This window comes from Vibrio sp. Isolate30 (genome assembly GCF_022397975.1).
Lineage (GTDB): Bacteria > Pseudomonadota > Gammaproteobacteria > Enterobacterales > Vibrionaceae > Vibrio > Vibrio fortis.
On sequence record NZ_JAKEUS010000005.1, the window covers coordinates 57,672 to 285,350 of the forward strand.

At 45.9% G+C, this 227,679-nt stretch carries 180 protein-coding genes, 3 tRNA genes, 3 rRNA genes, 1 other RNA gene, 1 riboswitch and 1 other annotated feature (1 of these 189 cut by a window edge); of the genes, 65 read left to right on the forward strand and 122 right to left on the reverse strand.

The genetic code is table 11. The features are described 5' to 3' along the window. Together L1D60_RS13815 and xerD are read right to left on the reverse strand one after the other, a co-directional pair. Window positions 1-48, reverse strand: partial view of a thioredoxin fold domain-containing protein gene (locus L1D60_RS13815; protein WP_239841553.1) — the 5' end (the start) only. It extends 732 nt beyond the left edge of the window; 48 of the gene's 780 nt are visible here — the first part of the coding sequence; its start codon is at window positions 46-48; the stop codon falls past the left edge of the window. Between the two features lie 26 nt (window positions 49-74). Beyond that, window positions 75-989 carry a site-specific tyrosine recombinase XerD gene (gene xerD, locus L1D60_RS13820; protein WP_032553160.1) on the reverse strand — a complete coding sequence of 305 codons (915 nt, stop codon included), beginning with the start codon at window positions 987-989 and terminating at the stop codon, window positions 75-77. 151 nt (window positions 990-1,140) lie between these two features. Between xerD and fldB the strand changes: the two genes are divergently transcribed. Then, window positions 1,141-1,662: a flavodoxin FldB gene (gene fldB / locus L1D60_RS13825; RefSeq protein WP_032553159.1), complete on the forward strand. Its 522-nt coding sequence runs from the start codon at window positions 1,141-1,143 to the stop codon at window positions 1,660-1,662. A gap of 156 nt (window positions 1,663-1,818) precedes the next feature. Here the strand turns inward: fldB and brnQ are convergent, their stop codons facing one another. Further along, entirely contained in the window at window positions 1,819-3,132 is a 1,314-nt protein-coding gene (brnQ, locus tag L1D60_RS13830) for a branched-chain amino acid transport system II carrier protein (protein ID WP_239841554.1), read from the reverse strand. Window positions 3,133-3,444: 312 nt separating this feature from the next. Between brnQ and L1D60_RS13835 the strand changes: the two genes are divergently transcribed. Beyond that, a complete protein-coding gene (locus L1D60_RS13835; protein WP_239841555.1) occupies window positions 3,445-4,167 on the forward strand; it encodes a methyltransferase in 723 nt (240 codons plus the stop codon). A 108-nt stretch (window positions 4,168-4,275) separates the two neighbouring features. Then, the gene (gene srmB / locus L1D60_RS13840) at window positions 4,276-5,508 is read left to right on the forward strand and encodes an ATP-dependent RNA helicase SrmB (protein WP_239841556.1); all 1,233 of its coding nucleotides are present in this window, start codon (window positions 4,276-4,278) and stop codon (window positions 5,506-5,508) included. Between the two features lie 102 nt (window positions 5,509-5,610). Here the strand turns inward: srmB and yaaA are convergent, their stop codons facing one another. Then, a complete protein-coding gene (gene yaaA, locus L1D60_RS13845; protein WP_239841557.1) occupies window positions 5,611-6,387 on the reverse strand; it encodes a peroxide stress protein YaaA in 777 nt (258 codons plus the stop codon). Between the two features lie 209 nt (window positions 6,388-6,596). Then, on the reverse strand, window positions 6,597-8,024 hold the full coding sequence (locus tag L1D60_RS13850) for a sodium:alanine symporter family protein (RefSeq protein WP_239841558.1): 1,428 nt from the start codon (window positions 8,022-8,024) through the stop codon (window positions 6,597-6,599). Between the two features lie 709 nt (window positions 8,025-8,733). Between L1D60_RS13850 and L1D60_RS13855 the strand changes: the two genes are divergently transcribed. Then, the gene (locus L1D60_RS13855; RefSeq protein ID WP_239841559.1) at window positions 8,734-8,922 is read left to right on the forward strand and encodes a DUF3545 family protein; all 189 of its coding nucleotides are present in this window, start codon (window positions 8,734-8,736) and stop codon (window positions 8,920-8,922) included. A 117-nt stretch (window positions 8,923-9,039) separates the two neighbouring features. On the opposite strand, the gene L1D60_RS13860 is transcribed toward L1D60_RS13855, so the two are convergent. The 3 genes from L1D60_RS13860 to nfo all read right to left on the reverse strand — a co-directional run bounded on the left by L1D60_RS13860 (window position 9,040) and on the right by nfo (window position 11,711). Further along, window positions 9,040-9,591: a hemerythrin domain-containing protein gene (locus L1D60_RS13860; protein WP_239841560.1), complete on the reverse strand. Its 552-nt coding sequence runs from the start codon at window positions 9,589-9,591 to the stop codon at window positions 9,040-9,042. Window positions 9,592-9,677: 86 nt separating this feature from the next. Continuing rightward, window positions 9,678-10,358, reverse strand: a complete 681-nt coding sequence (ung, locus tag L1D60_RS13865; protein ID WP_239841561.1) for a uracil-DNA glycosylase — start codon at window positions 10,356-10,358, stop codon at window positions 9,678-9,680. 447 nt (window positions 10,359-10,805) lie between these two features. Further along, complete coding sequence (gene nfo / locus L1D60_RS13870) at window positions 10,806-11,711, reverse strand: deoxyribonuclease IV (RefSeq protein ID WP_239841562.1); 906 nt, start codon at window positions 11,709-11,711, stop codon at window positions 10,806-10,808. Between the two features lie 327 nt (window positions 11,712-12,038). Here nfo and grcA point away from each other — a divergent pair, with 327 nt between their 5' ends. Next, window positions 12,039-12,416: an autonomous glycyl radical cofactor GrcA gene (grcA, locus tag L1D60_RS13875; RefSeq protein WP_150895821.1), complete on the forward strand. Its 378-nt coding sequence runs from the start codon at window positions 12,039-12,041 to the stop codon at window positions 12,414-12,416. A gap of 80 nt (window positions 12,417-12,496) precedes the next feature. On the opposite strand, the gene L1D60_RS13880 is transcribed toward grcA, so the two are convergent. The 4 genes from L1D60_RS13880 to thrA all read right to left on the reverse strand — a co-directional run bounded on the left by L1D60_RS13880 (window position 12,497) and on the right by thrA (window position 17,998). Next, a complete protein-coding gene (locus L1D60_RS13880) occupies window positions 12,497-13,156 on the reverse strand; it encodes an NAD(P)H-dependent oxidoreductase (protein ID WP_239841563.1) in 660 nt (219 codons plus the stop codon). A gap of 128 nt (window positions 13,157-13,284) precedes the next feature. Further along, window positions 13,285-14,568 carry a threonine synthase gene (gene thrC, locus L1D60_RS13885; protein ID WP_239841564.1) on the reverse strand — a complete coding sequence of 428 codons (1,284 nt, stop codon included), beginning with the start codon at window positions 14,566-14,568 and terminating at the stop codon, window positions 13,285-13,287. Continuing rightward, complete coding sequence (gene thrB / locus L1D60_RS13890; RefSeq protein ID WP_239841753.1) at window positions 14,565-15,521, reverse strand: homoserine kinase; 957 nt, start codon at window positions 15,519-15,521, stop codon at window positions 14,565-14,567. The genes thrC and thrB overlap by 4 nt, the downstream gene beginning before the upstream one ends. Before the next feature lie 17 nt (window positions 15,522-15,538). Continuing rightward, a complete protein-coding gene (thrA, locus tag L1D60_RS13895; protein ID WP_239841565.1) occupies window positions 15,539-17,998 on the reverse strand; it encodes a bifunctional aspartate kinase/homoserine dehydrogenase I in 2,460 nt (819 codons plus the stop codon). Between the two features lie 31 nt (window positions 17,999-18,029). Further along, window positions 18,030-18,145 (reverse strand) — a sequence feature (Thr leader region). 320 nt (window positions 18,146-18,465) lie between these two features. Between thrA and L1D60_RS13900 the strand changes: the two genes are divergently transcribed. Further along, window positions 18,466-18,933 carry a ribonuclease regulator gene (locus L1D60_RS13900; RefSeq protein WP_239841566.1) on the forward strand — a complete coding sequence of 156 codons (468 nt, stop codon included), beginning with the start codon at window positions 18,466-18,468 and terminating at the stop codon, window positions 18,931-18,933. Window positions 18,934-18,944: 11 nt separating this feature from the next. Here L1D60_RS13900 and L1D60_RS13905 read toward each other — a convergent pair whose 3' ends face one another. Next, window positions 18,945-19,430 (reverse strand): putative 4-hydroxy-4-methyl-2-oxoglutarate aldolase, encoded by a 486-nt coding sequence (locus tag L1D60_RS13905; RefSeq protein WP_239841567.1) that lies wholly within the window; start codon window positions 19,428-19,430, stop codon window positions 18,945-18,947. Between the two features lie 542 nt (window positions 19,431-19,972). Between L1D60_RS13905 and arcA the strand changes: the two genes are divergently transcribed. Beyond that, window positions 19,973-20,689, forward strand: a complete 717-nt coding sequence (arcA, locus tag L1D60_RS13910) for a two-component system response regulator ArcA (RefSeq protein ID WP_004741534.1) — start codon at window positions 19,973-19,975, stop codon at window positions 20,687-20,689. 130 nt (window positions 20,690-20,819) lie between these two features. Here the strand turns inward: arcA and L1D60_RS13915 are convergent, their stop codons facing one another. From L1D60_RS13915 to L1D60_RS13930, 4 genes are all read right to left on the reverse strand, one after another. Continuing rightward, a complete protein-coding gene (locus tag L1D60_RS13915) occupies window positions 20,820-21,263 on the reverse strand; it encodes a hypothetical protein (protein ID WP_239841568.1) in 444 nt (147 codons plus the stop codon). 7 nt (window positions 21,264-21,270) lie between these two features. Beyond that, window positions 21,271-23,616: an aerobic respiration two-component sensor histidine kinase ArcB gene (gene arcB, locus L1D60_RS13920; RefSeq protein WP_239841569.1), complete on the reverse strand. Its 2,346-nt coding sequence runs from the start codon at window positions 23,614-23,616 to the stop codon at window positions 21,271-21,273. Between the two features lie 125 nt (window positions 23,617-23,741). Further along, on the reverse strand, window positions 23,742-25,514 hold the full coding sequence (locus L1D60_RS13925) for a diguanylate cyclase (protein ID WP_239841570.1): 1,773 nt from the start codon (window positions 25,512-25,514) through the stop codon (window positions 23,742-23,744). An 81-nt stretch (window positions 25,515-25,595) separates the two neighbouring features. Then, window positions 25,596-26,552, reverse strand: coding sequence for a TIGR01212 family radical SAM protein (locus L1D60_RS13930; RefSeq protein ID WP_239841571.1), 957 nt, complete (start codon window positions 26,550-26,552; stop codon window positions 25,596-25,598). Between the two features lie 531 nt (window positions 26,553-27,083). Between L1D60_RS13930 and gltB the strand changes: the two genes are divergently transcribed. The 12 genes from gltB (at window position 27,084) to L1D60_RS13990 (ending at window position 46,982) form a co-directional block, all read left to right on the forward strand. Further along, window positions 27,084-31,631: a glutamate synthase large subunit gene (gene gltB / locus L1D60_RS13935; RefSeq protein WP_239841572.1), complete on the forward strand. Its 4,548-nt coding sequence runs from the start codon at window positions 27,084-27,086 to the stop codon at window positions 31,629-31,631. Continuing rightward, entirely contained in the window at window positions 31,631-33,100 is a 1,470-nt protein-coding gene (locus L1D60_RS13940) for a glutamate synthase subunit beta (protein ID WP_239841573.1), read from the forward strand. Before gltB ends, L1D60_RS13940 begins: the two co-directional genes overlap by 1 nt. Window positions 33,101-33,611: 511 nt before the next feature. Further along, window positions 33,612-39,062, forward strand: a complete 5,451-nt coding sequence (locus L1D60_RS13945) for a glutamate synthase-related protein (RefSeq protein ID WP_239841574.1) — start codon at window positions 33,612-33,614, stop codon at window positions 39,060-39,062. A gap of 138 nt (window positions 39,063-39,200) precedes the next feature. Beyond that, window positions 39,201-40,958 (forward strand): sulfite reductase flavoprotein subunit alpha, encoded by a 1,758-nt coding sequence (locus L1D60_RS13950; RefSeq protein ID WP_239841575.1) that lies wholly within the window; start codon window positions 39,201-39,203, stop codon window positions 40,956-40,958. A gap of 162 nt (window positions 40,959-41,120) precedes the next feature. Next, window positions 41,121-41,549, forward strand: a complete 429-nt coding sequence (locus tag L1D60_RS13955; RefSeq protein ID WP_239841576.1) for a DUF1499 domain-containing protein — start codon at window positions 41,121-41,123, stop codon at window positions 41,547-41,549. Window positions 41,550-41,663: 114 nt separating this feature from the next. Next, complete coding sequence (mtnN, locus tag L1D60_RS13960; protein WP_239841577.1) at window positions 41,664-42,359, forward strand: 5'-methylthioadenosine/S-adenosylhomocysteine nucleosidase; 696 nt, start codon at window positions 41,664-41,666, stop codon at window positions 42,357-42,359. Window positions 42,360-42,369: 10 nt separating this feature from the next. After that, a complete protein-coding gene (locus L1D60_RS13965; RefSeq protein ID WP_239841578.1) occupies window positions 42,370-43,323 on the forward strand; it encodes a cobalamin biosynthesis family protein in 954 nt (317 codons plus the stop codon). A gap of 1 nt (window position 43,324) precedes the next feature. Next, window positions 43,325-44,173 carry a vitamin B12 ABC transporter substrate-binding protein BtuF gene (gene btuF, locus L1D60_RS13970; RefSeq protein WP_239841579.1) on the forward strand — a complete coding sequence of 283 codons (849 nt, stop codon included), beginning with the start codon at window positions 43,325-43,327 and terminating at the stop codon, window positions 44,171-44,173. A 74-nt stretch (window positions 44,174-44,247) separates the two neighbouring features. Then, complete coding sequence (locus tag L1D60_RS13975) at window positions 44,248-44,868, forward strand: TRIC cation channel family protein (RefSeq protein WP_239841581.1); 621 nt, start codon at window positions 44,248-44,250, stop codon at window positions 44,866-44,868. 218 nt (window positions 44,869-45,086) lie between these two features. After that, window positions 45,087-45,500, forward strand: coding sequence for a VOC family protein (locus L1D60_RS13980; RefSeq protein ID WP_239841582.1), 414 nt, complete (start codon window positions 45,087-45,089; stop codon window positions 45,498-45,500). Between the two features lie 3 nt (window positions 45,501-45,503). Beyond that, window positions 45,504-46,076: an NAD(P)H-dependent oxidoreductase gene (locus L1D60_RS13985; protein WP_239841583.1), complete on the forward strand. Its 573-nt coding sequence runs from the start codon at window positions 45,504-45,506 to the stop codon at window positions 46,074-46,076. A gap of 60 nt (window positions 46,077-46,136) precedes the next feature. Further along, complete coding sequence (locus L1D60_RS13990; RefSeq protein ID WP_239841754.1) at window positions 46,137-46,982, forward strand: LysR family transcriptional regulator; 846 nt, start codon at window positions 46,137-46,139, stop codon at window positions 46,980-46,982. Here L1D60_RS13990 and L1D60_RS13995 read toward each other — a convergent pair. From L1D60_RS13995 to rsmI, 22 genes are all read right to left on the reverse strand, one after another. After that, window positions 46,933-47,712 (reverse strand): TSUP family transporter, encoded by a 780-nt coding sequence (locus L1D60_RS13995; RefSeq protein WP_239841584.1) that lies wholly within the window; start codon window positions 47,710-47,712, stop codon window positions 46,933-46,935. The two genes, L1D60_RS13990 and L1D60_RS13995, sit on opposite strands and share 50 nt — an antisense overlap. Window positions 47,713-47,894: 182 nt before the next feature. Then, window positions 47,895-51,125: a carbamoyl-phosphate synthase large subunit gene (carB, locus tag L1D60_RS14000; RefSeq protein ID WP_239841585.1), complete on the reverse strand. Its 3,231-nt coding sequence runs from the start codon at window positions 51,123-51,125 to the stop codon at window positions 47,895-47,897. Between the two features lie 16 nt (window positions 51,126-51,141). After that, a complete protein-coding gene (carA, locus tag L1D60_RS14005; RefSeq protein WP_032553126.1) occupies window positions 51,142-52,281 on the reverse strand; it encodes a glutamine-hydrolyzing carbamoyl-phosphate synthase small subunit in 1,140 nt (379 codons plus the stop codon). A gap of 482 nt (window positions 52,282-52,763) precedes the next feature. Beyond that, entirely contained in the window at window positions 52,764-53,588 is an 825-nt protein-coding gene (dapB, locus tag L1D60_RS14010) for a 4-hydroxy-tetrahydrodipicolinate reductase (protein WP_239841586.1), read from the reverse strand. An 89-nt stretch (window positions 53,589-53,677) separates the two neighbouring features. Next, window positions 53,678-54,076, reverse strand: coding sequence for an 8-oxo-dGTP diphosphatase MutT (mutT, locus tag L1D60_RS14015; RefSeq protein ID WP_239841587.1), 399 nt, complete (start codon window positions 54,074-54,076; stop codon window positions 53,678-53,680). Window positions 54,077-54,385: 309 nt separating this feature from the next. Further along, window positions 54,386-57,112, reverse strand: a complete 2,727-nt coding sequence (gene secA, locus L1D60_RS14020) for a preprotein translocase subunit SecA (RefSeq protein WP_239841588.1) — start codon at window positions 57,110-57,112, stop codon at window positions 54,386-54,388. A 379-nt stretch (window positions 57,113-57,491) separates the two neighbouring features. Further along, window positions 57,492-58,409, reverse strand: coding sequence for a UDP-3-O-acyl-N-acetylglucosamine deacetylase (gene lpxC, locus L1D60_RS14025; protein WP_239841589.1), 918 nt, complete (start codon window positions 58,407-58,409; stop codon window positions 57,492-57,494). Between the two features lie 95 nt (window positions 58,410-58,504). Continuing rightward, entirely contained in the window at window positions 58,505-59,734 is a 1,230-nt protein-coding gene (gene ftsZ / locus L1D60_RS14030) for a cell division protein FtsZ (RefSeq protein WP_239841590.1), read from the reverse strand. A 30-nt stretch (window positions 59,735-59,764) separates the two neighbouring features. After that, window positions 59,765-61,033 carry a cell division protein FtsA gene (gene ftsA, locus L1D60_RS14035; protein WP_239841591.1) on the reverse strand — a complete coding sequence of 423 codons (1,269 nt, stop codon included), beginning with the start codon at window positions 61,031-61,033 and terminating at the stop codon, window positions 59,765-59,767. Beyond that, on the reverse strand, window positions 61,026-61,805 hold the full coding sequence (locus L1D60_RS14040) for a cell division protein FtsQ/DivIB (protein WP_239841592.1): 780 nt from the start codon (window positions 61,803-61,805) through the stop codon (window positions 61,026-61,028). Before L1D60_RS14040 ends, ftsA begins: the two co-directional genes overlap by 8 nt. A 194-nt stretch (window positions 61,806-61,999) precedes the next feature. Further along, complete coding sequence (gene murC / locus L1D60_RS14045; protein WP_239841593.1) at window positions 62,000-63,460, reverse strand: UDP-N-acetylmuramate--L-alanine ligase; 1,461 nt, start codon at window positions 63,458-63,460, stop codon at window positions 62,000-62,002. Between the two features lie 13 nt (window positions 63,461-63,473). Further along, window positions 63,474-64,535, reverse strand: coding sequence for an undecaprenyldiphospho-muramoylpentapeptide beta-N-acetylglucosaminyltransferase (murG, locus tag L1D60_RS14050; RefSeq protein ID WP_239841594.1), 1,062 nt, complete (start codon window positions 64,533-64,535; stop codon window positions 63,474-63,476). Between the two features lie 7 nt (window positions 64,536-64,542). Beyond that, on the reverse strand, window positions 64,543-65,739 hold the full coding sequence (gene ftsW / locus L1D60_RS14055; RefSeq protein ID WP_239841595.1) for a cell division protein FtsW: 1,197 nt from the start codon (window positions 65,737-65,739) through the stop codon (window positions 64,543-64,545). A 21-nt stretch (window positions 65,740-65,760) separates the two neighbouring features. Next, on the reverse strand, window positions 65,761-67,077 hold the full coding sequence (murD, locus tag L1D60_RS14060; protein ID WP_239841596.1) for a UDP-N-acetylmuramoyl-L-alanine--D-glutamate ligase: 1,317 nt from the start codon (window positions 67,075-67,077) through the stop codon (window positions 65,761-65,763). Between the two features lie 58 nt (window positions 67,078-67,135). Further along, complete coding sequence (mraY, locus tag L1D60_RS14065; protein ID WP_239841597.1) at window positions 67,136-68,218, reverse strand: phospho-N-acetylmuramoyl-pentapeptide-transferase; 1,083 nt, start codon at window positions 68,216-68,218, stop codon at window positions 67,136-67,138. After that, window positions 68,215-69,591: a UDP-N-acetylmuramoyl-tripeptide--D-alanyl-D-alanine ligase gene (gene murF / locus L1D60_RS14070; protein WP_239841598.1), complete on the reverse strand. Its 1,377-nt coding sequence runs from the start codon at window positions 69,589-69,591 to the stop codon at window positions 68,215-68,217. Before murF ends, mraY begins: the two co-directional genes overlap by 4 nt. Further along, window positions 69,584-71,074 carry a UDP-N-acetylmuramoyl-L-alanyl-D-glutamate--2,6-diaminopimelate ligase gene (gene murE / locus L1D60_RS14075; protein WP_239841599.1) on the reverse strand — a complete coding sequence of 497 codons (1,491 nt, stop codon included), beginning with the start codon at window positions 71,072-71,074 and terminating at the stop codon, window positions 69,584-69,586. Before murE ends, murF begins: the two co-directional genes overlap by 8 nt. Before the next feature lie 18 nt (window positions 71,075-71,092). Continuing rightward, complete coding sequence (locus L1D60_RS14080) at window positions 71,093-72,868, reverse strand: penicillin-binding transpeptidase domain-containing protein (RefSeq protein ID WP_239841600.1); 1,776 nt, start codon at window positions 72,866-72,868, stop codon at window positions 71,093-71,095. Continuing rightward, window positions 72,865-73,182, reverse strand: coding sequence for a cell division protein FtsL (gene ftsL / locus L1D60_RS14085; protein ID WP_239841601.1), 318 nt, complete (start codon window positions 73,180-73,182; stop codon window positions 72,865-72,867). Before ftsL ends, L1D60_RS14080 begins: the two co-directional genes overlap by 4 nt. A gap of 3 nt (window positions 73,183-73,185) precedes the next feature. After that, the gene (gene rsmH / locus L1D60_RS14090) at window positions 73,186-74,136 is read right to left on the reverse strand and encodes a 16S rRNA (cytosine(1402)-N(4))-methyltransferase RsmH (protein WP_239841602.1); all 951 of its coding nucleotides are present in this window, start codon (window positions 74,134-74,136) and stop codon (window positions 73,186-73,188) included. A 228-nt stretch (window positions 74,137-74,364) separates the two neighbouring features. Continuing rightward, window positions 74,365-74,792: RNase P RNA component class A (gene rnpB, locus L1D60_RS14095), an RNA gene on the reverse strand. A 264-nt stretch (window positions 74,793-75,056) separates the two neighbouring features. Further along, entirely contained in the window at window positions 75,057-75,923 is an 867-nt protein-coding gene (gene rsmI, locus L1D60_RS14100; protein ID WP_150895845.1) for a 16S rRNA (cytidine(1402)-2'-O)-methyltransferase, read from the reverse strand. Window positions 75,924-75,985: 62 nt separating this feature from the next. On the opposite strand from rsmI, the gene L1D60_RS14105 reads away from it, so the two are divergent. The 4 genes from L1D60_RS14105 to L1D60_RS14120 are packed head-to-tail and all read left to right on the forward strand — an operon-like array spanning window position 75,986 to window position 79,409. Then, a complete protein-coding gene (locus L1D60_RS14105; protein WP_239841603.1) occupies window positions 75,986-77,797 on the forward strand; it encodes a penicillin-binding protein activator in 1,812 nt (603 codons plus the stop codon). Beyond that, entirely contained in the window at window positions 77,784-78,182 is a 399-nt protein-coding gene (locus tag L1D60_RS14110; RefSeq protein WP_239841604.1) for a YraN family protein, read from the forward strand. The genes L1D60_RS14105 and L1D60_RS14110 overlap by 14 nt, the downstream gene beginning before the upstream one ends. A 2-nt stretch (window positions 78,183-78,184) precedes the next feature. After that, window positions 78,185-78,775 (forward strand): phosphoheptose isomerase, encoded by a 591-nt coding sequence (locus tag L1D60_RS14115; RefSeq protein WP_004729817.1) that lies wholly within the window; start codon window positions 78,185-78,187, stop codon window positions 78,773-78,775. Window position 78,776: 1 nt separating this feature from the next. Next, a complete protein-coding gene (locus L1D60_RS14120; RefSeq protein WP_239841605.1) occupies window positions 78,777-79,409 on the forward strand; it encodes a BON domain-containing protein in 633 nt (210 codons plus the stop codon). 82 nt (window positions 79,410-79,491) lie between these two features. On the opposite strand, the gene sspB is transcribed toward L1D60_RS14120, so the two are convergent. From sspB to zapE, 8 genes are all read right to left on the reverse strand, one after another. Then, window positions 79,492-79,992 carry a ClpXP protease specificity-enhancing factor gene (sspB, locus tag L1D60_RS14125; RefSeq protein ID WP_275665692.1) on the reverse strand — a complete coding sequence of 167 codons (501 nt, stop codon included), beginning with the start codon at window positions 79,990-79,992 and terminating at the stop codon, window positions 79,492-79,494. 5 nt (window positions 79,993-79,997) lie between these two features. Then, on the reverse strand, window positions 79,998-80,633 hold the full coding sequence (gene sspA, locus L1D60_RS14130; RefSeq protein ID WP_032553106.1) for a stringent starvation protein SspA: 636 nt from the start codon (window positions 80,631-80,633) through the stop codon (window positions 79,998-80,000). A 96-nt stretch (window positions 80,634-80,729) separates the two neighbouring features. Beyond that, window positions 80,730-81,467 carry a cytochrome c1 gene (locus tag L1D60_RS14135; RefSeq protein WP_239841606.1) on the reverse strand — a complete coding sequence of 246 codons (738 nt, stop codon included), beginning with the start codon at window positions 81,465-81,467 and terminating at the stop codon, window positions 80,730-80,732. Beyond that, window positions 81,464-82,729: a cytochrome bc complex cytochrome b subunit gene (locus L1D60_RS14140; RefSeq protein ID WP_239841607.1), complete on the reverse strand. Its 1,266-nt coding sequence runs from the start codon at window positions 82,727-82,729 to the stop codon at window positions 81,464-81,466. Before L1D60_RS14140 ends, L1D60_RS14135 begins: the two co-directional genes overlap by 4 nt. Continuing rightward, window positions 82,729-83,319 carry a ubiquinol-cytochrome c reductase iron-sulfur subunit gene (gene petA, locus L1D60_RS14145; RefSeq protein ID WP_032553103.1) on the reverse strand — a complete coding sequence of 197 codons (591 nt, stop codon included), beginning with the start codon at window positions 83,317-83,319 and terminating at the stop codon, window positions 82,729-82,731. The genes L1D60_RS14140 and petA overlap by 1 nt, the downstream gene beginning before the upstream one ends. Window positions 83,320-83,650: 331 nt before the next feature. Further along, the gene (gene rpsI, locus L1D60_RS14150; RefSeq protein WP_004740758.1) at window positions 83,651-84,043 is read right to left on the reverse strand and encodes a 30S ribosomal protein S9; all 393 of its coding nucleotides are present in this window, start codon (window positions 84,041-84,043) and stop codon (window positions 83,651-83,653) included. A 15-nt stretch (window positions 84,044-84,058) separates the two neighbouring features. Continuing rightward, the gene (rplM, locus tag L1D60_RS14155) at window positions 84,059-84,487 is read right to left on the reverse strand and encodes a 50S ribosomal protein L13 (RefSeq protein WP_032553102.1); all 429 of its coding nucleotides are present in this window, start codon (window positions 84,485-84,487) and stop codon (window positions 84,059-84,061) included. 246 nt (window positions 84,488-84,733) lie between these two features. Continuing rightward, window positions 84,734-85,837: a cell division protein ZapE gene (zapE, locus tag L1D60_RS14160; RefSeq protein ID WP_239841608.1), complete on the reverse strand. Its 1,104-nt coding sequence runs from the start codon at window positions 85,835-85,837 to the stop codon at window positions 84,734-84,736. A gap of 219 nt (window positions 85,838-86,056) precedes the next feature. Between zapE and zapG the strand changes: the two genes are divergently transcribed. The 3 genes from zapG (at window position 86,057) to degS (ending at window position 89,213) form a co-directional block, all read left to right on the forward strand. Continuing rightward, window positions 86,057-86,512, forward strand: a complete 456-nt coding sequence (gene zapG / locus L1D60_RS14165) for a Z-ring associated protein ZapG (RefSeq protein WP_239841609.1) — start codon at window positions 86,057-86,059, stop codon at window positions 86,510-86,512. A 123-nt stretch (window positions 86,513-86,635) separates the two neighbouring features. Further along, complete coding sequence (locus tag L1D60_RS14170; protein ID WP_239841758.1) at window positions 86,636-87,991, forward strand: DegQ family serine endoprotease; 1,356 nt, start codon at window positions 86,636-86,638, stop codon at window positions 87,989-87,991. A 160-nt stretch (window positions 87,992-88,151) separates the two neighbouring features. Then, entirely contained in the window at window positions 88,152-89,213 is a 1,062-nt protein-coding gene (gene degS, locus L1D60_RS14175; protein ID WP_239841610.1) for an outer membrane-stress sensor serine endopeptidase DegS, read from the forward strand. 109 nt (window positions 89,214-89,322) lie between these two features. Here the strand turns inward: degS and parC are convergent, their stop codons facing one another. The 6 genes from parC to nudF all read right to left on the reverse strand — a co-directional run bounded on the left by parC (window position 89,323) and on the right by nudF (window position 96,258). Then, window positions 89,323-91,575: a DNA topoisomerase IV subunit A gene (gene parC / locus L1D60_RS14180; RefSeq protein ID WP_239841611.1), complete on the reverse strand. Its 2,253-nt coding sequence runs from the start codon at window positions 91,573-91,575 to the stop codon at window positions 89,323-89,325. 3 nt (window positions 91,576-91,578) lie between these two features. Next, window positions 91,579-93,459, reverse strand: coding sequence for a DNA topoisomerase IV subunit B (gene parE, locus L1D60_RS14185; RefSeq protein WP_239841612.1), 1,881 nt, complete (start codon window positions 93,457-93,459; stop codon window positions 91,579-91,581). 241 nt (window positions 93,460-93,700) lie between these two features. Further along, window positions 93,701-94,303, reverse strand: coding sequence for an esterase YqiA (gene yqiA, locus L1D60_RS14190; protein WP_239841613.1), 603 nt, complete (start codon window positions 94,301-94,303; stop codon window positions 93,701-93,703). Continuing rightward, window positions 94,303-95,127 (reverse strand): 3',5'-cyclic-AMP phosphodiesterase, encoded by an 825-nt coding sequence (gene cpdA, locus L1D60_RS14195; RefSeq protein ID WP_239841614.1) that lies wholly within the window; start codon window positions 95,125-95,127, stop codon window positions 94,303-94,305. Before cpdA ends, yqiA begins: the two co-directional genes overlap by 1 nt. 53 nt (window positions 95,128-95,180) lie before the next feature. Then, on the reverse strand, window positions 95,181-95,624 hold the full coding sequence (locus L1D60_RS14200) for a DUF1249 family protein (RefSeq protein ID WP_032553092.1): 444 nt from the start codon (window positions 95,622-95,624) through the stop codon (window positions 95,181-95,183). Between the two features lie 4 nt (window positions 95,625-95,628). Further along, window positions 95,629-96,258, reverse strand: a complete 630-nt coding sequence (gene nudF / locus L1D60_RS14205) for an ADP-ribose diphosphatase (protein ID WP_239841615.1) — start codon at window positions 96,256-96,258, stop codon at window positions 95,629-95,631. Between the two features lie 226 nt (window positions 96,259-96,484). On the opposite strand from nudF, the gene tolC reads away from it, so the two are divergent. Next, window positions 96,485-97,792 (forward strand): outer membrane channel protein TolC, encoded by a 1,308-nt coding sequence (gene tolC / locus L1D60_RS14210; protein ID WP_239841616.1) that lies wholly within the window; start codon window positions 96,485-96,487, stop codon window positions 97,790-97,792. A 112-nt stretch (window positions 97,793-97,904) separates the two neighbouring features. On the opposite strand, the gene hldE is transcribed toward tolC, so the two are convergent. The 3 genes from hldE to L1D60_RS14225 all read right to left on the reverse strand — a co-directional run bounded on the left by hldE (window position 97,905) and on the right by L1D60_RS14225 (window position 103,708). Beyond that, window positions 97,905-99,335: a bifunctional D-glycero-beta-D-manno-heptose-7-phosphate kinase/D-glycero-beta-D-manno-heptose 1-phosphate adenylyltransferase HldE gene (hldE, locus tag L1D60_RS14215; protein ID WP_239841617.1), complete on the reverse strand. Its 1,431-nt coding sequence runs from the start codon at window positions 99,333-99,335 to the stop codon at window positions 97,905-97,907. A gap of 134 nt (window positions 99,336-99,469) precedes the next feature. After that, window positions 99,470-102,322, reverse strand: coding sequence for a bifunctional [glutamate--ammonia ligase]-adenylyl-L-tyrosine phosphorylase/[glutamate--ammonia-ligase] adenylyltransferase (glnE, locus tag L1D60_RS14220; protein WP_239841759.1), 2,853 nt, complete (start codon window positions 102,320-102,322; stop codon window positions 99,470-99,472). Between the two features lie 129 nt (window positions 102,323-102,451). Continuing rightward, complete coding sequence (locus tag L1D60_RS14225; RefSeq protein ID WP_239841618.1) at window positions 102,452-103,708, reverse strand: methyl-accepting chemotaxis protein; 1,257 nt, start codon at window positions 103,706-103,708, stop codon at window positions 102,452-102,454. A 98-nt stretch (window positions 103,709-103,806) separates the two neighbouring features. Here L1D60_RS14225 and L1D60_RS14230 point away from each other — a divergent pair, with 98 nt between their 5' ends. Further along, entirely contained in the window at window positions 103,807-104,556 is a 750-nt protein-coding gene (locus tag L1D60_RS14230) for a potassium channel family protein (RefSeq protein WP_239841619.1), read from the forward strand. A 38-nt stretch (window positions 104,557-104,594) separates the two neighbouring features. Here L1D60_RS14230 and L1D60_RS14235 read toward each other — a convergent pair whose 3' ends face one another. Next, window positions 104,595-106,112, reverse strand: coding sequence for an inorganic triphosphatase (locus tag L1D60_RS14235; RefSeq protein ID WP_239841620.1), 1,518 nt, complete (start codon window positions 106,110-106,112; stop codon window positions 104,595-104,597). 208 nt (window positions 106,113-106,320) lie between these two features. Here L1D60_RS14235 and L1D60_RS14240 point away from each other — a divergent pair, with 208 nt between their 5' ends. The 3 genes from L1D60_RS14240 to L1D60_RS14250 all read left to right on the forward strand — a co-directional run bounded on the left by L1D60_RS14240 (window position 106,321) and on the right by L1D60_RS14250 (window position 109,209). Continuing rightward, on the forward strand, window positions 106,321-107,001 hold the full coding sequence (locus L1D60_RS14240) for a TIGR00153 family protein (protein ID WP_008222549.1): 681 nt from the start codon (window positions 106,321-106,323) through the stop codon (window positions 106,999-107,001). Between the two features lie 129 nt (window positions 107,002-107,130). After that, complete coding sequence (locus tag L1D60_RS14245) at window positions 107,131-108,393, forward strand: inorganic phosphate transporter (protein ID WP_032553082.1); 1,263 nt, start codon at window positions 107,131-107,133, stop codon at window positions 108,391-108,393. Between the two features lie 204 nt (window positions 108,394-108,597). Continuing rightward, complete coding sequence (locus L1D60_RS14250; protein ID WP_239841621.1) at window positions 108,598-109,209, forward strand: TIGR04211 family SH3 domain-containing protein; 612 nt, start codon at window positions 108,598-108,600, stop codon at window positions 109,207-109,209. Between the two features lie 70 nt (window positions 109,210-109,279). On the opposite strand, the gene L1D60_RS14255 is transcribed toward L1D60_RS14250, so the two are convergent. Both L1D60_RS14255 and L1D60_RS14260 read right to left on the reverse strand, forming a co-directional pair. Continuing rightward, window positions 109,280-110,203, reverse strand: coding sequence for a general secretion pathway protein GspB (locus L1D60_RS14255; protein ID WP_239841622.1), 924 nt, complete (start codon window positions 110,201-110,203; stop codon window positions 109,280-109,282). After that, window positions 110,203-111,855: an ExeA family protein gene (locus L1D60_RS14260; RefSeq protein ID WP_239841623.1), complete on the reverse strand. Its 1,653-nt coding sequence runs from the start codon at window positions 111,853-111,855 to the stop codon at window positions 110,203-110,205. The genes L1D60_RS14255 and L1D60_RS14260 overlap by 1 nt, the downstream gene beginning before the upstream one ends. A gap of 36 nt (window positions 111,856-111,891) precedes the next feature. On the opposite strand from L1D60_RS14260, the gene L1D60_RS14265 reads away from it, so the two are divergent. Beyond that, entirely contained in the window at window positions 111,892-113,199 is a 1,308-nt protein-coding gene (locus L1D60_RS14265) for a multifunctional CCA addition/repair protein (RefSeq protein ID WP_239841624.1), read from the forward strand. Window positions 113,200-113,299: 100 nt separating this feature from the next. Here the strand turns inward: L1D60_RS14265 and L1D60_RS14270 are convergent, their stop codons facing one another. From L1D60_RS14270 to folB, 3 genes are read right to left on the reverse strand one after another with little or no spacing between them, the layout of a single operon-like run. Then, window positions 113,300-114,103: an undecaprenyl-diphosphate phosphatase gene (locus tag L1D60_RS14270; protein ID WP_239841625.1), complete on the reverse strand. Its 804-nt coding sequence runs from the start codon at window positions 114,101-114,103 to the stop codon at window positions 113,300-113,302. A gap of 16 nt (window positions 114,104-114,119) precedes the next feature. Next, entirely contained in the window at window positions 114,120-114,602 is a 483-nt protein-coding gene (gene folK, locus L1D60_RS14275; protein ID WP_239841626.1) for a 2-amino-4-hydroxy-6-hydroxymethyldihydropteridine diphosphokinase, read from the reverse strand. Further along, window positions 114,599-114,958 carry a dihydroneopterin aldolase gene (folB, locus tag L1D60_RS14280; RefSeq protein WP_239841627.1) on the reverse strand — a complete coding sequence of 120 codons (360 nt, stop codon included), beginning with the start codon at window positions 114,956-114,958 and terminating at the stop codon, window positions 114,599-114,601. Before folB ends, folK begins: the two co-directional genes overlap by 4 nt. 122 nt (window positions 114,959-115,080) lie before the next feature. Between folB and plsY the strand changes: the two genes are divergently transcribed. Then, on the forward strand, window positions 115,081-115,677 hold the full coding sequence (gene plsY / locus L1D60_RS14285) for a glycerol-3-phosphate 1-O-acyltransferase PlsY (protein WP_032553074.1): 597 nt from the start codon (window positions 115,081-115,083) through the stop codon (window positions 115,675-115,677). Window positions 115,678-115,723: 46 nt separating this feature from the next. Here plsY and L1D60_RS14290 read toward each other — a convergent pair whose 3' ends face one another. Then, on the reverse strand, window positions 115,724-116,542 hold the full coding sequence (locus L1D60_RS14290; RefSeq protein ID WP_239841628.1) for an alpha/beta fold hydrolase: 819 nt from the start codon (window positions 116,540-116,542) through the stop codon (window positions 115,724-115,726). Between the two features lie 64 nt (window positions 116,543-116,606). Then, window positions 116,607-117,626 carry a tRNA (adenosine(37)-N6)-threonylcarbamoyltransferase complex transferase subunit TsaD gene (tsaD, locus tag L1D60_RS14295; RefSeq protein WP_032553071.1) on the reverse strand — a complete coding sequence of 340 codons (1,020 nt, stop codon included), beginning with the start codon at window positions 117,624-117,626 and terminating at the stop codon, window positions 116,607-116,609. A gap of 229 nt (window positions 117,627-117,855) precedes the next feature. Here tsaD and rpsU point away from each other — a divergent pair, with 229 nt between their 5' ends. The 7 genes from rpsU to L1D60_RS14330 all read left to right on the forward strand — a co-directional run bounded on the left by rpsU (window position 117,856) and on the right by L1D60_RS14330 (window position 125,520). After that, complete coding sequence (gene rpsU, locus L1D60_RS14300) at window positions 117,856-118,071, forward strand: 30S ribosomal protein S21 (protein WP_001145625.1); 216 nt, start codon at window positions 117,856-117,858, stop codon at window positions 118,069-118,071. 25 nt (window positions 118,072-118,096) lie between these two features. Next, the gene (locus tag L1D60_RS14305; protein WP_239841629.1) at window positions 118,097-118,540 is read left to right on the forward strand and encodes a GatB/YqeY domain-containing protein; all 444 of its coding nucleotides are present in this window, start codon (window positions 118,097-118,099) and stop codon (window positions 118,538-118,540) included. A 116-nt stretch (window positions 118,541-118,656) separates the two neighbouring features. Then, a complete protein-coding gene (gene dnaG, locus L1D60_RS14310; protein ID WP_239841630.1) occupies window positions 118,657-120,408 on the forward strand; it encodes a DNA primase in 1,752 nt (583 codons plus the stop codon). Between the two features lie 99 nt (window positions 120,409-120,507). Continuing rightward, window positions 120,508-122,358 carry an RNA polymerase sigma factor RpoD gene (rpoD, locus tag L1D60_RS14315; protein ID WP_239841631.1) on the forward strand — a complete coding sequence of 617 codons (1,851 nt, stop codon included), beginning with the start codon at window positions 120,508-120,510 and terminating at the stop codon, window positions 122,356-122,358. 161 nt (window positions 122,359-122,519) lie between these two features. Continuing rightward, window positions 122,520-122,595: transfer RNA gene (locus L1D60_RS14320), tRNA-Ile, on the forward strand. A gap of 242 nt (window positions 122,596-122,837) precedes the next feature. Next, window positions 122,838-124,106, forward strand: a complete 1,269-nt coding sequence (locus L1D60_RS14325; RefSeq protein ID WP_239841632.1) for an O-acetylhomoserine aminocarboxypropyltransferase/cysteine synthase — start codon at window positions 122,838-122,840, stop codon at window positions 124,104-124,106. A 337-nt stretch (window positions 124,107-124,443) separates the two neighbouring features. Further along, window positions 124,444-125,520, forward strand: a complete 1,077-nt coding sequence (locus L1D60_RS14330; protein WP_239841633.1) for a TRAP transporter substrate-binding protein — start codon at window positions 124,444-124,446, stop codon at window positions 125,518-125,520. Between the two features lie 75 nt (window positions 125,521-125,595). Here L1D60_RS14330 and glmS read toward each other — a convergent pair whose 3' ends face one another. Then, window positions 125,596-127,428, reverse strand: a complete 1,833-nt coding sequence (gene glmS, locus L1D60_RS14335) for a glutamine--fructose-6-phosphate transaminase (isomerizing) (RefSeq protein WP_239841634.1) — start codon at window positions 127,426-127,428, stop codon at window positions 125,596-125,598. A gap of 109 nt (window positions 127,429-127,537) precedes the next feature. After that, complete coding sequence (locus tag L1D60_RS14340) at window positions 127,538-128,308, reverse strand: DeoR family transcriptional regulator (RefSeq protein ID WP_032553064.1); 771 nt, start codon at window positions 128,306-128,308, stop codon at window positions 127,538-127,540. Between the two features lie 430 nt (window positions 128,309-128,738). Here L1D60_RS14340 and pykF point away from each other — a divergent pair, with 430 nt between their 5' ends. Beyond that, window positions 128,739-130,151 carry a pyruvate kinase PykF gene (pykF, locus tag L1D60_RS14345; protein WP_239841635.1) on the forward strand — a complete coding sequence of 471 codons (1,413 nt, stop codon included), beginning with the start codon at window positions 128,739-128,741 and terminating at the stop codon, window positions 130,149-130,151. Between the two features lie 188 nt (window positions 130,152-130,339). Next, window positions 130,340-130,999 (forward strand): GntR family transcriptional regulator, encoded by a 660-nt coding sequence (locus L1D60_RS14350; RefSeq protein ID WP_275665693.1) that lies wholly within the window; start codon window positions 130,340-130,342, stop codon window positions 130,997-130,999. A gap of 525 nt (window positions 131,000-131,524) precedes the next feature. Here the strand turns inward: L1D60_RS14350 and L1D60_RS14355 are convergent. The 10 genes from L1D60_RS14355 to L1D60_RS14400 form a co-directional block, all read right to left on the reverse strand. Continuing rightward, window positions 131,525-133,408: a diguanylate cyclase gene (locus tag L1D60_RS14355; RefSeq protein WP_239841636.1), complete on the reverse strand. Its 1,884-nt coding sequence runs from the start codon at window positions 133,406-133,408 to the stop codon at window positions 131,525-131,527. A 103-nt stretch (window positions 133,409-133,511) separates the two neighbouring features. Beyond that, entirely contained in the window at window positions 133,512-134,006 is a 495-nt protein-coding gene (ilvN, locus tag L1D60_RS14360; protein WP_032553060.1) for an acetolactate synthase small subunit, read from the reverse strand. Between the two features lies 1 nt (window position 134,007). Then, entirely contained in the window at window positions 134,008-135,747 is a 1,740-nt protein-coding gene (locus tag L1D60_RS14365; protein ID WP_239841637.1) for an acetolactate synthase 3 large subunit, read from the reverse strand. Between the two features lie 458 nt (window positions 135,748-136,205). Beyond that, a complete protein-coding gene (locus tag L1D60_RS14370) occupies window positions 136,206-138,014 on the reverse strand; it encodes a long-chain fatty acid--CoA ligase (RefSeq protein ID WP_239841638.1) in 1,809 nt (602 codons plus the stop codon). Window positions 138,015-138,216: 202 nt separating this feature from the next. Continuing rightward, window positions 138,217-139,176: a transcriptional regulator LeuO gene (gene leuO / locus L1D60_RS14375; RefSeq protein WP_239841639.1), complete on the reverse strand. Its 960-nt coding sequence runs from the start codon at window positions 139,174-139,176 to the stop codon at window positions 138,217-138,219. A 346-nt stretch (window positions 139,177-139,522) separates the two neighbouring features. Beyond that, window positions 139,523-140,587 (reverse strand): MJ1255/VC2487 family glycosyltransferase, encoded by a 1,065-nt coding sequence (locus tag L1D60_RS14380; protein ID WP_239841640.1) that lies wholly within the window; start codon window positions 140,585-140,587, stop codon window positions 139,523-139,525. Between the two features lie 46 nt (window positions 140,588-140,633). Continuing rightward, window positions 140,634-141,158 (reverse strand): phosphatase PAP2 family protein, encoded by a 525-nt coding sequence (locus L1D60_RS14385; protein WP_239841644.1) that lies wholly within the window; start codon window positions 141,156-141,158, stop codon window positions 140,634-140,636. A gap of 181 nt (window positions 141,159-141,339) precedes the next feature. Next, window positions 141,340-144,447 carry an efflux RND transporter permease subunit gene (locus L1D60_RS14390; RefSeq protein WP_239841646.1) on the reverse strand — a complete coding sequence of 1,036 codons (3,108 nt, stop codon included), beginning with the start codon at window positions 144,445-144,447 and terminating at the stop codon, window positions 141,340-141,342. Further along, on the reverse strand, window positions 144,444-145,790 hold the full coding sequence (locus tag L1D60_RS14395; RefSeq protein WP_239841648.1) for an HlyD family secretion protein: 1,347 nt from the start codon (window positions 145,788-145,790) through the stop codon (window positions 144,444-144,446). The genes L1D60_RS14390 and L1D60_RS14395 overlap by 4 nt, the downstream gene beginning before the upstream one ends. Beyond that, a complete protein-coding gene (locus tag L1D60_RS14400) occupies window positions 145,777-146,445 on the reverse strand; it encodes a TetR/AcrR family transcriptional regulator (RefSeq protein WP_239841650.1) in 669 nt (222 codons plus the stop codon). Before L1D60_RS14400 ends, L1D60_RS14395 begins: the two co-directional genes overlap by 14 nt. Window positions 146,446-147,009: 564 nt before the next feature. On the opposite strand from L1D60_RS14400, the gene leuA reads away from it, so the two are divergent. From leuA to L1D60_RS14425, 5 genes are all read left to right on the forward strand, one after another. Beyond that, entirely contained in the window at window positions 147,010-148,557 is a 1,548-nt protein-coding gene (gene leuA, locus L1D60_RS14405) for a 2-isopropylmalate synthase (protein ID WP_239841652.1), read from the forward strand. 86 nt (window positions 148,558-148,643) lie between these two features. After that, entirely contained in the window at window positions 148,644-149,735 is a 1,092-nt protein-coding gene (gene leuB / locus L1D60_RS14410) for a 3-isopropylmalate dehydrogenase (protein ID WP_150870817.1), read from the forward strand. A 99-nt stretch (window positions 149,736-149,834) separates the two neighbouring features. Next, window positions 149,835-151,247 carry a 3-isopropylmalate dehydratase large subunit gene (leuC, locus tag L1D60_RS14415; protein WP_239841654.1) on the forward strand — a complete coding sequence of 471 codons (1,413 nt, stop codon included), beginning with the start codon at window positions 149,835-149,837 and terminating at the stop codon, window positions 151,245-151,247. Window positions 151,248-151,262: 15 nt separating this feature from the next. After that, entirely contained in the window at window positions 151,263-151,865 is a 603-nt protein-coding gene (gene leuD / locus L1D60_RS14420) for a 3-isopropylmalate dehydratase small subunit (RefSeq protein WP_239841656.1), read from the forward strand. Window positions 151,866-151,994: 129 nt separating this feature from the next. Further along, window positions 151,995-152,777, forward strand: coding sequence for a DUF547 domain-containing protein (locus L1D60_RS14425; protein WP_239841657.1), 783 nt, complete (start codon window positions 151,995-151,997; stop codon window positions 152,775-152,777). Between the two features lie 76 nt (window positions 152,778-152,853). Here the strand turns inward: L1D60_RS14425 and L1D60_RS14430 are convergent, their stop codons facing one another. Continuing rightward, complete coding sequence (locus L1D60_RS14430; RefSeq protein WP_239841659.1) at window positions 152,854-153,399, reverse strand: DUF924 family protein; 546 nt, start codon at window positions 153,397-153,399, stop codon at window positions 152,854-152,856. A gap of 51 nt (window positions 153,400-153,450) precedes the next feature. Further along, a complete protein-coding gene (gene djlA / locus L1D60_RS14435) occupies window positions 153,451-154,305 on the reverse strand; it encodes a co-chaperone DjlA (RefSeq protein ID WP_239841661.1) in 855 nt (284 codons plus the stop codon). A gap of 149 nt (window positions 154,306-154,454) precedes the next feature. Here djlA and lptD point away from each other — a divergent pair, with 149 nt between their 5' ends. From lptD to L1D60_RS14465, 6 genes are all read left to right on the forward strand, one after another. Beyond that, a complete protein-coding gene (gene lptD / locus L1D60_RS14440) occupies window positions 154,455-156,806 on the forward strand; it encodes an LPS assembly protein LptD (RefSeq protein ID WP_239841664.1) in 2,352 nt (783 codons plus the stop codon). A gap of 44 nt (window positions 156,807-156,850) precedes the next feature. After that, window positions 156,851-158,146 carry a peptidylprolyl isomerase SurA gene (gene surA, locus L1D60_RS14445; protein WP_239841665.1) on the forward strand — a complete coding sequence of 432 codons (1,296 nt, stop codon included), beginning with the start codon at window positions 156,851-156,853 and terminating at the stop codon, window positions 158,144-158,146. Then, complete coding sequence (gene pdxA, locus L1D60_RS14450) at window positions 158,136-159,125, forward strand: 4-hydroxythreonine-4-phosphate dehydrogenase PdxA (RefSeq protein WP_239841667.1); 990 nt, start codon at window positions 158,136-158,138, stop codon at window positions 159,123-159,125. Before surA ends, pdxA begins: the two co-directional genes overlap by 11 nt. After that, window positions 159,122-159,937, forward strand: coding sequence for a 16S rRNA (adenine(1518)-N(6)/adenine(1519)-N(6))-dimethyltransferase RsmA (gene rsmA, locus L1D60_RS14455; protein WP_032553036.1), 816 nt, complete (start codon window positions 159,122-159,124; stop codon window positions 159,935-159,937). Before pdxA ends, rsmA begins: the two co-directional genes overlap by 4 nt. 80 nt (window positions 159,938-160,017) lie before the next feature. After that, entirely contained in the window at window positions 160,018-160,398 is a 381-nt protein-coding gene (gene apaG, locus L1D60_RS14460) for a Co2+/Mg2+ efflux protein ApaG (RefSeq protein ID WP_239841668.1), read from the forward strand. A 30-nt stretch (window positions 160,399-160,428) separates the two neighbouring features. Beyond that, the gene (locus L1D60_RS14465) at window positions 160,429-161,232 is read left to right on the forward strand and encodes a symmetrical bis(5'-nucleosyl)-tetraphosphatase (RefSeq protein ID WP_239841670.1); all 804 of its coding nucleotides are present in this window, start codon (window positions 160,429-160,431) and stop codon (window positions 161,230-161,232) included. Window positions 161,233-161,296: 64 nt separating this feature from the next. On the opposite strand, the gene folA is transcribed toward L1D60_RS14465, so the two are convergent. From folA to rplU, 6 genes are all read right to left on the reverse strand, one after another. After that, on the reverse strand, window positions 161,297-161,776 hold the full coding sequence (gene folA, locus L1D60_RS14470; RefSeq protein ID WP_239841672.1) for a type 3 dihydrofolate reductase: 480 nt from the start codon (window positions 161,774-161,776) through the stop codon (window positions 161,297-161,299). A gap of 38 nt (window positions 161,777-161,814) precedes the next feature. Next, the gene (locus L1D60_RS14475) at window positions 161,815-162,300 is read right to left on the reverse strand and encodes a threonine/serine exporter family protein (protein ID WP_239841673.1); all 486 of its coding nucleotides are present in this window, start codon (window positions 162,298-162,300) and stop codon (window positions 161,815-161,817) included. Further along, window positions 162,282-163,049, reverse strand: a complete 768-nt coding sequence (locus L1D60_RS14480; protein ID WP_239841675.1) for a threonine/serine exporter family protein — start codon at window positions 163,047-163,049, stop codon at window positions 162,282-162,284. The genes L1D60_RS14475 and L1D60_RS14480 overlap by 19 nt, the downstream gene beginning before the upstream one ends. Window positions 163,050-163,172: 123 nt before the next feature. Further along, window positions 163,173-164,339 carry an Obg family GTPase CgtA gene (gene cgtA, locus L1D60_RS14485; RefSeq protein WP_150895887.1) on the reverse strand — a complete coding sequence of 389 codons (1,167 nt, stop codon included), beginning with the start codon at window positions 164,337-164,339 and terminating at the stop codon, window positions 163,173-163,175. 251 nt (window positions 164,340-164,590) lie between these two features. Continuing rightward, window positions 164,591-164,848: a 50S ribosomal protein L27 gene (gene rpmA / locus L1D60_RS14490; RefSeq protein ID WP_032553028.1), complete on the reverse strand. Its 258-nt coding sequence runs from the start codon at window positions 164,846-164,848 to the stop codon at window positions 164,591-164,593. 19 nt (window positions 164,849-164,867) lie between these two features. After that, window positions 164,868-165,179 (reverse strand): 50S ribosomal protein L21, encoded by a 312-nt coding sequence (gene rplU / locus L1D60_RS14495; RefSeq protein WP_032553027.1) that lies wholly within the window; start codon window positions 165,177-165,179, stop codon window positions 164,868-164,870. 253 nt (window positions 165,180-165,432) lie between these two features. Between rplU and ispB the strand changes: the two genes are divergently transcribed. Then, window positions 165,433-166,404 (forward strand): octaprenyl diphosphate synthase, encoded by a 972-nt coding sequence (ispB, locus tag L1D60_RS14500; RefSeq protein ID WP_239841677.1) that lies wholly within the window; start codon window positions 165,433-165,435, stop codon window positions 166,402-166,404. 72 nt (window positions 166,405-166,476) lie between these two features. On the opposite strand, the gene L1D60_RS14505 is transcribed toward ispB, so the two are convergent. Beyond that, a complete protein-coding gene (locus L1D60_RS14505) occupies window positions 166,477-166,668 on the reverse strand; it encodes a hypothetical protein (protein WP_239841679.1) in 192 nt (63 codons plus the stop codon). A 123-nt stretch (window positions 166,669-166,791) separates the two neighbouring features. Further along, window positions 166,792-167,727, reverse strand: a complete 936-nt coding sequence (gene mdh / locus L1D60_RS14510) for a malate dehydrogenase (protein WP_032553024.1) — start codon at window positions 167,725-167,727, stop codon at window positions 166,792-166,794. Window positions 167,728-168,059: 332 nt separating this feature from the next. Between mdh and argR the strand changes: the two genes are divergently transcribed. From argR to L1D60_RS14530, 4 genes are all read left to right on the forward strand, one after another. Beyond that, window positions 168,060-168,530: a transcriptional regulator ArgR gene (argR, locus tag L1D60_RS14515; protein WP_032553023.1), complete on the forward strand. Its 471-nt coding sequence runs from the start codon at window positions 168,060-168,062 to the stop codon at window positions 168,528-168,530. 342 nt (window positions 168,531-168,872) lie between these two features. Beyond that, the gene (locus L1D60_RS14520; protein WP_239841681.1) at window positions 168,873-169,841 is read left to right on the forward strand and encodes a TAXI family TRAP transporter solute-binding subunit; all 969 of its coding nucleotides are present in this window, start codon (window positions 168,873-168,875) and stop codon (window positions 169,839-169,841) included. Window positions 169,842-170,100: 259 nt separating this feature from the next. Beyond that, window positions 170,101-172,680, forward strand: a complete 2,580-nt coding sequence (locus L1D60_RS14525; protein WP_239841683.1) for a TRAP transporter permease — start codon at window positions 170,101-170,103, stop codon at window positions 172,678-172,680. A 105-nt stretch (window positions 172,681-172,785) separates the two neighbouring features. After that, a complete protein-coding gene (locus tag L1D60_RS14530) occupies window positions 172,786-173,223 on the forward strand; it encodes a universal stress protein (RefSeq protein ID WP_239841685.1) in 438 nt (145 codons plus the stop codon). 77 nt (window positions 173,224-173,300) lie between these two features. Here the strand turns inward: L1D60_RS14530 and L1D60_RS14535 are convergent, their stop codons facing one another. From L1D60_RS14535 to rapA, 3 genes are all read right to left on the reverse strand, one after another. Continuing rightward, entirely contained in the window at window positions 173,301-174,263 is a 963-nt protein-coding gene (locus L1D60_RS14535; protein WP_239841687.1) for a D-2-hydroxyacid dehydrogenase, read from the reverse strand. Window positions 174,264-174,301: 38 nt separating this feature from the next. After that, window positions 174,302-175,036, reverse strand: coding sequence for a bifunctional tRNA pseudouridine(32) synthase/23S rRNA pseudouridine(746) synthase RluA (gene rluA, locus L1D60_RS14540; protein ID WP_239841689.1), 735 nt, complete (start codon window positions 175,034-175,036; stop codon window positions 174,302-174,304). A 122-nt stretch (window positions 175,037-175,158) separates the two neighbouring features. Further along, window positions 175,159-178,068, reverse strand: a complete 2,910-nt coding sequence (gene rapA / locus L1D60_RS14545; protein ID WP_239841691.1) for an RNA polymerase-associated protein RapA — start codon at window positions 178,066-178,068, stop codon at window positions 175,159-175,161. A 466-nt stretch (window positions 178,069-178,534) separates the two neighbouring features. Between rapA and L1D60_RS14550 the strand changes: the two genes are divergently transcribed. Beyond that, complete coding sequence (locus tag L1D60_RS14550; protein WP_239841693.1) at window positions 178,535-179,917, forward strand: PhoH family protein; 1,383 nt, start codon at window positions 178,535-178,537, stop codon at window positions 179,915-179,917. A 75-nt stretch (window positions 179,918-179,992) separates the two neighbouring features. On the opposite strand, the gene tldD is transcribed toward L1D60_RS14550, so the two are convergent. From tldD to L1D60_RS14680, 26 genes are all read right to left on the reverse strand, one after another. Next, window positions 179,993-181,438, reverse strand: a complete 1,446-nt coding sequence (gene tldD / locus L1D60_RS14555) for a metalloprotease TldD (RefSeq protein ID WP_239841695.1) — start codon at window positions 181,436-181,438, stop codon at window positions 179,993-179,995. A 19-nt stretch (window positions 181,439-181,457) separates the two neighbouring features. Beyond that, window positions 181,458-182,270: a carbon-nitrogen hydrolase family protein gene (locus L1D60_RS14560; RefSeq protein ID WP_239841698.1), complete on the reverse strand. Its 813-nt coding sequence runs from the start codon at window positions 182,268-182,270 to the stop codon at window positions 181,458-181,460. 58 nt (window positions 182,271-182,328) lie between these two features. Next, window positions 182,329-186,204, reverse strand: coding sequence for a YhdP family protein (locus tag L1D60_RS14565; protein WP_239841699.1), 3,876 nt, complete (start codon window positions 186,202-186,204; stop codon window positions 182,329-182,331). A 10-nt stretch (window positions 186,205-186,214) separates the two neighbouring features. Next, entirely contained in the window at window positions 186,215-187,684 is a 1,470-nt protein-coding gene (rng, locus tag L1D60_RS14570; protein WP_239841701.1) for a ribonuclease G, read from the reverse strand. Window positions 187,685-187,705: 21 nt separating this feature from the next. After that, window positions 187,706-188,290: a Maf family protein gene (locus tag L1D60_RS14575; RefSeq protein ID WP_239841702.1), complete on the reverse strand. Its 585-nt coding sequence runs from the start codon at window positions 188,288-188,290 to the stop codon at window positions 187,706-187,708. Between the two features lie 6 nt (window positions 188,291-188,296). Beyond that, window positions 188,297-188,785 (reverse strand): rod shape-determining protein MreD, encoded by a 489-nt coding sequence (mreD, locus tag L1D60_RS14580; protein WP_032553010.1) that lies wholly within the window; start codon window positions 188,783-188,785, stop codon window positions 188,297-188,299. Continuing rightward, the gene (gene mreC / locus L1D60_RS14585; RefSeq protein ID WP_239841704.1) at window positions 188,775-189,662 is read right to left on the reverse strand and encodes a rod shape-determining protein MreC; all 888 of its coding nucleotides are present in this window, start codon (window positions 189,660-189,662) and stop codon (window positions 188,775-188,777) included. The genes mreD and mreC overlap by 11 nt, the downstream gene beginning before the upstream one ends. A 92-nt stretch (window positions 189,663-189,754) precedes the next feature. Next, on the reverse strand, window positions 189,755-190,798 hold the full coding sequence (locus tag L1D60_RS14590) for a rod shape-determining protein (RefSeq protein WP_004740843.1): 1,044 nt from the start codon (window positions 190,796-190,798) through the stop codon (window positions 189,755-189,757). Window positions 190,799-190,945: 147 nt separating this feature from the next. Next, complete coding sequence (locus L1D60_RS14595) at window positions 190,946-195,241, reverse strand: DUF6701 domain-containing protein (protein WP_239841705.1); 4,296 nt, start codon at window positions 195,239-195,241, stop codon at window positions 190,946-190,948. Window positions 195,242-195,243: 2 nt separating this feature from the next. After that, window positions 195,244-195,672 carry an MSHA biogenesis protein MshP gene (locus L1D60_RS14600; RefSeq protein ID WP_239841706.1) on the reverse strand — a complete coding sequence of 143 codons (429 nt, stop codon included), beginning with the start codon at window positions 195,670-195,672 and terminating at the stop codon, window positions 195,244-195,246. Next, the gene (locus L1D60_RS14605; RefSeq protein WP_239841707.1) at window positions 195,662-196,402 is read right to left on the reverse strand and encodes a prepilin-type N-terminal cleavage/methylation domain-containing protein; all 741 of its coding nucleotides are present in this window, start codon (window positions 196,400-196,402) and stop codon (window positions 195,662-195,664) included. The genes L1D60_RS14600 and L1D60_RS14605 overlap by 11 nt, the downstream gene beginning before the upstream one ends. Continuing rightward, window positions 196,402-196,971, reverse strand: a complete 570-nt coding sequence (locus L1D60_RS14610; protein ID WP_239841708.1) for a type II secretion system protein — start codon at window positions 196,969-196,971, stop codon at window positions 196,402-196,404. The genes L1D60_RS14605 and L1D60_RS14610 overlap by 1 nt, the downstream gene beginning before the upstream one ends. Continuing rightward, window positions 196,968-197,459 carry a prepilin-type N-terminal cleavage/methylation domain-containing protein gene (locus tag L1D60_RS14615; RefSeq protein ID WP_239841710.1) on the reverse strand — a complete coding sequence of 164 codons (492 nt, stop codon included), beginning with the start codon at window positions 197,457-197,459 and terminating at the stop codon, window positions 196,968-196,970. Before L1D60_RS14615 ends, L1D60_RS14610 begins: the two co-directional genes overlap by 4 nt. A 143-nt stretch (window positions 197,460-197,602) precedes the next feature. Beyond that, window positions 197,603-198,073, reverse strand: coding sequence for a type II secretion system protein (locus tag L1D60_RS14620; RefSeq protein ID WP_239841711.1), 471 nt, complete (start codon window positions 198,071-198,073; stop codon window positions 197,603-197,605). A gap of 30 nt (window positions 198,074-198,103) precedes the next feature. Continuing rightward, a complete protein-coding gene (locus L1D60_RS14625) occupies window positions 198,104-198,679 on the reverse strand; it encodes a prepilin-type N-terminal cleavage/methylation domain-containing protein (protein ID WP_239841713.1) in 576 nt (191 codons plus the stop codon). An 82-nt stretch (window positions 198,680-198,761) separates the two neighbouring features. Then, entirely contained in the window at window positions 198,762-199,214 is a 453-nt protein-coding gene (locus L1D60_RS14630) for an MSHA biogenesis protein MshF (protein ID WP_239841715.1), read from the reverse strand. Between the two features lie 3 nt (window positions 199,215-199,217). Continuing rightward, entirely contained in the window at window positions 199,218-200,441 is a 1,224-nt protein-coding gene (locus L1D60_RS14635; protein WP_239841716.1) for a type II secretion system F family protein, read from the reverse strand. A gap of 11 nt (window positions 200,442-200,452) precedes the next feature. Continuing rightward, window positions 200,453-202,177 carry a GspE/PulE family protein gene (locus L1D60_RS14640; protein ID WP_239841718.1) on the reverse strand — a complete coding sequence of 575 codons (1,725 nt, stop codon included), beginning with the start codon at window positions 202,175-202,177 and terminating at the stop codon, window positions 200,453-200,455. Further along, the gene (locus L1D60_RS14645; protein ID WP_239841763.1) at window positions 202,167-203,330 is read right to left on the reverse strand and encodes a tetratricopeptide repeat protein; all 1,164 of its coding nucleotides are present in this window, start codon (window positions 203,328-203,330) and stop codon (window positions 202,167-202,169) included. Before L1D60_RS14645 ends, L1D60_RS14640 begins: the two co-directional genes overlap by 11 nt. Continuing rightward, on the reverse strand, window positions 203,315-204,160 hold the full coding sequence (locus L1D60_RS14650) for an AAA family ATPase (protein ID WP_239841720.1): 846 nt from the start codon (window positions 204,158-204,160) through the stop codon (window positions 203,315-203,317). The genes L1D60_RS14645 and L1D60_RS14650 overlap by 16 nt, the downstream gene beginning before the upstream one ends. Before the next feature lie 43 nt (window positions 204,161-204,203). Beyond that, entirely contained in the window at window positions 204,204-205,865 is a 1,662-nt protein-coding gene (gene mshL, locus L1D60_RS14655; RefSeq protein WP_239841722.1) for a pilus (MSHA type) biogenesis protein MshL, read from the reverse strand. Between the two features lie 15 nt (window positions 205,866-205,880). Then, window positions 205,881-206,216 (reverse strand): MSHA biogenesis protein MshK, encoded by a 336-nt coding sequence (locus tag L1D60_RS14660; RefSeq protein ID WP_239841724.1) that lies wholly within the window; start codon window positions 206,214-206,216, stop codon window positions 205,881-205,883. Then, on the reverse strand, window positions 206,209-206,856 hold the full coding sequence (pilO, locus tag L1D60_RS14665) for a type 4a pilus biogenesis protein PilO (RefSeq protein WP_239841726.1): 648 nt from the start codon (window positions 206,854-206,856) through the stop codon (window positions 206,209-206,211). Before pilO ends, L1D60_RS14660 begins: the two co-directional genes overlap by 8 nt. 2 nt (window positions 206,857-206,858) lie before the next feature. Next, a complete protein-coding gene (locus L1D60_RS14670) occupies window positions 206,859-208,292 on the reverse strand; it encodes an MSHA biogenesis protein MshI (RefSeq protein WP_239841728.1) in 1,434 nt (477 codons plus the stop codon). Window positions 208,293-208,294: 2 nt separating this feature from the next. Further along, a complete protein-coding gene (gene csrD, locus L1D60_RS14675; protein ID WP_239841730.1) occupies window positions 208,295-210,310 on the reverse strand; it encodes an RNase E specificity factor CsrD in 2,016 nt (671 codons plus the stop codon). Between the two features lie 162 nt (window positions 210,311-210,472). Then, on the reverse strand, window positions 210,473-211,021 hold the full coding sequence (locus L1D60_RS14680; RefSeq protein WP_032552989.1) for a single-stranded DNA-binding protein: 549 nt from the start codon (window positions 211,019-211,021) through the stop codon (window positions 210,473-210,475). A gap of 280 nt (window positions 211,022-211,301) precedes the next feature. Between L1D60_RS14680 and L1D60_RS14685 the strand changes: the two genes are divergently transcribed. The 4 genes from L1D60_RS14685 to L1D60_RS14700 all read left to right on the forward strand — a co-directional run bounded on the left by L1D60_RS14685 (window position 211,302) and on the right by L1D60_RS14700 (window position 217,813). Continuing rightward, window positions 211,302-211,949 (forward strand): LuxR C-terminal-related transcriptional regulator, encoded by a 648-nt coding sequence (locus tag L1D60_RS14685; protein ID WP_239841731.1) that lies wholly within the window; start codon window positions 211,302-211,304, stop codon window positions 211,947-211,949. A gap of 149 nt (window positions 211,950-212,098) precedes the next feature. Continuing rightward, window positions 212,099-212,971 (forward strand): UTP--glucose-1-phosphate uridylyltransferase GalU, encoded by an 873-nt coding sequence (gene galU / locus L1D60_RS14690; protein WP_150895903.1) that lies wholly within the window; start codon window positions 212,099-212,101, stop codon window positions 212,969-212,971. A 139-nt stretch (window positions 212,972-213,110) separates the two neighbouring features. Then, window positions 213,111-215,942, forward strand: a complete 2,832-nt coding sequence (gene uvrA, locus L1D60_RS14695; protein ID WP_239841733.1) for an excinuclease ABC subunit UvrA — start codon at window positions 213,111-213,113, stop codon at window positions 215,940-215,942. Between the two features lie 95 nt (window positions 215,943-216,037). After that, window positions 216,038-217,813, forward strand: coding sequence for a PglL family O-oligosaccharyltransferase (locus tag L1D60_RS14700; RefSeq protein ID WP_239841735.1), 1,776 nt, complete (start codon window positions 216,038-216,040; stop codon window positions 217,811-217,813). Window positions 217,814-217,891: 78 nt separating this feature from the next. Here the strand turns inward: L1D60_RS14700 and L1D60_RS14705 are convergent, their stop codons facing one another. Beyond that, on the reverse strand, window positions 217,892-219,031 hold the full coding sequence (locus tag L1D60_RS14705) for an alanine--glyoxylate aminotransferase family protein (protein ID WP_239841737.1): 1,140 nt from the start codon (window positions 219,029-219,031) through the stop codon (window positions 217,892-217,894). Window positions 219,032-219,207: 176 nt separating this feature from the next. After that, a riboswitch (Lysine riboswitch) is annotated at window positions 219,208-219,385 on the forward strand. Between the two features lie 107 nt (window positions 219,386-219,492). Here L1D60_RS14705 and lysC point away from each other — a divergent pair. Further along, window positions 219,493-220,866 (forward strand): lysine-sensitive aspartokinase 3, encoded by a 1,374-nt coding sequence (gene lysC / locus L1D60_RS14710; RefSeq protein ID WP_239841739.1) that lies wholly within the window; start codon window positions 219,493-219,495, stop codon window positions 220,864-220,866. Window positions 220,867-220,927: 61 nt separating this feature from the next. Here the strand turns inward: lysC and metH are convergent, their stop codons facing one another. Continuing rightward, complete coding sequence (gene metH / locus L1D60_RS14715; RefSeq protein WP_239841747.1) at window positions 220,928-224,605, reverse strand: methionine synthase; 3,678 nt, start codon at window positions 224,603-224,605, stop codon at window positions 220,928-220,930. A 169-nt stretch (window positions 224,606-224,774) separates the two neighbouring features. Here metH and L1D60_RS14720 point away from each other — a divergent pair, with 169 nt between their 5' ends. Next, entirely contained in the window at window positions 224,775-226,058 is a 1,284-nt protein-coding gene (locus tag L1D60_RS14720; protein ID WP_239841749.1) for a sodium:proton antiporter, read from the forward strand. Window positions 226,059-226,836: 778 nt separating this feature from the next. Here L1D60_RS14720 and L1D60_RS14725 read toward each other — a convergent pair. The 5 genes from L1D60_RS14725 to L1D60_RS14745 form a co-directional block, all read right to left on the reverse strand. Next, a tRNA-Trp gene (locus tag L1D60_RS14725) sits at window positions 226,837-226,913 on the reverse strand. A 57-nt stretch (window positions 226,914-226,970) separates the two neighbouring features. After that, window positions 226,971-227,047 (reverse strand) — tRNA-Asp (locus L1D60_RS14730). A gap of 41 nt (window positions 227,048-227,088) precedes the next feature. Further along, a 5S ribosomal RNA gene (gene rrf / locus L1D60_RS14735) occupies window positions 227,089-227,204 on the reverse strand. A gap of 7 nt (window positions 227,205-227,211) precedes the next feature. After that, window positions 227,212-227,327, reverse strand: a 5S ribosomal RNA gene (gene rrf, locus L1D60_RS14740). Between the two features lie 90 nt (window positions 227,328-227,417). After that, a 23S ribosomal RNA gene (locus tag L1D60_RS14745) occupies window positions 227,418-227,679 on the reverse strand; the annotation flags it as partial.

Genomic DNA, 227,679 nt, shown 5'->3' on the forward strand with positions numbered 1-227,679 from the left:
AATGACAAACGGTAATGCTAGTAGAGGAAGACGGCGTAATACGCTCATTAAGTTCACCTTAAAATTATTTGAATCTAAGCTCGTGGATGGTGCTGAGCATGGATCTGCTTCAGTCTTTCCGTTGCCACGTGAGTATAAATTTGGGTTGTCGATAAGTCACTATGTCCCAATAACATCTGTACGACTCTGAGATCGGCACCATAGTTCAGTAAATGTGTTGCAAACGCATGCCTCAATACGTGTGGAGACAGCAGTTCTGTGTCTATTCCAGCAATAACCGCGTAGTGCTTTATACGGTACCAAAAGGTTTGTCGGGTCATTTGCTTGGCACGTTTACTTGGGAAAACCACATCCGAGCTATTTTCTCCAAGCAGCTGTGGGCGACCTTGTTCAATAAAGGTTTCTATCCAGTCTACGGCATTTTCGCCCATTGGTACTAAGCGCTCCTTGCCCCCCTTACCAATCACACGCACCACACCTTGTCTTAGGCTAATGTTCTCCATCGTCAGACTGACCAACTCCGTCACACGAAGGCCGGTTGCGTAGAGCAGTTCTAGCATCGCTTTATCTCTTAGCTCGATCGGATCATTTGGATCCGGCGCATCCAGTAAGGCATCTACCTGCTCTTCGCTGAGGTCTTTTGGTAAGCGCTGAGGCAGTTTTGGACTCACCAATAAAGCACTCGGGTCATCTGCCCTTACCTTTTCACGATGCAAGTATTGAAACAGTCGACGAATCGCCGACAACATACGTGCACGCGAAGTCTGTTTAAAGTTCGCATCCACCAGCCAACTCTGATAATCCTGCAAACCGGATAAGCTAATGAAGTCCAAGCGATAATTATTCTTTTCCATCCAATCAAGTAACTTGGCAAGATCCGTACGATAAGAGGTGAGCGTATTTTCAGAAAGCCCTCTCTCCATCCACATCGCATCTAAAAATTGTTCAACAAGACCATGATCGGCGTTCTGCCCTTGCGGCGACTGCATAGCTATTCTCATCATATTGGAAACTGTTTTGAGATTAAGCTACAGACCTGATGAAAGCTATAAAAATTACGACTTGGGCGGATAATCGCTGCAATCGAATTCAATTTATGGTTAGAATTCGCCATCTCAAAATAAAAATCGAACACATGCTATGAAAATTGGACTGTTTTACGGCTCAACCACCTGCTATACAGAAATGGCTGCAGAAAAGATTCGCGGCATCATCGGCGAAGACTTAGTCGACATTCACAATGTAAAAGAAACGCCACTTTCATTGATGGCCGACTACGACCTACTGTTACTGGGTATCTCAACTTGGGACTTTGGTGAAATCCAAGAAGATTGGAATGAAATCTGGGATGACCTAGCAACCACACCAGTAAAAGGTAAAGTCGTGGCACTGTTCGGACTGGGCGACCAAGAAGGCTATGGCGAGTGGTTCCTTGATGCGATGGGTCTATTGCACGACGAACTCAAAACCGTAGGCGCTGAGTTTGTTGGATACTGGCCAAACGACGACAGTTATGAATTTGAAGCATCAAAAGCCCTAACAGAAGACCAATCACAGTTTGTTGGCCTTGCTCTTGATGAAGACTCACAATATGAGCTGAGTGATGACCGAATCGCAGCTTGGGTTGAGCAAGTTCTGGTTGAGTACAGCGAGAAAATCTAGCCCAGCTTAAACCCAAGATAACATTGGTGATAAGCATTAGAACCTACGAATACAAAAAGGCCCCGCTACTCATTGGTAGCGGGGCCTTTCTATCTTAGTTCGAATACAAGTTAGTTCGAAAACAAATTAGCTCGAAAACAGATTAATTCAAAAGGATTAAACCGTCTCTTCAGCCATCTCTGGCGCTGTCGATTTACCCACAAAGAACATGCAGATGATCGCTGCAGCTGTTGGTAGCAACCAACCCATACCGATTTCAAACAGTGGTAGCATCTTCAGTGCAGATACATCTACACCCGCTACCTTCGCCGCATCGATCAGAGCGAATAGCAGAGATACTAGAATAACCACGCGGTAAGCCATTTGAGGGTTTGGTAGTTTCTTACGTAGGAAAGTCAGTGCTACCAAAGCAATCGCTACTGGGTATAGCGCAAATAGAACCGGTACTGACAACGAGATAAGCTGAGCCAGGCCAACATTAGCAACTGTCGCACATGCTACACCATTGATGATTACCCAAGTTTTGTAAGACATCGGCGTTAGAGAGCTAAAGTACTCAGAACACGCAGAGATAAGACCGATAGCCGTTGTCAAACACGCAAGCAGTACAATCACAGATAGAACGATTTGACCTGAAGGACCAAATAGAGATTGAACGTACTGGCTTAGAACCACGCCACCGTTATCTGCACCTGAAGCTACTGCAGCACTTGTTGCGCCTAGGTAGAACAGAGAGATGTAAACAAACGCTAGACCAGCCGCAGCAATGCAGCCTGCACTGATCAGATACTTAGTTGTCGCAGCGCGATCAGTAATACCTTTGCTGCGAATCGCATCCACAATCAGCATACCGAACATCAGAGAACCGAAAGTATCCATGGTGTTGTAACCTTCAAGGAAACCTTTGGTTAGCGGTTGAGTTAGGTACTCACCGTGAGCCGCAACGATCTCGCCTTGCGGGTTAACGAAAACCGCAATCGCTAGAATCACTAGGCCAATGAATAGTGCTGGAGTCAGTACCTTGCCGATCACATCAATCAGCTTGCCCTGTGACCATGCAAAGAACATCGCAATCGCAAAGAATGCAATAGAGAAGATAGTCAGGTGCGCTTGAGAAGCATCGATGAAGAACGGTTTCACCGCCATTTCATAAGCCACTAGACCAGTACGTGGAGCTGCAAAAGCAGGGCCGATGATGATGAAGATCAGCACCGCCATGATCGTTGCAGCTTGTTTTGGAAGATCTTTCGTTAGATGGCCCCAAGAACCACCAGCAACTGCGATAGCAACAATCGTAATTAAAGGGAGACCTACCGCTGTTAAAAGAAAACCAGACATCGCTGGGATGACATTTTCGCCCGCTAATTGACCGGCGAGAGGTGGGAAAATGATGTTACCCGCACCTAAGAAAAACGCAAAAAGCATAAAGCCCAATGCCATAATATCTGTTAGTTTTAGACTCTGTTTCACAGATAATCCTTAATTATATTTTTGAAATGATGTTGTACTTGCGTGAATGTTACAGCTAAAAACTGCCATTCAATCTATAAAATAGTCGCGCATAATGACGAAACACTCAGTCAGCTGCAAGCTACCGCAGAAAAACACCATATTAATTTGCAATTTCACGCAAAAAGCAGTTTATTTCACTAGTTTTGAAAAACTAACCACAATTATAAACTACTCACAAGTTGCAACAATTAAAACCAAATCAGAACAAAAGCCTGTACAAAAGATCAACAACAAAGCTAAGTAGTTAAAAATTCCGGTACCTGCAGATTTATGAAAGAAAAAACGCTCGAGACAAAAAGCTTTAATTTTAAACAGTTTTCTATTTATGGCGGACAGAGTGGAATGCCTGTTAGCACCGATGGCGTATTACTGGGGGCATGGACAGAACTTAATCAGCAACAAAACGTTCTGGATATTGGTACAGGTACCGGCTTATTAACACTGATGCTGGCGCAGCGTTATCCTTCAGTGACTCTTTCGGCGATTGATATCGACCCCGACGCGATCCACGCAGCCAAGATTAACTTCGACCACTCGCCTTGGAGCAATCGCCTACAGCTCTATTTTGGTAGTGTGTTGGAGGTTGAATTACCAGAACGTTTTGAGACGATCATCTGTAACCCACCCTACTTTAACTCCGGAGAGCAAGCTACACATAGTCAACGTGCTACTGCTCGTCATACTGCTAGTCTTGATCACAAAGCACTGGCTGCTCGCTGTTATGAGCTAACGACAGAGTCTGCTACTGCGAGCTTTATTCTGCCGATGGTTGAAGGAGAACAGTTTATCGAGCTCGCCAAACAGAGCGGATGGCACCTATCGCGCCGACTGGATGTAAGCACCACCGCCAGAAAGCAGCCAACGCGTCTTTTGTTTGAGCTATCTAAAGATCCTGATGTGCAACTCGACCACCAGCAGCTACTAATTCATGATCAAAATGGTTACAGCGACGCTTTTACCGCGCTAACCCAAGATTTTTATCTCAAGATGTAGCAAATACCATGTGATCCTAATCACTAATGCTTCTATAATGTCCGACTACTCTTTTTTATCGTCTGCCAACGACGTGCAGACACATTTATTGCTTGTGGAGAAACAACAGTGATCAGAACCTTTGCAGAACTCGATCTAGAACAAGAGCTGCTTAAAGCAATCGACGAGATGGGTTACGAACGCCCAACACAGATACAAGCTGAAGCAATCCCACAAGCGTTAGATGGACGAGACGTTTTAGCTTCTGCACCTACAGGTACTGGTAAAACGGCTTCTTTTGTTCTGCCAGCACTGCAGTACCTGCTCGACTTCCCACGTAAGAAAGCTGGCCCAGCTCGTATGCTGATCCTAACGCCAACACGTGAACTAGCGATGCAGATCGCCGACCAAGCTCGTGATCTTGCTAAATACACTAGCCTTAACATCTTCACGATCACGGGCGGTGTGATGTACCAAGAGCACGCGGATATTCTTGGTACAACCCAAGACATCGTTGTTGCGACTCCAGGTCGTCTAATGGAATACATCGAAGCTGAGCGCTTTGATTGTCGCGCTATCGAGTGGTTGATCCTAGACGAAGCAGACCGCATGCTAGACATGGGCTTTGGTCCAGTTGTTGACCGTCTATCAGCAGAGTGTCGCTGGCGTAAACAGACACTACTATTCTCGGCAACACTAGAGGGTAAAGGCGTTGAAGGCTTCACTGAAGACCTGCTAAACAACCCAGCGGAGATCGATGCTAAATCATCTCTGCGTGAACGTAAAAAGATCACTCAGTGGTACCACCGTGCAGACACCGCAGAGCACAAGCTGGATCTTCTAAAGCACATCATTACTGAGCAAGCAGAGCGTACCATCGTGTTCCTTAAAACACGTGAGCGCCTAGCTGATCTACGAGCTCAACTAGAAAGTGCGCAAATCCCATGTGCTTGGATTCAAGGTGAAATGCCACAAGATCGCCGTAACAATGCGATTGCTCGCTTCCGTGATGGTTCTGTGAATGTGTTACTTGCGACAGACGTAGCAGCTCGTGGTATCGACCTTCCAGACGTGAGCCACGTAATTAACTACGACATGCCACGTACCGCTGACGTTTACCTGCACCGTATTGGCCGTACGGCTCGTGCTGGTAAAAAAGGTAATGCGATCTCGCTAATCGAAGCACACGATCAGCCAATGATTGAGCGTGTTGCACGTTACACTAAAGAGAGCATCAAAGAGCGCTTCATCGAAGGTATGCGTCCTACACACAAAAAGCCTGTCTTCAAGAAGAAGAAAAAGGTGAAGAAGGACGATAAGAAAGGCGCAGCTAAAAAAACCGCTAAGAAAAAGAAGAAGTAGTTTTATCGAGTCACTCAGTGACTTAAAACACTCTCCAGAATAACAAAAGCCCCTGATAGCAATGCTGTCAGGGGCTTTTTAATGATTAAGATAAAGTGATAACTAGTTCTGTTCTTCGCGTTTGAATACTAGCTCTTTTGCGTTCGACTCTTCTTCAACAAAGTAGTAGCCCGCAGTATCAAACTGAGTCAGCTTTTCAATCGAATCAACACGGTTTTCAATGATGTAACGCGCCATCATACCGCGCGCTTTTTTCGCATAGAAACTGATCACCTTGTATTGACCATTCTTACAATCTTTGAATACAGGGGTGATCACCTGACCATCCAGGTTCTGTGGCTTCACCGCTTTGAAGTACTCATTCGATGCAAGGTTGATCAAAACATTATCGCCCTGTGCATTTAACGTTTCATTAAGCTTGTCAGTGATCAGATTGCCCCAGAACTGATAAAGGTTGGTGCCACGTGCATTCGCTAGGCGTGTACCCATCTCTAAGCGGTAAGGCTGCATCAAGTCCAACGGCTTTAGTAAACCATATAGGCCTGACAACATGCGTAGGTGCTTTTGTGCGTATTCGAAATCCGCGTCCGTCAGAGTTTCCGCTTCAAGGCCAGTGTAAACATCGCCCTTAAACGCCAGAATCGCTTGGCGAGCATTCTCTTGTGTGAAGGTCTCACTCCACTGTTCAAAACGTGCCACGTTAAGGCCGGCAATCTTATCGCTCACCTTCATTAGCGCCGATACATCTGCAGGCGTTAGTTTACGGCACTCTTCAATCAGCTCGGCAGAGTGTTCAATAAACTCTGGTTGAGTAAACTGCTCGGTAGCCAATGGCGATTCATAATCTAATGTCTTTGCTGGTGATACGACAACTAACATAACTTTACCCTAATCGGTTATCTGACTTTATGCTGGATAGAGTATAGAAAAAACATCAATTTGTCTTTATGACTCTTCCTATTACTTCAATAGATAAACACCTATTTCAGTAATATCCACACAATAAAAAAGGCTAAGGTATCACTACCTTAGCCTTTCAATCTGTAAACGGTGAGCGCTCGGTTTAACTTAACGCTCCATGCACAAGATTACTTCTTGTTGCCGTCCCAGATACCATCTTCTAGTTGAGACTTAAGCTCAGGGAAATCGTTCGCATCAAACGTTGGAACCTTACCCGCGTCTAGTTGACGGTTGTAGTCTTTTGCCAGCTTAATCACGATGCCCGATAGCAGGATAATCGCTACCAAGTTAACAATCGCCATTAGGCCCATAGATACGTCAGCCAATGCCCATACTGTTGGCAGCGTTGCCATTGAACCGAACATTACCATGCCTAGAACGATGATACGGAAAAGTACTAGACCCTTCTTGTTGTTATGCTCAAGGAAGATTAGGTTCGTTTCAGCGTACGAGTAGTTCGCGATGATTGAAGTGAAAGCGAAGAAGAAAATCGCTACTGCTACAAAGATACCACCCCATGAGCCAACTTGTGCTGTTAGTGCACGTTGAGTCAGTTCGATACCCGTTACTTCACCGTGAGGAACGTATTCGCCCGACATTAGGATAATTGCAACTGTTGCTGAACAGATAACGATAGTATCCATGAACACGCCTAGCATCTGAACGTAACCTTGAGATGCTGGGTGCGGTGGATAAGGCGTCGCTGATGCCGCTGCGTTTGGCGCAGAACCCATACCTGCTTCGTTCGAGAACAGACCACGTTTAATACCGTTGATCATTGCTTGAGCGATTGCGTAACCTAGGCCACCCGCTGCTGCTTCTTGCAGACCGAATGCGCTCTTGAAGATAAGAGCCAATACTTCAGGCACTTTCTCGATGTTTGCAAACATGATGAACAGTGCGATAGCAAGGTAAGCCAGCGCCATGATTGGTACGATGATTTCAGCAGTACGTGCGATCTTACGGATACCACCGAAGATAACGAATGCAGAGATAACCACAATCGCGACACCTGTGTAGCTGCGCTCAAAGTCAAACGCTGTATTCATTGCGCTTGCGATCGCGTTTGCTTGTACCGCGTTGAAAACCAGACCAAATGCGATGATTAGGAAGATAGAGAATAGAACCCCCATCCAACGCATGCCTAGGCCTTTCTCCATGTAGTATGCAGGGCCACCACGGTAGTTACCGTCGTTATCACGCGTTTTGTATAGCTGAGCCAGTGTGCTCTCTGCAAACGACGTTGCCATACCCAGCATTGCAATTAGCCACATCCAGAAGATAGCACCAGGGCCCCCCGCAGTTAGAGCTACAGCAACACCAGCCATGTTACCAGTACCAACACGTGCAGCAAGACTAGTACAAAGAGCTTGGAAAGATGAGATACCAGCGCTGTCTGCTTTACGGCTGTTCTTCAGAACAGAGAACATGTGGCCAAAATGGCGGAATTGAATGAAGCCTAGTCGTACGGTGAAGTAGATACCCACACCAACGAGTAAGTAAACTAAGATTGATCCCCAAAGAAGATCGTTCATTAAATTGATTAAATCTGTCACGTGAACCTCGTATTGAGTTTAAGCACTGATCATGCTTCCTAGCCTTCCTCTTAATCGCCTATGCCTCTGTCAATGTTGTGTCGGCATTCATTGTTATGTTCTTGCAGCGATTGAGACTGTAAATGTCGCTTCATGCATCCATTTTACGTATCAGTGTATTTTTGACGGGCGGATAATGCAGTGAGATTTAGCAAAAATCAATATGCAAACAAATTTATATCAAAGTGACATTTCACTAAAAAATCACCTTTTATTAACACAAACCGCAACAACAACACCTCATAAAAGTCACATTATCGGGACATAAGCTCAACAATGGACAGTATCTCACTTCAACCTGCACAGCATCCTATAAAATAGCCGTCAGGCTAGGCTTTACAAGGTATAGTGAACAATCACCGTTTTTGGAAGTATCAAGTAAAACTCCTACCCATTTCCTTGATAGGTAATTGGTTGCATTGTAACGAAAGGAGCATAAGCTTCGCACAATGAATTAACATTCGCAGAGAGTGAATTTAATCGTTTTCCTAAGTTTGTTTGCCTAATTTTTAAACACAAATATCGACCGTATGTGTGAGGGTAAGTCAAAAAACCACACGAAACCTTCATGAATATGAAACAAATGAGAAACAAATCAAAGTTATGGTGGCATTAATTATGGTATTTAATGGGTCCGAAAGGACTATTCCCACGGAAGGAGATATAGCTTATGGATAACTTTCAATACGATGAAATCACTGAACTTGATCTACCTCGTGCAACGCAAAAAGCGCGTTCAAAACCTCTAAAACGTAAGTGGCGAGAGATTGAAGAGATTAACGATCGTCGACGCCTTCAAAAAGAACTCATGGACATGAATCTTGGTTTAGATTTCGACCTCGACGATATTAAGCTTTAATAGACACGATAAACAAAACAAAGGCACCCACGTTGGGTGCCTTTACTTTTTCTGTCGTAACATAGATAGCAGATTACTGATACGGGTCTTCTTTTGATTCACTACCGACTTCGCTGGCTATACACACTCTTTTTCACTTTGGCGAACGCGAGTCGCTAACTGACGGTATTGGTCTGCAATCGTGTCACCAAACACAGGGTCGTCTTCCGGCTGTTGCCAAAGCTCTTCAACACTGCGCCAATCTTGCACCGAGAAAGCACCGACGATAATCGGCAAAATCACTTTCTCTTCATACTCCATGTGTTTTCTTTGCGCTTCTATAAACGCCGCGAGCTGATCGATAAACACCTGCTGCGGAACAACCGCATCTTGAAGAATCATCTCAACGACATCTAAAAAGTCAGCAGTCTTTTCAGCGAGTATCTGATGTTCAAGCTCTAGGTCTTCAATTGCCTGTTGTTTACCATAGTGCTTTAAGTAGTGACGGTAGATTATGTCTTCTTTAGGGTGATGCACACTATCTGAGTGATTCATTAAATAATGCACCACTTCCGCCACTAAGCTGTAGTTTATCGCTCGCTCTTTCTTTAGAAGCTCAAGCTTGGTATTCAAGATCGTGAGCAGACGAGCCATGTAACCATGCTCTCTTCTTATCCTTTCTATCATCATAGTATTGCACTCCATTACACCTACTCTTTGTAAGTGTATATGAAGATGCGAAAATAGGGTTTGATACTGCTCAGAAAACCATCAAACTAGACATCAAATGGTAAACACCAGTCAATTGCAGGCAAATTTTGTGACTTTAATAGCTCATTAGTTTGAGAGAAGTGCTTACAGCCAAAAAAGCCGCGTCTTGCAGATAGTGGCGATGGATGTGGCGCACTCAATACAAAATGCTTTTTCTCATCAATGGCTTGGCCTTTCTTCTGAGCATGTGCGCCCCACAATAAAAAGACAATCGGTTCAGCGCGTTCATTAAGTTGCGCGATGATATGGTCAGTAAAGGTTTCCCAACCACATTTAGCGTGTGAGTGTGCCTTGCCCTCTTCTACTGTTAATACAGTATTGAGCATCAATACACCTTGTTGTGCCCAAGATTCTAGATAACCGTGTGTTGGCGCTTCAAAGCCCTCTATGTCATCAGCAAGTTCTTTATACATATTACGCAGGGAGGGTGGGATCTTAACGCCAGGTAGCACAGAAAAAGCCAAACCATGTGCCTGCTGAGCACCATGATAAGGATCTTGTCCTAGAATCACGACACGTACGTCCTCGAATGGCGTCATATCAAAGGCGCTGAACACTTGATTTTCTGGTGGGTATACGACCTTTCCATCACGTCTTTGCTGCTCTACAAAGTCGTTAATTTGCTGAAAGTAAGGTTGGCTCTGTTGCTGACGAATAATATCTTGCCAAGTCTGCGACGAACTCATTGAATTGCTCCCAAACGGTGTCACTCGAGTAGAGCTAGCTCTTTGGATGAAACTAGTTCTCTGCATAAAAATAACGGTATGAGTGATAACTGTGACTGTAAAGCCTAGTTATACCTCATACCGCTATTAATAGACATCGTTGTCCAAGTTCGCAGATAGAGATTCATTGATACTCACCGCTGAGTAAAAAGAGGGAGAATCATGATTGGCCTTTCTGAGGCGTTCGATGATGACCATGGCTGTGAATGTGACGATTCGGAGTTGGCAATCTAGGGGTCGCATGAATCGTTGAAACATGAAGATTAGCTTTAGGTGTGTAAGTGGTCGAATACATAATGGCACCCTCCTCTATTACATAGTGAAATACATATTCATTAAACACTATGAAAGAAAGGTGCCAACAATCCTATTTAGCCACAGTTTTTTATGGCTTAGTATGTTCAACCGTCACTCTGCATTAACAGACGTATGGTGATACATTCTAAGTTGTTGAATTTCCTCTTTCCAAATCGAAGAATCGATCGTTTCCAAGATCAACGGCATGTTATCAAAGCGCGAATCTGACGCTATATATTCAAAACACGCCCAACCGATCTCACCCTGACCAAGCGAATGGTGTCGATCGACGCGGCTTGCGAACTCAGCTTTTGAATCATTGATGTGCATTGCTCTGAGATAGTGCATTCCAACAATGCGATCAAACTCAGCGAAAGTGGCTTCACACGCATCTTTAGTACGCAAGTCATAGCCTGCAGTAAAGGTATGGCAGGTATCTAAACAAACACCAACACGAGTTTTATCTTCAACCTGATCAATAATTTCAGCAAGGTGTTCGAATTTCCAGCCTAAATTAGTGCCTTGCCCAGAGGTATTCTCAATCACAGCGATCACATCTGGCACTGCACGATGAGCAATATTGATAGATTCGGCGATTCTCGCCAAACAGTCACTTTCGGAAATCTTCTTTAAATGACTCCCAGGATGAAAATTCAGTAACGTCAAGCCGAGTTGGTTACAACGCTCCATTTCATCAATAAAAGCAGCGCGCGACTTTTCTAACTTCTCTTCTTCTGGTGCACCTAAGTTAATCAGATAGGAGTCATGGGGAAGAATGTGCTCTGAGCTAAAACCTAACATCTTACAGTTGGCTTTAAACGCACTGATGGTTTTTGACTCTAATGGCTTCGCTGCCCACTGTCTCTGATTCTTAGTAAATAGCGCAAAAGCATTCGCGCCAATTTCACGCGCTCGCATAGGCGCTTGATCGACACCGCCAGCTGCCGACACATGCGCGCCAATAAACTTTTGGCGAGAATCTGAGTCTTTTTTTTCCAGAGAATTGCTGTTTGTCATTAAATCACTTCACACTTACAGAATGGTGGATAAAAGCTAGTTTATATCCGCGTCAGTTCAATAAAAGCACAAATTTTGTAGTAAAATTACAACAAAATTGACCGTTAAATATTTTTTATAGTTTAAAATATTTTGTAACTATATTGTTTTCAAAGGTTTTATTGATTTAACTCAAAGTAATTACCATTAAAAAATTAAGGTTTTTGGTTGTTTTTTGACTTAAATCAATATTACACTAGCACAAAATGGGTATATATAACCCAGCTCAACAAAATTCGAAAGTTAACACCATAAATCAAACCACATTCAGTGGACTAGGAGATAGTGATGATCCAAGGTATTCAAATTACTAAAGCAGCAAACGACGAACTACTTAACTCAATCTGGCTACTAGATAGCGAAAAGAACGAAGCGCGTTGTGTTGCAGCAACAGCTGGTTTCGAAGCTGACCAAGTTATCCCAGCTGCTGATCTAGGTGAGTACGAGAGCCGTGAAGTTGCAATCGAAACTGCACCTCGCATCGAAGGTGGTCAACACCTAAACGTAAACGTTCTTAAGCGCGAAACGCTAGAAGACGCAGTTGCTCACCCAGAGAACTACCCACAGCTAACTATCCGTGTATCGGGTTACGCTGTACGTTTCAACTCTCTAACTACTGAACAGCAACGTGATGTTATCGCACGTACGTTCACTGAGTCTCTATAATTTAGAACTCTAGAGTTACCGAATTTGAAAAAGCTTGGTCATCGCGACCAAGCTTTTTTTTCGTCTCAATATCAGCGGCGTTAAGGTGCATTACGCTGCGACGGATCTTTACGAAACGCTTTAGCCAATACGGTAGGGTCTTGTTTTTCTCTTTGGAGTGCAGCTCCCTCAGCCCACCAAACTAATTGATGTAGAGTACGGTTCATGTACTCATCCCATTGCTCTTGCTCAGTGGTCTCTGCTATATCCCCCTCCTCATCAAAGACTTGTTGTGCTTTTGGTAGATGAACCATCGCCGACACCGGCAAACAACCAAGCTCAGATAAAAAAGTTCGCATTGAGACCGAAGCGCGTGCACCGCCCCACTGACCTGCTGAGTACGTTACGATCGCACTCGGCTTGTAAGAAAATAGAGAACTACCAAAGTGGTTGAGAATATTAGCCAACGCAGGACTCATCGAATGATTGTATTCAGGGCTTACCATCACGTAACCATCCGCTTGTTGGATTTTTTCTGCTAACTCACTCAGAGAAGCCGGCACCTGAGAACGTCGATAAGAGAACTCCGGTTTGAAAATCGGTCCAAGTTCATAGTTCAGAGGGTCGATGATCTCAACCGTATGCTCAGGATAGGTCTTGTTGAGTAGTTTCATACAGGCTCGACTTACTCGCTCGCCCACTCTGGCAGGTTTCGGTGGTGTGCTTTCTCGCACGGATCCTAAAAAGACCAAAAAGTGCATACCTTCTCCTCATATCAATATCCAATAAAAAAGGTGAATACCAATGGTACTCACCTTTTCATTCAATCTAACAAAACCGCAATGAGTTTGTCGTTGTTATTCTCTTATCAGAACTGGCGTATTCAGAACTATGGCTGAACTCGGCGCAGTACTTCCTTCAGAGCATCAAAGTCATTCGCAAGGTCTTCAGACAGCAGCTCCATCGCCGCGTGCTTCGCTAGAGGACCTGGCAGATCGATATCTGAACCTAGAATATCATCAACCACTTCTTTGAATTTAGCAGGGTGAGCCGTACATAAGAACAGACCGGTTTCACCGTCTTGTAGTTGTTCGTCCAGTAGACGGTAAGCAATCGCACCGTGCGGTTCGCATAGGTAACCTTGTGCTTTTAGGTCACGAACTGATTCTGCACTCTGCTCATCAGATACTTTACCTTTACCCAGAGTATCCAAGCCCCAGCCTTTCAGTTGGCAAAGCTCTTCGATACGAGGCCAGTTGTTTGGTTGGCTCACATCCATTGCGTTCGATGTGGTTGCAACCGTCGGCTTTGGATCCCACTCACCTGTTTCTAGGTAACGTGGCACCGTGTCATTTTCGTTGGTTGCGGCGATGAAACGCTTCACTGGTAAGCCTAGTGCTTTCGCCAGCAGACCCGCTGTCAGGTTACCGAAGTTACCACTTGGTACCGAGATAACCAGCTCTTCACGCTGCTCTTTCGTTAGCTGAGAAGCGGCTTCAAAGTAGTAACAGATCTGAGCCATTAGGCGACTGATGTTGATAGAGTTCGCCGAGTTAAGACCGATCTCTTCACGCAGTGCTGCGTCATCAAACGCTTGCTTAACCAGTGCCTGACACGCATCGAAGTCACCGTCGATAGCAACAGTGTGGATGTTTTTACCTAGTGTACAGAACAGCTTCTCTTGCAGTGGGCTGATCTTGCCTTTCGGGTACAGAATCACAACGTTGATGTCTTCCATACCATAGAACGCATGCGCAACCGCCGCACCCGTATCACCTGATGTTGCTGTAAGAATGGTAATCTTGCCACCATCGGAAACCGCCGCTAAAGATTGCGCCATAAAACGGCCACCAAAATCTTTAAATGCAAGCGTTGGACCATGGAACAGTTCAAGCGCATAAACGCCATCTTTCACTTGGTTGATAGGTGCAGGGAATTGGAACGCTGCATCTACCATTTGATCGATCTGCTCTTTTGGTAGTTCGTCACCAATCAGTGCAGAGAGAATCTTTGCGCTACGAGGGACAAAGTCCTCTGCTAGCAGTGCATCGATATCATCAAACTTTGGTAGCTCTGATGGGAAAAATAGACCTTGATTACGGCCTAGACCTTGGCGAACGGCTTGGCCAAAAGAGACTTGCTCATCATTTTCTTTGATGTTGTACAGCTTCATAACTCACTTCCTGTAACGATCGAGCCTTGCTTGTCCAAACGACAAACATGGACGAATCCTTCTTCATTTTGTACGTAATTTTGTTCTAACCAGCGTGCAACACGCTCAGCGACATCTTTTTCTTTGCAAATGCTAAATAAGGTTGGCCCGCTACCGGAGATTCCCGTGGCAAGCGCTCCCGCTGACAACGCGTATTTACGAGCGTCAGCAAAACCTGGTAGCAGTTTCTCACGATATGGTTCTGCGATCACGTCTTTGATCATCTTTGCAGCAAGCTCAGGCTGACCAGAGTGGCAAGCGTGAATAAAGCCTGCAAGGTGGCGACCATGAGCAATGATATCTTGACGACGGTATTGAGATGGTAGGATCTCTCGCGCTTCTGCGGTTGATACCTTAATGCCCGGATACGCCATTACCCAGAACCAGTCATCAAAGCAAGGCACTTCTTGGCTGATAATGCCCAGCTCCTCCAGCATAAGTTGTACGCCACCAAGGTAACACGGAGCTACGTTATCATAGTGAACGCCGCCTGAAATCTTACCTTCCATCTCACCCATAAGTGCGAGCAGTTCAGTCTCGTCTAATGGCTGACCATGAAAACGGTTTAGAGCATCCAGCGCCGCCACAATTGAACATGCGCTTGAGCCCAAACCTGAACCAATCGGCATATTCTTTTCAAGCGTCATCTCTAGTGGTTTAAGAGCGACACCCTTTTTATCGATTTCACGAGCAAATACGGTCCAGCAATCGTAAACGATGTTCTCTTTTGCTTCCGTTGGTAACTTAGAAACAAAGCTACCTGCTGTTTTTAGGGAGAATGGTTCATCACCCGCTTTGACCATCACTCGGTCACCAAGCAGTGTGCCATCGATAGGCGACACGGCTGCACCAAGTACATCAAAACCAACGCTGACATTACCGATTGAAGCTGGAGCGTAAACTACAACATCCATATCACTTGAACTCATTCTTAAACTCCTAATTTCCAGCCAAGGGTACGCATTACATCAGAGAATACGCCCGCTGCCGTTACCTCAGTACCTGCACCGTAACCACGCAGTACTAGTGGAATTGGTTGGTAGTAACGGCTGTAGAATGCGAGTGCGTTCTCGCCATCTTTAATCTTGAACATTGGGTCATCGCCATCGACTGCTGCGATGCGAACCTTACATTTACCATCGGCGATTTCGCCAACATAACGTAGCACTTTGCCCTCTTCAGCCGCTTTCGCAGACTGCTCTTGGAAGTAGGCATCCGCTTCTGGTAGACGCGCCATGAACTCTTCCACGCTACCTGAATCATCAAAACCTGGTGGCAGTGCTTGATCAACTTCTACATCTTCAAGCTCTAGCGCCATTCCCGCCTCACGAGCCAAGATTAGTAGCTTACGTGCGACATCCATGCCTGAAAGGTCGTCACGTGGGTCTGGTTCAGTAAAGCCATTATCTTTAGCAATGTTGGTTGCTTGGCTTAGTGTCATACCTTCATCAAGCTTACCGAAGATGTAAGATAGAGAACCCGATAGAATGCCGTTAAATTTCTCAAGTTCATCACCAGCAGAGATAAGGTTCTGCAAGTTCTCGATAACCGGAAGGCCTGCACCTACGGTTGTCTCGTACATCAACTTACGACGTGAGTTACGTGCAACTTCACGAAGCTGATGGTAGTAAGCCATGCTTGCTGTGTTTGCTTTCTTGTTCGGCGTAACAACGTGGAAGCCAGCCGCTAGGAAGTCAGCATACTGGTTTGCAATCGCTTCGCTTGAAGTACAATCCACCAACACTGGGTTGATGATGTGGTTACGCTGAACCAAAGCAGCAAGACGTGGCAAGCTAAACTCTTCAGTTGCGCTGTTCATGCGATCACGCCAGTGATCCAGTGGTAGTCCTTCGCTATCAAGCAGTAGGCCTTTACTGTTTGCTAGGCCACATACGCGGATAACAATGCCTTTCTCTGCCAATTTACCTTGTTGGCGCTTGATTTGATCCACCAGCTCACCACCAACGCCGCCAACACCGACAACGAAGACATCAAGGAAGTGCTTAGAGTTAAATAGGTTTTCGTGACACGCTTTGATCGCTTCAGATATTTTATCTTCAGGAATCACTGCAGAGATTGCTCGCTCAGAAGAGCCTTGTGCAATCGCGACAATGTTTACGTTCACTTCTGCTAATGACGAGAAGAACTGAGAAGCAACACCGCGTGAAGTACGCATGCCGTCACCAACCAGTGTAACGATAGCTACGTCATCCATGAACTCAACTGGCTCTAGCAGGCCATCTTTCAGTTCAAGTTCAAACGCTTCAGACAATACTTGTTGCGCTTTTTGCTTATCTGCAGATTCGATACAGAAGCTGATGCTGTACTCAGAGGATGATTGAGTAATAAGAACGATGGAAACGCCAGCTGAAGACATTGCACCGAAGACACGACTTGCCATACCAACCATGCCCTTCATACCCGGACCAGACACGTTAACCATTGTCAGGTCACTTAGCGTAGTGATGCCTTTGATTGCAAGGTTGTCTTCGCCAGTGTCTTGACCGATAAGAGTGCCAGCACCTTGAGGGTTAAAGCTATTTTTGATCAAACATGGGATATGGAACTGCGCAATTGGCGCGATTGTTTTAGGGTGAAGAACTGAAGCACCGAAATAAGAAAGCTCCATTGCTTCTTGATAGCTCAATGACTTAAGAAGACGAGCATCATCAACAAGGCGAGGGTCACAGTTGTAAACGCCGTCTACGTCAGTCCAAATTTCACAACAATCGGCACGCAAACACGCTGCTAACACTGCGGCTGAGTAGTCCGAGCCATTTCGGCCTAGTGTTACTAGCTCACCCTTGTCATTACCGGCTGTAAAGCCAGGCATGATGTTTACGTGTCCTTGAGGAAGAGGGTTTTGGCGGAAGTTTTGCGTTGATACATCAACATCGACCATCGCTTCTAGGTGATCACCCTTCGCGTACAAGTACTGAACAGGGTCGATAAGGTTAGCTGGCTGACCTTTTGCCTCTAATACCGCTTTCATTAGCTGGATAGAGATACGCTCACCTTTACTGATGATGCGCGCGTTAACGTGGTTAGGGCACATGCCTAACAGGTCGATACCATTAACAAACTGACGTAGTTGAGTCAGTGACGTATCCACTTGCTCTTGGAAAGCCGTACCATCTACACCTGGAACCAGTGCTTTGATGTCAGAAAACAGTGCAATAAAAGAAGACTCAATCTCTTTGATTTGAGATTCCGCTTCACCATGTTTGAGTGCTGATTCAATCACCGCAACCAGTTTATTGGTTGTTTTACCAGGTGCTGATAGCACGACCGCTAGCTCTTCTTGCTGGGCATTATTAGCAATGATATCCGCCGCTCTCAAAAAACGATCGGCGTCCGCTAATGATGAACCTCCAAACTTTAAAACTCGCATCCCTTCCTCTCCATAAGTCGTAAAAATGGTATAAAAAAAGGCCTGTATCTTGTGGGATACAGGCCTTTATTTGTAAATCCGTTAGTTAGCAGCCTGCCCCAACAATTGTAATGTCGGTAATAATAATGGTTGTGGTCATTACTAGGTGGCTTGAGTGCTGCATATTCAATTCTCTGCGTTTGCTTATCTCTACGTGTATCAAGTTTTGCTACATCTCGTCAATGAAAAGTTACTTTTTTTTCGCATTCACGACATTTTTCATAGTAAGACGTTATTTAGAGCAGAATGTAGCCATGAAATGCAAGGCATAAAAAATGAACAGAGTTTGCCCCAGATCGCAAAAGCAATCAGTTGCCTATATAGATCGAACAAAAAGGTATCTAGGTCGTACAGCCAACCATCAAAATCTGTGCTTTAATTAGACAACAAGCGTATATAACAAATAATAACGACATCAGGAGTGGGAAGTGAAAAGATTACTATTTCTTTTAGCCTTTGCTATGCCTGTTATTTGTAGCGCTAACTCATTACCTCTCTTGCCGAGCCAACTCGACACCTCTGCACACAAATTTTTTATCTCTAGCCAAAGCTCAACCAATGAGTCTTTCGATGTATGGAAAGTCGACAGCGGCTACTCCTATTCCGTGTTCAAGAACGTTGATCTATTCGTGGGAGCTAGGATCAATAGCGATGCCCTAAGACATGAAAATGGATTTCTCAGTGGTGTGAGCTATCAATTGAGTGATCGCATCTCTTTCAACAGTACTCTGCACACCTATAGCAGTGACGATGATGTCGAACATGGGAAAGAAAAATTAATTGCGGCTGAGGTGACCAGCCGAGTACAACTGACTGATAACCTAGATCTGCATGCCACTCTCGATTATGAAGAGTGGCAACAAGGTGTTGAAGTCGGAATTGGTTTCCGCTTCTAAGCAAAGCGACTCTACGAATTAATGAGAAGCTCTGAAGAGAGTAGTACTCCGTTCCAGTCAGCGTAAATGTAATCGCCGGGCTGGATGAGTTGGTTATGGATTGTCAGTGTTACATTAACCTGACCACTACCGCGCTTTTCGGTTTTGAATGGTGAAGATCCGAGTGCTTGAACGCCAAGCTCCATCTGCGACATCATACCGACATCACGAATTGCTCCATTGACGATTACCCCTTCCCAACCATTCTCAATCGCTAAAATGGCAAGTTGATCACCCAGCAAGGCTTTTTGGCAAGAGCCATTGCCATCGACCACCAGTACTTTACCTTTGCCATCACCTTCTAACACATCACGAACCTTAGAGTTATCGTGATAGCAACGCACTGTTACAATTTCGCCCCAGAACGCAGCACGTTGGCCGTAATTCTGTAAAGGGAGTCTGAGTAGCGTCACTTTGCTTTCGAACTCATCACATAAGTCCGGTGTTATATCGTGCATATATCCTCCATGAGCGAGACAGGCAGCCCATGCTGCTAGCCCCATGCTTAAAGTAAAAATAAATCCTTTGTTTTCAATCCGTCTATAATAAAAAGACAGCTTATCGCTTCCGAGGTTCCACAGCCTACCTCTGATATGGTTAAGTGTGACTATGGAAGCAAAATATACGAGCCAGTTCGAATAGCCATTCCATATTTATGGCTATTTAATCATTTATAGTGTTGATTAAGCAGTAGCTCATACTAATCAAGTTTGATACCAGACAGCAATTGATATAAATCAACAAAGTGAATGGAATTAACATTATCGCGTTGTTAGCATGCTGTTAACATTATAGAATTCTCAGCAATCACTAACAGAATGATTAAAAGGCGTACTGGATTTACGTTATTGGCAATACTTCAAGGAAGGCAGACAGCTGGAAGTAAGTGTATTTTTGAAAACTTTGAGTTATCATCAAAATTACATTACCTGTATGTTATGTTTTTGCCTAGAATTTATTCTATTAGCACAGTTTCGTCACAAATTTAGGTACCGCCAAAATGCAAACCCCGCAGATTCTTATCGTAGAAGATGAGCAAGTAACTCGTAACACTCTTAAGAGTATTTTTGAAGCAGAGGGATATGCTGTTTTTGAGGCTAGCGACGGTGAAGAGATGCACCAAGTGCTGTCTGACAACCAAGTGAACCTTGTTATCATGGACATCAACCTACCTGGTAAGAACGGCCTTCTACTTGCTCGTGAACTACGTGAGCAAGCAAATGTTGCGCTAATGTTCTTGACTGGTCGTGATAATGAAGTAGACAAAATCCTTGGTCTAGAAATTGGTGCAGATGATTACATCACTAAGCCTTTCAACCCTCGTGAGCTGACTATCCGTGCACGCAACCTTCTGAACCGTTCAATGAGCACAAGCTCTGTTCAAGAAGAGAAGCGCAGCGTTGAGAAGTACGAATTCAACGGTTGGGTTTTGGATATCAACAGCCGCTCTCTAGTAAGCCCAGATGGCGAAGGCTACAAGCTACCTCGCTCTGAGTTCCGTGCACTTCTGCACTTCTGTGAGAACCCAGGCAAGATCCAAACACGTGCAGACCTTCTTAAGAAGATGACTGGCCGTGAGCTTAAGCCACATGACCGTACAGTAGACGTAACTATTCGTCGTATTCGTAAGCACTTTGAATCAGTATCTGGTACTCCAGAAATCATTGCTACGATTCACGGTGAAGGCTACCGCTTCTGTGGTGATCTAGAAGACTAATTCATGTGATGGTTACGCCATCATAGTGAATCGAAAAAGGGAGAATGCTCAGCATCCTCCCTTTTTTAATGTCCGTTTCATTCGGCATGAATAACATGCCTAAACATGCTATTCCTATACAAACGTTTCTTTAGTAAACCGTATCAACCTTAACGTCTTTCTCAACTAGCCACTTCACAGTCTCACCATCTTTCAACTCCACGGCAACATCAACTGGCTGTTCACTGTCGATCTCTAACTGCCACACAAACGCCACTTCCCATTGAGTTTCATTATGCGTTCTTAGGTCTAGGTCATCTGCTGTAATGAGCAGTGTATCCGCACCCTGCTTAACCGTAACACTCTCCACCGCTAGTGATGCCGGAAGCTGTGAGTCAGACTCAAGATAAATAGCACCATGTAGCGTCTTATCTTGCGCTTCACCTATGGTTGGCATTTTATTCAGCCACAGGTTGCTTTTCATTGTGATGGTCGTAGTAGAGACTTCGACTTGGTTATCTTGTTGCCATTCTACTTGTGGTGCAGAACAACCCGCTAATGCCACTACACAGGCGGCGAATGCTAATTTTTTCATTATTCTTCTACCTTTGATTTAACCAACTCTTTAAGACTTCAATGTCGTTCTGATATTCGTTGTTAATTTCATCAACCCAATCTGAGATGTTCTCCCACCATGCTGGAAGATCCGGTGATTGCGCTTTTTGCGCCACTTGTTGAATGCGCTTCAAACCAATCGAACCAGCAGCGCCTTTGATCTTATGCGCTTCTGAAACGATATTGGCTTGATCTTTTGCCACCATGTTCGAGTTCAAGATATCCATGTAGTCAGGCATCATCTCTTCAAACATCGCGATGCTGTCGAGCACAGGCTTAGGGCCAACAATATCAACATATGACTCTAGCATCTCAATATCAAGTAAGCTGGTGTCTATCGATGTGGTTTTCGGTTCAACCACTTGCGCTTCCTCAATCACCTGCGGCTTATCGGAGTGCTCCTTTTCTATCAGCTTCGCAATCACATCTTGAATCGCTTTGACTGATAGCGGCTTGCTGATCGCATCGTCCATGCCTTTGTTTAGATACTCTTTCTTGTTGTTGAGTACATTGGCAGTCAGCGCCACTAGCGGCGGTAGCTCAGAGTATTTCTCACGGTAGTACTTAGCGATATCAAAGCCCGTCATATCTGGAAGCTGAATATCCAGTAACACCAGATCGAACTCTTGTGGGTTAAAGGCGATCTGTGCCTCTTTACCTGTCATCACCACCGTGACTTGATGCCCCAAACTTTCTAGCAGTGAGCGAGCAACGGTAACGTTGAGTTCAATGTCTTCAACCATGAAGATGTTCAATTGCGACTGCTTTCTTGGCGTCTTCACCAAAGCTTGGGTATCGTGATTGACTGGTACGCGAATCGACACTGTGAAGGTACTGCCAAAGCCCTCTTCACTGCTTACGGTGATATCCCCATCCATCATGTTGATCAGCTGTTTAGAAACGGCCAAGCCAATCCCTGTCCCTACTGCATGTAGGTTATCGGAGCCCGACTTCACTTGGTAATACATCGCAAAAATTTTATCGATTTCACTTTCTGGGATGCCGATACCAGTATCTTCCACTTCCATCGTGATGTGTGCGAAATCGTCTTCAATGTCCGCGCTCACCGTCATCACCACACCACCATCTTTGGTGAACTTCATCGCATTGCTAACGAGATTCCATAGCACTTGGCGTAAGCGAGTCCCATCCACTTCGACTGCGGTTGGCAGGTCAGATAATCTCTCCAGATCAAACCTCAATCCTTTTTGTTCCGCCATCAATGCAGAGATACTCTCCATCTCAGAAACAAAATCTTCGAAGTTAATTGGCGTTGGGAACAGCTCAAGCTTGCTTCGATCAAACTTATCCATATCGATAATATCGTTAAAGATATTACCAAGCGTAACCGCACTGACTTTAATGGTCTGCATGTGCTTGCGTTGCTCTGTAGTCAATTGACTATCGAGCAGCATACGACTTAAGCCGACAATGCCATTTAGCGGTGTGCGTAGTTCATGGCTGATGGTTGAAATAAACGTGGTCTTATCGCGGCTGGCTTTCTCAAGCGACTCTTGATGCTCTTTGCGTTCGGTAATATCACGTCCAAAACCAACCAAACCAAGATGGCGACCATCCTTGCTGTAGAAAGGTACTTTACGCAGCTCGAAGTAGTTCTTGCGTCCGTCTGGATACTCAAGCCACTGCTCGTAAGTGACGGCTTGGTTATCTGCAAAGACCTTTTCATCGGTTTCAACAACTTGTTGAGCTACCTCTTTGCTGTAGACATCCCAAGGGGTTAGGCCCACTAGGTCTTTCTCTGTTTTACCAGTTAGCTCTTCAACCGCTCGGTTACAACCAGAGAAAACGCCATCTTCGTTTCGGTAATAGATAAGGTCAGGAGATGCATCAATGAATGAGCGAAGCAGCGCAGTGCGTTCTGCGAGTTCGAGTTGAGTGCGCTCGCGCTGAAAGACTTCGTTTTCAAGGTCATGCATTGCCTCAGCACGTGCCTCTTCAGCCTTTTCACGCTCTTCAATTTCTTGATTCAGTTTCTCGATATTAAGCTGCAGTTTGCTGTTTAGCTCTTGGTCACGTTCACGCATGTCGCCGAGCTTAGAAACCAGTTTTGCTAAACGTTGACGAGACTCTTCGAGCTGATCGACAACCACAGAAAGGAAATAGACGGCCCAAGGCGTGATAACGAGACCAAAGAAGACAGAACGGACAATATCGATATCATCGACATTACCTTTGAGAGCCAGTGTGATACCAACTTGAACCACGACCGCAAGCGCGACCAGTGCTAATGCGAGGAGAATAGAGAATCGGACGATACCCAGCTTTACGAGAAGATCAACGTAATACTGGGCGAGATTTTTCATGGGTTTCATTTAGCGCTCCATGCGATAAGACTAGCAATATTCTACCCTGTTTAGACAAGGGAGGTAAGCTAGCCACATCACATGCAACACCCATCTCACCATTTAATTGAGCTTATCTAGTGCCAGTGAATGACTCATGAGTCCAAGGTATGAAGACGCCCCGTTGAGTTAGGGTGGACACTGGTCTGGTTACGACCGTTTGCTTTAGCCTGATAGAGCGCGCTATCTGCTAACGCAACCGCCGATTCCATCTCATCATCCAGCGTTGGGATATAAGAAACCACACCGATACTGACTGTCACCCACTCAGAAATCTGTGACTTTTCGTGAACAATCCCTAAGCTTTGGATCTCATCATGAATACGTTGCGCCACCAGCTGAGCACCTTCCGTCGCCGTATTCGGCAGTATGAAGGCAAACTCTTCGCCACCATAACGTGCAACACAGTCAGAAGAGCGGTTCAGAACACGCTTGAAGGCTTTCGATACTTGGACCAGGGCATCATCACCCTGTTGGTGACCATAGAAATCGTTGTAGCCTTTGAAGTAATCAATATCACATAGCATGATGGTCAGAGGCTGCCTTTCTCGAACATGGAAGTGCCACAAGGTAGAAAGCTGCTCATCAAAACGACGGCGGTTAGATACCTGAGTCAGGCTATCCAAGAAGCTCAAACGCTCTAGCTCAAGATTGGCCTCTTCCAGTTTCTGCTCAGCAAGGTAGCGCTCAGAGATATCACGCGCCATGATCAAGACACCACTGGTACTCGATGCCGGATCTTTAAATGGCGATTTCACCACGTCATACCACGTTTGCTCACCATCACTTGAGACAACTTTATCGATATAGCGCAGGGATTTCCCTTGATGCAGAACTTGATGATCAGAGTCAGAGAGACGCAAGTACATACTGTTTGGTACCACGTCTTGTAGGCGCTTACCCACCAAATCACTGACTTCAGAGATCCCCAAAGCGGCGACAAACGGTTTATTACACGCTTGATAGACCATGTTTTCATTGAAGATGCCGATCGAGTCCGGACTTGCCTCTAAAATGTTTTGAAGAATGGTATCTCTCTGAGCCAGAGCCACCTCGGTGTCTTTACGCTTCTCCATCTCATCACGCAGTTGTTGTTGCATGTCGTGCCAATCCGTCACGTCATGACTAATAGAGAGCGTTCCAATCTTCTCGCCATTTCCATCAATCAACACACTTTGATAGGTTTCAAGCAGGCAACTCTTTCCTTCTTGATCCGTCGTCCAGCTACGTTGACTGACACGTCCTTTGAGCACGCCACTCGACACACTCAGCGTGCCCTCTTCTAATCGACCATGCCAAAACTTCTTGAACGAGCGATTACTGGCAACAAGTTCACCCTTTTGATCTTTTACATGAATCAATTCTGATAGTGAATCCAAGGCAGTGCGAGCAATATTTAGCTCTCGCAACTCTTGAGATTGTTCTTCACTAGAGTATTTGTGCGGCGTTGGGTAGATCATCCATACGCGTTTACCACGAAAGATCATCTTGCGCCCTAGCATGTGGATCTTACAGGATTCAAACTCGGATAACGCCCACATCAAACGTTGTTCGAAGGAGTGGCTACTTTGGTGATTAGACAGACTTTCAGTAAAGGCAGTTTTGCAGTCATTGGTTGGATAGCGGAAGTGAGTCCCCATCTGACGGATACCCAATAACTGCATGGCTTGGCGATTTGTATATACGATTTCACCACTCTTTAAATCGACCATACACAAGGGTGTAGGTGTAGCGAGCAGCAAGTGTTCGATATGCGCTTGATAACGGGAATAGAGATACCAGCCGAACAAGGTAAACAGTAGAAGGGTAACAATAAACGATCCATAGCAAATCGCGTTGTCCCACAACCAAGTCATCAACGGTTCCATCTACCCTCTATCTATACACATCTCTAATAAGGGCAGATCTTATCATCAATTGATCTTTTTATCTCTAAAAGCCGCAAAGGGTTACTTCAGAGTGGAATTGAGCAGTGGCAGCGTGTACTCAAAGGCATCACCATTCTTACAACCTTGCGCGCCGCTTCTATCTAACGAACGACCAATCTCTGTCATCGCCAGCCAACGGTTTTCACACCACAATGGCGATAACAAGGTGGGTCTGCGTGCTGCGGAAGAGACACGATGATAAATGACCTCAGCTGGAGTGCGCTGAATCATCTCAGTGGCGATATCAACATACTCTTCTAGGGATGGCGCCTCTAACTTACCGGCTTTCCACGCCTTTGCCATAGTGCTGCCTTCAACAATATGTAAACCATGCAGTTTGATTCCGTCAGTACCGACGTTTAAAACACGCTCCAAGGTTTCAAGGTTGTCGGCTTTGGTCTCTTTCGATAGGCCGACAATTAAATGCGTACATACCTTGATTCCAAGAGCTCTAGCGCGCTTGGTAATGCTCTCGTAGATAGCAAAGTCATGACCACGATTGATGCGCTTCAACGTTTGATCATTTGCCGTTTGCAGTCCCAACTCCAACCAGATCTCGTAACCTTGCTTAACGTAGCCCGAGAGCAACTCTAGTACGGAATCTGGCACGCAGTCAGGGCGTGTGCCAACACATAGACCAACGATATCGGCACCCGGTGCTTTTAGCGCTTCTTCATACATGTTTTTGAGCACCTGAACCTCTGCATAGGTGCTGGTATAAGCCTGAAAATACGCCAAATATTTCTTGGCACGTGCAATCTCACCGGCTCTATCTGTCAGTTGAGCAGCAATACTTTGAACCTGAGTCTCTTCGTCGGCAAAAGAAGCAACATTACAAAAAGTGCAGCCACCTCGGCCTATCGTTCCATCACGATTAGGGCAACTGAAACCACCATGTAAAGTCAGTTTATGAACCTTTTCGCCGTAGCGACGTTGGAGATCTTGACCAATCGTATTGACCAATTCGTGTAATTGCATGAGAGATGCACCAAGCTAAATAAGAATGAATATCAATTTCATCTATGAAAGTTAATTACAGGATTTCATAAATGAAGCCAGGCAGCTTACTGAAAAGCATTTGCGAGACACCTAACAAATATCAATAAAAATGCAAAAAAACGGCTCTATTTGCCTAATGTTGCACAAATGTTATGCAAAAAATTCAATTCAAAACGAAAAAAATGGTCTACATCGTTCAACTTTCATTGCAATTATCCTTAACAAAATTGTAGGATACTTACACATATTGGCCTTTTTTGAGTATTTTATTACAACTCAAACTTGCTAATAAATCGGTGTTATCCAAATCCCACCTATATAAACCACTAGTTTGTGGTCAAAAAAAAACGGATATCACTAAGGATTGTTTTTCTCGCAAAATTTTTCCTGCGAGAGACAGAAAGGACTCAAACCGCCAACACAGGGCAGGTTTAGACTCATAAATATAAAAGGACAAGGCTGACGAAGTGCAAACTAGTTACGCCTAGATTTAACTGGAAGGATGTATCTATGGTAGATCAAGAGCAGAACTCACAGGGTCTGTATACTCCTGAATTGGAGCATGACGCTTGTGGTATCGGTTTTGTAGCTCACCTCAAAAACCGTAAGTCTCATGAAGTAGTGACCCAAGCACTAGATATGCTAGCTCGAATGGAACACCGTGGCGGCCAAGGCTGCGATCCGTGTTCAGGTGATGGCGCAGGTATCTTGCTGCAGAAACCACACGAGTTTCTACTTGAAGAGACGGTAAAGCTGGGTATTAAGCTGCCATCTTTTGAAAAATACGGTGTTGGTGTTGTACTTTTCCCTAAAGATGAACACAAACGTGCACAGTGTCGCGACATTCTGGAGCGCAATGCACAACGCCTAGAGTTAGAAGTGATTGGTTACCGTGTGTTGCCAACTGACAACTCAATGATCGGCGCAGATCCACTGAGCACTGAGCCTCAATTTGAACATGTATTTATCTCTGGTGGTCCAGGTATCACACCTGAAGAGCTAGAGCGTAAACTGTACGTTCTACGTAACTACACGGTTCGCGTATGCCTTGAAAGTGTGTCTAACATTGGTGACGACTTCTACATCAACTCTATGTCTTACAAGACGGTTGTGTACAAAGGTCAGCTCACCACAGAACAAGTACCTCAGTACTTCCTAGACCTACAAAACCCAACGATGGTGAGTGCTCTAGCGCTGGTTCACTCTCGTTTCTCTACCAATACATTCCCTCGCTGGCGTCTAGCACAGCCTTTCCGTTACATCGCTCACAACGGTGAAATCAACACAGTTCGCGGTAACCTGAACTGGATGAAAGCCCGTGAAGCGATCATCGAATCAGACCTGTTCACTCAGGCTGAGATCGACATGCTACTTCCTATCTGTCAGGAAGGTAGCTCAGATTCATCTAACTTCGATATGGCACTTGAGCTCCTAGTTCTATCTGGTCGCAGCCTGCCACATGCGTTGATGATGATGATCCCTGAAGCATGGCAAGAAAACAAAAACATGGACCCAACTCGTCGCGCGTTCTACCAATACCACGCGAACGTGATGGAACCGTGGGATGGCCCAGCATCAGTTTGTTTCACCGATGGTGTTCAAGTAGGTGCAACGCTTGACCGTAACGGTCTGCGTCCTTCTCGCTACACAGTGACTAAAGATGACTTCCTAGTAATGGCTTCTGAGTCTGGTGTTGTTGAGATTGAGCCTGAGAACGTTGAGTTCCGTGGTCGTCTACAACCAGGTCGTATCTTCGTTGCTGACCTAGAGCAAGGTCGTATCATTTCTGATGAAGAAGTGAAAGATGGCATTGCATCAGCACAACCATACGAGAAATGGGTTGAAGAGAACCTGCTGAGCCTGAAGAAGCTGCCGGATGCGAGCAACGAATTCAGTCAACCTTCACCAGAGAAGCTACTGCACAAGCAGCAAGCGTTTGGTGTCAGCTCAGAAGAAGTAAACGAAATCATTGTACCGATGGCGAAAGATGGTAAAGAACCACTTTCGGCAATGGGTGCCGACTGGCCACTAGCGATTCTATCGCACCAGTCACAACATCTATCAAACTACTTTAAGCAGCTGTTTGCTCAGGTAACTAACCCGCCGATCGACCCGATCCGTGAGCGTATGGTTATGTCTTTGAACACTTACCTAGGTAAAGATCAGAACCTACTTGCTGAGTCTCCAGAACACTGTCAAAAAGTAGAGCTTGAATCTCCAGTTCTATCTAACTCTGAGCTAGAAAAACTGCGTGCTATCGATAACGAGCACCTTCAAGCTAAAACGCTAGACATCGTATTCCAAGCAAGCGAAGACGAAGGCAAACTTGAGCGTGCACTTAAACGTATCTGCCAGTACGCAGAAGACGCAGTTATCGATGGTTACTCAATCATCCTACTAACTGACCGTGCGGTTAACTCTAACCACGCGGCTATCCCAGCAATGCTGGCAGTTGGCGCTGTTCACCATCACCTAATCCGTAAGGGTCTACGTGCGAAGTGTGACATCGTGGTTGAAACAGGTGACGCACGTGAGACGCACCACTTTGCCACTTTGATCGGTTACGGTGCAAACGCAGTGAACCCATACCTAGTTATCGAAACTATGGTTGACCTGCAACGTACGAAGAAACTGGATCCAGAAACAGACATTCGCGAACTGTTCGAGAACTACCGTAAGTCAATCAACGGCGGTCTTCTGAAGATCTTCTCGAAGATGGGTATCTCAACGCTACAGTCTTACCACGGTGCACAGATCTTTGAAGCATTGGGTATCAGTAAGCCTGTGGTTGATAAGTACTTCACAGGTACAGTTTCACGTATCCAAGGTCTAACGATCGATGATATCGCTAAGGAAGTTCTAGTACGTCACCGTATCGGCTTCCCGACTCGTGAAATCCCAGTACAAGTTCTAGATGTAGGTGGTGTTTACCAGTGGAAACAGCGTGGCGAAAAACACCTGTTCAACCCTGAAACTATCTCACTACTGCAAGAGTCAACGCGTAACAAAGACTACGCCCAGTTCAAGAAATACGCGAAAGCGGTTGATGACCAAGGCGATAACGCGGCAACACTACGTAGCCAGCTAGACTTTGTTAAGAACCCAGCAGGTTCAATCCCACTAGAAGAAGTTGAGCCAATCGAAAACATCCTGAAGCGTTTCGCAACAGGTGCAATGTCATTCGGTTCGATCTCTTACGAAGCGCACTCAACGCTAGCCGTTGCGATGAACCGTATCGGCGCGAAGTCGAACTCTGGTGAGGGTGGTGAAGACCCAATGCGTTTCGAACGCAAAGAGAACGGCGACTGGGAACGCTCTGCAATCAAACAGGTTGCTTCAGGTCGTTTCGGTGTGACGTCTTACTACCTAACTAACGCAGATGAGCTACAAATCAAGATGGCTCAAGGCGCGAAACCAGGTGAAGGTGGTCAACTACCAGGTGACAAGGTTGATGACTGGATCGGTGCAACACGTCACTCGACTCCGGGCGTAGGTCTAATCTCGCCACCACCACACCACGATATCTACTCAATCGAAGATTTGGCTCAGCTTATCTACGACTTGAAGAACGCAAACCGTGCTGGCCGCGTAAACGTGAAGCTAGTATCGGAAGCAGGTGTAGGTACCATCGCATCAGGTGTTGCGAAAGCAAAAGCTGACGTTGTCCTTATCGCTGGTTTCGATGGCGGTACAGGTGCATCACCGATGTCGTCTATCCGTCACACAGGTCTACCATGGGAGCTTGGTCTAGCAGAAACGCACCAAACGCTTCTGAAGAACGGCCTACGTAACCGTATTGTGGTTCAGTCTGATGGTCAGATGAAGACGCCGCGCGACCTTGCAGTCGCAACACTACTGGGTGCAGAGGAATGGGGTGTAGCAACAGCAGCGCTAGTTGTTGAAGGCTGTATCATGATGCGTAAGTGTCATAAGAACACCTGTCCTGTGGGTATCGCAACTCAGAACAAGACGCTACGTGAGCGCTTCGATGGCCGCGTAGAAGACGTAGTGACTTTCTTCCAGTACATGGCTGAAGGTCTACGTGAAGTGATGGCTGAGCTTGGCTACCGCACTATCGATGAGATGGTTGGTCAGTCGCACAAACTAAAAGTTCGTGAAGACATCCAACACTGGAAATACAAGAACCTAGATCTGTCTCCTGTTCTGCACATTGAGCAAGCTCGTGACGAAGATGGTGTTTACAACCAAACACAGCAAAACCACAACCTAGAAGAAGTTCTTGACCGTAAGTTGATTCAAGCTGCGATCCCAGCACTTGAGAAGGGCGAAGCTGTCGATGCAGAATTCCCTATCATCAACACGGACCGTTCTGCGGGTACTATGCTGTCGAACGAAATCTCGAAGGTTTACAAAGACGCAGGTCTACCTCAACCAATGAACGTTAAGTTTAACGGTTCTGCTGGCCAATCATTCGGTGCTTTCCTTGCTAAGGGCGTGAAGTTCGAAGTGGAAGGTGATGCGAACGATTACTGGGGTAAAGGTCTATCTGGCGGTACGCTAGTACTTTACCCAGACGCGAAATCAACCATCGTTGCTGAAGATAACATCGTTGTAGGTAACGTATGTTTCTACGGTGCGACCTCTGGTGAATCATACATCCGCGGTATGGCGGGTGAGCGTTTCTGTGTACGTAACTCAGGCGCGAAAGTGGTTGTAGAGGGTGTTGGTGACCACGGTTGTGAATACATGACTGGTGGTGTCGCGGTTATCCTTGGCTCAACGGGTCGTAACTTTGCGGCAGGTATGAGTGGCGGTGTGGCTTATGTTTGGGATAAGTCTGGCGACTTTGAAACTAAGCTAAACCCTGAACTAGTAGACCTAGATCCAATCGAAGAAGAAGATCGTGAACTACTGAAAGAGATGCTAACTAAGCAGGTTCAATTCACAGGAAGTGAAGTTGCTCAGTCTTTCCTAGACAACTTTGAAGCAAGCCTAACCTCAATGGTTAAGGTGATGCCGCGCGACTACAAAGCGGTACTTCAAAAGCGTAAGGCTGAAGCAGAGCAAGCACAAACGGAACAAGTGGAGGCAGTATAATGGGTAAGCCTACTGGATTTTTAGAACACGGTCGTGAGCTTCCTAAGAAGCTCGACCCATCAGTTCGTATCGAAGACAACAAAGAGTTCGTACTCAACGAAGAGTTTGGTGACAAGATCAATACTCAGGCTTCTCGTTGTATGGACTGTGGTGTCCCTTTCTGTCACAGCGGTTGTCCGATTGGTAACATCATCCCAGAATTTAACGATGCGGTTTACCGTGATAGCTGGGAAGAAGCTTGGAACATTCTAAGCTCAACCAACAACTTCCCTGAATTCACAGGTCGTGTGTGCCCTTCTCCTTGTGAGAGCGCATGTGTACTTGGTATCAACCAAGACCCAATCACTATCTGTAACATCGAGAAAACGATTGTAGAAACTGCGTACCGTGAAGGGTACGCAAAACCTAAAACACCACGTTCACGCACCGGCAAGACAATCGCAATCATCGGTTCTGGCCCTGCAGGTCTTGCAGCGGCAGAGCAGCTCAACAGTGCTGGTCACTCAGTAACCGTATTTGAGCGTGATGAGAAAGTTGGCGGTCTACTGCGTTTTGGTATCCCTGATTTCAAACTGGGTATGGACGTGATTGATCGTAAGATCAACCTAATGGCTGAAGCGGGTGTTGAGTTCAAAGTAAACCAACACATCGGTGTTGATGTGAATGCTCAACAACTTCGTCAAGAGTTCGATGTTGTGCTACTAACCGGTGGCTCAACAGTGCCACGTGATCTTCCAGTTCCAGGTCGTGAACTGAAAGGTGTTCACTTCGCAATGGAATTCCTAGGTCAAAACAACCGCCGTGCAAACGGTATGGATCTGAAGACTGAAGAGATTCACGCAAAAGATAAGCACGTTGTGGTTATCGGTGGTGGTGATACGGGCTCTGACTGTGTGGGTACTTCTAACCGTCATAAAGCAGCAAGCGTTACTCAAGTTGAGATCATGCCGATCCCGCCAGAGAAGCGCCCAGCGAATATGCCTTGGCCTCAGTATCCAATGATCATGAAGACAACCACTTCTCATGAAGAAGGTTGTGAGCGTCACTGGAATATCCTGACTAAAGAATTTATCGGTAACGATAAAGGCGAAGTCACTGGTCTACGTATTGCTGACATCGTTTGGCAAGATGCTAAGCCAGGTGAGCGCCCAGGATTTGAAGAAGTAGCAAACTCAGAACGTGTGATTCCATGTGACATGGCATTCCTAGCGATGGGCTTCCTACATCCAGAACCAACCGGCGTACTTGCTCAACTTGATATCAAACTGGATGATCGCGGTAACGTTGCGACTGACGGCTTTGCAACTAACCAAAAAGGTGTGTTTGCAGCGGGTGATATGCGTACTGGTCAATCTCTGGTTGTACGCTGTATCAACGAAGGTCGTGAATGTGCGATTGCTATCGATGATTTCCTAATGGGCAACTCTAACCTAGAAGCGAAAGCCAACTCTTTGATGCTTTCAGCATAGAATTTTAATAACAATTCCTTCCAAACTTTTGGCCAACACTCTGTGTTGGCCTTTTTTGTTTCGGCAATACTGTCCCCTTCTCATTTATCTATTTATCCATTTTTTATGAATTAAGACGAAAAAATGACATGTAACAAAAATGATTAATAATCATTATCAACTGGGTTAATAAGTCTAGAAAACACAACAAAATAATAGAAAAAATCATAACTTGGTCATTTTTAGTGCGCATTTTTAGATTAATTAACTATTCAAAATACTCCTAGCTAGAAAACCAACTACTTGCTATCAATTTTTTAACATGATAAGTATGGAGATCGCTTTAATAGAACAAGAATCGTTCAAATAAGAAAACCAACACTTTCTGCAGGAGCAGTCTAGTTGGTTTCCCCACTCGATGTTGTGAAAGGCTTCACTCGCGATTGGGACATAAGCTGAGGCTTCGGCACTGTAGTGATACATGCCAAAGGAACCCGCAGTCTCAACTGCAAGCAATCAAGGAAATGATCGAATGAATCAGGAATCTCGCTCGCTTTATGACCGCGAGCATGAACACTCCAGCTGTGGGGTGGGCTTCATCACCGATAAAACTGGTGAACAGACCCATCAATTGCTGTCTCTGGCCCACCAAGCTCTGTGTACTATTCCACACCGTGGAGGTATGAATGCAGAAGGTATTGGTGATGGCGCAGGGGTCAACATTGACCTGTCGATTAACTTTTACCGTCATCTACTCAAGACCTCAAACCTTGAGTCTGGAGACTTTGGTGTAGCGAACTTCTTCTTTCCTTTCAATCGCGAACACCACGCTCAAGCAAAACAACTCATAGAAGAAAACCTATCTAAATATCAATTAGATATTGCCCTATGGCGCGAAGTACCTATCGATCCATCTGCCGTCAATGATGCATCACGTCAAGTACAGCAATCGATCCAGCAAGTGGTCTTTTTGAATGGTGATTTGTCTCGCAATGCTGATCTTTTCGAACACCAAATCAACCTAGCGTTAGGTGAGATTGAATCTGTCGGCTTCACCGATGATGCTTTATCCGGTTTTTATCCACTATCAATGAGCTCAAAAACTCAGGTTTACAAAGGACGCCTAAATTCATGGGAAGTTGTGCCCTACTTTAGTGACCTCAGCCATCCTGAGCATCACATCACAACCCTATTCTTCCATACACGTTTTTCGACTAATACTGCACCAGCTACCATGATGGCTCAGCCTTTCCGTCGCATGGCACACAACGGTGAATTGAACACCGATAAGAAAAACCGACTCAGTGAAGATGCCATCGCTCGTCAACAAAAGAAACGAGTAATCTTTCCAAAAGGTCAGTCAGATTCTGCTCGACTCGACCAAACATTGGCACGTCGCGTGGTGGAAGATGAGCTAGACATCGTTACCGCTGTATTGGCAATGATGCCACCTGCTTGGGAAAACGATGAACGACTCTCGTCTGAAGTAAAAGCGATGCTTGAGTACTTCAGCCTTTCGGAAGAGAAAAACGATGGTCCCGCTGCGCTGATATTTTCTGACGGCCAAAAAGTCGGAGCTCGATTAGACCGATTGGGTCTGCGTCCACTGCGTAGTGTTGAAACAGACCGTTACCTTGCAGTGATGAGTGAAGCAGGTCAGATCGACTTTCCAGCAGAAGAGATTGTGCGCTTTGGCCGAATCCAAGCCGGTGGCATGATCTACTTTGATCATGCGACAGGACGTAGCTACGAGACCAACGAAATCCTAGAAACCTTGGCTAAAGAGCGTAACTATAGTGCGCTACTTGAGTCTGCTCGTATTACCCTTGGCGATCTTGAGACCGCATCTTTAGATAGCGTGACTGAGAATGAAAACTTCAGCGCCTACAGCCGTCATGTCGCCTACTCGCTGAACCAAGAGAGCTTTAAGTTCTTCCTTGATCCCATGATCGAGCATGGTGCCGAGAAGATCACCGCAATGGGCTTTGGCCTTGCGCCAAACGTGCTGACCGATGAAGAAGGTGGCATGTCCAAGTACTTCAGCCAACGTTTTGCACAAGTCACCAACCCACCTCTCGACTCTCTGCGTGAATCGGATGGCATGACGCTGCGTGTTGCGCTGGGCGCCAAACCTAACTTCAGCCCTAGCGAAACCGTACAACTGGTTCTTAACTCTCCAATTCTACAGCCTCAACAACTTGAACAGATTTTCTCGCAAGATCGAATCAAAGTTGAAACATTTGATGCCCTTTTCAATCCAACATTGAACAGCCGAGAAGATAACGCCGCACGCGTTGATGAGGCGCTCAAGGAACTCTGTGACCAGGTTCAGGCTTCGGTAGAAAGCGGCACCAATATTGTCGTATTGAGCGACAAACAGATAGGCAATGGCAAGGCTGCACTGCCAGCTATTCTTGTTGCAACAGCCGTCAACCAAAGACTTATTAAGCGTGGTCTGCGTTTCGATGCCAGCGTGATTTATCAAACGGGCCAGGCAGCAAGTAGTCATGACATCGCCTGCCTATTAGGTTTTGGTATCTCAGCCGTCTGCCCTATCTCTGTCTACCACCGAGCTAAAACGCTGTGTAACAACCAATCGATTGAGCAAGGCTTAAAGAACTTCCAAAAAGCCTGCGAAAAGTCGCTGATGAAGACTATGGGTAAATTTGGTCTTTGTACGGTAGAGAGTTATATCGGTGGTGAGTTCTTCGAGTCTAACTTCCTGGATACCGATTCAGAACAACTCAACAGTTTCTTCCCGAATATCAGCTCGCCAGTTGGCGGTGCACAGTTTGATGATCTCGCGTGGAGCTCAGCAAAGTGGCACTTTAAAGCCCTAGCGATCAACGAAGAGAATCAAATTCCACTACTGGGACTATTTAAAGAGCGTCAAGATGGTGCGGGCCACAGCTTCGGTAATACTGCGGTTCGTGAGTACATCAACATGACGCAGGAAGAAGTGCGCTACGTTGACCCAGTTGCTGAGCAAGCCCTCGAATCCACCGTCGCCACCAGCGAAGACATCGCATACAAGCAGACCGGTTATGAGAAACTCAGCCCTGAAGAGATCGATAAGTTCCAAGTAACGCCTGCTTATCGAGCATTTGCTGACAACTTATACCGTGAACGTGAAACTCGCCCGGCAACACTGCGTGATATCTTGCTGTTACCCCTAAACTTCAATCAGCCTAAAAGTGCTGATGAGTTCTCTCACTTGCTGGATCGTTTCCATTTTGAAGGGAATGTGAACTACCTGTGGTCAGGTTTAGAGGTTCAAGCCTCTTCTAATGAGTCGAATCAATTCGTTCTCACGCTGAACAACCGCGAACTCACTAACTCACTTAGAATTGCGATTGAAACAACTTGGTCAGAAAAAATTGAACATGTCGCTGTGGTTGGAGACTCGATAGAGCTCACCGCGAAACCGGTTCTTGAAAGCTTTTTGTCTCGCGTGAAATCGACCAAGCCGCCAATTGCGCTTGAACAAGTCGAGCCTGCTCACCTTATTACACCAGCCTTTGCTTCTGGCGCAATGAGTCACGGCGCCCTGAATGCCAATGCTCACCAAGCCGTAGCGCAAGGTACTAATATTGCGGGAGCGATGAGTAACTCAGGTGAAGGTGGCGAACACTCTTCTCGCTTCAATTCGATCAAATCGAGCAAGATTAAGCAGTTTGCTTCAGGTCGTTTCGGCGTTTGGGTTGGCTACCTAGCAGACCCACAGCTTGAAGAGATAGAAATCAAGATTGCCCAAGGGGCGAAGCCGGGTGAAGGTGGTCAGTTGCCGTCACCAAAAGTAACGGTCGAAATCGCTGCTGCGCGTGGTGGTACTCCGGGTGTGGAACTTGTCAGCCCGCCGCCACATCACGATACCTACTCGATTGAGGATTTAGGCCAGCTGATTCATGACGCCAAAGCCGCACGTGTACGTGTGATTGTTAAGCTGGTGTCGTCTGAAGGCATCGGGACTATTGCTGTTGGTGTCGCTAAAGCCGGTGCAGATATTATCAACGTGGCTGGTAACACCGGTGGGACGGGTGCTGCTGCCGTAACCAGTTTGAAGAATACTGGCCGTGCCGCTGAGATTGGTATTGCCGAAGTGCATCAAGCTCTAAGTGAAAATGGCCTGCGTGATAAAGTCACTCTGCGCTGTTCGAACGCACACCAAACCGGTATCGATGTGATTAAATCCGCCATCATGGGTGGAGACTCGTTCGAGTTCGGTACCACAGCATTGATGATGCTTAAGTGTGTAATGGCTAAGAACTGTAACGTGAAATGTCCTGCCGGCCTGACAACTAACCCAGAGCTATATCAAGGCGACCCGCGAGCCCTTGCTCAATACTTCTTAAACGTTGCCCACGAGGTTCGTGAGATCTTGGCTCGCTTGGGTTACAGCAGCTTGCAAGCGATCCGTGGTAAGAGTGAACTGCTTCACCTTGCTAACCACCACAGCATTGTGGGTAAACTCAATGTCACAGGTCTACTGCGCGAAGTCGACCTTGTTAAGGTGGCGAAGCCGGTTTACCTAGAAGCCGATTTCACGCCAGATGACAACCTTATCGAGCAGCTACTCGCTAACTACTTTGAGCAAGAAGAACGCAACATTGTTCTGGATGTAGGTAAGCTCAACAACCGCAACAAATCGACGGGGGGCCAGCTCTCCATCGACATCGAACGAGCATTGAACTACCAAAGCAAGGCACAACAACACCCAGCAACACTTACAGCTGCCAATGGTCGTCGCTTCTTTGATGCCGAGTCCATTGTTGTGAAAAGCCACGGCAGTGCAGGTCAAAGTTACGCTGCCTTCAATAACAGTGGTCTTGTCATGGAGCATACAGGTACCTGTAACGATGGTGTCGGTAAAGGCTCAAGCGGCGGTCACATTGTGGTTCGTTCACCAAGCCAACGTAAACTAAAAGCAGGCAATAACGTCCTTATCGGCAACTTCGCACTGTTTGGCGCAACGGGTGGCCAAGCCTTTGTTCAAGGCGAAGCTGGCGACCGTTTTGCGGTGCGTAACTCAGGTGCAGTTGCGGTTGTAGAAGGCGTTGGTGACTTCTGTTGTGAATACATGACTAACGGCTCAGTGATCAACCTTGGCGGCTTTGGTAAAGGCTTCGGCAATGGTATGTCAGGCGGTATTGCTTACCAATACGATATCGACGGTCAGTTTGTAAATAGCTGTAGCGCCGACTCAGTGCTAACCGTGCCATTGATTGAGCAAAACCCAGGTTACGAAGAAGCGCTTAAATGGCACCTAGAGCAACATGTTCGTTTTACTGGTTCACTCAAAGCGCAGCGTATCCTCAACGATTGGCCAACCAGCCGTACCCTGTTCACGCTTGTGGTTCCATTCGCGCTGCTCCACAGTCAACACCCAGAGAGTATTCTAACCTCTCACACCCGTAAGCAGATGCTCGAAGAGCTCATTCAGGGGCAAGCGAATAATCTGATCGAAGCGGTGCATTTTGCCTACCGTGATCAAAAAGCTCTAGCCAATGGATTGAGCCCACAATATGGCGACATGGATACACCACTCATCTGTGATTTGTTAACTCACAGTGGCGTGCTGCATCGAGCTCACCAACTCGCTAAAAACAGTGCAAGTGATGCGCAGGCTATCCAGCGTATGTTTGAGCTTAAAGATAAAAAGCTCTATGACCAGTTACTGAAAGACGTCAAAGAAGCCGTCTCTAACTACAGTGATGATGAGCTATCAGTACTGCTCGCCAACAAGCGTATTCAAGACTACAAAGCTTCGTTAGAGAGACGCGATGTATGGGATACCCACAGCCGCGGTACAACCGTATGGATCATGGCAAGAGAGCAAGACATCAGCAAAGAGATGAAAGCGATTGAACCACTCAACCAACGCTTAGCAACACTCTATTGCTATACCTTCGCCGATGTGATCCGCGAGCAGATCGAACAAGCAGAACAAGAAGCCCATACTCAAAATAATTGGGTCTATAGCTAGGCAACAAGCACGTTCAGCCCTATGAGCATAGTTTTGTTATGTGATTAGGGTGAGCGTGAGCAGTTAACAACGCTGTAGATTCAAATATGACGAGTATTATCGCCTAAGGGATAGGCGAAGTATTAGATAGGAAGAAAAATGAAAGTACCTCATTTGCCACAAGATATACCATTTAATGAAGACCAAAAGACTTGGTTGGCGGGCTTCTTTTCAGGCCTTCATTCACGCCTTTTGGTTAAAGAAGAGTCCGTTGTGCATGCGGAATCTAAGCCTCAAGTGAAAGGACTAACCATCCTCTATGGTTCACAAACAGGTAACGCAGAGAGCGTTGCCTACGACACAGCGGAAAAAGCCAAAGAATACGGCTTAACTGCAACCGTTCAAGATATGGATGACGTCGATGCTCAGGTCTTTGTTAAGTCATCACGTATTTTGATTGTCACCAGTACTTATGGTGAAGGTGAGCACCCAGATAACGCAGAGACACTTTGGGAAACCATGAGTGGTGATAACGCACCACAGCTCGCTAATACCTACTTCTCGGTTCTGGCTCTAGGCGATACCAGCTATGACGATTTCTGTCTTGCGGGTAAAGAGTGGGATGAACGACTGGTTGAGCTTGGAGCAACGCGTATTACTGACCGCGTCGATTGTGATATTGACTTTGAGCAGCCTGCAGAAGAGTGGATGATTGCCACCTTACCTGCGATCGCTGCAAAAGGCTCAGATAGTGAAACGGCATCAGGTACCTCACCTGCTGCGAAACAGAAATCTAAGTACGGTCGTAAAAATCCTCTTCAGGCGACACTCAAGCACAAGCGTGTGCTGACCAAACAAGGATCAAGTAAAGAGATTGTGCATTATGAGCTTTCATTGGAAGGGTCTGGTGAATTCTACAAGCCGGGTGATGCTTTGAATGTCGTCCCAGAAAACCAACCAGACTTAGTCACGGCCCTACTCGACCACTTCCAATTCAGCGGTGATGAGAAACCGTCATGGAATGGAGAAAACCACAGCCTACGTGAGTTATTCACTCGCTACCTAGATATTCGAACGCCTTCGAAAGAGCTGGTTAAAGCACTTGCTGAAGCGGCCAGCGATCACCGCGTGATCCAGATGCTAGGCAATGAGGATACCAGCGCTCTGAATGACTTCCTATGGGGTAAAGATATCCTCGATCTTGTGAAAGCTAACCCTACCGTGTCATTGTCATTGGCTGAGATTTTATCGCTGTTAAGACCTATCGCGCCACGCGCTTACTCGATCTCATCAAGCTTAAACAAACATAACGATGAAGTTCACCTCACCATTGGCAGTGTGCGCTACAACAATGGTGAGCGAGATTATAACGGCACATGTTCAACGTGGCTTGCAGACCTTGTCGAAGAAGGTCAGAAAGTCCCTTGTTACTTTGCACCGAACAAGAACTTCGCTGTTCCGGAGGATGATAAAGCTCCAATGATCATGGTGGGTCCGGGGACAGGTATCGCTCCATTCCGCGCCTTCCTTGAGGAGCGTGAAGTACAAGCCTCCCCCGGTGACAACTGGTTGATCTTCGGCGACCGTAATAGCGCTACCGATTACATCTATCAAGAAGAGATCGAAGCCCTGCAGAAAAAAGAGGTGCTTACTCGACTGGATTTGGCGTTCTCACGTGACCAAGAACAGAAAGTGTATGTACAAGATAAGATGCGCGACAACGGTGCGGAACTATTCGCTTGGTTAGAGCGTGGCGGTTACTTCTTTGTCTGTGGCGATGCCTATTATATGGCAAAAGATGTTGATAAGGCGCTGCATGAGATTGTTGTAGAACATGGCGGGTTAGATGAAGACAGCGCCAAAGCGTACATCAATCAACTCAAGAAACAAAAACGCTACGTGCGTGATGTCTACTAGGTCATTTATCTCTAGGTCTTTGAGTTCTAGATAACACATTAAAAATAAAAGGATCTCGTTAGGGATCCTTTTTGATTTTTAGGTCATATAATTAACCTTTACTACCATGACGATCATGAATGGGTAAGCCGTGCTGTCCCATCAAAATCAAAGGAAAAAACAATGAAAAAAATCGTCTTGCTCTCTACCCTTCTTATCGGCCTTGCTGGCTGTAGCCAAGGAAATCAAACAATGGAAGATAGAACGAACAATCCGTGTGGCGACAAACCTAATTGTGTCTCAACTCAAGACACTCGTGAACAACACAATATTGCCCCATTTACCCTTGCTGATGGCGTTAGCCTTTCTCAGATAGAAGCCGTGATCTTGCAGCAGCCAAGAACCAAAACGGCGGTTAAAAATGATGACTACTTACGTGTTGAATTTACCAGTAAGATCATGCGCTTTGTCGATGATTTAGAACTCAAAATCGAAGGCGATAACCTTTTGGTTCGTTCCGAGTCGCGCACTGGTCACTCGGACTTTGGCGTGAATCGCAAGCGCGTGGATACTCTACGAGCAGAACTGGCAAAGGCAGGGCTGATTGAGTAATCGCACCGACCATTTTGATACGAAAGAGAAGTGTGCAAGTGCTGTCGCTTGATTCTTCTCTTCCATGCTACAATTTCACTCTATTGTTAAAACAACCTTATTAAGAGACTACACATGAAAATCGGCATCATTGGCGCAATGGAGCAAGAAGTTGCGATCCTAAAATCAGCAATCACAGAGATGACAGAAGTGAAAAAAGGCGGCTGTACCTTTTTCTCTGGTCAGTTAAATGGTGTTGATGTTGTGTTACTGCAATCTGGCATTGGTAAGGTAGCTGCAGCAGTCGGTACTTCTATCCTGCTAAGCGAATACCAACCAGATGTTGTTTTAAACACTGGCTCTGCGGGCGGCTTTGATTCAACGCTGAACCTAGGCGATGTAGTTATCTCTACTGAAGTTCGTCACCACGATGCAGACGTTACAGCATTTGGTTACGAGATCGGTCAAATGGCAGGTCAACCAGCAGCATTCCAAGCAGATGCAAAGCTAATGGACGTTGCAGAGAAAGCACTAGCACAAATGGAAGATACACACGCAGTACGCGGTCTAATCTGTACTGGTGATGCTTTCGTTTGCACGGCTGAGCGCCAAGAGTTCATCCGTAAGCACTTCCCTTCTGTGGTAGCGGTTGAGATGGAAGCATCTGCAATTGCTCAAGCTTGTCACCAATTCCAAGTACCATTTGTTGTTGTACGTGCAATCTCTGACGTAGCAGACAAAGAGTCACCAATGAGCTTTGAAGAGTTCCTACCGCTTGCAGCGAAGAGCTCTTCTGAGATGGTGATTAAAATGGTAGACCTACTAAAATAAGTCACTCAAGATGCAAACACTGTTTGATCAGGTATTTGCAAATGGCGTGCTCCTCGTAATGTGGGGGGCACTGCTCTTTCATTTAATTTTACCGATTCCTCACGCTGCTCACCCAGTTACTCTATGGCATAAGTTCGCTGAACTGCTCGCCGACAAAGTAAACAACAATCGCAACTACTCACAGAGCTTAATCTCTGGAACCTTAGCTTGGTTGCTGATGTGTTTTCCCGCTCTCATCCTGCTTATCGCCCTCAAGCCTTTGATGTGGCAGCCACAACTATTTGAACTTGCCCTGTTGTTACTGGCTATTGATTGGCGCAACAACGAGAAGCTAGCCAGCCAACTGATTCGAGCGCTAAGCAAAGACGATAAACCACAAGCTCGCAAACTGCTCGCGCCTGTCGTTAATCGACAAACCGATACCTTGTCTACGTTAGGACTCGGAAAAGCCTCTGCTGAAACTCTGATTATGGGTTACGGTCGCAACGTCATCTGTGTGCTCTTTTGGTATGCCATTGGCGGCGGTATTGCGGCACTCATGTATCGCTTAACTGTAGAACTAGCACGTGTCTGGTCGCCAAGCCGACAACGTTTTGCTCCATTTGGTTCGAGTGTCGTTAAAGTGGTCGCCGTTTTAGAGTTTATTCCACTACGACTGTTTGCCTTAATGATTGTGGTAGGACATAACGCAAGTAATACCTTTTCGATGATGCTGACTCAAAGCCGCTCTTGGCCACTACCGGGCCCGGCATGGCTTATCACATCCGCAGGCAACAAACTTGAACTGTCACTAGGCGGCCCAGCCATCTATGATGACGTAAAAGCAGTACGAGCAAAACTAGGTGGCCGCATTGCACCCTCTGCACTGCATCTAGCCCAACTGCAAAAAATGCTCGCTTGGCGAATATTGGCGTGGTTACTGATTCAAAGCGCTCTACTATTGATTATTCACCAAGGGATTTAATGTGAAGTTTTCCACCTCTTTTTCAGCTGTCTCTGCACTTTCATTCTGTTTATGGCACCCCAATGCACTGGCAGAACCTCATGGCGAAGCGAAGCGTGTCATCAGCCTTGCTCCTCACGCCACAGAGTTGGCTTACAGTGCAGGGCTGGGGAACAACTTGATTGCTGTGAGCGAAAGAAGCGATTATCCGCCTGAGGCTGATAAGTTACCTAAAGTCGCTAACTATCAAGGAATTAAGGTTGAGAAGATCATCGCACTTCAACCCGACTTGATACTGGCTTGGCCAGCGGGCAACCCACCAAGAGAGCTTGCGAAACTCAAACAGTTTGGCTTAGAAATCTACTACTCACAAACCAAGAGCTTAGACAGTATCGCCAGCAATATTGAACACCTTAGCCAATACTCAAGCGATCCAAAGGTTGGGCTTAACAATGCCAAAGCGTATCGAGATCAGCTTGAGCAACTCAAAGCTAAGTACCAAGACGCCGAGCCAGTGCAATACTTCTACCAACTGAGTGAGAAGCCTATTATCACTGTCGCGCAAGGTCACTGGCCAAGTGAGGTGTTTGAGTTCTGTGGTGGTCAAAACATCTTCGAAGGTGCCGCGACCTCTTATCCACAAGTTAGCATTGAGCAAGTGGTTCTTAAAAAGCCAGAAGTTATCTTCACCTCTCGCCATGCCATTGAGAACGGCACCATGTGGAGTCATTGGGGTGAGGAGATTCCTGCAGTTGAAAAAGAGCAGATTTGGTCGCTCAATTCTGACTGGATAAATCGCCCTACAACACGAACATTGCAAGCAATCCAACAGGTGTGCGATTACTTTGATAAAGCCCGTCAAAATCGCTAACTATTTGATGCGATTTTTCGTACAATTCGCCGTATACCTGTCCCTACAATTTCAACTTTAAGAGCATCAGTATCATGGACTCCATGCTGCTTTATTTTATCGATTTATTCGGTACGGCTATTTTTGCCATCTCTGGCGTATTTGTCGCTGGCCGCTTGAAAATGGACCCATTTGGTGTCGCCGTTCTAGGCAGTGTGACTGCAATTGGTGGTGGTACTATTCGCGATATGGCGTTGGGTGCCACTCCGGTATTCTGGATCACCGATACCACTTACCTGTGGGTTATCCTTATTACCTGCCTACTGACTATGATCATCGTAAGACGCCCAAAGCGTCTCCCATGGTGGATTCTGCCTGTGTGTGATGCAATCGGTTTGGCAGTGTTTGTTGGCATTGGTGTCGAGAAATCGTTGAGCTATCAAGACTCGGCACTGGTCGCGATCATCATGGGTGTGATTACTGGCTGTGGCGGCGGTATTATCCGCGATGTATTGGCGCGTGAAGTACCGATGATCCTACGAAGCGAAGTGTACGCGACAGCGTGTATCATCGGTGGTGTATTCCATACAACGGCTTTAAGTATGGGGCAAGACTCCGAAACAGCTTTCCTAGCCGGTGTCTTCTCTACCCTGTTGATTCGCCTAGGCGCGATTCGTTGGCACCTCTCTCTGCCAACATTTGCACTCAACAAATAGTGCTACCATAGCTTGAATCCCATAGCGAAAAATAAAGGCTCTCCGGAGCCTTTTTTTGTACCTGTCGTTCCGCTCCCCTCACTCAACCTTGCTCTGTATGAAACAAAACCAAACTAAATAAAGTTTTTTGTTTACTTAGTCATTTTTTGAACTATATTAGTAAACAAATAGCTTTATAAAGTTATTTATTTACTAATTAGAGAACACTGGAGGTTCCCATGCAGGCTTATGTTGAACACGCAAATATCACCGTCAGTAACATTGATGACGCCGTCCAATTTATCCAAACCGCGATCCCTGAATTTAAAGAGCGCCATCGTGGACAAACCAATTATCGCTGGTGCCATATCGGTACTGACGACAGCTACATAGCACTTCAAGAGGTGGTTGCAAGAGAGCAAACCGATCGCTCCCCTTATCTAGATGTAGGTATCAATCACATTGGCATCGTTGTTGATGACGTTGATCGTGTTGAGAAGCGCTTATTAGATGCTGGTTATGAACAGAACGATATCGGAGAGGACAACCCGTTTCGCAAGCGCATCTATTTTTACGATGCAAGCGGTGTTGAGTGGGAGTTCATTGAATACCTCACACAAGATGCAGAAAACAAAAATCGCTACGAGGATTAACCCATGCGTCAGATCGGTATTGTTTTCTTCTCTAAATGCGGTGCAACCAAAGCTGTCGCCCATGCCCTCGCCGAAGGTGTCGGGGCTCTATCTCAATCTGTCATCATGATTGAGGTGTTACCCAGTGAGATTGTAGAGGGTCGCTACATCAACGAACAGAAGCTCAAGCAACTTAGCGAGTGTGATGCGATTGTATTTGGCTCTCCAACTTACATGGGAAGCCCAGCGGCGCAATTTAAGGCATTTATGGACGCCAGCAGTGAGCCTTACTGCGCTAAAGCTTGGCGTAATAAATTCGCCGCAGGCTTTACCACAGGCGGCAGTCTTAATGGAGAGCAACAACAGACACTACTGAGCTTTTTTACACTGGCGTGTCAGCATGGAATGTTATGGATTGGACTTGATGCCTCTAAGCATACTGATGATTTAGGCCTAAATCGTACTGGCTCGAACATCGGCTTGGTATCGAGTATCGATGATGGGCAGGAGAGTGTAAATGCCAATGACCTACTCACTGCGCACTACTACGGCTCCAGAATCGCAACGCTAGTTCAAGAACTGACAAGTAAAGAGTAGAGCCCAAGGTTTGATTGAGATAAGTTGGGGTTATTATTCCCAACTTTCATCAATAACCCTATGCTACTTGAAGGTATTGAAACACTGCTGGTACTCAGTAAAGCAAAAACCATGAGCCGTACTGGTAGCTTGTTGTACATCAGTCAGTCTGCAGTCAGCAAACGCATTGCTAACTTAGAAAAAAAACTCGGTAAGAAGCTCATTGAACCCAATGGGCGACAGATTAAGCTCTCTCCAGACGGCATTGCTCTTATCGAGAGTATCGGTCCTGCATTCAATGAATTGCGTGGACTTATTTATGAACAGCAAGAGCTCGAAGATACTACGCTGATCACCTTAGATAGCTCCAAATCGTTGATTGCTGGCTACCTAGGTAAGATGATGGGCGACTTTATCCAGCATGACAAATACATCACCATCACCACCAATCACACTCCAAGGATTATCGAACGAGTGCAATCAGGAAAAGCGACTCTGGGGTTGTGTGCAGGGGTGCTTCCTCCTCATCACGGGTTGATGACCTTTCATCTATTCGACGAGCCATTCTACATTGTGAGTTCAACGCATTTAGAGTGTCTACCAGAGCGTGTGATTACGAATGATATGACTAACCCGGCTAACAGTTATCAGTTATCACTGCTTGAGAAGTTTGGAGTTAAGCCACTAATGGAAATGGATGCATATACCGCAGCGGCGCAACTGGCACTAGGTGGGACAGGGCCAGCGTTAATTCCACTCTCGATTGTCAAAACCCTTAATATTGCTCCTCAATATCTGTTTAGTTTTGAGGAGCTCAAAAATTTGATTCGCCCGATTCACATCTGTGTACGACCAAATAGCTATCAATCACCACGCGTTAAAGCACTGATAGAATCCATTGTTGATGCTGTTCCCAAAGCAGTTTAGAAGCCATCAACATTGACATCACGATCACCAAAGGGCGGATCCACTTTTGTCCTTTGGTGACCACCACCTTGGCACCCAGTTGCGCACCAATAAAGCCACCGACAGCCATGACTAAGCCAAGCTCCCAGATTGGCAGGCCAGCAATAATAAAGAAGATCAGTGCAGCGATATTCGATGTGAAATTTAGAACCTTGGTACGCGCGGTCGCATCGACTAAAGAGAAGTGACCAATTGCGACAAAACAGACGGTGAAGATAGAACCGGTGCCCGGCCCAAAGAAGCCATCATAGAACCCCACACCACCACCGACACATAACGCAAACATCGCTTCTGAGATACGTTGCTTGCCTTCGCTGGTCTTAGTTTGTGGGGCTAACAGGAAATAGAGTGAGATCGCAATCAGTAGCAGCGGGATCACGCTAGTTAACAAACTCGCATCGATATACTGTACCAGTTCGGCACCAATCGCAGAGCCGCTAAAGGTACATAAGATGGCGAAACGCATCTCTTTGATACTCACAATACCGTTACGCACAAAGTACCAGCTTGCTGAAAAGCTACCAAAAGAGCTCTGCAGTTTATTGGTCGCCAATGCTTGAGTCGGCGGAACGCCTGCGGCCAAAAGTGCAGGGAGAGTTAACAGTCCACCACCACCAGCCATCGCATCAATAAAGCCAGCAGCTGTCGCGACAAAAAACAGTATCGCTAGAATCTCAATGGTAATGTCCATGCATATCACTCCTTTACGTTGAGAGCACAAATTACCATTGATACAAAAATGAAAACAACGAAACACGAGACAGTGACCTATTCCTTATTTTCATCAGTCAGCATCCCTCATATGTTCGCAACTACAAAAAAAGGCCGCTCAGTTGAGCGGCCTTTACGACATTTATATCCGTTTAACAGCGATTATGCTTCAGAAGCTTTAACTTGAGCGTGAAGCTCTTGTACTGAAGTTACTGTTGTTTTCGCGTCAGCTGTGTGAGCCATACACGTTGCGAACGCAGCGTTTAGCGTTGTTGTGTAGTTCACTTTCTCAGCTAGAGCGCCACGACGAAGAACTTTAGAATCTTCAATCGCTTGACGACCTGCAGCCGTGTTCACGATGTAGGTGTACTCATTGTTCTTGATACGGTCAAGAATGTGAGGACGACCTTCGTGTACCTTGTTCACTAGACGTGGGTTGATACCTGCTTCGCCAAGAATAACCGCAGTGCCGTGTGTCGCGTCTAGTTGGTAACCAAGCTTAGAAAGCTTAGATGCTAGGTCAACCACACGCTCTTTATCACCAGCGCGAACAGAAAGCAGTGCACGACCACCTTCAGGGTAAACATTGCCACAACCCAGTTCCGCTTTTGCGTATGCTTCTGCGAACGTTGCACCAACACCCATAACCTCACCTGTAGAGCGCATTTCTGGGCCTAACAGTGGGTCAACACCTGGGAATTTGTTGAACGGTAGTACTACTTCTTTAACAGAGTAGTATGGTGGGATGATCTCTTTAGTGAAGCCTTGAGCCTCTAAAGATTGACCCGCCATAACACGTGCAGCAATCTTAGCGATTGGAGCACCTGTTGCTTTCGATACGAACGGTACTGTACGCGCTGCACGAGGGTTCACCTCGATTAGGTATACTTTGTTGTTCTTCACAGCAAACTGCGTGTTCATTAGACCGCGAACACCTAGCTCGAATGCTAGCTTTTCAACTTGCTCACGCATTACGTCTTGGATTTCTTGGCTTAGCGTGTATGCAGGAAGAGAACATGCTGAGTCACCAGAGTGAACACCCGCTTGCTCGATGTGCTCCATGATACCGCCGATAACCACGCGCTCACCGTCACAGATAGCATCGATATCGACTTCAACTGCGTCGTCTAGGAAGCTATCTAGTAGTACTGGAGATTCGTTTGATACGCTCACAGCTTCGTTGAAGTAGCGACGTAGGTCTTGCTCGTCGTATACGATTTCCATCGCACGACCACCCAGTACGTAAGAAGGACGTACAACCAGTGGGTAACCGATTTCACGAGATTTCTCTACCGCTTGCTCCATCGTCGTTACTGTCGCGTTTTCTGGCTGTAGAAGACCTAGGCGGTCAACAGCGACTTGGAAACGCTCACGGTCTTCTGCACGGTCAATTGCGTCAGGGCTAGTACCGATGATTGGCACGCCAGCCGCTTCAAGTGCGCGAGCCAGTTTAAGTGGTGTTTGACCACCGTACTGAACGATAACGCCTTTTGGCTTCTCAACGCGAGCGATTGCTAGTACGTCTTCCAGTGTTACTGGTTCGAAGTACAGACGGTCAGACGTGTCGTAGTCAGTAGAAACTGTCTCAGGGTTACAGTTAACCATGATAGTTTCGTAGCCATCTTCACGTAGTGCTAGTGATGCGTGTACACAACAGTAGTCAAATTCGATACCTTGGCCGATACGGTTTGGACCGCCGCCTAGAATCATAATCTTATCTTTTTCTGTTGGGTTCGCTTCACACTCTTCATCGTAAGATGAGTACATGTAAGCTGTATCAGAAGAGAACTCAGCCGCACACGTATCAACACGCTTGTACACAGGGTGAATATCGTATTGGTCGCGCAGACGACGGATTTCGCTCTCAGCAACACCTAGAATCTTAGATAGGCGAGCATCAGCAAAACCTTTACGCTTCAGTTTGTTAAGCTCTTCTTTGTTCAGACCAGCAAAGCCTTTCGCTTTAAGATCTTGCTCAAGCTTAACGATGTCTTCGATTTGAACTAGGAACCAACGGTCGATTTGCGTTAGGTTGAATACGCCATCTACTGACATACCTGCACGGAACGCATCCGCGATGTACCAAATACGCTCTGCGCCTGCTTCTTTTAGTTCGTGACGGATAGTCGTTAGTGCGTCTGGCGCATCTAGGTCAACCATTTCGTCAAAGCCAGTCGCGCCAACTTCTAGACCGCGAAGTGCTTTTTGTAGAGATTCTTGTTGGTTACGGCCGATAGCCATAACTTCACCAACTGACTTCATTTGCGTCGTTAGACGGTCGTTAGCACCTGCAAATTTCTCGAAGTTAAAACGAGGAATCTTAGTTACTACGTAGTCGATAGTTGGTTCGAATGATGCTGGAGTTGCGCCACCCGTGATGTCGTTCATTAGCTCATCTAGCGTGAAGCCAACAGCCAGTTTCGCTGCAATTTTAGCGATTGGGAAACCTGTTGCTTTAGAAGCTAGGGCAGAAGAACGAGATACACGTGGGTTCATCTCGATGATAACCATGCGGCCATCTTTCGGGTTGATACCAAACTGTACGTTAGAACCACCAGTCTCAACACCAATCTCACGCAGTACCGCTAGAGAAGCGTTACGCATCAGTTGGTACTCTTTGTCTGTTAGAGTCTGTGCTGGTGCAACCGTGATTGAGTCACCGGTGTGGATACCCATTGGGTCGAAGTTTTCAATCGCACATACGATGATGCAGTTGTCGTTCTTATCACGAACTACTTCCATCTCGTACTCTTTCCAACCGATAAGAGATTCATCGATTAGAAGTTCGTTTGTTGGAGAAAGGTCTAAACCGCGACGACAGATCTCTTCGAACTCTTCTTTATTGTATGCGATACCACCACCAGTACCACCCATAGTGAATGATGGACGGATGATACATGGGAAGCCAACCATATCTAGAACGCCGTAAGCTTCTTCCATGGTTTTAGCAGTGTCAGCACGTGGACACTCAAGGCCGATAGACTTCATCGCCTTATCGAAACGAGAACGGTCTTCTGCTTTATCGATAGCGTCAGCCGTTGCACCGATCATCTCTACACCAAACTCTTCAAGAACACCGTATTTCTCTAGGTCTAGTGCACAGTTAAGTGCTGTTTGGCCACCCATTGTAGGTAGAACTGCATCCGGCTTCTCTTTCGCAATGATGTTGCGAACAACTTCCCATTGGATTGGCTCGATGTAAGTTGCATCAGCCATGTCTGGGTCAGTCATGATGGTCGCTGGGTTCGAGTTAACTAGAATAACTCGGTAACCTTCTTCGCGAAGCGCTTTACAAGCTTGAGCACCAGAGTAATCGAACTCACATGCTTGGCCGATAACGATCGGGCCAGCACCTAGAATTAGAATACTTTTAATGTCAGTACGTTTTGGCATTGTCTACTACTCCGAATTACGCTGTGTGCTGTTTAATTAGTTCAATGAAGTGGTCGAAAAGCGGTGCCGCATCTTCTGGACCTGGGCTCGCTTCTGGGTGACCTTGGAAGCTGAATGCTGGCTTATCTGTGCGGTGGATACCTTGCAGAGAACCATCAAATAGCGACTTGTGCGTTGCACGTAGGTTTTCAGGCAGCGTCTCTTCATCTGCAGCAAAACCGTGGTTTTGTGAAGTGATCATCACAACATCACGATCTAAATCTTTAACTGGGTGGTTTGCACCGTGGTGACCAAACTTCATCTTCACCGTCTTCGCACCAGAAGCTAGCGCTAGGATTTGGTGGCCAAGACAGATACCGAAGATTGGTAGGCCTTTCTCTAGGAATACTTTTGTCGCTTCAATCGCGTAAGTACATGGTTCTGGGTCACCAGGGCCATTTGAAAGGAAAACACCGTCTGGGTTCAGTGCTAGAACTTCTTCCGCTGATGTTTCAGCAGGAACAACCGTTAGGCGGCAGCCGCGGTCAACAAGCATGCGCAGGATGTTGCGTTTTGCACCGAAGTCATAGGCAACAACGTGATATGGCAATTCTGAGTCTGCTTTCGCTTCAGGAAGTCCACCCGTAAGCGTCCACGAACCCTGTTTCCATTGATACGCTTCTTTTGTTGTAACTTCTTTCGCAAGGTCCATACCTTTTAGGCCAGGGAATTCTTTAGCCTTAGCCAGCGCTAGAGCCTCGTCGATGTTGTTACCCGCTACGATACAACCGTTTTGAGCACCCTTCTCGCGAAGAATACGCGTCAGCTTACGAGTATCGATATCAGCGATACCAACAACGTTTTGCGACTTTAGGTAATCAGAAAGGGATTGTTCATTACGGAAGTTAGAAGCGATAAGAGGGAGATCGCGAATCACAAGGCCTTGAGCGTGGATTGAAGAGGATTCTTCATCTTCGGAATTGGTTCCGGTATTGCCAATGTGAGGGTAAGTAAGCGTTACAATTTGTTGAGAATAGGAAGGATCAGTGAGGATTTCTTGGTACCCCGTCATCGAGGTATTAAAAACGACTTCACCAACAGCAGAACCGTCTGCGCCAATGGATTCACCGTGGAATACTGTCCCATCTTCTAGGACTAGCAATGCTGACTTTTTCAAGACAACCTCCAGAAATAAAAATGCATTAAAATTGATTTAATTTGCAAATCTACCTTCCTGCAACACCCAAAACTGCGTGTTTATGGAAATTAGACAAATTGGCGGTATTTTAGTGACGCCCGTGATATGTGTCAACATTTAACGCAAAAGAAATTAAACATTTGTAGCCACTTATCCAACTTTCTCTTTTAAAGCTTCAAAAGTACTAGTTTTATAGGGGTAAGACGGGGAAATTAAGATTTTTTCAACTATCGGTGTCATTTCACTTTAAGTTAGAGTGATAGAAATATTAATAAGAAAGCGCAAACGTTAAATAAGAATAGGAAACAACAAATAAAGGAAGACTCAAACAAAAAACAACCAAAACACGATAAAAAACACAAGAAACCAAGCGTATTTCCACTAGCTTAGTTAAGTTTAATTATCATTAGAGTTGGCTAAATAAACAAAGCGCCGGCAATCGCCAGCGCATAATTATCTATTTACAGCTCATTCAAACCAAGCACATCTGTCATGGTATAAAAGCCTGCAGGCTTGCTATCTAACCAAACCGCAGCCTTGATAGCACCGTTAGCAAAGGTCATGCGATCCGTTGCCTTGTGGGTAATTTCGACACGTTCACCGATATCGGCAAACATCGCCGTGTGCTCACCAATAATGTCGCCGGCACGAATCGTCGCAAAGCCGATCTCATCTTTAGTTCGCTCACCAGTAATACCTTCACGAGCCCATACTGCAACATCGTTCAGTTCATTACCCATCGCCCCAGCAATCGCTTCACCCATTCCAATCGCAGTACCTGATGGTGCATCGACTTTGTGACGATGGTGCGCTTCAACAATTTCAACATCACAATAGTCGCCCATCACCTTGGCCGCTTTTTCAAGAAGCTTAAACACAAGGTTAACGCCGACACTGTAATTAGGCGCCATAACAATTGGCATCTCTTTTGATGCAGCAGCGATAACTTGTTTCTCTTCTTCCGAGAAACCGGTTGTACCAATCACAAGTTTTTTGCCATGCGTTTTACACAGCTCGATGTTCGCGAGAGTGCTTACTGGGGCAGTAAAGTCGACAATCACATCAAACTCTTCCACCACTTTTGCTAGATCATCGACCAGAGCAACCTCAAAACGACCTTCACCACACAGCTCACCGATATCGACACCGACCAGCGATGACTCCGGGCGCTCTGAACCAGCACCAACCGTCGCATCTTTGTTGTGGTGAGTAGCTTTCACCAAGTTACGGCCCATGCGACCTGCTGCTCCTGCAATTGCAATTCTTACCACTGCATCTATCTCCATTGTTTGGTTTGCCCCCTGCGCATACTCGCAGAGCGACTCAAGTTCACTATCTCTTTAAACTAACAACAATCTCAGACTCAGGCTAGCCCTTACGAGTACTCTTTTACTACACGCTGTAAAATCGGCACGTTTGCTTCTGGGAATTCGTAGTTTGGCAAAGCTTCAATGGCAACCCACTGCCCTTGTTGTCCTTCTTTGCCATAAGGCTCCTGCTCGAAAGCAGTAACACAAATGAAATCAAACTTGAGAGACTTTTCTGGATAATCAAACTCTAGGTGTTCAAACAAGCTCTGCTCTGTCACCATAATTCCGATCTCTTCATCTAGCTCACGAACCATGGCTTGTTCAATGGTTTCGCCCTCTTCAACCTTACCGCCTGGAAACTCCCAAAAGCCGCCTTTGTGTTTATCACTCGGACGCTTAGTAATAAAGATTTCCGATTTATCCTGATTGAAGATAATGCCCGCTACAATATGGATTCTTTTCATTGATGGTGTTCCTTCTATGTCTCTACCGTCATTCCCTAAAATGAGGAACGAATTAGATAGGGAATCTGCTATTTTGTTAGTTCGAAAGATCCCCGACTCGCTCGTCCCTCACTCTCGAGGATGACGCTATCGAAACCTTATTATTTTCACATACAAAAAGAGCCGCCTAAGCGACTCTTTATATTCTATTTGTCAGTTTTATGAAACTAAGCTGTAGTGCTTGAGAGCAAGGTGGTGGCACGGAGCTTACGACTGTAAGTGAGTACCACCAACGCAGCTATCATGCGCTACAGCGACGATTCATTAAACTTACGCAATTTTACCGTGACACTGCTTGTACTTCTTGCCACTACCACATGGGCAAGGCTCGTTACGGCCAACTTTACGCTCGTCGCGCACCACTGGCTGATGCCCCTCTTCTGACTCTTCGCCATCAGATAGTTGGTTTTCAGCTGAAGCGTGTTGAGCTTGTGCACGGCGTGCAGCTTCTTCTGCTTGAGCTTGACGCTGCGCTTCCATCTTCTCTACTTCTTCTTGTTGTTGAACTCGAACTTTCGAAAGGATAGTAATCACGTCTGACTTAAGCACTTCTAATAAGCCTTCAAACAGTTCAAACGACTCGCGCTTGTACTCTTGTTTCGGGTTCTTCTGTGCGTAACCACGTAGATGGATACCTTGACGCAGATGATCCATTGCCGCCAAATGCTCTTTCCACAAACCATCAAGAGTTTGTAGCATCACAGATTTCTCGAAGTTACGTAGCACTTGTGCACCAACCACTTCTTCTTTCTGTTTGTAAACATCAACAGCCATGCCTAGGATACGTTCACGTAGGGCTTCTTCGTAAAGCTTGTCGTCTTCGTCCAACCAACCTTGAATATCAAAGTCTAGATCGAAGTCGTTCTTCAGGCGATCTTGAAGACCTGAAATGTCCCACATGTCTTCTAGTGATTGTGGCGGAATGTATTCATCAATAACCGATGTAAACACGTCTTCACGGTTGTGTTCGATCATCTCGCTGATGTCTTCAGAGCTCATTAGCTCATCACGCAGTTCGTAAACCACTTTACGCTGATCGTTTGCTACGTCATCGTATTCTAGAAGCTGTTTACGGATATCGAAGTTGCGACCTTCAACTTTACGTTGTGCTTTTTCGATAGAGCGAGATAGCATCTTAGATTCAATTGCTTCACCCTCTTCCATACCACTCTGGATAAGACCAGCCATACGGTCAGATGTGAAGATACGCAGTAGCGAGTCTTCCATTGATAAGTAGAAACGAGAAGAACCTGCATCACCTTGACGACCAGAACGACCACGTAGCTGGTTATCGATACGGCGAGATTCATGACGCTCAGTACCGATGATGTGTAGACCACCAGATTCTAGTACTTTGTCGTGAACCACTTTCCAATCTGCTTTGATCTTGTCGATCTGCTCTTGAGTTGGATTTTGTAGTTTTTCAACTTCAGCTTGCCAGCTACCACCTAGCACGATATCGGTACCACGACCGGCCATGTTCGTTGCAATAGTAACCGCACCTGGCGTACCTGCTTGAGCTACGATTTCCGCTTCTTTTTCGTGGAATTTCGCGTTCAGTACGTTGTGCTTAATTTTTGCTTTTTTCAGTGCGTTCGACAGTAGTTCAGACTTCTCGATAGAAACTGTACCAACCAGCGATGGCTGACCTGCTGCTACGCGCTCTTTGATGTCTTCAATGATTGCGTTGAACTTGTCCGCTTCTGTACGATAAACCACATCTGGCATATCGTTACGAACCATCGGCTTGTTAGTTGGGATAACAACGGTTTCAAGGCCGTAGATAGACTGGAATTCGAATGCTTCTGTATCGGCAGTACCTGTCATACCTGACAGTTTTTCGTATAGACGGAAGAAGTTCTGGAAAGTGATCGAAGCCAGTGTTTGGTTTTCGTTCTGAATCTTAACGCCTTCTTTCGCTTCAACCGCTTGGTGCAGACCTTCTGACCAACGACGACCTGGCATAGTACGACCAGTGTGTTCATCAACGATAACCACTTCGCCTTCTTCAGTTACGATGTAGTCAACGTTCTTCTCGAACAATACGTGTGCACGAAGTGCAGCATTAACGTGGTGCAGTAGGCTGATATTCGTTGGAGAGTAAAGCGTGTCGCCCTCTTCCATCAAACCATTTTTCACCATCAACTCTTCTACAAATTCTTGACCATTTTCAGTCAGGTGAACCTGTTTAGACTTCTCGTCCATGGTGTAGTGACCTTCACCACGGTACTCTTCTGAATCTTCTTTATCTTGAAGCTCTAGGTGAGGAATCAGAGTGTTGATTCGGGTGTATAGGTCTGAGCTATCTTCAGCTGGGCCAGAGATAATTAGAGGGGTACGAGCTTCATCGATTAAGATTGAGTCCACCTCATCGACAACAGCGAAAAAGCGTTCGCGTTGCACACGATCTTCCGCACGGAAAGCCATGTTGTCACGTAGGTAATCAAAACCGAATTCGTTGTTTGTTCCGTATAGGATATCCGCTTGGTAAGCTGCTTTTTTCTCAGGTGGAGCCATGTTTGGTACGTTAACACCAACAGTCATACCTAAGAATTCAAATAGGGGGCGGTTTGTCTCAGCATCACGCTTAGCTAGGTAATCGTTCACGGTAACAACGTGAACACCCTTGCTTGGAAGTGCGTTTAAGTAAGCAGGTAGAGTCGCTGTCAGTGTTTTACCTTCACCAGTACGCATCTCTGCGATTTGACCAGCGTTAAGAACCATACCACCAATCAGCTGTACATCGAAGTGACGCATGCCGTAAACACGCTTCGATGCTTCACGTACTGTCGCGAAGGCTTCTGGTAGAAGTTGGTCTAGTGTTTCACCTTTATCTAAGCGCTCACGGAACTCAACCGTTTTTGCTTTTAGCTCTTCATCAGACAGAGCCTCAAACGTTGGTTCGTAGTTATTAATTTCTTTTACAATCTTTCTAAGGCGGCGCAGTGTTCTGTCATTGCGACTGCCAATTACCTTTGTCAGCAGCTTAGTAATCATGTGCTTGGAATCTCTTCGTTCTCAGATCGTCCGCGATCTATTTTAAATGCCGTCAGTCTCTACCAGTTGTGAACTAGTCTTAGTTACGAACCAAGGATACTGAGATAAATCTAGTACCTCTGATATTGTGTTGGAGAGTAGAGTTTTCAAGGCTTGAGTTAAAATTATTGGCATCTAGTGTAAGTAATTTTCACCTCAACGACCATTTATGAGGTCATTTGTTTGATGTGGTTTGAACTTTTATTACCAATTGCCGATGGAATAAACAACCTCAAGGCAAGTCGAGCGAGTATTCCAATGCTTTATCGCACTTTAGCTTTATTACAGATACAAAAAAACCAGGCGTATTGCCTGGTTTTTAAAATCTTTGATTGCAGTTTTACGCCAGAACCATTCCTGGCTCTGCAAATGCAACTGGAGAACCTGCTTCTTCTTCGAAGGTTGCCCACTCCCAAGCTTCTGCATCAGCAAGAACTGCACGTAGAAGTTGGTTATTAAGGCCGTGACCTGATTTGTATGCACGGAACTCACCAATGATAGCGTGTCCACACATGTAAAGGTCACCAATCGCATCCAGCACTTTGTGAGTAACAAATTCATTATCAAAACGAAGACCTTCTTCGTTAAGAATACGGTACTCATCAAGCACGATAGCGTTATCAAAACTACCACCTAGAACTAGGTTCTGAGATTGTAGGTATTCGATGTCACGCATAAAACCAAAGGTACGAGCGCGAGAAATCTCTTTAACAAAACCTTGTGAAGAGAAGTCAAACAGAAGGCGCTGCTCATCTGCTTCAATCGCTGGGTGGTTGAAGTCGATCTCGAAGTCCATACGGAAGCCGTTAAATGGTACAAATTCTGCCCATTTATCACCGTCTTCAAAACGTACTGGCTTTTTGATACGAATAAAACGCTTCGCTGCATTTTGAGTTTCCACACCGGCTTGTTGCAGTAGATATACAAACGGGCTTGCGCTACCGTCCATAATTGGAATCTCAGGAGCATCTACTTCAACAATGATGTTGTCGATGCCCATACCTGCTAATGCTGCATTCAAGTGCTCAACTGTTGAGATACGCACGCCTGCATCGTTTACAAGCGCTGTACACAACATAGTGTCACGAACTGATGCTGGATCAGCTGGAAAATCTACAGGAGGGCTTACATCTGTACGACGATATACAATGCCTGTATTTGCAGCTGCCGGGCGAAGAGTAAGTGTGACTTTACGACCGGAGTGGAGGCCCACACCAGTTGTTTTCACAATTTCTTTCAGAGTACGTTGTCTGATCATCTGCCTGCCTCTTATCAGTGCTACAAATCACGGCCAGTATTTACCGACCGCAAATTTTACCACTAAATTGACTATAGTCAAATATTGGTTGTTTGTTAATCAGCCTGACGTCGTAAGAATGCTGGAATATCTAAGTACCCACTCTCTTTCTCTGGCTTAGGTGCTGCACTTTGGCTAGCGCCTGTACCTGAAGAAACAGGTGACGTTGTTGGCTGTGGTTTCACTTGAGGTTTAACCTCAGTTTTTTCTTGCAATGGCTGTGCCACTTTCTCTTCCACTTTTGGTGCCGCTTGCGGCGCTACTTGTGGTTGAGGAGTTGGTGCAACCTTAGCTTTACCACCAGCAACTAGTGTAATGTCTGGCTTTCTCTCTGTACCGATACCTGTTGCAACAACAGTTACACGGATTTCGTCCGTCATATCTGGGTCTAGAGAAGTACCAATCACGACTGTTGCGTTATCAGAAGCAAATGCCTTAACTGTGTTACCTACGGTTTCGAACTCGTCTAGACGCATGTCTAGGCCAGCTGTGATGTTAACAAGCACACCACGCGCACCCGCTAGGTCGATGTCTTCTAGTAATGGGCTAGAAATTGCCGTTTCCGCCGCTTCCTCTGCACGGTCTTCGCCTTTCGCGATGCCGCTACCCATCATTGCATGACCCATTTCCGACATTACAGTGCGTACGTCCGCAAAGTCGACGTTAATCATACCAGGGCGAGTAATTAGCTCAGCAATACCTTGAACCGCGTTCTTTAGAACATCGTTCGCGCTTGCGAATGCTTCTAGTAGTGTTACACCACGACCAAGTACTTTAAGTAGCTTCTCATTTGGAATCGTAATCAGTGAATCCACATGTTTAGATAGCTCTTCAATACCTTGCTCAGCAAACGCTAAACGCTTTTTACCTTCGAAGCTAAATGGTTTAGTTACAACAGCGACTGTTAGTACGCCCAGCTCTTTTGCTACTTCAGCAATCACCGGAGCAGCACCAGTACCTGTACCACCACCCATACCAGCTGCGATAAATACCATATCGGCGCCAGTCAGAACTTCTTTAATTCTTTCTCGGTCTTCGAGAGCTGCATCACGGCCAACTTGTGGGTTTGCACCAGCGCCTAGACCCTTAGTGATGTCACCACCAATTTGGATCACGCTGCTCACGCTCGTTTTGCGAAGTGCTTGAGCATCAGTGTTTACGCTAATGAACTCAACACCTTCAATTGACTCACGTACCATGTGCTCAACAGCGTTACCGCCACCGCCACCAACTCCAACGACTTTAATTACTGCATCGTCAGACATTTCCATCATCGGTTCAAACATGTGTTATCTCCGTTTTTCCTGCAACTCAGGTTAAAACTCTTTTTGTATCCAATTACGCAATTTACCAAATAAACCTGTCATCGAAGGTGCGCTACGCTTTGGTTCGCTGTAATCACCTTCATCGCTTATTTGGCAGTCTCTTGCGTAATGAAGTAAACCAACCGCCGTAGAATGATACGGCTCTTTAACATAATCGGTTAAGCCACTAACTTCTAACGGCTTACCCACTCGAACTTGATTGCGGAAAACACGTTCCGCACACTCTACTAATCCTTCAATCTGTGCAGCACCACCGGTCAAAACCACCCCGGCAGCAAGATGATGTTTAATACCTTCATCTCTTAACTGTAGTTGAACAGTATCAATAGTTTGGTTAACAAGCCCCATTAATTCTGTGTAACGTGGTTCAATCACCTCTGAGAGTGTTTGTCTTTGCAAACTACGAGATGGTCGACCACCCACACTTGGGACGTTAACTGAGTCATCCTTGCTTACGAGTTCACTCAGAGCGCAACCATGATTTACTTTGATCTCTTCGGCATCACTCACTGGTGTACCGAATGCGAAGGCAATGTCACTGGTTACCGCATTTCCTGCATAGGAAAAGACTTCTGTGTGTCGTAGGGCACCACCGGTCCAAATGGAAATATCCATCGTCCCTGCACCAATATCGACCACACATACTCCAAGCTCTCTCTCGTCTTCAGTGATTACCGCATTACTTGAGGCAAGCCCTGAAAACACGATCTGCTCTACAGTAAGACCACATCGTTCAACAGCTTTAATAATGTTTCTCGCCATATCACTGTGGCAAGAAATCAGGTGAACGCTCACTTCCATTCGAACCCCAGATAGACCAAGCGGGTTCTTAATGCCCTCTTGATAATCGATGGTAAATTCTTGTGGAATCACGTGCAGAATTCTCTGCTCATCACCTATTTTAATTGATTTCGCGGTATGGATTGCTCGGTCCATATCGTCTTGTGACACTTCCTCGTCTGAGATTGTGCCCATGCCTTTTTCAATTCGGCTTGCGATGTGCTTACCCGATAGTGAGATAAATACATTGCTGATTTGGCATTCAGCCATCAGTTCCGCTTGATCAATGGCACGCTGAACCGATTTCACTACCGACTCTAGGTCGTTAACACCGCCTTTATCCATACCTCTGGATGGGCTCTGCCCAGATCCAATGATATTGATTTGACCATCAGGCAGTACCTCACCTACTAGAGCTGATATGGTTGCAGTGCCTATATCAAGACCAACAATTATGTTGTCATCTGCGGCCTTAGTCATCTGTACTCTCTTCTAACTCTTGCTTTGGAAACCAACCTACAGCGGCTCCCGTATCATACCTGAGGTCGATGTAGCTCACTCGATTCGCTTTATCACCTAACTCGTTATAAAGCGAAATAAAGCGCTCAACACGCTCGTCTAAAGAATCTTTTCCTAGCTCTAGGCGAATGCCGTTGTCTAGGATGATTTGCCACGCTCTGCGTTCATTCAGAACCAATGAAGTGACACTCAATCCCACACTATTAATAAGCGGGGTGATCTGACGCCATTTGGCGATCACTTCTTGACTCGAATCTTGAGGGCCATAGAGTTTAACTCTGTCACCTTCAAGTTGGCCTATATCTCCATTAAACACATCGCCGTTTTCGTTTAGCAGCATGTTGCCGTTCCAAATCGCGGCAGCTTGGTGCTCAGTCAAAAAAACTTTAATCGTGTCAGGCCATTGCTTACGAATAGAGACAACAGATACCCAAGGAAGTGCCTCTAAACTGTCTTGTAACACATCAATGTCTTGTGACATGAAGGTTCCAATGTGTTCAAGCTGGCTAAAAGCATGCTGAACATCACTGGCGGAGACATATGTTAAGTCGCCTTGAAGTACAATTTTAGAGAGGGGCAATCGCTGATCGTCCCACATCCAACTCAGAGTGGTATAGAAAAGAAACCCAATGAAAAGCACTACCAAAATCAGAAAAGAACCACCAAGGGCGTGTTTCTTTAGTGATGGTAAGCTGAATAGGTGGCGGTTTTCGCTGAAAGTACTTTCTACCAAAACCCGCAGTCCCTGTCGTTGGTTCGCAATTCTATTCCCTATCTTTTCGTAATAGAGGTAAAAGCACTTACTTTAACCTATGAATTATACTGAGCAAAATCAAACTATCAAACGTTGATAATCAGATTTTTGGTTAAATTTGGGTCAAGCGCAAGAAGTGAGCGCTCGACCACAGTATGTGAGAACTTATTCTATTAAGCGCTCTGCATTTTATTAATGTCTAACTGCAGCGCTTCTAACTGTTTCGCTACGCGGCCAACATCGCCCGCACCTTGCGTTAACACTAAATCACCGCCTTGAATAACATTGGCTAATGTCGAAGGAAGTGCAGTAATGTCTGGCACGAAAATAGGGTCAATTTTACCACGCCCGCGAATCGTTCGGCTTAGAGCACGACCATCAGCACCAGCAATTGGTTTCTCACCCGCTGAGTACACATCAAGCAAGATTAAAACATCAACCTGCTCAAGTACGTTAGCAAAGTCATCGAACAGATCGCGCGTGCGGCTATAACGGTGCGGTTGGAATATCATCACTAGACGCTTATCTTCCCAACCACTGCGTGCAGCTTGAATTGTCACGTCCACCTCTGTTGGGTGATGACCGTAATCATCCACCAACATCGCGACACCTTTACCCGTTTCGTACTCACCTAAATGATCAAAACGGCGACCAGTACCTTGAGTACCCGCCATCGCTTTTAAGATCGCTTCATCACTGATGTCATCTTCTGTTGCCACGGCAATTGCAGCCGATGCATTCAATGCGTTGTGACGACCCGGGATGTTCAGCGTGATATCGAGGTTAGCTTTGCCTTCACGTACCACAGTGAATTTGCCTTGTTGGCCTTCTTGGCGATAGTTCTCGATGCGCACATCGGCATCTTCAGAGAAGCCATATGTGATCACTTGGCGGCTAACTTGAGGAATCAGCTCACGCACGACTGGATCATCAACACACATCACAGCCTGACCGTAGAACGGTAGGTTATGTAGGAAATCAATAAAGGTCTGTTTAAGGGTCTCGAAATCACCACCGTAAGTATCCATGTGGTCGGCTTCGATGTTGGTCACAATGCTGACCATAGGTTGCAGGTGCAAGAATGAAGCGTCGCTCTCATCAGCCTCTGCAATCAAAATACGACTAGAACCTAATCGCGCATTCGTGCCTGCGCTCTTCACCAAGCCGCCGTTAACGAACGTTGGATCAAGACCTGCTTCAGAGTAAATCTGTGTAACCAGTGCCGTTGTGGTTGTTTTGCCGTGCGTACCTGCCACAGCAATACCGTGGCGGAAGCGCATTAGCTCTGCGAGCATTTCAGCGCGGCGAACAATAGGTGTGCGCGCTTCACGAGCAGCAACAATTTCTGGGTTCTCTTCGTTAATCGCAGTTGAAACCACAACTACGCTTGCATTGGCAACATTGCTTTCTTGATGGCCAATGTAGACTGTTGCGCCCTTGCTAACCAAACGCTCTGTTACTGGGTTTTGAGCAATGTCAGAACCTGTAATCTGATAGCCTTCATTTAGCAAGACTTCAGCAATCCCGCTCATACCTGCTCCACCAATACCGATGAAGTGGATAGATTTCACTCGGCGCATCTCTGGCACCATTGCTCGGATCTGCGCTAAGTCTTGCGTATGTTCAATCGTCATCAAATTTATCTCGTTATTTTGCTAAAGCTTGAATGGCTTTAGCGACGGTCACATCAGCGTCCAGCTTAGCTGCTTGGCGTGCCTTTGTTGCCATCGTTTTTAATTCATTTCTATCTAGCTGAGCAATGGTGTTTGCCAGCTTTTCTGCCGTCAACTCTGGCTGTTCAATCATCAACGCAGCACCGCAATCAACCAAGTGATCGGCATTCAGAGCCTGTTGGCGATCTTTATGCATAAAAGGCACGAAGATCGAGCCCACACCTGCCGCAGAGACTTCTGACACTGTTAGCGCACCTGAACGACACACTAATAGATCTGCCCATGCGTAAGCTTGCGCTACATCATCAATAAATTCAGTCACTTGAACATTGCTCACAGAATGAGAATTATACTGTTCAATAACTTGCTGCTGATTGTTCTTGCCTGCTTGGTGCATCACGGTGAAGCCTTCACCAAGCTGACCCATTGCTACAGGCAGTGTATCGTTGAGGATCTTAGCGCCTTGGCTACCGCCCATCACAAGGATACGAATATCGCCTTTGCGTTCCGCCATACGCTCACTTGGCTCTGGCAGAGCAACGACATCTTCACGTACTGGGTTGCCAACCACGTCTGCCGTCGGGAATGCTCCCGGAAACGCTTGAAATACCTTTTTTGCGATCTTAGACAGCCATTGGTTAGTCAAACCCGCTACTGCATTCTGCTCATGCAGCACCACAGGAATGCCTGATAACCAAGCCGCGATGCCACCCGGACCACTCACGTAGCCGCCCATACCCAGCACCACATCTGGCTGCCATGCCTTAATGTGTTGCTTTGCTTGAAGTATGGCATTAATAATTTGGAAAGGCGCTTTAATTAACTTAGCAATACCTTGCCCGCGCAGCCCTTTCACCTTAATGAAATCAATCTCAATACCGTGCTTCGGTACCAGATCCGCTTCCATACGATCAGCTGTACCTAGCCAGCGAATTTCCCACCCTTGTTGTTGAAGCTTTTTCGCCACAGCCAAACCAGGGAAGACGTGACCGCCGGTACCACCTGCCATCACTAATAATCTTTTGTTCTTTTTCATGCTGTTACTATTCATTCAATTCGTTTTGATGCTCAGCATCTTGTTGTTCTATTAGGCGACATTCATGGTCAATCCGCAGCAACATAGACACAGCGACTGACATGATGATCAAACTGGAGCCACCGTAACTGATCAGTGGCAGCGTCAGACCTTTAGTCGGCACGATTCCCGATGCAGCACCAACGTTAACCAGAGTTTGGAACGCAAACCAGATACCGATACCAAAAGCGAGATACCCGCTAAACACCTGATCGTTTTCAAAGGCTTTCTTGCCAATAAAAATAGCTTTGAGAACCAGACTGAAGATCAACATCAATACCAAGGTCACGCCTACAAAACCGAGCTCTTCTGCCAGTACAGCAAATACAAAGTCGGTGTGAGCCTCTGGCAGGTATTCTAGTTTCTGAATCGAGTTACCTAAACCTTGCCCCATCCAATCACCACGGCCAAATGCCATGAGAGATTGTGTTAACTGGTAACCACTACCGAACGGGTCATTCCACGGTTCCCAGAATGAGGTGACACGCCTGACACGATAAGGCTCTATCACAATCAAACCGACGACAGCGGCAATACCCGCGACCATCAAGGCAATAAACTGTGACAGCTTGGCACCGGCAATAAACAGCATACCAAACAGAGTGACCAGCATTACAACGACGGTACCGAGATCGGGTTGACCAAGTAATAAAACAGCGAAAGCGCCAAACACCATGATGGGTTTTGCAAAACCACCGAAGAAGGTTTTTCTCACTTCGTCTTGTTTACGAACCAAGTAACCAGCCATAAAGATAAACAGCGACAGTTTAGCCACCTCGGCAGGCTGGAGGTTGAATAGCCCCAAAGGGATCCAGCGGGATGCACCGTTAACCGACTTACCCACAGCCAGTACGACTATGAGTAAGAAAAAGGATAAGCCCAGTAAGTACATACTGTATTGAAACCAACGCTTCATCGGGATTTGCAATATCACGCTGGATACACCCAATGCGAGCAACAAGAACACCGCATGACGAAACATGAAGTGAAAAGGCTGATCGGTTAAGCGGGCACTGATTGGGAACGAAGCGGACGTTACCATCACCAACCCAGTAAGCATAAGACCCAGAGCGATCCAAACCAATTGACGATCGTAAAGCGCCTCTGGCGTCGAGCGGTTAAGCCATTGCCAAATTGAGTGGTTGAGCTGTCTCACTTTCTGCACTGGGTACCAGTCCTTTAACGATTAAGCGTACTGTTGAGCAAGTTCGGTAAATACATCACCCCTTGCCATGAAATTACTAAACTGATCGAAGCTTGCACACGCAGGAGACAGCATCACCATATCCCCAGCCACCAGTTGTGATGAGATGGTTTCGATAATCTGCTGCATAGTGTCAAACTTTTGTGCCGATGAATGAAGCGGCATAAACTGATCTGCATCTTCGCCAAAACAGCACAATTGGATACGAGCAACACTGTTAAGTACAGGTGCCAGCTCACTAAAGTCAGCCCCTTTACCAACACCACCAACAAGTAGATAAAGAGTTCCTTCACACTCTAGGCCAGACAAAGCCGCTAAAGTGCTGGCAACGTTGGTTGCTTTAGAATCGTTCACCCACTTCACGTCGCGCTTATCTGCGACGACTTGGCAACGATGCGTCAGGCCATTATATGCTTTCAATGCATCAAGACTGTTTGTGTAGTCGATGTTGGCTAGCTTAAGCAGAGCTAGAGAAACTAAGGCATTCGATACATTGTGGCGACCAACCAAAGTAAGCTCTTGGCTGCGGATGATTGGCGCACCATGATCAATGAGCCACTCCTCACCATCAATCACATCAACACCGAACTCTTGGTTATCAAAGCCAAAGGTCACGACTTGTTGTGGTTCATCCGGATAGGTTTCGCGATCATCACGGTTTATGAGTGCATACTGAGCATGTTTGAAGATTCGACGCTTGGCATCGCGATAATCCGCCATCCCTTGATAGCGATCCATATGATCTTCAGATAGGTTTAAGAACGCTGCAGCGGCCAATTTAAGGCTCGATGTCGTCTCTAATTGGAAGCTCGATAGCTCTAAGACATAGAAATCAGCATCTTGTTCAAGTAGATCCAGCGCCGGTACACCAATGTTGCCACCAACGCCCACCTTAAGACCAGCAGCTTTGGCAAGGACACCCGTAAGATCTGTTACAGTGCTCTTGCCGTTAGAGCCCGTGATTGCCACGACAGGTTTCTCAACCGCCCAAGCAAACAGCTCAATATCGCCAACAACAGCACCGCCGCGCGCTAACACCGTCTGAATCTCAGGTGTTGCTAATGCGATGCCTGGGTTTGCCACAACAAGGTCAGCTTGTGCTAACCACTCGTTTTGCCAGCCACCAGCGTGCAGAGCAACATCATCCGGCAGTGACTCATTACCCGGTGGATTATCACGAGTGTCGATCACTCTCACTGTGCAGTGAGGCTGATATTTTGCAAGATGTTTAACGACAGAGAGCCCGGTAATACCGAGCCCTACAACCACTACATTTTGAATATTTTGCCAAGGTTCCATTTAAACAAGACGCTCTTAATGTGGATAAAGCCCCGTATTAACGAGGCTTACAGTGGAATTAACGAACTTTCAATGTCGCTAGACCAATCAAAACAAGAACCATTGAGATGATCCAAAAGCGCACGATAACGCGCGGCTCTGGCCAGCCTTTAAGCTCGTAGTGGTGGTGAATTGGCGCCATGCGGAAAATACGCTGACCACGCAGTTTGTAAGAGCCTACCTGTAAGATTACTGATAGCGTCTCCATAACAAACACACCACCCATGATAACCAGTACCAGCTCTTGGCGAACCAATACCGCGATCGTACCCAGAGCACCACCGAGTGCTAGAGAGCCCACATCGCCCATGAATACTTGTGCTGGGTAAGTGTTAAACCATAGAAAACCAAGACCAGCTCCGACAATCGCTGTACATACAACAACAAGTTCAGAGGTGAACGGGATATATGGAATATGCAGATATTCAGCAAAGTTAACGTTACCCGTTGCCCATGCAATAACCGCAAAGCCAGCTGCCACCATGACTGTTGGCATGATTGCTAGGCCATCTAGGCCATCTGTTAGGTTAACCGCATTACTGGTACCCACGATAACAAAGTACGTTAACACAATGTAGAGCAAGCCAAGCTGTGGCATCACATCTTTGAAGAAAGGTACAACAAGCTGAGTCGCTGCTGTGTCTTGACCGTGCGCATACAGTGCAAATGCCACAACCAACGCAATTGCTGACTGCCAAAAGTACTTCCAGCGAGCAATCAGGCCATCGGTGTTCTTGCGTACAACTTTACGATAGTCATCAACAAAACCGACCGCACCATAGCCACCTAATACTGCCATCACAGCCCATACATAAGGGTTAGAGAGATCAGCCCACAACAGAACAGTAATAATGATCGCAGCAAGGATCATCACACCACCCATGGTTGGTGTACCACGCTTGCTAAAGTGAGATTCAGGGCCGTCATTACGAACCACTTGACCAATTTGCAGCAGTTGCAGACGCTCAATAAGGCGAGGTCCCATCCATAGTGACAAGCATAGAGCCGTTAAAATACTCGCGATTGCTCGAAACGACAGGTATTCAAACAAGCGAAAAAACGAAAAGTGTGGCTGTAGCAGCTCTGCAAGCCAAATAATCATGAAAAGTTCTCCTTTAAAGCAGCGGCAATTTTACTCATTCCTGCACTGTTTGCGCCTTTAACTAACAGTGTGTGCGACGCATTATTTGGCAAGCTTAACTGCTGCTCTATATGTGCGATCATCGCTTGATGCGTGGCGAAGTGAATGCCGTTGCAGACCTCACTGATCACCTTTGTATCATCACCGTAAGTGAGTACATGCTCAAAAGCGAATGGGGCAGCATATTCACCGACTTGACGGTGAAGTGCAAGGCTTTCATCACCTAATTCAGCCATATTGCCTAAAATCAGCCAACGCTGCCCTTTAAAGCTAGATAACAGTTTTGCCGCAGCCTTCATCGCAGGTACGCTGGCGTTATAGCTGTCATCAATTAGCTTAATTTGTTCACTCAGTTGTTGAACCTCAACACGGCCCTTTACTGAGTTTAAGTTTTTCAATCCTGTTTGGATGTCGCTCAGGCTTGCACCAAACTGAATGCTTAATGCGGCGGCAGAAAGTGCATTTGCCACATTGTGTTGGCCGATAATACCCAGCTCAACAGCAATATCACCTTGCGGTGTGTGCATCATGAAACAGGCTTCGCCTTGCTCATTAAGCTCAACGTTGTCGGCAAAGTAATCAGCTTGAGGGTTAACGTCCGAGAAAGTCAGCACGGACTTATCCGCCAAGACCTCTTCCCAATACTCGCCACCATTACTCTCTAAATTGACGATCGCCGTATCACCCGCAGCGAGGCCTTGGTAGATTTCACCTTTGGCTTGCTTCACACCATCCATCGAGCCAAAGCCTTCGAGGTGTGCTGCAGCAACGTTGTTCACCACGGCCACTTTAGGCTTAACCAACTGCGTTGTGTAAGCAATTTCACCGATGTGGTTAGCACCAAGCTCAATCACAGCGAAGTCATCACTTGGCTCACTGCGCAGTAATGTCAGCGGTACCCCAATGTCATTATTGAAGTTACCTGCAGTAAATAAAACCTTACCGCGTTGTTGTAGGATGCTTGCCACCATCTCTTTGACGGTGGTTTTGCCACAACTGCCAGTAATCGCCATCGTTGGCACTTCACATTGTGCATGAATCCATGCACTCAGCTGACCCAAAGCAAGTTTAGTATCCTCAACAACGACTTGAGTAATATTTAGGTCAAGTTTTCGTTCGACTAATAGCGCGCTCGCTTGTGCTTCTACTGCTTGATGACAAAAATCGTGCGCATCAAATCGCTCACCGACCAGAGCGACAAACAACGCCCCACTTTGAACGGTACGCGTATCTGTAGATACAGTACGAATCATGGAGGCCTTTCCAGCTCCCGCTGATTCAATTAGCTCACCATTAACGGCCTGACTGACCTGTTCTAGTGATACATCAATCATTGTGAATACCTAATAATTGCAGTGCGGACTCTCGATCAGAATAGTGCACAGTTTTATCTTTTAATACTTGGTAATCCTCATGGCCTTTGCCAGCCAGTAGGATAATGTCATTGTTGCCAGCTTGCTCTAGTGCAAACTTCACCGCTTGATAACGGTCGTGCTCAACGTAGGCAGCCTGAGGCTTTTTGAGACCCACTAGCATGTCTTTAACGATTTCAGCCGGATCTTCGCTGCGAGGGTTATCATCAGAGATAATAATCTTGTCGGCGAATTGTTCCGCCGTCTCGGCCATCATTGGACGCTTGCCTTTATCTCGATCGCCACCGCAGCCAAAAATCGCCCATAAGTTTCCTGAGCAGTGTACGCGCAATGCTGCTAATGCTTTTTCAAGTGCATCAGGCGTATGTGCATAATCGACCACAACCTTAGCTTTTTGGGGCGCTTGGAATAACTCCATGCGGCCAATTACAGGTTGTAATCTTGGCGCGCTCTCAACCAGTTGTTGTTTATTAATACCCAAAGCAAGCAGTGTCGCGAACGCCACTAACACATTTGAGGCATTAAATTGACCAATCAGTGGTACCTGCAGTGAACCCGTGCCCCACACACCATCGAAATCCATGCGGATGCCAGTTTCGGCATAAGCCACGTCTGAGGCCCACACTGCGTTGGCGCGATCAGTCATAGGATTTAGCGACACTGCAACTGCATCGGGTAATTCAGATAACCACGCCAACCCCACTGGATCATCGGCATTAATGATGGCGTGCTGACAGTGATGTTTGGTAAACAGACTCTGCTTGGCTAACGCGTACTCTTCCATCGTGCCATGGTAGTCAAGGTGGTCTCGACTAAGGTTGGTAAACACACCCGCGGCAAACTTAAGGGCTTTAACACGCCCCTGAACCAGACCATGAGATGAAATTTCCATTGCGGTATACGCTGCACCTTGAGTTGCCAATTCACTCAACGTACGTTGAATCTCTATCGCGCTACCCGTTGTATTTTTTGCGGCTTGCAGGTCGTCAAGAAAGCCATTACCTGTCGTGCCCATAACACCAGAACGATGACCAACTAATTCAAGCCATTGAGCGATGAGCTGAGTAATCGTGGTTTTGCCATTGGTGCCTGTCACGCCAATCAGCTGAGTAGTGTCAGACTGATAAACACGACCAGCCAGAGCAGAGAGCTCTTGATTCAGATCTTGGACATAAGCGATAGCGACGCCATTACGTAACTCAACACTGCCATGAACATGCTCTTCGCACGCTTGAGCAATGACCGCGCTGGCACCTAACTCGATGGCTTTATCGATAAAACGGCGTCCATCAACGGCATGGCCAATAACAGCAACGAAAATGTCTCCCGAACTTACAGCTCGGCTATCTAACTCTAAGTGCGTGACTTCCACTTCCGCCAACTCGGCGCAGTCAAATGCCCCCCAAGGGCTCAGTAAGCTAGATAGTGTTAGGCTATTACTCATATCGAATCCTGATTCGCTCTATTCTTGAAACTTGTTTTCGTCAGCAGGCACGTTAAGGATTTGCAACGCACCTTTCATGATTTCCGAAAATACGGGTGCAGCTACTGAACCGCCGTAGTAGAGATCGCCCTGAGGTTCATTCACCACTACAACCAGTGAGACTCGAGGATCGCTCACGGGTGCTACGCCTGCGGTGATCGCAATATATTCATCACTATAACCACCCGCTTCGGCTTTACGTGAAGTACCCGTTTTAGCCGCTACACGATAACCGGGTACTGCCGCTCGGGTGGCGGTACCGCCTTTCTGGGTTACGCCCTCAAGCATCTCTAAAACAAGCTGTGCGTTATCTCTATCAATGATCTGCTTAGAAAAATCTTGCTCATTGTTTTCAATAATATGGATTGGCTCATACACACCTTTGTTTGCCAGTGTTGCGTAAGCGTGAGCCAATTGAATAGGAGTGACGGATAGGCCGTAACCAAAAGAAAGGGTGGCGATTTCAAACTTTGACCAACGGCGTCGATTCGGGAAGATACCTGTTGTTTCACCAACCAGATTCAAGCCGGACATCTCACCTAGACCCACTGAACTATAAAGCCCTAACAAGGCCTCCAGCGGCATATCCAGAGCGAGCTTCGCCACACCGATGTTACTCGACTTTTTAAGGATCATCGCTAGGTCAGCCTTGCCGACTTTGGAGGTATCACGAACGCGACTACCACCGATTTGCATGATGCCATTCCCGGTATTGATCACCGTGTCGGGTGTCGCTGCGCCATTTTCTAGGGCAGCGAGTACCACAAATGGCTTAACGGTAGAGCCGGGCTCCATTGCGTCCGTTAGTACACGGTTACGCATCTTAAAACTTTGCAGGTCGGCACGGTTGTTTGGGTTATAAGATGGCGCATTCACCATCGCCAATACCGCACCGGTTTTAACATCAAGCAGAATCGCCGAGCCCGAGGTGGCACGGTGATCGGCGACAGCCTGTTTGATTTCACGGTAGGCAATCGCTTGTAAACGTTGGTCTATGGTCAAGGTGAGCGGCTTACCTTGCTCACGCTCTTCTAGCGCAATGTTCTCTACCACGCGACCATAGCGGTCTTTACGAATGGTACGCTTACCCGCCTCGCCGGTTAACCATTGATCGTAACTGCGTTCAACGCCTTCTAAACCATGGCCATCAATACCCGTTACACCGATAAGGTGTGCGCTGATTTCACCCGCAGGATAGTAGCGACGAGATTCCGCTTTAAGGCCAACGCCCACCAACTTAAGGTCGCGAATATACTTCGCCATTGCTGGGCTAACTTGCCTCTGAAGGTAGATAAAACGACGCGTTTTATTGGCTGAGATCTTGTCGATCATCGACTGACGCTCTAGCCCTAATACATCAGCCAAAGCATACCAACGGTCAATCTGTGCTAAACCATCTTTATCAAAAATAGTTTTGGGGTCAGCCCATACCGCTTCAACTGGGACACTGACTGCCAAAGGTTCATTGTTTCTATCGGAAATAATGCCGCGTGCGGAAGGGATCTCTTTGACACGAACCGAACGCAAGTCACCTTGGCGAATCAGGTTATCGGGTTCAATGATTTGAATGTAGGCAACACGAGAGACAAGTGCTGCAAATGCCAGGAAGACAAACGCAATAACTAAATTAAAGCGCCATTTGATCAAGATAGGATCTGAGTCCTTTCCATTCACTGCGTTTGCTTTGCCAGAAGTTGCTTTAGATGAGCTTGCTTCGGCTTTCTTCGCAGATGCTTTTTCCTTTTTAGCGGTCATTTCAGTGAGATCACAACTTCTTTGTCTGAATCTGGGCGCTTCATATCAAGCTCTTTAATTGCAGAAGCTTGTACTCGGCTGTGTTCGGCAAGCGCAGTCTCTTCGAGCATGAGGTTTCGCCACTCGTCATCAAGCTGCTCACGCGCCACCAAAGCCATATCTTTCTGAGTAATGGCTTGGCGGGACATGTGTGTAGTAAGAACGACCCCCATCGCACTCGCGAAGATAGCAATGAGCAACAACAGTGGGACACGACCCACTGATATTAGATCAAAGAAGATAATCTTAGCTAAGTTTGGCTTGGCGGTCTTCATCTCTTACAGCTTTTCTGCAATGCGTAATACTGAGCTACGAGAACGAGTGTTTTCATCAACCTCATGTTTAGAAGGTTTGATCGCTTTACCAACGGGCTTCAGATCAGCACTGCCTAGCGCCTTGATCTGCTCTTCTGTCAGTGGCAAACCATGAGGAACCTGTGGGCCTTGGCTCTCTTTACGGATAAAACGTTTCACCATGCGGTCTTCGAGTGAGTGGAAACTGATAACAGACAGACGACCTTGTGGAGCAAGAATGCTTGCTGCGCCTTTCAGTGCAGTATCAATCTCTTCCAGTTCACTGTTGATATAGATACGAAAAGCTTGGAATGCGCGAGTGGCTGGGTGCTTTTTCTCTTTGAAGCTCTTTGGTGCAACATCCGAGATAAGCTTGGCTAACTGACCCGTGCGAGTTAGTGGCTCGTTCTCTTCATTTTCACGGTAAGCCACGATGCCTTTAGCGATGCGGCGCGCGTGCTTATCTTCACCAAACTCGCGGATAACCCAAGTGATGTCATCTAGGTCAGCATCCATCAACCACTGAGAAACTGGAATACCTGATGTTGGATCCATACGCATATCCAACGGGCCATCTTTCATGAAGCTGAAACCGCGCTCTGCGTCATCCAGTTGCGGAGAAGACACGCCTAAATCGAGAAGCACGCCATCAACTTGGCCTACTAAGTCGTAACGCTCTGCGTATTCAGCCATGCCAGAGAATGGACCATGGATGATAGTAAAACGAGGATCATCAATTTTTTGAGCTTCAGCGATCGCTTGTGGATCGCGGTCGATACTAAATAGTCGTCCATTCTCGCCCAATTTAGACAGGATTGTACGGCTGTGACCACCACGGCCAAAAGTACCGTCAATGTAGGTACCATCAGGTTTGATCGCCAGTCCGTCAATTGATTCGTTAAGCAATACTGAAATATGTTTGAACGCTTCTGTCATAGTCTTCTCAGTGAGTGGATTAAGCCTTTAGTTCGGCTACAAATGATTCTGTTAACGTTTTAGTGTACTGATTTCGCACGTTATCTCCACTACATTGTGTGTAGCGAGTTGGGATTTTTAACCCAAGTCTTTACAAGAAAAGTGGATTTTAAGGAAATCTAAATAATTTACGTCAATATAAAGCAAAAAACCCATCACTACTGTTAAGTAATGATGGGTTCTTGGAATAGGTGGAGTCGACATATAAGCCGGGTTCTGTTCCGCTTGCGCGGTAGTAGCCATTCGTCTAGGCCAGCAATCGCTCACTGGCTCAAGCAACCTACCCGCCTCCTTACGCGAGCAACGCAATGTGGAGGCCTATTTGGTCTTGCTCCGGGTGGAGTTTACCCTGCAACGGACTATTGCTAGCCGTCCGGTGCGCTCTTACCGCACCCTTTCACCCTTACCTGTGCCCTAGGGCCATCGGCGGTCTTCTCTCTGCTGCACTTGTCGTGGGCTTGCGCCCCCCAGGCGTTACCTGGCACCCTGCTCTATGGAGCCCGGACTTTCCTCCCCTTTGTCAGTCTCCCGAAGGACGTCAACGCCAGTCTCCCAAAGGACTTCAGCGTCAGTCTCCCGAAGGACATCAACAAAGCAGCGACTACCCAGTCAACTCCGAGGGCGGATTGTATAGAGATTAAAGAGAAGTGTCTAGCGAGATCACAAATATGATGCAATCGAGGTGTTAACTGGTGGGGAATTGAACGATAGAGCAGATATGAGTGACGAGAGTAGAGATTCGAAGAGATACAAAGAAAGATGCGGGTAGCGGGATGCGAGATTCGAGATGAGAAAAGAACGAAGAGCGGATCAGAGATACAGATAAAAAGATGGTTGGGTTTCTTGTTTATCTGTATCTGAATACATCAACTAAAGAAGCATTAGTTGTCTAGATGCTCTAGACCCCACTTGTACAGCGCGTTCTTCTTCAGATTGTAGATCTCTGCAGCCATCGCAGCAGCTTTCTTAAGTGGCAACTCTTTGGTTAGAATCGCCAATGTACGCGTTGCTTCGTCAGGTAAGTCGGTTGTTGCCTCTTCACGGTGGCCGTGAATCAATAGCACCATTTCACCACGTTTGCGGTTAGCATCCTCTTCAATCCACTCAATCAGCTCACCCAATGGCATGCCTTGAATGGTTTCGAAGGTCTTAGTCAGCTCACGCGCCAGTACGACTTCACGTTCAGGGCCCAAGATATCTAGCATATCCTGCAGAGAGTCTGAGATGCGGTGTGGTGACTCGTAAAAAATACACGTACGTTCCGCTTTTGCGATCTCTAGGAACTTATCTTTACGACCTTTACTCTTAGGAGGTAAGAAGCCTTCAAAACTGAAGCGGTCTGACGGCAAGCCTGATGCACTTAACGCAGTGATGACAGCACATGCACCAGGAAGTGGTACAACTCTCACACCAGCCTGACGACATTGTGATACAAGATGGTAACCTGGATCACTGATTAAAGGGGTTCCAGCATCTGAGACTAATGCGATAGACTGACCCTCTAATAATTTTTCTACTAGAACTTGCGCCTTAGTTTGCTCATTATGGTCATGTAAGGCGAACGTTCTGGTGGATATATTGAAGTGAGCAAGCAGCTTACCCGTGTGACGTGTGTCTTCCGCTGCAATAACATCGACGCTTGATAATACTTCGATTGCTCTTTGAGTGATGTCTCCCAAATTTCCGATAGGAGTCGGCACAATATAGAGAGTTGGGCTCTCTGTGAGCAAGGTTTTGTTATCTGTCATTTGTTTACCATCACTTCAACGATTAATATAGATACAAATTTATACGGAATTAAAAAGAACTCATGGCAACAATGAACCATAAGAGACTCAGTGTACCACGCTTACTAACTCCAATTGCATTAGCAATTTCATTGGCGGCTTGTTCTTCTGCGCCACAAGCCCCGACGCGTGTTGATATTACACTTGATCCAACACAATCGACAGAAAGTTATATGATGCAAGCCGACAGCAGCCAAGGTAGTCTGCAAAATGATTGGCTGATCATGGCGCTTAAGTCGTCGGTGCAAGCAGGCAAAACCGATCAAGCGACTCTGCTGATCAAACGCTTAGCGAAGCAGCCACTTACTGAAACTCAGCAAGCTGAGTGGCAATTGGCACGTGCACAACTGCTGTTCAACAATCAGCAGACTGAGCAAGCGTATCAACAACTGAACTTCCAGCCTTGGTGGAAGCTGCCAAATGAGCAGTGGAAAGACTACCACACCCTACGTGCTGATATTCTTGAGGTATTGAATCAATATTTCGAAGCGAGCCGTGAGCTGACCAAGCTTGAAGAATTTGATGACAACCAAGACCAACAGTTGATCGCAGATCGCATCTGGCAAAACCTGAGCAGCTATTCTCAATATGAGGTGCTTGCTCTTAAAACGGCTCCAGACGAAGACGTCTTGGCAGGCTGGCTACAACTGTCTATCTATTTGAAAACTTTGAATGGCAATCTACCTGAGCTACAAAGCACACTGCAAGATTGGTTGGCTGAAAACCCATATCACCCAGCCGCGAAATACACGCCGCAGGCGATCACAGACATTCTTAGTTTAGAAATCAGCAAGCCAACCAGCACAGCGCTGTTACTGCCTTTAACCGGTAAGTACAGCAAACAAGCGCAGTTGGTACGCGATGGCTTTATCTTTGCAATGATGAACGACAAAGAGCGTGAACAAGATGCAACACTAACGGTCTTGGATACCAACACGCAAAGCGCTGAAGAGATCAAACAGACGCTGGTTGATAACAAAGTCGACTTTATCGTTGGTCCATTGATCAAGAGTAACATCACCAAGTTACAAGAAGCTCAAAAAGGCCATGACGATGCCATTCCAGCACTGGCACTGAACATTCCAGATCAGTTAGAAGCGGATACTAAGCTTTGCTACCTTGCACTATCACCAGAGCAAGAAGTAGCGCAAGCCGCAAAGCATCTGTTTACGCAAGGCTATAAATACCCATTAATCTTGGCACCTAAGGGCCGATTAGGCGATCGTGTGCAAGAAGCCTTTAAAGAAGAGTGGTCGAAATACAGCAGCAATGATGTGGCGACCTCTTTCTTCTCTGACAAACGCCAACTTCAGCGCAATGTAAACCAGATCTTTGGCCTCCAAGAGAGCCAGCAACGCATTGCTCAGATGGACAATCTGATCGACTTGCCATTAGAGACAGAGCCACGCAGCCGTCGTGACGTTGATGCGGTATATATCGTTGCTAAAAACTCTGAGTTAACGCTGATCAAACCTTTCATTGAGGTCGCCATTAACCCAGACGCGAAGCAGCCTGCGTTGTTCTCTAACTCTCGTAGCAACAGTGGCGACAAACAGTATGAAGACCTAACCGGGGTTTTCTACAGTGATATTCCACTGCTTGTAGAGAGCAAGGGTGAGCTAAATAAACAACTAAATGAGCTATGGCCTTCGCACTCTAATGGTCAAAAGCGTCTACAAGCATTAGGTATGGATGCATACTACTTAATGGACGCACTGCCACAGATGAAAGCCGTTGAAGGACATAGTATTTCTGGTGAAACAGGCGTACTAACCATCGACAATAACTGTGTGGTACAACGCCAAATCAGTTGGGCTGAGCATGGGGCTATTTAGCCGAACCAAGCTGATACAAAAACTGAACGCCCACAGACAAGTGGGCGATAAATACGAACGCGTGGCCAAAGAGCACCTCGAAGGCCACGGACTCTCTTTAATAGAGCAAAACTTCGTAGCAAAATGTGGTGAAATTGATCTTATAATGCACCACAACCAGACAATTGTGTTTGTTGAGGTCAAATACCGAAAACAGACACGTTATGGGCATGCAGCAGAAATGGTCACCGCCAGTAAGGCGAAAAAACTGATCAACACCGCCAATCTATGGCTGATGAAGCAAGGCATGTCGGTACACTCGACTAACTTCCGGTTTGATGTTGTGGCTATTGAAGGGCCAAGCGAACAGATCAACTGGATAGAAAATGCAATTACCCAAGGATAAACATGCTAGATAGCATCAAAGAAAGTTTTACAGAAAGTATTCAAATTCAAATTGCAGCAGCAGAAGCTCTGCCAGATGCTATTACCCATGCTGCGCAAGCCATGGTCGCAACCTTGCTTAATGGTAATAAGATTTTATGTTGTGGTAACGGTGGCTCTGCTTCAAACGCACAACAGTTTGTCTCTTGCTTGCTTAACCGCTTTGAAACCGAGCGCCCTAGCCTTCCTGCAATGGCGCTAACCGCCGACAACACTACACTAACGGCGGTTGCGAACGACTACCACTACGAAGAGATCTTCTCTAAACAGGTACGCGCTTTTGGTCAAACAGGCGATATCCTTTTAGCCATTTCTACCAGCGGTAACAGCAAAAACATCATCAAAGCGATGGAAGCTGCGGTAACTCGTGATATGACCATCATCGCTTTTACTGGTAAAGATGGTGGTGAAATGGCTGGCCTTCTAGGTGAGCACGATGTAGAGATTCGCATCCCATCACACCGCACCGCTCGTATCCATGAAGTTCATATGGTCACGCTGCATTGCCTATGTGATCTGATTGACCAAGTTCTATTCCCAGCTCATGAGGAGTAACATGAAGTTTTCTATTGTTAAGTTGCTCAGCGTTTCACTGCTGACACTGTCATTATCAGGTTGTGCTGGGCTGTTCATTGCAGGCGCTGCAACGACAGCTAACCTAGTGACTGACACCCGTACCACCAAAGAGATTTGGAACGACAATAACATTGAGTTCGAAGTCGCTGCTATTACCAACAAAGCACCTTACCGAGGTAACGTTCGAGTAACGGCTAGCTCTTACCGTGGCACCGTGGTTTTGATGGGCCAAGCATCAACTGACGCAGAGCGTCGCTCATTTGAAAGTGAAGCCAGAAAAGTGGCTGGTGTGAACAATGTTCATAACCAAGTACGCGTCAAAGCACCTTTAAGCGTAAGCGAGATAAGTAAAGACAGCTGGATCACGACAAAAGTGAAATCAGCGCTATTGGCAAATGCTGAACTAAACGGCATCAAGGTTAAAGTGATTACCGAAGATAGCGAGGTATTCCTGCTTGGCCTTGTGACTCGTGAGCATGCCGATATTGCAACCGATGTCGCTCGTAACATCTCAGGAGTGAAGCAAGTTATTCGAGCATTTGAATATGGTGACGAAGCCACAGTGAAAGCTGAAGCAGCGGCGGAAACTGAAGCAGAAACTGTCGTTAACTAGTCATCCTAGCGGCAACGTTCAGCTAAAAAGTTGAGTTATAAAAAAAGCAGCGAATCATCGCTGCTTTTTTAATGTCGTTTGGTTACTTGATAACACGAAGGCTCGGGCGACCTTTAGTTGGGCGTGGAGGTTCAGGCTCAGGGTCTGAATCTTCTGCATCAACTTCAACTTCCGCCGTAGCAACACTTAATGAAGGACCTTTTTCCGGAGCCTCAAATGACCCCTCTTCAATACCTTCCTCAAGCACGTCCATGTAAGCCTCTTCAGGCTCAAACATAGTACCGGCACCATTCTCACGCGCGTAGATCGCTTGAACAGCATAAAGTGGCACGATCACTGAGTGTGGACGTCCACTAAAGCGTGCACTGAATGTTACCGCTTCATTGCCAAGTTCAAGATTACCGACAGCACGAGGAGCAATATTCAAGATGATTTGACCATCTTGAATAAACTCTTCTGGTACACGAACACCCGGTAGTGTTGCTTCAACAACTAGGTGTGGTGTGAGTTCGTTATCAACCAGCCAATCATAAAATGCGCGTAGCATATATGGACGGCGTGGCGTCATCGTTGAAATATCCATAACGATTAACGAGCCAGACGCATCTCGCGCTCAGCTTCTGTTAGAGAAGCTAGGAATGAATCACGCTCGAATACACGGTTCATGTAAACTTTCAGTTCTTTAGAACCTGGGCCAATTAGCTCGATACCTAGCTCAGGAAGACGCCATAGTAGCGGAGCAAGGTAACAATCGATTAGGCTGAATTCTTCGCTCATGAAGTATTCGTACTCTGCGAAGATAGGAGCTAGAGTCAGTAGGTCATTGCGCAGTTTAGTACGTGCCGCTTCAGATTCTTCTGCGTTGCCTTTTACAATCTTCTCAGCAACTGAGTACCAGTTGCGTTCAATACGGTACATCATTAGACGGCTGTTACCACGAGCAACAGGGTAAACAGGCATCAATGGTGGATGAGGGAAACGCTCATCAAGGTATTCCATGATGATTTTTGAGTCGTATAGAGCCAACTCGCGATCAACTAGAGTGGGTACTGATTTGTACGGGTTCAGTTCAACAAGCTCTGCTGGAAGATTATTTTCATCAACCAACTCAACTTCAACACTTACGCCTTTTTCAGCAAGAACAATGCGCACCTGATGGCTATACATATCAGAAGCACTTGAGAAAAGAGTCATCACAGAACGTTTATTGGCAGCTACAGCCATGGAGCCCTCCAGTACACTTTAAATAAAAACAATGGAGGCCTAAGCCTCCATTGTACATTAACATAATTTGGGAATTAGCACGGTATTATAGCACAATTAGTGCACATCACGCCAATACTCTTTCTTCAGTAGAATCACAACGATAGTGAACAATACTAAGAAGGCCATTACCCACCAACCTAGAGCGTGACGCTCAAGTTGAACAGGGTCGCCAGAGTAAACTAGGAAGTTAACCAAATCACGTACAGCTTCGTCGTACTCACCTGCACTTAGCTCACCAGAACCGTCAGTTTCAGTACCTACAACCACTTCTACCTCTTCACCATCTACGATATGAGTTTCGTAGATTGGCGTTGGGATACCTTGTAGCTCTTCAAGCACATGTGGCATACCAACACTTGGGAAAACAATGTTGTTTACGCCAAATGGACGAGATGGGTCTTCGTAGAAAGTACGAAGGTAAGTGTATAGCCAGTCTGCGCCACGAACACGAGCAACTAGCGTTAGATCCGGTGGCGGAGCACCGAACCAGTTCGCCGCTTGCTTCGCAGGCATTGCGTTAACCATTAGGTCACCAATCTTCGCTTCAGGGTCGAAGACTAGGTTCTCTTTCATTAGATCCACTGGGATCTCTAGGTCGTTAGCAACTCGCTCATAACGCTGGTACTGCGTAGAGTGACAGCCAAAACAGTAGTTCATGAACAGCTTAGCACCGTTTTGCAGTGAAGCTTGGTCCGTTAAGTCATTGTTCGCTTTGTCTAGCGGAACATTTGCGCCCGCTGCCATAGCTAATGACGGCAACATAGCAAATAAAATTACAATCCATTTTTTCATTTGAATGTCACCCTTTCTGGTAATGGTTTCGTCGCTTCATTCTTACTGTAGAACCACAGAAGTACGAAGAACATGAAGTAACCTAAGCTAAAGATCTGTGCTAGTACTGTGTACGTTGGTGTTGCTGGAAGCGCACCAAGAATACCAAGCGCAATAAAGCTTATTGTGAATTGGATGATGTTAATCAAATGCAGTTTGCTACGGTAACGGTACGAACGTACTTTACAACGGTCGAACCATGGTAGTAGGAATAGCACAACAATAGATGCGCCCATTGCTACAACACCTAGCAGCTTATCAGGAACCGCACGTAGGATTGCGTAGAACGGCGTGAAGTACCATACAGGAGCGATGTGCTCTGGTGTCTTCAGTGGGTTCGCAGCTTCAAAGTTTGGCGGCTCAAGGAAGAATCCACCCATCTCTGGGTTAAAGAACAGCACATAACAGAAGAAGAATAGGAAACCAGCTACACCAACCATATCTTTCACAGTCCCGTATGGGTGGAAAGGAATAGAGTCAATGATGTCGTATTTCTTAGTGTAATCCTTGTGGAATGGGAACTGAGTTTTGTAGTCATCGCCCATTGTGCCTTTAGGAAGCTTCGTCTCGATACCGTCTGGGTTGTTCGAACCTACTTCGTGCAGTGCTAGTACGTGAAGTACGATAAGCAGCAGAAGTACGATTGGTAGAGCGATAACGTGCAGTGCGAAGAAACGGTTTAGCGTTGCACCAGAGATGATGTAGTCACCACGGATCCAAAGCGTTAGGTCATCACCGATAACAGGGATCGCACCAAACAGAGAAATGATTACCTGAGCACCCCAGTATGACATTTGACCCCATGGTAGTAGGTAACCCATGAAAGCTTCAGCCATTAGCACTAGGAAGATCAACATACCGAAAATCCATAGTAGCTCACGAGGCTTTTGGTAAGAGCCGTAAATCAGACCACGGAACATATGCAGGTAAACAACAACGAAGAACGCAGATGCGCCCGTTGAGTGCATATAACGCAGTAACCAGCCGTATTCCACATCACGCATGATGTATTCAACAGAAGCGAACGCACCTTCACCAGATGGTACGTAGTTCATTGTTAGCCAAATACCTGTAAGGATCTGGTTAACTAAAACTAACATTGCTAAAGAACCAAAAAGGTACCAAAAGTTAAAGTTCTTAGGCATTGGGTATTCAGACAAGTGCTTTTTATAAGCATTCATCGCGGGTATACGTTTCTCTACCCAATCTAGTAGTCCTTGCATTATGCATCTCCCTCGTCAATACCGATCAGGATCTTGGTGTCACTTAAATACATATGCTTTGGCACAACAAGGTTTAGCGGTGCAGGTACGCCTTGGAATACTCGACCAGCCATATCAAATTTTGAACCATGACATGGACAGAAGAAACCAGACTTAACACCTTGTACTTGTTCTGCAAAAGAATCAGGTAGGTAAGTTGGAGAACAACCTAGGTGAGTACAGAAACCAACCGCAACAAAGAATTCCGGCTTAATTGAACGGAACTCATTTTGAGCGTATTCAGGTTGTTGTTCAGCTTCCGATTGAGGATCTCGAAGTTGACCACCAATGGTTTTCAAGTTTTCTAGTACCGACTCAGCACGGCGTACAACCCATACAGGCTTACCTTGCCATTCGACACGAACCATTTGGCCAGCTTCTAATTTACTGACTTCCACTTCCACCGGCGCACCAGCAGCTTTCGCTTTGGCACTCGGATTCCATGATTTAATAAAAGGCACGGCTACAGCAGCAGCCCCTAAACCACCAACAACGGCTGTTGTTGCGGTTAGGAAACGCCTGCGACCGTTATTTAAAGGCGCGTTGCTCATCCAAACATTCTCCCATTTGCTCCTTTTGGATTGAAATTATTCCGCTTAAAGAGCATGGCTAACAAAATACGTATTTAGTTCTATTTATTGACGGCAAATGATAAATAAAACCCTACTTTTTGACAAGATAAAGCTACCTTTTTGTAACAATCATGAGGCAAAGCGCACATTGGGTTACAAAAGCTATCAAAATATAAGAAATTGGAAATAAAACGAGGAGGGAAAAGCATTTAGCGGGGAGTAGAAAAACAAAAAGCCCGGCATATAGCCGAGCTTTGAACCACAATTCCAGTAATAAAACTGGGAGCGTGTATTTTTCGGTAAAGAAAAATTAACGCTTAGAGAATTGAGGTTTACGACGTGCTTTACGTAGACCAACTTTCTTACGTTCAACGCAACGAGCGTCACGAGTAACGTAGCCAGCTGCACGTAGAGCAGGACGTAGAGTTTCATCGTACTCCATAAGAGCGCGAGTGATACCGTGGCGGATTGCGCCAGCTTGACCAGAAATACCACCACCAGAAACAGTGATGTATAGGTCAAGTTTCTCAGTTAGTTCAACTAGCTCAAGAGGTTGCTTAACAACCATGCGAGAAGTTGGACGACCGAAGTAAACATCAAGGCTACGCTTGTTGATTACGATCTCACCAGAACCTGGTTTGATGAAAACACGAGCTGCTGAGCTTTTGCGACGACCAGTGCCGTAGTATTGATTCTCTGCCATTTTCATAATCCCCAATTAGATGTCTAGTACTTGTGGTTGTTGAGCAACATGGTTGTGCTCAGCACCAGCGTATACTTTTAGCTTACGGTACATAGCGCGGCCTAGAGGACCACGTGGAAGCATACCTTTAACAGCTAGTTCAAGAGCCATCTCTGGCTTACGGTCGATCAGCTTTTCAAAAGTGATAGACTTAAGACCACCAGGGAACTCAGAGTGACGGTAGTAAACCTTACCCTTAGCCTTGTTACCAGTTACAGTAACTTTCTCAGCGTTAACAACGATGATGTAATCACCAGTGTCTACGTGAGGAGTGTATTCAGCTTTGTGCTTACCGCGTAGGCGAGAAGCGATTTCACTTGCAAGACGACCTAGAGTTTTACCTTCAGCGTCTACAACGTACCAGTCGCGTTTTACAGTTTCTGGTTTAGCAACGAAAGTTTTCATGCTAATAATTACCTATTAAAAAAATTTACACTTAAGGAATACTGAGTATTCCAACTGTCTAAGAGTCCCCATTCATCACCCCTTCGAGTGTTGGAAAACTCTTGGCATAACGTGATTTAACTCATCGTTAGAGGCCCGCAGTAACGGTAGGTCGCAGGATTATAGAGAAGAGCGAAGAAAAAATCACCTCTTTTTGAACAAAATCACGATTTTTTTCTTCCATTTTCTTAATAACGAATTCCCCGCCTAACTTAGGTGCTCTTTTGCTAGATAATCATGGCTCTGCATTTCAATTAAACGTGACTGACAGCGTTTAAATTCGAACTCTAATTGACCATGAGTATAGAGTTCTTCTAGCGCAACCTCGGCAGAAATAATCAGTTTTACATTACGCTCGTAGAACTCATCCACAAGAGCAATAAAGCGTCTTGCGGCGTCATCAGAGGTGGCATTCATCTGCTTAACTTCAGCCAGCAGTACCGTGTGATAAATCCTAGACAACTCAATATAGTCATTTTGGCTGCGCGCAGATTGGCAAAGCTGAGCAAAGGTACCATGCAAAACGCCATCACTCGCTTCAACCACATCCAGTTGACGATGGTTAACCTCAATCCGAGTTAGCACCTCTTTACCCTCACCAACCAACTGTTGGTAATAAGTTCGCAGATTCACATCCGCTTGTGCGTCTAGTGGATAGTGATAGATCTCTGCTTGTTCCAAGGTCCGCAGTCGGTAATCGACACCGCTGTCTACATTGAGAATTCGACAGTTGTCTTGAATGAGCTTAATCGCAGGAAGAAAGCGCGCACGTTGCAGGCCGTTTCGATACAGGTCTTCAGGTGGAATGTTCGAAGTCGCGACCAAAATAACGTTACGAGCGAACAGCTCTTGGAACAGAGTCCCTAGAATCATCGCATCGGTAATATCGGAAACAAAAAACTCATCAAAACAGATGATATCCGCTTCTTGCTTAAACTTATCTGCCACTAACGGCAAAGGATCGCTCACTTCGCCCAGTGCTTTCAGTTCATCATGAACGCGATACATAAAGCGGTGAAAGTGGACACGCATTTTTCTTGATGTAGGCAATGCATCACAGAAAGTATCCATTAGGTAAGTTTTACCTCGCCCTACCCCTCCCCAAAAATAGAGCCCTTTTGGTGGCGTCGGCAGTTGTGGCTTCTTACCCATTAACTTTTGAAAACGCGTCAGCTGTGGCACTGGCGCATTTTGGTATTCTTGAAATTGGTGGAACAATTGATCTAGTGACTGTACGGCTTGCTCTTGGGCTGGATCTCTTTGAAATCCATGTTCTTTTATATCTTGTTCGTATTTTTTAACGGGATTCATGACGACATTTCCACAATGAAATCGATATCAACCAGCGAAGGAAAAAGGACTTCAACAGTACAATAGGCGGGGGCTCATCGCTGTATGTGCAGCTTCAAACTGATAGCTAGCGCACACGCATTTTTCTTTATACTGTCGCCTTGTCATAGTACCATGAAGCTGCATTATGTGTAACTAAGCAGTAACAAACATGTTAAAAAACAACAATAAGGAGCTGTTATGCCTTGGATGTATGCCGTTGGCGGTTTACTAATCGGACTTATCTTAGGAGTTGCTATTTCTCGCCTCACGACTCCTGAGTACAAGAAGCAAAAGAATGTTCAAAAAGAATTAGACACAGCAAAGTTTGCACTAGAACAGCAACGCCAAGAGCTTGCCGATCACTTTGCTAAAACAGCTGAAATGTTAGATACCTTAGGTAAGGACTACACCAAGCTTTACCAACACATGGAAAAGACCAGCGCTGAGTTAATCCCTAACTTGCCAGAGCAGGACAACCCATTTGTGAAAACGGCTGCAGCACACTCAGATAAGTCATCTGATAAAGCAGACAACAAAGTATCAGCCATTGATGAACAACCAAAAGATTACGCCAATGGCGCGACCGGTTTGTTCAACGATGAGAAGAAAGAGGTCATTGAAGCACCAGAGGTTGTAACGGCGAAAGCGTCTTAAACAATTAAATTCAATGAACTTTACAAAGGTTTTTGAGTCATAATCTTCACTTGGGTCGTACAACACTTGGCAATAGTCCAACTTGATATGTGTTACAAGGCCTTAACTAACGAGGAGTTTATGATGAAAAAACCTTTGCTTGCTTTATCGGTACTGACTTTAAGCTTAAGTTCCATCATCGCACCGATTCAGGCAACTGCGGCGCTTCCCCTAAGTGTCGACAACCAACAACTACCTAGCCTTGCGCCAATGCTTGAAAAAGTCACCCCAGCGGTGGTCAGCATTGCAGTGGAAGGTAAGCAAGTCCAACGTCAACGTATCCCTGAACAATTCCAATTCTTCTTTGGCCCAGAACAAGCACAAGAGCGCCCATTCAGAGGTTTAGGCTCTGGTGTTATTATCGATGCCAAGAAAGGACATATCGTTACAAACTATCACGTCATCAATAACGCTGATGAGATCCGCGTAAAACTGCATGATGGACGTGAATACGATGCCGAGCTTATTGGTGGCGACGAAATGTCTGATATCGCCCTGCTCAAACTCGAAAAAGCCAAAGACCTGACAGAGATTCGTTTTGCTGACTCAGACAAACTGCGTGTCGGTGATTTCAGTGTTGCCATTGGTAACCCATTTGGTCTCGGTCAAACGGTGACATCGGGTATCGTTTCGGCATTAGGTCGAAGCGGTCTCAACCTAGAAAACTTTGAGAACTTCATTCAAACCGATGCTGCAATCAACAGCGGCAACTCAGGTGGTGCCTTAGTTAACCTCAATGGTGAGCTGATCGGTATTAACACTGCAATCCTGGGCCCAAATGGTGGTAATGTGGGTATCGGCTTTGCGATCCCATCGAATATGATGCGCAACCTAACCGACCAAATCTTAGAGTTTGGCGAAGTTAAACGTGGCATGCTTGGCGTTCAGGGTGGTGAAATTACCTCGGAATTGGCTGAAGCACTCGGTTACGAATCCAGCAAAGGTGCATTTGTGAGCCAAGTCGTGCCAGACAGTGCTGCCGACAAAGCAGGTTTACAAGCAGGCGACATCATCGTTGCAATCAATGGTAAGAAGATCGATACCTTTAGCGAATTGCGAGCTAAAGTCGCGACTCTTGGTGCAGGAAAAGAGATTGAACTGGGCGTGGTTCGTGACGGTAAGAACAAAACCTTCGACGTGACGCTTGGGGAATCAACCAACAGCAAGACTCAAGCAGAAAAACTGCATGAAGGCTTGGCTGGTGCGGAGCTTACCAATACCAACGATAGCGACCCAGTAAAAGGGGTTAAGGTTTCAAGTGTCGCTAAAGGCTCTCCAGCTGAGGCCTATCAGCTTCAAGCAGACGACATCATCATTGGTGTGAACCGTAAAACGGTGAAGAACCTAGCACAGTTCAGAGCAATTGTTGAAAAGAACCCTGGTGTATTAGCGCTCAATATCCAACGTGGCCCAAGAACCATCTATCTTGTGATTCGCTAACTATTAATCACCATTATTGAGGGCAGGTTGACTAAGTCCGTATAGAACTTAATCAACCTGCCCTTTTATTTAGATGAATCAAAATGCTATGCTTCACTGGTAACTCAAACTGGTCACCCATGCGCGGAGGCTCAATACCTTACCTGTCGAAGAGGGAAACATGCTGTCCTTTCTATTTCGTTCTATTTCCCTTGGATTAGTATCAGCGCTGATTATATTGGTGGCTTTCCCGCAGCTAAGGCCTGATTTCGTCTCTGAAGTGGCGAGCAAGCAAGTGAGCAACATAGGCTCATTGCAACTCTCATTCAACGATGCCGTTCGACGCGCGGCACCAGCAGTTGTGAACATCTACAGTCGTAAATACGATGAGTCCGACCGTAACAAGCTACTTACTCAAGGCTTAGGTTCTGGTGTTATTGTTAGCGAGAAAGGCTACATCATCACTAACTACCACGTCGTTGCTCAAGCGGATCAAGTGGTGGTTGCCTTGCAAGACGGTCGTGCAGCTGCCGCTCAATTAGTTGGCTCAGACAAACGAACTGACATCGCCATATTGCAAGTCAGCGGTGATAACCTTCCGGTTATTCCACTGAACCCAAATTATGAAGCCAACGTCGGCGACATCGTACTTGCTATCGGCAACCCATATAACCTAGGTCAAACGACAACTTTCGGTATTATCTCAGCAACTGGACGTTCTTCGATAAGCGCCGATCGCCACCAAGCCTTTATTCAAACTGACGCGGCGATCAATGAAGGTAACTCGGGCGGTGCACTTGTTAACTCACAAGGCGAACTGGTTGGCATAAATACGGCATCCTTCCAGCAAGCAACTGACATGGAAACCTACGGTATCTCTTTTGCCATCCCTTATGGATTGGCCAATAAAATCATGCAGAAGATCATTGCTGACGGTCGTGTGATTCGCGGCTATATCGGCATTGATGGACAAGACATTAATTCAGTTACCTCACGTTTATTAGGTAACAAAAACATTGGTGGCATTGTGGTGTTAGGTATCGATCCTGTTGGCCCTGCTGCTGATGCTGGATTTGAGGTTCAAGACATCATCATCAGTATCGACAACACCAAGATCAATGGACGCCAGAGCGTTATGGATATCGTTACCGACCTAAGACCTGGCACAGTGGTCGATGTGGGTATACTCCGTCAGGGTGAAAGTAAAACCCTTAAGGTTACCATTGCGGAAGACAAGCGCTAGTTAAATTAGACGGATCTACGACTAACATTAAGTAGATTGCGAACAACAAAAAACCCAGCTCTCGGCTGGGTTTTTTATTATCTATACAACAAGTTATCTAAAACGAAGATTACTCGTCACTCTCGATGTCAATACGAGTTACTCGTTGCAGGCCTCTTGGCAGTAGACCGCCACGACGACCACGCTCACCACGGAAGTTATCAAGGTCAGCAGGCTTCAAACCAAGCTTACGCTTACCCGCATACAGCGTCAGCGTTGTCCCTTGAGGAATGGCCATTAGGTGTGAGACAAACTCTTCACGCTCTTTCGCCTTCGCCGACGGGATATTGATGATCTTGTTACCCTTACCTTTGCTCAATTGAGGCAGATCTTTAATTGGGAACAACAGCATACGGCCCTGGTTAGTAATCGCCAGAATCTCGTTGGTCTCCAGATCTTCAATCGGGCTTGGCAGCATCACTTCCGATGCTTGAGGTAGATTCACCAATGCCTTACCGCTCTTATTCTTCGACAAGAGATCGCTGCCTTTACATACGAAACCGTAGCCTGCATCAGAACCCACCAGCCATAGCTGATCATCCTCGCCCATCACAACTTGGCGAATCGAACTGCCAGCACTGATATTCAAGCGACCAGTAATCGGCTCACCTTGGCTACGCGCCGAAGGCAGAGAATGAGACTCAAGCGAGTAGCTTCGACCGTCACTACCGAGGAATACCGCTTGTTGGTTACTCTTACCACGCGTACTCGCAAGGTATTTATCACCCGACTTGTAGTTCAACCCCTCTGGATCCACGTCATGCCCTTTCGCATGACGAATCCAACCTTTCTCAGAAAGTACCACTGTGATTGGTTCACTTGGTACAAGGTCGCGCTCAGTCAGTGCTTTCGCTTCTGCACGCTCAACCAGTGGAGAACGACGATCATCACCGTACTTATCTGCGTCCGCTTGGATCTCTTTCTTAATCAGAGTATTCAGGCGACGCTCAGAGCCCAGTAGCTTCTCTAGCTTCTCACGCTCTTTCTCTAGCTCATCTTGCTCGCCGCGGATCTTCATCTCTTCCAGCTTAGCAAGGTGGCGAAGTTTGGTATCTAGGATTGCGTCCGCTTGAATCTCAGTAATACCAAAGCGCTCCATAAGCACCGCTTTAGGATCGTCTTCAGTTCGGATAATCTCAATCACTTCATCAAGATTGAGATAAGCAACCAAAAGACCTTCTAAAATGTGTAAGCGCGCTAGCACTTTATCAAGACGGTGCTGTAGACGACGACGTACTGTAGTTCGACGGAACTCAATCCACTCTTTAAGGATCTGCACTAGGCCTTTAACTTGAGGACGATTGTCTAGACCAATCATGTTCAAGTTAACACGGAAGTTCTTCTCAAGATCCGTTGAAGCGAATAGGTGACTCATCAACTGATCACAGTCGATGCGGTTCGAGCGAGGAACAACAACGATACGCGTTGGGTTCTCGTGATCGGATTCATCGCGAAGATCGTCAACCATCGGCAGCTTCTTAGCACGCATCTGGTTTGCGATTTGCTCTAGAAGCTTGGCGCCGGATACTTGGTGAGGCAGAGCCGTGATAACAATATCAGACCCCTCTTTATGCCAAACCGCACGCATCTTAATGCTGCCGCGACCCGTTTTGTAGATCTTCTCAATATCTGACTTCGGAGAGATGATCTCAGCTTCAGTCGGGTAATCAGGGCCTTTGACATGCTCCATCACTTCCGACAGTTCCGCTTTCGGGCTATCAATCAGTTTGATGGTTGCATCAGCAATCTCACGCACGTTATGTGGTGGGATATCTGTTGCCATACCTACCGCGATACCAGTGATACCGTTAAGTAGAATGTGAGGCAGACGCGCTGGCAACATTTGCGGCTCTTTCATGGTGCCGTCAAAGTTAGGCTGCCATTCAACTGTGCCTTGGCCTAGTTCACCAAGAAGCACCTCAGCAAACTTAGACAGTTTCGCTTCGGTATAACGCATCGCAGCGAATGATTTCGGGTCATCCGGAGCACCCCAGTTACCTTGACCATCTACTAGTGGGTAGCGGTATGAGAACGGTTGCGCCATCAATACCATAGCTTCGTAACACGCTGAGTCACCGTGTGGGTGATACTTACCCAGTACATCACCAACGGTACGTGCAGATTTCTTGTATTTTGATGCTGCTGATAAGCCAAGTTCAGACATCGCGTAGATAATACGACGCTGTACTGGTTTAAGACCGTCACCAATGTATGGCAATGCACGATCCATGATTACGTACATTGAGTAATTTAAATAGGCATCTTCGGTGAACTTGCGCATTGGCAATTGTTCAACGCCATCAAAAGTAATTTCGTTAGACATTCATTATACCTCGGCCAAATCACCGTTGTTTTGTAGCCATGAACGGCGATCATCAGCACGCTTCTTACCTAGTAGCATGTCCATCATTTCATTGGTCGCTTCACTGTCATCAATGGTTAGTTGAACCAGACGACGAGTGTTTGGATCCATAGTGGTTTCGCGTAGCTGAAGTGGGTTCATCTCACCCAGACCTTTGAATCGTTGTACGTTGATCTTGGCTTTCTTCTTCGATAGACGCTCAAGCACACCATCTTTCTCATCGTCATCAAGGGCATAGAAGACTTCTTTGCCACAGTCGATACGATACAGAGGCGGCATAGCCACATAGATATGACCTGCTTCAACTAAAGAGCGGAAGTGACGAGTAAACAGCGCACACAGCAGCGTCGCAATGTGTAGACCATCCGAGTCCGCATCGGCAAGGATACAGATCTTACCGTAACGTAGGCCAGATAGGTCATCGTTGTCAGGGTCAATACCCAAAGCCACCGAGATATCGTGTACTTCTTGAGAAGCGAGAACTTGGTCTGCAGATACTTCCCAAGTATTTAGGATCTTACCACGCAGTGGCATCACGGCTTGGAACTCACGGTCACGAGCTTGTTTTGCTGAGCCACCCGCCGAGTCCCCTTCCACGAAGAAGATTTCAGTGCGGTTTAGGTCTTGAACAGAACAGTCAGTCAATTTGCCCGGAAGTGCTGGACCTGATGCCACCTTCTTACGTACTACCTTCTTGCTAGCACGCATACGACGGTGAGCATTGGCAATACAGGTTTCCGCCAGTTGTTCTGCAAGTTGTGGTTTTTCGTTCAGCCACAGACTAAATGCATCTTTTACAACGCCAGAAACAAATGCAGCCGTTTGACGAGAAGAGAGACGCTCTTTCGTTTGACCTGCAAATTGAGGATCCTGCATCTTCACCGATAGAACGTATGAACAACGGTCGAAGATATCATCACCCGTTAGCTTAACGCCGCGCGGCAACAAGTTGCGGAATTCACAGAACTCACGCATTGCATCAAGCAAGCCTTGGCGCAGACCGTTTACGTGAGTACCACCTTGTTTAGTTGGTACTAAGTTCACGTAACTCTCAGTGATCATCTCACCGCCTTCTGGCTGCCAGATTACCGCCCAGTTTGCCATTTCAGTTTCAGCTGTGAACTCACCGATGTACGGCTCTTCTGGTAGCAGGGTGTAACCCTTTACGCCCTCAGCAAGATAATCTTTTAGGCCATCTTCATAGAACCATTTATGCTCTTCGTTGTTGACCTTATCGCTGAAGGTGATCTCTAGGCCTGGACATAGAACGGCTTTCGCACGCAGGTTGTTAACCAAACGCAGCACAGAAAATTTAGAGCTATCGAAGTACTTCGCATCAGGCCAGAAATGTACAGATGTGCCGCTATTACGCAGGCCACATGAACCCGTTACCGTTAAATCGGTTACCGCTACGCCGTTTTCAAATGCAATTTCATGGATTTGGCCATCACGACGAACCGTCACTTCAACGCGCTTAGAGAGTGCGTTTACTACTGAGATACCTACACCGTGTAGGCCGCCTGAGAACTTGTAGTTATTGTTTGAGAACTTACCACCTGAGTGGAGCTTAGTTAAAATCAGCTCAACACCTGAGATGCCTTTCTCTGGGTGAATATCGACAGGCATACCACGACCATCATCCACCACTTCTAAAGATTGGTCAGCGTGCAAGACCACTTTGATCTTCTTCGCGTGGCCAGCCAATGCTTCATCTACAGAGTTATCGATAACTTCTTGGGCTAAGTGGTTTGGCCTTTCAGTCTCTGTATACATCCCCGGACGGTGTCGAACCGGGTCGAGACCTTCAAGAACCTCGAGGTCTTTTGCATTATATTGTTCAGTCATAATACGGAGTTTACTCAAAAAATTTACGTCTGTTCGCTGGGCTCTAATTCGATATAACCGTGTTAGTTGCCGTGAACCCTCACAGCAGAGCGAACGAGCGAAAGTATTGGGGAATATAGTCTGGAAGCAGGGGTTTGATGTCAAGCACGTTCAAAAACTATGACACCAAACTATGATATTTCACCACTGACAGATGAAATAACAGGCAAAAAAGATAAGATACTGCGGCTGAAGTTAGACCTTACAAGGCTAGAAATTCAATTATCTTTTGAGGATAGCGCTCAAAATCGACAAAGCTGTGGTCGCCGCCCTCTTCTACAGTCTGCTTCGCTCCTTGAAACTTTGCCACCGCTTGACGGTAATCTAAAACTTCATCTTCGGTTTGCTGCAACAGCCAAAAATCACTTGGCTCAGAAATAGAGGCAACATCAAGCTGTTTAAGCTCGTCAATGTGCTTTTCCTCTAAAACATAATGTTCATGGGTGTATGGGTTAACCTGCTCACCTAAGTAGTCGGTCAACAATTCATAAGGTTTCACTGCTGGGTTAACTACTGCCGCTTTAAACCCATAATGCGCATTCAACCACGTCGACAAGTAGCCTCCCAATGAACTACCCACCAGCGCAATTTGATACTGCTCTTTGTGCTCTTCCACTATGCTTTTAAGAAGCGCTGCGGCCAGAGCGGGAAAACTTGGCAATTGTGGTGTCACAACTTTGATATCAGGGCGATGCTCGGCACAATAGTCAGCCATCACATTGGCCTTATGCGAACGAGATGAGCTATTAAACCCATGAATATACAGCAGCATCGAAGGTTTAGTTTGTGGCGCGGTAGCTGACATTAGTAACCCTCAGCGTTAAAGTCTGGGGCAAACGCACCATGGGCAAGTCGACGTACCTCTGTCGCAATCTCACCGTTAGGTTTGAGTTCGAGCTCTCGCCAACCAGGGCTTAGAGTATCAAGCGCAAAATCGTCTGAGTTTGGCTTGAACTGAACACAAGTTGATGGAGTAGCCATCACCTGTACTCCTAAGTGCTCGCGATTCATATCTTGATGCACGTGACCACACAGCACGCCACGAACATTGTTATGTTGTGATACCACATCCCAGAACTGGTCTGAATCTTTTAAACTGTGCTGATCAAGCCATGCACTACCTACCAACAGTGGGTGGTGGTGAAGTAAAACCAACGTATGTTTCTCAGGAAACTCCGCCAGTTTCTGCTCTAATAGATCAAGCTGTTGATCGCTCAAACGACCATGTGGTACACCGACAACCTGTGAGTCGAGCATGATCATCTGCCAATGCTCACCCAGCAGCACATGCTCAACACACTGTATTTGAGCGGATGGGATAACACTGCCCATATTAGGTTTGTAATCGTGGTTACCTGGCAACCAATAACAAGGCTTTTCTAAAGGCTGAATACCAGCCTCAAATTTTTGGTAAGACTCTGCGCTGTGATCTTGAGAGATATCACCAGTCGCAAGAATCGCTTCATATTCATAACCTTGGTTCACAATGCCATCGACAACAGCACGAAAGCTATCTTCTGTGTTGATGCTCAGCAGGCTGCCATTACTTGGCGCAAAGAGGTGCGTGTCGGTCAGTTGCACTAACTTAATGCTGCTCTCATCTAATTTTGAAGTATGTGATAATTCCAAAATAACAAATCCAGATACGTTACTGTTAGATCTTCAAAGTATTCAAACGTACGCTAACTCAGCGTAATGGGTGTGCGACTGATTCCATTTTTTAAACAAAACGTTAACCATTCGCCAAGAAACTTATTGAGTTGAAATTTCTCGTCTTTTTGCAAAAGCTTAGTGTTCGGGTAGTCGTATTTCGCTTTGACTCTTGAGAAGTCCCCACTGGCACACACTTCTGCAACGCGAGCGTCGTGATATAGCCTGACAGACATTTTTGGCAAAGGGAATACTGGCATCGCATCACTCTGACATATATCTATTAATGTGGTGTATTTTGTGACCTCATTCACTGTCAATTGATACACCATATTAACCGCTTGATAACAACGCACGTCGCCAACTTGGTGCCCAACAGGCAATAATGCGTTTAATTTCGCGTAATTGGTCTCGTAGACTCGCATCAATTCAGCAAGATCAACATGATACGGCTTTTTCACCGCTATATTCGGCATAGCGTCACTCTTTCCACTTTGACTGTAGATCCTGGTAGTTCAGTTGCAACCATTGCAAAGCAATAATAGTAGCACCATTTTCGAACACACCTTGCTGTACCAGTTGATAAGCCTGTTCACGACTCATTACTTGAACGCGAATGTCCTCTCCTTCGTACTCAAGACCGTGGACACCTTGCGCCGTGGTTGCATCAACGCAGCCAACCATTACATCCAGCTTCTCAGAGCAACCACCCGATGAAGGGTAGTATGAGGTGATAGGCAGTACATGAGTCACTTCAACTCCTGCTTCTTCCATTGCCTCTCTGCGCGCGACTTGTTCTGCTGATTCATCGGTATCGATGATCCCAGCGACAATTTCATATTGCCAAGGGTTTTCATGCTCAAGTGCGCCCACTCGAATCTGCTCGACGATCACCACTTCATCTCGAATAGGATCGTATGGCAGCAATGCAGCAGCATGCCCACGCTCGAACATTTCGCGTTCTATTGGCTTACTCCACCCGCCTTCAAACAACTTGTGTCGAAAGGTGTATTTAACCATTTTGAAAAAACCACGAAACAGCGTTTCTTTTGAGACAATTTCCACATCTTGTGGAGTAAACTCATGTTGTTGATTGTCATACTGTTGCATTTAGCACCTCACTAAGTGATCTTTATAGTTTACTCATTGTACGAGTTAACTACCAAGGTCTAGGTTCAACTTTTTATACAAAATTTATAATTAAATTTAAGTATCCGAAAATAAATATTGCACAAGTGGACAGTTAAATGTAAAAAAGTGCAAAGTTTCGAGTAAATTACCACCAAACTGAGTTAAACTCTGTTAAGAAAAAATCTATTAAGGCAGGAATAGGAAAATGAGAAAACTGCTTCCACTATTTATCAGTGCAGCAATTGGTAGCCTGAGTTCATCAGCTTTCGCTGATACGCTAGCCGAAGTTTATGACCAAGCAAAACAAAATGACCCAACACTTCTTAGTTCAGCAGCACAGCGTGATGCCGCTTTTGAAGCAGTTACCTCTAGCCGTAGTACCCTACTACCGCAAATCAACCTAACTGCGAACTATGACATCAACCGTGGCGAGCGTAACAGCGCAAATAATGACAGTAATGTTTGGGGCGCAGGTATTGGCTTCACACAAGAACTTTACCAACGCTCTTCATGGATCACGCTAGACACAGCTGAGAAAACAGCACGTCAAGCTGATTCAGCATACGCGGCGCAGCAACAGGGGCTGATCCTGCGCGTGGCAACGGCTTACTTCGAAGTACTTCGTGCTCAAGATAACCTTGAGTTCGTTCGTGCAGAAAAAGCAGCGGTTGCTCGCCAACTAGAGCAAACTAAACAGCGTTTCGAGGTTGGCCTATCAGCAATCACTGACGTACACGACGCGCAAGCGCAGTACGATTTAGTGTTGGCTGACGAAGTTCTGGCTGAAAACACTCTGACTAACAACTACGAAGGTCTGCGTGAAATCACTGGTCAAGAGCACTCTAATCTAAGCATCCTGGACACTGACCGTTTCTCTGCAAGCAAGTCTTCTGAATCAGCAGTGGCACTCGTTGAACAAGCGCAAGAGAAGAACCTCAGCCTACTGGCTGCACGTATCTCTCAAGACATCGCGAAAGATAACATCTCGCTAGCAAACTCTGGTCACCTTCCAAGCCTAACGCTTGACGGTAGCTACTCACTGGCTGATCAATCAAACAGCCCAAGTGACTACGACCAAGACAACCTAAACCTTGGCCTAAACCTAGTTGTGCCTCTATACACAGGTGGTAACACGACCTCGCTAACTAAGCAGGCTGAATACAACTATGTTGCAGCTAGTGAAGATCTTGAAGCGACTTACCGTAGTGTTGTTAAGGACGTTCGCGCGTTCAACAACAACATTAGTGCATCGATTGGCGCGCTACGTGCTTACGAGCAATCGGTAGTTTCAGCTCAATCAGCACTAGAAGCGACAGAAGCAGGTTTTGATGTTGGTACTCGTACTATCGTTGACGTACTTGACTCAACTCGCCGTCTATACGATGCGAACAAAAACCTATCTGACGCTCGTTACAACTACATCCTAAGCGTACTGCAACTGCGCCAAGCGGTGGGTACACTGAGCGAGCAAGACATTGTTGACGTAAACGCAGGTCTAAAACCAGCGAGCTAATCACTCAACAAGCCGTCTAATGAGGAGAGCGAACTATCGCTCTCTGCAGATAGAAAAATGCCGCTCATTGAGCGGCATTTTTATTTATCGGATATCAAATCAATTGAGGCGTTTATCCACGACCGCCTTTGATCGCTTCAATGATCTCAGTGGTTGAGCAGCCATCTTCAAAGTTCAGTACTTTCACTTCACCACCTGCAGCAATCACTTCAGCGCCACCAGCAATCTCTTCAGGTTTGTAATCGCCGCCCTTAACCAAGATGCTCGGTAGCACCTCAGAGATTAGGCGCTGTGGCGTATCTTCAGAGAAAGGCACAACCCAGTCTACGGCACCCAAGCCAGCAAGAACCGCCATACGACGATCAGTTGGGTTCACAGGACGGCCTGGGCCTTTCAAGCGCTTAACAGACTCATCAGTGTTCACCGCAACAATCAGGCGGTCACCTAACTCAGCTGCATGGTTCATGTAAGAAACATGACCTGCATGAAGGATATCGAAACAGCCGTTAGTCATAACCACTTTCTCGCCTTTTGCACGTGCACGTTTCACCGCTTCAATCAGAGCCGCCTCTGAAATCACACCGTAATCTGTATCTTGGCTACCGTGTACCGCTTCTGCTAGCTCAATCATAGAAAGCGTCGACGTACCCAGTTTACCAACAACAACACCTGCCGCTGCATTTGCCAATGCACACGCTTCATCAAGTGGCTTGCCAGCAGCAACAGAAGCCGCAAGCACAGAGATTACCGTATCGCCGGCACCCGTCACGTCGTACACTTCTTTTGCTTGAGTTGGTAGGTGGAAAGGTTCTTGGCCCTTACGCAGTAAAGTCATACCGTGTTCACTACGAGTAACAAGCAGCGCGTCAAAGTCGAACTCTTCGATAAGAGCTAAGCCTTTTGCCACTAGCTCCTCTTCTGATTTCACTTTACCCGCTACGAGCTCGAATTCCGCCATATTTGGCGTCAGTAGTGTTGCGCCACGGTAGCGTTCAAAATCCGCGCCTTTAGGGTCAATAAACACCGGGACATTCGCTGAACGTGCTTTCTGAATAAAGCTCTGTACGTGCTCAAGTGCACCTTTCGCATAATCAGACAGGATAACAGAGCGTACATTAGGTAGCGCTTGCTCCATGCGAGATAGAACCAACTCAGGGTCAGTGTTCTCAAATTTGTCTTCAAAGTCTAGACGAATCAGCTGTTGGCCGCGGCTCATCACACGTAGCTTAGTGATGGTTGGGTAATCTTCTAGCTCAACAAAATCACAGTTAACTTTAAGTGCACTCAGTGTGTTCTTAAGTACTTGTGCAGGCTCATCTTTACCCGTTAAACCAACGATATGCGCATGGCCGCCTAGCGATGCAATGTTCATTGCCACGTTAGCTGCACCACCTGGACGCTCTTCGTTATTCTCTACTTTTACTACAGGTACTGGCGCTTCTGGTGAAATACGACCGGTAGGGCCATACCAGTAACGGTCTAGCATCACATCACCGACAATCAACACGCCCGATTGGCTGTAGTCAGGTAGAATAGGTTTCATTAGGGATCTCCAAAAATCGAATCTGGATAGAGTCTAGCACACTGATAGTAGTGGCTAAACCATAGAAAAAAACAATGAAGCGGTTTGAGTCACCTCTTCACATTCTAGACAGTCACGCTGATACAAGGTTCCTGCTACTCGGCCAGCATCCACTGCTGCCAAGCCTGAGTTACAAGCGCTCTCTCTTGCTCAAACTTATCTATCGCAACGTCAGCATCAAGGTTGAGCAAATTACGGTGATGAATCTCATCACGCAACGTGGTGTAAGCATGCGTAAGTGCCATTGCTTGTGGTTCATCCATAATGCCCTGTGACATTAGGCTCTCAAAGATACGAACATTGTCACACCAACGCGTCAGCTTAGGTTTCTCATGGCTGTATCTTAGTACTAAGTACTGAGCCAGAAACTCAACGTCGGTAATACCGCCATTGTCTTGTTTCAACATGAAGCGATCGCTTTTCTTGCCACCTAAATGGTCGCGCATTTTTTCGCGCATTTTAACTACTTCTTGTTTGAGGCTGTCGCCGTCACGCTCAAGACACAAAACCTCGTGACGGGTCTTGTTAAACGCCAATGCTAAAGGCTCATCGCCGTAAATCATACGCGCACGAGTAAGGGCTTGGTGCTCCCATGTCCATGCTTCATTGTGCTGGTACTCGTCAAAGGCATCGGTTGGGCTTACTAACAACCCAGAAGCCCCTGAAGGTCGTAAGCGAGTATCGACTTCATAAAGAATGCCGGAGGCTGTGCGAGTCGAGAAAATATGAATAATACGCTGTGCCAGTCGCAGATAGAATTGACGACCATCAATCTCTTTTTTGCCATCAGTGTACACATGCACTGGGCAGTCATGCATGAAGACAATATCCAAGTCTGAGTTATACCCAAGCTCCCAACCACCAACTTTTCCGTAACCAACAACCGCAAAGCCGCGTCCCTCACGGTCTTTAAGGTGAGTCGGCTCACCAAACTTCGCCGACACTTGCAGCCAAGCTTGGTTAACCCCAGCTTCAACAATCGCTTCGGCTAAGTAGGTTAAGTGATCACTTACCTTCATCACAGGCAACACGCCAGCAATATCTGCGGCAGCGATTCTCAAGATACAGGTCTGCTTAAATTGACGCAGGCCTTCCATCTGCTGTTCCATGTCATCTTCTGGAATGCGAGCAAGGTAATCACGAAGCTCCGTTTTGTAAGACTCTAATGGCACCGGATTATAAAGCTGCTGAGGGTCAATCAATTCATCAAGTAGGATTGGGTAGCGCCCTAACTGCTCTGAAATCATCGGACTCGCGGTACACAGGCGTACCAATTGAGTCAGTGCCGCTGGATGCTCATCAAGCAGCTCTAGGTAAGTGGTTCGCGTAACGATTTTATGTAGCAGGTGCAGCACACGTGATAAACCAAACTCCGCATCTTTATTGGTGTACAGAGCTTGGAACACTTTAGGCATCAGTCGATTAAGCACCTCACGTCCTCTAGGGCCTAACGTTTTCTTCGCGAGATCAGCCTTGAACTGAATAATGGTATTGGCGGCTTTCTGTGGGTCAACCGCATCTATGTCGGTCTCCAATACATGCTCAATCACATCTTGCTTATGTGCCATATCCCACAGCTCGCTAAAGTGACTCGCGATTGGGTTCGCTTCCTCTTCTTCTACACCGATAAGCTCTTCAAACACCACGTGAACATTAGCCATGTGCTGGCGAGTCTCATCTATCAGTTCTTGCCAGCTTTCGAACTGCATTGCGATTGCCAGTTGTAGCTGTTCCTGCTCATTATCCGGCAGAGTTTGGGTTTGTTTGTCTGCCATCGCCTGCAACAGGTTTTCTAGACGGCGCAAGAACAGGTAAGCGTCTCTCAAGTGTGCAACTTCGCCAGACTCTAAAAGTTTCAAGCTATCGATGGCTTCAAGGGTGTGCAATAGACCACGGTCTCGTAAGCTTGGCTCTCGACCACCGCGAATCAGTTGGAAAACTTGCGCAATAAACTCCACCTCACGGATCCCGCCAGGGCCGAGTTTAATGTTGTTTGATAGACCGCGACGACGCACTTCACTGCTGATCATCGACTTCATTCTACGTAGTGACTGAATCGCGCTGAAATCGATGTAGCGGCGGAAAACAAATGGGCGCAACATTTGGCGTAGCTCTTGATATTCAGGGTACATCTCCCGTCCCATGACACGAGCTTTAACCATCGCGTAGCGCTCCCAGTCTCGCCCTTGCTCTTGATAATAATCCTCAAGCGCTGCGTAACTCATGACCAATGGACCACTTTCACCAAATGGACGCAATCGCATGTCGACGCGGTAACAGAAGCCATCAAAGGTTTGCTGGTCGAGCGCTTTGATGATGCGTTGCCCAAGACGCGTGAAAAACTGCGCATTGGCGATGCTGCGACGAGCACCTTGTGTCTCACCGTTTTCTGGGTAGGTAAAAATCAGATCGATATCCGAGGAGAAGTTCAACTCACCGCCCCCTAGCTTACCCATACCAATGATCAACATAGGCTGCGCTTCTCCTTGCGCATTACAAGGCGTGCCCCACTCTTTGCAACAGATGTTGTATTGCCACTGATAGGTTTCAAAAATCATCGCTTCAGCAAGCATTGAAAGGTGAGCCAGGCTCTGCTCTAGCGGCCAAGACGCAGTAAAATCGCGCCAAGCGATGTAGGACATTTCTCGATTGCGAAACTGACGCAATACGCGTTGACCGCTCATCTCGTCTTGGCATTCAGATAACAGGGCCGCTAGCCTATCTCGATAGCCTTCAGCGCGCTCTTCACACTCAAGCATTGTAGGTAAGACGCGAGCTAATTCGCTATCACGTTGCAAACAGTCGCCGACAAAACTGCTCAGCCCTAGGACATATTTCAGTTGTTCTTGATATTGGGGAGACCAAGCCGAAATCGCGTCCCCTTGATGTTCAAGCAGGTTTTCTAAAGCCGATTGAGAGTGCTGAGTAAGTGAAGCAGGCAATTGCATTTTTCTTCCTTGTTTGGCTAAGCGCATACTGTCTCTATTTATATCAAACTTAGGCCAATAAAAAACGCCCACATGGGGAATGTGGGCGTTTTATCGGATTAGAAATAGTACCTAACAGGTAAAATCAGCTTAGACCTTGAATTGCTTAATCTTACCATCAAGCTCTTCGGCGTTGGTTTGCATGATTTGTGAGGTTTCCAGAAGCTCACCAACCACGGTTACTGACGCTTCGACTAGCTCTCGAACATTGGTTAGGTTGACATTCATCTCTTCCGCAACACTGCTCTGTTGACCCGCTGCTGTCGCAATTTGGAAGTTCATGTCATTAATCTGATTTACTTGGCTCACAATGCCATCAAGTTCAGAGCCAGCGTTGGTGACCAAATCAACGCCTTCAGCCGCTTCTACAACACTCTTCTCCATCAGCTCAACCGCTGAGTTGGCACTGGTTTGCAGATGGGTGATCATGTCTTGAATCTCAACCGTTGCTTGTTGAGTGCGTTGCGCTAGATTACGAACTTCATCGGCGACCACCGCAAAGCCGCGACCTGCCTCACCTGCACGCGCAGCCTCGATTGCCGCGTTCAATGCAAGAAGGTTGGTCTGCTCTGAGATACCTTGGATAGTGCCCACTACGCTACCAATTGAGTCTACACGCTCTTCAACTTGGTTTACCGCTGCTGCTGATGCTGCGATGTCCGTTGATAGTTCGCTCATCTTAGACACAGAGCCTTGTACAAATTTTTGACCGGTTAATGCTTGGCCTGATGCTTGCTCTGTTAGAGAAGAGGCATTCTGAGCATGCTCAGCGACCGTTTGAACCGTCGATGTCATCTCGCTCATTGCTGTCGCTAGCTGATCGATCTCGTTGAACTCTTCCTGCGCAGACTCTTTCGTCTCTGACATACTAATCGTCATTACTTCAGTCAGTGCAAACAGTTCATCCGAAGAAGCCACTTGAGTTTTGATCATGTCATTCAGTTGAACGCGAGTTTTCTCAAGCTCACGCGCAACATCACCGTACTCATCTTTACAGTCCATATGGATTGGCACAGAGAGGTTTTTGTCCGCCATGGTTTTAATAGCGTCGCTTAAGTATTGCGTCTGACGCAGCATCACACGCGCAGCCGTCAGAAGAAGAACGACAAAGGCCACGATCATCAAGCCAGTTTGCCAAGCCACTTGTACTAGGTACGTTTCGTAGTGTTCTTGTGCTACTTGTGCGCTGTTCGTTACCGCAAGCAGTGAATCATAGAATGTGCTCGCATCCCACAACTGCTTAGCAATGATCAAAATGGTACTGAATACCATCAGCATGATCATTTTTGGAACGAGACGAACGTCAGAGATTACCCTTTCCCACGGCTTGAATGACAGTTTGGTCATTGTCAGTTCTCCATTAAGTCTTATATATTGAACGCTTCCATATCCGCGCAATAGCAAAGATTTGCTAAAGATTGCGATTTATTTCGAGCTTCGTATGAATGTTAAATAGTACCAAAGACACACCCAAGCCAATGAGCTTATTATCACTGATTCTCTCTTTCTTAGCGTTATTTGTGATCTCTGGCTTGTTGTTTGCGCCAATTGATAATGAATCTAAACAAGTTCTTATCGGCCTCGATTTTATAATCTGTAGTGTTTTTCTTCTGCAGCTCACAATTGATCTGTTTCGTTCGGAAAACAAAACGTCATACTTAAAAGTTCACTGGATCGATTTTCTAGCCAGTATTCCGATGGTAGAACCGTTACGCTTTGCGCGTATCTTTCAGATACTACGGGTTATTTTGGTTCTGCGCTCAAGCAAACGGATATTTAGAGAGCTGTTTCGCAATCGCAAAGAAACCACGCTCGCTTCCATCATTTTATTGTTAGTCCTGTTACTAACGATTGGCGCTGGAACCATTCTTTTGCTTGAACATAAAGAGCCGGGAGCGAACATCACAACTGGGCATGACGCATTGTGGTGGGCGTTTGTGACTATTAGTACTGTGGGTTATGGTGACCACTACCCCGTGACGGCTTCAGGTAAGTTGGTTGCATCGCTGGTGATCGTTTGTGGTGTTGGTGTATTCGGTATGATCTCAGGTTTAATAACCTCATTAATCACCGAGCCAACCGATTCGCAGAATCAAAGAATCGAGAGTAAAGACAAGAAGCTCGACCTTATCCTCGAGCAGCAGCAACAGATACTCAATCGATTAGACAAGCTGGAACAGCAGATAAAAAAATAGGGCGATATGCCCTATTTTTCAGTCTCAATATTGCCTAATTAGTCTTGCCAATATGGCTCAACTTCAACGCTTATCTGACGCGTCTGCTCCATCGCATGCAGGATAGACACCTCTTGGCGAGCCAGCCAACGCTCCAACTGATCTTTCTCATCGCCCTCTAACTTATCTGTTAGCGGGGCAAGCGTTCTCAGCATCAGCAAGTCATCAATACCTTGGATCATATCCGCCCAAGGTAAACGGAAACTGTTGCGCTCATCAGCATCATATAGACTTGCAAAGCCCACGCCTGAATAGAGGTTACGCATTAAGCGATATTGCTGATCAATATAAGCTTGGCTTGTCATTACACGCTCTGGCGGGAAGGCTTCCATCAGCTCAGCCCAAGTGCGATCCAGCTGTTTTACTGAGAACCACTCAATGCCACGTGCCATTTGCTCACGCGCTTTCTCATCAAGAAACGGCTGCCAACCGCGCGATAAAATCCAGCGGCTCAAATCCAAAAGCAAACCGGTATAACGAGCCGAACTTAACAACGTTAATAGTTCTTCACGATCCGGCAGTTGTTCTTGCATCTCTTTAAGCTCAGCAACCAAGAACTTACGCGCATCCAGCTTGCGTAGAACATGTCCTTTGTCTTCAAGCAAGTCTTCAAAATGATCGTAACTCTTTAGCCACTCTAACTCTTGCTCTAACCACTTAAGCTCTTGGCGAAGAATCGCACTTGCGCGACGCGGGACAATGCCGCCGTAAATAGTGAAGGTTTGACGAATAAAGCTCAGAGAGTGACTGATTTCATGCAGCGCTTCAATCGACTGACGCTCAGTGAAGATCTGCTCATGATAATGCCAATGCGATAATGCATGCTCTAGTGACTGAATAAAGCAAGATTCAACCGTATCGTTTTTATCGGTATCAACTAGCGCTAGAGGCTTAACTTCATCACCTTGGTAACCCTGTGCTAGGCGATAGCCTTTTGCTGCCTTGCTCAGATTGCCCAAACGCATACCGCCCTGCTCACAGAACTGACGCGACAAAGTAAATAGTGCATCGGCCTGCCCAGATTTAAGCTCTAACTCAACCTCACAGATAGGCTCTTGCATATCACCAGACTCCACGAAGCCTTGGTCAAACGCCACTTCAATCTGACTGCCATCAGGCATCCCCACCAGCCATTGTTCGCGAGTGAAGTTAGTCGAAAATAGAGGGACCAATTCAGATTGCAGTGTCTCGATATCCTTACCGGCTGGCCAAATATCGCCAGGGTGAAGAGATAGATTCGGTTGATTGCTATCATGCTCCGCATTGTACTCAGGTCTTTGGTGCAACCCTGCAACCACACGACCCGCTGTCTTTACGGTCTGTACAAATACGTCATCAAAGCGTCGAATGCGCAAGCCCGTATCGTGCTCACGTAGCCAGTTGTCCGGTGTATCAAAATAGATGTTACCTAGCTCGCGACAACTGTGCTGAAGTACCTTCGTTTCAGCAATTTTATTGCGTAAAGTCTCTGAAAATTCAGGAGAAACAAAAAACTTCAGTTCTATCTCGGTTTCCATAGTTATACCTTTCTGGGAAGATAGGGACAGGATATTGCCAATTTTAGAAGTCGGCAAGTCAGAAATATCGCCCATATGATGATCTAAAACAGTTTTAATGAGAGATTGATTAGGTTAACATGCGCGACTTTATAGCCATCGTTTAACATTTCACCACGAACATGGTGTATGTTTTTTTTAAGGTTATTATTTATTAGGTTGGACAACCATGCCAGTAAATACAATTATGGGGTTATTTGCAAAGTCCCCAATTAAACCTTTGCAACGTCACGTTGTGTGTGTGAACGAATGTTGTTCTCACCTAGTTAACTTCTTTGAAGTATCTTCAAAGGGCGACTGGGAGAAGGCTGCTGAAATTCGTGCGCAGATTTCTCATCTTGAAAAAGAAGCAGACGTACTAAAACGTGAAATCCGCCTGAAACTTCCTCGCGGTTTGTTTATGCCTGTTGATCGCACCGATATGTTGGAGCTATTAACTCAGCAAGACAAACTTGCAAACCTAGCGAAAGACATCGCTGGCCGCGTTTACGGTCGTCAGCTTGTCATTCCTGCTCCTCTACAAGAGAATTTCATCGCTTACGTTAAACGTTGTCTAGATGCAGCGAACCAAGCACAAAACGTAATCAATGAACTTGATGAATTGCTTGAGACTGGCTTTAAAGGCCGTGAAGTAACACTTGTTGCTGAGATGATTCATCAGTTAGATGTAATCGAAGATGATACTGACGCGATGCAGATCGAACTACGCCAACAACTAATGGCAATTGAAGGCGATCTAAACCCTGTCGACATCATGTTCTTATACAAGATTCTTGAATGGGTCGGTGGTATTGCAGACCAAGCGCAGCGTGTTGGCGCTCGTCTTGAAGTAATGCTTTCTCGATCTTAAATCAAACGTTAACTATATAACGAAGAGCACTTTTTAACCAAAACCACTTATGCGTTGAGTATTTCTCTCGCTGAGCGGTTTTTTGCGTCTAAATTTGCTCCGCTTGTTATCAAACAACTAGGTATTACGATGGATATCCTTGCTAACTACGGCACTGTCCTGATTCTTATTGCAGCAGCTTTCGGTTTCTTGATGGCTATTGGTATTGGTGCGAATGACGTTGCGAACGCAATGGGCACCTCAGTAGGCTCAAAAGCTCTAACCGTTAAACAAGCGATCATTATCGCAATGATCTTTGAATTTGCTGGTGCTTATCTTGCTGGCGGTGAAGTTACCGATACTATCCGTAAAGGTGTTATCGAGACATCTCTATTCGCACACCAACCAGACGTACTTGTATTCGGCATGATGTCAGCACTTCTTGCGGCTGGTACATGGCTTCTACTTGCTTCTTACATGGGTTGGCCGGTTTCAACAACACACTCAATCATCGGTGCTATCATCGGTTTCGCATGTGTGTCTGTTGGTACTGAAGCGGTAGACTGGGGCAGTGTTCAAGGTATTGTTGGTAGCTGGATCATTACTCCTGTTATCTCAGGTTTCTTTGCTTACGTTATCTTCGTAAGTGCTCAGCGCCTGATCTTTGATACTGAGAACCCACTGTTCAACGCTAAGCGTTTTGTTCCTGTGTACATGTTCATCACAACAATGGTGATCGCGCTAGTAACAATCAAGAAAGGTCTAAAGCACGTTGGTCTTCACCTAAGCAACACTGAAGCTTGGGTTTGGGCTGCTGGTGTTTCTGCGATTGTTATGGTTGGTGGCTACCTATACATCCAGAAGAAATTCGCTAACCGCGAAGAAGACCACAGCTTTGCTGGCGTAGAAGGTATCTTCTCTGTTCTTATGGTTATCACAGCGTGTGCGATGGCATTTGCTCACGGTTCAAACGACGTAGCTAACGCGATTGGTCCACTGTCTGCTGTTGTATCAACAGTTGAACACATGGGTGAAATCACAGGTAAGAGCACCATCGCATGGTGGATTCTACCTCTAGGTGGTTTCGGTATCGTGGTTGGTCTTGCAACACTGGGTCATAAAGTTATGGCAACGGTTGGTACTGGTATTACAGAACTAACACCAAGCCGTGGTTTTGCAGCACAGCTTGCAACAGCGTGTACCGTAGTTCTTGCTTCTGGTACTGGTCTACCAATCTCAACAACACAAACACTTGTTGGTGCTGTATTGGGTGTTGGTTTCGCTCGCGGTATCGCAGCTCTAAACCTTGGCGTAGTACGTAACATCGTTGCTTCTTGGATTGTAACACTGCCAGCAGGTGCACTGCTTGCGGTTGTATTCTTCTACGCAATTCAAGGTATGTTCATCGGCTAATCCCTTTTCAGGGGGCTGAATGCACGTCAGAAAATTGTGAGTTTCAGTAACGATATGTAAATCTCATGTCATTATTGACTCAAATACACAGAAAGGGAGGCTCAGCCTCCCTTCTTTGTTGCACCCTACCGAGAAACTAAATACTATCTGCTAACTGAGGCTGACTTATTGCCCACCCCAATTGAAATCGTTAAGGGATTTACTGTGAAAAAACTGATTAGCTTCGTTTTGTTCGCAATGCTTGCAGCCCCAGCTGCGTTTGCACAAGACCGTTATATTGCTGATAAACTATTTACTTATATGCACTCTGGCCCAAACAACACCTACCGTATTATTGGTAGTGTCGATGCCGGTCAAAAAATCACATTCCTACAAGCAAATAAGCAAACTGGTTACACCCAAATTCAAGACAATCGTGGCCGCAAAGGCTGGGTTGAGAGCAAATTCGTTACTTCTCAAGAAAGCATGGCACTGCGCATGCCTAAGCTAGAAAAAGAGCTAGCAGAAGTGAAAGCGAAACTGGCTAACGCACGTCAAAGCGCTGATAGCGAAAAAGCGGGCCTAATCAGCTCTCTTGATTCTCGCAACACTCAAATTTCTGAGCTAGAGCAGAACTACAGCGAAATCAGCCAACAGCTGACAAGCGTTCAAACTGAAAACCGTGAGCTACGCGCTAAGCTAGACACGCAGAAAGATGACCTACTATTGAAGTACTTCATGTACGGCGGCGGTGTCGCTGGCCTAGGTCTGTTGTTTGGTCTGATTCTTCCGCACCTAATCCCGCGTAAGAGAAAATCACCAAACGGTTGGGCGTAATCGCAACGAATCAAAAAAAGGAGCACTCATGTGCTCCTTTTTGTTTTTCTAAATTTCAATCATCTAGCGATTAGCCTTGCCACTCATAAAGTGCGGGAATTTCGATAGCCTGCTCTTCAAACTCCACCACAATAGATTGCGGCTTCACTTCAATCAGCTGCACTTCAGGAGTTATCCAATCCCCCTGTGCCACCTCTTTGTCATTGATTTTGACCCAACGCCTTTCTGCACTGCTGGAGTACATATGCGTTTGTAGGTTCAGACTTGGTAATCGACCACTCAAGCTGTGAGTATGAGACTCCAACTGTACTGTCGGCTGAGGGCGATATTGATCAATGTCCACTTTAGATGGAGCCCCACCATCGTCTAGAATCGACTCAATCTTAAGGGCCAACTCGGGAGATAACTCCGTCAGGTCTAACCCCTGCAACAGATCGCCTTCCATCTCTCCATTGTTGGCTGTGCTATTTTTCTGGTTCGGTTGTGGGTTGTTAGAGCCAGCCGTCACTTGCAGCGGTTCGCTTTCGGAATCACCTTGGCTCAATGCTGAGTCGTTTGGTTGTTCTGAGAGCTGAGTCTGCTGCTCATCAACCTCAGCCGTTTCAGCGTTAACCGATGCAAAGCTCATCTGGCGAGGCAAAGTTTTCAGTTCTGTCATCTGAGGTGCGGGGCGAATACTAAACAGCGCAGATTCAGGTTCAATATTATCCGTTATCTCCTCATCGTCTTTTTGAACAGCGACAGTCTCTGACACAATAGCCTCCGCTGTAACTGCCGATTCGCTCAGTTCTACTGCGCTCTCTTGTTGCTTGGAAACTCGCTCTTGATAAAGCAGCCCCCCAGCAACAAGCAGTGATGGCACCAATAAGATCAATAGGCTCAACGCGATTGATGCACCGCGATGCGAACGCAACTTAGGCGTTTGAGTCGACAGAAGATGCTGCTGAAACCCAGGCATTTCTGATTGCTGTAAGCGGCTCATTGTTCGAGACATTAGCCTCTCTCCTCATTAATGCTCATCAGGGTAGGTGAATCTAACTGAGCGATTCGCTGCAGGCGTGCAAGCGTTCGTTTGCCCGCAATACCATCAACAGACATCCCTTGCCAAACCTGAAACGCCTCTACCTTACGCTTCAACTCGTTATCAAACTGTTCTTGCCCGGTGACATTCTCTCCCAATACTTCAGACAGCAACAGATCAAGCAGTGCGACCGCTTCTCCGGAGTCTCCCTCTCTGAGTGTTTCTCTGAGCGGTTGTTTCCATATTGCGACATAATCCCCCTGCCACAGAGCCTCTAATGCTGAGACCGGAATTTGAACCAGCGACTGATTGACCAACAGCTCAACCGATTTATCGGAAAGGCCATACAACACAGCATGGTAGGACTCTTCTTCAAAGCTCAGGTTTAACACTACAGGTGAATTGAGCTGAATCAACTCACGCAAGGTCGCTTGCCCTTCAACACACACAAACACACTCTGTGGTTCACTCAAACACAACCCATCTCGGAGTGAAGATTGGTAACCCCATAACTGATACAGGTCCTGAATAGCCGAAGCTCGGCTTGTGCCTTGCGTAAGCTGTAGAGCGATGTCATCCGGCAGAAGAGGTGCTTCTGGTTCAGCTTGCATCTCTACTGGCATCTGAATCGCCGTTTTAACCTGAGGTTCCAGAGCTACATTCGTCTGTTCAGTAACCAGCCATTTGTCGATGTTCTGTGGCAGATAAGTCAACGTCCCCCACGCGAGCCCCAAACCCAACGCACTCAGAGCGCTGTATTGAACAAGCTTCGGCCAAACTGCTGACTGCTGTTTCGCTGGAGCTTGATAAACCTCAGCTTGAAAAGACATGATCTGCTGGCACGCTTGCTCAACAGTCGCTTGAGATGGCGTTTTCTCACCTTGATGGAAACTCAGCTGCAGTGCTTTATCACACACAAGGTTAATTAGCCTCGGTATGCCATGAGTGTATTGAGCGATGGATTTGACCGCGCGATTAGAGAACAGCATCTGTTGAGCACCTGCCGTTTCCAATCTAAAAGCAATGTACTTACCCGCCTCTTGGGCATTGAGAGGCAATAAGTGATAACGACCTGTGATGCGCTGGGCGAGTTGTCGCAATTGATTGGTTTGTAGATGCTGCTGTAGCTCGGGTTGCCCCACCAGCAGCACTTTCAGGAGTTTGCGACTGTCTGTCTCTAAGTTAGTCAAAAGTCGCAACTGCTCTAGCACATCAGCCGCAAGGTGCTGCGCTTCATCAATCACTAATAGAGTTTGAACACCCTGCTCATGGCTATCTAATAAGAAACTATGAATGGCCTGACTCAGCTGCTTGAGTGACGCTTGTTCTGGGTAATCGATCTCGAACTCATCACACACCGCTTCAAGCAACTCAATGTTAGAAAAGGTCGGATTCAGTATAAGGCCAGCTTGAGTCTGGTCATCAAGAGATGCCAGCATCGCTTTGGCAACTGTCGTTTTACCGGTTCCCACTTCACCTGTCAGCATGGCAAAGCCACCACCGTCACCCAATCCAGCTTGCAGGTTCTGCATCGCCTCCTGATGACGCTGACTTAAAAATAAGTAGCGAGAATTTGGTACAATCGAGAATGGCATCTCTACGAAGCCAAAATATTCCTTATACATGGGCTGCCCTATAATTACGATAAATGGAAATTACCATTGCTCGCCATAAAGTCCAGCAGTGATAAAAGATTTCGAGGTGATAAGTTGCAAAACTACGATGGCTTACCAATAGATCAAAGCCTAAACAGATATTTAGTGGGTGGTGCAGTTCGCGACCAATTACTAGAAATTGCGAGCTACGACAAAGATTGGGTTGTCGTCGGCAGTACACCACAGCAGATGGAAGCGCTTGGATTTACTGCCGTCGGTAAAGAGTTTCCAGTGTTTCTTCATCCAAAGACCAAAGAAGAACATGCCCTCGCACGAACCGAGAAGAAATCTGGCTCTGGCTATACTGGCTTTGAGTGTTATTTTGCGCCCGACGTTACCCTTGAAGAAGATTTGATGCGCCGTGACTTGACCATCAATGCTATCGCGCAAGATGAACAAGGCAGGCTATACGACCCCTATCATGGCCAACAAGATCTAGAGAATCGTATATTAAGACACGTCTCTGACGCCTTTGTTGAAGATCCATTGCGTGTGCTACGCGTGGCTCGTTTTGCCGCTAAACTCCATCACTTAGGCTTTACTGTTGCGCCTGAGACAATGAAGATGATGCAACGCATCGTTGAGTCAGGTGAACTGGAACATCTGACCGCTGAACGCGTATGGCAAGAGTGGCACAAGTCGCTCAGCACTCCTCATCCTGAGGTTTTCCTATCCACTCTGAAAGAGTGCGGCGCACTAGCTGTGGTGCTGCCTGAACTAGATGCATTGTTTGGTGTCCCGCAGCCAGAAAAGTGGCACCCAGAGATCGACACCGGCATCCATACATTAATGGTGGCTCAGCAAGCAGCGTTATTAAGTACATCACTGCCGGTACGCTTTGCGGCGCAGGTGCATGATCTTGGCAAAGGTATTACGCCAGAAAGCGAATGGCCGAGCCATAAGATGCACTGCCATACTGGCCTTAAGCTAATCAAAGCCCTGTGTGAACGAGTGCGTGTTCCAAATGAGTTTCGCGACTTGGCGCTACTTGTCTGTGAGCAGCACTCCAACATCCATCGCGCTGGTGAGCTCAAGCCTGCAACATTCCTTAAAATCCTCAACAAGTTTGATGTATGGCGTAAACCAGAAAGACTCAACGACATCTTACTGTGTTGCCAAGCAGACCACGCAGGAAGAAAAGGATTGGAGTCTGAGCCTTATCCACAAAAGCCGCGCTTTGAAGCCGCGTACCAAGCAGCACTTGGGGTGGATGTGAAAGGAGTGATAGCAGACGGTTTTAAAGGCAAAGATATCCGAGATGAACAAGAGAAGCGCCGTGTTCAAGCTATTGAGAGCGCTTTAGGCTCTTGCTAAAGTCACTCGCTGACACCTCTGATACGAGCGTACCCGAAAACAACAAAGCCCGCTGAAGTCAGCGGGCTTTGTCATAACTGATAGTCGTGAATCTTCAGACTTATTGCATCATCAAGAAAGCAAACAGACCACAACCTAGAATCAGACGATAGATAACAAATGGCGTCATACCCATACGAGAGATCAGCTTCAAGAAGAAGTGAATACAGATATAAGCACTGATGAAAGAGACCACGATACCCGTCAACAATGTGCCAACGTGGATTGGGTCACCGCTCGTCACAAGCTTAAGGCCTAAGTAACCACCCGCTAGGGTAATAATTGGAATCGACATTAAGAAAGAGAAACGCGCGGCAGCCTCACGGGTAAAACCAAGGTAAAGCGCTGCGGTAATGGTTGCACCGGAACGAGACGTACCTGGAATCATCGCCATCGCTTGTGCAATACCAATGAACAACGCCTTCTTCCAACCCGCTTGATACTCATCATCACGTAGGGCTGAGTTCTTATCTACCCACCACAATAACAAGCCAAATACGATTGTCGTGGTCGCGATAACCCAAGCACTACGCAGATACAATTCAATGATGTCTTTCATCAACAAACCGAACACACAAGCAGGAATGGTCGCTAAGATGATCATCCAAGCCAGTTTCGCTTCTTTGCTTCGGTCGCCTTTAAATACTGAGCCGAAGAACGCACTCAATAGCGAGATCACCTCTTTACGGAAATAGATAACAACCGCAGCCAATGTACCTACGTGTACCGCCACATCAAATGCCAAACCTTGGTCTTCCCAGCCAAGTACCGCTGAAGGAAGGATCAAGTGTGCAGAGCTTGAGATCGGCAAAAATTCGGTAAAGCCTTGCACTAACGCCAAAATAAACGCTTCAAAATAACTCATTTCTAACCTTATAAATTTATAGTTCTATATCTACAACAGAGAGGGAGTCTAACTGCTCCATTTTCTGCCATATTTCGCTGACGGTTCGTCCATCCTGAGGGATTACCCGAGTAGGACAGAGATCATATAGTGGTTGTGTGACAAAAGGATATTTAAAGATATCGCTGCGAGGGAGTTGAGGTTTTTGAGAAGAAACAACCTCACCAAACAACACGATATCGAGGTCTAAATTACGGTCTTGCAACTTATGGGCATCCTTCGCGCGCCCGTATTTAAACTCAATTTTACGCAACTGTTGTGAAAATTCCGTCAAAGACAACAGAGTATCCAGCTCAATCACGAAGTTATAGAACGGATGGCTATCAAAACCCACCGGTTCACAATGATAAATCGAGGAGCAACGCAAATTGCTCCCTAAAGATTGCAGCTCTAACCAAGCGGCCTTGGCGTGTTTGTCACGGTCGATATTGGTACCGACCCCGACATAGGCGATGGTCATGCTTGGCCTCGTTCGATGACCACACCCACCGCTTTCGCTTGAGGCACCGCTCCCGGCTTCGCCAGACGGATCTTGATCCACGGCACAGAGAATTGAGTCATGATCAGCTCAGCAATCTCTTCAGCAACACGCTCTACTAATAGGAAGCGACCATTTTCAATGTGATCAAGCACTGCAGTGCTCACCTTCGAGTAATCTAAGGCGTCGACCACATCATCACTTTTACCAGCAGGACGGTTGTCGTGAGCCATTTCTATATCAAGCACCAGCTTTTGCTTAATTTCTTGTTCCCAGTCATACACACCAATCGTTGTGATTACTTCTAACTGTTCGATGAAAACTTTATCCAGTGCCATTAGTTGTCCTTTTAGAGGTCGGATACCCAAAAATGGGAAAAAAACGTATTATTTGCCTAATTCAGGATATGATATCAATTACTCTTGGATTGAGCATTATTTTCGCACCATTAAGGACAGACATGACTCCATTGGCACTCATTATGATCATTGCAGCCTATCTACTGGGTTCAATCTCAAGTGCGGTCTTGATATGCCGAGTCGCGCGTCTGCCCGATCCTAGAACCGTCGGCTCAAACAACCCTGGCGCCACCAATGTCTTGCGTATCGGTGGCAAAGCCGCTGCTGCTTCAGTGCTACTGTGCGACATGCTGAAAGGCACCATTCCAGTCTGGCTTGGCTATTTTCTCGATATCGACCCTATCATTCTGGGTGTTGTCGCGATTGCCGCTTGTTTAGGCCATATGTACCCAATCTTCTTCCACTTTAAGGGTGGTAAAGGCGTAGCGACCGCCTTGGGTGCAATCGCTCCAATTGGTCTTGATCTTACCGGTATGATCATGGGCACCTGGTTACTGGTCGCCTTTCTCTTCCGTTACTCCTCCTTGGCAGCGATTGTGACCGTGTTAGTCACTCCATTTTATGCATGGATGGTAAAGCCGCAATACACACTGCCCGTAGCCATGTTGTGCTGCTTGATTGTGCTTCGTCACCATCAAAACATCCGCCGCTTACTTGATGGCAGCGAGCCCAAATTAGGTCAAAAAAAATCGGCGTAACCTATTTAGATTACGCCGATTTTCCATCATTTCGTTGCTAATTCGATTACACCAATAGATGTTTATCTAAGAAGAGCGCAAGCATCTCGTTGACAAAATCCGGTTGCTCTAAGCTGCTAATATGACCGGCATTTGGAATGACAGCCAACTCACTACCGGCAATGCAATCGTGCATTAAGTAAGATTCCAATACTGGACGAGGTTTGTCTTCTTGCCCCACAGCAACCAGTACCGGCAGAGCGAACTTCTCAATCGATTCGATCATATCGCGGCGTCCGAAGACGATACGCCCAATGCGCGCCACCTGCTCGGCGTGCTCACCGTTTAGCTGAGATAGAAACTCAGTAAAGCCTTTCACTAGCTCAGGGCTATTTTGTTCTGCTTGATTAGCAAAGAACAGTGGAACAACCGCTTCAACAATCGGTGGTGGAACCATTTTTGTTTGTGCGATGGTATCTAGCATAGCGAAGTACTTAGCGTGTGCCACTTCCGGCTCTAGACCAACAAAGGTATCCATCAGCACCAGTGTTTTCACGCGAGATGGCGCCAACTCAACCAATTCTGTACCCCACATGCCACCTACTGATAGGCCGACAATCGAGAACTCCTCTACACCTAAATGATCCAACAGAGCCAAAACATGTTGAGCATAATCCTTTAGCGTGCGCATTGAGCTTGGCGCCGCATCAGATTGGCCGTGTGACCAAAGTTCCGGAACAATACAACGGTACTTAGATTTCAGTGCTTCTAGCTGAGGCTGCCACATTGCACTATCCCAGAGGTAGCTGTGACCAAACACGAGCACAGGCCCCTGCCCTTCATCTAGGTACGCCATGTTTTGGTTTTCAATCGTGAAATTGTTCATTTTCTTCCCTAAGTCATATAAAAACGGCCGCTACTGCAGCGGTCGTTCATTTATTCAGATTCGATTACTCAGCAATTGGCTCAAGCTGATCGATAGGCCAGCGTGGTGTCGCTTGAACAGAAAGATCAGCCACTTCACCGTTTTTAAGACGCTGCATACCTGCATAAGCGATCATTGCACCGTTATCAGTACAAAATTCAGTGCGAGGGTAGTAAACCTCACCGCCAATCTTCTTCGCTAGCGCTTCAAGTTCTGCTCGTAACTGCTTGTTTGCACTTACGCCACCAGCAATTACTATACGTTTCATACCCGTTTCCGCCAAGGCACGCTTACACTTGATTACCAAGGTGCCACAAACCGCTTCTTGGAACGCGTATGCGATATCTGCACGAGTCTGTTCGCTATCGTCATTGTCGCGAATGGTGTTAGCAGCAAAAGTTTTTAGACCTGAGAAGCTCATATCTAAGCCTGGACGATCTGTCATAGGACGCGGGAACTTAAAGCGACCCGGCGTGCCCTTTTCTGCTAAACGAGACAGCAGTGGGCCACCAGGGTAGTCTAAGCCCATCAGCTTAGCGGTTTTATCAAACGCTTCGCCGGCTGCATCATCAATCGATTCACCCAGAATGCGGTATTCGCCAATGCCTTTTACTTCAACCATCATAGTGTGACCACCCGATACCAACAGTGCCACAAATGGGAATGGTGGTGGATTGTCTTCTAACATCGGAGCAAGCAGGTGGCCTTCCATGTGGTGTACAGGAACAGCAGGAACACCCCAAGCGTAAGCAATACTGCGACCAATCGTCGCACCAACAAGCAGAGCACCAACCAAACCTGGACCTGCCGTATAAGCAACACCATCAATGTCTTTAGAGGTTAAGTTTGCCTCTTTAAGAGCCGCTTTAATCAGTGGAATAGTTTTCTTCACGTGGTCACGTGATGCAAGCTCAGGAACAACACCACCATAATCGGCGTGCAGTTTTACTTGGCTGTAGAGTTGATGAGAAAGCAGACCTTGCTCATCATCATAAATTGCGATTCCTGTTTCATCACAAGAGGTTTCAATACCAATAATGCGCATAATTTTCTCGGCACGCTTTCATCTTTAATGGGAAATTAGCGCAATATTACCCTGCCTAAGCTCAGCAAACAAATATTGTACAGACTATAATCGACAAAGTGCTTTACAAAGCCACTGTGATCGGATTAAAATTCCGCACCATTTTTGATCAAGCTGGTTAAGACTGAATATTTAAGTTCAGTTCACTAAGTTACCAGCGTTAACGAATAACCCCTGAGGTGAAAGGCATATGCCAGTAGTTAAAGTACGTGAAAACGAACCGTTCGACGTTGCACTACGTCGTTTCAAGCGCTCTTGCGAAAAAGCAGGTATCCTTTCTGAAGTGCGTCGTCGTGAGCACTATGAAAAACCAACTACAGTTCGCAAACGCGCTAAAGCAGCAGCTCAAAAGCGTCACGCTAAGAAGCTAGCTCGCGAAAACGCACGTCGCGTTCGCCTGTACTAATAACTTAATCCATAAGGACTGAGTTATGGCTCTTATTGAACAACTCAAAGAAGAGCAAAAATTAGCGATGAAAGCCAAGGACAAACCGCGCCTTGGCACTATCCGTTTAGCTCTTTCAGCTATTAAGCAACGTGAAGTTGACGAACAGATTACTCTGGGCGATGACGACATCCTTGCTGTTCTAGTTAAAATGGTTAAACAGCGTCGCGATTCTGTTGCTCAATATGAATCGGCAGGTCGTCAAGATCTTGCTGACGTGGAACAAGCAGAAATTGCTGTACTTGAAGGCTTTATGCCTCAACCGCTAACAGAAGAAGAAGTAATCGCACTACTTGATAGCGCAATTGCTGAAGCTCAGCCAGCGGGCATGCAAGACATGGGTAAAGTAATGGCTATCTTGAAACCACAAATTCAAGGGCGTGCAGATATGGGTAAAGTTAGTGGTTTAGTTCGTTCTAAACTCGCTTAATCCCAAATCAAATTGCAACAAGCCGTGCAATCCTATGGAACGCACGGCTTGTTTGTATCTGCTACCTATTCAAACTATTATCATCACTCTCTGTTAGTGCATTTTTCTAAGGTTTTATGGCTGGAATTATCCCACGTAGTTTCATTGATGACCTCCTCGCGCGTCTCGATATCGTCGACATCATTGACGCACGCGTAAAACTTAAGAAAAAGGGCAAAAACTATGGTGCTTGTTGTCCATTTCACAACGAAAAAACCCCCTCTTTTAGCGTAAGCCAAGAAAAGCAGTTCTATCACTGTTTTGGTTGTGGCGTGCACGGTAACGCGATCGACTTCATTATGGAGTTTGAGCGCCTCGAATTTGTTGAAGCCATTGAAGAGCTTGCGAGTTTCCTTGGTCTAGAAGTGCCTCGTGAACAGCGCAGCGGTGCTATTTCAACTCAACCGCGAGCCAACACAGAGCAAAAGCGTAACCTATATGACCTAATGGGTGGTATCAGCCAATTTTACCGCTCACAGCTCAAACTCTCGGCGAGTAAGCCTGCGATTGATTACCTCAAGAATCGAGGTCTGTCGGGCGAAATCGTACAGAAGTTTGGGATTGGTTACGTTGCCGATGAGTGGGATTTAGTTCGTAAGAATTTCGGCCAACAAAAAGAAGCGCAGGACATGCTGGTCACGGGCGGCATGTTAATCGAAAACGACAAGGGTAACCGATACGACCGTTTTCGTGGACGCATCATGTTCCCGATTCGCGATCGTCGTGGTCGAGTGATTGGTTTTGGTGGCCGTGTTCTTGAAGATGGAACACCAAAGTACCTCAACTCCCCTGAGACTCCGATCTTCCATAAAGGCAAAGAGCTATACGGTCTTTACGAAGTCTTACAGGCTTACCGTGAGCCACCTCAAGTCTTGGTGGTTGAAGGTTACATGGATGTTGTCGCACTAGCGCAATATGGCGTAGATTATTCCGTCGCCTCGCTGGGCACTTCGACAACGGGTGATCATATCCAGATGCTGTTCCGTCAAACCCACACGGTTGTGTGTTGTTATGATGGTGACAGAGCGGGTAAAGAAGCCGCTTGGCGCGCACTGGAAAATGCACTTGAGTATTTAAAGACCGGGAATACCCTGAAGTTTCTGTTCTTGCCAGATGGCGAGGACCCAGACAGCTATATTAGACAGCACGGCAAAGAGGCCTTTGAACAACTGGTTCAAAACGCAACGCCACTTTCTACCTACTTGTTCGACAACCTGATTGAAATTCATCAATTAAACCTTGGAACAACCGAAGGTAAATCGGCGTTGAGAGCCCATGCCAGTGCACTGATCAATAAAATTCCTGATAGCTACTTCCAAGAACTGCTCGAAAAGTTACTGGATGAGCGCACTGGGTTTGATAATCAGCTAAGACGAGCTAGAGTTCATAACAAGAGCTCTAGCCCTCAACCGCATAAAGAGCTTAAACGCACCCCTATGCGAGAAGTGATCGCTTTGCTTCTACAAAATCCGAGCTATGCTGATATGGTACCGGATTTATCGAGTGTTCGAGACTTACCATTACCTGGTTTAAGTTTATTCGTTGAGGTACTTGATAAATGCCATACTAACCCCCATATCAACACCGGCCAGTTATTAGAGCACTGGCGACACAGTAAACATGAGGCACTTCTGTCTCGTCTCGCGAGCTGGGAAATCCCCCTCGATGATGACAATCAAGAAGATATATTCTTAGACTCATTGGACAATATTCTTGCCCAGTGCGTAGAAAAGCAAATTGAAAACCTGCAGGCCAAAGCAAGAAGTGTCGGTTTATCAGCCGAAGAAAAAAGGGAGCTGCTAGCCTTGATGCTAGATTTAAAAGCGTAACCCTGATTGATTAGTCAGCATTGATAAAATTTGTTAACATTTATGGTTTGCATTTAAAAATGCAACGTCCTTCACCAGACCTGAAGTTGGATATCATCTATGGATCAAAATCCGCAGTCACAGCTAAAATTACTTGTTATTAAAGGCAAGGAACAAGGCTATCTGACCTACGCCGAAGTAAACGACCACCTACCTGCAGAAATTGTTGATTCTGAACAGGTAGAAGACATCATTCAGATGATTAACGACATGGGTATCAAGGTTGTAGAAACCGCACCTGATGCCGATGATCTAGCCCTAAATGATGACGATACCATCACAGATGAAGATGCAGCCGAAGCGGCAGCAGCTGCGCTTTCAAGCGTAGAAAACGAGATCGGCCGTACAACTGACCCAGTACGTATGTACATGCGTGAGATGGGTACTGTTGAGCTACTGACTCGTGAAGGCGAAATCGATATTGCTAAGCGTATCGAAGATGGTATCAACCAAGTTCAGCTTTCTGTTGCTGAATACCCTGGCACTATCCCATACATCTTAGAGCAGTTTGACAAAGTTCAAGCTGAAGAGCTGCGCCTTACCGATCTGATTAGCGGTTTCGTTGACCCAGATGACGATGGTACTGCAGCACCAACAGCGACGCATATCGGTTCTGAGCTGGCAGAATCTGATCTTGACGATGAAGATGCTGAAGACGTAGACGAAGAAGACGATTCTGAAGAGGAAGAAGAAGATACAGGTATCGACCCTGAGCTTGCTCTTGAGAAATTCACTGCACTTCGCACAAGCTTCCAAAATCGTCAGCTAGCGATCAACGAATACGGCGCAGAAAGCCCGAAAGCTGTTCTTGCAACAACCATGATGCAAGACGTGTTCAAAGAGTTCCGCCTAACGCCAAAACAGTTCGATTATCTAGTTAATGAACTTCGCACTTCAATGGATCGTGTACGTACTCAAGAGCGCCTAATCATGCGCCAAACAGTTGAGTACGGCAAAATGCCGAAGAAATCTTTCATTGCCCTATTCACAGGCAACGAATCTAGCGAAGCATGGTTGGATGAAGTTCTAGCTTCAGACAAGCCATATGCAGAGAAGATCAAACGTAACGAAAGTGATATCCGCCGCTCTATCCAGAAACTGGATATGATTGAGAAAGAGACATCACTAACAGTACAAAGCATTAAAGACATCAGCCGTCGTATGTCTATTGGTGAAGCAAAAGCTCGCCGTGCGAAGAAAGAGATGGTTGAAGCGAACTTACGTCTAGTAATCTCGATTGCTAAGAAGTACACCAACCGTGGTCTACAATTCCTGGATCTAATCCAAGAAGGTAACATCGGTCTGATGAAAGCGGTAGATAAGTTCGAATACCGTCGTGGTTACAAGTTCTCGACTTACGCGACATGGTGGATCCGTCAAGCAATCACTCGTTCGATTGCCGACCAAGCTCGTACTATCCGTATTCCGGTTCACATGATCGAAACGATCAACAAACTAAACCGTATCTCTCGTCAAATGCTACAAGAGATGGGCCGTGAACCACTACCGGAAGAGTTGGCTGAGCGCATGCAAATGCCTGAAGACAAGATCCGTAAAGTACTGAAGATCGCTAAAGAGCCTATCTCTATGGAGACACCAATCGGTGACGACGAAGATTCGCATCTAGGTGACTTCATCGAGGATACAACACTAGAACTGCCTCTAGACTCTGCGACGGCAACTAGCCTACGCGGTGCAACTAAAGACGTTCTAGCTGGCCTAACTCCTCGTGAGGCTAAAGTACTGCGTATGCGTTTCGGTATCGACATGAACACTGACCACACTCTAGAAGAGGTTGGTAAGCAGTTCGACGTAACTCGTGAACGTATCCGTCAAATCGAAGCAAAAGCGCTACGTAAGCTACGTCACCCAAGCCGCTCTGAAACTCTACGTAGTTTCCTAGACGAGTAATCTCACGCGAGATTGGCTAGCTTTTAAGCATATAAGAAGAAAGGTGAGCGTTGGCTCACCTTTTTTGTATCTATATGATTTAAGTGGCTAAGAACTAAGCGCAATTGCCCCATTTAGTGGCTAGACACCACCCATTGCATCCCCTATAATCATTGCCCTACGGCCCCTTAGCTCAGTGGTTAGAGCGCACGACTCATAATCGTTCGGTCCCCAGTTCAAATCTGGGAGGGGCCACCAAATTAGAAAAGCCAGAACAGTTCACGCTGCTCTGGCTTTTTGCTTTTGTGGGCTGAATAATTTTTCAGTCCCCGTCTTTCCAATTGCCAACCAACTTGCAACATCTCTGATGTCAGTTTCCTCAATGCTTCTTCACAGCACGCTGTATTCAATCACTTACCTGTGACTCAATTTGCGTTTTTTCTATAAAAAAGTCGGCAATATAAGAGGTCATAATTCAATCAATCGTTCAGGGAAGACACATGAAAGACGAAACACTCTCGATCCACTTTGGTTACGAGACCGACCCTACAACCAAATCTGTTGCCACTCCGATCTATCAAACTGTGGCTTATGAGTTCGATGATGCTCAACACGGCGCCGACCTCTTCAACCTCGAAGTCCCAGGTAACATCTATACCCGTATCATGAACCCAACCAATGACGTGTTAGAGAAACGAATGGCGGCACTAGAGGGTGGCATTGCAGGACTGGTTGTGAGCGCGGGCAGTGCAGCGATCAACTATGCGATTCAAACGCTGGCACAGATAGGCGATAACATTGTTTCTACCCCTCAGCTATACGGTGGTACTTACACCCTATTTGCACACATGCTGCCAAATCAAGGTATTGAAGTGCGCTTTGCTAAAGATGACAAACCTGAAAGCTTAGCCGAACTCATCGATGAGAACACCAAAGCAGTGTACTGCGAAAGTATTGGCAACCCAGCTGGTAATATCATCGACCTAGAGCGTGTTGCCGAGCTTGCTCACGCTCAAGGCGTACCCGTGATCGTTGATAACACAGTCGCGACACCAGTGCTGTGTAAACCTATAGAATTTGGTGCCGACATTGTGGTGCACTCTCTTACAAAATATGTCGGTGGACATGGCACAACGCTCGGTGGCGTAATCGTGGATTCGGGTAAGTTCCCGTGGGCTGAACATAAAGATCGATTCCCAGTATTCAACCAACCTGAACCGTCTTACCATGGCGTGGTGTATACCGAAGCCTTTGGTGAGGCTGCGTTTATCGGCAGAGCGCGCACTGTACCTCTGCGCAACACCGGCTCAGCACTCTCACCAATGAACTCCTTTATGCTGATGCAGGGTTTAGAGACACTATCACTGCGCATGGAGCGTCACACTGAAAACGCTCTTAAGGTGGCTGAGTACCTCAAGCAACATGACAAAGTAAGCTGGGTAAGTTATGCCGGCTTGCCGGACTCCGAGTTCTACCCGCTGGCTGAGAAATACATGCAGGGTAAACCTTCTGCTATCTTATCTTTCGGTCTCAAAGATGGCTATGAAGCTGGTGTTCGCTTCTATGACGCACTACAAATCTTTAAGCGCTTGGTGAATATCGGCGATGCGAAGTCGCTAGCGTGTCACCCAGCTTCAACAACTCACCGTCAGTTAAGTGAGCAAGAACAGAAGCAAGCAGGCGTGTCTCCGGAAATGATTCGCCTATCTGTAGGTATCGAGCATATTGACGATATTCTTGCCGACTTGGAGCAAGCACTGAACGCTTAACGTTAAGCTTCTATAACAATCAACGCTATAGACCAGCCACCATGTGCTGGTCTATTTACTTTAATCACTCGATTTACGATGGGCTATCAGTCCCATCGTTCTGTGATTGGCATATCAATTAGACAATAACGATATCTTCCCTACTTCCCCCTTTCTATCAGAATATCTTTCTACATAAGAAGGTTATCTCTTCCCAAATGAATTTATAGCTTGCTCAAACTTGAACAAAACAACTATCGCTACTCACTTCTTGCCTCATCAGCTCGATTGACCTTGTCGATGGAACTCGGGAATCTAAGTCAAACCTATAATAATGACAGCCGATAACGGGAATCTCATGACGACTCGAAATAAAATCATCCCTCTAATCAAAGCAGCCTCAGTGGCGCTGCTCGCAACAGTTTCACTCTCCGCTCACGCCGCAGAAAAAGTGTATCGTTTAAAGCTTGCTGAAACATGGGGACCGAATACCCCAATCCTCGGTGACGCCAGCAAGAACATGGCTAAGTTAGCTAATGAAATGTCTAACGGCCGCCTGCAAATCCGCATTGACTCAGCCAATAAACACAAAGCACCACTTGGGGTGTTCGATATGGTGAAATCGGGTCAATACGATTTAGGACACTCAAGCTCTTACTACTGGAAAGGTAAGGTGCCGAATACGCTCTACTTCTCTTCTATGCCATTTGGCATGATGACCACCGAGCAATACGCATGGTTTTACCAAGGCGGTGGCATGGAGCTGATGCAAGAGGTGTATGCGCCACATAACCTGCTCTCCTTCCCTGGTGGTAACTCGGATATTCAAATGGGTGGCTGGTTTAAGAAAGAGATCAACTCAATCGAAGACCTTAGAGGCTTGAAGATGCGCATCCCAGGTTTTGCTGGTGAGGTATTTGCAAAGGTTGGAGCCAAGCCAACCAATATTGCACCGGGCGAACTTTATACTTCTCTAGAGCGTGGCACAATTGACGCACTTGAATGGGTTGGACCTGCCTTTGACCTGCGTATGGGCTTTCAAAAGATTGCACCTTACTACTATACCGCTTGGCATGAGCCGGGATCAGAGACTCAGTTCTTAGTGAACAAAAAGACTTGGGATAAGCTACCAAAAGACCTTCAGCTGATCCTAGAGACTTCTTTCCGAGTGGCAGCCTTTGACATGTACACCCAAGCGCTGGATGCCAACGCCAACAGCTGGGCCACCATGCTGTCGGACTACCCAGACATCAAGGTTCGTGACTTCCCGCCAGAAGTACTGCAAACCATGCGCTCTGCAACCGATGAACTCCTTGCCGAACAAGCAGCAAAAGATCCTCTAGCGAAGAAAATCATCGACTCTCAAGCCGAATACACCAAGAAAGTACGCGCGTGGACCAATATCTCAACCAAGGCCTACCTCAACCACGAATAATCAAGGCTCAATACTGAAAAACAAAAAAGCCCATCATGATGATGGGCTTTCGTATATTTACAGAAGCAAGTGAACTTACTCTACCGTTACCGCTTTCGCTAGGTTACGTGGTTGGTCAACGTCAGTACCTTTGATTAGCGCTACGTGGTAAGACAGCAGCTGCATTGGAACTGTGTAGTAGATAGGTGCTGTTACTTCACTTACGTGAGGCATCTTAATGATCTTCATGTTCTCATCGCTTTCAAAGCCAGCATCTTCGTCTGCGAATACGTAAAGTAGACCACCACGCGCACGAACTTCTTCAACGTTTGATTTCAGCTTCTCTAGCAGATCGTTACTTGGTGCAATAACCACTACTGGCATATCTGCATCAATCAGAGCCAATGGACCGTGCTTAAGCTCACCCGCAGCGTATGCTTCTGCGTGGATGTAAGAGATCTCTTTTAGTTTAAGAGACGCTTCCATCGCGATTGGGTAGTACTCGCCACGACCTAGGAACAGTGTGTGGTGCTTGTCTGCGAAGTCTGTTGCTAGTGCTTCGATCTCTTTGTCAAATGCCAGAGCTTTTTCGATGTCTGTTGGCAGTTGGTGTAGCGCTTGAACGATTTCCGTCTCTTTCGCTTCATCGATACGACCTTGTAGGCGACCAATCGACGTTACCATCATCAGCATTGCTGCAAGTTGAGTGGTAAACGCTTTTGTTGAAGCAACACCGATCTCTGTACCAGCGCGAGTCATAAACGCAAAGTCAGATTCACGTACCAGTGAAGAACCCGCTACGTTACAGATAGTCATCGCTGACATGTAGCCTTTCTCTTTCGCAAGACGAAGTGCTGCTAACGTATCTGCTGTCTCACCAGATTGAGAAAGCGTCACAAGTAGGCTGTTTGGACGAACTACGAAGTCACGGTAACGGAACTCAGAAGCGATCTCTACGTCACAGCTAACGCCCGCTAGAGATTCAAACCAGTAACGTGCCGCCATACCCGAGTTGTAAGACGTACCACATGCGATGATTTGAACGTGTTCAACTTTACTTAGGATCTCTTCAGCTTTCACGCCAATCGCGTTAGTAATAACAGAAGTGTCTGAGATACGACCTTCCATTGTGTTGATCAGAGCTGTTGGTTGCTCGAAGATCTCTTTTTGCATGAAGTGACGGTATTGGCCTTTATCACCAGCATCGTGCTCTGCGTTAGATTCAACGATTTCACGCTCTACAGGCTCACCACTTGCGTCAAACACGTTAACGTCACGACGAGTCACTTCAGCAACATCACCCTCTTCTAGGTACATGAAACGGCGTGTTACGCTAAGTAGTGCTAGTTGGTCAGATGCTAGGAAGTTCTCGCCAACACCAAAACCGATTACGATTGGGCTACCAGAACGAGCAACAACAATGCGTGAAGGATCTTTACGATCAACGGCTACTGTGCCATATGCACCGTCTAGTTGTTTCGCAGTTTTTTGCAATGCTTCAACTAGCGTCTCAGAAGTACGCAGTTCCCACTCAACTAGGTGAGCAATAACTTCAGTATCCGTTTGAGACGTGAACTCATAGCCACGACCTTGAAGAAGTGTACGCAGCTCTTCGTGGTTTTCGATGATGCCGTTGTGAACAACTGCAATGTCACCAGACATGTGTGGGTGTGCGTTCGCTTCAGAAGGCTCACCGTGTGTTGCCCAACGTGTATGAGCGATACCTGTACCGCCAATAACTTGTTGCGCTTCAACTGCGTCAGCCAGCTCTTGTACCTTACCTAAGCGACGTACACGAGTTAGGTTGGATTCGCTATCCACAACCGCGACACCCGCAGAGTCGTAACCACGGTACTCAAGACGGCGTAGACCCTCTACTAAGATTTCAGCTACGTCACGTTGTGCTACAGCACCAACAATTCCACACATAATGTTACTCCATCAATTTTTGGTTATTCCTATCTGGCAGCAAGCAAAGGCCATGTCTCATAGAGATCTAATTATAGGAAGTTAAATGCATATATTTTAAATTTAGTTTCTATACTGGCTCGGTGAGGATCACACGCACCCCTTGAGACTCAATACTCTGTTTGGCTTCTTCGGCCAGTTCGGTATCAGTAATCAAGACATCAATGTGCTCCCAAGACAGCTCAAGATTTGGGATTTTTCGACCTACTTTCTCTGATTCAACCATCACTACAACTTCACGTGATACTTCTGCCATGACCTTACTCAGCCCGACTAGCTCATTAAATGTTGTAGTACCTCTTTCAAGATCGATGCCATCAGCACCGATAAACAATTGGTCAAAGTCATAAGCGCGCAAAACTGATTCTGCGACCTGACCTTGGAACGAATCTGAGTGTGTATCCCAGGTTCCGCCCGTCATTAGCAGAGTAGGTTCGCTTTCTAGTTCATTTAGGGCGTTAGCAACGTGCAACGAGTTGGTCATTACAACCAAACCACGCTTACTATTTAGCTGTTCGATCAGAGCACCTGTCGTGCTACCGCTGTCGATCACGATGCGGTTATGGTCACGAATCAGGTCGGCTGCAGCTTTTGCCAACGAAAGCTTTCGAGTCGAAACTTTTTTGCCTATCTCATCATTCACAACTTCTTTCGGCAATGAAACAGCACCGCCATATCGGCGTAAAAGCTGACCATTTTTCTCTAAAGACGCCAAATCCTTTCTAATTGTGACTTCCGAGGTTTCGAACTTAGCGGACAATTCATCAACACTAACCTCGCCTTTCTCGTTAACTAGATTAGAAATTGCGTGTCTTCTGAGCTGAGTGTTTCGTTTCGACATTTAAAAATGAACCATAAGTTTCGATATGAAAGATATTATAGTTACAACGAAACCATTTAGTCCATTTATTTCGATCCAAAAAATTAATAAATAGCGCTAAAACCTTGTCCTAAGACAATTGTTAAGCAGTGATATTGAATTCATTCGGTGGTAGAATCCGCACCCGAAAAGAAAAAAAATTACAAAAATGACCGTTATTTTTCTGCAACTTTCACCTGATATATTGGGGTAAGTCACAGAAAACCGATGTTGAATCAAAATCATTTGGTCATAAAATGACTAAAATTGATGAAAGACTTACAACTCTGAAGGGCAATTGATAAGTCCCTCTATTATCGCAGCAGGCACAAAATGCTGACGAAATGGGTAGGCCGCTTCAGAAAACAGATAAATTTCAATTTGTAACAAAACTTACCGGAGAGTACCTTCCATGAAAAAGACCAAAATCGTATGTACGATTGGCCCTAAAACTGAATCTGTAGAGAAGCTAACTGAACTAGTAAACGCAGGCATGAACGTTATGCGTCTTAATTTCTCTCACGGTGACTACGAAGAGCACGGCACTCGTATTGCGAACTTCCGCGAAGTAATGGACAAAGTAGGTAAGCAACTGGCTATCCTTCTTGATACTAAAGGCCCAGAAATCCGTACTATCAAGCTAGAAGGCGGCAACGACGTAGATCTAGTAGCTGGTCAAGAATTCACTTTCACAACTGACACTTCAGTTGTAGGTAACAAAGAGACTGTAGCGGTAACTTACGCTGGTTTCGCAGCAGACCTAAACGTTGGTAACACTATCCTTGTAGATGACGGCCTAATCGAAATGGAAGTTATCTCTACTACTGAAACTGAAGTTAAGTGTAAAGTTCTTAACAACGGTGCACTAGGCGAAAACAAAGGTGTTAACCTTCCTGGTGTTTCTGTTCAACTTCCAGCTCTATCTGAAAAAGATAAGAACGACCTTAAGTTTGGTTGTGAGCAAGGCGTTGACTTCGTTGCAGCTTCTTTCATCCGTAAAGCTTCTGACGTTAAAGAGATCCGTGAGATCCTAGACGCGAACGGCGGCAGCGACATCCACATCATCTCTAAGATTGAGAACCAAGAAGGTGTTGATAACTTCGACGAAATTCTTGAGCTTTCTGACGGTATCATGGTTGCTCGTGGTGACCTAGGTGTTGAAATCCCAGCTGAAGAAGTAATCTTCGCTCAGAAGATGATGATCGAGAAGTGTAACCGTGCACGTAAGATGGTTATCACAGCAACTCAAATGCTTGATTCTATGATCAACAACCCACGTCCAACTCGTGCAGAAGCGGGTGACGTTGCGAACGCAATCATGGACGGTACTGATGCTGTAATGCTTTCTGGTGAAACTGCTAAAGGTAAATACCCAGTTGAAGCTGTAACTATCATGGCTCAAATCGCTAACCGTACTGACGGCGCACTAAAAGCTGAGCTAGGTTCTCGTCTAGACAGCCCACGCCTACGTATCACTGAAGCGGTATGTAAAGGTGCAGTAGACACAGCTGAGAAACTAGCTGCTCCACTTATCATTGTTGCTACTGAAGGTGGTAAGTCTGCACGTTCTGTACGTAAGTACTTCCCAACTGCAAACATCATTGCACTAACGACGAACCAAAAGACAGCTGCTCAGCTTGTTCTTACTAAGGGTGTTCGTCCAGTTCTTGTTGATTCTATCGACAGCACTGACGCATTCTACAAAATGGGTAAAGAGTACGCTCTTAACGCTGAGTTCGGTAGCAAAGGCGACATCGTAGTAATGGTTTCTGGTGCTCTAGTAGCTTCAGGTACTACGAACACTGCTTCTGTACACGTTCTATAAGACTGACGAACTTAATCATCAGTTAAATAAAAAAGAGGGCTTAGGCCCTCTTTTTTTATATATTACACCTTGCTCTAATAATCAGTACGCTGTATTATCAAACCAACAATAGAACTGCGTACTGTTAATTCCATCCTTAGGTAATTCGAATTAACAGACTAAGAATTCAAATTACATGAGGTTGCACAATGTCTAGCCCTACTCTCACCGACAAAGTATCCAAGATGATTCGCCAAGATATTCTTAATGGTGAATTGCGCCCAGGCCAGAAACTGGTTGTGGCTGATCTAAAGCAGAAATACAACGTCGGCGCATCACCGATTCGCGAAGCTCTCGTTCAGCTATCCTGGAGCAAGTATGTAAAGCTTGAGCCTCAAAAAGGGTGCTGGGTTGCTCCTGTCTCTAAGAAAGAACTTAACGACCTATACGAAAGCCTACGTGTTGTTTCTTCGGTGCTACTGAAAAAAGCAATCGCTACCGGAGACGAAAGTTGGGAACTAGAGGTTCTTACTTCATATCACAAGCTTTCTCGTGTAAACAACGTAGCAGAAGAGTTTAATGGGGCAGAATGGGAAGAGCGTCATCAGCAATTCCATGTAGCACTTTTAGAGGGTGCGGATTCAAAGAACATGTTTGAATTCTTCAGTGACTTAATCAATCAAGTGAAGCGTTACCGTTTCCTAGCATTAGCCGATGACCAAGAGTCAGAAGAGCTGTTCAATATCGATGAGCATGAGATGATCATGAAACTGGTACTTGCGAAGAACGCTGAGCAAGCAACAGAGCTACTCGATCAACATCTAATGGGCTCAATGAAGCGTATTGAAAAAGTGATTGAAGCGGCGTAATTCTGCGCAGTTCGAATATCGCAATGCATAAAAAACGGAGCTCTAGGCTCCGTTTTTTTGGTTTACCACCCAAAGAACTCTTTATGATGAGTATTGAGCAGTAGCACCATAGGCAAAAAATACAGTGCACTGAGTTTAAAACCAAGAATCACTAATGTGCCAATGGTCAATCTCACTAAAAAATCGACAAACATACCACGCCTCATTTCACCAGACAGTATGAATCCCTAACTCTTGCTCCTGCTAACCTAATTCTGCTGATAAAAGTCGATGAAACTGAGCAGTTGAATTAAGTTAACTTTGTCATCCCTTTTTGAGATCTGGCTTCTCAAAAAGAGTCAGTGCAACACTAACTCTACGAAGCAAGGTAGTTTACTTATTGTTCAGTTTAGTTCAATTTTGAACACAAATTAGACTTTAGTCTAATCGTACAAATATTGTGACGGGCATCTCTCAAAGATAAGACAGGTTGGTTCTAATTTTCTAAAGGGGACACTCAGGCAGCAAACAAAACACTCTTCAGCGCTAAGCAACATCCGCCTGACTTGAGCAAATAGTGATGGTGTTTCGGCCCGAGGACTTCGACTCATAGAGACCAATATCCGCACACTTGTAAGAGTGTGTACTATTGGCTGTGAGGTCGGTATAACCAATACTGACGGTGACTTTCGTCCCACCAGAAAGTTGTATTTCTATTCGAACACGATCCAGTACTCGCCCAGCTTCTGATGTGGAAGTGTGCGGCATTAAGATAGCAAATTCTTCACCACCAACACGTGCGACAAAGTCTGTCGTTCTCAAACTTTCTTGAAGGATCGCGGCAACGCCCGCAATCACACGATCCCCTTCGTCATGACCAAGTTCATCGTTAATACGTTTAAAATTGTCGATGTCGATTAATGCCAGGCACACTTGAGTTTCATTAGGGTAAAGCTCTACCATTCGAGAGTAGTGCGCTAATTGTTCCTCAAACTTACGACGATTCCACAACTTGCTCAGTGAATCTCTTTCACTAAGAATACGAAGCCTGACTTCCAGCTCTTTACGTACCGTAATGTCCACCAGCGACGTAATGTAGTAGCTCACCTTACCCGAATTACTCTTCACCGCTTGTACTCGCATGATTGCAGTGAAAGGGATACGAAGCTTGCTCTTACAGCTCACCTCACCTTCCCACAAATCATTCTTTTCAAGATGTGTCCATATGGTATCGGCAGTATGAAACTGTTCGCTATTTTCCAGCAGCAGTCGAAGCGCATTTTTACCATCGACTTGCGATTGGCTATAGCCGGTCATGTTTTCAAATTCATTATTAGTCATGATGGTGCGATGCTGCCTATCAGAGATCATCACCGCTGACATACCATTCAATGCAGCACGTGCCAATTTACTCTCCAGGTTACGTCTTCGGTAATGGGTTACCAAATAGGCCAAAGGGAAAGCAAACACCATCACGGTAAAGAATACGATCAATTGCTCGTGCGCTAAGTCATTGAGATCGCGCTCTGCTCTCTCTAATAACTGCTGTGAGCTCAACTGAATCACTAAGTGCATCTTTTGTTTCTGCGCAAGATCAACGGTGTTGAAGGCAAATAGATTGCCGTCTTCAAACATGTAACCCATGCGCTCAGAAGAGATCGCCTGCCAAGTTTTTGGGGCGATTTGTGAAAGGTTGAACCCTTTACGCTCAGGGATCGAATCACCAAACAGCTTGCTCTTGTTTTGGCTCGCAATGTAGTAACCATATTGGTTCACCACTTCAGCACGAAAATCAAAATCAGGAGAGAAGTTTAAGCGCGACGCCAGCCCCCAAACATCGAGGTTTATCACCAAATACCCAACTCGGCGCTCAGGTGTTTGTACTGGAGTGATCACTCGTAATACAGGTGTGTATGGATAAGAGAGCTCACCATATTCCGTTTCAAGTTCAATTCCCCACCCGCCAATCTCCTCAGCATCCAGAGTTTGTGCGTAATGGAAATAGCCGTAATCCGACTTGTCTTGTAGGTCGGTTGGAAGAGTAACAACGCCGGTTCTCGATGAGTAGTTGACTCTTACCTTCTCATGGCCGTCGATATCCAGTAGGTGAATCTGGGTATACCATCTTTGATTGACTAATACCGACTGCCAAACCTCTTCCAGCAGGTTCTTGTTTTCAAGGGAGGGAGACGTCGCAAAATCCACCAAGCTTTGACTGTGGCTGAGCAGCTGCATCATAGAGACCAGTTGGTCTTTCAATACATTGTAATCGCGTTCAGCATACACAAGCTGATGAAGGGCTTGCTTAGCGGTGCTTTGATAGCTTTGCTTTTTGACATCTTGATAGCGCTGCTGATAGTACAACCCAATAGCCGCACAAAAGGTGACGCAAATAACGAGAAGCGTAGCGATTGTTTTTTTATTTCTCATTAATTGCTCAAAATAGGGTAAATATGGCGAGAATTATATCATTGTTATAAATTAACAAAATAAAAAAGCCGCACTTAATGCGGCTTTCTATCATACAATTTTGTTAGGCTTTGAGAGAGCGCTCTCCACGAGCAATTCCAACCACGCCACTGCGTGCAACTTCAAGCACTTCCGTCACTTCTGACAACGCTTGAATAAACGCATCCAACTTCTCACTAGTACCCGCCATCTGAACGGTATATTGAGAAGCCGTCACATCAACGATCTGACCACGGAAAATATCTGCGGTACGCTTCACTTCTGCACGAGCAAAACCACTCGCACGCACCTTAACCATCAATAGCTCACGCTCAATATGATCCAGCTCCGAAACTTCTTGTACTTTAAGTACGTCAATCAGCTTATGCAGTTGCTTCTGGATCTGCTCTAGCTGCATCTCATCAGAGTTAGTGGTGACGTTCAAACGTGAAAGCGTTGGGTCGTCCGTCGGTGATACGTTGAGCGATTCAATGTTGTAACCACGTTGAGAAAACAAGCCAACCACTCGAGACAGTGCACCCGGTTGGTTTTCCATTAACAGCGAAATAATGTGTCTCATACTATGTTCTCTCCGTTTTGCTTAGCCACATGTTATCCATACCCTCGCCTTTGATCTGCATTGGGTATACGTGCTCTGTATCATCAACACTGATGTCGACAAATACTAAGCGATCTTTCATTGCCAGTGCTTTCTCTAAACCTGATTCAAGTTCGTCAGGAGAAGAGATACGCATACCTACGTGACCATACGCTTCCGCAATAGCCGCAAAGTCTGGCACAGAGTCCATGTATGAGTTTGAGTGACGGCCTTGATAAACAATGTCTTGCCACTGTTTCACCATGCCTAAAAAACGGTTATTCAAGTTAATGATTTTCACCGGAATATTGTATTGCAATGCTGTTGATAGCTCTTGAATATTCATTTGAATACTGCCATCACCCGTTACGACGACAACTTCTTCGTCCGGCTTAGCAAACTTAACGCCCATACCAGCAGGTAGACCAAAGCCCATAGTGCCAAGACCACCTGAGTTGATCCAACGACGCGGCTTATTAAATGGATAGTAAAGCGCGGCGAACATCTGGTGCTGACCTACGTCAGAAGCGACATACGCATCACCATTGGTCACTTTATGCAGGGTTTCGATAACCTGTTGAGGTTTAATGCGCTCAGGCGATTTTTCATAGGCGAGACATTTACGATCTTGCCATACTTTGATTTCAGCCCACCATGCATCCAACGCTTCTGCATCGTTAGTTCCACCTTGCTCAATCAGCAGATTCACCATGCTTTCAAGTACGCGCTCAGCAGAGCCTACGATAGGCAGATCCACTTTCACGTTTTTAGAGATCGACGATGGATCGATATCGATGTGCATGATCTTCGCGTTTGGACAGTACTTCTCAAGATTATTGGTTGTACGGTCATCAAAACGAACACCAACACCAAAGATAAGATCTGCGTTATGCATAGCCATATTAGCTTCGTAAAGGCCATGCATACCAAGCATGCCTAACGAGTTTTTATGTGTACCTGGGAAGGCACCTAATCCCATTAGCGTACTAACAACAGGCAGGTTTAATGCCTCAGCAAGTTTAAGTAACTGCTTATCCGCTTCAGAGATAACGGCACCACCACCGACATAAAGAACGGGTTTCTTCGCTTCAAGAAGCGCTTTCAATGCTTTCTTAATCTGTCCTTTATGACCAGTTACGGTCGGGTTGTACGAACGCATTTTAATCGTTTCTGGATATTCGTACGGCAGCTTAATTTGTGGATTAAGTACATCTTTAGGAAGGTCAATCACAACTGGGCCAGGTCGACCAGTGGTCGAGATATAGAAGGCCTTTTTTACGATCTCTGGGATATCTTCAGCTTTCTTCACTAAGAAGCTGTGTTTTACGATTGGACGAGATACACCGACGATATCACACTCTTGGAAGGCGTCATTACCAATTAAGTTATTTGGCACGTTACCTGAAATAACGATCATTGGAATAGAGTCCATGTACGCTGTCGCAATACCCGTTACGGTATTGGTCGCGCCCGGGCCTGAACATACTAGTACAACCCCTGGCTTGCCAGTTGAACGCGTGTAGCCGTCAGCCATATGCGTTGCAGCTTGCTCGTGGCGCACTAATACGTGTTTAATCTTGTCTGTTTTTGCGTGCAGGGCATCGTAGATATCCAAAACGGAACCGCCTGGATAACCAAAGATCTGCTCAACCCCTTCTTCAATTAGGGACTGAACTACCATTTCCGCGCCGGATAATTGGGCGCACTCTGGCTTAGTTGTCATATTGCTCTCCTTTACCAGTTTCCTTCAGTTGGGTAAGCCGAAGGGGCTGGTTTTTACATAGTCTAGGTCTTATTCGTAGCCTAATTCGAAATACTTCCACTTTTTCGGCTATGACTGCTCGTCGTGATAACAATAAGCAGTGGTACGAAACAACTGTAACGTTTTATTATCATCGGGTCTAACACCCTTCTACAGTCAATAATTCGATATAACTATGTTTTAGAAAGAAAACCTCATCTAACACCACTCATGACTCCCAAGTCAGAACAAATCACCACCACCACTCAATAAAAAAACTCTAAATATTTCACAATCCCTCTTTTTTCAGTGTGAACACCCCGTTCTAGATGTGCTCTCTCGCACATTTACCTGATGTCGTGACGTAAAAAATCCCCCTAACCGTCACCATGTACGACTAGGGGGATTTTTAAACAACTAAAAAGTTAACTTAGATAAACTTACTTATCTTTCGGCTTTTCAGTGTACATTTCTTCGATTTCGTCTTGATACTTATCGTTAATCACTTTACGACGCAATTTCTGAGTTGGTGTTAGTTCACCATCGTCCATAGAGAAAGCCTTTGGTAACAGTTTGAATTTCTTCACTTGCTCAAACTTAGCCAATTCTTGCTGTAGATCGTTAACGCGCTTTTCTAGCATCTCGACAATCTGGTGGTGCTTAATCAGCTCAACACGATCGTGGTACTTGATGTTCAGTTCTTTTGCATACTCTTCCAGAGAGTCATAACAAGGAACAATCAACGCAGAAACAAATTTACGTGTATCAGCAATCACGGCAATTTGTTCGATAAAGTGGTCTTTACCAATCGCACCCTCAACCACTTGTGGCGCAATGTATTTACCGCCAGAGGTCTTCATCAACTCTTTAATACGATCAGTGATGAACAAGTTACCGTTCTCATCGAAGTGACCCGCATCACCAGTCTTTAAGAAGCCGTGTTCATCAAAGGTCTTAGCTGTCTCTTCTGGCATTTTGTAGTAACCGCGCATCACCATTGGGCCACGAACTAAGATTTCGTTCTGCTCGCCAATTTTCACCTCAGCACCCGGCATAGACATACCGATTGAATCCGGGTTAAAGCAGCGATCATCCCAACATGAAACCGTTGCTGTGGTTTCTGTCATGCCGTAACCAAGCTTCACGTTGATGCCAATTGCGTGGAAGAAGCGACCAATAGTTTCGTCAAGCTTCGCACCACCACAAGGCATGAAATTGATGTTACCACCTAGCAGAGCACGCAATTTAGACAGCACAAGCTTATCTGCTAATGCATGGCTCTTTTTCAACATTAGAGACGGTGTGCGACCTTCTTGATGACATGCCGCCAATTTAGCGCCCATGTTCACAGCCCAGGTAAAGAGCACCTTACGAATCAGTGGTGCTTTCGATACTTTCTCATGAATCGCTGAGAAGATCTTCTCGTAAAAGCGTGGAACCGCACACATTACCGTTGGCTTCACATCGCTCAGTGCATCACGCACCTGCATTGTGTCTTGTAGGTAACAGTTAGTAGCGCCTTTATAAAGGACGTAGAAAGTCCAGGCACGCTCAAACACGTGAGATAGCGGTAGGAAACAGAGCGAAACATCTTCTTTGCTTAGGCTTAAGCGCTCATCGTGACCTTCTAACTGAGAGCCAATGTTAGCGTAGTCCAGCATTACACCTTTCGGTTGGCCAGTCGTACCAGAGGTATAGATAAGAGTCAGCAGATCATCCATATTCGCATCGGCAAGGCGCGCGTCTAACTCAACTTGCTGAGCCTGTTGACCTCGCTCGATGAACTCTTGCCAAGAGATAGCAAAGTCATAAGCTTGAGTATCAATGTCATCTGACATTGCAACGATGATTTCTAGCTGTTCACACTCGTCAAATAGGCTGATTGCTGCATCAAACTGTGGCTGCTCGCCAACAAAAAGCACTTTAACGTCTGCGTTTTGAATAATGTAGGAAGACTGCGCTGCAGTGTTCGTTGGGTAAATCGGCACAGTTACAAGACGAGCTTGTAGCGCTGCAAAATCTGCCACAGTCCATTGAGGCATGTTGTTTGAGTAGATACCGATTTTGTCTTGGATTCTCAGTCCTTGAGCCAATAGTGCGAGTGACAGCTTATCGATCTGTTCACCAAATTGCTGCCAGCTAATGCCTTGCCAAACATCATTAACTTTATGCTTTAAAGCCGTGCGGTTGCCGCCCTGAGCAATCTGCTCGCGAAGTCGTTTTACGATATGAAAATCTAAATTGGCCATCTCTTTACCTTTGGCTTACACCTGTAAGCTTTTTTGAGCGCACAAGTGTACCTCTGATCATGGAAAAGGCAACTGATGGAGCTCAAAGTTATCAGTAATAGTACATCTAACTTTAAAAAATGAACGGCGCTCGTCACTCTGGTACAAAAAAGCCCCGAACCAGCAAGCTAGTTCAGGGCTTATAAATCAAGGTTTTCAGCGATTAGTTAAGTGCTACAACTTCGCCACAGATCATCATCAGTTGATCTCGTAACCAAATGTGTCCTTTGTCTTTCTCGCTTGATTCGTGCCAGCTTAGGAAGCCTGAGATTGCCGCATTATCGAATGGGAAATCTAGAATCTGTAGCTGCTCTTTATTTGCTGCGTGCTCAACCATCCAACGAGGTGCAATCGTTACGAGTTCAGATTGGCCAACTACGTATAGTACGTTGCTTAGGCTAGTACCTTCATAGTAAGGCGTGCAGTCTAGGTCGCGGTATGCTTGCTCAGAGAAGCTGCGCTGACCATGAATGCGAGACAGTTTCGCGTGCTTCTCTTCTAGAAGCTCAGAAGCCGTTACCGAACCGTTGATACGAGGGTGTGAAGCTGAAGCAACAACCACTAGCTCATCTTGGAAGATTTCTGTGCTTGAGAAACCTTGCTCATCAAAGCGAGCGTAATCGATAACAAAGTCGATTTCTTGGTAACGCATGCGCTCTGAAAGTTGGCGGTCAAACTCAGCGTCCATGTGCAGTTGAACACTTGGTGCAAGTTCGTTGATAGTCGACATAATCTTCGGAGCAAAACGCATGTCACATGGGCTGCAGATAGCCAGCTTAAACAGACGAGAAGACGACTCTGGAGAGAACACAGAACTTGGTAGTTCATTGCGTACTAGTTGCAGTGCTTGGCGGATTGGGCCAAACAGTTGACGAGCACGTTGAGTCGGTTGAATACCACGACCCTGACGCATAAATAGTTCGTCGTTAAACATCACTTTCAGACGTGCTACAGCATTACTTACTGCAGGCTGAGACATACCCAAATTGTGCGCTGCACGGGTAATATTTTGCTCTTGCATTACAGCATCAAAAACAGTCAATAGGTTTAGGTCTACTCCACGAAGTGTGCTTTCCATTCGGTAGCTTGCAATAGCACTCATTGCGTCTTTTTTCTCTAACATTCAAGTTGCCTCTTGTCGGTATGACAGCGTTAAATTTGTAATAGTGTGGGAATAGATAACCACTAGTTCTTATATTTATCTGGCCGATGTGTTTCGGATAACATCTACTATTAACCAATCAATCGAACGCTACCAACAAGATTGATAAAGAATAATTTTATTTTACCTCACTGAATAATTATTAATTTAATATCATGCACTTATGGTTTTATAAAAAAACATAAAAAGGCGGATTTTGGGATTTTCTTACGACTTATTTGACGGCTCAATCATTCAGTTACATTTGTTACAAATGATTGAGCCTATGAATTGATAGAGCAAGGCATTCAAAAACCCCACCTATGAATCAAGTAATAGAAGCGTAACTCGGGAAATCAACCTTCTCCCATAACTGCCTTCTTAATTGCTCCTGACAGTGCCAATCTTTCGCTAAAATCCACTCCACAATCGCACTTGCCACGTCGGGATAGGAGACCATTTCCGCCTGTTTTTCGCCTAACCAAGTACGCGTGGTTGCAGGGTCCAAAAAAGTCATGGTTTGAGCCAAACCTAAGGCCTCTAGAGTGGCCACATTACTCTGTTGTTCGAACTGACCCGCAAGTGGTTTAAGCAGTAACTTCTTCCCCAAAGTCATCGCTTCAGAGGGGAGTTCAAAACCTCCATTTGCAATCACGCCAGAACACGCTTGCAGGTCGACTTGAAAACCATCATGGCTGAGCGGCTTAAATACGATATTCTCAACCGTGCGCTGCTCAATAATATCTGGGTGATAGCAGACAAATTGATGAGAGATGAATTTAATCAAAAGGTCGGTCACATCATCTATGTCTTCAAATGGCAGATACACTAGGCTGAAATCCACGGCGCCTTCTGCAGGGGATACCTTTTCGCGGCTCGACAAGGTATGAACAATCGGAGGTAGGATTGGCTGTTCAAAGTGATACCAATGCAATCCAATATAGTGCTCAGTTGGAGCAAAGTGCTGTATCACTGAATGCTCTATCCAGTTTCCTCCTTTTTTGGGCACATCAAACCTAAAGGCATTTTGATGACTAATACCAATACAAGGTACTTTTTGCTTCTTGGCTGCCCACGCCGATACCGGTTCAAAGTCATTCAAGACCAAATCGTAATGTGAGAGATCCAATTCGGCGATTTCACGACGAAAGCGCCACAGACTATTTTTGAAGAATGTTTTGCCGTACTTCACTTGTCCCTGTTCACTAAAGAAGGTTAAACCATGGCGAGTCTGGTAATCACCAAATGCTTCCATTGAAAAGTACTTATCCCCCTCTCGACCAGAGAATAAGAAATCGACATCCACATTCTTCGCTTTCAATGCATTTGCCATCGCACGCGCACGTGCAATATGACCATTGCCTGTCCCTTGTACACCATAGAGTATTTTCATTTTCGGTCCTTTATAGACTCTCGAATTAGAGAAATTATCTGTAAACTTAAAGCAGTCCATTGAGCGCAAGACTCGCGCAAGCAACACCAAGTGCCGCCCCAATCAGAACATCAGTAAGGAAATGGACGCCAAGCAAGATACGCGAACCCGCAATCAGACTTGCCCAAACAAGACTCAGTAAATAAACCTGCGGGTAAAAGTGGCCAATAACCGTGGCCATAACAAAAGCCGCGGCCGAATGCCCCGATGGCAGGCTGTATTTATCTGAAGGCACGATGTAGGAGTGTAGGAATGAGGAGAACTCGGCAGGGCGACGTCGCTTAATGGTATTTTTTGCAAGCCAGTAGATAGGCAACTCAATGGCGAATGCCGCTAAGCCAACCATAAGAAACGCCTTGCCACTTTGCTCATCTAAAAACAGTGCTGCAATAGCAAACAAAAGGTATAAGTGCCCGTCCCCAGTATGGGATATCGCTTTACTGATCTGCGCCGTTTGCTTGCTATAACGACTCTTCAAGCAAAACATAGAAAATGCCACATCCCAGCGGACAATTGGTTCTATCGTTCTCATGTGTTCCCTCAGCTCTTATCATTGCTTTGGGATTAAGTTAGAAGTTAGAAATGACAATATGGTGACGATTTTGCGGATAAAAAATGAACATTTCATCTGTTGCAACAACCGCCCGTTTTGATGAATTGTAGATAAAAGGAAAGCGGCTAAAACGCCGCTTTTGATGTTTACACCCGACCGACTAGATAGTGAGAGGTTCGTGTTTCTTGACCAAGCCAAAATCAGCCAAAATCGCATAGGCAGCAGGGATCATAAACAGCACCAGTAGCGTCGAAGCGAAGATACCAAACACAATCGAAATCACCAGTGGTTGTATAACCTGAGCCTGCAAACTGGTTTCCGTAAGCAGAGGCAACAGACCTGCCGCAGTAGTCATCGAGGTTAAGAACACAGCACGGAAACGCTCACGACTCGCCTTCACTACTGAGTCATGCACGCTATCGCCCTCATCCACATGGTGCCGGATATATTGCACCAAGAGTATCGAGTCGTTGACCACGATCCCAGCTAATGAAACGAAGCCCATCATACTTGGCATACTCAAAGAATGCCCAAGCAGCCAGTGTCCAACGACAACACCGATAAAGGCTAAAGGTATCGCTAGCATCACCACGAAAGGTTCTAAGTAGCTGCGGAATTGGTAACTCAGTATGGTAAACACACCAAACAAGCCCAGTAAGAAACCTTTACCCATCGATGCCCCCGTTTTAGCCGCATCTTTTGCCTCACCTTCAAAGTCGAAACGAAGACCTGGGTATTTCTTCAATAGCTTAGGAGCCTCATCACGCTGGAACTGTGCCAAGATAGCCGATGAGCTGGCTTTCTTATTATTCACATCACCAAAGATACTAATGGTACGCAAACCATCAATACGTTGGATTCGCACGTAGTTTCGTTGAAAGTCGAGTGTCGCCAACGTGGCTAGCGGGATCTGGCTTCCGTCTGAAGTGATGATTGGGAAGTTCGCCAACTGTTGAACATCGCCCGCTTGCTGCTTATCCAAACGCACTTCAATTGAGATGTTCTCAACGCCTACCTGAATCTCATCCGCAGTTTGACCAAAGAACGCAGCACGCAACTGAGAAGCGATCATCTGCCCGTTGACGTTGTAAGTCTCCGCCCCCGGTCTTAGCTTAACTAAGATCTCCTCTTTACCCATTCGCATATCATCAAGCACGCCATGCACACCATCAAACTGATTCAAGTACGCTTGAATATCAATAGAGGCCGCTTTCAGCGATTGAAGATCATCATGCTTAGCTCGAATTTCAATGGCTCGCCCACCCGGTCCAACAGTCGGTTGTTTAAAGACGAGAGAAATCGGGTCGGCCAACTCGCCTACATCTTCACGCCAAGCGTCAATAAAGTCGTCGATGACTGTATTTCGGCTCTCAGCACCACGTAAGTCCAAACGCACCGTCGCTAAGTGTGGACCAGATTCATTGGCATCCGCATTGGCGTTAAACTGACTGGTAATGTGCTCAACCAAAGTATTCCCACCTTCAACCTCTTCACTCCATTTAAGGTTCAAGCGCTCAGCTGAGGAGACGATGTGTTCCACTACTCGCTCGGTTTGCGCTAGCGATGCACCCGGCGGCAAAATCACGCGCGCCTCTGCAATATCACCATCGAGCTCAGGAAAAGGTTGGAACTTAACGATTCCGCCAGCAATCAAGGCAATAGCCAGTAGCAGCAAGCTCACTACCCCTCCCATGAAGGCATATCGAAAAGCGACCACTCGCTCCACCATGCTCATGAGAGTGGTATTGCGGAAGTTTTCAAACTTGTCTAATAAGACAACTTTAAAGCGCAGCGCAGGTTTCTCTTTTTTCTCTTTATGTAGCGAATGTGATAAATGGTTTGGCAGTATCAAAAAGGCTTCAATCAAGCTTAACGAAAGCACCAATATCAAAACCTGTGGCACCGCTTTGAGAACCGCACCCATCTCACCATCTAAGAACAGTAGGCTGCCAAAAATACACACCGTGGTTAAGAACGAAGAAAGTACGCCTGGCAGAACTTTCTTCACCCCGTTGTAGACCGCGTCATCGACCTTTTGCCCTCGGTCGAGGTGCGAGGCTATCGATTCGGCGATCACAATGGCGTCATCCATCATAATACCGATGGCCATTAACAAGCCGACCAGTGACATGATGTTGATGGATAACCCAAGATTCGCCATCAAGAACAGACCACCTAAGAACGCAACGGGTAGACCCGCGGCAACCCAAAACGAGTAGCGTAAGCTGAAGAACAACCACATGGTGGCAAACACCAGTACAATCCCTTGCCAACCGTTCCGTACCATCATTGTTAGACGGTCCCAAAGTACAGAGGAGAGGTCATTGGTCATTTGCAGTGTCACGCCATCAGGGGCGATAGCGCTCTGATCTTCGACAAATTGAGTTACGCGCTCTTTGATGCGCAGTGCGTCGTCTTCTTTATTCTTGCTCACCTTTAGCAGAGCCGACGGTTTACCATCAAATAGGACCTTTTGCTCATCCAATTCAAATCGGTCTGTGATTACAGCAATGTCTCGCAGACGAATTACAGAGCCATTTGGCGCAGAGCCAACCACGATACTCTCGAGCTCAAGTGGTGTTACGCGACGCTCATCAAAACGAATCAGAAAGTTTTTATCTGGTGTTTCAACATTACCGCTTGGTAGCTTAACGTTCTGACGCCCGATCTGCTCTGCGATGTCATTCACTGTCAGTCCCAATTGACGTATTGCTTGGGTATCCAGTTCGACACGATATTGATGATCAGAAAAGCCGCTCACTTCAACCAAAGAGACATCATAATCTAGCTTCATGGTGCGCTTTAGCTGCTCAGCATAAGCTTTAAGCTCAGGCCAAGTGGTGTCTGCAGTAATTGCTACATCAACCACGGGCTCATTCCAATCTAGCTCTTGAACTACTGGGGATTCAATCTCTGAAGGAAAGTCGTTAATTGAATCAATCTGAGTCTGTACATCCACCAACATACGACCAATATCGGCTTTCTCATTCAACTTGAGGATCAGGCGCGCACTTCCTTCGATGGCCTCACATTGGGTTTCTTCGATATTCGCTAAACCATCAACGGCGTCTTCCATTCGGATACACAGGCTCTCCTCCACCTCTTGAGGGGAAGCGCCAGGATAAGCGATCCCCGCCATGATGTATGGCGGATCGTACTCGGGAAAGGTTTCACGCTTAATGGTAGAGAGCGATGTAAAGCCGAGAACCAACAACCCGAGCATCAACAAATTCGCGGCAGTTGGGTGGCGAGAGAAAAATTTGATCATGAGGCGTTCTCCTGCATCTCCTCAATGACGATCTCATCAGTTACTGCTTCATCACCCGTTTCTCTTAACAACATTCCTTCAATTGCCGGAAGAATATCGTTAAGAATCAGCTTATCGCCGTTATTGAGAGCGCCAATAACCACGACTTGATTGTCTCGGCGGTACAACACCTCAACTTTGACCATCTTCAGACGCTGCTCACTATTCATTAGATAAACAGTATCTCCATGCAATGCTCGCTCTGGCACGACCCAGCTTAAATTAGATGCCCCTTCAATTTGCGCCTTAACGAACATCCCATTAACCAGAGGCGGTAAACTACTCGGCTCAAGTTGTGCGTAATCTTGTTGGATTTCTAAAATCACTCCTGCCGTCGCTTGGTTTTCGTCAACGGTTTCACTGATGCGAGCAACACGTGCAGGCCAAGCAGCATTCAAATTGCCGCTATTAAGTTCGATGGTTGCGGTGATCTCAGAGGTATCGGTGTTAGGAATACCGGACTCATCACGGGTGAACTCGCCTAAGCTCGACGCCAAGGTCTGCATATCATGAATCGAAAGCTGCGCCTCTACCTCCATCACATCGATCCCATGAGCAATGAACATGGTTTGTTGGAGATTAACCACCTGATTAGTCTCTATATCTACCTGCGCGATACGCATTGCTTTGGGTAACGTAATGGTGGTTTTTTCCAAAGAACGCTCAGCTTCTCTTACCTTAGAAACATTAACCTTGATCACCGCCTCAGCGACTCTCTTCTCATCCGGCATAAGCGCGATTTGATTCTCGATATCGAGCACTAACTTTCGCTGCGACAGCGCACTCTGCTCTTGCAGATCAACATCAGACTGGGAAGTGAGACCTTTTTTGCGAAGATCTTGTTTGCGCTTTAGCTCTTTGTTACTGATCACCAAGCGATTTTTCTCGATTTTCAATGTCTGGTTTAAGTTCTGTTCTTCTTGATTCAGCTTAGCCAAAGAGGTTTGAGAAGATTTAAGGTCGGCCTGAGCTTGAGTCAATTTGAGTTCATAATCGAGAGGATCAATCTTGAGCACCTCTGTACCAGCCGGGATCACTTTACCCTTCTCTAACTCAGGATGACGAAAAACGATCTTACCCGTAACTTCAGCAATGGCTTTCCACTCAACCTTTGGAACCACCTTACCAAAGCCAATTGCCAAGGGAGCCATGAGTTTTGGCTCAAGTGTTTGTACGTCAACTAAACGAGCACGATCATCGGCAGGTTTAGTAGGTAAGTCAGGTTTAAGGTTTATCGCAATCACTAAACCAACAATACCAACGGCCAACGCTGGGAAAAACAGCAGTTTCTTACCAATCTTCATTATTCTTATCCTGCAAAATAGCGGTGTTTTCTGGATTCAAAAAGCCTTCGCTCATTAATTTTATATTGTGCTCAATCAAGCTATTAAGGAACTCTTCATTCAATTCAATACCGTGGAGAGCCAGCAATGGTGGCGGTGCAATAAATGGAAACACCATTAAACTGATGTACGACACTCGACATAATTTAGGATCTCTGTCTTTGCGCAGAACACCTTGCTCAACCAACTTTTCGAAAATAATGTCTTGCGCTGGCTTCGCGACATCTAGAAACACTTTTTCAAGCAATTCCCGTTGAGTTTCTGAAGGTGGCATATTCATCACTTGAGCAATCAAACGCGGAAATCGGGGAACCTTGACCATTTCTCGGTAGTAAGTACGCATTAGATCTAAAAAATTATCGTGACTACTTTCATCAATCAGCTTTTGCATCTGCACTTGCATTGGGCGGAGTGTTTCACGGAGCATCGCTTCAAATAATCCCGCTTTATTCCCAAAATAGTAGCGAATCATTGCGATATTAACGCCAGCACGCTCGGCGACAAGGCGTGTCGATACCTTGTCATATGGCTGTACTACAAACAGATCCCTTGCATGCTCAATCAAGAGTTGCCGAACCTCTCGATTCTTTTGCGGTCGTCCAGCTTTTCGTCCCACTCTCTGCTCACCCTATAATTAATCAGACGATTAATTATAGGGTGCTTTTTAAGCGGGCGGTGAAGAATAATTACACGCTATTTAATCAATTGATTAATTAAAGCTAAGCCAGAATTATTTTCCCGTCATTCACTCTGTAAAAAAGATTTAGTACAAAGTTATAACCTAAACATCATGCAAACGATAAACTAACCGCACGACCAAATAGCACATTAATAGATTTAAACACCAAAAACACATACAAAATCAGCACAAACAAAATGAAAAAGCTCACAATGCACACCGATATTGGATTTTCACGTTTGACGCTCAGAATAAATTACGGTAAATATGGTGTTAACAGTTTATTTACGGATATTTGTGCAATGACGTTTTCTTTTTCTCGACTGCTGAAACTTCTCCTTATCGTGAACCAATCGCGTGGGTAAGTTGTGGGTCAAGAACTGCACAAATATTAAAACCCGCGCTAAGCGGGTTTTTTTGTAACTAATCTCATTAAAAGAACATCATTCTCAATAATATTTTGGATAGCAATCGATACGATATCGATATAAGGAAGCACCCATGAACGATCAAGTGATAATTTTTGATACGACTTTACGAGATGGCGAGCAGGCTCTAGCTGCTAGTCTGACGGTAAAAGAGAAGTTACAAATTGCTTATGCACTTGAAAGACTCGGTGTGGACGTTATCGAAGCTGGCTTCCCAGTATCCTCTCCGGGTGACTTTGAGTCGGTGCAAACTATCGCAAAGAACATCAAAAACAGCCGTATTTGTGCCCTTTCTCGTGCCGTTGCTAAAGATATTGATGCAGCTGCGGAGGCTTTGAAAGTTGCTGAAGCATTTCGTATTCATACCTTTATCTCAACTTCTACGGTTCACGTACAAGACAAGCTTCGCCGTAGCTACGACGACGTGGTTGAGATGGGTGTTAAAGCGGTAAAACATGCACGTAACTACACTGATGATGTTGAATTCTCTTGTGAAGATGCTGGTCGTACACCCATTGACAACCTATGTCGTATGGTGGAAGCCGCGATTGATGCTGGCGCTAAGACCATCAACATTCCAGACACTGTAGGCTACACGGTGCCAAACGAATTCGGTGGCATTATTCAAACACTATTCAACCGTGTACCAAACATCGACAAAGCGATCATCTCTGTTCACTGTCATGATGACCTTGGTATGTCTGTCGCAAACTCCATTGCAGCGGTTCAAGCCGGTGCTCGTCAGGTCGAAGGTACTATCAACGGTATTGGTGAGCGTGCAGGTAACTGTTCTCTTGAAGAGATCGCAATGATCATCAAGACGCGCCAAGAGTTGTTGGGTGTTCATACTGGCCTTAAACATGAAGAGATTCACCGCACCAGTAAGCTAGTGAGCCAGCTATGCCACATGCCAATCCAAGACAACAAAGCGATTGTCGGTGCTAACGCCTTTAGTCACTCTTCAGGTATCCACCAAGATGGCATGCTTAAGAACAAAAACACCTACGAGATCATGACACCAGAGTCGATTGGTCTTAAGAACAAAGCATTGAACCTAACTAGTCGTAGTGGCCGTGCTGCAGTTAAGAGCCACATGGATGCAATGGGTTACCAAGAAAACGAATATAACCTAGATTCATTGTATGAAGATTTCTTGAAGCTAGCTGACCGCAAGGGTCAAGTATTCGATTACGACTTAGAAGCCTTGATGCACTTCGCTAACCTTCGTGACGAAGACGACTTCTACAAATTGAACTACCTAAGCGTTCAATCGGGTAGTGTAATGTCGACCACCAGCATCAAGCTGCAGTGTGGTGATGAAGAGAAGTGTGAAGCGGCAGTCGGTAATGGCCCTGTTGATGCGCTATACCAATGTATCTACCGTTTGACTGGCTACGAAATTGTACTAGACAAGTTCGACCTTACTGCAAAAGGTGAAGGTGAAGATGGCCTAGGTCAAGCAGACATTATCGCCAACTACAAAGGTCGCAAATATCACGGTACCGGCGTTTCAACCGATATCGTAGAAGCATCTGGCCAAGCGCTATTGCATGTAATCAATAGCATCCAACGTGCAGACACGATTGCTGAAATGAAACAGCAACGAATCGAAACCGTATAAATCGAATGACTCTCTGGTTCTCTTATAAGGGAGAGCCAGAAAACAAATTAACGCTCCTCCAAGCTCGAAGAAATTAAAGGATTAACATGACTGACAAATCATACAAAATTGCCGTACTACCTGGCGATGGCATCGGCCCAGAAGTAATGCAACAAGCACATAAAGTGTTAGACGCTATCGAAAAGAAACATGCAATTAGCTTTGCACGTGAAGAGTATGATGTTGGCGGTATCGCGATCGATAACCACGGTTGTCCACTACCAGAATCGACAGTGAAAGGATGTGAAGAGTCTGACGCGGTATTGTTTGGCTCTGTTGGTGGCCCTAAGTGGGAACACCTTCCACCAAACGACCAACCAGAGCGTGGTGCCCTACTTCCTCTACGTAAGCACTTCCAACTGTTCTGTAACCTACGTCCAGCACAGATCCATAAAGGTCTAGAGTCATTCTCACCACTTCGTGCAGACATCTCTGACCGCGGTTTCGACATCGTTGTTGTTCGTGAATTAACGGGCGGTATCTACTTTGGTCAGCCAAAGGGTCGTGAAGGTGAAGGCGCAAATGAAAAAGCGTTTGATACTGAGGTTTACCACCGCTACGAGATCGAGCGCATCGCAAAAATCGCTTTTGAATCGGCACGTCTACGTAATAAAAACGTTTACTCAATTGATAAGGCGAACGTTCTACAGAGCTCTATCCTATGGCGTGAAGTTGTAGAAGAAGTGGCAAAAGATTACCCAGATGTAACGCTAAACCACATGTACATTGATAACGCGACGATGCAGCTTATCAAAGATCCGTCTCAGTTTGACGTGATGCTTTGTTCAAACATCTTTGGTGACATCATTTCAGATGAGTGTGCAATGATCACAGGCTCAATGGGCATGCTACCTTCTGCTAGCTTGAACGAAAGCAACTTTGGTCTATACGAACCAGCAGGCGGCAGTGCACCAGACATCGCAGGCAAAAACATCGCTAACCCAGTTGCTCAAATCCTATCTGCAGCATTAATGCTGCGCTACAGCCTAGGTGAAGAAGAGGCAGCACAAGCGATTGAGACTGCCGTATCAAAAGCGCTATCTGCAGGTGAATTAACTGCTGATCTTGCTGGCGACAAACCAGCACTAACCACTTCAGAGATGGGCGATAAGATCGCACAGTACATTCTAGAAGCTTAAGATCACGTAACACTCTATAAGAACAATATCGGCTCACTGACTGCAAAGTGGTGAGCTGAAATAAGCACTGGGATTAATGCTCCCAAGGAAGAACAAGCTATGTCTACAAACCAGCAAGCCAAAACCTTATACGAAAAAGTCTACGACGCACACGTTGCCGTTGCAGCTGAGGGTGAAAACCCAATCCTATACATCGACCGCCACCTAGTACACGAAGTAACCTCACCACAAGCCTTCGATGGCCTTCGTGAAAAGGGACGTAAAGTTCGCCAAGTCAGTAAGACTTTCGCGACAATGGATCACAACGTTTCAACTCAAACCAAAGACATCAATGCATCAGGTGAGATGGCTCGTATCCAGATGGAAACGCTATCGAAAAACTGTGAAGAATTTGGCGTGACGCTTTACGATTTGAACCACAAATACCAAGGTATTGTGCACGTAATGGGCCCAGAGCTAGGTATTACCCTACCGGGCATGACTATCGTTTGTGGTGACTCACACACAGCAACACACGGCGCATTTGGTTCACTAGCCTTTGGTATCGGTACTTCAGAAGTAGAGCACGTTCTAGCAACTCAAACGCTAAAGCAAGCTCGTGCTAAAACCATGAAGATCGAAGTAAAAGGCAAAGTCGCTCCAGGCATTACTGCGAAAGATATCGTATTGGCGATCATCGGTGAAACAACGGCTGCTGGCGGTACAGGCTATGTTGTTGAGTTCTGCGGTGAAGCAATTACCGATCTTACGATGGAAGGTCGTATGACGGTATGTAACATGGCGATTGAGCTAGGTGCAAAAGCAGGTCTTATCGCGCCAGACGAAACCACATACGAATACATCAAAGGCCGTAAATTCTCGCCACAGGGTGATGATTTTGACGCAGCTGTTGAGTACTGGAACACACTGAAAACCGATGACGATGCAGAGTTTGATGCGGTTGTTACGCTAAATGCTGCGGACATCAAACCACAAGTGACTTGGGGTACTAACCCAGGCCAAGTTATCTCGGTTGATACCCCTATCCCATCGCCAGACAGCTTCTCTGATCCTGTTGAAAAAGCATCTGCAGAAAAAGCTTTGGCTTACATGGGATTGGAAGCGGGTAAGTCTCTATCTGACTACAACGTTGATAAAGTATTCGTTGGCTCTTGTACTAACTCTCGAATTGAAGACATGCGTGCAGCGGCCGCTGTCGCAAAGGGCCGTAAAGTCGCATCTCATGTACAAGCTCTGATCGTTCCTGGCTCTGAACAAGTTAAAGCACAAGCTGAAGCTGAAGGGTTGGATGTTATCTTTAAAGAAGCTGGTTTTGAATGGCGTCTACCTGGTTGTTCTATGTGTCTTGCAATGAACAATGACCGCTTAGGTCCTCAAGAACGTTGTGCTTCAACGTCTAACCGTAACTTCGAAGGTCGCCAAGGCCGTGATGGTCGTACGCATCTAGTTAGCCCGGCAATGGCCGCGGCGGCTGCAATCGCGGGCCACTTCGTCGATATTCGTGAACTTTAATTTAGAGGATTTAACATGTCAGGTTTCAAACAACACACTGGTTTAGTCGTTCCTCTAGATGCTGCGAACGTTGATACCGATGCCATCATTCCAAAGCAGTTCCTACAAAAAGTATCGCGCTTAGGCTTTGGTAAACACCTTTTCCATGATTGGCGTTTCCTAGATGACGCGGGCCAGCAACCAAACCCAGAGTTTGTAATGAACGCACCACGCTACCAAGGCGCTTCTATTTTATTGGCTCGTGAAAACTTCGGTTGTGGCTCTTCACGTGAACACGCACCTTGGGCACTAGCGGATTACGGTATTAAAGCGATGATTGCACCGAGCTTCGCCGATATTTTCTATGGTAACTCCATCAACAACCAGATGGTGCCAGTACGTCTAACTGAGCAAGAGGTCGATGAGATCTTCCAGTACGTTGAAGCGAATGAGGGTGCTGAAGTTGAGGTAGACTTAGAAGCAAATGTTGTTCGCGCTAACGGCAAAGAGTACGGCTTCGAAATCGACGAATTCCGTCGTCACTGTCTACTAAACGGCCTAGATAACATTGGTTTAACTCTGCAACACGAAGAGAAAATCTCTGCTTATGAATCCAAGATTCCAAGCTTCTTGAAATAGAAGATTGCGATTGAAACAAACTCAAAGGTTGGCTAATGCCAACCTTTTTTATTTCTATATTTTGTAGCCCTATATTGAAAGAAAATCAGCACGACCGAGGTCTTATAGATGTCATTGGGGAGAACATTTATGAAAAACCTACTTCTAATTATCAGCCTACTCTTTTCTACACTCGCTTTCTCAGCACCAAAGTCAGAACTCTGGCCATATTGGAATCAAAGCAACGAGTCTAACAGCAGCACGATTTCTCACGCTACTTGGCAACAATTTCTTGATAACTATCTTGTTGTAGAAGGGGAAAATCATCTCATTCGCTACCAAGCCGTTACCTCCAATGACAACTCCCAGCTGAAACAATATATTGGTCAACTCGCGAAAGTCGACCCACGACAATTCTCTCAAGCCGAGCAATATGCTTATTGGGTCAACCTATACAATGCGATCACGATAGATCTGATTCTAGACGCCTATCCAATAAAATCGATCACAAAACTGGGTGGTCTATTTAGCTTTGGACCATGGGGAGATGAAGTCATTACCATCAACGGAAAAGATCTGACACTGAATGATATCGAACACCGCATCTTGCGCCCTATCTGGCAAGATCCAAGAACACATTACGCAGTCAACTGCGCAAGCTTAGGTTGCCCCAACCTACAAGCCAAGGCTTTTACTGCTGAAAATACCGAGGCACTACTGGAACAGGCTGCACGCGAGTTTGTGAACAGTGACAAAGGGGTGTTGGCGCAAAAGAATAAATTACAACTCTCTTCTATTTATGACTGGTTTATCGCTGACTTTGGAACTCAAGCGCAGCTCATTGAGCATCTCAATCAGTATCGTACTCAACCGCTATCAAACGTGAACAACATCGATTACGAGTATGATTGGGCACTCAACCAAGCCAAGTAAATAGACACTATTTGTGTACGAGCTCAAGAGTAAGCATTTTACAACTTACTCTTGAGCCTATAGCTAACAAGCAAGGCTAAAAGCTAGAGCCCGGCTGTTGCAGAAACACGAGCTCTTCTTCCGTTGAAACGCGCCCAAGTATTTGATTACGGTGTGGGTAGCGACCAAACTTCTCTATGATCACCTTATGTTTAAACTCAAAATCAAGGTTATGTTCCAAACCCGTTTGGCTAAATAGCTCAACAGCTTGTTCATGAATCACCAACGACTCACTGTGCATATATGGCATGTATAAGAAGCTTTTTTGTTGGTCGTTAAGTTGGTGATCGTAACCACCTGCTACAGCTTCTTGTGCAAGCACTAATGCCATCGGATCCGCAGCGAATGCCTGTGATGTATCGCGAGCAATGTTTCTTGAAAATTGGTCTAATACTATGATCTCTGCCAAACGCCCTAACGCACTATCACGCCATGTATAAAGCTCGCCTTGTGCCGCAGCTGAATGGACCTGAGCAAAGCGCTCTTTTATTAACTGATCAATATCGTCACCGCCATTAAACCAATCTTGAGGCGTTAATTCGTCAAACCAGAATACTAAAACGTCTTGATAACCAACTGTCATATTCAATCCTTTAAATAAAAAGAGCCGCTAACCTTAGCGACTCTATCAATATTACTTGAAGCCTTTGACCTTCTTAATCAGATCGTAAGCATTTTGAATTTCCTGAGATTTTTCTTTGGCGACATTCATCATTTCAGGCGGTAAGCCCTTAGCCATTAATTTATCTGGGTGGTGTTCATTCATTAGTTTACGGTAAGCTTTCTTCACCGCTTTACCATCCGCCGACTCGCTCACACCAAGCACTTTAAAGGCATCGGCCAGCTGATCTTGTTGAGTAGCCTGCTGCCAGCCCGAAGACTGACCTTGATAATGACCACCACCAAAGCTGCCACCTTGCTGTTGAAAACGAAAGGCCGCTTCTTGCATTTGTAGACGACGCTCTAACTGCTCCGATGAAAACCCAAGGCCCTGCGCAATCTTATGTAGAACTTGACGTTCACTTGGGTGCAAACTTCCATCAGCAAACGCCGCTGATACTTGTAACTCAAGGAAGAATTGGAGCAAATCAAAGCGACCACCAGAGGAAATCTTAACTCTCTCGAGTGTCTCTTTAAGTGGGAAGTCACTCTCTTTACCCTCTCGGAAGGCATTCTGAGCCGCAATACGCTGCTCACCATGAAGGTTCATGCGCTCCATCATCGTCGATGCGAGTTGAATCTCTTCACGTGTTACTTGACCTTTCGCCTTAGCAACGTGCCCCATCACAGCGAATGCCGCTTTAAAGAACTCTTGCTGCTTCTCAGCCTGACTCGGCCCACTGCCAAACCCTGATGTATTAAAGCCCGACTGATTTAAACGACGTGCTTTATCGAATTGATGACCAAGAAATAGGCCAAAAATTAGGCCTAAGGGTCCGCCAAACAAGAAACCAAAAAAAGCGCCCAAAATTTTGCCAAATATTTGCATTATGTGTTCTCTATCTATGAATTTTATTCGAGTACTGCTGTCTTATGGTGCTGAATGCTAAGATTTCCTTTATCATAAGGACATAGCTTTATTAATTGGATTGATACTAGATCAACCCTCCTTCTAGTGACACAGGATAGTTCAACTTCATGCAATGTTTCTCCCGCACCTTGTTAGCCGCATCGATCAGCTCTGCGTTATTTGTGCCGACAACTCAAGCTGAAACAACAATTGATGATAGTGTGCAGGAAATGCCCTCTACAGATCAATGTTTGATCGCATCATCTGAAGATTCAGACCTTAATGCACCCGCATACGTCGAGGCCGATCGCCTAGAAGCCGTCAATGGTGAAAAAGCAAGTTACTCAGGGTCTGTAAAAGTAACTCAAGGTATCAAGACCATTGAAGCCGAGACGGTGACATTACACCAGCAAGAGAACATTGTTGTCGCAGAAGGAAACGTGACTTTTAATGACGGGCAGTTCAAAGCCACATCAGATAAAGTGACCAACAACCTCACCACCAATGAGTTTGAACTTGAAAATACTCAGTATCAGATGCTATGTGAATCCGGTCGCGGTGATGCAAGGTACATTGCTCGTACAGGTAAAGCTGTTTATGAGTTGGAAGATGGCACGATTACATCCTGTCCTCCTGGTGACAAATCGTGGCGCCTAAAAGCTTCGAATATCGAGCTTGATCAAGACGAAGAGAGTGCAACCTTCATTAATCCTCGCTTCGAAGTATTAGACGTTCCTGTCTTCTACCTACCATACCTAACAGTTCCAGTCGGAGAGAGTCGTAAAACCGGTTTCCTTTACCCAACATTTTCTTACGGCTCAAGCGATGGTTTCGAAACTGAAATACCGTTTTACTGGAATATTGCACCAAATTACGACCTTCAAACCACTGCGAAATACATGTCTGAGCGTGGCACTCAGTTAAACAACGAATTTCGTCATTTAAGTCAGTTTGGTCAGAGTGCACTTACATTCGAATATTTAGATAGTGATAGTAAATTCAAAGAAAAAGGCAGCCGCTGGGGCGGTCAATTTGAGTTTAACGGTATCTATAAAGAAGCTTGGAAATTTGACGTTGATTACTCAAAGGTAAGTGATGTTGACTACTTTACCGACGTCGACTCTAGCATCGGTAATCGCGAAGATGGTCAATTGATGCAATCAGGGGAAGTTGCTTATCGTGCCCTCAATTGGGATGCATCTCTAGCAGTGCGTGACTTTCAAGTCTTAACTGATAGTGAAAACCAACCTTACCGCTTAATGCCACAGCTTAAGTTCAATTATTATGCCCCACTACTTTGGGATACGGTTGAGATGGATGTCATCAGTCATATCTCACGTTTTGATACAGATGCGAACAATAAACCGTCTGCAACGCGCGTTCACGTGGAGCCAGGCATAAAAGTACCACTAAGCACAACGTGGGGCTCTTGGACAACAGAAGCTAGACTACTCGGTACTTATTACGATCAGGACTTAGATAGCAATATCTTAGCCGCTAACCCTGATTTAACGGATACAGCGAGTAGAGTTATTCCTGAATTTCGAAGCCATGCAGGCATCGTTCTTGAGCGTGATACCACTTACCTGACAGGGTATACACAAACCCTTGAGCCACAAATTCAGTACTTGTACGTGCCAAAACAAGATCAAAGTGAGATCGGTCTGTACGATACTACACTCTTGCAAACTGACTACTATGGACTATTCCGTAGTCGCAAATACAGTGGTGTTGACCGTATCGCTGCTGCAAACCAGTTAAGTTATGGCGCTTCTTCGCGTTTCTTTGACGACGAGTACAAAGAGCGCCTAAACATCTCTTTTGGTCAAATATTCTTCATTGATAAAAAGACTAAAAATCCAGGCGCTTCGACCACTGAAGAAGGGCAAACAAACTACTCATCATGGGCGGTCGAAATCGACTTCAACTATGATGATTACCTCTTCTATCACGGTGGTGTTCAATACGACATTGACGACGGCGACATGCAATTGGCCAACAGTACTGTCGAATACCGAATTGATGAAAACGGCTTTGTACAGGCTAACTACCGCTACGTTACTAGAGAATATATCGAAGATAATGTCAGCGATACGATTACCAATATCGATGAAATTACCCGTGATGGCATCTCACAAGCTGGCTTAGTTACTGGTTATCAATTTTCTCCAAAGTGGTACGCCAGTGCCCAGTACTATCATGATATGAATGAGAATATCGCCATCGAATGGCTAGCAAACCTTCGCTACAAAGATGACTGTTGGTACGTAGGTGTCACCTACAGCAACGAGCTGAGAAGCTGGACGACCGATCAAGGGTATGCAAATCCGAATGCAGACCCGGTATATGAGAACAACTTTAGTATTAACTTCGGTATTGTTGGTTTCGGCACAGCAGCAGGCACAGGCTCGAACACGACTGATTTTGACAGCTCAGGAAACTCACTTGAGTACGGCCGACCATTCTTCTTAAACAATTAATTTAGATTTTATTGGCTCAAGCCAGTAAATAGAAAGGACAACACATGACACTGTGGAAACACACATTAATCGCGCTTGCTACTGCTTGTACTGTTTCAGTTAGCCATGCAGCGCCAGTAGAACTGGACAAAGTAAAAGTCATTGTAAATGAGGGCGTTATCCTACAAAGCGATATCGATACCTCGATGAAAACACTGCGAGCTAATGCTAAGAAAAGCGGACAAACTCTGCCTTCTCAAGAGGTGCTAAAGGATCAGGTATTAGAGAAGCTGATCATTGACACCATTCAAACTCAAGAAGCAGAACGCATTGGTGTACGTATCGATGATAGCCGCCTTGATCAAGCCATCGCAGGTATCGCTAAAGATAACAACCAGACCGTTGAGCAACTTACCGCTTCAGTCGCTGAAGAAGGCCTAAGTTACAACGCGTTCCGCGAACAAGTAAGAAAAGAGATTGCCGCGAGCGAAGCACGAAACGCTCTGGTACGTCGTCGAATCAATATCCTACCTGCGGAAGTCGACAACTTAGCAGACATCCTAGCGCAAGAAACCAATGCAACAGTTCAATACAAAATTGGTCACATCCAGCTTCGCTTTAACGATGACCAGACCAAAGAAGAGCTAGAAGCACAAGCCAATGAGCTTGTTGAAGAACTGAACTCAGGTAAAGATTTCAGCACCATGGCCTACACTTACTCAAAAGGTCCTAAAGCACTGCAAGGCGGTGATTGGGGTTGGATGCGTAAAGAAGAGATGCCTACAATCTTTGCAGACCAAATCAAACTTCAGAATAAAGGCAGCATCATAGGTCCATTCCGAAGTGGTGTCGGTTTCCATATTCTAAAAATTGAAGATGTGAAAGGCCTAGAAACCGTTGCTGTCACCGAAGTAAATGCGCGACACATCCTAGTGAAGCCAACGGTTATCTTGAGCGACGAAGGTGCGCAAGAACTATTGCTAGACATTACGCGCCGCGTTCAAGCTGGTGAAGCGACCTTTGGTGAACTAGCACAACAATACAGCCAAGATCCTGGCTCAGCAGTTCAAAACGGTGAACTGGGTTACCAAACTCCAGATCTCTACGTGCCTGAGTTCAAACACCAAGTTGAGACTCTTCCAGAAGGCGATATCAGTGCTCCATTTAAAACCGTTCACGGTTGGCATATCGTTGAAGTTCTTGACCGCCGTGAAGTAGACCGTACCGACTCAGCACTTAAAAATAAGGCATACCAAATTCTATTCAATCGTAAGTTCAACGAAGAAGCTGGTGCTTGGCTACAAGAGATTCGCGCGAGCGCTTTTGTAGAGATGATTGAGGAAGAGCAAGATGACAACTAGAAGAATTGCGGTCACGGCGGGGGAACCTGCCGGTATCGGACCAGATTTAGTGCTGGCTCTCTCCCAAGAGAGTTGGCCACATCAGTTGGTGGTGTGTGCTGATAAACAGATGCTGGCAGAGCGTGCGAAGCTGCTCAATTTAGATGTTGTGTTACTCGACTACAATAGCGATGAAGCACCTCAACCTCAGCAAGCTGGCACCTTGGTAGTTAATCACATTCCTATGACAGAACCTACGATTGCTGGTACGCTTAACGAAGCTAACGGTCATTATGTATTAAATACATTAGAAACTGCCGCAATGGGCTGTATGAATAATGAATTTGATGCTATTGTCACCGGCCCTGTTCACAAGGGAGTAATTAACCGTGCTGGCGTCGCATTTAGTGGCCACACTGAGTTTTTTGCTGAAAAGTCCAACACTCCACTTGTAGTAATGATGTTGGCAACTGAAGGTTTACGAGTTGCGCTTGTCACAACCCATATCCCTTTGGCTTATGTTTCCCAAGCCGTCACAGAAGACAGGCTTGCGCAAATCATCGCGATTTTAAATAAAGATCTTGTTGAGAAATTTGCGATTGAGAAACCTAACATTTATGTGTGTGGCCTAAACCCACATGCTGGTGAAGATGGCTGTTTAGGGCGTGAAGAGATTGAAACCATCACCCCAACACTCGAAAAAATTCGCCAGGAAGATGGCATAAACCTGATTGGTCCATTACCAGCAGACACCATTTTCAATGAAAAATATTTGCAAGATGCAGATGCTGTTTTAGGTATGTATCACGACCAAGTTCTGCCTGTACTAAAATACAAAGGCTTTGGTCGCTCAGTGAATATCACGCTTGGCTTGCCATTTATTCGTACATCTGTCGATCATGGTACCGCCTTAGATTTGGCAGGGAAAGGCCAAGCTGATACAGGGAGCTTTAGAACAGCGCTCACGCACGCCATTGAATTAGTAGAGAAAAAACAATGAGAAATGATGTCCACTTAGGGCACAAAGCGCGTAAACGTTTTGGTCAAAACTTCCTAAACGATCCGTACATTATTGACGGAATCGTATCGAGCATCAATCCACTACCAGGTCAAAACCTAGTAGAGATTGGTCCGGGTCTCGGTGCGATCACAGAGCCAGTTGGCAAACTTGTCGACAAGTTCACCGTGATTGAGCTCGATAGAGATCTAGCAGAACGCCTACGCACTCATCCAGACCTAGCAGATAAACTGACTATCCACGAAGGCGATGCGATGAAATTCGACTTCGATCAGCTAGTTAAGCCAAACAATAAACTGCGTATCTTCGGTAACCTGCCGTACAATATTTCTACGCCGTTAATGTTCCACCTTTTTGAATTCCATAAAGACATTAAAGACATGCACTTTATGCTTCAAAAAGAGGTGGTGAACCGTCTAGCCGCTGGACCAGGCAGCAAAGCTTACGGCCGTTTAACAGTTATGGCTCAGTACTACTGTAAGGTTACGCCAGTACTTGAAGTGCCGCCAACAGCATTCGTTCCGCCACCGAAAGTAGATTCGGCAGTGGTTCGTCTTCAACCATACGAAGAGCTTCCATACCCAGCGAAAGACCTGAAATGGCTAGACCGCGTATGCCGTGAAGGCTTTAACCAGCGTCGTAAAACGGTACGTAACTGCTACAAGTCGCTGATCAGCAAAGAAGTTCTTGAAGAGCTGGATATCAACCCGAGCATGCGACCAGAGAACCTCACTCTGGTACAGTTCGTGGATATGGCGAACTGGTTATACGACAACCACAACGCGACAAAATAAACAAAAAGGCTCCTAGCTGCGGTTAGGAGCCTCTTTTTTATGTAATACTCTAGATTGAACAATAACAAAAAGGTGCGAATATGGATGTATCAACGCCTTGTATTAAGTGCCAAGTCCACTCTAAATACATAGAAGACCAATCAGAGCCGACTAAAAACCGCTATGTCTTCGCCTATATCATCACTATCAAGAACCTCAGCCAAGAGACAGTTCAGTTACTCTCTCGGCGCTGGTTGATCACTGACTCTAACGGCAAGCAGCTCTCTATTGAGGGAGACGGTGTGGTTGGTCAGCAGCCCGTTATTGAATCCAGCGACGAATATACGTATACCAGTGGTACCGTCATCGAAACCCCTGTCGGAGTAATGCAAGGACATTACGTCATGACGGACAGTAAAGGGGCTGAATTTATTACTGAGATCGAACCGTTTCGCTTAGCTATCCCCAATATTCTTAACTAACCCTCCCCCTTCGATTGAACAGGAAACAACGTGCCGAATTATATTGTCGGAGACATTCAAGGCTGCTTTGATGAGTTAGAGCAGCTTCTTAAACAGATCCAATTCAACCCGAGCACAGACACCTTATGGGTGGCAGGAGACTTGATCGCTCGTGGCCCCAAGTCATTAGAAACACTGAGATATATCCGCGATCTTGGCAGCTCTGCGAAGGTAGTGTTAGGTAATCATGACTTACACCTGCTCGCCGTATCTCAAGGTTTATTCCCTGCTAAAGCAAAAGACAAGACTCAACCGATTCTTGATGCCTCAGACAAAGAAGAGCTACTAAGTTGGCTGCGACAACAGCCACTCATGCAAGAGCACGACGAATTTGTGATAGCGCATGCTGGCATTTCTCCTCAATGGAGTCTCAAGCGAGCTCGTAAAGAGAGCGACAAAATAAGCAAACTACTCCAGTCTGACAAATGGTCGTGGCTGATTGAAAATATGTACAGCAACACCCCAGATCTCTGGAGCAAAGATTTAGAAAAAATCGAGCGCTACCGCTATGCGATCAACAGCTTTACCCGCATGCGTTTTTGCTTCCCGGATGGGCGTTTGGATATGGGATGCAAACTCCCACCAAAAGAGGTATCTGATGACCAGTTTATTCCTTGGTTTAGTCTACCTCAACGTAAGAAGCTCGATAAAATCGTATTGTTCGGTCATTGGGCAGCACTGGAAGGTTATCAAGGCAAAGATGTCATTGGTCTAGACACTGGGTGTGTATGGGGAGGAGAGCTCACGATTTTGCGCTGGGAAGATAAGAAGTTCTTCACTCAGAAAGCGCTATAAAAAACGAGATACAAGAAGCTTGCGCTACGAGTGAGATAGCGCAAGCATTTACAAACTTTAGACCTTAGCGCTCGAGAATCACAAACTCCATATTGTGTTTGTTTTTCTCATCAGCTGTAAACTGCTCAGAATAACTTTGAGTCCAACCTTCTCCCCAATCAGGGAACTGAGTATCCCCTTCAACAGCAAGATCAATATAGGTTAGGTACAGCTTATGCGCTTTCGGTAAACAATGAGCGTAAATAGAACCGCCGCCAATAATCATCACCTCTTCCACATCGCCGACCAACTCTAACGCTTGTTCAACCGAAGTCGCCATAGTGACGCCATCAATTTTCAAGTTTTCATCTCGGCTCACCACGACATTCAAGCGTCCTGGTAGCGGGCGGCCAATTGAGTCATAAGTTTTGCGTCCCATAACAATAGGTTTGCCCATTGTCGAACGTTTAAACCACGCAAAATCAGCGGGAAGGTGCCAAGGCATTTGATTGTCTTTTCCAATGACACGATTGTCTGCCATTGCCGCTATCATACTGATGATCATATCTACTGAGGTCCTGCTCTGAATTGGATTAATATCGGCTAAACGATAGGTCTACGGCGGTAGAATAACAGCCCTGGCACTGCTAAGCCAATCGCTAACCCCGCGATAATGAACATCGCTTTGAGGAAGTTCTCCATCAACATGGCTACTAGCTCAGGCGTGTAGCCTATATTGTTTATCTCTACCATGGCGATCATCGCCTTGAAGGCAAAGACCCCCGGCACCATTGGGATAAGAGCGGCTACCGTAAACACCTTAGGGTGAGCCAACAGTTTGTGCGACCAATGCACACCAATCATGCCGACAAGCGTTGCAGCAAAAAACGTTGCCCACTCAATAGGAACACCAAAATGCATCATCAGATAGCGGCTTCCGTGGCCAATGGCTCCCCCCAGAGCACAATAAACGAGCGCTCGTTGTGGAACATTAAAAACAAGTGCAAAGCCAACAGCGGGAATGGCAGCAAAAAACATATCATTTGCTAGCCCTAATAATAACTCTAACATTATCCAGCCCACCCCCATACTCCAGACAAGCTCATTGCAGCCACAATGCCAAGGCTAGTCGCGAGCGTCAGTAAACTCGCCATCGTGAATCGAGCAAGCCCCATATTAATGTGACCTTTCAGCATGTCTGCGACGGAGTTGATCAACGGAAAACCGGGCACCAGCATCAACACCGAAGAAGCCATTACAATAGTGGGTTGGCCGCCAATATCGAACAGAACGGCTTGAGCGGAGATTGCCGTGGTGACAAAGGCCGTGACAGCAAAATTAAGAAGAGGGTTAAAGTGTCGATGACCGATCTCTTGACGAACAATCATGCCGCAAGCAGAGGCGATAAAGGTCATCATAAACACATGCCAATCGCCCCCAGCTAAACGACTGAAAGAAGCACAAGATAGGCCTATCATCACTACAACTAACCAACGGTTGTAGCGCTCAGGGCTGATATCGTTAATCTTCTTCTGTGCGAGATCAGAATCAAGTATCCCTTTTTCCATCATGATGCAGATTCGTTGGATATCGGTAATCACCTGCATGTTGATACCACGATCAGCACAGCTTCGAGTCGTAGTAATACAGTGATCACCCATGACTGTAGTGACCACTAGAGCGTTAGCAGACAGAGCAACCTCCACCTCATTGACACCACATGCAATGCCTATGCGGCGCATGATGTCGCCAACCAGCGTACTCTCAGCGCCGTGCGCCAGTAACATTTGTCCAGATTGAGCGACCAGTCGAGATATCGCTCGTTGTTTTGATGCCATGATTTCCTTCCCATTGGCGTTAATACTTAAGAGGTAAATTTTGCCTGATTCATCATCACCGATTCATGATTTAGATACAAAAAAACCGCAATATTAATTGCGGTTTTTATCTAATTGGCTCAATTAGTCACGAACGTAGATAACGTGACCGTCATCTTCTTCGTCGTCCCAATCATCCCAATCGTCGTCAGTCACTACATCTTTGCCGCTCATCGCGTCTTTATGGTAATCATCCCACATGAAGTCGACTTTCTCTTCTTCAGTCACTTCTTCCTCTTCGCGAGGTAGATTTTCCATGAAGTCAGCCAGCTTGTAACAAAGATCTTTAGTACCGAGTTTGTTCACAGCAGAGATTTGGAAGTATTCGCCTTCCCAACCTAGAGCATCAATAATCTCTTGGATCTTCTCTTGTGCTTCTTCCTCAGGCATTAGATCAACTTTGTTGAATACCAACCAGCGAGGCTTCTGAGCCACTTTTTCACTGTACTGTTCAAGCTCGTCGATGATCGTCAGTGCATTCTGAATTGGATCCGATTGATCAATTGGCATGATATCGATCATGTGCAGTAGCACACGACAACGCTCAAGGTGCTTCAAGAAGCGAATACCTAGGCCTGCACCATCCGCTGCACCTTCAATTAGGCCAGGGATATCGGCAACCACGAAGCTCTTCTCAGGAACCACACTTACTACACCCAGGCTTGGGATAAGTGTCGTAAACGGATAGTCTGCTACTTTTGGCTTCGCTGCAGAAACAGAACGAATGAAGGTAGACTTACCAGCGTTTGGAAGGCCTAGCATACCTACATCAGCAAGCAGTAGTAGCTCTAGACGAAGTTCACGAACCTCACCCTTAGTACCCATGGTCTTTTGACGAGGAGCGCGGTTAACAGACGATTTAAAACGCGTGTTACCAAGACCGTGCCAACCACCTTTCGCTACCATAACCTTTTTGCCGTGCTCAGCAACTTCAGCCACGATTTCATTGGTGTGGATATCAACGGCGCGAGTACCTACTGGTACTTTCAATGTGATGTCTTTACCACGCTTACCAGTACAGTTACCACCGCGGCCATTCTCACCACGCTCTGCATTGTAAAAACGTTGGAAACGGTAATCGATCAGTGTGTTCAGGTTTTCATCCGCTTGGATATAAACATCACCACCATCACCGCCATCACCGCCGTCAGGGCCGCCTTTCGCTACGAATTTCTCGCGCCAAAAACTTACTGTACCATTACCACCATCACCGGCTTCTACTTTTACTACCGCTTCATCAACGAATTTCATTTTTAACTCCGCACTTTGCGTTGCGTACCACTCATTAAAGAATGATATAAATTCTAGCAGATCCGTATTTAGATCGATCACCTAAGATCTAGGGTCTATCTGCAACTAAGGAACAAATAAGGAGGGGTTCTTTGCTGTACACGTAGCAAGAGCGCCTGCTTTTTTATTCTCGCTTTCATTTTTAATCTCACTATAAATAAAAAACCCCGCCTAATCGGCAGGGCTTTTAAATTCATCTTGAGACTGAGAAATTACTCAGAATCGATGCTAACGAATTTACGGTTTTTAGGACCTTTCACTTCGAATTTCACTTTACCTTCAGTAAGAGCGAAAAGAGTGTGGTCTTTACCGATACCTACGTTAGTACCAGCGTGGAACTTAGTACCACGTTGACGAACGATGATGTTACCTGCAAGAACAGATTCACCACCGAAACGCTTTACACCAAGACGTTTGCTTTCTGAATCGCGGCCGTTACGAGTAGAACCGCCAGCTTTTTTGTGTGCCATTGTTAAACTCTCCTATAACTTAAGCGTTAATGCCAGTGATTTTCACTTCAGTGAACCACTGACGGTGGCCAGCTTGCTTACGAGAGTGCTTACGACGACGGAACTTAACGATTTTAACTTTATCGCCACGACCGTGTTGTACTACTTCCGCAGTAACCTTACCACCTTCAACAAGAGGTGCACCAACAGTGATTTCCTCACCGTTAGCAACAAGAAGAACTTTATCAAATTCAACAGTTGCACCAGTTTCAACGTCTAATTTCTCTAAACGAAGAGTTTGACCTTCGCTTACACGGTGTTGTTTACCACCAGATTGGAAAACAGCGTACATATTTTACTCCGCTTTTTCCGCACAGCCTCATTTGGGTGTGCGCTAAACTAATCATCAATAGGGCGCAGATTCTACAGAGAAGATACGCCTTTGACAAGCCATATTTTTAAAAAATTGGCGAAAACCTGTTCGCCAAAGAAAAGTGCGGCAATCATGCCCTTAAGCGATGTATTAATCAACGTTTTTTAGTGTATTATTCAACAATTAATACAACGTATAAGCCTTACAGGGTCTAACTTTAGCCGGATGAACAATGGATTTTAAAGCTATCCAAGCGCTTACTGCCAATGATATGGCAAAAGTGAATGAAACAATTCAAGCCCAACTTAATTCTGACGTAAGTTTAATCAACCAACTTGGTTTTTATATCGTGAGCGGTGGCGGCAAGCGCCTTCGCCCTTTGCTTGCTCTTTTATCAGCTCGTGCTCTTGGCTATCAAGGTGAAGCTCACACCACCTCAGCAGCCTTTATCGAATTCATCCATACAGCGACTTTGTTGCATGACGATGTGGTTGATGAGTCAGACATGCGTCGCGGTAAAGCAACAGCGAATGCAGCCTTTGGTAACGCTGCTAGCGTTTTGGTTGGTGACTTTATCTATACTCGCTCATTCCAAATGATGACAAAGCTAGGATCACTAAGGATCCTTGAGTTGATGAGTGAAGCGGTAAATGTGATCGCAGAGGGTGAAGTTCAGCAGCTAATGAACTGCAACGATCCAAATACCACTGAAGAAAGCTACATGCAGGTGATCTACTCGAAAACAGCACGTCTGTTTGAAGCTGCGACACAAATTGGCGCTATCCTGACTGAATCGTCACCTGAAGTCGAAACGGCAATGCAGAACTACGGTAAATACCTTGGTACTGCTTTCCAGTTGATTGACGATGTTATGGACTACACCGCTGACGGCAAAGAGATGGGTAAGAACGTAGGTGATGACCTTGCAGAAGGGAAGCCGACTCTGCCACTACTTTACGCCATGCATAATGGTACTCCAGAACAAGCAAGCATGATCCGTGAAGCAATTGAACATTCTAACGGTATGGAGAAGCTTGACGATATCCTTGCCGCGATGAAAGCAACAGGCTCACTAGAGTACACCACACAGAAGGCGTACGAAGAAGCTGACAAAGCGATTGCAGAGCTGTCTGTACTTCCAGACTCAGAATACAAACAAGCGTTAACAACACTGGCTCACCTAGCGGTAAAACGCAGTAAGTAGTTGTAATTTGCAATGACGGTTAGTCAGATAAATAAAAAGAGCCCTAGCGGCTCTTTTTTAGTATTTGGAGAGTTAGTAACGACTAGACTCCAATGAGAGTGGAAGTTGTGCGTCAATCGCTTCTAACTCTTCTAGAGGCACTGCATATTGCTCGTGAGTTTGATAAGACTCAACCAATGCAGTTTGCTCTTGCTCATCAATCACTAATACCTTGCCCAAGTTCCCCAGATACTCAACATGCATCCCTTTCTGTACTCGACTCATACCCTACCCTCGGTTTTCTTTTTCAACGGGGAATACGGACTTCTAGCAAGCAAAGATCAAAAGCCGAGATCAAAAAAGCCGCTCAACATGAGCGGCTTTTGAAACAAAACAATCTAAATACGCTTATTTAGCGAATTCAACACCGATTTCGATGTCGCCGTTTAGAGTTTCTAGCATGCTGTCTAGTGCGTTACGCTCAAAGTCGCTCAGCTCACCGTAGCTTAGGATTGCTTCTGCGCCTTCTTTACCTAGTTTCACAGGTTGTGCGAAGAATGGTGCGTGCTCGCCTTCACCTTCAACGTACGCACACTCAATCACGCCTTCTTCACCTTGAAGCGCTTTAACAAGAGCTAGACCAAAGCGACACGCTGCTTGACCCATAGATAGTGTTGCACTACCACCGCCCGCTTTAGCTTCTACTACTTCAGTACCCGCGTTTTGGATACGTGTAGTCAGTGCTGCGATCTCTTCGTCAGTAAACTCTACACCTTCTACTTGTGAAAGTAGAGGAAGAATCGTCACACCAGAGTGACCACCGATAACAGGTACACGGATGTCGCCTGGATCTTTGTCTTTTAGTTCAGCAACAAATGTTTCAGAACGAATAACGTCTAGCGTAGTCACACCGAATAGACGACGCTTGTCGTAAACGCCTGCTTTCTTTAGAACTTCAGCAGCGATTGGCACAGTTGTGTTTACTGGGTTAGTGATGATACCAACACAAGCTTTTGGACATACAACCGCAATTTTTTCAGCTAGAGACTTAACAATACCCGCGTTTACATTGAAAAGATCCGCACGATCCATACCAGGCTTACGTGCAACACCAGCAGAGATAAGAACCACATCAGCACCTTCTAGCGCTGGAGTTGGATCTTCACCCGCGTATCCTTTGATCGAAACTGGCGTTGGGATATGGCTAAGATCCGCAGCAACACCCGGTGTTACTGGAGCGATATCGTAAAGAGCAAGATCAGAACCTGCAGGCAGGCGGTTCTTAAGTAATAGGGCTAGGGCTTGACCGATGCCACCAGCGGCACCAATAACAGCTACTTTCATTGTTATTCTCCTTGAGAGATTTTCTCTTATAAGTTCTTAGTAGGGTGATTTGTGAGCTAATTTAAGTTCAAAAACTATAATAATCACAAAGTGATTACAATCAATTAACGCCAGCTTTGCGACCTCGCGCAAGTCAATAAAACCGTGCTACACAGCGAGTTTGTATTATGTGAATAATTCCCTGAAATAACAAAGCAAATCGTCATTAATGGCATATTATTCCATTTAATATTTACAGTGATATGACTAACAAATTGTCTGGATATTTTGGCTAAAAATGAATATGTATGCGAGAATATGCAAATAGATTTGTTAAATAAGTAAGAAGACATATGCGCAATACCGAAAAACAAGACAACTTAGTTCGCGCTTTTAAAGCTTTACTAAAAGAAGAGCGTTTTGGCTCTCAAGGTGAGATTGTAGATGCACTCAAGCACGAGGGCTTTGAGAGTATCAACCAGTCAAAAGTCTCGCGTATGTTAACCAAGTTTGGTGCCGTTCGAACTCGCAATGCGAAAATGGAGATGGTTTACTGTCTGCCCGCAGAATTAGGTGTACCAACCGTTTCTAGCTCACTGAGAGAGTTAGTACTAGATATTGACCACAACAATGCATTGGTTGTTATCCACACCGGCCCTGGCGCGGCACAGCTCATTGCTCGCCTACTCGACTCGCTAGGTAAGTCGGAAGGTATCCTTGGCGTGGTTGCGGGCGATGACACCATCTTTATTACTCCTACATTAGCAGTGACGACCAAGCAGTTGTTTGAATCTGTGTGCGAACTGTTTGAATACGCTGGATAATGTCTTAAGTTTCATAAACATTAACTATACGAATGGATCATGACCAGTTATTAAGTTCGTGATCCATCTCACATCCTAGAATATCCATCTTCCTCCCTAAAAAACCACATAACTATTTGATTTTAAAAAATCTAGTTGCAAATAAAACGTTATATCTGTGCATCAATGTTTAGACTTTTTCGCTATAAGTTTTAACATTCGAGTAATTTACTGCCAATTTTTTGATATTATTCAGCCACTTTTTCATCACATGGATTGAAAAAGGTGCCGTTTCCAAAGAGGAAACTCCAGAAGCAACTACACTTGTTTCAGGGTTAATAATGAATAAAGGAAGGGAAATTCATGGCATTTACCAAACTTCTTAAAGTTGGTGCGATTGCAGCTGCTGTAATGGGCGCTGGCGCAGCTAACGCTCAAGAGTTCATCACAATCGGTACTGGTTCTGTAACGGGTGTTTACTACCCTACAGGTGGTGCGATTTGTAAACTAGTGAACAAAGGCCGCAAAGACCACAACATCCGTTGTTCAGTAGAATCCACTGGTGGTTCAATCTACAACGTTAACACTATCCGTGCTGGTGAACTGGATTTCGGTGTTGTTCAATCGGACTGGCAATACCACGGTTACAACGGTACAAGTAAGTTCAAAGATCAAGGCGAGTACAAAAAACTACGCGCTATGTTCTCTCTACACACAGAACCGTTCAACATCATTGCTCGTACAGACGCAGGCATCAATGGCGTAGCTGACCTAGCAGGTAAGCGCGTAAACATTGGTAACCCTGGTTCTGGTGACCGTGCAACTATGGGTGTTGTAATGGACGCTATGGGTTGGACTAACGACAGCTTCAAGCTAGCGTCTGAGCTAAAAGGTTCTGAGCGTTCTCAAGCACTTTGTGATAACAAGATTGATGCATTCATCTACATGGTTGGTCACCCGAACGGTTCAATCAAAGAAGCAACAACATCTTGTGACGCTAAGCTAGTATCTGCAACTGGTCCTCAAATCGACAAGATCGTTGCTGAGAACCCATACTACGCATACAGCACAGTTCCTGCTGGTATGTACCGCGGCACAGATGCTGACGTAAACAGCTTCGGTGTAGCAGCGACGATGGTAACAACGTCTGACGTATCAGACGATGTTGCTTACAACGTTGCAAAAGCAGTATTTGAAAACTTTGACACGTTCAAGCGTCTTCACCCTGCATTTGCAAACCTGAAGAAAGAGGACATGGTACAAGCTGGTCTTTCTATCCCTCTACACCCAGGTGCTGAAAAATACTACAAAGAAGTGGGTCTTCTGAAGTAATCCATCTTCAAACCTACTCTATCCAATAAGGAGGCGAGCCCTCCTTATTGGCTTTTCACGCTTTATAAAAAGAACCTAAGTGAAAAGAGACAAACTTTTAAGTCTCTCCAATTTGGAGAACTTACCTTCGTATCAAGCCTAAGACACTGTCGATCAAAAACACATTTTCTTGTCAGTTCACTACACTAGATAGGAAGAAAAATTACGTATCGCTGTGACATGCGAAAAGGCTAGACCATCAATAATAAGGATAAAGTACATGACGCAGACAACATCACCGTCTTCTGATGTGCAAGAAATGGTGGCACAATCAGACACTGGAGCACGTAGCCCGAGCGGCATGCAAGGTCGTATTCTGTGGTTTGTGCCGCTATGTTGGTCATTGTTCCAACTTTGGTATGCATCTCCGCTACCGTTTATTTTTGACTTCGCTGTATTGAATGATACTCAAGCGCGTGCCATTCACCTCACGTTTGCTATCTTTCTTGCATTTACTGCTTACCCAGCACTAAAGAACTCTCCGCGCGACTACATACCAGCATTTGACTGGGTATTAGCGCTTGCTGGTAGTTTCTCTGCTGCTTATATCTACATTTTCTATACGGAGCTGGCTGGCCGTTCAGGTGCTCCAACGACCTTTGATATTGTGGCAGCAGTAACCGGTATGGTACTGCTACTGGAAGCAACTCGACGTGCACTTGGTCCACCGCTGATGGTGGTTGCGGCCGTATTCCTGCTGTACACGTTCGGCGGTCCATACATGCCCGACGTGATTGCGCACAAAGGTGCCAGTCTAAACAAAGCGATGTCACACCTATGGTTAACGACTGAAGGTGTATTTGGTGTTGCTCTAGGTGTTTCTACTTCATTCGTATTCTTGTTCGTACTCTTTGGTGCGATGCTAGAACGTGCGGGTGCAGGTGCTTACTTCATCAAAGTTGCATTCTCGCTGCTTGGCCACATGAAAGGCGGCCCTGCAAAGGCGGCTGTTGTTGCTTCAGGTCTATCAGGTCTAGTTTCAGGCTCTTCAATTGCTAACGTAGTAACCACAGGTACCTTCACGATTCCATTGATGAAACGTGTTGGCTTCCCAGGTACGAAAGCGGGTGCAGTTGAGGTAGCGGCTTCAACCAACGGACAACTCACACCGCCAATCATGGGTGCAGCAGCATTCTTGATGGTGGAATACGTGGGTATCTCTTACGTTGAAGTTATCAAAGCGGCACTACTGCCTGCTCTTATCTCCTACATCGCTCTGATTTACATTGTTCACTTAGAAGCGTGTAAAGCGGGCATGACTGGTCTTCCTCGCCGTCACACACCAACTGTGGTTCAAAGCCTACTGTCGTTCACTGGCACGATTTTAGGTCTATGTATTATCAGTGCTGTGGTTTACTACGGTGTTGGTTGGACGAAAGATGTGTTTGGCGCAGCTGCGACGCCTATCGTGACAGTAGCTCTGCTTCTCTCTTACCTTGGTCTCGTTCGTATCTCAGCAAAATACGCTGAAGAGGGTGGAATTGAAATCGATGAAAACCTAACTGAGGTTCCAGATCCAGGTCCAACCATCAAGTCAGGTCTACACTACCTACTGCCTATTGTGGTTCTTGTATGGTGTCTAACTGTTGAGCGTTTCTCTCCAGGTCTATCGGCATTTTGGGCAACCGTGTTTATGATCTTCATCCTGATCACTCAGCGTCCATTGATGGCGATGATGAACAAGTCTGACGATCTTGTAGCTCAAACCAAAGAAGGCTTTGTTGACCTAGCAGAAGCATTGGTTTCAGGTGCTCGTAACATGATCGGTATCGGTGTTGCGACTGCTGCGGCTGGTACTGTGGTAGGTGTGGTAACACTTACCGGTATCGGTCTAGTTATGACTGATTTCGTTGAGTTTATCTCAGGTGGTAGCATCCTACTCATGCTGCTGTTTACTGCGGTAATTAGCTTGATTTTAGGTATGGGTCTACCGACAACAGCAAACTACATTGTTGTTTCAACCCTGATGGCTCCGGTAATCGTAACCCTAGGTGCAGCACACGGTCTGATCATTCCACTGATTGCGGTTCACCTGTTCGTGTTCTACTTCGGTATCTTAGCGGATGATACACCGCCTGTAGGTCTTGCTGCCTTTGCAGCCGCAGCGATTGCTAAATCGGACCCAATCCGTACCGGTATTCAAGGCTTTACCTACGATATCCGTACTGCAATCTTGCCGTTCATGTTCATCTTCAACACCCAACTACTGTTAATGGGCATTGATTCATGGTGGCACTTAGCACTGACGATCTTCTCATCGGTAGCAGCGATGTTGATCTTCTCTGCCGCAACACAAGGTTGGTGGTTCACTAAGAATAAATGGTGGGAAACGGTACTCTTACTTGTACTTACTTTCTCGTTCTTCCGTCCAGGCTTCTGGTGGGACATGATCTACCCAGCGAAAGTTCTTTCACCTGGTGTTGAGATTGCGCAAGTTACTGAGCAGCTAAATGTAGGACAATCTATCGAACTAAGAGTCGGTGGTGAGAATCTAGAAGGCGACTACTCAGAGAAGACGGTTCGTCTGCCATTCGATGACAACGCAGCAACGGCTGACGAACGAATTTCATCAATGGGTCTAATGCTAACCGAGGCTGACGGCAAGATGATTGTCGACATGGTTGAGTTTGGCAGCCCTGCTGAAGCGGCAGGCATCGATTTTGATTGGGAAATTAAATCAATCATTCAAGATGCTGACCGACCAATGAAAGAGTGGGTATTTGTTCCAACTCTACTCATTCTCATTGGCTTAGGTATGAACCAAAGAAGACGTGCTCGTAAGGATGAGATTAGCGCGTAACGATGGGAAGTGAAGGTGTTCAGAACACTTTCACTTCTGTATTACACGGAAAGGATAGTACGGCGCTAGACTCGCTCAGCGCCGCTAAACGAAAGAGACAAAAACATGTACAGACAAATCCTTGTTCCAGTTGATCTTAACGACAAAGGCTTCTCAGACAAAGCCGTTGAACTTGCAGTATGGCACGCTAAAAACAGCAACGCAGAAATTCACCTTTTGAACGTTCTGCCTGGCATTCACATGTCTATGGTAGCGTCTTACTTCCCGAAAGATGCAGCAAACCAAATGAAGCAAGACGTAAAGCGTCAGCTTAAAGAGTTTGCAGACAAGTACATTGACGACGAAGTGATCTACAAAGTACATGTGGCGGAAGGCAAGACCTACTCGACCATCCTAGACCATGCTGAAAAGCTAGGCGCAGACCTTATCGTTATGCCAAGCCACAAGCGCTCTAAGATTGATAAAGTGGTTCTAGGCTCGGTTGCTAGCAAAGTTGTACAGAACTCTCCAATCAACGTGTTGGTTGTGAAGCCACAAGGCTAAATTTCTTCAGTACAGAAACACAAAAGGTTGGCTTTTATGCCAACCTTTTTTATTGCTTTGATTTCAACAAACAGAGCCTAAACAACTCGATTTTGAGTGTTTCCTGCCACATATGCATCGATATTATCGATTAGAATATCCGACAACTTTTGTATCGCGCTATCACTGCCCCACGCTACATGAGGTGTCAGAATCAGATTAGGTAACTCACTGTTTGCGAGCAAAGGATTAGACTTATCTGCAGGCTCAGCGGTAAATACATCAACGCCCGCACCAGCAATCTCTCCTCTGCGTAATGCTTCAACCAGCGCCAGTTCATCCACTAACCCACCACGACCTGCATTGATCAACACACAGTTTGGCTTCATCATCTGAAACTCTTCACTCGAGATGAGGTTCTCTGTCTGAGCCGTCAACGGACAGTGTAGGCTGATGGCATCCACAGTTCTCAGAACGTCCTCAAACGGCATGTACCCCTCTCGGCATGTACTCGCTCCCTTACGCTCAGCAAATACCACCTGCATGCCTATCGCTTTAGCCAACAGTGCGGTCGCTTGACCCAGACTACCGCTACCCAAAATACCTAACCTGCTACCCGCAATATCTTGGATTGGATGAGTGAAAAAGCAAAACTGTTTATCTCGCTGCCAAACATCATCTTCGATGTCTTGATGGTAACCTTTAAGATTACGTTTTAAGGCAAACAGCATAGCGATGACATGTTCAGGTACAGACTGAGTCGCATAGCCCTGAATGTTACTGACTGAAATCGCATTACTTTGGCAATACTCTAAATCAATGTTGTTTACACCCGTGGCAGAGACTGCGATAAAGCGCAATTTAGAGGCGGATGATAGGTTAGATGCATTCAGCACTACTTTATTGGTGATAACAACCTCAGCATCTTCAATTCGCTCGGCGACTTGATCTGGCTGCGTGAAATCATACTCAATCCATTCATGCTCAAAACTCAGCGGTTTTAGTACGATCTGAGATGGGATGGTAGCCCTATCGAGAAACACCACCTTAGGTTTACTCATTGCTCTTCCTTGTTTCAATATTCGTCTATTAATCCATTCTAACCCTTAAGCCTTTTGTAGTCTGGTAGCTCTGGCTCAATATCAAAATGTTGAGTGATCTGTGGTTTCGCGTCTGGGTAAAAGTCACAAGGGACAAAGGCGGTGAACAGTTGGTCATTAGCAGGATGATAAAAACTAAGCTCACATGCATGAAGCTCTAATCGCTGAGAGTAACTAAGTGCCGGCTCCGTTGCATAAAACTCGTCTCCGACAATCGGATGACCCAGTGCCATAGTATGAACACGCAACTGATGAGAGCGGCCAGTGATCGGTAACAAACGTAACAAGGTCGTATGTTCCTCACGCTGCGCCACTTGATAGCGAGTTTGAGAAGGCTTTCCGTGCTCATAGCAGACTTTCTGACGAGGCCTATTTGGCCAATCGCAAATCAAAGGCAGGTCGACTTCTCCCTCTGTTAACTCTACTTTCCCCCATACTCGAGCGTAATAAAGCTTGTGAGTTAATCGATACTGAAACTGCTTCTTTAAATGACGCTCAGCCTCTTTATGCTTAGCAAACAGCATTAGGCCCGAGGTCGACATATCTAGGCGATGCACCGCTTGAGCCTGAGGATACTTATCAATAACTCGACTCCACATACTGTCGTAGTACTGCGGCTCTCGACCAGGGACAGACAGCAACCCTGATGGTTTGTTTACCACTAAGATATCTTCGTCTTCCACCACAACCTCAATCCAAGGTTCTGTCGGAGGGTTGTACTCAATTAAAACCATAGTGTGCCTTCTGTTGTGTCGTCATCATTTGATTTGTCTATTCAAAATAGAGACATATAGTCATTCGGATAAAAAAAGGCCTTCATAAAGAAGGCCCTAATCGATACGCTTTAGCTCACGAATTAGTTATGAGAAACCACAATCAAGCGCAGCGAATCAAGCTGAACCTGAGCTTTGGCAATGTAGCCTGTTAGCTCTTCGATTTGTGTCTCAATCACTTGTAGCTCTTCATCGCGAATGTTTGGATTCACCGCTTTCAATGCTTGCAGACGCTCTAGCTCGCCATTAAGGTTCGCCTGCATCTCTTTCTGAGCTTGCTCACGAACTTCTTCAACTTTAGGTAGCACTTGCGCTTCACCCGCTTCAATCAGCTTATGAATATCCGCTTGAACCGAGTTCACCAACTTGCTTGCTAAATGACGGTTCACAGGGCTTAATTGACGGTTAAACCCTTCAAACTCAACCTGTGAAGAGAGATCATTGCCGCGGCCGTCCATCATCAGACGAATCGGTGTCTTAGGTAAGAACTGGCTGATGCCGCTGCGCTTAGGTGCTTGTGCATCAACAAGGTAAACCAACTCTAGAAGAATCGTACCGACAGGTAGTGCTTTGTTCTTCAACAGTGACACAGCAGACGTACCCACACCTTCACTCAGAAGTAAGTCGATACCGCCTTGAATCATTGGGTGTTCCCAACTGATGAAGTTCATGTCTTCACGAGAAAGTGCCGTATCACGGTCAAAGGTGATCGTTGCACCTTCGTATGGCAGACCTGGGTAGCTTGGTACCATCATGTGCTCAGATGGTGTGACTACCAGAGCGTTTTCACCCTTATCGTCTTGGTTAAGACCGATGGTGTCGAACAGGCTAAGTGCAAAGGTCACTAAGTTAGTATCGCCATCAGTAGAGGCAATCTTGTCAGCGATTTCCGCTGCTTTCTCACCACCGTTTGAGTGCATCTCTAGCAGTCGGTCACGACCTTTCTCAAGGTCAGCTTTAAGACTCTGGTTGAGCTTCGCTGACTCTTCAATCACTTCGTCTAGCTGCTCAGTGTTGCCCGATGCCAGCATCTCAATCAGGCTTTCAGCGTACTTGTCGTAAACCGTGCGACCCGTTGGGCATGTCTCGCCAAACGCATTCAGACCTTCATCAAACCAACGAGCGAGAATCGCTTGAGAGGTACCTTTAAGATAAGGAACATGGATATCGATATCACGCTGCTGACCGATACGATCAAGACGACCAATACGCTGCTCTAGCAGATCTGGGTTAAATGGCAGATCAAACATGACGAGTTGGTTAGCAAACTGGAAGTTACGACCTTCAGAGCCAATCTCACTACAGATCAGAACCTGAGCACCGCCCTCTTCTTGAGCAAAGTAAGCCGCTGCTTTGTCACGCTCTAAGATCGACATCCCTTCGTGGAACACCGTTGCACGGATCCCCTCACGCTCACGTAGCGCCTGTTCAAGTTGCAATGCTGTGCTCGCACGCGAAGCGATCACTAGGATCTTCTCGCTACGCTTGTCTTGAATCTTGTCTAGCAACCAGTTTACGCGTGAATCGAACTGCCACCAGCTTGACTCTTCCCCTTCAAACTCTTGGAAGATCTCTTCTGGGTAAAGCATCTTCATTGCGCGTGCTTCTGGTGTCATCTTGCCACCGATCATGCCTGATACACGCATTGATGTGGTGTACTGGCTTGGGATCTCCATTGGCAGTAGATGAACGTTACGCTTAGGGAAACCTTTAATCGCTGCACGAGTATTTCTAAATAGAACGCGACCTGTACCGTGGCGATCCATTAAATTATCAATCAGCTCTTGGCGAGCAATTGCCTGCTCTTCTTCTGGGCTATCGCCTTCGATAACACGGAATAGCGGCTCAACGTCCTGCTCAGAAAGCAGTTCAGTGATTTGATTTTTCTGACTATCTTCTAGCTTGATACCAGAGAACAATGCCGTTACCGCATCTGCAACAGGCGCGTATTGCTCTTCTTCTTCAACAAATGCGTCGTAATCATAAAAGCGATCAGGGTCCAGCAGGCGCAGACGAGCAAAGTGGCTCTCACGACCCAGTTGCTCAGGTGTCGCGGTCAGTAGCAGCACGCCCGGAGTGTTTTCAGCTAAACCTTCCACCACTTGGTATTGGCGGCTCGGCTTATCTTGGCTCCACTCAAGGTGGTGAGCTTCGTCGACAACCAATAGATCCCACTCGCCTTCCAAAGCTTGCTCGTAACGTTTACGGCTCTTGCGCAGGAAGTCGAGTGAACACAATACATATTGCTGAGTATCAAATGGGTTGTCTGATTCAGCAAAGGCTTCAATACAGCGCTCTTCATCGAAGATAGAGAAATGTAGATTGAAACGGCGCATCATCTCTACCAACCACTGATGCTGCAGAGTTTCTGGTACCACAATCAGGATACGCTCAGCACGACCAGAAAGGACCTGCTGATGAATAATCATACCTGCTTCGATGGTTTTACCTAGACCTACTTCATCGGCAAGTAGAACGCGAGGTGCGTGACGACGACCAACTTCATGAGCAATGTAAAGCTGATGAGGAATAAGACCTGCACGCATGCCACATAGGCCACGCATAGGGCTCTTATGTTGCTGGTATTGATTGCTCAATGCACGGTAGCGCAGAACAAAGTTGTCCATGCGATCAATTTGACCGGCATAGAGCTTGTCTTGAGGTTTGTTAAAGCGGATCTGGTTACTTAGGAAGATCTCACGCAGAGAAACACCGCTCTCATCGCTATCTTGACGAGTACCTAGGTAGGTAAATAAGCCTTTCTCTTCAATCACCTCTTCAACCGACAGTGACCAGCCTTCTTGACATTCAATAACATCGCCAACATTAAACGTTACTCGGGTTACGGGAGCGTCAGTGCGTGCGTAAACACGATTCTCTTCTGACGCGGCAAACATTAGTGTCACTGTGCGAGCATCCATTGCTACAACGGTACCTAAACCTAAATCGCTCTCCGTATCGCTTATCCAGCGCTGCCCCAAAGCAAATGTCATGAATCGACTACCTCAATCTTATCTATGGAATTTGGTCATTTAAGCCATCAATTTCTTATCGGAACTTTGCAATTCCTAGAATAAAAATATAGCTAAAAATGCTTCATTTGCAGCCACATTTCAGTCAAGCGAATCAGATTCTATTGATTGAGAATATGGTGCAGAAAAAGGTCGCTAATCTTACTTGATGCTGTGATTTAGGTCACGCCAAAAGGTGATGATTTCATGCTTTTTTTCCGATTTCGTCTGTGCAATCAAACTGTCAAAAAAGCATGGCTATTCTAGAGAGCAAAGATTGCTGTTTTTGCATGAATGAACCATATTTAGAGTATCGGCAATATGGTGACATTCCTCTGGCTAAAGTTGGGCTAGGTTGTGAACTAACATGCTCATTAGGCTGTGATCCTAGCTGGCTTTATCCACGTTTATCTGTGATACAAGAAGCCGTATCTGGCAAGGAGATGCTATGGGCGAGACCAATCGGAAGCTATTTGTTCTAGACACCAACATTCTACTTCATGAACCCTTCGCAATTTTTTCATTTCAAGAGCACGACGTTGTTATCCCGATGACAGTTCTTGAAGAGCTCGACCGAATCAAAGACAGCAAAAGAGATGTCGCGCGCGACGCAAGAATCGCAATTCGCGCGCTAGAAGACCTATTCAGAGACGCAACCCCAGATCAAATCTCTGAAGGTATCCCATTTTCCAAAGACTTAAGCAGCGCCTCAGGCAGCATTTCAATTCTTGCAGATTATGAGCTGCAAGAGAGCATCAAGGCATTCGCCGACGACAAAGCCGGTGACAACCGCATTCTTAATGCCGTTCTCTATCTTCAAAATAAACGCGCGCCACGCGAAGTGGTGCTCATCACTAAAGACATCAACATGCGCCTGCGTGCCAAAGGTGCCGGAGTACGCTTTGTTGAAGACTATCAAACAGACCAACTGATTGATGATATCCAATATCTAACTAAGGGCTTTCAAACAATCGAGGGGGCGTTCTGGGATGGCATTGATAACGTTGATAGCCGAACTCTCGGTGGAAAAACCTACCACACCATAGCTCGAGCTCCCTTTGAGCCGACGTTTATCAACCAATATGTGATTGATGAAGAGAGTGACTTCGCGGCTCGTGTTGCAGAGATAGAACCGGAAACCATCACACTGCAAGACATGAGCCGTGAGCGCTTGATGAACCGCCGAGCATGGGACATCACGCCTAAGAACATCTATCAAGGGATGGCGATTGATGCGCTGCTCGACCCAGATATCGATCTGGTTATCCTCACCGGAGCCGCTGGTAGTGGTAAGACACTGCTTGCGATGGCTGCAGCCCTTGAGCAAACCATTGAGCGCAAACAGTTCGATAAGATCATCGTGACCCGAAACACGCCGGACATCGGTGAGTCGATTGGTTTCCTCCCCGGTACCGAAGAAGAGAAGATGCTGCCTTGGCTCGCGGCAGTCACCGATACCCTAGAAGCACTGCATAAGAATGATCACTGCACAGAGGGGTCGATGAAATACATCTGTGACAAGGCCAACATCCAATTCAAGTCGATAAACTTTATGCGTGGTCGCTCAATTCAGAACGCCTTCGTACTACTCGACGAGTGCCAAAACCTGACAGCCTCGCAAATCAAGACCATCATCACTCGTTGTGGCGAAGGTACCAAGATCGTCTGCTCGGGTAACCTAGCGCAGATCGACTCTTCCTACTTAACGCCAGTGACGTCTGGCTTAACCTATATGGTTGAGCGCTTCAAAGACTTTGAAGGCAGCGCCAACATTCACCTAAATGGCGTGGTGAGAAGCCGATTAGCGGAGTTTGCTGAAGAGAACATGTAATCCTGAAACTCACTAACAAATACGAAAAAGCGCCTCACAAGAAGGCGCTTTGTTTATTCATGAGGTGAGCTTAAATTACTCAGTACCACCGACAGTGAGTGAGTCTAGCTTCAACGTTGGCTGACCAACACCAACCGGAACACTTTGACCTGCTTTACCACACACACCCACGCCGCGGTCGATGCTTAGGTCATTGCCGACCATCGACACTTGCTGCATCGCTTCAATACCAGAGCCAATCAATGTTGCGCCCTTCACTGGGTGAGTGATCTTGCCGTTTTCAATCATGTACGCTTCAGAAGCCGAAAATACAAACTTACCTGAGGTGATATCAACCTGACCACCGCCAAAGTTTGGCGCGTAGATGCCTTTATCAACGGTTGCGATGATCTCTTCTGGCGTGTGTTCGCCTGGCAACATGTAAGTGTTCGTCATACGAGGCATAGGAAGATGAGCGTAAGACTCACGACGACCATTACCCGTCGGTGCCACACCCATTAGACGAGCGTTGAGCTTATCTTGCATGTAGCCTTTCAATACACCGTTTTCAATCAAGGTATTGTATTGACCATTCACACCTTCATCATCGACATTCAAAGAGCCGCGAAGGTTAGTCAATGTGCCATCATCAACGATCGTACATAGGCTAGATGTGACTTGCTCACCAATTTTACCTGAGAAAACAGAAGACTCTTTACGGTTAAAGTCGCCCTCTAAGCCGTGACCTACCGCTTCGTGCAGTAGTACACCCGGCCAGCCAGAACCGAGAACCACAGGCATAGCACCCGCAGGCGCAGCAACTGCTTCAAGGTTAACAAGAGCCTGACGAATCGCTTCATCTGCAAATTGATACGCCACTTGAGTGCCATTATCGTCGCTTAGGAAGAAGTCGTAACCAAAGCGGCCACCACCACCCGCGCTACCGCGCTCACGACGATCGCCTTTCTGTGCTAATACACTAATAGATAGACGTACCAGTGGGCGAATATCGCCTGCATAAGTACCATCGGTTGCCGCCACTAGCATCTGCTCGTGTACACCGCTCAGGCTAATCGATACTTCCGTCACCATCGGCTCTTTGGTACGAATATACGCATCTAGCGCTTTAAGCAGTTCGGTTTTTTGTTGCTTTTCCCAGCTTGCTAGCGGGTTTACCGCATCATAGTACGCTTGGTTCATGTTTCGTTTAAACGCATGTACCTTGCCGTTTTGGCCCTGCTTTGCAATACCACGAGCCGCAATCGCACTCTGCTTAAGACCTTCTAGCTGAATTTGGTCTGAATAAGCAAAACCTGTCTTTTCACCCGCAACCGCACGAACACCAACGCCGCAATCGATATTGAATGATCCATCTTTGATGATGCTGTCTTCTAGGACAAGAGACTCATGCCAGCTAGACTGAAAGTAGATATCAGCATAATCAATTTGGCGGGTAGCAATGCTCGCCAATGTATCTGCGATATTTTGCTCCGTAAGCCCCGTCGGGTTAAGTAGCGCTTCTTCAATTTGATTGATGCTCATAAATGGCTCTTATTTGTAATTAAAATTGGTTTGTAAATCGAGAGTGTTGAACGATCGGCATATTCTGTCTAATAGGCTCACAGCTGGTTGTATCGAGTTCGACAACCATACTTTTCGGCTCTTGGCCGAGTTGAGCGACCACTCTCCCCCATGGGTCTATCACCATGGAGTGTCCCCAGGTCTCTCGCTGACAAGGATGCTTACCACCTTGCCCAACTGCGACGACCCAAGATTGTGTTTCTATAGCTCGGCAGCGCAATAAAGCTTCCCAGTGCGCTTCACCAGTTACCGCTGTAAAAGCAGCAGGGACTAAAATAATTTGAGCGCCCTGATTTCTTAATTCAGAGTAAAGATGCGGAAAGCGCACATCATAACAAATACTCAAGCCCAAGTGACCGAAAGGCGTTTCCGCCGTGACAACACGCTCACCGGGAGTAAAAATATCGGACTCTCGATAACATTTGTGCGCATCCGCAACATCAACATCGAACATGTGCAGCTTGTCGTAATGGGCTACGACTGAACCAAAATCATCAATCACAAGTGAGGTGGTCGTCACCCCTTTGGCAGCCTTAATAGGCATGCTACCAATCACAATCCAGATTCGGTGTTGTTTGGCGAGTTCGCACACCTGCGCTTGTAAGGGCCCATCACCTAATGGCTCTGCGTGTTGATGGTAATCTTGCTTGCTACCGAACACCAATGCATTTTCTGGGCAAACCACCCATTTGGCACCATGTGCTTTGCACTTGATAATCTCTTGAGCGAGGAAACGTAAGTTCTCGCTCGGATTCGGCCCTGAAGTCATCTGAATCAAGCCAACACTGTCCATGTGTTTTACTCCTATTTCATCCTTTATTCAGTCAAAACAACTCATCGTTATCAGGACTTTACTTAGCCATATCTCTCAGCTTTTCTGGCAGCTTGAATTCACCTTTACTGCGCGACAACTCGCTCACGGTTGGTGAGTCCAGCGGCCCTTTGACTGAGTAATTCACCTGGGTAAATACCTCGACAACAGGTGAAATTACTGTAGTAATCGCCAGCACATAGAGCGCAGTTTGTGGCGTGACAGCAAATGCGGTCAGGACCGGAATACCCGATGTAATATCTGGGGTGAAGTTCACTTCTGCATCAACCAAACGACTATTGAGGTTAGCGATGCCTTTGATCTTCATCTCACCCGCTACCGCGTCCATTCTCAAATCGTTGGTCAGGAAGATACCGTTTTGGAACTCACCCGTACCGGTAATACTGTTAAACGCCATGCCCTTATCGAAGACATCGGAAAAGTCGAGCTGCATTTTACGAATGATCGAATCCAAACTAAACAAGCCAAGCAATCGTGCAGCACCGCTAACATCAGAGATGATCCCTTTACCTAACTCTGTCTCTACCTTGCCATCAAGCGTATCAATCTTGATACCCCACGGGGAACCGTCCCATTCAAGCTGTGCCTGCATCGCAAACGGTGCTTTTTGAATGCCTGATGTAATACCAAAGCGCTCCATCAGTTCACTGTTGTTTTCACCTTCGACATCAATATTTAGAGCTGAATGACTCTTTGTATCACTCAGAGCCCACCAGCCATTAAGATCCGCTTTATTATTACCGCTGCGTACTTGGATCTTATTCCATTCAATACGATCATCTTTGCGCTGTAGCTCAACATCAACCTTGCCAACCTTATAGCCCTGCAACCAAAAGTCTTTGATCATCAACGTCAGATTTGGCATCGCATCATGGACTTTCCTGTCCAACTCAGAGATCAATGGAGAGTCTTCCTCCATGCGTTGCAATAGCTGGTCTTCACTCTTCTTCTCGCTCCACCCCGGAACGAATAGGTGTAAACGATCTAAAGACACGGTTAGGTCATAAGGTGCTAAATAATTGATATCACCTTCAACTTCCTGACTTGAAACCTGCATCTGCCACGCTAACTTGTTTTTACGTGCGCTAAAGTCCACATCATTCCAAGCGATACCACCAAGAGTGAGCTCTTTACTCTCTAACGTAATTCTAGTTGGTGCTGGAATCGTCGGTGTGTTCATCTGACTAAGCACTGCGGTAGATGGCTTGACCGGCTCCATGACCACTTCCAACCAATCATCGAGATTAAACTCATCAGTACGGATGAGCGCGTGATGCCCCACCACAGGACTTATCTTAAAGCCACCACGCCCAAGGACTAAGTTAGTCGCCTTAAGTACAGGAACGTCACCAGTAATGTCGATTTCTGTTTGATACTTAGTATTTGGAAGCTGAAGACGAGCAGTAATCGACTCTTGATTACCCGACGCTTGCAGCCTTGCCGTACCTTTTTCAAGGGTGCGCTTTGAGAGCGGATATGGATAATCGCTTGCCAGGTACGTTAAGTCTGACTTTAAGTCTAGCTGATAAGTGAAGCCTATGTCGTTGAGTTGTATATCGATATTCGATTGCCAAGGAGCATGCCCAGACAAACGGCTCAGCCACTGCTCACCGATGTAGGGCTCGAGAGGTTTCACATCCCAGTCACCTAACACATCAATACCTACCGCATAGCCAGGACCATCATTCTGACCAGCAAAATCAACGGAAATACCCTGAGTTAATAGTTCTGCAGATAAGCCCGTTGCCGTCACTACATCGTTATCAAATTCAATACGACCGGTGGTGTTTTCCAACACTATCGGCGGCGCTTCAATCTGAACATGGTTACCTTTTAGCTCTGCATAACCCCAAGCTCGCGCTTCCCGACTGCTATCAAACGGAATATCAAGTTGGAATTCAGAGTACACATCACCATTAACCTGAAGCGCCGTTAACGCGGCGCCGACTGAGTCCACCAGCGGAGACGATGTCATATAGTCACGAACCGCATTGCCCGTCGCCGTTGCTTTGGCTTCGATTTCGATGTGACCGCCTTCACCTAGGTAAGGAATACGCCCGGTAATACGCTCACCAGTGACATCCATTAACTGTGCGGAGCGAGAGTCAAGGTGCATCGCTTCGTTTTCAAACAACAAATCAAGCTGCAGGTTAGTGATCAATGGCCACGCCGTATCGAAACTGAACTTCACATCCTCAAGGCCAACCCAGATCTGAAAGATACCGTCGTGGTTCGAATAAGGAAATTGCGCCAATTCACCGTGCCATAGCAATTTGACCGAGTTGGAGCGGCCAGCCTGAATCGCGGTTGACAGGTAATCCGTAAGATCTTGCCCTAACGCCAAAGTAGGCAGATAGCGCCAAGTTTCACCGACGTTGTAAGCGTCAGCTTCGCCATAAAACGAAAGGAAAGGGCTCGCATCATTAGGGAAATCGAGACGAAACGCGCCTAGTACCTGCAGGTCTGGAGTCGCTGCTGTTACTTTATCTGACCACAGTCGCCAGCCATTCTCATCCTGCTGCCAAACAATATCTACCTGACCTTGTTTGATGTTCAATGGAGCCTGAAAAACTTCTCCATATGGAAAGACATCGTCAATCACATTGATGCTGGCTTTGGCTTCGGTTGTGGAACCAAACACAGAGCCTGAAACTTGGCTAAAACCAGGCAACAAATCCCACTGTTCCATAGCCAACTCAGAAAAACGTGCAGAGTAACGTAAGCTCTCAATATCGGTCCCCATCGAGACTCGAATGTCTTCAACAAGACCGCCTGGCGATAATTTTTCGACTAACTCGTTAGAACTCTCCGAATCTGGAAGAAGTTTAATTAGCGGGGTAAGAGCAGCAATATCTAACTCAGAGACATTCAGTTGCCATGGGCCTTTCTGCCAATTGAATGCAACATCCAATTCAGGCCAAGCATGGTCATCGGTACGCAGATTAAGTGAGTGCCCATTCACTTGCCAGCCTAAATCAGTAGGCGTGAGCTTAAAGGTTCCCGACTCAATCATCAGCTCGTGATAACCATCTTCATTCCAAGCCAGTTCAGATGGAAGTACCTCGACATAAGCGTCAACAGGTTTGCTGTTTTTCAGTGTTAACCAGCTGTTTAGACTGACATTACCGGACTCAATCCCTGATTCTGCTTGCATGTAGCGTGTAAGCCAAGGTTTGACGGAGATGTTTTCAGCGCTCACATAAAACTGTCCGGTCACATCCGTCAGTGAGCCACCATCGATAAAGTTAGCACTTACTGACAAAGAGTTGAGATTGGCGTCTTTAATGCTGACGACACCTTCTGCAAGGTGTTGCTTTCCAGAGTTCTGCCACTTAAGCGTTTCAATATCGAGTTGCCGCTCTTCATCAGAAATAGTGCGATAAAGTAGTGAGGAGTTCTTAGCCGTAACATCGACTAAGGTTTTTAACAGGAGATTGTCGAGCTCTTTAATCACTCGCCCTGATGAGTCTGTACTTGGTTTCTCGGTATCGTCGCTGTTACGAGCAGCAAACAGATCGATAGAGCGGATGTCGAGATACATCCCGTTCATAACCAAATCCGCAACCACTGGGCGCATTTCAACGACAGACTGAATCAGGTCGAATTCAACCTCGACCGTTTCAACGGAGAAAGTGACCTCTTCAGCTTGCGCGAGGCTAGCATGAACACCTTTCAAGGCAATCGATGGATGAGTATTACGCCAAAAGCCACTCACATCTTGAATAGAGAATTCAAAACCTGAATGCTGATTTACCCACAACTCAATCTCAGATTGGTATTTATTCAGGTTGGGTAGCGCGACACGTAAAGTGGTTACTGCAATGGCAAGTGCCACAAGCAAAGTAACCACTAACCATAAACATGCACGCAGTAGCTGAGTAACACTAGAGCTCACAAAGTATCCATTACATCATAACAACGTCAAACTGCTCTTGAATATACAAAGGCTCAGCTTGAATTTTAACTTGTTTACCAATGAAGACCTCAAGCTCAGCCAGTGCATGAGACTCTTCACCCTCAAGGGCTTCGGCTACCGCAGGGGCAGCATAAACCACGAATTTATCCGCATCGTACGCGCGATTCACTCGAGTAATTTCACGGAGAATCTCGTAACACACCGTCTCCACTGTTTTCACGCTACCACGCCCTTCACAAGCCGGGCAGCTTGAACAAAGGATGTGCTCGATACTTTCACGAGTGCGCTTACGCGTCATTTCAACTAAACCTAGTTGCGTAAAGCCGTTGATATTGGTTTTAACGCGATCTTTATCTAATGCCGACTCTAAAGAAGTAAGTACACGCTTACGATGCTCTTCAGACAGCATATCAATAAAGTCGATGATGATAATGCCACCTAGGTTGCGCAGTCGCAGCTGACGCGCAATCGCCTGTGTCGCTTCAACGTTGGTGTTAAAGATGGTCTCTTCGAGGTTACGACGACCAACAAAAGCTCCAGTATTAATATCCACTGTGGTCATGGCTTCTGTCTGGTCGATAATCAGGTAACCACCAGATTTGAGCTCAACTTTACGATCGAGTGAACGCTGAATCTCATTCTCGGTATCGTACATATCGAAAATGGGCTTATCGCCTTCGTACAGCTCCAACTTACTAGTCAGTTCCGGTACGTATTCAGAGGTAAACTCTTTAAGATTTTCAAATTCTTGGCGAGAGTCGACTTGAATCTTGCTTAGCTCAGTTCCGACAAAATCACGCAGAATACGTTGGCTCAGGCACAACTCACCGTAAAGGCGCGTGCGTGCTTTATGCTTGCCACGACGCTCTAAGACTTTTAACCACAAGCGCTTAAGGAATGCTGCGTCTTGCTCAAGCTCATGAGCATCTGCACCTTCCGCAGCCGTACGGATGATAAAGCCGCCGTGTTCATCACAGTAGCGAGAAACGACTTTCTTTAGGCGGTTGCGCTCTGACTCGCTATCGATACGCTGAGACACGCCAACGTGGCTAGCACCAGGCATAAAAACAAGATAGCGAGAAGGAAGTGTAATATCGGTCGTTAGACGTGCACCCTTAGTGCCGAGCGGGTCTTTAACGACCTGCACAACAATGTCTTGTCCTTGGCGAACAAGCTCTGAAATATCACGAACCTGAAACTGCTTTTTCTCATTTTCCGCAACACACTCGGTGTGAGGAACGATGTCTGAAGCGTGCAAAAACGCGGCTTTCTCTAGACCAATATCGACAAATGCCGCCTGCATCCCCGGAAGAACGCGGCTGACACGTCCTTTGTAGATGTTTCCTACAATGCCTCGGCGAGCATCTCTTTCAATATGGATCTCTTGAAGAGCTCCCCCTTCAATCATAGCCACACGAGTTTCACTCGGGGTCACGTTCAGCAACAATTCAGCACTCATGGTGCACCTCAGATTAGTAAATTATAAGAATTCTTGCAGTAGCTGGTCCGTTTCAAATAAAGGTAAGCCGACAACGGCGTAATAACTACCTTCGATTCGAGTGACAAAGCGTCCACCCAAACCTTGGATCCCATAGCTACCTGCTTTATCGCACGGCTCCCCTGTTTGCCAGTATTTTTCTATTTCTTCTTCACTGAGGGGTTTAAACCATACGTCGGTAATTACGATTTCTGTTTTTTGCTTGTCTGCGGAAACCACAGACACAGCGGTCATCACTTGATGGCGTTGATCAGACAACTGAGTAAGCATGCGCTTACAGTCGGCCAAGTCGCTCGGTTTTTCTAGCACTTGACCTTGGCTGACGACCACAGTATCTGATCCTAAAACCACGATACTGTCTGAATTAGGCTCTCGTTCAGCTATCAAGTTCAAGGCAGCTTTGGCTTTATCAAGCGACAGCCTTTGAACATACGCTTGCGCATCTTCATCTGGCTGTTGCTGCTCTTCAATATCGGTAACAAGAACAGAAAACTCGTAACCTAATTGCGTCAGCAGCTCTTTTCGGCGTGGTGAACCCGATGCCAAAACTAATGATGACTTATCCATATTCCTTTACCTCACATGCCAATGGCGACGTACACGGCGCATTAGCAAGAACATCCAAGGCCAAAGTATACAGTTAATCAATGCACTCCATAGCGATAATGGATTAAAAACAACGTCTTGAATCAAATATTCACCAAAGAAGATCAAAACTTCAAATAAAACTGTCAATGCCGCGATGATCATCGCCTGTTGCCAGAGTGCCATGTTTCGAATCACGAGGAAGTTCATCGCAATGATGTACATCACTATTGAAAGCATCATGCCACGAATACCAAGCGTGGAACCGATCAACAAGTCCCAAAGCAGACCGAGGATCAGAGCGCTCCCCACGTTAACGCGATGTGGAAGAGCCAACACCCAATAGCAGGTTACAAGCAGCAACCAAGATGGGCGAAACAGATCTAGGCTACCGGGCCATGGAATGGTTTGAAGTATCAGGGCAATCAGAAGCGAGCAAGCGATGACTAACTTACTTCTTAATACGCTATTGGCCATTATCACCCTCTAACATGGTTTGTTCTATATTAGTCTGATCTGCTTGCATACGCTTATTTTCGTCAGGCCAAATCAATAACAGGTAACGAAGTTTATCAAACTCAACCACAGGTTCTGCTTTGATTACTGCAAACTCACGTTTCGGATCGTAGTCAACCGACGAGACGTAAGCCACTGGATAACCTTCTGGATATACGCCACCCAAGCCAGATGTCACGAGCATGTCTTCTTGCTGGATATCAGTACTGGTTGGAATATGCTGCAGTTCGATCTCATCGATCTTGCCGTTACCTGATGCAATCACTCGAATGTCATTTCGAATCACCTGAACTGGGATTGCATTATTAGCATCAGTCAGTAGCAATACACGACTATTGTGCGCCGCGACAAAGGTGACCTGACCAACAATACCCTTTTCATTGATAACCGGTTGACCTTCATAAACACCATCGATCTGACCTTTATCGATCACCACTTGATGGCGATACGGAGAAGTATCAACGGCCATTACTTCGGTTACCACCTTCTTCTCATCACGAATAAAAGGCGAACCAAGCAGTTTGCGCAGGCGTTTATTTTCTTCTTGATACTGGTCTAGCAGGATTAGTTCACTCTTAAGGCGAAGCACTTCGCGCTTAAGGGAATGGCTTGATTCGATCAGACCTTTACGCGTATTAAAACGCTCATAAACACCATCAAACATGGTTCGAGGCAGGTTAGCAGCGTATTGAATTGGCGCTACCATGCTGTTCAATAGATAGCGAACATTTGAGAAAGCATCTAAACGACTATCAGCCAGCATAAGGCTGGCTGATATAATTACAGCAAAAAATAGGCGCAATTGTAGAGAGGGACCTCTACCAAAAATTGGCTTCATTCTATATTGGTCCTAGGGCTACATTTGATCCTTTAGACAAAGTCCTAGGCTCTCAGCTGGCATAAGAGACGAAAGAGCCTAAAACTCAATGATTACTCTTCGCTGAACAGGTCGCCGCCGTGCATGTCGATCATCTCTAGGGCTTTACCGCCACCTAGAGCAACACACGTTAGTGGCTCTTCTGCAACAACAACAGGAATACCTGTTTCTTCAGTTAGCAGACGGTCTAGATCTTTAAGCAGTGCACCACCACCAGTTAGAACCATACCGTTTTCAGAGATGTCTGAAGCAAGCTCTGGTGGACACTGTTCAAGTGCAACCATTACCGCTGAAACAATACCAGATAGTGGCTCTTGTAGTGCTTCAAGGATCTCGTTTGAGTTCAGGCTAAAGCTACGTGGCACACCTTCAGCAAGGTTACGACCGCGTACTTCGATCTCTTCTACTTCATCGCCAGGGTACGCTGAACCGATCTCATGTTTGATCTTTTCTGCCGTTGCTTCACCAATCAAGCTGCCGTAGTTGCGACGAACATAGTTGATGATCGCTTCATCAAAGCGGTCGCCACCGATGCGTACTGAAGATGAGTAAACCACACCATTTAGTGAGATAACCGCAACTTCTGTTGTACCACCACCGATATCAACAACCATTGAACCTGTTGGCTCTGAAACGCGTAGACCTGCACCGATCGCTGCCGCCATCGGCTCATCGATTAGGTAAACCTCACGTGCACCCGCACCTAGTGCAGATTCACGGATTGCACGACGCTCAACTTGGGTAGAACCACAAGGAACACAAACAAGAACGCGAGGGCTTGGCTTAAGAACGCTGTTGTCATGCACTTGCTTGATGAAGTGCTGAAGCATTTTCTCTGTAACGTAGAAATCTGCAATTACGCCATCTTTCATTGGGCGAATCGCTGAAATATTACCAGGTGTACGACCTAGCATCTGTTTTGCTGCGTGACCAACAGCAGCAACACTCTTTGCAGAACCCACACGATCTTGGCGAATAGCTACAACTGAAGGCTCATCAAGAACGATGCCTTGGCCTTTTACATAAATAAGGGTATTGGCAGTACCTAAGTCAATCGATAGGTCGTTTGAAAACATGCCACGAAGTTTTTTAAACATATTCTTCGCTCATCCTGCAAGAATTAGAAGACAAAAATTGCACTAAATGTACCAATGCCTTGCTGTAACAGCAAGGCATTGAACTATAAACATGGGCTGAAACCCGCATTTTCTTACAGATTCCTAACTTAGCGCGTGAAAATTATATTATCGCTGACCTGTAAGACCACTTTCTCCTCGGTAGATCACACGATCATTGCCGCGATAGATGCCGAATGTGACGACAGTGGATGGATCTTCATCGCCAAGTTGTCGCCAGTTATAGCGTAACCAAGATTGTCCTTCGTTACTGCCTAGACACGAAATGTCATTCTCACCTGTCTTCTTCGAAGGGTTATCATCTTCCATTCTTAACCATAAACGCGCTTGCTCACGAGGTGAATCAGCACCACTTGGAGTGTTTTGACTAGCATTAATATCATCTTCACCATCTGAGACTGTGCCACTACCGTTGAATAAAGCATTAGTTGTTGTCTTACTCTCGCTGTGCCAAATCACCTGCTTACAGTAATTGGCACCATTAAAAGTACTCTTGTCGTCATCTGTATTAACCACAAAATCACTGCCGTTCCAAAACTCAGCTCGAAGTGGAATGATTAGCGTCGCCCCTGAATTACCACCAATATCGTCGAGAGCCATACGGCCATAGCGAGCTGGAGGTTGGACTGGGAAAGCAGCAGAATTTGTCACAGGGTCCGAATCAGTGAATGAAACCGGATCAGTACCAGTTACCGTCAAACCAAAATTAGTTACGGTAGAACTCCCATCTGATGTATTAAACGGACGGTCTTTACGACTTACATTACCTGTCGTATGGCGCTTCAACATAGCGTTGTCGTCGTCCAATAACCAATTCACTCGGCTAGGATCCCACGTACCTGATGTGGTATCTAATAGGAAGTCATTATCTACGTTGCTGTCATCCAAAACACCAAACTTCGCTTGGAGTGTAGAACTAAAGAAGCGGTAGTTATTAAGTGCCTTAGCAGTATCACTTTGGCCTGAAGCCATAGGGTAGACTTTATGTATCGCAGAATCATAAGGCTGACTTAAGTATGCGACGTTGTTTTGGTCTGCAACGATCCATTCGTTGATGTCTTGGATAAAGTACTTAGGGTAGAAGCGTCCGATTGCTTTGCTACCTGAGAAACCACCCAAGATACTTCCATAGAAGCTACCCGTTTCCGTTGCTATGAAGTTGAAACTACCGACTTCTGAGTACTTCAGATTCTCGAATTTGTAGCCTTTATTTGCTTTGTCACCTGTAGAGATCTGCTTCGCTAGCTGTTCTGGTGGAGTCAAACCTCCTAACACTGCGCCAGGGTAATCACTCACTCTTGGGGTATCTAATGTGGTAGTGACTTTAGCGCTAGCAGTCGACTCGAAATAGTTATCAGTTAATAAGTCATCATCACTACACACTGCGTTTGAAGAGGTATATTTTATTGGCCTAGCATAGACATTAAATTGTTCTCCGGCGGCAGAAAAAGCACTTCCAGTCGAGCTTGTACCGTTTGAATCACTATCAGTACAAATCGCAAACTTCCACGGACGAGAGTAGACCGAAAAACCTCCCTCAAGCTCATACGTTCCACCCTCAGGACAACCGCTAAAACCAGTACAATCAAAAGTGCTATCTTTCAAAGCCACATTAAAAAGCCCAGACTCTGAAATTGTTAATTGTGGAGATGCACTACCCTTCTTAAATTCCGGCTTATACGTTAACTGACCATCATCACCAGTCCAAGAACCATCAAGTTCATGAGCTATCTGAACTTCATCACCAGCTTCACCAGTGTAGTTCTTCGCTACAACGATCGAATTATTAGAGTCACAAGCAAGAACCCGCGTTTCGGCCAAAGTTTCTTGTCCGGCTATAACATCTAGTCGATTAGTCGCTTTATTACCATCAACCAATGAAAATCTGAATGGCACAAACTTAAACTGACTCTCTGTAGTCTCGTTAACGTCATCAACTAAAGTAGCTGTAAGTTTATACGATTCGTCAAAATCAATATTTGCAGTGTCTTTCGCCGTGATTTTTAGGGTCAATTCACCATCTATATTTGATGAATAGTTTGGATAGCTCCCCGATCCAGTAATGACTGAAACATCAAAATAGCTAGGGTTAGGAGTAATGACAGCAGTGACACTTAAACTTTCAGCAATACCATTATTAGATGTTGTTATCGTAAATTGAGGCGAGTCATCCCCACACATCAAGGCTAAATCAGTAGTTGGTGACATCTCAATTTCGTAATCATCCACAGGAACAATACAGCTCGTTTCTGCATGTACTAACGCACTTGATGACATGTTAACTTCTCTCGCAGAAACAGCACCATAAACTCTTGCTGTACCGCTCATATCAACCCTTTGCTCACTGTATATTAAACCGACAAAAGTCGTTTTATTGCTCGAACCGCTGCTGTTTAAACTAACCTGTTTTGAACCATTTTGAAGAACATTGACCCTAAAGTGAGTATCTCCCGCCAGTACGGGTTTATCACCAATCCAATTAACGATAGGAACCCCGGCAAAGCTCCCATTATTGACTGATAGGTCTTTTGTGAAAATTGTTACTGTATCACCACTCTTGACTCTAAGTTCACCAGTTCCATTGATATCTAGCCTGCCAATTTTATACTTACCAGCCTCAATCTCTACAACTCCGCCAGTGCCGATAGAAATACTATCGTATTCATAAATTTTCTTACCGTTAATAGTTATTGGTAGCGAGGTAATCTGATCTACATAAGGAATATTTAAAGCATTACCAAGGTTATCAGGAACATCTTCTAAAGCCTCTTTGTTGATCAGAAGGTCATCTAAACCAAGGCATTTCTGACCTTCACACGCACCACTCGTTCGGTCATTAGTATTAGCATCTAAAAAGCCGACATAGCGCTTACCATCTTCACGCAATGCCCCAACGATCTGTGGAGAGCCATTTAATTCAAGCGTACCACCGGAACCTAACCAAGTTTGAACAGGACTCTTGTTGTTAAAGCCTTCACAGATACCAAGTTCATTAGGACGATCAAACATAAAGAAGCCGACATCTTCAGCAATGTGAGAGCGTTCACTGTCCTTGTCCATGTCCTCTTCGACAATAAAGTAAACTTTATCTTTCGTGATATCACAGCGACGAATCCAACCGCCATTATTACCACCGCGAGAGTTTTTATTAGCAACTAATATTGGTGGCCCATCAAAGCCAGCACTTGCTATCGAGGTATATTCTTGACAACCAACTTCTACCGGAGATATCACCCGCTCATTCAATGTAGTGGTAACCCTGGTTTCACCATTACCAAGGAAAAAACGAGCACCTTGAATAAACCCCGAGCCTTCGCCAGCTACGAAGGCAACATTTTCCTTCGATGAGATTGAATTGTTTTTCGTAACTTCAGATTTCTCTAATGCCAGTGAAAATTTTTCAACACCTACATTACGAGCCATCCCCGTAAACCACGCAGATGTATTGTTTTTCGTTTGAGGCTGAACAAGAATACCCGGCTTAGAATTAAACGAATCTAAACCATAATCCTCATAACGAATAACATCCGCATTATTTCTCTCACTAGATATTTGGGATGCAGCAGTTTTTGTGTCTACAAGCCCTGCAACAATTTGACTTTCACCATTATTTAAAGAGATGACACCTTCTTCGATAACAAAGTAATCGATATAGTTGCTACTTTTTTGAGGGTTCCCTTGCCCGCTCATAGGTGCATCTAGGTACTGAATGTTGTTTGTTTTTTTCTTAGCACTCGGCGCTATTTCTTGAACTATTGTTGCCGTTTGCCAAGTTGTACTAATAACAGATGCGGTAGACGGGAGCTCTGTTGTCCCATCTTTCTTAACTGATAAGCTCGCATCAATAGTCGGCATAACAAACACCAAAGGCTTAGGTTTGGCTGCGTCATACGTATTATTAAAATTCAACGTACAAGTAACGATTTGCTTGTTATCTGGACCTGGCGATGAAATCGTACAATCACTATCAGTCAAAGTACCAAACTCAAATTGCGGATTTCGATTGATTGGCGGCTTTGTCGCTTCACAACTCAGGTCATCACCATGATGAAGCCAAAAAGTCACATCACCATTATTGTTTTCGTAAAGTGAACTTGAAGCGGTTGATGTATGAGAACCATTTCTCCATGCGGTTAAGGTTTTATTGGTTTTCGAATATACAAGCCTAATATCATCATCATCTCTAGCATTAGGATCTCTGATGATAGGGGACTGCCCTGCAGATTTATTGCTCCATAAAAGGTTGCTCGACTCAGACAATTCTGTATTAGAGTTATGGTCAACCTCATAGGTAATCTCAAACCCATCCTTACCCGATAGATTGATAGTGCAATGATCCCATGAGTTACCCAACGCGAAGTTCGCGACAAAGAATTGAGATATAAAAAATATATATTTCCACATAACTACTCCCTCACCCAAACTTCTTGAATACGCTGCACTTGGTTAATACCTGAGCCACAGGTTGTTGTTGATTCTATTTTGAAAAAGCCGACACCATCTAGTATTCCAATCTCATCACAGGTAAGTGAGTCCACATTGCAGATCGTCGACATGCCATGGCTAACTTGATTGGCATTTAAGTTGGTACAAATCGTTCTTACACTTGACGATACTGCAGGTGAAACGGTGAGCGGATACACCTGGGTCAAAGCCCACTCATTGGCTGAGTGTGCCAACAACCACGCTTGTGTGCCGAGCTGCTTACGAGTCAAAGTGTCGTGGTTACTCCATTGAACTTGGACAAGTGATGTTGCAAGAAAGCCCATCACCACAATCACAAATACGGCGATAACTAGAACACTGCCTTGCTGATTTGATTTTCTATGGCGCATTGAGTACCTGCACATCTTGTTGGTAAACACTAACCTCACTATTTTGCTCGAGGACGAGATCTATATGGATGACGCCCCCACGCTGCAAACTCGGCTCTTCATATCGAAAGCTACTTTCTGTGTAATTGATACTATCCGCAACTCTTATGCCATTACGCTCGATCACACCCTGATTTTCTGTCGTATTATTCACTAAACAGTAACTAACAGACTCGCTGCTGTCATATATGTAGTGGCGTAGCGCGACCGATTGACTGCTTAAATTCACCGAAGTCGCAGTAAATACATTATTTGTAGATACCAGTCCTGATACATCTATTCGTTTTGTCGAACCTGCACCCAAATCAGCATAGGTGGTTGGGTTTATGATCAAATAATCATCGTTGTCGAGGATGGGAGTATCTTGCCCGATAATGAAATCTAGATTGTTGCTGTTCTCATCATAATGATAAAAGCCAGAATACTTGATGGCGTAAAACGTCAAACACTTCTGAGCAAACGCCGAGGCAGGGGTAATACTTGTATCAAAACTGTTGGGCACTGCGTGACTGATCTCGCGAGACATCTTCTCAACCACAAACTGCCCTTTTACTTGAACTTTTTGGCGGTCAATAGTCTCAGCGTAGCCTTTCATTCCGTACTCAACAAAACCAGCGATGGCTAATCCAATCACACCGACGACTACGATGGTCACAATCATCTCAATCAGGGTAAAACCACGATTCTTCATCAGTAGTTCCCCTTATACGCAGCCAAAGTATATTGGTTATTGCCACCGAATATATTGAGCTCTACTCGCTTAAGAGTACCGATGACATCGTCGTCAACACCATCCATGTTTTGATCGTAAAAAACGGATATTTCCACACGGAAATTCGCGTAGCTTCCGGCAATATTTTCATCGAGGATATTTGCCAGTTGATAAGTTGGCGTAGACTGACAAGCAGATTGAGTTGAGGCTGTGTACCAGCAACCAATATAGTCATCGATATCATTGAAAGAGGCAGGCATCGACTCTGTACCATCCACACCTAGATCGTCAGGCCCTGTACATGGCGTCGCACCCGCATCACCACATCGTACAGAACCACCGTCAAAATCACTGTGCTCATCAAAGCCACGAGCTAGGATTTGATTCATTAAGCTCTGACCCAGTGCAACGGAGCGGTTTTGATATTGTGGGTCAGCCGAACTTGCAACTTGCGGGGCAAGGAAGCTAGTAATCGTCACCATAGCGATACCCAGAACGACAATCACTACGATACTTTCTATTAGCGTAAAGCCACGTAAGCGCCTCATAAACAAGCTCCTTCACTTACATAACCTTGTGAGTTAATGCAGATTTGAGCGCTATTAGTCGTAGATGTGGAATTAATAGTAATGTCGACACCGGAGCTGACAGACGGGTTACCTAATAAATCAAAATCAACCACAGTGTTGGCTGGAGTAAATGTGATCCCGTCTTCGCGAACATGGTCACTACGTGCTTCTGCTTGTTGTCTTTGGTTTGAGTTCGCGAGATTCAGATTGCAAGCCGTAACAGAACCCAAACAGTCGCTGTTGATGGCCAATCGGAAGCTGTCGTTGGCCGCAGACACATTAGATTGCATTCGATTGACTTGAATTTGGCGGATGACCGAAATAGCCTGCTCTTGCGCAGAGAAGGTAGAAAAGCTCGAGGTTCCAGAAAAGCGCGTTGCAGCAAACGTAGCAACAATGCCAAGTATGATGATGACGATGATTAGCTCTACTAAGGTAAAGCCTTGGCTGGGGAGACTTTTCTTCATCACAAACCTCTCACTACGGTGTGACTTCGAGTATACAAGATATTGATAAGTAAAACGGTATCACTACCAATTGTTTTAACATTAATGCGGAATAGATAGAAAAAAGGCCAGCAGGAGCTGGCCTTCGATAGTCTCTATCCCAATTAGTTTGGAGTACAGATGTTTGAACTACCGCCTGACACAACGTTAGCTGTTGCTTCTGTTGTTTCTGTTGCTTCTGTATAAAGAACACAGTTGTCTACATAGTTAGCAATACCAAATGTAGCTGTAGTTGCGTTAACGTCTTTAATAGCAATAAAGTCTGTTCCGATACCTTGAACAATAGCTGAAATAGCAGTAGAAGTAGCTTCTGGATAGCCAAATACAGTGTTGATGCTTTGCGTGCCAACACCAGTGCTAACAGCACCAGAAGTAGACTCAATACCCGCAATTGCAGCTTTACCATAAATAATGCCAGATGCACCTTGGATAGCGCCTGCTAGACCTTCAAGCGTTGCGTTCTTCGCATCATCTTGCAGGTTTAGGAAACGTGGAGCTGCAGTTACAGCAAGAATACCTAGGATAACAATTACTACCACTAATTCGATTAGGGTGAAACCGCCTTGTTTTTTCATAGTTTAGCTCTCTCTATGTTTAATGCAGAGTTACTGCAAAGTTACGGTCACACGACCAGTTTTGACTTCATAAACAAACTGATGTCCAGTATTACCTTCCAATTGAACGTAAGTACAGGTCGCATCACTTGTATTCGCTTCCGCTGAGTACTTGTAGTTGCTGTCGTTAGCGACTACATCCACATCCCCTACTTTTGGCGGGTTTTGCAGAAGATTGTCCATCAGCTCAGAACAAATTTCGTTAGTCAGGCTTTGTGGAAATGAGTTTGAATCCTCATTAATTGCCCAAGGGTATCCATCACGAAAATCAGTATCGACATTGTTACTGTCTTTCGATCTCGTTAACCAAAAATCAACACCATCATAATTTACAGTATTGTATGTTTCAACCCCAATTGTTGTTGTTGGGCGAGCTTCTGCTTCCCATTGCGCGCGAGCCGATAAAACTGCCGTCGCAAAGCCACCAGCGACACCTTCAATGCTCGATTTTTTCGCTTCGTCAGTCACATCCAAAAATTTAGGAAGCGCTGCTACAGCCAATAAACCGACAACTACAATCACAATAACTAATTCGACAAGGGAGAAACCCTTTTGATTTTTAAGCATTTTCTACCTTCTCATCTAATTACTAATGCGCATTATACATATGCACGCCTATAAAACCATAGGAAAACTGTCAATATTTTTACTAAGCCAAAATATTGGCCTTGACGCGAAAACGTTCACCTTTGAGTAAAATCTCTATTTGGTGTTTTTCGGTATATTGGTAACGACAGTGATATTCAAATTGATCGCTCAAGTCTTCCACTTCAGGGTTATCTAAACCTAAAACTCGCCCGTCAGGATATAACTGCTTCAACCAATAATCACAACTTACATCGCCCTGATCAATAGGTAATAACCAACCTGTTCGGCTATATCCTAATGGTTCCCCCGCATCGTTAAATTGCTGACGGCCATTTAGGAGATACTGCTGCTTATAAAGGTTCGCACGGTCTAATATACGCTTGCTCGCCACAATCAAAGCGGTGTTCGTCGCCTCAGTTTCTACTGTTCGCCACGCGGCTAAAAGCCCAGTAATAATAGACAGAATAACCACACTCCAAATGACAAAACGTGAGCGTCGTAGGTTATTTATCATTCACTACCCTTTGATTGCATCGAGCATGCCCCACATCGGCAAGAAAATACCCAGAGCCAATATCAAAACCATTCCAGCTACGATCACGAGCAAAATAGGCTCAATACGCGCGGTCAGAGTTTTCAAGTCGTAGTCCACTTCTCGATCATAAAAGTCAGAAACTTCCAGCAACAGCTCATCAATGCGACCCGTCTCCTCACCCACCGAGATCATTTGTATCACCAGTGGCGTGAAAATTTCGCTATTGATTGCGGTGGAAGAGACTGTGCTACCTGCCTCAATCGCCGATTTCATCTCTTGAACACGCAGCTCTAAGAATCGATTATCCAGAGCTTCCGCCGACAGAGCCAAAGATTGGTTCAATGGCACGCCCGCTTTAAGCATTAGAGCAAAGGTTCGTGAAAAACGTGATAGCAGTGCTCGATTGATCACTCCACCAATCACAGGCATTTTGAGACGGAACCTATCCCACTTCTCTAAGCCTTTATCGGTTTTTACCCAAGCCTTAAATGCGAATATCAAACCGACTATCACCCCAACCATCAACATCCAGTAGTTGACGAAGAAATCCGACATACCAATCAAGATTCGGGTGGGCAGCGGAAGATCGACACCAAAGCGCGCAAACATTGTAGTGAATTGAGGAATCACCTTGATGTTCAACACAAACATCGCGACCAAGATAAAGCTGATCACAAAGGTTGGGTAACGCATAGCGGTTTTAATGCGCTTGCGAGTCTCAACTTCTTGTTCGTAATAACCGGCGAGTTGAAGCAAAGCCTGATCCAATCGACCAGTGTTCTCACCCACGCCAATCATCGAAACAAACAACGGACTAAATACCTTAGGGTGCATTTGCATCGATGCTGAAAGACCACGGCCGTTAGTGAGCTCGTTACTCACCTCTTCAAGAGCGGCTTTAAGTTGCTTGTTCTCACAGTTCAGGGTAAGGCCTTTCATTGAGCGCAGCAAAGGAACACCCGCTTTGGTCAAGCTGTATAACTGTCGACAAAAAAGAACGAGAACCTCTAAAGGAACGTTAGGCGAAAATAGACTGGAGACGTCCATATCCAATACCGACTCGCCACTTTTACCTAGTTTAATTGAGGTTGGGATGATTCCTTTACCCATCAAACTCTCAGCAGCAAGCTCTTCACTATTCGCTTCTAATTGCCCGGAAACCTGACGCCCGTCGGAACCGCGACCAACATAACGATAAGTTGGCATACTCTACACCTCTACAACAAGATTGGGTCTGTCGAGCCAGAAGCATCACCTTCACCAAGGTGCATGATCTCATCTAGGCTCACTACCCCTTGCAACGCCAGTTCCATTGCCGATGCGAGCAGTGGTTTATAGTTTTTAGAGCGTCTTGCTGTTTGAGCAAAGCCCACCGCATCATTAGCACGCAGGGCATCCATCATATTTTGCTCAAGCTCTAACATCTCAAAGACACCAATTCGGCCACGATAACCGGTTAGGTTACAGTTTTGACAGCCGCGACCTTTTACAAATGATGCAGAAACCTGATTCGGGAATCGTTCGCTAAGCCACTGTTTACGTGCATCATCTAATTCATCTTCAACCTTACAATCACTGCACACCTTACGAACCAGTCGTTGCGCGACAACCGCACGAACCGCACTAGCAACCAGATAGCCCGGAGCGCCCATATCCATCATACGCAGCGCACTATCGACGGCATCATTAGTGTGAAGCGTACTCAATACCAAGTGACCCGTTAATGCTGCACGCAAGCCAATCTCGACCGTTTCATGGTCACGCATCTCACCAATTAGAATAATGTCGGGATCCTGACGCAAGAAAGTTCTCAAAATAGTTGAGAAGTCAAGGTCAATTTTTGGGTTAACCTGTACTTGGTTAATACGCGGTAGGCGGTATTCCACAGGATCTTCTGCAGTAATGATCTTTTTACCCGGCTCATTAAGCTCACTCAGAGCACCGTACAACGTAGTCGTTTTACCAGAACCTGTCGGGCCTGTTACCAAGATCATACCGTGTGGTCGACGCAGCTGCTTACGTAGGCGTACTAATAGATCAGCAGGGATACCCGACGATTCGAGTTTACGCAGCCCAGCAGACTGGTTAAGCAGACGCATAACCACAGATTCGCCATGCTGTACTGGCATCGTCGACATACGGATATCAACAGACTGCCCTTTAGCACGAATATTAAAACGACCATCTTGAGGAAGACGCTTCTCTGAGATGTCCAAGTTCGCCATCAACTTTAAACGCAAAACTAGAGCAGACGCGATGTTCACTTCGTTAAGCAAGGTTTCGTGCAACACCCCATCAATACGTTGACGCAAACGTAGTACATTAGCATCAGGCTCAATATGAATATCAGAAGCGCCGACTTGAATCGCATCTTCAAACAGCGAGTTGATGAGCTTAACAACCGTAACTTCATCACTGTCTTCATCAGCGATATCAAAGTCAAAAGCCTCATTCACTTGGTGTTCTGCTTCTAGCTGCTCAGCAAAAGAAGCGATCTCTTTCGTACGACGGTAATAACGGTCAAAGCCATCAACCAGTTGACGTTCTGGCGCAACCACGAACTCCAATGCGTAGTCACCCAATTGGCCAAGCAGTGCTTCTTGGGCGAACAAGTCAGCAGGATCACTCATCGCGACACGTAAAGTATCGCCTTGGCGACCAATAACCAGAGCACGAAGACGTCGTGCATGCACCTCAGGAAGCAGTTGAACCGCTTCAACATCGACGGCCGCACGGCTCAAGTCAATAAGAGGGATATCCAATTGCTGAGACAAGAAGCTCAGCATCTGTTGCTCAGATAGAAACCCGAGCTCAATCAGCGCATCACCTAACTTACGGCCTGAACTTTTTTGGGCAGCAAGCGCTTGTTCAACCTGTGCCTCAGTAATAATGCCTTCTTCTACTAATAGGTCACCGAGTCTTTTTCTTAATCTAATCTGCATTCTGGGTGCCCTCTAGGTCTGAGATTACTTTTAGCCTATCGCGGATAAAACTTTGAGATTGTGATGAGATACCCACACGAACCAGTGCGTTTTGATACGACTGTTTCGCCTGTTCAAACATCAATTGGCGCTCTTGTTGAATGGCTAAACCTAACCACCAACGCGCGTTGTCTTGTTCTAATTCGGTTAGTTTTTGATAGCTCTCTAGCGCAATAGTTTCTTGTTGAGATTTTTGGCTCAGAGCAGCACGCATCGCAAGGTACTCTTTCGATGCATTATTAGGTAAATGCAGTAATGGGCTAAGTGCAGCTTCAGCTTGATCGGCTTTCACCAATAACTTCGAAAGCCCCAATCGTAGTGCTTCACTGTCATTGTTCAAACGGATCCCGGCTTGCAGCAACTCATAAGCTCTTCGAGTATCGCCTTTACCAAAGTAGAGTATCGCGAGCTTCTGTCTTACCTCTTCATCACGAGGCGTGTAGCGGAGCGCTTCTGTAAAACCTTGCAGTGCACCGTTAAGGTTATTGGCATCAAGTGCTTTCTTAGCTCGACCAATGGCATTAGCTGCCAGTTGTTCGGGTGTAAGCTCTACTTGCTTGATAACGATATCGCTCGAGGTATTTTCAACCGTTGATGAAGTGTTTGGAGCGGGCGTTGTTGATTGAGTAACTTGCAGGCTGGATTCTGGTTTCGCCGTTTGCGTACTTGCTAATAGCACAGGTTTCTGTGGCGCTTTTTCTGCTTGAGTATTAACCGTTTTTATAGGAGTCGGTTTATTGGTTGCGACAGCGGGTTTAGCACTTAATGTTAATGTTTTAGCAGTATTCTGAACTTGCGCAGGCGTCGACTGTGTCTCAGTGACTACCAACCTTTTCGTTGGTGAATCCGAGATCACGGCTGACGAAGCTGAGCCTTTTGAAGCTACTTCATCATTAACGGAATGACTTAACGCAACACTGTCTGACTCAATACTTGGCCCTTGCGATACCGCCCATCCGCCCATAGCTAAACTTAATGAGAAGCCAGCGGCCACCCAAATCCATGGGGAGCGAGTTTTCACCTTTGGAACCTCAGCAGCTTCGATCGCTACTTTAGGTTCTTTCTTAGCCAACTCTGATAAGGCGTTATTTATGGTACTCATGATTCGCTCCAACCCCACAAAATTGGCTTTTTAAACTTAGGTTTCGATACATCATAGGTTTCATGCATCGCTGAAAAAAGGTGCTGATTTTCCACTGCTTGCTTGTGCTCACTAAACGCCATTAATAGCGCTTTGTGACACAATTGATTGATTAGCCTTGGCACCCCTCTACTCGAACGCCAAATTGCTTTCTTGTGATTCAAACTAAATATGCTTGATGAACCACCTGACTTGTTGATTCGATTATCGATATAGGCCACAGTCTCCTCGAGATTGAGAGTTCGTAAACAAGAACTAAAGGAGATTCGTTGACGAAATTGCCTTAAATGATGTGCACTCAGGCGGGTCTCCAGCTCTGGCTGACCGAGCAATACTATCTGTAGTAACTTAGTCGATTCCGTCTCTAAGTTGCCGAACAAACGTAGCGTCTCGAGTGCTTCATCCGACAAAGCCTGAGCTTCATCTAAAATAGCGACTACCCTTTGACCAGAGCGATTCAAATCAATCAGCTTGTGTTGGATCTCATCCACCAGCATCGCTCTATCTTGAACATCAACCCCCAACTCTTTGGCGACGGTGTATCGCAAATCATCGCCAGAGAGCACAGGGTTCGGCAGATAAATCAATGCCGTGTTGTTATCTAGATGGTTTATCAACATACGACAAACCATAGTTTTGCCTGTCCCGACTTCACCGGTAATTTTAATGACCCCTTCTCCCATATCGAGAGCCGAAATCACCGTCTGAATCGCTTCAAAATGCGGCGCTAAGCCATAAAAGAGATCAGTATTTGGCGTTAGAGAGAATGGCGGTTGTTCAAAACCGAAGTGAGCTTGATACATAGGTGCTCACCTCTAAGATGCCGCCATAGCGCAAAACTGCCAATTACTCTTCATCCGGGAACCACTGCTGCAGAAGATCGCGAGAACGCTCAAGCTCACTCTGCCACGTGTTCACACCAACAATTGTCGGTTTGAGCAAGATCACCAGCTCGGTTTTTTGTGTCAGTTGGCTGGTATTACGGAACAGATGCCCAAGCGCCGGAATATCACCAAAGAATGGGACTTTTGAGGTCACATCACTGACATTCGACTTCATCAAGCCACCGATCACAACAACATCGCCATTACGAGCACGAATCACCGAGTCTGACTCACGGATTGAGCTTCTTGCCAATGGTAATTCCACTGTACCGGTTGTTGAACCAAGGTTTAGAGATTTGGTCTCCTCGCTCACATCAATCACCGCAGGGTGAACGTGAAGGAACACATTACCTTTATCATCAATCTGAGGCGTGACATCGAGAGAGATACCCGAGAAGAAAGGCGTTAGCTCTACTTCTGGTGCAACATTGGCGTTATCACCGCTGCCAACTGCACTTGATAGATCCGTCACGTAGTACTCATCAGTACCGACTTTGATCACCGCTTTTTGGTTGTTTGATGCCGTCACTCGTGGGCTAGAAAGTACGTTCAGATCACCCTGGGTACCCATAAAGCTCAACACCGCTTCAAAGCTACCGCCAGAAACAACAATGTTTGATTGACCACCTAGCAGCGACCCAACAGGGTCAAGCCCCGGTAGCGTCACTGGAGTAATCGCACCCGCCGCGTCTTTAACAATGTTGCCAGTACCAATGGTGTAGTTAGTACCGTTAGACGAGAACATTTTGGTCCAGTTAATGCCTTGTTGGTAACCATCACTCAACGTCACTTCAAGGATCTTCGCTTCCAAGATAACCTGACGCTGTAATCGCTCTTGAGAAATCCCCAAGAACTGACGTACTTCGCGGATCTCATCAGGGTAAGCTCGTACGGTAATGACACTCGCTTGAGGTGTCACGACCACACTTTGACCATTACCACTGCCGATCAAATGCGTAACCGCCGCTTCTAACTGAGGCCAGAAGTCACTCTCTGAAGTGGTTTCGATCTCAGTACCGCCGGTTGATGAAGAGGAACTTGAAGACGTAGACGAGCTATTCGAACTAGAACTTGAACTAGAAGAGCTCGATGAGTTGGAATCGGAATTAGTAATCGTACCCGTTGTAATGGTCGTCAATGAGCGACCTGCTCGCTTAAGCTGTAAGTAATCGACAGGAATTGTCACGGTACGAAGGCCAGCAGGGAAAATTTGAATAACCTTACCACGCTTTTCGATATCGTAGCCGTAAAGATCTTGTACAACTGACAGCACCTCATCTAACGTGACGTCAGTTAGATTAACGGTAATGTTACCTGTGACACTTGGATGAATCGCTGCGCTAAATTCGGTGCCTTTTACTAAGCTCGCGAAGAAAGCTCGAGCATCAACTCGATTGGCTTGAATACGAAAACGCTTGACCGTTTCCATACTTGGCGACATTGGATCATCGTCAAACTGCGGCATAAGATCGTCTTGAACCGATGAAGGTAACTCACTCAGTGCTCGACTATTGGCTTCATTAATGGACTCATTTAAAGATTCTTTGATCTCTACTGGGTCGCGGTGGCCCATTGAACAACCAACTAAAGATGAAACTAAAATTGCTACTACAAGTTTACGCATGTCTTCACTCAAACCTTAATTCTTCTTAATATCCAAAGAGAACAGCTCCAACTTCCACTGCTGAGTACTTCTCTGAAGAGTGACGTATTCTGAATCTATATTTTTTACCTTGTACCCACGAATTACCTCACCTTGCGAGACAACCTGACCATTTAAAATGGCATAACATGAGCTTTCACCTTTACAAACGATGCTCTGCAACTCAGGCAAGCGATAACGAGTTGGGGCTTTTTTTACAGGTGCTGCTTTCTGCTCTTTGGGTACTAACCACCCCAACGGAGCCGTTGGATCCTGCTCAGCCAAGACCGAAGAGCTGCAAAACAGCAGAGACAGTAAAAGAACTCTAACCACCAATGAACTCCTGTCTTGTCCCTAATGTGTAAACCTCAAACACCAAACGAGCTTGTGGGTACTCTTCTACTTTGTATTGAAAGGTTCGCCAGTAATAACGAACTGGAAGAGATTCCAATGCTTGTAAATAAGCTGAGATATCAAAGTAGGAGCCCGTTAACTCCATGCGAACAGGGTGTACGTAATACCCCGAGTACTCACTGGTGCTTTTCTTATTCGAAATAGGCTCTGGTTTTAGCGACTCTAATGACGCAAGTTTCAACCCTTTGCCTGAGCTCAAAACACTCTCTAAAAGTTGTGTCATCTGCGATGGTGAAATCAGACCATCGATAATCTGAGACAGCTCAACAGAAAGCTCTTGGCTTTGAACCATTAATGATTTGAACTCAACATCGATTTCTTTATCTGGGTTTTTGTTGAGTTTGGCTTGCAGCACTAACAACTCACCTTCAAGCCTTTGGTTTGATTGAGTTAAGCTCATGCTTTTTGCACGCTTTGCCTGCAAGTCATTGTATGCTGGCTCAACCAACACACTGAATAGGAGCATAAACAGACCGACGAAACCACATAGTAAAACCAGCCATTTTTCTCTCGAGCTTAGCGCTAGGAATTTATCGCTATACTGCTCCCACCTTTGCATTCTTAATTCTCCCTACGGGTGCTTAATTCAAACGTCACAACATCTTGGTCATTACGACCAATCTTCAGTTTTTCAAACGCGCGCCCCACGAGATTGAGCTCATTTTTGAATTGCCCAACCCAATTAGGAATCACCTCGGCACTGCGAGCGAAACCTGATAGATCAAGCGAATCATGAGTCATATAAATGCGAGAAAGCGAGATATCATTACGCCCTAATTTGGCCAGAGCGTTCATGACGCCAGAATACCCGATCTGCTGGCTCTCGTCGTATTGACCTACTGCCAGTAAGGCATCTTTTTTAGCCTGAATCTCACGTTTGAGACGCTCAACGGCAGCCACTTTCTCTGGTGAAGGCTTATGTTGCGCCAATTTGGCATTAAGCTGCTTAACCTGACTATTTAATTGATTAGATTTTTGTTGAAGAACAATCAGTTTGTCATCGATATTAGTCGTCTGGTAGTGCATAAAACCGTAAGCGGCAAACATCACAGCAGAAACCAAAACCCAAGATGCCGCCACATTCGTTAGAGTAAAGTACTCTTTTTTCGGCTTTAAATGCTCTGGATAGAGATTAACTTTGAATTCGGAATGCACTTTCGCCAATTCGACAAGCAAAGATTCGGAGCTTTCGCGTCCATTTTCACTGATCAAAGAAACACTCGAACTTAAAGTATTCGATAAGGCTTCTTTTAATTCAGCTTCGTCCTCTTCATCACAGCATATTTTTAGCTGTCGTAGCTGAACACCCTTAATTTGTGAAGAGAGGTAGTCGATTGATCGTTGCAGTTCAAGCGCCAGACCATCCATTTGAAGAGCGCTCGAAGCGACTCCAGTCAGTGGCGGTACTACGCTACGAATAGAACGTTGGAAACACACCGTATGTTCAACAAAAGCGCCCAGCTTAAAGTGAGCATTTTTGCTGCGTTGCAGCAGTATAAAGTTCGACAACTCACCAGCACTGTAACCCCATAGCTCATCTTCAGGAGCCACACCGCAGAGTTCCACTTGAGCTTGGTTGACGACGTTTAAGAGTTTATCGAGTAGTTTTTTCGCAAGAACATAAACTTGAAGTTTATTCGATGTTGGCAGAGCAACCGCACTGGCTGTGATCTCAGTGACGCGCTCTGAAACCAGATCTTTGAGTAGGAAAGGGAGTGCAACCGGCCATTCACTTTCAGGAATTTCCGGTTTATCAATCTGATAGGTCTGGTAGTAATTCGCACTAACAATCAATTGTAGGCGGGCACTATTGAAAGCATCACTTGCCAGTGATTTTTTCAAAGCACTCTCCCAGTCGCCATTCATGATTGGCGTAGCAATAACGCTATTGTCCGCAGCAGGGACATAAACAGCGTCACTGCTTAACAGGATCACCTGTGCTTGCGTGCCGTTTTGGGCTGGCTTTATTTTATTTAAAATCGCTTTTAACTTCATGCTTAACTACTACTCTTACGCCATCGATTTCTTCGGCCAACTTTAACTACCGACTCTGTTTTTACCCTAGGCTTATTCGGCTGTGGTACCGGAATAATTTGCCTCTCTTCATCAAACAATCGTCCTTGATAGCCATGGATTCCCAACTCAAGCAGAGCATTTTTCTCTGATTTAGTCTCTACACCAACCGCGATTACCTGGGTTGGCGCGTCTCCACAAGCTCCAATCAAACTGCGTACAAACAGTTGATTCTCATGCCTTTGATCGATCTTTTTAACCAAGCTTCTGTGTAGCTTAATAAAGTCGACTTTTAAATCCTTAATATAGTGAGTGCTAACAATCGTTCGACCCGCTTGACCAACCGTTACTTTACATCCGAGTCCTTTCAGCATTTTGGCGACAGGTCTCATGTAATCTAAATGTGCAATCACGTGCCCTTCTGAAAATTCGAAACCTAAATGCGCACGCTGTTGAGTTGAAAGCTGTAACAACTCACTTCTAAACCACTTAAAGTGCTGTTTATTCGCAAAAGGAGTGACATTTAGGTTAATAGAGTAATTCATCAGTTCTGAAGATTCTTTTACCGACTTCAATAAAACCCGCAAAACTGATTGATCCATTTGGGCTTGATATCCAATCTGCTCTACCGCAGGCAGGAATCGAGAAGACTTAAGCAGGCCTTTCTCTGGATCTTGAATCCTTACAAAAATTTCTCTATGTAATTCATAAGGTTGCCCTTTATTGGACATAAGATAACACTGCTGTGCGAAGATTACTAAGTTTTCCGGCTGCAATGCCTTATCCAGTAATGTTCGCCAACGAACGCTACCACGCTCCAACTCATTCTTATTAAGTTTAGGGTAACGACTCCAGTTATTACTTCGTTCTAACTGAGCGCTTTTCAGTGCTGTCTCCGCTTCATCCATGATCTGGCTATGACGCTCACCTTCCGCATACATGGTCACACCAATGTGGCACCAATTATCCACATCTAGCGGCTCCGGTGGGGTCAATTTATCAAGTTGTCTCAAACATTGGGCAGCCAGTGTCGCAATATCTTTACTACTTTGATGAGGAATAAATACAGCAAAGTCGGCATCATAGTATCGGGAGAAGATAACGTCAGGGTAACGCTGGACGATATTCGACAACACTTCACCTACTTCAACGATAAAAGCGTCGGTCACTTGCTTGTCGTTATTGTCTCGAACTTGCTCCCACTCTTCGATACGGATAAGAAGTACGCCACCACGCGCACCACTTTCATGCAGAGCCGATTCAAGTTTATTGTCGAACAGGACTCGATTAGCAGTACCTGTGAGCTTATCTAAAAAGGTATGTGTACGAATAAAGGTATCAAAACGGCTACGTTCCTGTCGGGCGTCTTGCAACTCCTCAATCAATACATCAAGCGCTTCACTTGCGGTGTATGGCCACTCTCGCTCATCACCTTTAGCATGAGACTCAACTTGCCCAGCAAGGATCATTCTGCCACGCTCTTCAAGCATTTCGGAGCCCATTAACTGCTCTTTGAGCCACTGCACTCCCCTAGCTAAACAGAAAATGATCAGAGCAACTGCTAACGTTATCGACCACATCGCTTCCATTGAGTAGCTGTAACCAATATAAGGAGGCAAAGCCTTAAACTCGATTTGGTAGCCGGTGTTACGCTCTAATAGAAAGGTGCGTTCATAGAGACGATTGGGATCAATTTGTGGAGAAGTATCTTTGAAACGATAAACAATACCGGTGGAGTTCGAGAGTTTCATCTCTACGATATTGCTGGCTTGGAGCATCTTAGGCATCCAGCGCTGCATAGAATAAGCAGCATCAGGATCTTCCATTTCTTTATCCACGACATCGACAATCCCGACCAAATAGTGATCGAGATACTCTTGCCCAATACGCTTGAAAGAGAGTGTGCCCCCGATGAATAGAATAAACATCGCACTGATAACAATAACAGTAACGAATGCCACCAAACGGGTGCTCAACTTAAGGGTTGGGGTATATCTCATGAATAACGAAATCCTTTTCAACTCACATTATACCGTACTGCTACGTTATACTATATTTTGCGGTTGTAAATAAAGCGTTAAGAGTTTCGGGTAGCAAAAAGCCGCGACAAACGCGGCTTTTCCATTGTAATACTTTGTTTTCTGATTTACGAAAAACAGAGTTTAGAACGGGATGTCATCATCAAAATCCATCGGTGGCTCATTGTATTGAGGTTGAGCCTGTTGTGGAGCTTGTTGTTGAGGTGCTTGCTGCTGAGCAGGTGCACTGTATTGCTGCTGTTGTGGTTGTTGAGGCTGACCCCAACCACCTTGCTGCTGTTGACCGCCCATGCCGCCTTGAGCTGGTGCGCCACCTTGAGCACGACCGCCTAGCATTTGCATTACGCCATTAAAGCCTTGAACAACAACTTCCGTTGTGTAGCGATCTTGACCGCTTTGATCTTGCCATTTACGTGTCTGTAGTTGGCCTTCAATGTAAACTTGAGAACCTTTACGTAGGTATTCACCTGCAACTTCTGCCAGCTTGCCAAACAGAGCCACACGGTGCCATTCTGTTTTCTCGCGCTGCTCGCCAGTTGCTTTATCACGCCATGATTCTGACGTTGCAATGGTAATGTTCGCTACTGCACCGCCATTTGGCATGTAACGAATTTCAGGGTCATTACCTAGGTTACCCACTAATATAACTTTGTTAACTCCACGGCTAGCCATGATTTGCTCCGTCTAAACTCATAGTCTTGAAAATTTTAGCGCATAAGAATAACACGCTTTTTAACAGTGATAAATCGCAATCCGATTCTCTATTGAATCGAAAGAATAAAAACGTAACAAATCATGATATTCAGACGAGTGTTGTTTTTTTCGCCACTTACAAACCACTCATTTACTTGGTCAATTGATATTCAACGCAAGTCATAACTAAGCAGCTAGTGATGAAATTCGCATCATGACAGTGTGAACGCTTTCTAATAAACAATAGAGGAGCTTTCACATGAAAGTATCAAGGTATACACGCACACTGCACTTCTTATGCTTAGATCCAGAACAAAGCCATCTTTATATCAATGAAATAGAGAAGTTACTTTCTATTCCAATGTATAAGATGCCTCCGGGAGAGTTAATGTGCGTCAACAAAAAGCAGAGCAATCGAATCATCTTGGTCGATTACAAACAGCTGCCAGAGCTATTTGAAGCCTTCCCTAACCTCGCGGTTTTATGGAAGAACTTTGAAATCATTCTGTTCAATGTAGAAAAGCCTTTGCAAACTCAAGAGATCATCCGCTTTGGGCACCTAAAAGGTTTGTTCTACTGCAGCGATACCAAACCGAAAATAGCTGAAGGCATCACGAGGATCATTAATGGTGAGAATTGGTTACCTAGAAAGATTACCAGCCAATTGCTTTTCTACTATCGCAATATCGTCAACATCAGCACTTGTCCAATCACAGTCGATTTAACCATCCGTGAGTTGCAAGTGATACGCTGCTTACAAACTGGTGCATCGAATACCCAAATTGCGGAGGATCTATTCATCAGTGAATTCACAGTCAAATCCCATCTTTATCAAATCTTTCGTAAATTGGCTGTAAAGAATCGAGTGCAAGCTATCGCGTGGGCAAACCAGAACCTAATTTCATAACTTGCCAATATCAATATTTTTGAGGGTAGCTCCAATAAAGCATATGGATTGTTGCTGAATTTTCGACATTATCTGTGCTAGAGTTGCCCTCAGAAATGTTCAGCACACAGAGCTGATTCGATAATTATTAAAGATATAGGGTTTTTACCATGATTAAAAAGTGCCTTTTCCCGGCAGCTGGCTACGGTACACGTTTCTTACCTGCAACTAAATCGATGCCAAAAGAGATGATGCCTGTTGTGAGCAAACCGCTCATCGAATATGGCGTTGAAGAAGCAATTGAAGCAGGTATGGACGGCATGTGTATCGTAACAGGCCGTGGTAAGCACTCGATCATGGATCACTTCGACAAGAACTACGAACTTGAACACCAAATCAGCGGCACTAATAAAGAAGAACTGCTGTACAACATTCGTGAAACGATTGAAGCAGCAAACTTCACGTACATTCGTCAACGTGAAATGAAAGGCTTAGGTCATGCTATCTTAACTGGCCGTGAGCTAGTTGGTGACGAACCATTTGCGGTTGTACTGGCTGATGACTTGTGTGTAAACGAGCAGCAAGGCGTACTTGCTCAAATGGTTGCACTTTACAAGCAGTTCCGCTGCTCAATCGTTGCTGTACAAGAAGTGCCAGAGGACGAAACACACAAGTACGGTGTGATCTCAGGTGAGATGATTAAAGACGATCTTTACCGTGTTGATGACATGGTAGAGAAACCAGAACAAGGAACAGCCCCAAGCAACCTAGCAATCATTGGTCGCTACATTCTAACTCCAGATATCTTCGAACTAATTGAGAACACAGAACCAGGCAAAGGCGGCGAGATTCAAATCACCGATGCGCTACTAAAGCAGGCTCAAGCTGGCTGTGTACTTGCGTACAAATTTAAAGGTAAACGCTTCGACTGTGGTAGTGTTGAAGGCTATATCGAAGCAACGAACTTCTGCTACGAGAATCTATACAAAAAAGACGCACAGAAAGTTGAACTAGATAAACACTCAACTAAAAAAGAAGCTTAATCACCTCCGGCTTCAGCATCTTTTAAAAGGCAGCTCAATTGAGCTGCCTTTTTTGTACTGTTTTTTTATCCAGTAAAACTTTGCACAAAACTCACACTATGTAATACTTTAGCCACTGAAAATTACATGGTTGCCTGAAATGGATAAAATTGAAGTAAGGGGTGCTCGCACGCACAACCTCAAAGATATAAACCTAACAATTCCAAGAGATAAACTCATTGTGATTACGGGTTTGTCTGGGTCTGGTAAGTCTTCACTGGCTTTCGACACCCTGTATGCAGAAGGTCAACGTCGCTACGTTGAATCACTCTCTGCCTACGCACGTCAATTTTTGTCTCTTATGGAAAAGCCCGATGTTGACCATATCGAGGGCTTGTCTCCGGCGATCTCTATCGAGCAAAAGTCGACATCTCATAACCCGCGTTCAACCGTAGGTACAATAACAGAGGTCTATGATTATCTTAGACTTTTGTATGCTCGTGTAGGTGAACCTCGCTGTCCAGATCATCATGTACCGCTTGCAGCTCAAACCATCAGCCAAATGGTGGATAAAGTACTAGAGCTGCCTGAAGGCTCGAAAATGATGCTGCTGGCACCTATCGTTAAAGAGCGTAAGGGTGAGCATGTAAAGACACTGCAAAACCTTGCGGCTCAAGGCTTTATTCGAGCTAGGATCGACGGAGAGACTTGTGATCTTTCCGATCCACCAACATTGGAACTACATAAAAAGCATACCATCGAAGTTGTGGTCGATCGTTTTAAGGTGCGTCCTGATCTTCAGCAACGCCTAGCAGAATCTTTTGAGACCACACTAGAATTATCGGGTGGTATCGCTGTCGTCGATTGGATGGACGATAACGATCAAGAAGAGATCGTATTTTCGGCTAACTTCGCCTGTCCGAAATGTGGCTACAGCATGCAAGAGCTTGAGCCTCGACTGCTCTCTTTCAACAATCCAGCTGGGGCTTGTGGTACCTGTGATGGCCTTGGTGTACAACAGTACTTCGACCCAAGCCGAATTATCCTTGACGACAACCTAAGCATTGCAGACGGTGCCATCAAAGGCTGGGATCAAAAGAACTACTACTACTTCCAAATGCTTACCTCACTTGCTGAGCATTACGGATTTGATTTGTTTGCACCATTCAACGCTTTACCAAAGAAAACTCAAGATATCATCTTGAAAGGCTCAGGCCGCACAGAGGTAGAGTTCAAGTACATCAATGACCGTGGTGATATTCGTGTTAAGCGTCATCCGTTTGAAGGTATTTTGAATACGTTAGAGAGGCGCTACCGTGACACCGAATCGAACTCGGTTCGTGAAGATCTTGCCAAGTACATTTCAACTAAGTCTTGCTCTAGCTGTGGCGGAACCCGACTGAGACTTGAAGCACGTAATGTCTTTATTGGCGATACTACCCTGCCGCAGATTGTTGAACTCAGTATCGCTGACGCATTGGAATTTTTCCAAAATCTGCAGTTAAGTGGTCAGCGTGCCCAAATTGCCGAAAAGGTCATGAAAGAGATCAACGACCGTCTACACTTCTTGGTCAATGTTGGCTTAAATTACCTCAACCTCTCTCGTAGCGCAGAAACACTTTCAGGTGGTGAAGCGCAACGTATTCGCCTCGCGAGTCAGATTGGCGCAGGCTTGGTTGGTGTCATGTATGTACTAGATGAGCCTTCAATCGGCCTCCACCAGCGTGATAATGAACGACTATTGCAGACCTTGGTTCACTTACGCGATCTTGGCAACACCGTTCTCGTTGTAGAACATGATGAAGACGCGATTCGTTGTGCCGATCATGTGATCGATATCGGCCCTGGTGCAGGTGTTCACGGTGGTAACGTCGTAGCCGAAGGTACCATGCAAGAGATCATCGACAATCCAAACTCTCTGACCGGCCAGTACCTAAGTGGCGTTAAAGAAATTGCGGTACCAAAAGAGCGAACTCCTATCGATAAAAAGAAAGTGGTTGAGCTGATTGGTGCAACAGGCAACAACCTTAAAGAGGTGACAGCAACAATCCCTGTTGGTCTGTTCAGCTGTATTACTGGTGTTTCCGGTTCAGGCAAATCGACCTTGATTAACGATACCTTCTTTAAGATCGCTCACACGCAGCTTAACGGCGCCACTACCGCTGTGCCAGCACCGTATAAGAAGATAAAAGGCTTAGAGCATTTCGACAAAGTGATCGATATCGACCAAAGCCCAATAGGACGAACTCCGCGTTCTAACCCAGCCACTTATACCGGTATCTTCACGCCAATTCGTGAACTATTTTCTGGTACACAAGAAGCACGTTCACGTGGCTACAAGCCTGGTCGCTTTAGCTTTAACGTTCGAGGTGGTCGCTGTGAAGCTTGTCAGGGTGATGGTGTAATTAAGGTAGAAATGCACTTCTTACCGGATGTATACGTCCCTTGTGATGTATGTAAGGGGAAACGCTATAACCGTGAAACATTAGAAGTGCGCTACAAAGGCAAAACCATCGATGAAGTGTTAGAGATGACGGTCGAAGACGCTCGTGAGTTCTTTAATCCAGTTCCGGTCATCGCACGTAAGCTCCAAACATTAATGGATGTTGGTTTATCTTACATTCGCCTTGGACAAGCAGCCACAACACTTTCTGGCGGTGAAGCGCAGCGTGTTAAACTGGCTCGTGAGCTATCTAAGCGTGATACGGGTAAAACTCTCTATATCCTAGACGAGCCGACTACAGGTCTGCACTTCCACGATATTCAACAACTACTGACTGTTCTGCATCGCCTGCGTGATCACGGAAACACAGTCGTGGTGATCGAGCATAACTTGGATGTAATTAAAACCGCAGACTGGATCATTGACTTGGGCCCAGAAGGTGGCCAAGGTGGTGGTGAAATTATTGCTGCTGGTACACCAGAAGATGTGGCACTGGTCGAAGGTTCTCACACCGCTCGCTTCCTTAAGCCTATGTTAACTATTAAATAGGCCTACAATAGCGCTCAGCGAATAGGACGAAAAGTGTTACAGTATCGGGGCTTGTTCTAATTGAACAGGCCCCGTTTTTATAAGGTTAAGGATCTATGGCGACAATACACACCAGTGGTACACAGCTTGAGGGTCAAGTGACTCAACTTCCGCTCAATAAGCCCTTTTTGGTTTCTTTGGCCGTTGTCTTTCTCATTGCTATGCACTTTTTTATGCCCAACCCTGGTGGTTCAGGCTTAGCGCTCTCTTTCAACCCAGCCACTTGGCTAGCTTTGAGCTTTACTCTGGCGATCGGCTTTTACCAAATGGCCAATAATCGCGTCATCAAGTACTCAAAGCTCACCATTGGCCTGCTGATTAGCTGCATTATTCTTACGCTGCCAGTCCTATATAGTAACGCTGCTCCTTCCGGTGCTTCAGGTCGCTTACTCGGGCTATGGACTGGTTTCGCTTTTTTCGTTCTTCTTCAACAGTTCAAGTTTAGTAACAAACATAAACAGCGTTTACTGTGGTTCATTGTACTCGCCGTTATGATCCAAGCTCTGTTTGGTTACTTCCAATACTTTTTCTTGGAAGCGGGCAACATGTTTGGCTACAACACCAAAGCCAACCGCCCTTATGGTATTTTCCAGCAGCCGAATGTGATGGCGAGTTTTCTCGCTACAGGTTTCGTTCTTTCTGCATATCTACTGGCGAGACAGCCAACCAAGTACAACCTCAAGCTGAGCGAATCGTTTCTACTCTACCTGATGCCAGCAATCACCGTACCACTGCTGATCATCATCGCATCCAGAACAGGTTGGCTAGCTAGTGTATTAAGCTTTGTTCTTATCCTGCCATACCTTTACAAGTTTTCGACCAAGAAGCGTTTTTACGGCTGGTGCGGTTCTGTATTGATCGGACTGATTGCTGGTTTTGCTATCATCAACCTACAAACTGCCGATAGCCTAGCCAGCAAGCGTACACACTTGGAAAGCCCTCGTGCCTATACTTTTCCACAAGCCTTAGACATGATGGTAGAGAAGCCATTCTCTGGTTATGGCTACGGTAAATTTGAGTCGGAATACACGCTGTACACAGCACGTCAACATCAACTCAACTCCAATTATCACCCTGGACTTCCAGCGATGGACCATCCGCACAATGAGTTATTATTTTGGGGTGTTGAGGGCGGTATCGTACCGATAATAGGTATTCTACTTGCATCAGCTTTGGTCGCGGGCAGGATAACTACCGCAACAAAGGGAACCCAATTAGCTCTGTTCGCGCTGTTTATTCCGATCGTTTTACACTCGCAGCTTGAGTACCCGTTTTACCATTCAGCCATTCATTGGATTACATTCATCGTATTACTTTACTGGGTTGACCAACGCACCTCTTATCACTACCAAAAGGGATTCAGCGTTATCAGTAAGACTTTGTTTAGAGTAACAAGCTTAGTCGTGCCTATTCTTGTGAGCTTCTATATGTTGAGCGCCTTGCACACCAACTATGTGCTGACCAAGTTTGAGAAATCACAGCCTAAGAATCCGGATATTCTAAAAGAGGTTTCGAACCCTGTGGTTTGGAAAGATCGCTACGATTGGGATATCTACAGTACTTATCTCAATATCGGACTCTATCAAGAAGATCCAAAACTGATTCAACCGTATATTGATTGGTCGCTAAATATCATCAAGTCGAAACCACGTCCTGCCTTTTACAACAACCTGATCTTGGCTTACCAAGGCTTAGGTGACGAAAGTAAAGCGGAACAGATTCGCAGCGAAGCGCAATTTCTGTTCCCGAATCGAGACTTTTCGACAGTGCAATACCTACGTCCATCACAGGTAAAATCATCGACGTCATTAGCACAAAGTAGCGCTCAATAGCTCTGCGATAAACTTAATAGCACAAAAAAAGGCGAACGAGATAACTCGTTCGCCTTTCAATTCAATGAATCGCTTAGCTTATTTCAAAACATCCGCCAGGGCTTTCAAACATAGAGCCACATTCTCTTTTCGAGCGCCATAACCCATTAAGCCAATTCTCCACGCTTTTCCTGCTAGTGCACCTAGTCCTGCACCAATCTCTAGGTTGTACTCTTCAAGCAGACGCGTTCGAACAGTCGCTTCATCAATCCCTTCAGGGAAATACACCGCGTTCAGTTGCGGTAGTCGACTTCCTTCTTCAACCACAAAGCTTAGTCCAAGAGATTCAAGGCCTGCTTTTAGCTCACGATGCGCGGATTGGTGACGCTCCCAGGCATTTTCTAAGCCTTCATTGCGCAGAATCACTAACGATTCATGCAGAGCGTACAGGCTATTTACTGGTGCAGTATGGTGGTAGCTACGCTTTCCTTCACCACTCCAGTATCCCAATACCAAGCTCTGATCCAAGAACCAACTCTGCACTGGTGATTGGCGTGCTTTCATCTTCTCGACCGCTTTTTGAGAAAAAGTAACAGGCGAAAGGCCCGGTACACAAGACAAACACTTCTGGCTACCCGAGTACACAGCATCTAACTGCCATTCGTCCACCAGCAAAGGCACACCACCCAATGACGTAACTGCATCCACGATAGTAAGAGCATTAAAACGACGAGCAACTTGAGAAATCGCGTCAGCATCCGTGAGAGCGCCTGTCGATGTTTCTGCGTGAACAAACGCAACTGCAACCGCATCTGGGTGTTCAGTAAGTGCTTGTTCTACTTTATCAATCGATACCGGTTTTCCCCATTCGTCATCAACCAGAATCGCTTCGCCGCCACAACGAACCACGTTCTCACGCATTCGCTCGCCAAAAACACCATTGCGACACACAATCACTTTTTCGCCCGGCTCAATCAGATTAACGAAACAGGTTTCCATACCTGCACTACCCGGCGCTGAAACAGCAATCGTAAACTCATTCTCCGTTTGGAAGGCATATTTTAATAGCTGCTTAACCTCATCCATCATATTGATAAACAAAGGGTCTAAGTGGCCGATAGTGGGACGACTTAGCGCTTGTAAAACTCGAGGAGAAATATCAGAAGGCCCAGGCCCCATGAGTGTACGATGAGGAGGAAAAAAGCTTTCAGCGATGGAAGTAGTGTGCAAGTTAGACATAATTATCCCTTATGTTTATGACATGAACCTTCCACACTAAAGCAAATCCACTACCTCAGCAATTAACCGAAAGTCTCGAGGTCAAACCAGTGTCACAGAATTGTTAAATTTATTTTCACTTTATCTTGAGTTACCGATTGACATTCGTACCGCAAACACGTTCAATAAAACAGCTATCAAGCAGAAGAGGAGCACTGCCCAGGTAGATGTTTTGTGGAGCCACATTTCCAATACAGAACATTCAGGGGGAGCAGTGCCGAGGTAACTGAAACATGTCGGGTTTCTGTTATCGGTTAATTGGGCTGAATCCCATTAACTGTCATCATTCCAATATGATGAGGAGCTTCTGAGGTTTACAATTCAAATACACACCTCTCTTTTTGCTCTAAACCCTCTCTTCAAAACATTGGACGTTGGATTACCAACAGTAATTTTTATTTTAGGAAGTCGGGAGATTTATCGTGAGCGCATCTAATGTAGCTGGTTCTTTTAATGTCGCCAAATTCGGTGGGACAAGTGTTGCTAACTTTGAAGCAATGAGTCGCTGTGCAGCCATTATTGAGAATAACCCAAATACCAAGCTTGTTGTCAGCAGTGCGTGTTCAGGCGTCACCAACCTTTTAGTTGAACTGGCTAACGGCGTACAAGACCAAGCTCGCCGCCAAGAGTTAATGAGCCAACTAATGGAAATTCACCACGCGATTTTGGATCAGCTTGCAGAGCCAATGAGCGTGGAAAAAGAGATCCATCTTATTCTGGATAATATTGCAAGTGCTGCAGAGGCTGCATCTTTTCAGTCAAGCTCTAAACTGACCGACCATTTAGTGGCGTGTGGTGAGCTAATGTCGACTCACCTTTTTGCTCAAATCCTTAGAGAGCGTGGTGTATCTGCGATCCGATTTGATATCAGAGAAGTGCTGCGCACCAATGACGCTTACGGCAAAGCTGAACCTCAGCTAGAGCAGATCTCTCAGCTTGCTCAGGAGAAACTGGTTCCATTGTGCCAAGAGCATGTAGTGATCACTCAGGGCTTTATTGGTGCAGATGATGAAGGTAATACAACCACTCTTGGTCGTGGCGGAAGCGACTACTCAGCAGCACTGATTGCAGAATCGGTATTAGCTTCTGGTCTAGAGATTTGGACAGATGTTCCGGGGATCTATACAACTGACCCTCGTATCGCCCCCAAAGCATCACCTATCCCAGAGATTAGCTTCAGTGAAGCCTCAGAGATGGCCAACTTTGGCGCTAAAATCCTGCACCCTTCCACGCTGGTACCAGCGCTACGTCATCAGATTCCAGTTTTTGTTGGTTCATCTAAAGAGCCTGAAAAAGGCGGTACTTGGATTCGCCAACAAGTGGAAAGCTCGCCACTGTTCAGAGCACTCGCCCTGCGCTGCAACCAAACTATGGTTACTCTGCGCAGTGCTAACATGTTCCACGCATATGGATTCCTAGCAAAAGTATTTGAGATCCTCGCTAAGCATAAGATCTCTGTCGATCTTATTACCACTTCAGAGATCAGTGTCTCTCTAACCCTAGATCAAACAGATACCTCTGGTGGTGCCCCGGAACTGCCTGAAGTTGTACGCAAAGAACTTGAAGAGCTATGTACGGTAGAAGTTGAGCATAATCTATGTCTTGTGGCGTTGATTGGTAACAATATGAGTGAAAGCAAGGGTTACGCTAAGCAAGTATTCAGTACACTTGAAGACTTCAACCTGCGTATGATCTGTTACGGTGCGAGCCCACACAATCTATGTTTCTTAGTGCATGAGTCAGTCTCTCGTTCGGCAATTCAAAAACTTCACCAAGAGTTATTTGAGCAAGAGTAAAAATTCAAACAGACACAAAAAAGGGTTGCTCAACAGCAACCCTTTCTCTTTCTAGTCGGCCCTAGTTAATATTTGGACCTAACCATTTCTCTGCTTCAAGCGTATCCCAACCCTTGCGATCTGCGTAGCTATCTACTTGATCTTGCTGAATCTGAGCAATCGCGAAATAGCGTGAATCAGGGTGAGAGAAATACCAACCCGATACTGATGCACCCGGCCACATTGCGTAGCTGCTGGTCAAAGACATATCGATTGTTTCTTCCACTTTCAATAGCTCCCACAATGCGCCTTTTTCAGTATGCTCAGGACATGCCGGATAACCAGGCGCAGGACGAATCCCTTGGTATTTCTCACGAATCAACTCATCATTCGATAGGTTTTCATCGGCGGAGTAACCCCAGATATCTTTACGTACTTGCTCATGTAAGTACTCAGCAAATGCTTCCGCAAGTCGGTCAGCTACCGCTTGAATCATGATCGCGTTGTAGTCATCGCCCGCAGCTTTGTATTCATCGGCCAGCTCACGCTCTCCAATACCACCCGTTACCGCAAAAGCACCAATCCAATCTTTCTTGCCTGACTCTTTTGGCGCAATGTAGTCAGACAGGCAGTAGTTAAAGCCTTTTGGTTTCTCTGTTTGCTGACGTAAGTTGTGAAGAACCTTAGCCACCTCAGTGCGTGACTCATCAGTATAAACCTCAATATCATCACCCACACTTGCCGCAGGGAACAGCGCACACATACCCCGAGCTTTAAGTAAGCCTTCACGCTCAATCCTATCAAGTAGGTCATTCGCGTCTTTAAAGAGACGTTTTGCCTCTTCGCCCACTTCTTCGTGTTCAAGAATCGCAGGGTATTTACCCACTAGCGACCAAGTCATGAAGAACGGTGTCCAGTCGATATAACGACGTAGAGTCGCAACATCAAAATCATCATAAACATGTACACCTGGCTTAGCTGGAGCTGGCGGCGTATAGCTTTCCCAATCAATAGCCACTTTATTCGCGCGAGCTTGCTCTAACGTCACAGGCTTAGTACGAGGCTTCTTACGATTGTGCTGATCACGAACACGCTCATAATCCAAATCTATCTTCTCAACAAACGCCGGACGAAGCTCATCAGATAACAAAGAAGTACATACCCCAACTGCACGTGAAGCGTTGTTTACATACACCACAGGGTTCTTGTAGTTCTGCTCAATCTTAACTGCAGTATGCGCCTTCGAAGTGGTCGCTCCACCAATCAACAGTGGTAAATCAAAATCCAAACGCTCCATCTCTTTCGCCACATGTACCATCTCATCCAGTGACGGAGTGATCAGGCCAGATAGACCGATAATATCGACATTCTCTTCCTTAGCGACTTTTAGGATCTGTTCACAAGGAACCATCACCCCCAGGTCAATAATCTCGTAGTTATTACACTGCAGTACCACGCCCACAATGTTCTTACCGATATCGTGAACATCGCCTTTTACGGTCGCGAGCAAAATCTTACCGTTTGAAGAACCTGCTTGCTTAGAAGCGTTAATGAAAGGCTCCAAGTGCGCAACGGCTTGCTTCATTACACGCGCTGATTTAACTACCTGAGGAAGGAACATCTTGCCTTCACCAAATAGGTCACCAACCACGTTCATACCATCCATAAGAGGACCTTCAATTACCTCTAGTGGTTTACTGGCACTTAATCGAGCTTCTTCAGTATCTTCGACGATAAATTCAGTAATACCTTTAACAAGTGCATGCTCTAAACGCTTCTCAACCGCCCAAGTACGCCACTCGAGAGCAGAAGCATCTTCCTCTTTGCCCACACCCTTGCCTGCATATTCAGCCGCAATATCAAGTAGTCGCTCAGTCGAGTCATCACGACGGTTAAGAACAACATCTTCTACAGCTTCACGCAATTTATCAGGTACGTTATCGTAAATTTCAAGTTGACCGGCATTAACGATACCCATATCCATACCGTTCTTAAAACAGTGATACAGGAACACCGCGTGAATCGCTTCGCGAACGTAGTTATTACCACGGAAAGAGAATGAAACGTTAGATACACCACCAGAAATCATCGCATATGGAAGATCACGCTTGATGTCTGCTACCGCTTCAATGAAATCAACCGCATAGTTGTTATGTTCTTCAATACCTGTCGCAACCGCGAAGATATTCGGGTCAAAGATAATATCTTCTGGAGGGAAGCCAACTTCATCAACCAAAATGTTGTAGGCGTTGGTACAAATTTCTAACTTGCGCTGACGCGTTTCTGCTTGGCCAACTTCATCAAATGCCATCACGATCACTGCGGCACCATAACGACGAATCAGCTTTGCTTGCTCAACAAACTTCTCTTTACCCTCTTTCAAGGAAATTGAGTTAACGATGCCCTTACCTTGAATACATTTAAGGCCGGCTTCGATGACTTCCCACTTAGAAGAGTCAACCATGATCGGCACTTTAGAGATCTCAGGTTCAGACGCACACAGATTTAAGAAGCGCACCATACACGCCTCAGCGTCTAGCATCCCTTCATCCATGTTAATATCAATAATTTGCGCGCCGTTTTCTACTTGTTGGCGAGCAACTTCTAGAGCCTCATCATAAAGCTCTTCTTTAATTAGACGCTTAAATCGAGCAGAACCAGTAACGTTAGTACGCTCACCAACGTTGACGAATAACGTGTCTTTCTCGATAGTAAGTGGCTCTAGTCCAGACAAGCGACAAGAGACCGTTAGCTCAGGTAATGCACGCGGCTTAATCTTATCCACCACATTAGCCATCTGACGAATATGCTCGGGAGTCGTACCACAACAACCACCAATAAGGTTTAGGAATCCACTTTCCGCCCACTCTTTAACGTGAGTGGCCATATCTTCAGGAGAGAGGTCATATTCACCAAATGCGTTAGGGAGACCCGCATTAGGGTGAACTGAAACAAATGTTTCTGAAATGCGAGAAAGCTCATCGACATATGGGCGCAACTCGTCCGGTCCGAGCGCACAGTTCAAGCCAAAAGAGAGAGGGCGAACGTGGCGCAGTGAATTGTAAAAGGCTTCAGTAGTTTGACCTGAAAGCGTTCGACCTGATGCGTCAGTGATGGTACCTGAGATCATAACAGGAAGAGTAATACCTAACTCCTCAAATACGGTATCAACTGCGAAAGCACAAGCCTTAGCGTTCAAAGTATCAAAGATGGTCTCAATAAGGATCAGATCAGAACCACCCTTGATCAGCGCACGAGTTGATTCGGAGTAAGCCTCTACTAACTCATCAAAACTGACATTTCGGTAGCCCGGATCATTTACATCAGGGGAGATAGAACAAGTACGGTTAGTTGGACCAAGAACACCGGCCACATAACGAGGCTTATCAGGAGTCTTCGCTGTCCACTCATCAGCGGCTTCTCGCGCTAGCTTGGCTGCAGCGAAGTTAATCTCTTCGCTGAGGCTCTCCATATCATAGTCAGCCATTGCAATGGTGGTTGCGTTAAAGGTATTGGTTTCAAGGATGTCTGCGCCAGCGTCTAAATAAGCTGAATGTATGTCCTTAATAAGCTGAGGTTGAGTAAGCACCAAAAGGTCGTTATTGCCCTTGAGATCACTATGCCAATCAGCAAAGCGCTCTCCTCGATAGTCTTGCTCTTCCAGTTTGTAGTTCTGGATCATGGTGCCCATACCACCATCGATCAATAGAATTCGTTGCTTTAATTGAGCTTCGATCTGTTGCTTTACATTACTTCCCACAGTACAGCCTCATTCCTTTAGTTATCACTCCATCCTATCACACATTAAAAAGGAGTCTAGACGTCTAAAACGGGAAATTGATAACTTATCTATGACAAAAAAGCGTTTGCTATTTGAGCTATAGAGGACGAAAATTCATATTCATATTTTGTTACATATCGGAAATCCAATGTCGGTCTACTATACCCTCTGCTTTTTATCTGCAGCAGCTATGTTGATAGCGTTTGTAAACAGCAAGATAGGAAAGATGCAAACCACAATCGCCATTACTGCTGGCTCGATGATGCTCTCACTTATTATCTTGATTGCCGGTCAAAACGATTGGTTTCAGCTGTCTGAAATCGCGTCAGACACAGTAGCGAGTATCAACTTTGAAGATTTTCTACTCAAAGGGATTCTAGGCTTCTTATTATTCGCAGGTGGACTAGGGATTAAATTGCCCAACTTAAAAGATCAGAAGTGGGAAATCACAGTGCTCGCATTGGGAGCGACTCTGTTCTCGACTTTCTTCATTGGATTTGTGCTATACGGATTCTGCCAAGTAATCGGTATTCAGTTTGATCTTATCTACTGCTTACTGTTTGGTTCTCTTATCTCTCCAACCGACCCAATTGCTGTATTGGCGATCGTTAAGAAACTCGACGCTCCAAAACGTATCTCGACCCAGATTGAGGGTGAATCACTCTTCAATGATGGCTTCGGTCTGGTTATCTTTGTCACTCTATTTACCATCGCGTTTGGTACCGAAGCTCCGACGGTAGGCAGTGTGACGATGCTCTTTATCCAAGAAGCAATTGGCGGGATTGTTTATGGCTTTGCATTGGGTCTTCTATTCCATTACTTAATCAGTAACACCGACGACCACTCAATGGAGCTATTACTGACCATTGGCATCCCAACTGCGGGTTACGCATTCGCAGAAGTTCTTCATGTATCAGGTCCATTAGCTATGGTGGTATCAGGTATCATGATTGGTAACTGGACCCGCTTTATCGGTTTCTCGAAAGAGAGTGAAGATCATTTAGACCACTTCTGGGAGCTAGTCGATGAGTTTCTAAATGGCGTGCTATTCCTACTGATCGGTATGTCGATGCTACTTTTCGAATTCCACGAAGAAGACTGGATCTTAATGGCTTTCTCTATTCCATTAGTACTCGGAGCACGCTATCTCAGTGTATTCTTGTCATACATTGGCTTTAAACGTTTTAGAAGCTATAACCCATGGTCAGTTAAAATCCTTACATGGGGAGGATTACGTGGTGGTCTAGCGCTAGCAATGGCTCTATCTATTCCTTCAGGTATCTGGGTAATTGAAGATAAGCTAATCGATGTGAAAGAGATCATCCTAGTTATGACCTACTCTGTCGTTGTATTCTCAATCTTAATCCAAGGCTCAACAATCACACCTATGATTGAGAAAGCCAAGCTAGCAGAAAAAGAGCTAAACGAATAAACCACTTCCCTAGACAGAGGCTACCTCCTAAGTAGCCTCTATCCTATCTCTCCCAAGCCATCTACTAACCATCATTACTATTCGCTTACTCTTCGCATTAACACATCTTAGCACCTACCGAAAGCCTCACTTTTTTGAGATACACTGCCTTATCTCAACAGATCAGGTACCAACGAATTAGAACCAATCTAGGATTGAGTAGTATTTGTCCTCAATAACACCAGAGCCCACCATTCCACAGAATTCTAGAACTGGAGAGCCAAGTCATCTAGCTATCTCAACACTGCTTCGTAGAAACAACACCTAGCATACCTACCGAGGCTTCAGTGCATAGCAGAGTTGAGAATATCTAACTCCCAACACAAGCTTTAGAAAGTACAAATACGTTGGCGTTTCAACTAGAGCCTTCAATATGGCGATGCTAGATTGCGCCGACACTGACCAGCGTGCGAAGGATGTACCTAGCTCTTTCAACACTGTTCTAGCTTTAGTATTGGCAGGAAGATTAGGCTAGTGTCTCAGATGTTCGACTGTGTTGGCGCAGTTGCGCTCAGCACATGCTATTTTTGTAATCGAAGAATCAGCCATTCTGTGAATGGTATGGCTGCAATGTCAGAAAGCTAAAAGGCTCTGACGTAAGTCAGAGACTATATATGTGGCAGGGGGTGAAGGATTCGACCAGGCTGGCGTTCCAGGGGGTCGCCTAGTTATCCCAACATTGCTTCGCAGAAACAACAGACGTAAAAAAGCCCCAGCATTTCTGCTGAGGCTTAATATATGGCAGGGGTGGAGAGATTCGAACTCCCAACACGCGGATTTGGAATCCGCTGCTCTGCCAATTGGAGCTACACCCCTAAATTTCAATACTGTAGATCCGAAAAAACCTCGCACTAGGCGAGGCTCTCGAATAAATGGCGGAGTGGACGGGACTCGAACCCGCGACCCCCGGCGTGACAGGCCGGTATTCTAACCAACTGAACTACCACTCCGCAGTGGYAARCACGTCTTTAGACGTGGTTCCAAAATTAAAGCCTGGCGATGTCCTACTCTCACATGGGGAAGCCCCACACTACCATCGGCGCTATTGCGTTTCACTTCTGAGTTCGGCATGGAATCAGGTGGGTCCACAACGCTATGGTCGCCAAGCAANAAAGCCTGGCGATGTCCTACTCTCACATGGGGAAGCCCCACACTACCATCGGCGCTATTGCGTTTCACTTCTGAGTTCGGCATGGAATCAGGTGGGTCCACAACGCTATGGTCGCCAAGCAAATTCTTAAAATCTGGAAAGCTGTTTATTCTCTAAACTCATTCAAGTGCTTATATCTTATGAGTCCATCAAAACCCCTTGGGTGTTGTATGGTTAAGCCTCACGGGCAATTAGTACAGGTTAGCTCAACGCCTCACAGCGCTTACACACCCTGCCTATCAACGTTCTAGTCTTGAACAACCCTTTAGGACGCTTAAAGCGCCAGGGAAGACTCATCTCAGGGCTCGCTTCCCGCTTAGATGCTTTCAGCGGTTATCGATTCCGAACTTAGCTACCGGGCAATGCCATTGGCATGACAACCCGAACACCAGAGGTTCGTCCACTCCGGTCCTCTCGTACTAGGAGCAGCCC

Coding starts and splice junctions, on each gene's coding strand:
- L1D60_RS13940 (WP_239841573.1), top strand. CDS start 31,631: ATGGGTAAGCCTACTGGATTTTTAGAACACGGTCGTGAGCTTCCTAAG.
- plsY (WP_032553074.1), top strand. CDS start 115,081: ATGACTCCATTGGCACTCATTATGATCATTGCAGCCTATCTACTGGGT.
- L1D60_RS14120 (WP_239841605.1), top strand. CDS start 78,777: ATGAAGTTTTCTATTGTTAAGTTGCTCAGCGTTTCACTGCTGACACTG.
- L1D60_RS14230 (WP_239841619.1), top strand. CDS start 103,807: ATGTTAAATAGTACCAAAGACACACCCAAGCCAATGAGCTTATTATCA.
- nudF (WP_239841615.1), bottom strand. CDS start 96,258: ATGCAACAGTATGACAATCAACAACATGAGTTTACTCCACAAGATGTG.
- L1D60_RS14600 (WP_239841706.1), bottom strand. CDS start 195,672: ATGCGCCATAGAAAATCAAATCAGCAAGGCAGTGTTCTAGTTATCGCC.
- L1D60_RS14365 (WP_239841637.1), bottom strand. CDS start 135,747: ATGACAACTAAGCCAGAGTGCGCCCAATTATCCGGCGCGGAAATGGTA.
- L1D60_RS14080 (WP_239841600.1), bottom strand. CDS start 72,868: ATGACCGCTAAAAAGGAAAAAGCATCTGCGAAGAAAGCCGAAGCAAGC.
- gltB (WP_239841572.1), top strand. CDS start 27,084: ATGGTAGATCAAGAGCAGAACTCACAGGGTCTGTATACTCCTGAATTG.
- L1D60_RS14685 (WP_239841731.1), top strand. CDS start 211,302: ATGAAAGTATCAAGGTATACACGCACACTGCACTTCTTATGCTTAGAT.
- L1D60_RS14325 (WP_239841632.1), top strand. CDS start 122,838: ATGAAAGACGAAACACTCTCGATCCACTTTGGTTACGAGACCGACCCT.
- L1D60_RS14260 (WP_239841623.1), bottom strand. CDS start 111,855: ATGTATAAGGAATATTTTGGCTTCGTAGAGATGCCATTCTCGATTGTA.
- carB (WP_239841585.1), bottom strand. CDS start 51,125: ATGCCAAAACGTACTGACATTAAAAGTATTCTAATTCTAGGTGCTGGC.
- L1D60_RS14395 (WP_239841648.1), bottom strand. CDS start 145,790: ATGAAGATTGGTAAGAAACTGCTGTTTTTCCCAGCGTTGGCCGTTGGT.
- L1D60_RS14705 (WP_239841737.1), bottom strand. CDS start 219,031: ATGTCTAACTTGCACACTACTTCCATCGCTGAAAGCTTTTTTCCTCCT.
- L1D60_RS14620 (WP_239841711.1), bottom strand. CDS start 198,073: ATGAAAAAACAAGGCGGTTTCACCCTAATCGAATTAGTGGTAGTAATT.
- ung (WP_239841561.1), bottom strand. CDS start 10,358: ATGAGTTCGTCGCAGACTTGGCAAGATATTATTCGTCAGCAACAGAGC.
- L1D60_RS14270 (WP_239841625.1), bottom strand. CDS start 114,103: ATGAGTTATTTTGAAGCGTTTATTTTGGCGTTAGTGCAAGGCTTTACC.
- L1D60_RS14135 (WP_239841606.1), bottom strand. CDS start 81,467: ATGAAAAAATGGATTGTAATTTTATTTGCTATGTTGCCGTCATTAGCT.
- L1D60_RS14480 (WP_239841675.1), bottom strand. CDS start 163,049: ATGGCATCAAAACAACGAGCGATATCTCGACTGGTCGCTCAATCTGGA.
- hldE (WP_239841617.1), bottom strand. CDS start 99,335: ATGAAACCTATTCTACCTGACTACAGCCAATCGGGCGTGTTGATTGTC.
- L1D60_RS14355 (WP_239841636.1), bottom strand. CDS start 133,408: ATGAGAAATAAAAAAACAATCGCTACGCTTCTCGTTATTTGCGTCACC.
- yqiA (WP_239841613.1), bottom strand. CDS start 94,303: ATGTCAGCTACCGCGCCACAAACTAAACCTTCGATGCTGCTGTATATT.
- cgtA (WP_150895887.1), bottom strand. CDS start 164,339: ATGAAATTCGTTGATGAAGCGGTAGTAAAAGTAGAAGCCGGTGATGGT.
- L1D60_RS13955 (WP_239841576.1), top strand. CDS start 41,121: ATGAAAAAAATCGTCTTGCTCTCTACCCTTCTTATCGGCCTTGCTGGC.
- L1D60_RS14110 (WP_239841604.1), top strand. CDS start 77,784: ATGGGGCTATTTAGCCGAACCAAGCTGATACAAAAACTGAACGCCCAC.
- L1D60_RS14535 (WP_239841687.1), bottom strand. CDS start 174,263: ATGAGTAAACCTAAGGTGGTGTTTCTCGATAGGGCTACCATCCCATCT.
- csrD (WP_239841730.1), bottom strand. CDS start 210,310: ATGAGATATACCCCAACCCTTAAGTTGAGCACCCGTTTGGTGGCATTC.
- L1D60_RS14385 (WP_239841644.1), bottom strand. CDS start 141,158: ATGAGAACGATAGAACCAATTGTCCGCTGGGATGTGGCATTTTCTATG.
- rpmA (WP_032553028.1), bottom strand. CDS start 164,848: ATGGCACACAAAAAAGCTGGCGGTTCTACTCGTAACGGCCGCGATTCA.
- arcB (WP_239841569.1), bottom strand. CDS start 23,616: ATGAAACCCATGAAAAATCTCGCCCAGTATTACGTTGATCTTCTCGTA.
- L1D60_RS14605 (WP_239841707.1), bottom strand. CDS start 196,402: ATGAAGAATCGTGGTTTTACCCTGATTGAGATGATTGTGACCATCGTA.
- L1D60_RS14115 (WP_004729817.1), top strand. CDS start 78,185: ATGCTAGATAGCATCAAAGAAAGTTTTACAGAAAGTATTCAAATTCAA.
- surA (WP_239841665.1), top strand. CDS start 156,851: ATGACACTGTGGAAACACACATTAATCGCGCTTGCTACTGCTTGTACT.
- ftsZ (WP_239841590.1), bottom strand. CDS start 59,734: ATGTTTGAACCGATGATGGAAATGTCTGACGATGCAGTAATTAAAGTC.
- L1D60_RS14245 (WP_032553082.1), top strand. CDS start 107,131: ATGGATATCCTTGCTAACTACGGCACTGTCCTGATTCTTATTGCAGCA.
- L1D60_RS14475 (WP_239841673.1), bottom strand. CDS start 162,300: ATGGGGGTGGGCTGGATAATGTTAGAGTTATTATTAGGGCTAGCAAAT.
- rsmA (WP_032553036.1), top strand. CDS start 159,122: ATGAGAAATGATGTCCACTTAGGGCACAAAGCGCGTAAACGTTTTGGT.
- rplU (WP_032553027.1), bottom strand. CDS start 165,179: ATGTACGCTGTTTTCCAATCTGGTGGTAAACAACACCGTGTAAGCGAA.
- uvrA (WP_239841733.1), top strand. CDS start 213,111: ATGGATAAAATTGAAGTAAGGGGTGCTCGCACGCACAACCTCAAAGAT.
- L1D60_RS14700 (WP_239841735.1), top strand. CDS start 216,038: ATGGCGACAATACACACCAGTGGTACACAGCTTGAGGGTCAAGTGACT.
- yaaA (WP_239841557.1), bottom strand. CDS start 6,387: ATGTTAGTTGTCGTATCACCAGCAAAGACATTAGATTATGAATCGCCA.
- L1D60_RS14505 (WP_239841679.1), bottom strand. CDS start 166,668: ATGAGTCGAGTACAGAAAGGGATGCATGTTGAGTATCTGGGGAACTTG.
- dnaG (WP_239841630.1), top strand. CDS start 118,657: ATGGCTGGAATTATCCCACGTAGTTTCATTGATGACCTCCTCGCGCGT.
- L1D60_RS14330 (WP_239841633.1), top strand. CDS start 124,444: ATGACGACTCGAAATAAAATCATCCCTCTAATCAAAGCAGCCTCAGTG.
- zapE (WP_239841608.1), bottom strand. CDS start 85,837: ATGAATCCCGTTAAAAAATACGAACAAGATATAAAAGAACATGGATTT.
- mshL (WP_239841722.1), bottom strand. CDS start 205,865: ATGCGTAAACTTGTAGTAGCAATTTTAGTTTCATCTTTAGTTGGTTGT.
- tolC (WP_239841616.1), top strand. CDS start 96,485: ATGAGAAAACTGCTTCCACTATTTATCAGTGCAGCAATTGGTAGCCTG.
- rluA (WP_239841689.1), bottom strand. CDS start 175,036: ATGGTTTTAATTGAGTACAACCCTCCGACAGAACCTTGGATTGAGGTT.
- rsmH (WP_239841602.1), bottom strand. CDS start 74,136: ATGACAGAAGCGTTCAAACATATTTCAGTATTGCTTAACGAATCAATT.
- L1D60_RS14290 (WP_239841628.1), bottom strand. CDS start 116,542: ATGAACAATTTCACGATTGAAAACCAAAACATGGCGTACCTAGATGAA.
- L1D60_RS14425 (WP_239841657.1), top strand. CDS start 151,995: ATGAAAAACCTACTTCTAATTATCAGCCTACTCTTTTCTACACTCGCT.
- L1D60_RS14370 (WP_239841638.1), bottom strand. CDS start 138,014: ATGGCCAATTTAGATTTTCATATCGTAAAACGACTTCGCGAGCAGATT.
- L1D60_RS14200 (WP_032553092.1), bottom strand. CDS start 95,624: ATGCCGAATATAGCGGTGAAAAAGCCGTATCATGTTGATCTTGCTGAA.
- L1D60_RS13835 (WP_239841555.1), top strand. CDS start 3,445: ATGAAAGAAAAAACGCTCGAGACAAAAAGCTTTAATTTTAAACAGTTT.
- L1D60_RS14105 (WP_239841603.1), top strand. CDS start 75,986: ATGGCAACAATGAACCATAAGAGACTCAGTGTACCACGCTTACTAACT.
- folK (WP_239841626.1), bottom strand. CDS start 114,602: ATGACCATCGCCTATGTCGGGGTCGGTACCAATATCGACCGTGACAAA.
- mtnN (WP_239841577.1), top strand. CDS start 41,664: ATGAAAATCGGCATCATTGGCGCAATGGAGCAAGAAGTTGCGATCCTA.
- ftsL (WP_239841601.1), bottom strand. CDS start 73,182: ATGAAGACCGCCAAGCCAAACTTAGCTAAGATTATCTTCTTTGATCTA.
- L1D60_RS14225 (WP_239841618.1), bottom strand. CDS start 103,708: ATGACCAAACTGTCATTCAAGCCGTGGGAAAGGGTAATCTCTGACGTT.
- L1D60_RS14305 (WP_239841629.1), top strand. CDS start 118,097: ATGGCTCTTATTGAACAACTCAAAGAAGAGCAAAAATTAGCGATGAAA.
- L1D60_RS13915 (WP_239841568.1), bottom strand. CDS start 21,263: ATGAAAAAATTAGCATTCGCCGCCTGTGTAGTGGCATTAGCGGGTTGT.
- L1D60_RS14560 (WP_239841698.1), bottom strand. CDS start 182,270: ATGGACAGTGTTGGCTTGATTCAGATGACTTCAGGGCCGAATCCGAGC.
- leuO (WP_239841639.1), bottom strand. CDS start 139,176: ATGTTAGAGAAAAAAGACGCAATGAGTGCTATTGCAAGCTACCGAATG.
- thrA (WP_239841565.1), bottom strand. CDS start 17,998: ATGCGAGTTTTAAAGTTTGGAGGTTCATCATTAGCGGACGCCGATCGT.
- rsmI (WP_150895845.1), bottom strand. CDS start 75,923: ATGACAGATAACAAAACCTTGCTCACAGAGAGCCCAACTCTCTATATT.
- L1D60_RS14575 (WP_239841702.1), bottom strand. CDS start 188,290: ATGGATAAGTCATCATTAGTTTTGGCATCGGGTTCACCACGCCGAAAA.
- leuB (WP_150870817.1), top strand. CDS start 148,644: ATGACTGACAAATCATACAAAATTGCCGTACTACCTGGCGATGGCATC.
- L1D60_RS13945 (WP_239841574.1), top strand. CDS start 33,612: ATGAATCAGGAATCTCGCTCGCTTTATGACCGCGAGCATGAACACTCC.
- murG (WP_239841594.1), bottom strand. CDS start 64,535: ATGAAAAAGAACAAAAGATTATTAGTGATGGCAGGTGGTACCGGCGGT.
- L1D60_RS14635 (WP_239841716.1), bottom strand. CDS start 200,441: ATGCCAACTTATCGTTATGTTGGTCGCGGTTCCGACGGGCGTCAGGTT.
- folB (WP_239841627.1), bottom strand. CDS start 114,958: ATGGCACTGGATAAAGTTTTCATCGAACAGTTAGAAGTAATCACAACG.
- secA (WP_239841588.1), bottom strand. CDS start 57,112: ATGATTACTAAGCTGCTGACAAAGGTAATTGGCAGTCGCAATGACAGA.
- rpsI (WP_004740758.1), bottom strand. CDS start 84,043: ATGGCAGAGAATCAATACTACGGCACTGGTCGTCGCAAAAGCTCAGCA.
- degS (WP_239841610.1), top strand. CDS start 88,152: ATGCTGTCCTTTCTATTTCGTTCTATTTCCCTTGGATTAGTATCAGCG.
- ilvN (WP_032553060.1), bottom strand. CDS start 134,006: ATGAGACACATTATTTCGCTGTTAATGGAAAACCAACCGGGTGCACTG.
- parE (WP_239841612.1), bottom strand. CDS start 93,459: ATGACTGAACAATATAATGCAAAAGACCTCGAGGTTCTTGAAGGTCTC.
- L1D60_RS14240 (WP_008222549.1), top strand. CDS start 106,321: ATGCCAGTAAATACAATTATGGGGTTATTTGCAAAGTCCCCAATTAAA.
- tsaD (WP_032553071.1), bottom strand. CDS start 117,626: ATGCGCATTATTGGTATTGAAACCTCTTGTGATGAAACAGGAATCGCA.
- xerD (WP_032553160.1), bottom strand. CDS start 989: ATGCAGTCGCCGCAAGGGCAGAACGCCGATCATGGTCTTGTTGAACAA.
- L1D60_RS13975 (WP_239841581.1), top strand. CDS start 44,248: ATGGACTCCATGCTGCTTTATTTTATCGATTTATTCGGTACGGCTATT.
- L1D60_RS14170 (WP_239841758.1), top strand. CDS start 86,636: ATGAAAAAACCTTTGCTTGCTTTATCGGTACTGACTTTAAGCTTAAGT.
- ispB (WP_239841677.1), top strand. CDS start 165,433: ATGGATTTTAAAGCTATCCAAGCGCTTACTGCCAATGATATGGCAAAA.
- L1D60_RS14610 (WP_239841708.1), bottom strand. CDS start 196,971: ATGAGGCGCTTACGTGGCTTTACGCTAATAGAAAGTATCGTAGTGATT.
- glnE (WP_239841759.1), bottom strand. CDS start 102,322: ATGCAATTGCCTGCTTCACTTACTCAGCACTCTCAATCGGCTTTAGAA.
- mreD (WP_032553010.1), bottom strand. CDS start 188,785: ATGGCCAATAGCGTATTAAGAAGTAAGTTAGTCATCGCTTGCTCGCTT.
- L1D60_RS14670 (WP_239841728.1), bottom strand. CDS start 208,292: ATGAAGTTAAAAGCGATTTTAAATAAAATAAAGCCAGCCCAAAACGGC.
- L1D60_RS14720 (WP_239841749.1), top strand. CDS start 224,775: ATGTCGGTCTACTATACCCTCTGCTTTTTATCTGCAGCAGCTATGTTG.
- L1D60_RS14390 (WP_239841646.1), bottom strand. CDS start 144,447: ATGATCAAATTTTTCTCTCGCCACCCAACTGCCGCGAATTTGTTGATG.
- pykF (WP_239841635.1), top strand. CDS start 128,739: ATGAAAAAGACCAAAATCGTATGTACGATTGGCCCTAAAACTGAATCT.
- pdxA (WP_239841667.1), top strand. CDS start 158,136: ATGACAACTAGAAGAATTGCGGTCACGGCGGGGGAACCTGCCGGTATC.
- L1D60_RS14625 (WP_239841713.1), bottom strand. CDS start 198,679: ATGCTTAAAAATCAAAAGGGTTTCTCCCTTGTCGAATTAGTTATTGTG.
- murC (WP_239841593.1), bottom strand. CDS start 63,460: ATGACGATTGAACATACGCAAGACTTAGCGCAGATCCGAGCAATGGTG.
- petA (WP_032553103.1), bottom strand. CDS start 83,319: ATGAGCAACGCGCCTTTAAATAACGGTCGCAGGCGTTTCCTAACCGCA.
- L1D60_RS14525 (WP_239841683.1), top strand. CDS start 170,101: ATGACGCAGACAACATCACCGTCTTCTGATGTGCAAGAAATGGTGGCA.
- L1D60_RS14680 (WP_032552989.1), bottom strand. CDS start 211,021: ATGGCTAGCCGTGGAGTTAACAAAGTTATATTAGTGGGTAACCTAGGT.
- rpoD (WP_239841631.1), top strand. CDS start 120,508: ATGGATCAAAATCCGCAGTCACAGCTAAAATTACTTGTTATTAAAGGC.
- L1D60_RS14530 (WP_239841685.1), top strand. CDS start 172,786: ATGTACAGACAAATCCTTGTTCCAGTTGATCTTAACGACAAAGGCTTC.
- ftsA (WP_239841591.1), bottom strand. CDS start 61,033: ATGACTAAGGCCGCAGATGACAACATAATTGTTGGTCTTGATATAGGC.
- L1D60_RS13880 (WP_239841563.1), bottom strand. CDS start 13,156: ATGCACTTTTTGGTCTTTTTAGGATCCGTGCGAGAAAGCACACCACCG.
- rng (WP_239841701.1), bottom strand. CDS start 187,684: ATGAGTGCTGAATTGTTGCTGAACGTGACCCCGAGTGAAACTCGTGTG.
- thrC (WP_239841564.1), bottom strand. CDS start 14,568: ATGAAGCTGTACAACATCAAAGAAAATGATGAGCAAGTCTCTTTTGGC.
- L1D60_RS14235 (WP_239841620.1), bottom strand. CDS start 106,112: ATGGAAACCGAGATAGAACTGAAGTTTTTTGTTTCTCCTGAATTTTCA.
- L1D60_RS13905 (WP_239841567.1), bottom strand. CDS start 19,430: ATGCACGATATAACACCGGACTTATGTGATGAGTTCGAAAGCAAAGTG.
- leuC (WP_239841654.1), top strand. CDS start 149,835: ATGTCTACAAACCAGCAAGCCAAAACCTTATACGAAAAAGTCTACGAC.
- L1D60_RS14255 (WP_239841622.1), bottom strand. CDS start 110,203: ATGTCTCGAACAATGAGCCGCTTACAGCAATCAGAAATGCCTGGGTTT.
- L1D60_RS13925 (WP_239841570.1), bottom strand. CDS start 25,514: ATGGAACCGTTGATGACTTGGTTGTGGGACAACGCGATTTGCTATGGA.
- L1D60_RS13930 (WP_239841571.1), bottom strand. CDS start 26,552: ATGCAATTACACGAATTGGTCAATACGATTGGTCAAGATCTCCAACGT.
- L1D60_RS14615 (WP_239841710.1), bottom strand. CDS start 197,459: ATGAAGAAAAGTCTCCCCAGCCAAGGCTTTACCTTAGTAGAGCTAATC.
- nfo (WP_239841562.1), bottom strand. CDS start 11,711: ATGACAAACAGCAATTCTCTGGAAAAAAAAGACTCAGATTCTCGCCAA.
- mraY (WP_239841597.1), bottom strand. CDS start 68,218: ATGATTATTTGGCTTGCAGAGCTGCTACAGCCACACTTTTCGTTTTTT.
- rplM (WP_032553102.1), bottom strand. CDS start 84,487: ATGAAAACTTTCGTTGCTAAACCAGAAACTGTAAAACGCGACTGGTAC.
- sspA (WP_032553106.1), bottom strand. CDS start 80,633: ATGGCTGTAGCTGCCAATAAACGTTCTGTGATGACTCTTTTCTCAAGT.
- thrB (WP_239841753.1), bottom strand. CDS start 15,521: ATGGATGTTGTAGTTTACGCTCCAGCTTCAATCGGTAATGTCAGCGTT.
- arcA (WP_004741534.1), top strand. CDS start 19,973: ATGCAAACCCCGCAGATTCTTATCGTAGAAGATGAGCAAGTAACTCGT.
- L1D60_RS14590 (WP_004740843.1), bottom strand. CDS start 190,798: ATGTTTAAAAAACTTCGTGGCATGTTTTCAAACGACCTATCGATTGAC.
- L1D60_RS13995 (WP_239841584.1), bottom strand. CDS start 47,712: ATGGACATTACCATTGAGATTCTAGCGATACTGTTTTTTGTCGCGACA.
- mdh (WP_032553024.1), bottom strand. CDS start 167,727: ATGAAAGTAGCTGTTATTGGTGCCGCTGGTGGCATCGGTCAAGCCCTA.
- L1D60_RS13860 (WP_239841560.1), bottom strand. CDS start 9,591: ATGATGATAGAAAGGATAAGAAGAGAGCATGGTTACATGGCTCGTCTG.
- glmS (WP_239841634.1), bottom strand. CDS start 127,428: ATGTGTGGAATTGTTGGTGCTGTAGCACAACGTGACGTAGCTGAAATC.
- tldD (WP_239841695.1), bottom strand. CDS start 181,438: ATGAGCATCAATCAAATTGAAGAAGCGCTACTTAACCCGACGGGGCTT.
- fldB (WP_032553159.1), top strand. CDS start 1,141: ATGAAAATTGGACTGTTTTACGGCTCAACCACCTGCTATACAGAAATG.
- galU (WP_150895903.1), top strand. CDS start 212,099: ATGATTAAAAAGTGCCTTTTCCCGGCAGCTGGCTACGGTACACGTTTC.
- L1D60_RS14380 (WP_239841640.1), bottom strand. CDS start 140,587: ATGAAAATACTCTATGGTGTACAAGGGACAGGCAATGGTCATATTGCA.
- apaG (WP_239841668.1), top strand. CDS start 160,018: ATGGATGTATCAACGCCTTGTATTAAGTGCCAAGTCCACTCTAAATAC.
- mutT (WP_239841587.1), bottom strand. CDS start 54,076: ATGAAAAGAATCCATATTGTAGCGGGCATTATCTTCAATCAGGATAAA.
- L1D60_RS13950 (WP_239841575.1), top strand. CDS start 39,201: ATGAAAGTACCTCATTTGCCACAAGATATACCATTTAATGAAGACCAA.
- L1D60_RS13990 (WP_239841754.1), top strand. CDS start 46,137: ATGCTACTTGAAGGTATTGAAACACTGCTGGTACTCAGTAAAGCAAAA.
- argR (WP_032553023.1), top strand. CDS start 168,060: ATGCGCAATACCGAAAAACAAGACAACTTAGTTCGCGCTTTTAAAGCT.
- pilO (WP_239841726.1), bottom strand. CDS start 206,856: ATGCAAAGGTGGGAGCAGTATAGCGATAAATTCCTAGCGCTAAGCTCG.
- L1D60_RS14340 (WP_032553064.1), bottom strand. CDS start 128,308: ATGTCGAAACGAAACACTCAGCTCAGAAGACACGCAATTTCTAATCTA.
- murF (WP_239841598.1), bottom strand. CDS start 69,591: ATGATTGATGTATCACTAGAACAGGTCAGTCAGGCCGTTAATGGTGAG.
- parC (WP_239841611.1), bottom strand. CDS start 91,575: ATGTCTAACGAAATTACTTTTGATGGCGTTGAACAATTGCCAATGCGC.
- murD (WP_239841596.1), bottom strand. CDS start 67,077: ATGGAACCTTGGCAAAATATTCAAAATGTAGTGGTTGTAGGGCTCGGT.
- L1D60_RS14640 (WP_239841718.1), bottom strand. CDS start 202,177: ATGCAGATTAGATTAAGAAAAAGACTCGGTGACCTATTAGTAGAAGAA.
- rapA (WP_239841691.1), bottom strand. CDS start 178,068: ATGACATTTGCTTTGGGGCAGCGCTGGATAAGCGATACGGAGAGCGAT.
- djlA (WP_239841661.1), bottom strand. CDS start 154,305: ATGCAAATATTTGGCAAAATTTTGGGCGCTTTTTTTGGTTTCTTGTTT.
- L1D60_RS14630 (WP_239841715.1), bottom strand. CDS start 199,214: ATGATAAATAACCTACGACGCTCACGTTTTGTCATTTGGAGTGTGGTT.
- L1D60_RS14595 (WP_239841705.1), bottom strand. CDS start 195,241: ATGTGGAAATATATATTTTTTATATCTCAATTCTTTGTCGCGAACTTC.
- lptD (WP_239841664.1), top strand. CDS start 154,455: ATGCAATGTTTCTCCCGCACCTTGTTAGCCGCATCGATCAGCTCTGCG.
- leuD (WP_239841656.1), top strand. CDS start 151,263: ATGTCAGGTTTCAAACAACACACTGGTTTAGTCGTTCCTCTAGATGCT.
- L1D60_RS13985 (WP_239841583.1), top strand. CDS start 45,504: ATGCGTCAGATCGGTATTGTTTTCTTCTCTAAATGCGGTGCAACCAAA.
- L1D60_RS14350 (WP_275665693.1), top strand. CDS start 130,340: ATGTCTAGCCCTACTCTCACCGACAAAGTATCCAAGATGATTCGCCAA.
- dapB (WP_239841586.1), bottom strand. CDS start 53,588: ATGGAGATAGATGCAGTGGTAAGAATTGCAATTGCAGGAGCAGCAGGT.
- folA (WP_239841672.1), bottom strand. CDS start 161,776: ATGATCATCAGTATGATAGCGGCAATGGCAGACAATCGTGTCATTGGA.
- L1D60_RS13980 (WP_239841582.1), top strand. CDS start 45,087: ATGCAGGCTTATGTTGAACACGCAAATATCACCGTCAGTAACATTGAT.
- L1D60_RS13855 (WP_239841559.1), top strand. CDS start 8,734: ATGGATAACTTTCAATACGATGAAATCACTGAACTTGATCTACCTCGT.
- mreC (WP_239841704.1), bottom strand. CDS start 189,662: ATGAAGCCAATTTTTGGTAGAGGTCCCTCTCTACAATTGCGCCTATTT.
- rpsU (WP_001145625.1), top strand. CDS start 117,856: ATGCCAGTAGTTAAAGTACGTGAAAACGAACCGTTCGACGTTGCACTA.
- L1D60_RS14650 (WP_239841720.1), bottom strand. CDS start 204,160: ATGTATCAAGCTCACTTCGGTTTTGAACAACCGCCATTCTCTCTAACG.
- L1D60_RS13965 (WP_239841578.1), top strand. CDS start 42,370: ATGCAAACACTGTTTGATCAGGTATTTGCAAATGGCGTGCTCCTCGTA.
- sspB (WP_275665692.1), bottom strand. CDS start 79,992: ATGGATATTTCAACGATGACGCCACGCCGTCCATATATGCTACGCGCA.
- grcA (WP_150895821.1), top strand. CDS start 12,039: ATGATCCAAGGTATTCAAATTACTAAAGCAGCAAACGACGAACTACTT.
- lpxC (WP_239841589.1), bottom strand. CDS start 58,409: ATGATCAGACAACGTACTCTGAAAGAAATTGTGAAAACAACTGGTGTG.
- murE (WP_239841599.1), bottom strand. CDS start 71,074: ATGAGTAATAGCCTAACACTATCTAGCTTACTGAGCCCTTGGGGGGCA.
- L1D60_RS14430 (WP_239841659.1), bottom strand. CDS start 153,399: ATGACAGTTGGTTATCAAGACGTTTTAGTATTCTGGTTTGACGAATTA.
- L1D60_RS14140 (WP_239841607.1), bottom strand. CDS start 82,729: ATGCAAGGACTACTAGATTGGGTAGAGAAACGTATACCCGCGATGAAT.
- zapG (WP_239841609.1), top strand. CDS start 86,057: ATGCCTTGGATGTATGCCGTTGGCGGTTTACTAATCGGACTTATCTTA.
- L1D60_RS14550 (WP_239841693.1), top strand. CDS start 178,535: ATGGGCGAGACCAATCGGAAGCTATTTGTTCTAGACACCAACATTCTA.
- leuA (WP_239841652.1), top strand. CDS start 147,010: ATGAACGATCAAGTGATAATTTTTGATACGACTTTACGAGATGGCGAG.
- L1D60_RS14520 (WP_239841681.1), top strand. CDS start 168,873: ATGGCATTTACCAAACTTCTTAAAGTTGGTGCGATTGCAGCTGCTGTA.